Source organism: Flavobacterium sp. GW821-FHT11G01 (assembly GCF_058808175.1).
Genome location: NZ_JBXARK010000001.1, coordinates 230686 through 461371, shown reverse-complemented (window position 1 = coordinate 461371; position 230686 = coordinate 230686). Strand labels below are relative to the sequence as shown.

Here is a 230686-nt window from a genome sequence, read left to right as displayed (position 1 = left end):
CCCGCGAAGTAATAAAACTAGACCGCGATAATATAAAAGGTCTTGTAATTGATTTAATTGACAATGGCGGCGGATCTATGGAAGAAGCTATCAAATTGGCTGGAATGTTTGTTGATTATGGCCCGCTTTCGATTGTAATAGACAACAAACAAGGCACATCTGTTATTAACGATCCTTACAGAGGAATGATTTATAAAGGTCCGATTGTAGTGTTGGTGAATAGCAATACAGCTTCGGCAAGCGAGTTTTTTTCTTCAATATTACAAGATTACAATCGCGCATTAATTTTGGGCAGCAATACGCTTGGCAAAGCAACAATGCAAACCATTCTTTCGCTTGATGAAGAAAAAAATACTGATTTTTTAAAAATCACTATCAATAAATTTTACAGAGTAACCGGAAAAAGTCATCAATATATAGGAGTTGCTCCAGATGTTATTGTACCGGAATTTTATGAAGATGTTTATCAGAAAGAAAGTGATTTTCCGACCGCTATTAAAAATGATAGTATTGAGCCTTTTTTAAAATACAAACCATTTGTAAAACGACCTTTAATTGATAAACTTGCCCAAAGTAGCAGAGCACGATTGGCCGATAATTATTATTTTAATGATGTAAAAAAGATAAATTTAAAAATAGATCAGTTGGTTAACACTCCAAAATCAGAAATTCCAATGACAATTGATGCTATTTTTAATCAGAAAAAAATAGTGAATTCTCTTTGGAAAGAGATTAACACGTTTAATGATGAAAACAATCCTTTGGACGTTTATAACTCTACTGTAAATCAATTTTTGTTAGGCGTTTATCCCACAGAAAAGACAATAAATCAATATCAGATCGATAATCTGAAAACAAATCCATATTTAAACGAAGCTGTAAATATTATTACTGAATTTAATGCGTCGAAATAATTTCAGATTTCAGGTTTCTCATATAAAAAATTCCGTTCGCAAAACGAACGGAATTTTCATTTTACAGACTCCAACAACTTGAAACCTCAAACCTGAAACTTGAAACATTTAATTTTTAACATCTAACTTCTAACTAACTCTAAAAAAGAATACGTTTGATTTTGGAAAAATAAGGAATAACCGTATTTTTGCATCACAAAACTAAAAATTAGAAATGGGAAGAGCGTTCGAATTTAGAAAAGGAAGAAAAATGAAACGTTGGTCAGCAATGGCCAAAACATTTACCAGAATTGGTAAAGACATCGTTATGGCTGTTAAAGAAGGCGGACCAAACCCAGATGCCAATTCTAGATTAAGAGCTGTAATACAAAATGCGAAAGCGGCTAACATGCCTAAGGACAATGTAGAGCGCGCGATAAAAAATGCTAGTAATAAAGATACTGCCAACTATAAAGAAATTTTGTTTGAAGGATATGCTCCTCACGGAATTGCAATTTTGATTGAAACAGCATCTGATAACAATAATAGAACCGTAGCAAACATTCGTAGTTATTTCAACAAATGTAACGGAACTATGGGAACTCAGGGTTCTGTTGAATTTATGTTTGACCATACTTGTAACTTCAGAATTGCAAAAGGAAATCTTGATCCTGAAGAATTAGAATTAGAATTAATTGATTTTGGCGCTGAAGAAGTTTTTGAAGACGAAGACGGAATCTTAATCTATGCTCCTTTTGGAAGCTTTGGAGCTTTACAAAAAGAATTAGAAAACAGAGGTCTTGAAATTTTATCTTCTGGTTTTGAGCGTATTCCTCAAATTACTAAAGAATTAACCGAAGCGCAAATCGCTGATGTCGAAAAACTAATCGAGAAAATTGAAGAAGATGATGACGTAATGAACGTTTATCATACAATGAAAGAGGAATAATATTCTCTTTATATAAATAACAAAAAGCCCTGAAAATTTCAGGGCTTTTTGTTATTTATAAATTTATTTAATTCATTTTCTATCCTAATAATTTATTTCTTATTTGTTACTTTAATCAAATAAGTTCCTTCTGGTAAATCACCAATATTAGAAGCGTTGCTTCCCATTATTTGTCTTCCTTGCGAGAAAACTTCAACAGTTTTAGTAATACGTGTTTCATTTGTTGGAATAGCAGGAGTAGCACTTTTTGCTGCAACTGTAGCTTTAGTAATTGGTGTAGAAGTCGATTTCTTAACCGCTGCTGAAGCCTGAGCAGTTTCAGTTACAGTTTTAACAGTTGGTTTTGAACTATTGTAAGATTCCATAACTTGTTCGCCTGTCATGGCAACATTATATATTTTAAGATCGTCTACATCAGCATTTATACTAGCTGCAGCGTTTAATTGCCCTAATCTAAGTATATAACCTTTAGTTGCACGAGGAATTCCATCTACAGCTTTTAATAATTCACCATTACGATATATTTTTGAGCTATTACCGTCGTAAGTAATACAATATTGATACCAAACCTCTTTTTGTAAGGGAACTGAAACTACAACATTATTTGAATCTCCCCAACCAACTAAACTCGCGTCTGAATTGCCAGCATATACAGCTTGTTGCAATAAACCAAAATACTGTGTATTCACTGAACTACCATAACCCAAAATATAATTTGCCGAAGTAATAGAATTAAATTTCACCCAAACAGATATTGATCTTGGTTTATTCTCCTGTGGAAGATCCCCTACCATTCCTTGCAAAACTTTGTTATTAATGCGTTGAGCCCCTTTAAGAACTCCCATTCTATCATTTACAAAATTAGGTGTTCCTAAGAGGGAAATTGTATTATCTGTATTGTTTAAAGTTCCGTTGAAATTAAATTCCTGAACTGGATTTTGTGCATTTGTATTTAAAAAGCTTACCAACATTAAAGTGAGTAATAATTTCTTCATATCGTAGGTTTTTGGGGTATTATAGAAAGCGCATTTATAATTGATTTACTATCTTCAAATAATCAAAATTGATGACTAAAAACTATTCATTAGATTTATTTATACTTTTATAAATTTTGTTAAAACTATAAATTTAATTCAATTTTACAAATATTTTCCACGTATAAATACGGCATTCTCACTGAAATAAAAAACATTAACACTTTAAAAATGCTATAATCACATATTTGTAAAAACATTTTTACAAATACTCAATTGTTTTTTTAAGAATGATTTTCTATTTCCAAAAACGCAATACACTTCTGTATAATTTAAACCTTAAAAAAACATTGTTTATAATGATTTTAAACTGAAACCGAGAATTATGAAAAATCATATTAACCATTATATTTGCGCTACCTCAAAAAAAAAACAATTTTATGAAAACATCAAAATACACAAAAGTTGCCGTAATCATTATGGTTATCTTATTTGTCGTGCTTAGCGTAATAAGCTGTAGCACACATACACATAGCACTGGTCCAGGTAAGATTCCGCCAGGACAGGCAAAGAAAATGTCAGGTAGCAAAAGTGCTAAAGCCTATGCTCCGGGACAGCAGAAAAAACATTAATAAAAACAAAAAAGCCTTTTAAAATCCAACTTTAAAAGGCTTTCTGCACTATTCAAAAAATTTAATTCCTACTAACACAAAAAAACTAACTAACTATTTATAAACCAAATTTTCATTTCTATTTTGATGTTATTCTATTTGAAGGTTTATTTGTTATCTTCAACAAATAAGTTCCTTCTGGCAAGTCATTAATATTCATTGCATTGTCACCAGCTATTTTTTGGCCTTGCGAATATACCTCAACATTTTTAGTCACTCCATTTACATCACTAGTTGCAATAATTGCACTTGATGAGGCAGCTTTTGAAGCAATTTTTACTTTTTCTGTAGTTTTGCCAGGTTTTGAAACTGGCAATGATTCTGCAATTACTATTGCTGGCTTGGAACTATTATATTCTTCTAAAATTTGCTCATCTGTCATTGCAACATTATATATCTTTAAATCATCGATGTCAGCATTTATACCTATGGTTGTATTTATTTCTCCTAGTCTAAAAATATTGCCTTTTGTAGAACGATTAATTCCGCTTACAGATTTCAATAACTGTCCGTCCCGATAAATTTTAGAAACTGTCCCATCAAAAGTAATACTATATTGATACCATGTATTTTTTACTAAAGGCGTCGAAACAACAACATCATTTGAAGCACCCCAACCAGCCAAACTTAAATCAGAATTAGAAGAAGTCGTCCCTTGCTGTAGTAAACCACAATATTGAGCATTGTATGCGGTTCCGTAGCCCCAAATGTAGTTTGCGTTTACAATATCATTTAATTTTACCCAGATAGTAACTGTCCTGGCTTTATTATCCTGAGGAAGGTCAGTTATAATAGCTTCCATTCCTTTATTAACTAAACGCTGAGCACTGTTTGCAATTCCATTTCTATCGACAACAAAATTATTTGTTCCCATAAATGAAGTTGTATTTTTAGAATTAATCAAAGTTCCATTAAAAGTGAATTCCTGAATCGGGTTTTGAGCACTCACATTCAAAAAACTTACAAACATTAAAGTGTGTAGTAATTTTTTCATAATAGCAGATTTAGGGTTATAAAATAACATTGTGTCATTTTAACACTGCTAATCTATATTATTATGTATTTGAGCGAAAATTTTTTCGACAACGAACCTAAATAATCGTTTAAATAACCAAAATTGATAGTTTTAACCGTTCAATTGTATTTATTTATAAGTTTAGGAATATTATTAAAATTATAAAGTTACTTCAATCAAAATAAAAAATTCTTACGTATAAATACGGTATTATCAAATTTACACAGCAATACTAAAAAACAAGCTTCGTTCTAAAATTTAATATTTAAACAAAAAAAACTCCAAATTATTTATTTGGAGTTTTTATATTTTAAAAAAGCTTTTGTTTATTTTACAAATTCAATTTTTTGAACTTCTTCTTCATTAATGCTATCAAAAAATCCTTGCTCATTCATCCAGTCGTCGCTAAATACTTTGCTCATATAACGAGAACCGTGATCAGGGAAAATGGCAATGATATTACTATCTTTTGTAAATTCACCCTCTTCAGCATATTGTTTTATAGCCTGCATAACTGCTCCTGAAGTATATCCGACAAATAAACCTTCTTTACGAGTAATTTCTCTTGCCGAGTGCGCACTCTCTTCGTCGGTTACTTTCATAAATTTATCAATAATATCAAAATCTGTAGCAGATGGGATTAAGTTTTTACCTAAACCTTCAATACGATAAGGATAAATTTCTTTGTTATCAAATTCTCTTGTTTCGTGGTATTTTTTCAATACTGATCCAAAAGCATCAACACCTAAAATTCTAATATTTGGATTTTGTTCTTTTAAGAATTTAGCCGTTCCAGAGATTGTCCCTCCAGTTCCACTGCAAGCGATAAGGTGTGTGATTTGTCCTTTTGTTTGTTCCCATATTTCTGGTCCTGTACTGTTGTAGTGTGCATCAATATTTAACTGATTAAAGTATTGATTGATGTAAACAGAACCTTTTGTTTCTTCGTGTAAACGTTTGGCAACATTATAGTAAGATCTTTCATCATCTGCTGAAACGTGAGCCGGGCAAACATAAACTTTTGCACCTAAACTTCTCAACATGTCAATTTTGTCTTTTGATGATTTTGAACTTACGGCCAAAATACAGTTATAACCTTTAATAATGCTTACCATTGCCAAACTAAAACCTGTATTACCAGATGTAGTTTCGATTATGGTATCACCTGGTGATAGAATTCCTCTTTTCTCGGCTTCTTCAATAATATATAACGCTATTCTATCTTTTGAGGAATGACCCGGATTAAAAGCTTCTACCTTTGCGTAGAAATTTCCTTCTAACTCTTCGGTGATTTTATTTAGCTTAATAAGTGGGGTGTTACCTATTAATTCTAAAACATTATTATAAGCATTTATTTCTTCTTTCATAAAAAAATAGTTAATCAAAGGCATTTTAAAATAACCCCTGATAGGTTGCAAATTTAACAAAAATTTTCTAATTAGCTTTTAATTTTCTCTAAATCTAATAAAAAACTAAATTCTTTTGCTAAGTCTTTTAAAGCTTCAAATCTTCCTGAAGCGCCACCATGTCCAGCATCCATATTGGTATCTAAGAACAAAACATTGTCATTTGTTTTCATAGTTCTCAACTTAGCGACCCATTTCGCAGGTTCCCAATACTGCACTTGTGAATCGTGCAATCCGGTGGAAACATACATATTAGGATATTTTTGTGCTTTTACATTATCATATGGTGAATAAGATAACATATAATCATAATATTTCTTATTGTTTGGGTTTCCCCATTCATCATATTCTCCGGTTGTCAACGGAATACTATCGTCAAGCATTGTTGTTATTACATCTACAAAAGGCACCTGAGCTATCACTCCGTTGTACAATTGTGGGGCTTCATTTACGATAACTCCCATCAAAAGTCCTCCTGCAGATCCTCCTTCTGCATACAAATGTTCAGAAGAAGTAAATTTTTCGTTAATTACAAATTTAGAGCAATCGATGAAATCTGTAAAGGTATTTTTCTTTTTTAACAGTTTTCCGTCTTCGTACCATTGTCTTCCTAAGTCTTCTCCACCTCTAATATGAGCGATGGCGTAAACAAAACCGCGGTCTAACAACGAAAGTCTGGTCGAAGAAAAATAGGCATCCATTGTGATTCCGTACGAGCCATATGCATAAAGCAACAGCGGATTTTTACCATTTTTCTCTAATCCTTTTCTGTAAATCATCGAAATTGGCACTTTAACACCATCTCTGGCAGTCGCCCAAACTCTTTCTTCGATGTAATTTTCTTTATCAAATTTTCCACCTAAAACCTGTTGTTCTTTTAAAATTTCTTTGGTTTTGGTTTTCATATTAAAATCGATTACAGACGAAGGCGTTGCTAGCGATTGGTAGCTGTAACGTAAAACATCGGTATCAAAATCAATATTTGTTGTGGTGTAGGCATTATAAGTTTCACTCCCAAAAGGCAAATAGTAATCCGGTTCGTCACTCCAGGGCATAATTCGAATATGATTCAATCCGTTTGAGCGCTCTTCTACAACTAAATAATTTTTAAAGATTTCAATATCTTCCAGTAAAACATCTTCGCGATGCGGAATAAGATCTGTCCAGAATTTTTTTGCTGTTTTGTTTTCAGGCGTTTTCATCAACTTAAAGTTGGTTGCCTTATCTTTATTAGTTAAAATGTAAAAAGAGTCTTCATAATGCGAAATACTATATTCCAGACCACGTACACGAGGCTGAAAAACTTCAAATTCCCCATCAGGATTATCTGAGTTTAAAATTCTGTATTCAGTCGTTAAAGTACTTCCTGAACCAATTACAATATATTTCCTGGATTTTTCTTTGCTGATTGAAACATTAAAGGTATCATCGGTTTCATCAAAAACCAAAACATCAGTTGCAGAATCGCTATTTATTTTATGTCTGAAAACCTTATCAGATCTTAAAGTAACTTCATCTTGTTTGACATAAAAAATAGTTTTATTGTCATTTGCCCAAACAGATCCGCCAGTTGCATTCTCTATTTTATCATTCAGAATTTCATTTGTTTCTAAGTTTTTAATCTGAATGGTATAAATTCTCCTTCCAACAAGATCAAGTCCGAAACTCGCAAATTTGTTATCAGGACTGATACTTAAACCTCCTAATTTAAAATAAGCATGTCCTTTTGCCATTTCATTGCAATTGAACATAATTTCTTCATCAGCAGAAAGGCTTCCTTTTTTTCTTGAAAAAATTGGATAATCCTGTCCTGTTTCAAATCGGGTAATATAATAGTAACCATTATAAAAATAAGGAACAGAGGAATCATCTTCTTTAATTCTGCCTTTCATTTCTTCGTACAAAGATTCCTGTAGGTCTTTTGTGTGCGAAGTCATGTTTTCATAATAAGCATTCTCCTGATTTAAATAATCGATAACTTCCGGATTTTCTCTGTTGTTGAGCCAAAAATAATTATCGATTCGGGTTTCTTTATGTTTTTTTAAGTTTTTTGGAATTACTTTGGCCTGTGGAGCCGTTATATCGTTTTGCATTGATTAAGCATTAATTTTTATATAAGACAAGGCAAAAATACTACAAACACAATAGAACAGAATTAATATTTTCATAAAATATTGTATTGATTTAATACAGCAATATACTAATTTTGTCTGAAATAATTTAAAAATCAACAAAATGGATTTAATGGGAATGATGGGTAAACTTAAAGAAACCCAACAAAAAATTGAAGATACAAAAAAGCGTTTAGATACTGTTTTAATTGATGAACAAAGCGCTGACGGATTATTGAAAGTGACATTAACTGCTAATAGAAAAGTAAAATCAATCTCTATTGATGACTCTTTACTAGAAGACAAAGAACAACTGGAAGATTACTTAATCGTAACCTTAAATAAAGCTATTGAAAAAGCAACAAACGTAAATGAAAGAGAATTGGATGCCGTTGCTAAAATGGATATGCCAATGATTCCGGGAATGGATAATTTGTTTAAATAGGTCCTTAGGTTAAAAAAAAGGTTCAAAGGAACAAAGGTTTTTCTCTATTGTGAATAAACCTTTGTTCCTTTGAACCTTTGTATCTCTGTTCCTTTTCCTAAAACTTCTGAAGCGTTTCAATCACATACGTATGCATTACTTCTTTGTAATCTAAATGCGTTACAATTCGGAGTTTGTTATGTCCAAGCGCGCTTATTAAAATATTTTTTTGCTTTAATTTTTCTATTAAAAGCTGATCGCTGTAACCTTCTGATAAAGAGAAAATTAAAATATTCGTTTCTACAGGTTCAATTGCGGCAATCCATGGTTTTGTACTTAAAACTGCGGCAATTTCTTTAGCTCTTCTATGGTCTTCGGCTAATCTTTCAATATTATGGGCCAAAGCATATAATCCTGCAGCTGCCAAATAACCAACCTGGCGCATACCGCCACCTAATATCTTTCTGATTCTCAACGCTCTGCGAATATCAGCTTTGCTTCCTAACAAAATAGAACCTATTGGAGCTCCTAATCCTTTAGATAAACAAACCGAAATAGTATCGAAAATAGCTCCAAATTCCTTCGGATTTTGTCTTTTTGCAACCAAAGCATTCCAAATTCGAGCCCCATCCAAATGGAATTTCAAATTATTAGCGTCACAAACTTTTTTTATTTCTCTTAAATCTTCTAGTTCATAACAAGCTCCACCGCCTTTATTCGTTGTGTTTTCTACACAAACCAAACTAGTTAATGGACTATGGTAAAATTCAGGGTCATTAATTGCTGCAGCAACCTGACTTGCATTTATCATTCCTCTGTCTCCATCTAACAAACAACAAGAAACACCACTGTTAAAAGAAACTCCTCCTCCTTCATAATGATAAACATGTGCATATTTATCAGCTATCAATTGTTCTCCGGGCTGTGTATGTAATTTAATTGCGGTTTGGTTTGCCATAGTTCCAGATGGAAAAAACAGTCCCGCTTCCATACCAAAAAACTCAGCTACTCTGGCCTCTAATTCGATAACTGTTGGATCTTGTTTATATACGTCATCACCAACCTGGGCATTGAACATATACTGCAACATTTCGTGTGTAGGCTTGGTAATGGTATCGCTAATTAAATTTATTTCCATATTCTAAAAACTATATCTTATTTTTGTGCAACAAAATTACGTATTACTGTTTGTTATTCTCGGCAAGTTTTAGTAAATTTTAACTAGCTAAATATCATACAAGCAAATTAACGTAATATTTATAAAAAACATATAAAACTACTATTAATTTATGACAACTACCGAACAAATAAAAGGTATTGTGGAGCGCCTTGGTGCGTTGAGGAGGTATCTTTGACGTTGATGCCAAACTAATTGAAATTGCCAACGAAGAAGAAAAAACCTTCGCTCCCGATTTTTGGAACAATGCAAAAGAAGCTGAAGTCATTGTAAAAAACCTTCGAAACAAGAAAAAATGGATCGAAGATTATAACAAAGCCATCGAACTTACTGACGAGCTTCAACTGGCGCATGATTTCTATAAGGAAGGAGAACTTTCTGCAGAAGAACTAGATGAACATTATAAGACAACGCAAGATCATATTGAAAACATCGAGTTCAAAAACATGCTTTCTGATGAAGGTGATAGTCTAAGCGCTGTTGTTCAGATTACTGCCGGAGCCGGTGGAACTGAAAGTTGTGACTGGGCCGGAATGCTAATGCGTATGTATATGATGTGGGGCGAAAGTTATGGCTACAAAATAAAAGAATTAAACTTTCAGGAAGGTGAGGTTGCCGGGATTAAAACCGTAACTTTAGAGTTCGAAGGAGATTATTCTTTTGGTTACTTAAAAGGAGAAAATGGCGTACATCGTTTAGTACGAATTTCACCTTTTGACAGTAATGCAAAACGTCATACTTCGTTTGTGTCGGTTTATGTTTATCCACTTGTTGATGATAGTATCGAAATTGATATAAATCCTGCTGATATTGAAATTACAACTTCCCGTTCCAGTGGTGCCGGAGGACAAAACGTAAATAAGGTAGAAACTAAAGTTCAATTGGTGCATAAACCAACCGGAATTCAGATTCAATGCTCTGAAACGCGATCTCAACAAGATAACAGACAACGTGCCATGCAAATGTTACGTTCTCAATTGTATGAAATCGAATTGAAGAAACAACAAGCACAACGTGCTGATATCGAAGCCGGAAAAATGAAAATCGAATGGGGTTCGCAAATACGTAATTACGTTATGCAACCTTATAAATTAGTAAAAGACGTTCGTACCGGCTATGAAACCAGTGATGTTGATGGTGTTATGAACGGAAATATTGATCCATTTCTTAAAGCATTTTTAATGATGATGGGACAAAAGGAAGAAGAATAATTACAGTGGTCAGTATTCAGTCCCGAAACTTCGGGATAGTGTTCAGTCGCGATAAACCTTAAACCTTAAACCTTAAACTTGAAACCTTAAGCTAAAAAAAAGAGTTATGATAAAATGGGCAGATGTAATTCGTTTTACAAATAAAGGAAATCCAACTCCCGAGAAAAGAGTGGAAAAAACGGAAGAAGAATGGAAACAAATTTTAACTCCTGAAGAATATCAGGTAACGCGCTTAAAAGGTACTGAAAGATCTTTTAGCTCTGAGCTTTGTAGTTTATTTGATCCGGGAATTTACGAATGTAAATGCTGTGGAACTTTGCTTTTTGACGCTTCAGAAAAATTCGAATCAGGAACGGGCTGGCCTTCTTTTACACAACCCATAAAAGAAAATGCAATTGCCTATCATGCTGATAAATCATACGGAATGATTCGCGTTGAAGTTGTTTGTAATGTCTGCGATGCACATCTTGGACATATCTTTCCTGATGGTCCTGAGCCAAGTGGTTTACGATATTGCATTAATGCCATTTCATTATCCAAAATAAAAGAGTAAAATTTAAAAGCGATTCCTTATTAAAAGTGAATCGCTTTTTTTATATCCACTTCTTAACTACCTAATTAAAAATTGTAAGTTACTACCTATCAATTAACTAAATTTTAATTTTGCTTTAATTTTTCTAAAATTCATATTCAATTTTGAAGAAAAACTCAACATTGACTATGCATGCATAAATTAGAAAACAATTAATAAATTAAGAGCTAAAATGTTAATTTTGTAATATTTAAACTGTTATTTTAAACATATTTCAATAAACATAAAAAAAATATTAGGTAATTAGAATCTAATTGATTTTATTTGGAAAAAAATAACCCCTAAATCAATTAAATTCATTAAATGAAATCCTATTCAATTCAAGAAATTAACGAAGTGATCAATGGCGTAATTTACGGCTCAACTTCTCAAAGTATAACTGCAACAGAACAATTAGAAAAAGCAACAACTTCAGAAATTTCATTTATAGGAAATAAAAAATATGAAAAATATTGGTCAACTTCAAATGCCTCTATTGCAGTTGTTAACGAAGATATTTCAATAGAACCTGGAGAAAATCGCGCCTTTATAAAAGTAAAGAATGCTGATTTGGCAATGTCTCAAATTTTAGCTCTTTTCGCCCCTCCTACTCCTATTTTTCATACCAATATTCACAAAACTGCAACAGTTGATGAAACAGCAATTATTGGCGAAGGAGCCAGAATTGGTGCTGGATGTTACATAGGTCCAAATGTTCAAATTGGTGCTAATGCAACCATATATCCAAATGTGACTATTTTAGATGAATGTACTATTGGAAAAAATACTATTATCTGGTCTGGAACAGTTGTTCGTGAGCGTTGCCATATTGGTAATGATTGTATCATTCATCCAAATGCGACTATTGGAGCAGATGGATTTGGATTTCGTCCTTGTAAGGAAAAAGGTTTAGTTAAAATTCCACAAATCGGAAACGTAATTATTGGAAACGGAGTTGAAATTGGAGCAAATACTTGTGTTGACCGTGGGAAATTCAGTTCAACTATTCTTGGAGATGGATGTAAAATCGATAATCTAGTTCAAATTGGTCATAACAGTAATTTAGGTAAATTTTGTATTATGGCTGGAAACAGTGGCCTTGCTGGTTCTGTAACTTTAGGAAATGGTGTTATAATTGGCGGAAGCGCTTCTATAAAAGACCATACTACTATTGGTGATGGTGCTGTTATTGGAGCTGGTTCAGGTGTAACCTGCGATATTCCTGCAGGAAAAACAATGCTGGGATATCCTGCTGTAGAAGCTCGTGACGCATTAAAACAATGGGCAATCTTAAAACGAATGGTTTGCGATTCTAAAAAATAATCAAATTCAATATATTATAATAAAAACAGAAGTTCGCTTCTGTTTTTTTGTTTATAGCAAGCTCAAAATAGATTGTTTATGCCTTGCAGAAAAATATTTAAAATTAGATTTCACATACCTGCTTTTATTTCATTCGAAGATCATATTTATTGTGTCGGTTTCAATTGATTTTGTAAATTAGCCAACAGTATTTTGTAAAAACATCAATTTCTTATGGATTTAAACTTCAATAAAAACGAAGATCACAATAAACTCTTACTTTCAGAATTAAAACAAAAATTTGCCAAAGTAAAATTAGGCGGAGGCGAAAAGCGTATTCAAAAACTCCATGCCGAAGGAAAAATGACAGCTCGGGAGCGTATCGATTATTTATTGGATGAAAATTCTAAAAGCATAGAAATTGGTGGTTTTGTTGGTGAAGGAATGTATGCAGAACACGGCGGATGTCCTTCTGGCGGAGTTGTGATAAAAATAGGATATATAAGAGGCAAACAATGTATTGTTGTCGCTAATGATGCCACTGTCAAAGCGGGTGCTTGGTTTCCTATTACAGGAAAGAAAAACCTGCGTGCTCAGGAAATTGCCATGGAAAACAGATTACCAATTATCTATTTAGTTGATAGTGCAGGTGTTTATTTGCCTTTGCAAGATGAAATTTTTCCTGATAAAGAACATTTCGGGCGTATTTTTAGAAATAATGCCCAAATGAGCAGTATGGGAATTACTCAAATTGCCGCCGTTATGGGAAGCTGTGTTGCAGGAGGAGCTTATTTACCTATTATGAGCGATGAAGCTTTAATTGTAGATAAAACCGGAAGCATTTTCCTTGCCGGAAGTTATCTTGTAAAGGCTGCCATTGGTGAAACTATAGACAATGAAACTTTAGGCGGAGCCACAACTCATTGCGAGATTTCTGGCGTTACAGATTATAAAGCCAAAGATGACAAAGATGCTTTAGATAAAATAAAAAATATAGTAGATAAAATTGGTGATTTTGATAAAGCGGGCTATAGCCGAATCAAAGCTGAAAAGCCAGCCTTAGAACCTAAAGATATTTACGGAATCCTGCCAAAAGCCAGAAATGAGCAATACGATATGATGGAAATCATTAATCGTTTGGTCGATAATTCGGAGTTTGAAGCCTACAAAGATGGCTACGGTCAAACCATAATTACGGGCTACGCCAGAATAGATGGTTGGGCAGTTGGAATCGTTGCCAATCAAAGAAAAGTAGTAAAAACCAAAAAAGGCGAAATGCAATTTGGCGGTGTTATTTACTCAGATAGTGCCGATAAAGCAACTCGTTTTATTGCAAATTGCAATCAAAAGAAAATTCCTTTAGTCTTTTTACAAGATGTTACAGGTTTTATGGTTGGATCAAAATCTGAACATGGCGGAATCATAAAAGATGGTGCCAAAATGGTAAATGCAGTAAGCAACTCAGTAGTACCAAAATTTACTGTAATTGTTGGTAATTCTTACGGTGCAGGAAATTATGCAATGTGCGGAAAAGCCTATGATCCAAGATTGATTTTTGCCTGGCCAAGCGCAGAACTTGCTGTAATGGGCGGAACTCAGGCAGCAAAAGTTTTAGCACAAATTGAAGCTTCTTCGCTTAAAGCGAAAGGAGAAATCATTGATGAAGCTAAAGAAACAGAGCTATTCAACAAAATAAAAGCACGTTACGACGAACAAACTTCACCATATTACGCTGCTTCAAGGTTATGGACAGATGCGATTATTGATCCACTTGATACCCGCACCTGGATTTCTATGGGAATTGAAGCTGCAAATCACGCCCCTATTCAAAAAGCATTTAATTTAGGTGTCATTCAGGTTTAATTCTGTTTCATGAATTCTCAGAATACGTTAAATAAAAAGCAAAAAACTTATTTGCAGCTACTTAAAAATAAATATATCACTAAAAATTAGTAACTTAGTATATTATTTTTAATCACGTAGTATCATGGAAAATGTAAAAAGTTTGAATAAATGGGCAAATTCGCACACTTATTTACCAGTAGATTTAGTACGTATTGTATTGGGTGTTTTTTTATTTATGAAAGGAGTTTCATTTGTAACGAATGCTCAATATTTACATGATTTAATTTCTCCTATTGATCAATATGGAGGCGGAATGTTTCTTTTGCATTATATCGCTCCAGCCCACATGATTGGAGGAATAATGATTGTTTTTGGGCTACTCACCCGCTGGGCAATTGCAGCCCAATTACCAATACTTTTTGGTGCAGTACTTGTAAATTTTATGGGACACATGCATTCTGAAAGTTTAATTTTAGCAATAGTAGTATTGTTACTTTGTATCTTCTTTTTATTCTATGGAGGAGGAAAACACTCAGCTGATTATTATTTTAAAATGCAACAATAAATAAATTTTATCCTCAACTATCTCAATAAAGTTGAGGATAAAATAATAAAGCTATTTTTAAGAAGTAATTAGCATCCTAAAATTTCTTTAATTGTGTTTTATGAACTAAATTCGCAACCATGAATTGGATTCGTAAAACCGTTATTTTTGTATCACTTTTGATTCTTGCCTTTTTTGCATCTCAAGAAAGTAGTAATGCTATGCAAAAAAATGAAAATCAAAAAACGGATACCAATTTCTCTAAAGATTACACAGATTCATTAGCTTTTATACAACCGCAAACGAGCTATCAATTTGCCGCAAATATTAAAACAAACCATCCTGGCATAGTTAAATGGTTTGATTCGCTATTAGTGGTAATTCCGCAACATAAGGTTGTTGCATCAACATCAAACTTTGCAAATCAATTTTCCACTCAGAGCAAGAAAGTCTTACTAATGCTCTACCCTTTCCATTTTTTTTGGTAGTTAAATCCATGAGATTTTAGTCTGAAGAATTTATTTCTTCACAAACAATCGAACCGTTTTCTTTTTCCTGAAAACAGTTAGTATTTCATATTATCTATCAAATTCAAAAACATGGAAACAAGTGTAACCATTATTGGCGTTGTGATCGCAATCATAGTAGCCATTCCAGTATATTTTTCAGCACGAACGAGCGCTGCAAACAAATCAAAAATTCTAAATATTAAAAAGAAATTTAATCCAACTCATCCGGAAGATTTCGATTTAACGGAGTCTCAAAGCAATAAAACGCTCACCATAGACCAAAAGCATAGAAAATTCATTTTAATGAATTTTAATCCAAATCAACAGGAATCAACATTTGTTGATTTAAAATCAGTTTCATCCTGCAAATTAACTTTAACTACGGATGGAAATTCAGATACCATTCTAAAAATTGATTTTGACTTTCAGGAAAGAGAAACTTCTAAAAAAATTACAATTCCATTCTATGATTTTGATGATGATCGTATCAAGCAAATAAGTTCATATCAAGATCATATGTTTGCAAAAAAATGGCTTAAAATCATTCAGGATTCTATTTAGTGTTAGTTATTTAATTCAGGGAAGAGGCTCATTTTGAGTCTCTTTTTTTTATATTTTAAGTATGACATTTATCATTTTATATTTTGGTATCAAGAAGTAATTTTGATAAATCCAAAATGCTTTTTTATGAAAATATCATTGATTCAGAAGTACAATGTTCCAGGTCCAAGATATACCAGTTATCCAACCGTTCCATATTGGAATGACGCAGGGTTTTCAGAACAAAAATGGACTGAATCATTTCAAAAAGCTTTTTCAGAAAGCAATTCTCAAAACGGAATCAGTCTATACATTCATTTACCATTTTGCGAAAGCATGTGTACTTTTTGTGGCTGTAATAAACGAATAACCAAAAATCATTCTGTCGAAGACACTTATATAAAAGCCCTCTTAAAAGAATGGAGGCTATATTGTAAATTATTACCTGAAAAACCTTTTATAAAAGAAATACATTTAGGTGGTGGAACTCCAACATTTTTTTCAAAAAACAACTTAGAACATCTTATCAATGGCATTTTTACTTTTGCCAATAAAGCGGATAAGCACGAATTTAGTTTTGAAGGACATCCAAATAATACAACTTACGAGCAACTTCAAAAATTATATGATTTAGACTTTCGCCGAGTAAGTTTTGGAGTTCAAGATTACGCTGAAAAAGTTCAAAAAGCAATTAATCGTATTCAACCATTTCATAATGTCGCTAAAGTAACTTTTTGGGCCAAAGAAATTGGGTATACCTCTATTGGACATGATATCATTTTTGGTTTACCTTTTCAAACTATCGAAAATGTGGTAGATACTGTCGAAAAAACAAATTCTTTAAAACCGGATCGATTGGCTTTTTACAGCTATGCTCATGTGCCGTGGATTAAAGGAAATGGACAACGTGGATTCAATGAAGACAATCTTCCAAAAGATGATGAGAAAAGAAAATTATACGAAATCGGGAAACAATTACTTTCTAAAAATGGTTATCACGAGATCGGAATGGATCATTTTGCTTTAAAATCTGATAGTTTATACAAAGCATCAGAAAATAAAGGATTACACAGGAATTTCATGGGTTATAGTGCTTCAAAAACACAATTAATGATTGGTTTAGGAGTTTCCTCTATCAGTGATAGCTGGTATAGTTTTGCTCAAAATACTAAGAATTTAGAAGATTATTATCAATTATTAGAATGGGACAAATTGCCTATTGTAAAAGGACATATCTTAACCGATGAGGATCTGATAATAAGAAAACACATCTTGAATTTAACTTGTGAATTTGAAACTTCATGGGATAATAAAATACTCTTTTTTGAAGAATTACCGAGTATCCTAAAAGATTTAAAAGAAATAGAAAAGGATCGATTAATTATAATCGAAGAAAATAAAATTAAAATTACAGAAGCAGGAAAACCCTTTGTGCGAAATATTTGTATGGCTTTTGATTTACATCTAAAAAGGAAATCACCAGAAACGAATCTGTTTTCGATGACGGTTTAATGGCAATTAGGAGTTCCCTGAACGAACAAACTCATATTGGATGGAGAGATATAAGGAATTCCTAAACCTAATCCTCTAAGAATAAAAAGAATTCCAATAACAACAGCAACGTAGGGAATTGCTTTTTGAATTTTATTTCGAAAAGGTAATTTTATTAAAGAATGAATGTAAACTACAATACTCATTAATGGTACAGTACCTAATCCAAACAGCAACATATACAAAATGCCAAAACTGGCACTCTGCATAGCAATTGCGCCAAATAAGGCAACGTAAACCATTCCGCATGGTAAAAATCCATTTAATAAACCAATTATAAAAAGAGATTTAAAACTTCTGTTTTTAAATTGACTTCCCAAACTTGATTTAATTTTTGAAATGATTTTATAAACAGGTTTTGAAAAATTATATCTCGAAAAGATTTTCTCCGGAATTAAAACTGCAATTATCATAGCAAGACCAATAAAAATTGACATTTTCTGTTGTAATCCAGCCAGAAAAAAACCTCTTCCCAGCAACCCGAAAATCAATCCGATTGTTGCATAAGCAGTTAATCGGCCTAGATGATAAGTCACAATTTGAGTAACTTTTTTAGTTTCATTCTGATGATCTACAGGCAACATCATAGCAATTGGTCCGCACATTCCGATGCAATGCAAACTACTGATTAAACCTAATATAAATGCAGAATATAACATATGTATTTTAGTTTACGTAAATAACCTCTTTAGTTAAATACTTTGTTCCGTTATATTGCCATTCCATATTGACATCCCAACGACCTTTAACCAGTTTGTTTTTTGGGATTAGTAAAGCTGAATCGGTCAACGCAATCTGAGTATTAAAATCAAATTTCTTATTAGAAGGGCGGTATAATAACACATTCCCTTTTACTTTATTACTTTCGAAAGTAGCAGGAAAAGTAACTTTCACGCCTTCATTATTATATATAATTGAAGGTTTTTGTTGTAAATCCTGTGCATTTTGCACTCGTGCCATTTCTTCCTGAAAATGTGAGTCATGTTTATAATATTCTTCCACAACTAAGTCATTATCATATTTACTGTTAGATTGTACCTCAAATACAAAATATAATATAAAAGTCATGAATAATGCAAAAGCAATGACAATTCCAGTTCCCCAATTTATTTTCATGGTGGTATTATTTTTAATTAAAACTACGTGGACCTAAAAAGTTTGTTGTGGTAGTTTCAAGCAATTCCTTGCCGTTGTAAACCCCAATCTTAACTTTTGTTTTATCACTTTCTAAAAGAACTTCGTTAATTTCTATAAACAAAGTCCCTTGAGAAATACCTTCTTTTTGTATTTTAAAATGTTTTTTTCCAACATTTTTAATTTCACCTTTTTGTTCAATCAATTCAAAATGAATATCATTGTAATCCTTCATTGTTTTGTTTACAATCTTATAAGTATAAACATTACTTATTTTATCACCTTTATGCTGAAACAATTGTCCCGGTAAACGCAAAATAATAGCCTCAACATTCGTTCGTAAAAACAACATTCCCACGAAAACACTTAGCAAAATGAATAATACAGCTGTATAACCTTTCATTCTCGCTGTGAATTTAAAAGGTTCTTTCTTTGCTATTTCATCTTCAGAAGCATAACGAATAAGGCCTTTAGGCAAACCTACTGTTTCCATTATTGCATCACATTCGTCAATACAGGCGGTACAATTGGTACACTCTAATTGTGTTCCGTTTCTAATGTCAATTCCCATTGGGCAAACGTGCACACATTGGTGACAATCAATACAATCTCCTTTTCCTGCGGTAGCTCTATCTTCTTTTTTATTAAATTTAGCGCGCCCTGCTTCCTTTTCTCCCCGAACAAAATCATAGGCTACATTAATAGATTTATTATCCAAAAGTACACCTTGTAATCTTCCATATGGACAAGCAATTATACAAACCTGTTCTCTAAACCAAACAAAAACAAAATAAAAAACGCTTGTAAAGATTAGTAGTGCTATAAAATTGCTTGATTGCTTAATTGGTCCTTGTTCAATCATTAAAAATAATGCATCACTACCAACTAAATAGGCTAAAAAGACATTAGCTATACCAAAAGAAATTAGAAAAAAGATTGTCCATTTAGTAAGTCTTTTTCGGATTTTTTCAGCATTCCATTCCTGGCGCGCTAAACGCGATTGTGCACCACGATCCCCATCAATCCAATATTCAATTCTACGGAAAACCATTTCTAAAAAAATAGTCTGAGGACAAATCCAGCCGCAAAATATTCGACCAAAAACAACCGTAAACAAAATCACAAAAACAACACCGACGAGCATCGATATTACAAAAAGATAAAAATCCTGAGGCCAGAACGGAAAACCAAAAATATTAAAACGACGTTCCATAACATTGAACATCATAAATTGATTACCATTTATCTTTATAAACGGATTTGCAACTAAAATAGCCAGCAAAACATAACTGACCATTTTTCGATAACCATAGAACTTACCAGACGGTTTTTTAGGGAAAATAAATTTTCGATTACCGCCTTCATCAATAGTTCCGATGGTATCTCTAAAAGCTTCGTCTGGTAAATTTGACATGATTATGATTATTATTTTTTAACTTCTGTACTATCTGGTGTTTTAGTTGCAGTATCTTTAGGAGCACTTTCATCTGTCCAGATTTCTCCTTCAGGTTCTTTCGGATCTTTAGGCTTACTGCCTTGTAAAGACAATATATAACTTGCCACTTTTTGAATTTCTTTTGGTTTCATACCGTTTGTTTTCCAGGAAACCATTCCTTTTCCATCACGGCCTCCATTAGTAATCGTATGAAAAACATTTTTAATTCCTCCACCTAGAATCCAGTGATCGTCTGTTAAGTTTGGGCCAATTTGTCCACCGGCATCTGCCCTGTGGCAAGCTGCACAATTGGTTGTAAAAATTTCTTTACCAGCCTCTAAACTTTCTTTATCAGTAAGTAAAACAACCGTTTTTTCATCCATTAAATCCGGAGCTGTTTTTAAATACTCATCCACATCAATTTTTGCCTGTGCCATTTCTTTTTTAAGCTCCATTTCTTGATTGTCAGCTCCAAAAATTTCAAAACGGGCAAGATAGATAACTCCAAAAATTATAGTGATATAAAATAAATATACCCACCATGGTGGCAAATTGTTATCCAATTCTTTAATTCCATCATAATCATGATGCAATAACAGATCACCTTCTTTTTCAATTGGCTGTGTTTTAGTAAGCTTTTGCATTAGGTCTTTAAACCAGGTACTTTCCTTTAAACTCAAACTATTTTCATAATTTAATTTTGCTTTTTCTTCAGGTGTCATCAATTGATACATCACACGATTAACAGCGTTCAATGTAATTTCAATAGCAATCAGGATAAATAGAAATACAAACAAAAAAACAGAAACCATTGGATATTTTATAAAAGCTGGCTTATCTCCAGAATCTATACAATATTCCATCAAAGCAAAACCAATGAAAAAAAACAATGGTACTCTTACATATGCCGGGAAAAACTTTTTCATTTTATTTATCTTTTGAAGTTACACCAAGTCCTTCATTTAAAGGAATTTCACTCATCTCTTTAATTTTATCCTTTTGATAGGAGAATACCCAAAAGCCTAATCCCACAAAAAAGAAAAAGAAAATTAAGAGAGACAGGATCGGGTAAATTTCTATACCCGATATATTCTCCATATTGTGTTTTATCTGTTCAAACATGGCTTTATTTTTTAGCAGTTTCTTTTACTTTAATATCTGTTCCAAGTCTTTGTACATAAGCAATCAGAGCAACAATTTCTCTTTCATTCATTGGAACAAACTTCTCTCCTTTTGCAGCTGCCTTGCTCTTACTGTCTTTATAACTTTTTACAAAGTCAGGATCGTTTTCCAGGCTCTTTTCTATCGATAAAGCTTGAGTTCTCAATGTTTTTTGAGCATTTGCAATTTCATCTGCTGTATAAGGTACACCAAGTGAAACCATAGCCTGCATTTTCTTTTGAGTCAATGAAAGATCCATTGCCTTGTTATCAAATAACCATTTGTAGCCTGGCATGATTGAACCTGCAGAAGTGCTTTGTGGATTCCAAAAATGATTAAAGTGCCAGTTATCATTGTATTTTCCACCAACTCTTAATAAATCCGGACCAGTACGTTTTGATCCCCATAAAAATGGATGATCATACACAAATTCCCCTGCTTTTGATTGTGGCCCATAACGTTCGACTTCACTTCTAAATGGACGAACTGATTGTGAGTGACAGCCTACACAACCTTCTCTGATATATAAATCACGGCCTTCAAGTTCTAGTGGTGTATATGGTTTTACACTTGAAATAGTCGGAATATTAGATTTTATCATTATTGTTGGTACAATTTGAATAACTCCTCCAATTACAATAGCAATTGTTGCCAAAATGGTCAATTGAATTGGTTTTCTTTCTAACCAAGTATGGAATTTTTCGCCATTAAGCCTATTGCTACTTATTCTTTGTAAGGCTGGAGCCTGAGCCAATTCATCTTCAATAGTTTCACCTGCTTTAACTGTCATTATAATATTGTAAACCAATGTCAGCATCCCAACCAGATATAAAGTTCCTCCTATTGCTCTCATCCAATATAAAGGCATGATTGCAGTAACTGTTTCAAGGAAGTTTCCATAAGTTAAAGTCCCATCAGGATTAAATTGTTTCCACATAGAAGCTTGTTGAAAACCTGCAACGTACATTGGCAATGCATATAAAATAATCCCTAAAGTTCCAATCCAGAAATGGAAATTGGCTAATTTCTTTGAGAATAAAGTACTTTTTGTCATTCGGGGAATTAACCAGTAAATAATACCAAAAGACATAAATCCGTTCCATGCTAAAGCACCAACGTGTACGTGTGCAATAATCCAATCTGTGTAATGCGCAATAGCATTTACATTTTTCAAAGATAGCATTGGTCCTTCAAAAGTTGCCATTCCGTAACCTGTAATTGCAACAACGAAGAATTTTAAAACTGGTTCTTCACGAACTTTATCCCAGGCACCTCTTAAAGTTAAAAGTCCATTGATCATACCTCCCCAAGATGGAGCAATAAGCATTATTGAAAATACAACACCTAAATTTTGAGCCCAGTTTGGCAGGGCTGAATACAATAAATGATGAGGACCAGCCCAGATATAAATAAAAATTAAAGACCAAAAGTGAATAATAGATAATCTATAAGAATATATAGGTCGATTTGCTACCTTGGGAATAAAATAATACATCAGACCCAAAAACGGAGTGGTTAAGAAAAATGCAACCGCATTATGACCGTACCACCATTGTACCAAGGCATCCTGAACACCGGCATAGACTGAATAACTTTTTAACGCAGAGACTGGTAGTTCGATATTATTAAAAATATGCAGAACTGCAACTGTTACGAATGTGGCCAAATAAAACCAAATTGCAACATACAAATGCCTTTCTCTTCTTCGTAACATAGTACCAATCATATTGATGCCCATTACTACCCAAATTAATGCAATTGCAATATCAATAGGCCATTCTAGTTCAGCATATTCTTTTGAAGAAGTATATCCTAATGGTAATGTTATAGCTGCCGCTACTATAATTAATTGCCAGCCCCAAAAGTGTAAGTTACTCAAAAAATCACTAAACATTCTGGCCTTTAGCAATCGCTGAAGTGAGTAATACAAACCAGCAAAAAAAGCATTACCTACAAAGGCAAAAATTACCGCATTTGTATGTAATGGTCTTAGTCGTCCGTAACTCAGCCATGAAATCCCATCTGTCATGTTGGGAAAAAGGTACATAACCGCAAGGGTTAGCCCCACTAACATACCTACTACTCCAAAAAGAATAGTGGCATAAATGAATTTTTTTACAATTTTGTTGTCGTAGTAAAACTGTTCTATTTCCATAATTATACTTGTTTTTCTTCGGTTGGTGAATTATTATTCTGAGGGGTAATTTTGGTTTCATCGTCAAAAAGCATTCTGACTGAAGGCGTATAATCATCATCGTATTGTCCAGATTTGACAGCGATGATAAAGGCAATGAAGAAGCCGATTGCTACGAAAATACTAACTGAAATTAATAGATAAATTACACTCATACCTTAAATTTATGTTAACAAAATTAATAGGTTACAGGCATTTAAAATATGATAATTATCATGGTAAAAGGCGTATGTTAAATTTAATAAAAATTTATTTACAATTATTTATAATCGTTTTAAATTACTGTTACTGAAATAGTTAGACATTACAGTAACAAAACTTACAATTGTAATTGTACTTAAAGGCATAATAATCGCAGCTACTAAAGGAAGAAGATTACCCGTAACAGCAAAGAACAAACCAATAACATTATAGAGAAGTGATAAGACAAAACTCATTTTTATAATCAAAATGGATTTTTGAGATAATTTTAAGAAATAGTCCAGTCTGGAAAATTCAGTGGCATCCAGTATTGCATCACATGCGGGAGAAAAAACATTGACATTTTCAGAAATAGATATTCCAACATTACTTTGCGCCAAAGCACCGGCATCATTTAAACCGTCACCGATCATCATTACATTATAGTCTTGTTTCTGTAAGTTTTTAATGAATTCTAGTTTCTGTTCGGGCTTCTGATTGAAGATAAGCTCAGTACCTTTTGGTAAAATTGCTTCAAGATTACCTCTTTCTCCATCATTATCTCCTGACAGCACTTTAATTTTATATTTTTTACTTAGTGTTAAAAATAACGTTGCAAGACCATCTCTATATTGATTTTGAAAATTAAACTGACCATAATATACATTATCAATTTTGATATGTAACGCCGTTTTTTCTACTTCTTCAGTATCTAAATCTGAATAGCCAACAAATGTTGCTGAACCAATTTGAATTGTTTTATTTTCAATTGAAGCTAAAATTCCTTTACCAGTTATTTCTTCAAAATCATCAATTTTTATTCGTTTTGAATCTGGCAAAAAATCATATAACATTCTGCTTAACGGATGATTTGAAGCACGCAATACATTTTTTATAAAAGTATAATTCTCATCTGAAATGGGATTTCCTTCATAAACAATATTTGATTTATTATTCGTTGTTATTGTACCTGTTTTATCAAAAACTATAGTATCAACTTTGGCCAATTGTTCAATAACCAAAGCATTTTTAAGATACATTTTCTGCCTGCCCATAATTCTCAAAATGTTTCCAAAAGTAAAGGGCGCAGTCAGTGCAAGCGCACATGGGCATGCAACAATCAATACGGCTGTAAAAACATTAAAAGCAGTATTGGCATCAATAAAAATCCAGTAGCCAAATCCTGCAAAAGCAATTAATAATAAGATTGGGGTAAAATAACGACTAATTTTATCTGTAATTGTTTTATGTTTTTGTTCTACATTTTTTTGAAAAATTTCATTACTCCACAACTGTGTCAGATAACTTTGTGAAACAGAATATAAAACTTCCATTTCTACTACTTTTCCGATTTGTTTTCCTCCTGCGAAAACTTTATCTCCTGATTTTTTAGTAATAGGAACAGCCTCTCCGGTAACAAAACTATAATCAATTTCAGCTTTTTCACTAATTAAAATACCATCAACCGGAATCAATTCCTGATTTCTAATCAATAACCTATTGCCTTTTATGACGTCATAAATGGGCACACTCTCTTCTGAGGCATCAATATTAATTTTAGTGACTGCAATTGGAAAATAAGATTTAAAATCTCTCTCAAAACTTAAAAAACTATAAGTTTTAATTTGAAACATTTTCCCCAGTAACATAAAGAAAACTAAACCCGTTAAACTGTCAAAAAAACCTGATCCGTAGTTCATTACAATATCAAAAGTACTGCGTACAAACATCACAATAATCCCTAATGCAATAGGAACGTCAATATTCAGCATTTTTGATTTGATACTTTTATAAGCAGAAACATAATAACCACTTGCAGAATATAAAAAGCTTGGCAACGCTAATAAAAAAATCAGAATTCTAAAAAATGGTTTATAATTATCCAGCCAAAATTCCTTGATTTCGAAATATTCCGGAAATGATAATAACATAATATTTCCAAAACAAAAAAAGGCAACTCCAAGTTTATAAGTCAAACTTCTGTCTACATTATTTTTACCTGCTTCATAGTTCTCTAAACTTATATAGGGCTCATATCCTATGGAATTTAAAAGATAAGCAATGGATTTGAGTGATATGAGATCAGAATTATAAGTAATTCGAACTTTTTTTTCAGGGAAATTAACTTGTGAAATACTAATTCCGCTTTGAATTCTATTTAGGTTTTCGAGAATCCAAATACAGGAACTGCAATGTATATGAGGGATATTTAAAGAAACAATAGCTGTATTTCCTTCTTGAAATTCTAATACTTTTGAAAGAATAACTTCGTTTTCTAAAAAATCATATTTACCGTTGATATCTTGCGGAGTGGCACCCGGAGATTTTTCAAAATCATAATAACAAGTCAAATCATGAAGACTGAAAATTTCGTAAACCGTTTTACATCCATTACAGCAAAACTTTTTTCCATCAAAATTGATTTCTTCATTTTTGGTAATGGTTAACCCACAATGAAAACAACCTTGCTCACTCATAATTTGTTTTTTTAACTTTTGCAAAGTTTATAAATAGCAAAAGACTATAAATATGACATTTATCACGTTTTAAGAAATTATGATTCTAATTTAAGAAATAAAAAAAGGCAAATGACAGTCGTAGATTATTTCTTATCTTTTTTATATAATTATTATGCTTTAAGATATGAATAATGGTTAATTTTGCATAAAATCTTTTGTCATGAATAAATGTGACCAGTGTATAGTACGACAACTAACTTCTTTACAAGCCTTAAATAAAGAAGAAGTAATAAAATTAGCCAATAGCAAAACAACTTATAAAATAAAAAAAGGTGAAGCTATTTTTGAAGAAGGTGAAGTAACTAATGGCGTTTTTTGTGTAAAAGACGGAGTTGGGAAACTTTCTAAACTTAGTGCTAACGGAAAAGACCAAATTGTAAAATTAGTTAAATCAGGAGAGTTATTAGGCCAACGCTCTATGATTAGTAATGAACCTGCCAATTTAACCGCAAAAGCAGTAGCAGATATGGAAGTTTGCTTTATTCCTAAATCTGAAATCATTGGTTTTTTCAATAACAACAACCAATTTTCCATGAAATTAATGCAGACCGTTTGTGAAGATTTAAAAGAATCTGAAAATGATAAAATTGCATTAGTTCAAAAAACGGTAAAACAGCGATTAGCTGAAACTTTACTTTACTTGCATAACTTTTTTGGAGAAAACGAAGATAAAACTTTAAAAGTACAACTAACCAGAGAAGAATTAGCCGGAATGATAGGAACTGCTACAGAAAGCTGTATTCGTTTATTATCAGACTTTAACAAATCAGGATTTATTGAACTGGTTGGTAAAAAAATAATACTTAAAGATGTAAAATCGCTTAAAAAATTAGCCGATTAATTATAGTTTTTTGGCTTCATTCCAAAATATATCCATTTCTGCCAGAGTCATTTCCATTAATGGTTTTCCTAATTCGCCTGCTTTACTTTCTAAATATTGAAAACGTTTAATGAATTTTTTATTTGTACGTTCTAAAGCGTCTTCTGGATTTACATTTAAAAATCGGGCATAATTTATCATTGAGAACAAAACATCTCCAAATTCGGCTTCAATTTTATTCTGATCACCAGATTTTACTTCTTCTTGTAGTTCTTCCAGCTCTTCCTGAACTTTATCCCAAACCTGATGCGGTTCTTCCCAATCAAAACCAACACCTTTTACTTTATCCTGAATTCGACTAGCTTTTACCAAAGCCGGTAAACTTCTTGGAACTCCTTCTAAAACCGATTTTTTACCTTCTTTCAGTTTTAGTTTTTCCCAATTTTGCTTCACTTCTTCTTCATCTTTAACAACAGTATCACTGTAAATATGCGGATGACGGTGAATCAATTTATCACAGATTTCATTGCAAACGTCGGCTATATCAAAATCATTTGTTTCAGAGCCAATTTTAGCGTAAAAAACAATGTGCAAGAGCAAATCTCCTAATTCCTTCTTCACTTCATTTAGATCGTTATCCAAAATAGCATCTCCTAATTCGTAAGTTTCTTCAATCGTAAGATGTCTTAATGTCTGCAAAGTTTGTTTTTTATCCCAAGGGCATTGCTCGCGAAGTTCATCCATGATAATTAATAATCTTTCGAAAGCTTTTAATTGAAGTTCTTTGCTCATTTTTGAAGTTTTTTTTGGTTGAAACCGAATGATGTAAAAGTAAAAAATCCTATCAAGAAAACATCTCAACAGGATTAATATATTTGAATGTATAACTACTATTCTTCTTTTTTAGCTTTTGCTTTTTTAGCAGCAGGAGCTTTTTTTGGTTTTTCTTCAGCTACTAGCGCTTCTTCAGCAGCAGGAGCTAAATCAGTAACCAAACCTTTAGCCTCAAGTGTATTATACCAGTTTAATACTTTCTTAATATCTGAAGGATAAACTCTTTCTTCATCATATTCAGGTAAAATTTCTTTGAAGTAAGCTATTAATGTTGCATTATCTTCTTTATGAGAAATAGCCTGACCTTTGTTTTCTTTAACAGCAATACGTTGCATTACTTCTGTCAAAGGTTTTTCGCCTTCATATGTATAAATTGAAATCTCTGATAATAAACTTACATTGCTTTTTAAGTTTACTGTGATTTTTTTTCCGTCTGTTAATGATTCTGCCACAAAACCTGTACGAGTTTGTACTTTCAATACATATAAACCTGGTTTTCCAGAAATGGCTAAAATTTTATCTAAATTCATGTTTATTAAAATTAGTATTAAGAATTTCTTTTTATATTTTTATTTTGCTCTAATTTTTGCAGAACAATTATCTTCCTTTTTTAGCAGCAGCAAATTTCATTCTATACTCTTGAAAAGTTTTACCTTCAGTAATATTTTTCAATTTCTTTTGAATCAAACGTTTTTTCAAAGAAGATATTTTATCTGTAAACAAAATACCTTCGATATGATCGTATTCATGTTGAATAACTCTCGCAATTAAACCATCAAAAACCTCTGTTTTCATTACAAAGTCTTCTTCACAATATTCAATAGTAACAGTTGGTTTTCTATAAACATCTTCACGAACGTCAGGAATACTTAAGCATCCTTCGTTAAAACTCCACTCTTCTCCTTCTTCTTTAACAATTTTAGCATTGATAAAAGTTTTTTTGAAACCTTTTAAATCTTTCTGTTCATCAGATGGCAAATCTTCATCATCGCTAAAAGGAGTCGTATCAATAACAAACAAACGAATCGCCATACCTACCTGCGGTGCAGCAAGTCCAACACCATATGCGTTGTACATGGTTTCATACATGTTTGCTATTGTTTCTTTTAAGTTTGGATAATCTGGCGTAATTGCCTCACCCACTTTTCTTAAAACAGGATCACCATATCCTACAATTGGTAAAATCATTTGTATTAATTTATGTATTATCTACTGAAAACCCTGAATTTAGTTCCCATAATTCAGCTGGCAAAAATAGTAAAAAATAGTCAACGAATAATTCTAAACAACATATTAAATTGTATTTTTTACCTCTCTGTTAAAATCTCAGCTATAATTATGCCAAATTAATTCGTACAATTCTTACCTTTGTTAGTAAACCTCATCATATGTTTGATCGCATCTCGAAATTCACGAACAGTACTTCTTTTTTAAACGCCTCAAAAGTAACCATTGCTTCGGTAGTTCCTGTGCTGATTTTAAACTTTTTAGGTCATTTTGAAATAGGTTTTACAATTGCTCTTGGCGCTTTTTATACCTATCCGAGTGATATTCCGAGTTCGTTAAGTCATAAAATAAAAGGTTTAATTGTAGCTTCAATAATAGTTTCGGGAGTCAATTTATTAGTCAATCTGGCTTATCCGTATCCTTTTTTATTTTATCCTTTTTTAGGTTTTTTGTTGTTTTTATGCTCTATGATTTCGGTTTACGGGCAACGAGCCACATTGGTATCGTTTTCTGCCTTATTATCAATCTCATTATCATTTGGACATTTACATACTGGTTGGGAGGCTTTTGAATATTCAGGTTTTATTTTTATTGGAGGTATTTTATACTTAATTGTATCACTTGTCTTTCATTTTATTCAACCTTATAAATACGTAGAATTACAGATTGCAGAAGGAATAAAACTAACCGCAAAATATCTAAAATTAAGAGGTGATTTATGGAATCCTGAAGCGAATAGAGAGACGATTATCGAAAAACAATTAGCTGTTCAGGTCGATTTGAATTTGATTCATGAAGATTTAAGAAAGATGCTTATCGGTAATCAAAACACTTCTGGATCCACTGCCCAAAACCGAAAAATGTTACTGGTTTTTATTACTTTGGTAGAAATACAGGAACTTGCTTTATACACTTCATTTGATCACAGCAAACTTCATGAGAAATTTGCCAAACATCCTGAAGTACTTCGCACCTATCAAAATGTAGCTTACAAATTAGCTTCAACATTAAAAAAGCTCTCTAAAAATGTTCATCATATTGCTGTTTATGTAGACAAGAATGATTTAAAAAATGAATTGGACGCCTTGGAATTTGCCATTTTTGATTATGAAAAAAAATTAGGAAAAGAAGAAGCTTCAGAAGGAGTTTTGATGTTGACCAATATGCTGAAATATGCTAAAAATCAGGTTGGTAAAATTAAAATCATTCAACGTGCTTTTTCACTTGCCATGCAGTCTTATAAACTAAAAGACAAAGATAAAGAGCTGGAAAAATTCCTTACACCACAATATTATCCATTACGTACTTTGACTGAAAATTTAAGTTTTTCATCTTCTATTTTCAGGCATTCATTACGATTGACTATTACAATTTTGATTGGTTTTCTTATTGGAAAGATTCTTCCGTTTCAAAATGTCTATTGGATTCTATTAACGATTGTCGTGATCATGCGACCAGGTTACGGACTTACAAAAGAAAGGTCCTATAATAGAATTTTCGGAACAATTTTAGGAGGATTATTAGCTTTCGGAATCGTATCAGTTGTTCAAAATCATGTTGCATTGAGCATTTTCTCTATTGTTTGTATGCTTCTTGGAATCTCATTTACACAAATCAATTACAAAATCAGTGCGACTTTTGTAACGATGTATGTCGTTTTTATTTACGGAATTCTGACACCGGATGTTGTGGAAGTAATTCAGTTTAGAATTTTAGATTCGCTTGCGGGAGCTATTTTGGCTTTTTTAGCCAATCAGTTTTTATGGCCAGCCTGGGAATTTATTAATACACCAATACATATTGAAAACTCTATTCGGGCAAACAGAAATTATTTAAAAGAGATCGCTGATTATTATAATAAAAAAGGAGAAATTCCAACTTCGTATAGATTAGCCAGAAAACATGCTTTTGTAGAAATTGGTAATTTGATGACTTCTTTTCAGCGCATGATGCAGGAACCAAAATCGAAACAAAAAACATTGCCGTTAGTCAATAAATTAGTCGTTTTAAATCACTCGATACTTTCTGCTTTAGCATCTTTATCAACTTATATTCAGTCGCACCAAACAACATCAGCCTCAGAATCGTTCAACTACATTATAAAAACCATTTTATCTAATTTAGATCAGTCGATTTCTATTTTAAAAAATGAAACCATTATAAAAGACACTTTTTTTGACAAAGAAGATGTTACGCTACAATTTGAAGAACTAAAACGCAAAAACTTTACACGTTTGGCTACAGATGAAGATCTTGACAAAGAAACGCGTCAGGCCAAAATGCAGGAAGCACAAATGGTTATTGAGCAATTGATTTGGATGAGTAATCTTGCCGAAAAGATTTTGAAAATAACGAAAGAACTAAAAGCAACAAATCCAGATTAATTCATCTGGATTTGTCATTATATATAAGTTTAAGCTTAATTGTTTTTCAATTTCAAAACTTCAGAAGTATGCTTTCTAAGTTCTGCCAAAAGCTCTGGTTTATCATTTAAAGTCTGACCGTAAGAAGGAATCATATTTTTCATTTTTGCTTCCCATTCCGGCGTTTTAATTTGATTTGAAAAACATCTGCTAATTAAATCAACCATAATTGAAACTGCAGTTGATGCTCCTGGAGAAGCTCCAAGTAAAACTGCCAAAGTTCCGTCATGTGTATTAATTACTTCAGTTCCGAATTCTAAAACTCCACCTTCTTTTTCATCTTTTTTAATTACCTGAACACGCTGTCCTGCTCTTTCTAATTTCCAGTCTTTAGAACGTGCGGTTGGTAAATACTCTCTTAATGCAGCCATTCTGTCTTTTGGAGACTGGCGAACCTGCTCAATTAAATATTTAGTTAATGGAATATTGTGAAATCCCGCAGATAACATCGGAATCAAATTATTAGCTTTTATAGATAATGGTAAATCTAAATAAGAACCATTTTTTAAGAAACGAGTTGAGAACCCTGCGAATGGTCCAAAAAGTAATGCTTTTTCACCATCAATTACACGAGTATCAATATGTGGAACCGACATTGGAGGAGCTCCAACACTAGCTTTTCCGTATACTTTTGCCTGATGTTTTGCAATAACTTCCGGATTTGTACATTTTAACCACTGTCCGCTTACCGGGAAACCGCCGTAACCATTTCCTTCAGGAACATTTGCTTTTTCTAACAATGGCAATGAACCACCACCAGCACCAATAAAAACAAATTTAGTATATGCTTTTCTTTTTTGGCCTGTCGACAAATCAGTGATTTTAATTCTCCAGGATTTATCCTCACGCTGTCTCAATTTTTGCACTTCGTGATTAAAGTACAAAGAAACCCCATCTAGTTTTTCCAGATAATTAAACATGCTTCTGGTCAAGGCTCCGAAATTTACATCAGTACCAATTTCCATGTGAGTTGCTGCTAATTTATCGCTGGCTTCTCTGCCTTCCATTACAAGTGGCATCCATTTTTTTAACTGCTCAAAATCGGTACTGAATTCCATTTGAGAAAAAATTGGATTGCTTTGTAAAGCTTCAAAACGTTTTTTAAGATATTTAACGTTTTTATCTCCCCAAACAAAACTCATGTGAGGAACACTTTTAATAAAATTATCAGGAGAAGGTACTTTGTTTTGTTGTACAAGGTAAGACCAAAACTGACGAGAAACTTCAAATGATTCTGCTATACTTATCGCTTTTTTAGGATCAATACTTCCGTCTGCCTTCTCTGGAGTATAATTTAATTCACAAAAGGCAGAGTGTCCCGTTCCTGCATTATTCCAGGCATCTGAGCTTTCGGCTGCAGCGACATCAAGTCTTTCGTAAATTTCAATTTTAATATCAGGTTGTAATTCTTTCAAAATTACTCCAAGAGTGGCACTCATAATTCCAGCTCCTATTAGTACTACTTCACTATTTGAACGTATGGTTTCGTCAGGCATAACAGTATTGTTTTTAAAGTGCAAAGGTACTTTTTATAATTGCAAAAAAAAACTAAAATTTACATGATAAAAGTTAGGAAATTCTAAAAAATAAAATGTTATGTGAATTTAAGCAAAAGTGTTTAAAACCTTTTAGAAGATAAATAGTCCTGAAGCATTATCGTTGCCGAAATTTCGTCAATCAATCCTTTATTTTGACGCTGTTTTTTGCTCAAACCACTATCAATCATGGTTTGAAATGCCATTTTTGAGGTAAAACGTTCATCAACACGAACAACTTTCATATCAGGAAAAATATTTGAAAAATGAGTCACAAATCCTTTAACGATTGAAGCACTTTCTGATGGTAGACCATTCATTTGCTTAGGTTCTCCAATTAACACAGTTTCGACTTTTTCCTTAGCAAAATAATCTTTCAAAAAATCAATTAAAGTATGGGTCGGAATGGTTGTTAAGCCCGAAGCAATAATTTGCATTTCGTCTGTAACAGCAATTCCCGTGCGTTTTTGTCCGTAATCTATGGAAAGAATTCTAGGCATTTTGTAATTTTTGTCAAAGATAGCTATTTTTAATTTCCGATTCTAAATCGTAATGCAAACATAAGCTTCTTGTCATTTTCTATCCTAATAAAACAAAAAATCCGTTTTGAAAGCCAAAACGGATCTTCTCCAAAATATTCAAAACCTAAAAATTCATTTTATCTATTAAACAATCTCCTAAAAAAACCTGTTTCCTCTTCTTCTATTTCTTCTTGTTCATAATTTGCAAATTTCGACTGTGCTTTCTCCTGTTCGTGAATCAACTCCTTAATATACTCTACATAAGATCTCTTTTTCTCTTCCAGAAATCCAATCAAATATTTTTCACTAAACTCAACTCCGCTTGCCGCTTCGATCTGTAAAAGTTTTTTATACAATGGTTCTATATGAAGTGAAATCACTTCTTGCGGAACAGATTGTCTTCTTCCAAAATAATTGACAATCACTCCATCTTCATTTTTTGCAATTTCAAAATCAGTAATTACCCAATAATATCTTCCTGATTTGGCTAAATTCTTCACAATCGCATGAAAGTTTTTTCCTTGTTTGAGATTTTCCCAAAGCACTTTAAAAATAACTTTTGGCATATCTGGATGGCGAATAATATTGTGTGGCTGTCCCATTAATTCATAATCTTCATAACCTGAAACATCTACAAACACTTCATTGGCATATTCAATAATACCAAAAGCATTTGTTTTGCTCATAATTACTTGTGTTTTATCCCAAGTAACTTCTTTGTCAATTACGATAACTCGGTTTTGAAGTTGATTTTCCTGATTCATATTTGCTTATATATTTGGTTTTGGAATGGTATTTTTAATTCTCTTTATATTATTTAAGAATTTATTGGTGCGAAATTAAACCGAAGAAAAAGGGTAAAATCTGACTTTTGTCATATTCTGATAGTAAAAAAACTTTTAGGGGATTTTTTTTCAATCATTAAATCATATGAGCTAAAAAAAAATCAATCAAATTCAAAACAAAAAGTTACATATATAACATTTTCAAAAAGGTTTTACTTTTTTGCTTTTCTACAAATACGCTATCTTTGCCAAAAATTAAAACTTATGAATTCTTTACAGACTATAATTGAACAAGCTTGGGAAAACAGAGCTTTATTACAAGAAACTACTACAACTGATGCTATTAGAGAAGTTATAGAATTGGTTGATGCAGGAAAATTACGTTGTGCTGAGCCAGTTGGAAACAAATGGCAAGTAAACGAATGGGTTAAGAAAGCAGTTGTTATGTATTTCCCGATTCAAAAAATGGAAACATGGGAATCAGGTATTTTCGAATATCACGATAAAATGTTGCTAAAAAGAAATTATGCTGAAAAAGGAATTCGTGTAGTACCAAATGCAGTTGCACGTTACGGAGCTTATATTTCTAGTGGTGTTATTTTAATGCCAAGTTATGTAAATATTGGTGCTTATGTTGACGAAGGAACAATGGTTGACACTTGGGCAACTGTTGGTAGTTGTGCGCAAATTGGTAAAAACGTTCACTTAAGTGGTGGAGTTGGTATTGGTGGTGTTTTAGAGCCTTTGCAAGCTGCTCCGGTAATTATTGAAGATGGTGCTTTTATTGGTTCTCGTTGTATTGTTGTAGAAGGCGTTCATGTTGGTAAAGAAGCTGTTCTTGGTGCTAACGTTTGTTTGACTGCTTCAACAAAAATCATTGATGTTACTGGTGACGAACCTGTTGAAATGAAAGGTTTTGTTCCTGCACGTTCAGTAGTTATTCCTGGAAGCTATACTAAAAAATTTGCTGCTGGTGAATTCCAAGTACCATGTGCGTTGATCATTGGTACTCGTAAGCCATCTACAGATTTGAAAACTTCATTAAACAATGCACTTCGCGAATACGATGTTGCGGTATAAATATTAAATTTCAAATTAAAAAAAATCCAAATCCCAATCTTAATCAATTGGAATTTGGATTTTTTTATTCGCTATTTTTTAAATTTTATTGCTTTTTCTGAAGTTTCAAAAGCTTCGCATACTTCATATAAGAGAAAAAAGCTTGAATCATTGCTATTGAAAGTCCATCAATTCCATTAAAGATTCCTTTCTTAAAAAAGTAACATCTTATAAATGCAACAGTTCCGTTTAGAACCGGTTTAAAAGCATTTATTCTTTTTCCCTGATCGTATAATTGTTGCGCATGCCAGCCAGAATATTGATTTTTCTTTGCAATTATCTGATCTAAAGAATCCCAACCGTAGTGTAAGATATGGACGGCTACTTTCTTTTCATTTTGAGTAATTATTTTTTGATGCACTTTTGATTCAGATGGATGAGCCGTTTGTTTATTAAAAAAACGAACTTTATGATCTGGATACCAGCCTGAAAAATCAATAAGTTTATTCCCTAAAAAATTTTTAACTCTAAAACTAAAAGCATCATGATTTCCTTGCAGATAATTTTCGTTTAAAATAAACTCTTCTGCATCTTTGTCAAGAAATTCATCGGCGTCGAGGTTAAGAATCCAATCATTTTTGCAATACGGAAGACCGTGGGTACGCTGTGGACCATCTCCTAAAAAAGCCTGTTCAATAACAATTGCACCTTTTTCTTTTGCAATTTCAACGGTACGATCTTTACTGAATGAATCTACAATAATTACTTCATTACAAACTTTTAATAAAGCATCTATGCACTTACCTATATTTTTTTCTTCATTGAAAGTAATAACCAAACCACTAATTTCCATTGCAAATTTTAATTTATTAGCCACAAAAATATAACTTTTTTAATTTACTTTAATCTTAATACCATCACAGATTTGTACACTTCATAAAATAGTTCGTAATTTGGACTTCTAAATTGAATTTTAAAAATAGATGAGAATATTAGTCATTCAGCAAAAAAGAATTGGAGATGTATTAACCAGTACGATAATCTGCAACAATTTAAAAACGAAATTCCCCGAAGCTGCGATAGATTATATGTGCTATCCAAATTCTGTTGATGTACTTAAAGAAAATCCAAATATTGATACTATAATTCCATTATCAAATAAGGTTAGAAAATCTATTCCATCTTTATTTAAATTTATTTTTCAGATTCGCCGCAGAAAATACGACGCTGTCATTGATGTATACTCTAAATTAGAGACCAATTTAATTACGCTATTTTCTGGAGCAAAATATAAAGTTTCGTATCATAAATGGTACACTAAAATATTCTACAATTATACTTACGAACGTTTTGATGCAATTGAATCAGAAGACGGATTAGCAATTGAGAATAGATTATTGCTTTTGAAACCCTTCATTTCAGAAAAAATTACAGATGTAAAACCAAAAATATTTTTAACAGAATCTGAAATTAATGAGGCAAAAAAACTTGTAAAAAGCCACAACATAGACACTGAAAAACCATTGATTATGTTTGGAATTTTAGGTAGTGAGGTTTATAAAACGTATCCATTAGAAGGAATGGCGAAAATTATAGATTTTACAGTAGCTAAAACTAACGCTACTATAATATTTAATTATATTCCAGATCAAAAAGAACAAGCTCTGGAGGTTTATAATTACTGCACGGAAGAAACAAAAAAGCATATTGTTTTTGATTTATATTGTACTGAATTAAGACCTTTTTTAGCTTTGCTTTCGCAATGTGAAATGCTTATAGGAAATGAAGGTGGCGCTGTAAATATGGCAAAAGCACTTGAAATTCCTACTTTTTCTATATTTACACCTTCTGTTAGAAAAGAAACCTGGCAATTATTTGAAAATGAAGCCAAAAATGCTTCAATTCATTTAAAAGATTTAAAGCCTGAAATTTACGAACAACATACAGAGCAATATATAAAAGAGCATACTTTTGAATATTACAATGAATATCCTTTAGCCCTGATGCTCGAAAAATTAGAGACTTATTTTCAAGAATACAAAAATTGAAAAAAGTAAAAATTTGATGAATCAAAATGAAAGGCAAAAGTTATCCGTTTTAATTATTACGCTTAACGTAGAACTTCATATCGAATCACTACTAAATGATATCGATTTTGCCGATGAGATAATTGTAGTAGATTCGTATAGTACTGACCAAACCGTTAGTATAGTGGAGGCGTTTAAAAACGTAAAACTAATTAAGAACCAATTCATTAATTATACTGAACAACGAAATTTTGCGATTGATCAGGCAGAAAATTCATGGATTTTATTTATTGATGCCGATGAAAAATTATCTCCAAATTTAAAATCTGAAATTATATCGACAATAAATAATAAAAATACCGCCAGCGCTTATTTGATTTATAGAACTTTTATGTTTAAAAACAAAAAATTGCATTTTAGCGGATGGCAAACCGATAAGATTTTCAGGCTTTTTAATAAAGTAAGTTGCCGATACGATCAGAACAGAATGGTACATGAAAAACTAATTGTTAATGGACCAATTGCAACTTTAAAAAACAAAATCATTCACTTCTCGTACACTTCATATGAGGATTACAAAGCAAAAATGTACCGCTACGGCGTTTTAAAGGCTAGTGAAAAACAAAAAAAAGGACAAAAATCATCTTATTTATTAATGATTTTTCATCCTGTTTATACTTTTTTATATCAATATTTAATCCGGTTTGGCTTTCTGGATGGATTAAAAGGTATTACGATATGTTATCTAAATGCATATAGTATCTTTATTCGGTATAAAGAACTTAACCGTCTTACTTCTTCCAGAATTTAAGTTTCTTTTTCAAACGTTTTTTTCTATAAAATTGTTCCTGAAAATCAGACGTATACTTCCATAAAGTATCAAAAGTTTTTTGTTCAGGCTCGTGGTACAATTTCGCATATTCATTGCTCATTACTGCTACCATTTCTTTTACGGGAGTTAAACGGCACAGGTTTTTCATTCGCATTTCAAAAGTCATAGACTGATGAAATTCCATTCGGTTTAAATCAACCAAAAAGAATTCATAATTTCCGTCTTCCTTCTTTTTAATCAAAGTATTTCCAGGTGAATGATCCAAAAATTCAATGCCTTTTTCATGAAGATCAAAACTAAATCTGGTAAATTGTCTTAGAATGTTATCATGATCAGGAAAATCGGGAATTTCTACAAGTTCTCTATAAGTCAGGTCAGTTACCAAGTGCTCACTCGCATAATAACTATCTCTTAAACCAACAAAATTAAAATTCTCTAAAAATGCAAGCGGCTGAGGCGTTCCGATACCTTTTTCTAATAAAATTGTAGCATATTCATACGAACGTCTTGCCTTTGATTTTCTAAAATATCGATAGGCTACCTTATTGATTAAATTCGGGATTTTGAATGATTTAATATTGACTATTTTCCCTTCCAGATCAAACAATTTTATAATGTTGCGATCTCCATTTCCAAACAACTCGCCTGAAGTATTAAAATCTTTAATAAAAGCCAAAATGTCTCTGGAACTTTTTATTGCTGGTGAAAATTTAAATTTTGAGATCATTAAATATTTATTATTTTTCTTAATTAATCGGTTCCAAAAGTCAATAACTTTAGGCTTACTCCTATTTAAAACAAAGGCCTTCTCTTGCAATTCTCAAAGCAAAATGGGAAGAAACAAAAATAATCTTATAATTAAGAAAAATCAATTATTCCCGATTTAATTTGCATTTAAAATTATAACCTGCAAAAGGATTTCAATAAAAATTGCCTGATTTCAAATTGAAACCAGGCAATAAAATTTATAATTTATAAAATAACTACTTACTCTGTAACCGTAAACAATGCTATTTGGTCATTCGTTGATTTTTATATTTTATGCTGTTTTTTTCTTCACTAAGAATTTCAGCCACTGTCCAAAATTTTTAAAGTTAATTACGAACTTCGATACATTCAATCTCTTTTCATTTTCAATAATCTCCTTTATTTGAGAAATATTTTTACTTGAAAAAAAGGCTAATTTCTTCCATCTTTTAGGTTGTAAATAGTAAAAATCTTTATAATCCTTATAATTATTTTCATTCACAGCCAGCCATTTGTCCAAAAATCCTTTATCTACATCTACATTATGTCCCCAATTCTCAAATTTAAAACGTAAATCTTCTTCTGTTCTTGATAACGATTCATGCAAAACGATGTTGTTTGTATAAATCTGACGCCCTTTAATTCTTCGTCCGTTTTTATAATCTGGATAATTTGTAGCAAAAATTGCCTTAAGAGGTTTATCTACATATAAAATACCTTTTTCTGTATACTTATAAAGCATGATCCAAAAAGCACAAATTTGTATTGGGTTTTTCTCCGGATTAATAAGATAAGAATCATATCGTCTTAAATCTGAAACGAACTTTTTAAAATCAACAAAATATTCGTCGCAATCAACCTGAATAATCCAATTTCCAATCCCCATTTTTTCAGAAAGCATTTTTCTCTCTCTAATTTCGCATTGCATTGTAGTTAATGTTGGAACATAAAAATCATCCTCATATATAACTACTTTCTTATCGATATCAAAAGTTTTAATCCACTCAAAAAAAGAGTCGTCAATAGTAAAACTACCACCATTCCATGTATTCCTATTTTTATCAATAGCGATAAAAATTGCATCTGCATCTTTATACACTGTTGGAAGTGAGCTTTTTAATAATTCATAATCATATGAAACGAGATAACCAACTTGTATTTTTCCTGTCATTGAAGCTTTTGTAAAATTTCTTGCAATTTACTAATAAATATCTATTTTTACCTCCATGGAAAAGCAATATGACTATTTAATTATCGGCTCAGGACTCTTCGGAAGTGTTTTCGCCCATGAGGCAAAGAAGGCAGGAAAGAAATGTCTTGTGATCGATAAAAGAGAACACGCGGGAGGAAATATATATTGCGAAAATATTGAAGGAATAAACGTTCATAAATATGGAGCACATATATTTCACACTAACGATAAAGGACTTTGGGATTATGTAAATCAATTCGTTGAATTTAATAATTTCGTCAATTCTCCAATGGCACTGGCTAAAGGAAAATTGTATAATCTACCTTTTAATATGAATACTTTTTATCAACTCTGGGGCACTAAAACACCTCAGGAAGCCAAAGCAAAAATTGATGAACAAGTAGCAATTTATGGAGTTAAAAATCCTAAAAATCTCGAAGAGCAAGCTTTAAGTTTGGTTGGAAAAGATATTTATGATCATTTTATTAAAGAGTATACCGAAAAACAATGGGGAAGAAAAGCCACCGAGCTGCCGGCCTTTATTATTAAAAGGTTGCCTGTTCGATTCACTTTTGATAATAATTATTTCAATGATACTTATCAGGGAATTCCTATTGGCGGATATAATAAACTGATTGAAGAATTATTAAAAGGAATTGAAGTTGTAACAAACACCGATTATTTTTCTGACAGAGCAAAATTTAATGACATCGCTGATAAAATAGTTTACACAGGAAAAATTGACGAGTACTTCGACTATAAGTTAGGTGTTCTGGAATATCGCTCACTTCGTTTTGAAAATGAAATTCTGGACACAGACAATTTTCAGGGCAATGCTGTCGTTAATTATAATGATGCTGATTATGATTTCACAAGAATTATCGAGCACAAGCACTTTGAATTTGGCAAACAAGATAAAACAGTTATCACAAAGGAATATCCACAAGAATGGAATCCATCTAACGAAGCGTTTTATCCTATAAATGATGATAAAAACCAGGCATTGTATGAAGAATACAAAAAATTATCTTTAAGAGAAGAAAATGTAATATTTGGAGGTCGATTATCTGAATATAAATATTATGATATGCATCAGGTAATTGCTATGGCCTTAACAAGATCTAAAAAAGAATTAAATAATGATTAAAATTTTTGTAGTCACTCATAAAGAAAATCCTTTATTATCTAATGAAGTACTTATTCCTATCCAGGTCGGAACAAATGAAACGATTGCAAAAGATATATTAAGAGACAATACACTTGATAATATTTCAGAAAAAAACAGTAATTACTGTGAATTAACAGCTGCGTATTGGATTTGGAAAAATGTAAAAGATGCAGATTATGTAGGTATATGCCATTATAGAAGATATTTAAACTTTTATAATGACTGGTATAATTTAAAACCATCTGCTCAAAAAAAAATTAAAACTGAGGATTTTAAAAACACAAAATTGTACAATGTCTCTTCAGATAAATTAGAAGAAAAAATAGCGTCAATTCTTTCAGAATATGATGTAATTCTTTGCAGACCATATAAATTTAAAACCTCCACTTTAACCAAAAACTATTGTGATGATCATCGATGTGAAGATTGGGATCTGACAAAGAAAATAATTTTGGAAAAATATCCTGAATACAAGGACAGTATCGTCACTTTTTTAGATGAAGGAACTACTTTTCATATTGGAAATATGATGATTACTTCAAAAGAAAAATTTGACACTTACTACAGTTGGTTATTTTCTATTCTTTTTGAACTTGAATCTCAAATCAAAATTCCGGAAGATGCTTATCAAGCCCGAATTTTTGGTTTTATTTCTGAAAGGTTAATCAACTTGTACATGTACCATAATAAATTTAAAATTAAAGGAGTTCCATCCTACAAAATAATAGATTTATAAGATAAATATTGATTTGGGATTGGCTCTTATTTGTTAATTCAGTCCTAACTTAAGTTTACGATCTATAGCAAAATAATCTTTCTTCATAATTCCGAATTTTAAAATCGGACACAAATTCTGGTGTCTAACAAAGCAAAAAACTTATTTTTTGCAAAACAAAATTTAAGATTATACCAATTAGAAAGATTATTTTTGCACAAATTAACATCAATTTATAATGAACGAAGAAATAATAAAAGCATACGAAGTCATCAAAGAAGGCGGAATTATTCTTTATCCTACTGACACGGTTTGGGGAATTGGTTGTGATGCAACAAACCCTGAAGCTGTTGCAAAAATCTACAAATTAAAACAACGCGCTGAAACACAAAGTATGATTGTTTTAATGAATGGGGAAAAAATGATGTATAATGTTTTTATAGACATTCCTGAAGTAGCGTGGCAAATTTTAGATTTATCTGAAAAACCAACAACTTTAATACTGGACGGACCACGAAATGTTGCTCCAAATATTATCGCAGCAGATAACTCACTTGGAATTCGTTTGGTAAAAGAACCTTTTTGCTTTAAATTATTAGAACGTATGAAGAAACCTTTAGTTTCAACTTCGGCTAATATTTCAGGACAACCCACACCTATTGCTTTTAAAGATATCAATCCTGCAATTATTAATGGTGTAGATTATGTAGTGAATTTATATCACGATAAAGTGGCCGGAAAACCTTCGACAATTATAAAACTAACAAGTGATTCACAGGTAAAAGTGATACGCAAATAATTTTAGATTTTAGATTGCAGATTTTAGATTATTTAAAATCTGTAAAAAAACTTAGAAACTTAGCGACTTAGTATCTTAGAAAGTTTAAATAGTCTTCAAACTCTCAATCAACCAATCAATATCCTCTTTGGTATTATAATGACTAAATGAAATTCGGAGATTTGGCAATTTTAAATCAGTCTCCGAAAGCATTTCTTTTAAAACATGCGACGGTTTTATACTTCCCGATTGACAGGCGCTTCCTCTTGAAACTGCAATTCCTTTCATGTCCAGACTGAACAATAACATCGACGTTTTATCTGAAGAAAAAGGCAAAATAATATTTATAATATTGTAAAAATCTTCTTTTTTTCCATTGATTCTAAAGCCTGGAAAATGAATTTCAAGCTGCTCAATCAGATACATTTTTAAATCGGAAATATATTTTCTTTCCACATCTAAATTTTCGTAAGAAACAGATAAAGCTTTCGCCATTCCAGCAATTTGATGTACCGCTTCGGTTCCGGCACGCAGCCCTTTTTCTTGTTCTCCACCAAAAATCAAAGGCTGTAAACCTGAGTTTTTGCGAACAAAAGCAAATCCAATTCCTTTTGGTCCGTGAAATTTATGCGCACTTGCCACTATAAAATCAACTGGCGTTTTTTGCAAATTGATTTCTGTTTTACCAACAGACTGAACCGTATCTGAATGAAATAAAGTATTATATTGCTTGCAAATAACACCAACTCTATCTAAATCTAAAACAGTACCGGTTTCATTATTTACATGCATCAAACTTACAATTGTCTTTTTTTCTTCAGCCAATAAATTAGATAAATGCGTTAAATCAATGCTCCCATCTGGGTTTATGTTAACATAATCAACCTGAATATTATAATCTGATTGTAATGCTAAAACGGCATATAAAACAGCATGATGCTCGATTTTAGACGTAATAATTCGCTCTATTTTCAAATCCTCGACTGCAGAACGAAGTATCCAATTATCTGCTTCTGTACCACCGGATGTAAAAATAATTTCCTGTGCAGTACAATTTAAATGTTTGGCAATACTTTTTCTGGAAAGTTCTAAAATAGTTTTGCCATTTCGCCCAAAACTATGTGTAGATGACGGATTACCAAAATCTTCCATCATAACTTTGGTCATTTCCTGAATAACTTCAGGGCGTATAGCAGTTGTAGAGGCGTTATCGAGATATACTTTTTTCATTGCTGCAAAGTTATGAAATATCAATTGTCTATTCTTAAATATCATTTGCCAAATTTTTCACTATTTTTGACCCAAATAAATTTACGATGAAAAAATATGCAAGCCTTTTGTTATTTGCACTTTTATTAAACGGTTGTGATGACGGTGATTTAACCGTTGATACAATTGATTTTGATGAAGTAACTTCTACAAGCTGTGATCCACTTACTAATACTTTAATTTACAAGTTAAAACCTCAGGAATCTTTATTATTAAACATGCCTGCAGGTATGATTATTGACGAACCTACACCTGATGACAAACCATTAATTTATACTATTGACAATGTAAATTACCGAGTTGTTTACAGATCATATGATGGTACAGTTGCAAAAGAAAATATATGTGGCGCAATACCTCCAAAAACACCAAATGTTACAGAGGAATGGATTGTATCACCAGGGGGAAAAATTGAAATCACTACAGATCCTGTATATAAAAGTCCCGCTCCGACTGATGGTCATACTGAGATTATTGGTTATAACCACAATATTATATTCAAAAACATCACCTTTGAAAAACCTTCGGGACCACAAGTACAGCCAGAATATGTTTTTGGAGATTACCTTACCAATGTTACTCCGGTGGTAGTAAGTTTTTTAGAACCTGAAAATGCAAAATATTGTTCAGACTTCAAGAAAGTGTATAACAATAACACTTCAAACTCCTTAGTAATTGAAAATTTTGATACAAATTTATTTAAAAGTGAAAATACACCAGTTGGACAACCAAGAAAAGGTTTGATCAATTCGACGGCAACTACAAATAATCTGTATTACAGAACATATGCTACTAATCTTCCAACACCTACGCAAGGTTATTATTGCCAGGAAAAAACACCAACATCTCCAATTGTAAAAGATATTTGGGTTGGTCAGGCAGGTGTTACAAATGTAAGTGGAATCATTGAAGTTACTACAACAAGTTCTCTTAAAGTATTTACACACAAAGTTGTTCTTAAAAATGTAACACTTCAAAAAGGAAACAGTACTTTTAAATTAGCAACAGAATTTTTATTAGGAAATGTAACTGTAGTTGAACCATAATTCATAACGCTTTCAGAATACAAATACAGCTTTTAAATTCTTACAAAAAACATCCATTTTCAAAACTGATTTTAATACAAATTCAGAGAAGAAAATGGATGTTTTTTTATGCTCTTAAAACAACAATTTTAAACGTAAAAAATATTTTATTTATTGTTTTGCCTAAAATAAACTTCAGTTGCACCCAAGCCATATTTTTGATAATTGGCATCCTGAAAATCTACTCCGTCATAACGACCTAATAAAAAATCAAGTTCTGCTTTTAAAATTCCTTCGCCAACACCATGAATAAAAACAATTTTAGGAATACGATTTCTGATCGCAAATTCTATATGTCTTTTGGCTGTTTCTGTCTGCAAAGTCAGAATATCGTAATTTGACATTCCGCGTTTATTTGGTACTAATTTTTCGATATGCAAATCAAATTCAGGAGCCGAAATTTCGCGTTTATCCTTCTTTTCTTTCACAAAACTTCTTGCTTTTGGCTCTTCTTTTTCTTTTGAAACAGTATCTAAATCTATTCTTTTAATAGAATTCATTAAATTACTGGAATCCTGAATTTTAAGCAATTCATTGACAAAAAATGTCATCATAAATCCATCTTCAGTTTCAATCAAAACCTCATTGTTTTTCACTGAAACTACTATTCCGTTTATGGCCTCATCTAAGACTGAAACCTTATCTCCTTTAGTCAACATCTTCTTCTTCTTTATCTTGATTTTTACTAGGTGTTTTTGCACTCAACTGCATCATTCCAAACATAAAAACTGCAATTGCAATTACCACGATGTAGATGTTTTTTTCTGCTGAAACCTGCTCATATAACGCAACCGAAATCGCAAGAATCATTATTATAATTTTTAAAGCTTTCATATTTCTTAATCGTAAAAGTTCAAAAGTATGAAACTTTAAAATAGCAGTTTCATACTTTGAATTGTTATCCATTATTTTTTTGTAAAATTGTAAAAAATAATTGCTGTGGTTTTAGAGAAATACATGCTGCCTTGCTTATTCAAAACATTCTTTGGAGTTGAGTGTTTGGGATGCGGTTTTCAGCGCTCTCTATTCTTACTTTTTCAAGGTGATTTTTTAGGCGCTTTTAAGATGTATCCTGCCATATATACCTCTCTTTTATTTTTAGGAATTGGTGTATTTTACTATTTTAACAAATCAAAAAGCAATCAAAAAATACTTTTAATTTCTGCTTCCGTAAATATTATTTTTATGCTTGGCGGATATTATTTCAAACATTTTTACCTTTAATTTTTGTAAGAATTATTTTTTGATCTGATTTAAAATATCATTCATCATTTCGATTTGTACTTTCTGAATTTCGATTAATTCCTGTTGCTGATGCATAATCAAATGATCAATTTTATCGTGAATCATTCTAATCTCTAATTCTGATTTCAGATTGATCATGTAATCCTTTTTAGCACGGTTTCGATCTTTTTCTTCCTGACGATTTTGACTCATCATAATTACAGGAGCCTGCAATGCGGCGATACAGGACAAAATCAAATTCAGCAAAATAAACGGATAGGGATCAAAACCTTTATCAAGCAAAATAAAAACATTCGAGCCAATCCAGAGCATTATAAAAAGCAAAAACGAAATGATAAAAGTCCAGCTTCCGCCAAAATCAGCCACCTTATCTGCTATTTTTTGGCCAAAACTTCTCGTCTCTTCTTCATCTTCAACAATGCTCACTATCGATTTATCTTCTTTTAAAGAAGTTATAACGCTTTTTTCAAGATCAGAAAGCGCTCCCATTTCGGCAGATAAATAATTCGAAATGTATTTTTGACGATAAACATTTAATTCCTGAACCCCGATACAATCTGTATCACAAAATGAAGGATGTTCTTTTACGATGAGACCCAGAATAGGATCGTGTATCGATTTTCCGAAAATTTTCTCACTTTCCGGAAATTCAAGATCAGAAATAGCACTCTTAAAAGTTGAATTGTTTTTCATTTTAATAAATTTTACTGGCTAATTTAAGCATTTAACTTCTTAAGAATGATAATAAATTATAGGTTTCCGAAATTCCTTTAATTATCACAAATCGAATCCTCAAAACAAAATTTCTTTAGGTATTTCGTGCCTTTATTTACAAAAAACACCTTACTTTTAGCGTTTCAAATTTATCCATTCAATTTTTATAATTGTGTCAAGAAATCTTATCATACAAAATATAAAAGCTTTAAAAAGCCACTCTAATATAAACTACGGAATCAAAACGAAAACTGAAGATTTTACCGAAAAGCTTTTCTATACCCTTTTTGATTCAAATGCACCTTTAGATCAGAGTATCGACGAACTCGAAATACGATTTAAAGAAATTGCAGTATTGGCATGTAAAAAACCAGAAAACTTATGCGAATCTATCTGGGATCGCTTTCTGGAAAAACTACCCGGAGTTCTGGAAAAATTAAATCAGGATGCCGAATATATTTTAGAGAATGATCCCGCATCAAACAGCATTGATGAAGTTTATTTAGGCTACCCGGGTTTTTATGCGATTGCGATTTATAGATTAAGTCACGAATTGTATCTTCTCGATTTATTATTATTTTCAAGATTGATGAGCGAATATGCCCATCGAATTACCGGAACGGATATTCACGCAGGTGCCAAAATTGCTTCACCCTTTTTTATTGATCATGCTACCGGAATTGTAATTGGGGAAACTACCGTTATCGAAAAACACGTAAAAATTTATCAGGGTGTAACACTCGGAGCTTTGAGTGTGAGTAAGGAGATGAAGAACGCAAAACGACACCCTACTGTAGAAAAAAATGTTTGCATTTATGCTAATGCAACAATTTTAGGAGGTGAAACTATTATTGGAAAAAATAGCATTGTAGGAGGAAATGCCTGGATTACCAAATCTATCCCTGCAGATTCTATCGTTTTAAACACCACTACAACTGAAGTTAAAATAAAAGAAAAAAAATAAAATGGGTCCACAGAAATTGCTAAACCTAATTGGAAATACTCCATTAATGGAAACTGTCAATTTGGTAAAAAATAAAAACGTAAAACTTTTACTAAAACTTGAAGGTAACAATCCCGGCGGAAGTGTAAAAGACAGAGCGGCTTATAACATGATTGCATCGGCTCTGGAAAGAGGTGATATTAAAAAAGGCGATAAATTAATTGAAGCAACAAGTGGCAATACCGGAATTGCTTTGGCAATGATTGCACAATTGTTTCAAATAGAGATTGAATTAGTATTACCGGAAGATTCTACAAAAGAAAGAACGCAAACAATGCGTGCGTATGGCGCTACAGTGATTTTAACGCCCGCTAGCGAAGGAATTATTGGTTCGCGTGACTATGCCGATAAAAAAGTCGCAGAAGGCGGTTATTTGATGTTAAATCAATTTGCCAATGATGACAACTGGAAAGCACATTACAAAACTACCGGTCCCGAAATCTGGAATGATACGGAAGGAACTGTTACGCATTTTGTTTCGGCAATGGGAACAACAGGAACAATCATTGGAACTTCGACTTATTTAAAAGAAAAAAATCCGGCGATTCAAATCGTAGGCGCACAACCAAGCGACGGATCTCAAATTCCCGGAATCAGAAAATGGCCTCAGGAATATTTACCAAAAATCTTCGATGCCTCAAAAGTGGACACCGTTATCGATGTAAGTGAAGAAGAAGCCAGAGCAATGACCAAAAGACTAGCACTTGAAGAAGGCGTTTTTGCAGGAATGAGCAGCGGAGGTTCTGTTGCCGTAGCTTTAAAAATCGCCGAACAATTAGAATCAGGAGTTATTGTAGCTGTTATCTGTGATCGCGGCGATAGATATCTTTCTTCAGATTTGTTCGATTAAAAGGCTCAGAGTTACAGAGGCTCAAAGTGACAAAGGTTTCCAACCTAATTATAAACCTTTATATTTCACAAAAGACGCACTGCTGTGCGCCTCTACAGAAACCTTTGTCACTTTGAACCTCTGAACCTTTGAACCTTTGCTACTATGAACCTTTGAACCTCAAAAAGAAAAAAATGAACTACAGAAAATTAGGAAAAACAAACTTTAATATATCCGAAATCTCACTTGGCACCTGGCAAGTGGGCGGGAAATGGGGATCTGCTTTTGATAATAAAACGGCTGACGAACTTTTAAACACTGCAATTGACAATGGCGTAAATTTTATTGATACGGCCGATGTTTATGAAAATGGTTTAAGCGAAACTGCAGTTGGACGAGTTGTTCGTTCAAGATCTGAACGTATTTATGTGGCTACAAAATGTGGGCGTCAAATTAATCCGCATGTGAATGATGGCTATCAGCCAAAAGTACTTCAGAAATTTGTTGAAGACAGCTTGAAAAGAATGAATTTAGAAACACTGGATTTAATTCAGCTCCACTGCCCTCCTACTGAAGTTTATTACAGACCTGAAATTTTTGAAATGTTTGATCGCTTAAAAGATCAGGGGAAAATTTTAAATCTTGGTGTAAGTGTTGAGAAAGTAGAAGAAGCATTAAAAGCTATTGAATATTCGAATGTAACGACGGTACAGATTATTTTTAATTTGTTTCGCCAGCGTCCTTCACAATTGTTTTTCTCTGAAGCCAGAAAAAAAGATATCGGAATTATTGCCCGAGTTCCTTTGGCAAGTGGACTATTAACAGGTAAATTTGATTCAAAAACAACTTTTGAACCACAAGATCATCGCAATTTCAATCGTAATGGAGATGCTTTTGATAAAGGCGAAACTTTCTCCGGTATTGATTACGAATTAGGTTTAAAAGCCGTTGAAAAACTAAAAGCATTATTTCCTGAAACAACCAACCTTGCTCCTATTGCCTTACAATGGATTTTGAGTTTTCAGGATATTAGCTGTATCATTCCCGGAGCTTCTACATCAAATCATGTACTATCAAATTTATCGGTTTATGATTTACCTAAATTAACGCCTGAAAAGATTTCGGCTATGAATGCGATTTATGAAGAATATATCAAACCTTCAGTTCATCATTTATGGTAATCTAAGGCTCTAAATTGCTAAGTAAAAAATGCTAAGTTTCTAACTATTTTGACTTTGAATTCAAGATATTTAGAAACTTAGCATTTTTTTTAACGCAACCATTTTTAAATTATGTCATCTGATAATAAAACTAACTATAAATTCACTAACCATGAAAAAACCAGGTTTTATATTATTTGTCATTTGCCTCATATTAGCTTCATGTAGCAATGATGACGATTCTGCCCAAGATAAGGAACAACGAAACTTAGACAAAATGTATCAGGAAATTGTTGCGGTTTCGCTAGTCAATTCTCAACCTTGTACCAATTCTAATGACTGGGACTTTACGGCGATTGGCTCAAAACCGTGTGGTGGAGCTACTGGTTATATTGCCTTTTCAAAAAAGATTGACAAAACTGAATTTCTGGCAAAAGTAAAAACCTATACAGACACACAAGCTGCATTTAATGTAAAATGGAACATGTCGTCCACTTGCGATGTTGCATTACCTCCTGCCGGAGTAGAATGTGTTGACGGAAAACCTAAACTTTCTTATATTACATTATTTAAAAAATAATTATAAATGCCAAAATTCTGAGTCATTGAGATGCTAAGACAATAGAATAATTAAAATCTAAGATAAAACTTAGTAACTTACAGCCTTAGAAACTTAGTGACTTATAAGAAATGCTTAAAAAATCTAAATTCAAAGAATGGTTTGATCGTTACAAATACGCTGAATTAGCCAGTACGAGCGCCGCACTTACTGCTTCTCTTTTTAGTAAAATTTACAGTGGATTAACAACAGCATACATCATTACTTTTTCAGAATATTTGGCTTTTTACAGTGTCATTTTTATTTCTTCTTATAAAAAACTTGCACAACAAAATAAAGCACTGAACAAAGTCACCACTTTTAAGGAAATTGTTTTATTACTGAAAAATTTAGTTTTAGAATTTGGCTATCCTGCGTTTTTAGACTTTTTGGTCATTCGCCCTTTTTGCATGTATTGGATGCCAATTTTGTTTGGGAATTACTTTTTCGGAATTATTTTCGGGAAAATCTCAGCCGATTTATGTTTTTACTTTTTTACGATTGTCAATTATGAAATTATCAAAAAAAGAAAAAATTAGATATCAAACTCAATCTTAAATTCGGCGCCTCTATTTTTACCTTCACTGGTAGCACTTAAAGTTCCTTTATTTCTTTCGATTATTTTTTTACATAAATACAAACCAATTCCTGTCGAAGATTCGTTTGCCGTTCCTAATCGACTCATTTTGGTGAATTTCTTGAATAATTCTTCAATTTGATTTTTATTGAAACCAATTCCTTTATCTAAAACGGTAATTATTAATCTTGAATCTTCATTATAAATTCTGACCTTGATTTCACTGTCAAAATAAGAAAACTTAACAGCATTACTTATTAAATTTACGATAACCTGAATCAATAATCCTTCATCAATTTTAAGAATAGCTACTTCTGTCTCTAAACTCAAACTTAATTTAATATTTTTATCAATTAAACGTTGCTCTACCTGTTCATTAATAAAAGGTAAAATATTAGGGAATATTATTTCTCGCGGTTCCTGATTAAATTTTACGACCTGATCCTGTTCATTCAGCAGTTTTATAAAATTCTCTATATAACGAAATTGCAAGTTGGTCGATTCACAAATTAAATCTGCCAAATGTTTTATGGATTCAGATGGATTTTCACTTAAAATCAATTTTGCCAATCCTTGAGGATTTCCGGCGAAATTTTTCAAATCATGTGAAAGCATATAAATTAAATCTTGTTTTTCGTTTATAAAACTTTCTGCTTCGTAGATAGATTCCTGAATATTACACATTAGTAAACCCGCTTCGTCTGTATATTCTGTTGGTAAAACAGACAGTTTTCTGCTATTTCGATAATCATCCAATGATTTTGAAGCTTTTGAAATAGGTTTTATCAATTGATTTAATACTAAAAGCGTTATTGCAGTCGCCAATAAGGTCATTATTAAGGCAAAAATTAAAATAGAAGTAGATGAAATGTCATGAGAGTAAAATAGGACAAAAAATAAAATTCCAATTAAAGGAATATGAATACCTACAAAAGCAACAAACAGAAATTTGAACGCATAACTTTTTTTCAAAAAGCCAATTTGTGAAAGATTGTGATACAAATTCATAAAAACATAACAAAACTATTGGTTAAAAAAGTAGGATCTGGGGATAATACTAAAAACAAAGTTAACTTTTAAACTCATTTAAACTAATAAATTCAACAATTTGATAAAATATTTTAAAATTTAAATTTATAAAAGTTTACAAACCCTTATTTTTGCGCTATGGGAAGAAAAAATACAGACAAAGTTGTCTTTCATCAAATCCAGGTTCTTGATGCTGGAGCAAAAGGAGTATCAGTAGCTAAGGCTCCAGACGGAAAAGTAATATTTATTCCGAATGTAGTACCGGGTGATGTAGTTGACGTACAAACTTTCAAAAAAAGAAAAGCCTATTATGAAGGCAAAGCCGTAAAATTTCACGAATTATCAGAACATCGCATTGAACCAATTTGCGATCATTTTGGAGTTTGTGGAGGATGCAAATGGCAAAATATGAAATACAGCCAACAGTTGTATTACAAACAAAATGAAGTAAAAAATCACCTGCAACGTATAGGAAAAGTTGAACTTCCTGAATTCGAAACTATTTTGGGTTCAGAGAAACAATTTTTCTATAGAAATAAAATGGAATTTTCGTTTTCTAACAGTCGTTGGTTAACAGAGAAAGAAATTGGAAGCACTGAAGATTTAGGAAACAGAAATGCATTGGGATTTCATATTCCAAAAATGTGGGATAAAATTCTTGACATTCAAAAATGTTATCTACAAGAAGATCCCTCAAATGCCATCAGAAATGAAATTAGGGATTTTGCTAATGAACATAATTTAGCCTTTTTTAATCCAAGAGAACAATCAGGTTTACTAAGAACTTTTATGATTCGTACTGCTTCGACTGGAGAAATCATGGTTTTGATTCAGTTTTTCGAAAATGACAAAAAAAATCGTGAATTGATTTTAGATCATTTATATGAAAAATTTCCACAGATTACTTCATTGCAATATGTTGTAAATGCGAAACAAAACGATACTATCTACGATCAGGATATTAAACTATATAAAGGTAGAGATTATATTCTCGAAGAAATGGAAGGTCTAAAATTCAGCATCAATGCTAAATCTTTTTACCAGACCAATTCTGATCAGGCTTATGAATTGTACAAAATAACACGTGACTTTGCTGGACTTACCGGTGATGAAACAGTTTATGATTTATATACCGGAACCGGAACGATTGCTCAATTCGTTTCTAAAAAAGCGAAAAAAGTAATTGGTGTAGAAAGTGTACCTGAAGCTATTTTAGACGCTAAAGCAAACGCAGAACGCAATAATATTACAAATTGTGAGTTTTTTGTTGGAGACATGAAAGTCGTATTCAATGAAAGTTTTATTGCACAGCATGGAAAACCAGATGTTATCATTACTGACCCGCCAAGAGATGGTATGCATGCAGCTGTTATTGATCAAATCCTGAAAATTGCTCCTAAAAAAGTAGTATATGTAAGTTGTAATTCGGCAACACAAGCTCGTGATTTAGCTTTAATGGACGAAAAATATAAAGTTACCCGCGTTCGACCAGTTGATATGTTTCCACAAACGCACCATGTTGAAAATGTTGTACTTTTAGAACTTAGATAACACAATTTATAAATGAAAAAAATAATTTCTCTTTTATTAGTCTTTACTTTTGGTTTATCAAGTTGTGAGAAAGATGATATTTGTGATGCAAACACACCTACTACACCACGATTAGTAATTACTTTTTATGATGCTGACAATCCAACAGTGCTTAAAAATGTTAAGAACCTAATGGTTATTGGTAAAGATGAACCTGCGGGAATTATTTTTAATGAAACCGCATTAGATACAACTAAATATTTAGCTAACGGAAGCACCGTTTCTATTCCGCTAAAAACAAATGCGGAAACAACTACTTATTCTTTTGTTTTAGATTCGCAAAATGAAAATCCTGCTGCAATAAATAAAGATGAAATTACATTTAATTATACGCATCAGGATCTGTATGTTTCCAGAGCTTGTGGTTTTAAAACTATTTTTGAACTAAACCCTTTCTCAAACACTCCTCCAATAACAAGACCTTTTGTGCAAACAGATACAGATGGTAACGGACTTTGGATGCAAGAAGTTTTTGTTATTAATCCTAAAATTGAAATCGAAAATGAAACACACATTAAAGTATTTTTTTAGTAGTTGTTTACTGTTTTCAATGGTTTTGGTTCAGGCCCAGGAAACATCAACTACAACAGTAAAAAAAGAAACTGTTCCCGTTAAACCGAAAACTGAAACTGCTAAACCAGCTATTCAGGAAGTAAAACCAGATAGTATCAAAACAGATCGTTATGGACTTCGTGTTGGTGTTGATTTATACAAATTGACACGCGGCTTATATGACAAAGATTATAAAGGAATCGAAATTGTTGGAGATTTTCGTTTAACTAAAAAATATTATCTCGCTGCAGAACTTGGATTTGAGGATAAAACGACAGACGACGACAGATTAAATTCGACTGCAACAGGAACTTATATTAAAGGAGGTTTTGATTACAATTTGTACCAAAACTGGCTTGATATGGAAAACTTAATTACTATAGGTTTACGAGGTGGTTTCAGTACTTTTAGCCAGGAATTGAATAGTTACAAAATTTATAATCCAAATCCGTATTGGGGAGAACAACCTTCGATTGTAAGCGATAAAAAATATAACGGCCTTACCGCTGGCTGGCTTGAAGTTGCCATGGGCTTAAAAGCGAAAGTTTTTAATAATGTGTTTGTAGGCTTTGGCGTTCAATTGAAAATGCTCGTAGTGAACACAAAACCAGATGGCTTTGACAATCTTTATATTCCTGGTTTTAACAGAACTTATGACGGAAGTTTTGGAATCGGTTTTAATTACACTGTTTCTTATTTCATTCCGATTTTTAAGAAGAAAACAATTATTCCTACAGTCAAAAAAGAGACTCCTAAAAAGTAGTTTTTACAGATAAATTAAAAAGCCTCAAATTCAAAATTTGAGGCTTTTTAATTTATTATTTTTAAGATAACTGAAATTCAACTGCAGCATTTGAATGAATCAAAGCGGTATCAAAAATCGGAACAGGAAGATCTCCTGACAAAATTACCAACGGAATTTCGGTACAACCTAAAATAATTCCTTCAGCTCCTTTTTCTATTAATTGATTTGCAATTTCCAAGTAACGTTTTTTAGTTTCAGGAGTTACAAGACCTCTACCTAATTCTTCAAAAATTGTGGTATGAATAAAATCTTTATCTTCCTGACCTTCCGGAATAATAACTTCTATTCCTTTCTCTGTCAATTTATCTTTAAAAAAGTCAAGTTCCATAGTAAACTTGGTTCCCAATAAACCAACTTTCTTAATTTCTTGTTTCTGAATTTCAACAGCAGTTGCCGTTGCAATATGAATGAGAGGCAAATCAATTGCTTCTTCTAGTCGATCTGCAATAAGGTGCATCGTATTAGCACATAAAACAATCGCTTCAGCCCCACCCGATTTTAAGAATTCACAACCTTTAAAAAGCATTTCAAAAGTCGAATCCCAATCGTTGGCATCGTTATTCTTTTTTATATCGGAATAATTGAACGAGTAAATCAAACATTCTGAGAAGTTCAATCCTCCCAGTTTTTTATTTATACCCTCATTTATAAGTTTGTAATAATCTGCTGTAGAAACCCAGCTAATACCGCCTATAAGTCCAATTTTCCTCATATAAATGTTTTAATTATCCAATTTCTCTAATTCCTTTAATAAAAATCCATTTCATAAAAAGTTTCTCCCCATCTTTAGTTTTCACCGCCTGAAATTTAGGCGCAATCAAAGTCGCCACAATAAAAGCTGTCATCGGAATCCAGATTCCGGTCAATTGTGTATAGTTTGCAATTACAAATCTCCCTGCAATAAATAAAATTGCGAAACATCCTAATTGATATAAAAAACCTCTTACTTGTAGTTTTGTCATTTTTTCTTCTTTTTAAGGTTCAAAGTTGCAAAGGTTCAGAGGCACAAAGTTTTTTCCTTTGAACCTCTGAACCTCTGGGCCTTTGTACCTATTCTTCGTTAACTTGAAATTTCGTTCTCTTGCTTCCTTCGTACATTTCGTATTTAACCAAACGTGCTTCAAGACTTGCGTTGAAAAGCTTTATTTTTCTGGAAGGTTTTAATCCAACAAATTTCAAAGCTTCAAGATTTGCTGTAATAAACCAGGCGTTTGTTCCCGGGTAACTTTTCTTTAAAGTGTCACCGATATTTTTGTAGAATTCTTCCATATGAATATCCAAACGCTCATCGTATGGCGGATTGAAAACCATATGCAATTTTCCTTCAACCGCTTTTTCAGTGTCAAAAAAGTTATCTTCTGAAATTGTAACGTAATCTTCCAGATTAGCATTTCTGATATTGTCTTTGGCTTTGTTTACAGCACTTGGCGCTTTATCAAAACCTTTTATCGTATAATGAAATTCTTTTGTTTTCTTCATCAAACTGTCTACAATCTGATCGAATAATTCATTATCCCAATCTTTCCATTTTTCGAAAGCAAACTCTTTTCTGTTGATGTTTGCCGGAATATTACAAGCAATCATCGCAGCTTCAGCCAAAAATGTTCCTGAACCACACATTGGATCCAAAAAGTGACTTTGACCTTCCCAACCTGATAACAATAAAATTCCTGCCGCCAAAACCTCGTTGATTGGCGCAATATTAGTAGCCGTTCTGTAACCACGCTGATGTAATGAATTTCCTGAAGTATCTAATGCTACCGAAACCTGATCTTTATCAATATGAACGTTGATTCTTAAATCCGGAAAAGCTTTATCAATGCTAGGACGCTGACCTGTTCTTTCTCTAAACTGATCTACAATTGCATCTTTACATTTCTGAGAAACAAATTCTGAGTGATTAAAATAAGTAGAATGCACTGTTGCATCAATTACAAAAGTTTGATTGGCATTCAAAAGTTTAGACCAGTTTACGCCCGAAATTCCTTTGTATAATGCCTGCTCGTTGTTTGCTCTGAACGAGTAAATTGGTTTTAAAACTTTAAGCGCAGTTCGCAACGATAAATTGGCTTTGTACATAAAACCTTTATCGCCTTTAAAGCTTACCATTCTCACTCCTTTTTCGACATCCTGAGCACCAAGCGCGCGCAATTCATTCTCTAATATTTCTTCAAAACCAAAAAAACATTTGGCTATCATTCTAAAATTTTCTTCCATCTTTATTTTTGTTTAAAAAAACAACTCCAATCGCAAACACTTATTACCGTTTAAACAGGTATCCTCGCGAAATAGTTATTTTTCGGCAAAAATACACTAAATTTGCGGTACTTTGAATTAATTGAAATAGAATAAATGTCTGAAGCACCAAACTCATCAACACCAAATCAGGAGCGCAACACCGAAAACTGGTTCACTTCATGGTTTGATACTCCGTATTATCACATTCTTTATAAAGACCGAAATTACCGAGAGGCTCAGATTTTTATGGATAATCTTACGCATTATCTAAATCTTCCTGAAAAAGCAAAAGTATTGGATTTAGCCTGCGGAAAAGGCCGTCATTCTATTTACCTAAACCAACTTGGTTTTGACGTTTTAGGCGCCGATTTATCTGAAAACAGCATTGCCGAAGCCAGCAAAAACAGCAACGAAACCCTGCATTTTAAAGTGCATGATATGCGCGAGCCATTCGAAGAAAAATTTGATGCTATTTTTAATTTGTTTACCAGCTTTGGTTATTTCGAAAGCGATGACGACAATCTGACGACTTTAAAAGCGATCAAAGAAAGTTTATCTGAATACGGTTTTGCCGTGATTGATTTTATGAATGTTGCTCAGGTAATCGAAACTTTAGTTCCTGAAGAAGTTAAAACCGTTGACGGAATCGATTTTCAAATTAAAAGATATGTTGAAGATGGACATATTTTTAAAGAAATAGATTTTGAAGATCAAGGACATAAATATCATTTTACCGAAAAAGTAAAAGCTTTAACTTTGAAAGATTTTGAAGAGTTAATGGCCGAAGCCGGTATTTTTCTTTTGGATATTTTTGGAGATTATAAACTCAAAAAATTCCATAAAACTGAAAGCGAACGATTAATCATGATTTTTAAGTAGGTTTAATTGTTTAACTGTTAATTTGTTTAATCGTTTTAAACAAACTAACAAAACCGATTAAACGATTAAACAAAAACCGATTAAACAAAACAATGAACTACTTACTACCCTTATTTTCTGTACTTTTAGGTTATGCTGTGGCTTTGTTTATAAAACCAAAAAACAAAACCAATCTAAAATTATTACTTGCTTTTAGCGGTTCATTTTTATTATCGCTTACCGTAATGCATTTGTTGCCTGAGGTTTACGAATCACACAATCACAATATTGGATTATTTATTATGGTCGGAATTTTATTTCAGATCGTATTGGAATTTTTCTCAAAAGGTGCTGAACACGGGCACGTTCACGGGCATGCACAAATGTCTCAAATTCCGTGGTTACTTTTTATTAGTTTGTGTATTCACGCTTTTTTAGAAGGTTTTCCGGTAAGCCATCATCATGGTTTAGCACTCGGAATTGCGATTCATCATTTACCGATTGCGGTGATTTTAACCACTTTTTTCATTAATGCAAATTTGAACAAAAAAGCGATTTTTGCGTTCATGTTAACTTTTGCTATTATGACACCACTTGGCACAATCGCATCTGAATATTTACCCATTTTAAACAAATATTATACAGAAATAACGGCCGTTGTCATCGGAATCTTATTTCACATTTCATCAACTATTATTTTTGAAAGCAGTGAAGGACATAAATTCAATGTCGCCAAAGTTTCCATGATCGTTCTCGGTATTTTATTGGCATTCTTATTATAATTAGGGCGTGTCAGTATTTAAGAAAAGGCCCAATCAACTTTGCGTTCATTGGGCCTTTTCTTAAATACTGCCGGGCTATCCGCGCTACTTCGGTAGCCAGCTCCTATCCCTCACGCAAAAAACGTTTCAGGTTTTATAATTGAGTAAAAATATCTAACAATTATAATATTTTAGTTCTTTTATTAGCAAGGACATAAGAAAGTCATTGTTTAGATGAAAATTACAGCAAAAAAATAAAAAGAAATTAAATCTTTGTGACTTTGCTGCTGAAATTTCGAGATTGAAATAAAAAAGATTAATTTTGGCAGGTCCAATAACAGCGCAAAAATGACATTTACCAAAACAACTGAACAAGCATCAAAGTATGAACATTTAGAAAAAATGTCTGTCAATGAATTGCTTACCAATATTAATCAAGAAGACAAAACTGTTCCTCATGCTGTCGAAAAAGTAATTCCACAAATTGAAGCTTTAGTAGAACAAGTTGTAGCCAAATTAAAACTTGGAGGGCGGATTTTTTATATAGGCGCTGGTACATCCGGGCGATTAGGTGTTGTTGATGCCTCTGAATGTCCTCCTACTTTTGGAGTTCCTTTTGATTTAGTTAACGGAATCATTGCCGGTGGCGATACAGCCATTCGTCGCGCAGTAGAAAATGCCGAGGATAATGCTGAACAAGCGTGGCTTGACTTAAAATCCTACCATATCAGTGAAATTGATATTGTTATTGGTATCGCAGCTTCTGGAACTACGCCGTATGTTATTGGTGGTTTAGAAACCTGTAATCAAAATAATATCGTTACGGGATGCATTACATGCAATGCTGGTAGTCCTTTAGCGTTAACAGCGCAATTTCCTATTGAAGTGGTAGTTGGGCCTGAATTTATTACAGGAAGTTCCAGAATGAAAGCCGGAACAGCTCAAAAATTAGTCCTGAATATGATTTCGACTGCCGCAATGATTCAGCTTGGAAAAGTGAAAGGAAATAAAATGGTCGATATGCAATTGAGTAATATTAAATTGGTCGATCGTGGTGTAAAAATGATAATGGAAGAAATTCCGGTTTCTTATGACGAAGCGTCTGAGTTATTGAAAAAATACGGCAGTGTGCGAAATGCTGTTGATAATTACTAAAGTAAAAAGTTTTTCAGTAAAATGTATTTTAACAAGGTCGCAAAGTTTGTCAACCTGAAATCTGAAACTTTTTCAAACCTGAAATAAAAAAATGGCAACAAATAAAGAACTATTAGGAAAAGGAATTAAATATTTATCAGGTTCATTGCCTTTATTATTTATTGGACCTTCGTTGATTTATAACGCTTTTATGAATCAACATACAAATTGGCATTATTTGGTTTTAGGAATTGGAATTGTGGCTTGTTTAAGTGCTATGTTTTTGATTTTTTACGGATTAAAAACCATTATGAAAGGACTATTCAATGATTAAGTTGCTCTTTTAACAAACCTTTAATCTCTTTTTTAAAATTACATGGAAAGTCTAATTCACATTCAGAAAACCTTCGAAAAAGTCAGTTACATTGACAAAAAAATAAACAATCGGGAGTTTGAAGATTGTGTCTTTAAAAACTGTGATTTCTCTAACAGCAATTTTGCTAACAATACTTTTTTAGATTGCGAGTTTATCGATTGCAATCTTTCAATGACAAGTTTATATAATACAAGTTTAAAAAATATTACTTTTAAAAACTGCAAACTTTTAGGAATTGCTTTTAATGAATGTGACGATTTTTTGTTTCAGGTATATTTTGAAGAAAGTGCTTTAGATTATGCTATTTTCTCTAACAAAAAAATGCCTAAAACTAAGTTCATCAACTCTTCTTTAAAAGAAGTTGCTTTTATAGGAACCAATTTAACTAGTTCGGTTTTTGACAATTGCAATTTAGACGGTGCTATTTTTAATGAAACACAATTGGCAGCTGTTGATTTTAGAACGGCTTACAATTATAAAATTGATCCCGAATTTAATCCGATGCGAAAAGCACAATTTTCAACTCAGGGAATTGTAGGACTTTTAGATAAGTATGACATCAAAATTGTATAAAGTATGGAAACGACTGAATCGTATTTAGAAAGCGTTAAAAAACAATTTTTGTATTACAAAATGCTGGGCGAAAAAGCGATGGATCAATTAGAACCGCAACAGCTTTTTATCCAAATAAATGAAGATACCAATAGTATTGCAACTATCATAAAACACATTTCAGGCAATATGCTTTCGCGTTGGACAGATTTTTTAACTTCTGATGGCGAAAAAGAATGGCGTAATCGTGATGCCGAATTCGAAAATGACTTACAATCGAAAGATGAAGTTTTATTGATTTGGAATAAAGGCTGGGATTGTTTTCTTACTGCTCTAAGCAGTTTAAAACCCGAGCAACTTTCGGATATTATTTATATTAGAAATGAAGGCCATACTGTAATTGAAGCGATAAATCGTCAATTAGCACATTATCCGTACCATGTTGGTCAAATTGTTTTTTATGCAAAACAATTGAAAAATAGCGATTGGGAAAGTTTATCGATTCCGAAGAATAAATCTGGAAATTACAATGCCGAAAAGTTTGCCAAAGAAAAAGAAATCAAGAACTTTACAGATGATGAATTACAAAGATTGAAATGATAGAATTTCATACTTATTTTGGAGGGCTTTGGTGGTGGATTCTGATTCGCTTTTGCAGAACAAAATTAGCTGATGAACAAGCTGATAAAAACAGGAAACGAAATTTATATTTTTTAAGTTTTCTTAATGTCATAATTGTATCTATTGTAATACTCTATCTTATGAATACGAGATCTTTCTAGCCCTGATGGAAGCGGCATCCTTTTGTGGCCTCGTCTTTTTAACAAGGCCACAAAAGATAGCAGACAGCAGGATTAGCTCCTAAAAAAACAACTTATTTAAAATGAAAAAAATATTATTCTTATTTCCGGTATTGGCTTTAGTTTCTTGTTATAACGCCGAACACAACTGTAAAGATTTTAAAACTGGAAAATTCAAATTTGAATTTGAAGTAAACGGCGTAAAAAAAACAACTTTTTTTGAAAGAAAAGACAATATTGAAATCGAAACTTTTGACGGCAAAACAGATACCTCAACCGTTCGTTGGGTAAGTGACTGTGAATATATTTTGCAAAAGAAACATCCAAAAAATATGGCTGAGGAAAAAGCAATCAGCATGAAAATTTTAACAACTTCGAAAGATTCATACACTTTTGAATTCGGAATGGTGGGTTCTGAAGAAAAGCAACGCGGTAAAGTTTTTAAAGTTGAATAAAAGTTAAAGTCCCAATTGGGGCTTTTTTTTTGCCACAAAGGCACAAAGACATTAAGTTTTTCTTTGCTATCTAAATATTTTTTAGCCATTTAACGAAAACTTAGTGTCTTAGCAGCTTAGAAACTTAGCATCTCAAAATAATAAGAGGTGTTTCTTTTACATTTCTATTTTAAATAGTATTTTAGAACTTTAATCAAACCAATGAAAAATACCATATCACATAGAGTTGCCGACTTTTTAAAGGACTTCCCTCCTTTTAGCTTTTTAAACAAAATGGATTTAGAAAAGCTTTCAGAACAAATTTCGATTATTTATAAAGATAAAGATGCCGTTATTTTTGCTGAAAACGAAAAAACACATGATTCTTTTTATGTTGTTCATAAAGGCGCAGTGGCTTTAAAGAAAAGTACAAAAAACACGGTTTTGGATATGTGTGATGAAGGTGATATTTTTGGATTACGTCCGCTTTTGGCACAGGAAAACTATATTATGGAAGCTGTAGCGCATGAAGAAAGTATTTTATACGCTATTCCGATTGACGTTTTCAAACCATATGCTTTAGAGAACAGAACCGTTGGGAATTTCCTGATCGAAAGTTACGCTTCAAACACTCGAAATCCGTATTCTGATATTCATAAAGATAAATTGTATGGTGATGATGATGTTCATGATACAATGCATTCACATACCAATTCTTTTGATTTAACCCCAATAAAATATTCGAAAAAAATTGTGACTTGTTCACCATCAACCACGGCAAGAGATGTTGCCAAAATCATGAACAAGAAAAAAGTTGGGGCGATATTAATTGTTGATGAAATGCTTCCGATAGGTATTTTAACCGATAAAGATTTACGTAATAAAATCGTTACCGGAGATTACTCGATTTTGACAACGGCCGAAGCCATAATGACAAAACCGGTAATTACATATCCAAAAAAAATGACGGTTACCGAAGCTCAAATGGCGATGATGAAAAGTAACATTAGTCATTTGTGTTTGACGAAAGACGGTACTGTAAATACGAAAGCTGTTGGAATTCTATCGAAACATGACGTTATGGTAGCGTTGGGAAATAATCCGGCTGTTTTGATTAAAGCTTTAAAAAGAACAAAAAAAATCAAAGAAATTAAGCCAATCAGAAACAGAATTATGCAATTGCTTCAGGGTTATTTAGATCAAAATATTCCGATGACGCTAATTTCTAAAATCATCACCGAATTAAATGAGGCCTGCACTACACGTGTTATCGAAATGTGTATTGAGAAAATGAGCAGCCCGCCACCGGTAAAATTTGCATGGCTGGCATTAGGAAGTCAAGGGAGAAGCGAGCAAATGCTGCATACTGATCAGGATAATGCAATTGTTTATGAAAATGTTTCTGAAGTTTTTAAAGACGAAACCAGAATATACTTTTTAAAGTTTGCCTCGCTTGTTAATAAAGGGCTTTTTGACATTGGCTATGATTATTGTCCAGCCGAAATGATGGCTTCTAACCCAAAATGGTGTATGAGCCTTGATGAATGGAAAGGTCAGGTACACCATTGGATTACAAATCCGGGGAAAAATGAAGTTTTATTATCGTTTATATTTTTCGATTACAGCGTAACTTTTGGTGATACGGAAATCGCTAGTCAATTATCTGATTTCATTTTTGAAGATGTAAAAGCAAATCCGATTTTTTATGTTCACTTGGTTAGTGGTGCTTTGCAAAGCCCGTCGCCTACAGGTTTTTTCAGGCAATTTTTGGTAGAGCAAGACGGAGCCAATAAAGACAATTTTGACATTAAAAGAAGAGCTTTGATGCCTTTGACCGATGCCGCTCGTGTCTTGATTTTATCACATTCGGTTAAATCAATAAGCAATACCGCAGAACGTTTTGAGAAGTTAGCAGAGCTGGAACCTACTAATAGTGAATTGTATTTGTCATGCTCTTATTCTTTCAAAGCTTTGTTGAAATTCAGAACCAAACAAGGACTTTTACATCATGATTCAGGACAATTTATTGCCTTAGAATCGTTATCAAAAATGGAAAAAATAAAGCTCAAAAGAACTTTTAAAACCATAAAAGAACTTCAGGAATTAATTAGTGTAAGATTTAATGTTTCAAACGTAGTATAGCTATGAGTTTATTTAATTTTTGGAAAAAAGAAGAAAATCTATTTGATGAAAATCTTACTATTGAAGAAACTCGTTTTGTTGTTTTAGATACCGAAACTACCGGTTTCGACTACGAAAATGACCGAATTTTATGCATTGGTGCGCTTGTTTTACAAAATGGAATTATTGCTATTCAAAATAGTTTTGAAGTCTACATTGAACAAGATCATTATGATAAATCGACCGCTCAAATCCATGGAATTTTAAAAGCTTTTGTTCTAAAGCGTCCGAGTGAATTAGAAGCTTTACAACAATTTTTAGATTTTTTAGGAGATTCTATTATTATCGCGCATCACACTGTTTTTGATGTAACAATGATTAATAAAGCTTTAGAAAGAAATGGTTTGTCTGAACTGACAAATCATCGATTAGACACGGCATATTTATACAAAAAGACTTTAATAAAATCTCATTTATTTGAGCGAAAAGACCACTACACCTTAGATGATCTTGCTGACAAATTTGATATTTCTAAAAAGGATCGTCACACAGCTTTAGGCGATGCTTACATTACAGCAATTGCTTTTTTGAAGATTGTGAAAAAATTGAAAGAAAAAAGAGAGACTAACTTAAATCAGCTTTTTAAATAATTTTAAGATTTATTTATGAAGCTTAAATTTACATTCAGACTACAAAATTTACTTTTTAGTAATACATACCTTATTATTTAATAGCAATTTTAAAAGATTAACATAACATACATTTTGTTTTTTGAGGATAGATTTGTTTAATCAAAAAAACAAAAAACAGTTATGAAACTTAATTTTTTCAAATCAATCGCGTTGCTAGGTATTACAGGTCTTTCTGTAATTAGTTGTCAAAATGATGACAAAGATTCTTCAAAGGATGTTAATGCTGACATCGACTTTACTACTCATTCACAAGTTCCTGCTTTTGTTTATCCAATGACAGGTTTTGAGAGCTTAAAAATTAGCACTTTAATTGCTAGTTCTGATGTATTACCTCAATCACCTTCGTTTGTTTATGGAGCTCAACCTGATGGTGCCGGAATAATGAAAAATCCTAATGGAGAAGGCTATATTATGATTACAAACCACGAAATAGTACAATCTGTTTCAAGAGTTTATTTAGATAAAACTTTCAAACCTGTAAAAGGAGAATATATTGTAGACGCAGTTGGTGGTATGACACGTTTGTGCTCTGCAACTTTAGTAACACCGGAAATACACGGATTTGGTCCGATTTTTTTAACTGCCGGAGAAACTAATCAGGAAAGTATGGTTCACGGAATTAATCCACTAGGATTAACAACAGATAAAAGCAGAACGGATAGAATTTTACCTGCTTTAGGAAAGGCAAGTATGGAAAATGCGGTTCCATTGACAAAAGAAGCTTATCCTGGAAAAACAATTATTATTATTGGTGAAGATCAGTCTTACACAACTGCTCACGCAAGTGCAGGACAGTTAATTATGTACATGAGTACAACTGTCGGCGATCTTACAAACGGAAAATTATATGCTTTGAAAAGAACAGATGGAAATCAGGTAGAAACCACTATGACTTTAAACAATTCATATCCAGTTTCATTTGTTGAAATTCCGAATGCTAAAAACTTAACAGGTGCAGTTATCAATACTACAGTAAACTCTTTAGGAGCAATTCGTTTTTCAAGAGTCGAAGATGTTGATTACAGAAAAGGAAGTGCCAGCAATAATAGAGAAGTTTACTTTACAGCTACCGGACAAGCTACTTCGAACGCTCCTGTAGATGGCTATACCATGTGGGGACGTGTTTATAAACTTAAAATGGATGCTAATGATCCGCTTAAAGGAACATTAGAATTAGCTGTAGAAGGTGATAGCACACCGGGAACCGGAATTATCAATCCAGATAACTTATGTGTGACTGAGAATTTCGTTTACATTCAGGAAGATGGAGACAGTTATTATGCTGATGCTAAACATGATTCTTATATCTGGCAATACAATATCGCTACAAAACAAAATAAAGCGTGGTTAAACATGAACCATAAAAGAACAGATGTGGCTTGGAATACTTTATATAATCAAAGTGGTGAAATGAAATTAGGTAGTTGGGAGTATGGTGCGATGAATGATATATCAGATATAATTGGTGTTCCAGATACTTTTACTTTAAATATTCACCCACATACCTGGCAATTAGATAAATTTGAAAATGCTGATGGTTCAGGAGTTAGTAAAGTGAAAGAAGGTGGGCAAACCGTTATTATAAGAAACGTACAACGATAATAATTAAGTCCAAAAACTATTTATTAACAACCCTTATTTTTGATAAGGGTTGTTTCTATTACAATACTATTATGAAATTAAAACACTTTACTTTTCTCTTTTTAATGCTTTGTTTTTTATTTTCATGTCAAAAAAATGAAGTTTCAAAAACAACTATTAAACAAAACTTACTGATTGAATTAACCAAACTAAACAATGAAATCATTCAATTCGAAAAACTTGTAAATAAGAATTCATCACAAAAAGAAATTTTAACCCAATTTAAAAAATGTCGTTTAGTTTATAAAAAAGTAGAATGGGCGATTGAATATTTTATCCCGGATACAGCAAGATTTATGAATGGACCGGCATTAGATGAAATGGAATTAGAAGAGAACAAATCTTTTGAGCCACATGGTTTTCAAGTCATAGAAGAAATGATTTATCCTGAATATCAACCAGAAAACAAAGAAAACATAATCAGGGAATTGCATATTTTTCAATCTAATATCAAACAAGTAACAAGTACATTTGAAGTTATAACGATTAGCGACGATTATGTTCTGGATGCAATAGAACAAAATGTTTTTAGAGTAATTACCTTAGGAATTACAGGCTTTGACAGTCCAATTTTGCAATCCTCCATTTTAGAAGCTGGAGAAAGTTTAATTGTAATTCCTGGATCTTTGGAAAAAATCAATTCTAACAACAAATCATTGTCGGAAATAAAAAAATTGACACAAAAAGCACAAACCTACTGCGCCAAAAACAATAATTTCAATAACTTTAACAGAGCCTTCTTTATAACCGAATATTTAAATCCGATTTCGAAGAAGATTAAAGCTTTTCAAAAAGAAGAAAATATTAAAAACGTAAACAAAAACAGTCCTTTAAAGCCAACTATTGAAACTTTATTCGATAAAGATGCTTTTGATGTCAACAGTTTTGTTCTTTCAGAGGAGTATAATTTTACAGTTGAAAAATCAGTTTTAGGAGAAAAATTGTTTTATGACAAAAGCCTTTCAAAAAGCAATGATAGAAGCTGTGCTAACTGTCATCATCCCGAAAAAGCATTTACAGATGGTCTAAAAACTAATATTTCTTTGACCGGATCTAATTTAGCCAGAAACACTCCTACCTTAACTTATGCTTCTTTGCAAAATGCCCAGTTTTGGGATATGCGCCAGTTAGATTTAGAAAAACAAAGTGTTGATGTAATTCAGAATAAGGATGAAATGCATGGCTCTATGGAAAATATTCACGCTAAAATTCTGCTAGACAAAGAATACATAAAACTGTTCAAAAAAGCATATCCAAAAACCTCAAAAGCAGAAGTGTGGCAAATTCAAAATGCTATTGCAAGTTATGTCAGATCTTTAAATTCATTTGATTCTAGATTTGATCTTTATATGAGAGGAGAAAAAAATATTTTGAATGATCAGGAAATTGAAGGAATGAATCTTTTTATGGGAAAAGCGAAATGTGCAACCTGTCATTTCACACCTTTATTTAATGGAACCGTTCCTCCTAGTTATTCCAAAACCGAACATGAAGTAATTGGAACTCCAAACGAAGCTTCAGGGAAAAAACTAAGCCAAGATTTAGGAAGATATCTATACAATAAAATGCCTCAATTGGTAGGTGCATTCAAAACACCGACAGTTAGAAACATCGCTGTAACTGCTCCTTATATGCATAACGGAGTTTTTAAAACTTTAGAAGAAGTTGTTTCATTTTACAACAAAGGAGGCGGACAAGGTTTAGGTTATGAAGTAGAAAACCAAACACTGCCATTTGATAAATTAAATTTAACAGTAAAAGAAGAACAAGCGCTTGTTGCTTTTATGAAAACGCTTACAGATAAGAAATACCAGTAAAAACCAATATCTTAAATTACCAAAAAACGCCAGAAATTGAGTTTTTCTGGCGTTTTAGAAATTAATTGACAAACATCCGATATGGAAATACGTTTGATGATCTATTTTTAAGATTTTTCATAAAACTGTCACATAAATACTCCCATTCTTTGGTGCTCCGCCGGGCTATGTAGGCTATGAACAGGGGAGTTTGCTAGTAAACATGATCAGACAGAAACCTTATTCCATCGTTTTATTTGATGAAATTGAAAAAGCACACCCTTCTGTTTTTGATATTTTCCTACAAATTATGGATGAAGGAAAACTCCATGATCGTTTAGGAAAGGAAGGCGATTTCTCAAACGCTATAATTCTTTTTACCTCAAATATTGGTGCAGATCACATTGTAAACACTTTCAATAATGGTGAAATTCCAACTTCAAATTCTTTAATGGAAATTATGGGGAACTATTTCCGGCCTGAATTTTTAGGACGGTTGACTGAGATTGTACCTTTTACGCCTATCAGTAAAGAAAATGCATTGAAGATTTTTGAGATTCATCTTAAAAAAGAGTTTATGGATTTATTGAAAAACATTAATATTCAAGTCGAAATTCCGATGGAAGCGAAACTTTATCTTGCTGAAAATGGCTATAATGCTAAATACGGCGCAAGACCTATTAAAAGTATTATTAGAACACATTTAAGAAGACCTTTAGCCAAAAAGATAATTTCTGGAGAAGTAAAAGATGGAGACATTATTTCTGTCCATATTGAAAACAATGAAGTTAAATGGATTAGAAAAGAAATATCTTCTCTTCTTGAAAATTAATTCTCAAATCTTTTCTATAAAAAAACGCTAAGAACTAATCTTAGCGTTTTCTATTTTATTCTAAAATCAAACCTATTTGGCCGTCGTCATCTAATTCTGTTTCTACTGAATCATCATCTTCTGGCAATTCTGGTTTTTCAGGAACTTCTTCAACCGGCTCTTCGTAAGGAAGTGGCTCTAACAAATTAACCTGCTTTAATTTATCTGCCGTTAATTGATTCCCTAAAGCTTTAAAACCTTTTACGGCTATAAAATCTTCTACGTCAATATGTAAATCTTCTTTTTGAACGCCTTTTACTTTTGCAAAAACCAATTGTGCCAACGGACGATAATCTGTTGAAACAATTTCTAATTGCGAATTTGGGTGGTCTGTGATGAAACTTTCTTCTTTTCCTTCACTTTCCACAAGAAAACGCTTTAAGAAATAACGCTCTTTTTCTCCATCATAATAAATTGCTGAAATTGGCTTTTTAGGTTTCCATTTTTCCAAAACAATCATATCTTCATCAAAATGAGTAGATAATTCGGGAATAATAACTTTTAATTTACCAGTCTGATTGATAATCAAAATTTTATCACTTGGCTTAAATTCTCCTAACAATTCTCCTCTTGCATCAACATTCAAACGTTTTACGGTATCATCAAACCAAACTTTTCTTGGTAGTAAAGTTGAGATTCCTTTTTCTTTTAATTCGATTTTCTTGATTGGATATTTCGTAACCAAATTTCCTTTTGAAGCACGTCCTTTAATGGCTAATTTGGCAAAATCAATATCAAATTTCAGTTTTTTAATTGTTCCAACCTGACGTAATAAAATGGTAACAACCTCTGCTTCTCCATTCGGATTATGAGAGAAATAAACTACTTGCGATCCATTTGTTCCGCTTGTCAAATCATATGCTTTGTCGCGCGTAACTCCTGAAACATTAAAACGCTTAATGAAAGATGGACCTGATTTTCCGTCGCGATAAATCATGTTGTAAATCGTACGTTTATCACTTTTATCGAAAACAGCAATGTGTATAATATCTTTACCAACGAATGTTTTAGCGTCGACTTTTGTAATCATCATTTTACCGTCGCGTAAAAACACAATTACATCATCAATATCAGAACAATCTGCTACATATTCGTCTTTCTTTAAACTGGTTCCAACAAAACCTTCTTCACGATTTACATATAGTTTTGTGTTACGTAAAACTACTTTTGTAGCCTCAACATTATCAAAAACACGAAGTTCTGTCTGACGTTCACGACCTCTTCCGTATTTCTCTTTTAATTTTGTGAAATAAGCAATGGCAAAATCGGTTAAATGCTCCAAATTATGCTCAACTTCTTTCATTTCGTCTTCTAATTTCGCGATAAAATCATCGGCTTTATCAGAGTCGAAACGAGTAATACGAATCATCGGAATTTGAGTCAATCGCTGTAAATCATCATCATTAATTTCTCTGACAAATGATTTTTTAAACGGCTCAAATCGATCGTATAAATATTTATAAAGTGATTCTCTATCAGAATATAATTTGAAGTCAATGTACATTTCTTCACGAATGAAGATTTTTTCTAAAGTAGAAAAATGCCATTTATTTTTTAATTCTTCTAATTGAATCTCTAGTTCTTGCTTAAGCAAATCAACTGTTCTGTGTGTTGAAATTTTCAACATTTCAGAAACACCAATAAATAAAGGTTTATTGTCTTCAATAACACATCCTAAAGGCGCAACAGAAGTTTCGCAGGCTGTAAAAGCAAATAAAGCATCAATTGTTTTATCTGGTGAAACGCCCGGGAAAAGATGAATTAAAATCTCTACATCAGCCGCAGTATTATCTTCAATTTTCTTGATTTTGATTTTACCTTTATCATTGGCTTTCAAAATACTGTCAATCAAAGTCGTTGTATTGGTCGAAAACGGAATTTGCGTTATCACCAATGTGTTTTTGTCTAATTGTGCAATTTTCGCACGTACACGCACACGTCCGCCACGAAGTCCGTCATTATAATTTGACACATCGGCTATACCTTGTGTCATAAAATCAGGATATAAGGTAAAAGGTTTTCCTTTTAAAATCTTGATCGAAGCATCAATTAATTCATTGAAGTTGTGTGGTAATACTTTTGTCGAAAGTCCCACCGCAATACCTTCTGCTCCTTGTGCCAAAAGCAATGGGAATTTTACCGGAAGATTGTTTGGTTCTGCACGACGACCATCATATGAAACGCCCCAATCGGTAATTTTTGGAGAATATAAAACCTCCAAAGCAAATTTAGATAAACGTGCCTCAATGTAACGCGAAGCAGCTGCTCCATCGCCCGTTAAAATATTTCCCCAGTTTCCTTGACAGTCAATCAATAAGTCTTTTTGACCAATTTGCACCATTGCATCACCAATACTAGCATCTCCGTGTGGGTGATACTGCATGGTGTGACCAACGACATTGGCAACTTTATTATAACGACCATCATCCAACTCTTTTAAAGAGTGCATAATACGACGCTGAACAGGCTTAAATCCGTCCTCGATAGCAGGAACGGCACGTTCCAGAATTACGTACGAAGCATAATCCAAAAACCAGTCTTTGTACATACCGGTTACTTTCGTAATCACGTCTTCGCCTTCTTCTTCCTGATTTTCGTAAAAATGCTGTCCTTCAAAATGTTTAGCATCTACATCGATAATTTCATCATCATTTCCTTCTTGATTTTCATCAAGAGGATTTTCATCTGAATTATTCTCTTCGTCGTTTGGAATTATGTTATCGTCTTCTTCGTCTTTCATTTATTTTGATTCCGATATTATTTTATTTATCCTTAATTTTCTCAACTGTTTCCTTGCTTTGCTGATTTTTATACATTTTTATTAATGTATAAGTTAAAGCAAAACTTAAAATAAATACAATTGCTGCGTATATCAATTTTTTCTTTTCCATTTTTTATATTTCCTCAATCGTATCCAACTCCACCTTCAAATTCTTGATGATAAACTCTTGTCTGTCCGGAGTATTTTTTCCCATATAAAAAGAAAGCAATTGTTCAATCGAAGTGTTTTTATCCATCATAATTGGGTCAAGTCGAATGGTTTCTCCAATGAAATTCTTGAACTCATCCGGAGAAATCTCTCCCAAACCTTTAAATCGGGTAATTTCTGGTTTTGGTTTTAGTTTTTCAATAGCGTCTCTTCTTTCTTCTTCAGAATAACAATAAATGGTTTCTTTTTTGTTTCGAACCCTGAAAAGTGGCGTTTGCAAAATATACAAATGCCCTTCTTTGATTAATTCCGGGAAAAATTGCAAGAAGAAAGTAATCAACAACAAACGAATATGCATTCCGTCGACATCGGCATCGGTGGCGATTACGATGTTGTTGTATCTTAATTTTTCTAAACCGTCTTCGATATCTAAAGCAGCTTGTAATAAATTGAATTCTTCATTTTCGTACACAATTTTTTTTGTCATTCCGTATGAATTCAAAGGCTTACCACGTAAACTGAAAACCGCTTGGGTGTTTACGTCACGTGACTTTGTGATTGATCCGGAAGCCGAATCTCCCTCGGTAATAAAAAGTGTACTTTCTAAGTTTCTTGGGTTTTTAGTATCCGGAAGATGCGCACGACAATCTCTCAATTTCTTATTATGAAGATTGGCTTTTTTGGCACGATCTGTAGCTAGTTTTCTAATTCCTGATAACTCTTTACGTTCTCTTTCTGCCTGCAAAATTTTACGCAATAAAGCTTCTGCAGTCTGCGGATTTTTATGTAAATAATTATCTAGTTTGTTTTTTACAAAATCGTTTACAAAAGTACGAACAGAAACTGCTGGTGTTCCATCATCAGAACCCATATCTGTAGAACCTAATTTGGTTTTGGTCTGAGACTCAAAAACCGGTTCCATTACTTTGATACTGATCGCACTCACAATCGATTTTCGAACATCAGAAGCTTCAAAGTTTTTGTTGTAAAACTCACGAATGGTTTTTACAAGTGCTTCTCTATAAGCTGCTAAATGCGTTCCTCCCTGTGTAGTATTCTGACCGTTAACAAAAGAGTGATATTCTTCGCTGTATTGTGTTTTACTGTGCGTTAAGGCGATTTCAATATCATGATCTTTCAAGTGAATGATAGGATATTCTAAATCTTCTTCGCTAATTGTTTCTTCTAATAAATCACGAAGACCATTTTCAGAAATATATTTTTCTCCATTAAAAATAATTGTCAAACCATTGTTTAGGTAACAATAGTTTTTAACCATTTTAATTACATATTCCATACGGAATTTGTAGTTTTTGAAAATCGTTTCGTCTGGCGTAAAAGTAACTTTTGTTCCTTTTCGTTTCGTTGTTTCGATTACATCTTCTTCTAAAACCAGATTTCCTCCCGAAAATTCAGCCGCTTTTTGTTTTTCATCACGAACCGATTCTACTCTGAAATAATTTGAAAGTGCATTTACGGCTTTTGTTCCGACACCGTTCAAACCAACTGATTTCTGGAAAGCTTTAGAATCGTACTTTCCACCTGTATTCATTTTCGAAACTACATCAACAACTTTTCCTAACGGAATTCCACGTCCGTAATCACGAACCGAAACCGTTTTATCCTTAATAGTCACCTCAATAGTTTTTCCCGAGCCCATTACGAACTCATCGATACAGTTGTCTAAAACCTCTTTTAAAAGAATATAAATACCGTCATCCGGCGAAGATCCATCTCCCAATTTCCCGATATACATTCCGGGACGCATACGAATATGTTCCTTCCAATCGAGTGATCGGATATTATCTTCGTTATATTGATTTTGCTCTAGCATAAATGAATTGGATTTTTGGCTAATGTACCATTTCTGGGTAAAAAATAAAAGCGTATTTTTTTTTTGTTATGAATAATAACAGCTTTTAAATCTATTTAAATTGATTTTAAAAAAATACGACCGTTAAAAATATAAAAAAACAGCTATGAAACAAAACAATACTATTTTATTCCGAGCACTTCTTTAGCCAAAGCAATCATTTCGGGCGTTCCCGTGTTTTTATTTTTTTCGTCAGAAAGTTTGACAACACCTTGCCAATGTGTGTTATCAGGTTTTGTATCGGTTAATTTTATTACCATATTCATTGATGGAAGACCAACATCATTGGTAAAATTAGTTCCGATACCAAATGACATTTTGATTTTGTCTTTACAAAAATCGGTTATGGCTTTTACTTTGTCAAAATTGAGCGAATCCGAAAAAACAATAATTTTAGATTTTGGATCAATTCCCATTTTTGTATAGTGCATAATCACTTTTTGGGCAAACTCAATTGGGTCGCCACTATCATGCCGCACGCCGTCAAAAAGTTTGGAATATTTTTTATCAAATTGATTAAAGAAAACTTCAGTGGTGTAAGTATCCGTTAAAGCAATTCCGAGGTCGCCACCATATACTTGCGTCCAATGTTCCAGGCTCATCATATTCGCCATTTTAAAGCCATATTGTGCTGCATGAAACATAAACCATTCGTGTGCATGTGTACCTAAAGGCCTTTTGTTATTGACCATCGCAAAATGTACATTGCTGGTTCCGATAAAACTTTGAGAACCATAAGTACTTAATGTCTCATTCACTAAAACATGTACATCGTAAGAATGACGGCGTCTTGTACCGAATTCTAAAATAGAAACTCCAATTTTATTATAATTGTCAATTTTATTTTTCGTCAATTCTTTTATAGCTTCGTCATTCAGGCGAATTAAATGATTTGATTTATAAAAAAGCTCAGAAATTAAGGCCATTAAAGGAACTTCCCATAAAATGGTTCGGTACCAAAAACCTTCAACTACAACTTTTATTTCTGACCCTTCCTGAGAAATATGAACTTCAGACGGATCATAACTATATCCTTGTAGAAAATCTAAATAAGTAGGATCAAGATAAGGACAATGATGCGATAAATAATGTTTTTCGTCTTTTGTCAGTCTCAAATCTGCCATTGCATCTACAGATTTACGAAGCAAGTCTGCAAAACCTGGCGGAAATTTATGTTTTCCACGATTTATAAATCCGTACCGAACTTTTGCTTTAGGAAAAAGTCTGATCACGGCATGTTGCATCGTAAATTTATAGAAATCATTATCTAAGATCGATTTCAGAAAAGTTGTCTCCATGGCCTATTAATTCAAATCCTGAATTGCTAAGATACGCCAATTCAATAAAAGAAGAAAATTCCAACAAGAAACATATTTAATTATTTGGGAATAATTTTGAAAGAAACAATACTGTTAGTATCCACAAAAACAGTAATGTAATCGCCTATGTTTTTATCGTAAGTAATTTGAAATTCCAATCCGCCGCGTTTTTCTTTTGCATTCTGAATTTTAACCGGCTGATTTCTTTTGTTTAAATAAAAAACCTGATCTGATTTTGAAACGTTTTTGATTTCTACAGTAATTTTATCGCCTTTTTTTACTTCTACTAAACCAGAGTCCGGCGATTTAATTTTATAATCGTATTCTATGGTTTTATTGTAAATCAAAGGTCCGTTCAGGAAATCCTCTTTACTTAATTTATTCCCCAAATAAGAACCCGAATCAGGAAAATGTTTGGCGAAAAAATAATCAGGATCTGTATCGAAATAGGTAGAAGAAAAATCACTCACCATTCGGCCTTTACTACTGTCATAATAACCCTGACCCCAGGTAACATCTACCAAACGCCATTTTTTATCAATTAAAACCATATTCCAGGCATGGTTTGAAGAAGTTGTTTTGCGACCAATATCTCTTACCGAAATTTTAGAATCTCCACGGATGATTTCGCATTTTATTCCAACCAAAGAATTTAAATGCTGATACAAAGCGGTAAAACCTTCACAAACTGCTTTTTGAGATTTAAAAGTTTTTTCAATCAGATTGTCATTGATCTGTTTTATTTTTCTTTGTTTTTCAGCTTCACTGGAATAGCTGAAACCTTGCGTTCTGGGCGGATTCAAAAAAGCATTGAAGTCATATTTTATATTAAAAGCCATCCAGCTGTAAATTGCTCTGGCTTTATCATAATCAGAACTGAAGTCATCTTCGATTCTTTCCGCTAATTTTTCTGTTGACGCAAAATTTTTCGGATATTTTGCGACGATTTTATCAACCTCACTAATTTTTTGCGCAAAAGTATAATTCAAAAAAATACTATTCAGCAAAAGGAATATAAAAGCAATCTTTTTTTGTGGCATTTAAAAATTTGATTTAATAATATCTTTTAGTTCTTTATCTAACTCAACGTTAGCAATTTTATTTTCTTGTAAATCAAAATTCGCGCCAAAAGCTGGTAATGAAAAAGTTCCTTTAATTTCTGCTCCATATCTTGGCAAAGCATTACGGGCAATTTCCAGTACTGAAGCGCCACCTCTTGAACCTGGTGAAGTTGCCAATAATAACATTGGTTTTTGCTTAAAAACTTCTTTGGTAATTCTGGAGCTCCAATCGAATACGTTTTTGAAGGCTGTCGAATAATTATTATTATTCTCAGCAAGAGAAACGACTAAAATATCTGCGCTCGCCAATTTAGCAAGAAATGCTTTTGCAAGTTCGTGCTGTCCTACTTCTTTTTCGAGATCAACGCTGAATAAGGGCATTGCAAAATCGTTTAAATCTAAAACTTCAACTTCTCCATTTTCGAATAAACTTGCTGCGTAAGTTGCTAAATGTTTATTGATTGACTGCGTACTGTTACTTCCTCCAAAGGCTACTATTTTCATGGTTTCTCTTTTTGTAATGTTTCTTCTATTGGTTCTTTTTTTGGCTCATCGATTTCATAAATCTCTTTTGCTATTTCTACCGAATATTCGTTTGGATAAATTTTCCCTCCATATGATTTTGCATAAACTTTAGTAAATTCTGCTCCAAAATACAGAATTATTGCCGAATAATAAACCCAAACCAGAATTATTATGACAGAACCTGCAGCACCATAAACCGAAGCAACTGTAGAGCTTCCTAAATAAAAACCGATGGCAAATTTACCAATCATAAAAAGTATTGCTGTTACTGATGATCCAATAAAAGCATCTTTCCATCTTATTTTTCCATCTGGTAATGTTCTAAAAATAATGGTAAAAAGAAGCGTAATACTAGCCAAAACAATTACAATATTGACAATATAAAATAAGTAGACGGTACTTTCCGGAAAATATTCTTTTAAGCGCGAACTCAAAACATCAAGTGTTGTATTTACAAAAAGGCTGACCAGCATTAAAAATCCAACCGAGGCAATCATAGAAAACGACATTAAACGATTTTGTATGAATTTTTTAAGACCTTTATCTGGCTTAGCGCGCAAACCCCAAATAAAATTAATTGAACTTTGAATTTCTGCAAAAACCCCTGAAGCACCAATTAATAACATAACCACTCCAAATACAGTTGCAAAAACATTACTGCCTGAAAGCTGTACATTTTTAATCGCTTCCTGAATCTGACCTGCTGCTTCGTTACCAACCAATTCGTTTATTTGTCCATATAATTGTCCTGTAACTGCTTCTTCACCAAAGAAAAACCCGCAAATGGTTATAATGATAATCAATAAAGGTGGTAATGCAAAAATGGTATAATAGGATAATGCCGCACTCAATTTAATGGCATTATCATCATTAAATTCTGTAAAAGTGTTCTTTAACAGAAACCAAGATTTAGAGAATATTTTTTTTATTTTCACGATATGCTGATTTTTGAGATTTTCTCAAATTTAAGGAATACTGGAAAATTTTGAATTGTTGCTTTTTGGACAAATATTATATTTTTACCATGTCTTCATTAATTTATTTTGCAACTTTTTTATATTCACGTTCATCACCGAGATTTTTAATTTTTAAAATATTTTTGAATTCTTTTCTTGTTGGTTTTATCATATAAGAAAGCGAATCCAATATTTTCGCTTTTATAGCTGTAACTGAATCTAATTTTTGCAAGTCTTCTGGTAAATAAATACGTTTAAATTTAAGAATATTCTTTTCTAATGATACTATTTGGATTTTCCAAAAAACGGAATCTCTTGTACTTAAAACCAAATGGCCATCGATACGTTTTACTTTCTGATTGTATGATAATCTGAATAATGTGTCTGTACTTTTCTGAGACAACTCCATAGAATCGCCCACAACTTTTATGTCAAATTTATCCTTTGTATCCTTAGTAATTAATTTCCCATCAACAAGCTCATATTCAGATTTTAAAGAATCCATTTCTTTTCTGTGAACCTTGAATTTAAAAATATATTCCTTTAAAATTCTAACATCTTCAATTCTTAAAAAACTAGAATCTTTACTCTCATATAATCCTTTGAATTTGGCTGGAAAACCATTTAGCTCAGAATCATTAGTTGGTTGAGGATTCTCAAAGTAAAATGTAAAACTACCATAAGGTTCTGCGGCTGCATCTGCTTTTTTACAGGAACTTAATACAACTATCATTATCAAAATTAAAAATATCTTTTTCATAGTCCGATTTATTGATAATGACAAAAAATCCCTTTATCGTAAACCGTCCACAAACTTGCCTTTTGATTCGCAGCTTTTAGCGCACTATTTGCCCAGGTATTGCAGGTATTAAAAAGACTATAACTTCCTTTTGCTTCATAAAAAGCATCTTTTTTTCCGTAGCTGTGACCTTCAATCCATTGTGGATGAATTGGATCGCTGAAACTATTCGAAATATAATTGACTAAACTTTGGTAATTTTCTTTTGAAATTAAAATGCGTTTGCAATCGTGTCCTTCTCGCAATTGTTTGAAAAATGTAGTATGCATTGCTGATGAACTTACCCCAAATGCTGCTTTTAAAGCTGTACTTGCTTTTAAATCTGACCATTCCGGCGTATCGAGATAAAAGCCTTTATCTCCCCAACCAAAAGCAATGAAATTCATCAAAGAATCTTTTGATTGCGTTTGACTGAACTGAATTTCGTTTCGCCAGTCTTTAATTTCGTTTTTTATCGGAACTACAATATCAGTGTGAACTCCGTTTGAAAGAATGTAAATTGGAATTGCGTTTTCTTCTTCAACTTTTGCAATATCTGAATTGACGGTGATTTTGGAAATCAGATAAACTGATAGTACATACAAAACAACAAAACTGAAAATTCCGAAAAGTGTCCAGCCCAGAAATTTGAAAGATTTTTTTAGCATTTTAATTGGTTGATTTTAGATTAGTAATTGGTTAATTTTTCTGTAACCAATTTTTGAGCCAATTTTTTTGTTTATTGAAGATGCACATGTCTTTTTTTGTCATTTCGACTGAAAGGAGAAATCACACTCGTGAATACACAAAGAGAATCGCCAATCTTTGTCGAGCTTCTAATGTGATTTCTCCTTTCAGTCGAAATGACAAACTTTATCAAAAAAAATTAAGAAATTTAAGTTTATACATAAAAAAAACTGCTGAATCTCTCCAGCAGTTTTAGTCTTTATTCTTTGTTCTTTATTTTATCTTCTCTCAAAAAGACTAAACGTTAAAACGGAAGTGCATCACATCACCATCTTTAACGATATATTCTTTTCCTTCAACTTTAAATTTTCCAGCTTCTTTTGCTTTTGCTTCAGAACCGTATTGAACGTAATCTTCGTATGAGATAACTTCAGCACGGATGAATCCTTTTTCAAAATCAGTGTGGATAACTCCAGCTGCTTGTGGCGCTGTTGCTCCAATGTTGATTGTCCAGGCACGAACTTCTTTTACACCAGCGGTAAAATAAGTTTGTTGTTTTAATAATTTGTAAGCTGCACGAATTAAAACAGATGCTCCTGGCTCAGTTAATCCCATATCTTCAAGGAAAACCTGACGCTCTTCGTAGCTTTCTAATTCTGTAATATCAGCCTCTGCTCCTACTGAAAGAATAATAACTTCCGCATCTTCGTCTTTTACTAATTCACGAACCTGATCCACATATTTATTTCCGTTTACAGCTGAATTTTCATCAACATTACAAACGTATAAAACTGGTTTTGCAGTAATCAACTGAAAAGATTCCATTAAATCTTCTTCATCGTTCCCTTGAGGTACAACAGTACGAGCCGATTTAGCTTGTAATAATGATTCTCTGATTCTGTCTAAAAGTGCTTTTTCAGTTTGCGCTTCTTTATTTCCGGTTTTAGCAGCACGATTTACTTTTTCTAAACGTTTTTCAACCGTTTCTAAATCTTTTAACTGCAATTCGATATCGATAGTTTCTTTATCACGAATTGGATTTACATTTCCGTCAACGTGAACAATATTATCATTGTCAAAACAACGTAAAACGTGAATAATAGCATTACACTCTCTAATGTTTCCTAAAAACTGGTTTCCAAGACCTTCACCTTTACTTGCACCTTTTACCAAACCTGCAATATCTACGATATCAACTGTTGCCATTTGTACACGCTCTGGTTTTACCAATTCTTCTAATTTATTGATTCTTGGATCCGGAACGTTTACAACACCAATATTAGGTTCGATTGTACAAAACGGAAAATTGGCACTTTGCGCTTTTGCATTAGATAAACAATTAAATAATGTTGATTTTCCAACATTTGGTAATCCTACAATTCCTGCTTTCATCTGTTGTTTCTGTTTGTTTTTATTTTATCCTGAAATTTTTCAGGCTACATCAAAAATGCTACTCCTTATATATACGAGTCATTTTTAATGTTTTATATTTTTTGTTATGATCTTTTGTTTCTGCCAAAATGATATTTTTTGGCTTTAAAATTTTGCAAATATAAGATTTAATAGCTCGTAAGTGAAGTAAAAATGACGATTAATGTATTTTAAAGTACCTTCTTGAAAAAAATTAAACTTTTTATTAAGTTTTTGTTAAAAAATACTACTTTTATCAAATAACAAACAAAACAATAAACCAAAAAGAACCAAACCATGAAAAAGATTGTATTATTATTATTTCTATTAAATACAGCATTTCTTTTTGCTCAAAAAGAAGTCTCGGGTGTTGTAAAAGATAAAACCGGAACACCACTTCCGGGCGTAAATATTATCGAAAAAGGAACTACAAATGGCGTTTCTACTGATGTAGACGGCGGTTTTAAAATAAAAGTAAAAGAAGGTGCTAAATTAGTTTTTAGTTATGTTGGGTTTTCAACTGTCGAAAAAATAGCCTCAGATAAAATGGAAATTAATCTGGACGAAAGCGGCGGTCAGGTTTTAAATGACGTTGTCGTTGTGGGTTCCAGAAGTACCAAGAGAACAGTTGTTAATTCTGCCGTTCCTATTGATGTTATTAATGTGAAAGATGTAACAACACAAAGTGGTAAAATTGAAATTAATCAGTTATTACAATATGTAGCTCCTTCATTCAATGCCAACAAACAATCAGGTTCTGATGGGGCTGACCACGTTGATCCGGCTTCTTTAAGAGGTATGGGACCAGACCAGACTTTGGTTTTGATTAACGGAAAAAGAAGACATCAATCGTCTTTAATCAATTTATTTGGAACTCGTGGTCGTGGAAATACGGGAACAGATTTGAATGCTATTCCAGCTGCTTCTATCAAAAGAATTGAGATTTTGCGTGATGGCGCTGCTGCACAATACGGCTCTGATGCTATTGCCGGTGTTATTAATATCATAACAAACGACAACGTAAATGAATTTACAGGATCTATAACCTATGGTGTTTTTAATACTCATGCGAAAGGTGATTTCCCTACAGGAACAGCTAATACAGAAGGCTATAGATTAGACAAACATGGTAATGGAAATTCATTTGGAAAAGATCAGGATTTTGATGGAGGATCTGTACAAGTCTCTGCTAACTATGGAACTAAGATCGGAAGTAAAGGCGGTTATGTAAATGTAACAGGAGAATTTTTGAATAAAAATAAAACATTAAGACCAGGTTTTGATTTTAGAAAAGGATTTGGAGAGGCTGAAATTCAAGGTGTCAATTTATTTGTAAATCTTGCTATTCCGATAGCTGATAAAACTGAATTTTATGCTTTCGGAGGAAGTAATTTCAGAGATACAGATGCTTATGCTTTTACGAGAAATGACGGAGAAAGAGTTGTTGAATCTGTATACCCTGGAGGATATACACCAAGAATTACATCTAAAATAAATGATAATTCGATCGCTGCAGGAATAAGAACAGAATCTGGTGGAGGATGGAAATGGGATTTCAGTAATACTTTGGGAAAAAACAAATTTCATTATGACATAAAAGGAACAATAAATGCTTCACTTGAAGATAAATCTCCACATGAATTTGATGCAGGAGGCCACAGTTTACTTCAAAATACTACCAATTTAGATGTTTCAAAAAACTATGACAGTATTCTTAACGGTTTCAATATAGCCTTTGGAACAGAATTCAGAGTAGAACAATTTGAAATTTTTGCTGGCGAAGAAGGTTCATATGCTACTTACGACACAAATGGAAAGCCAATTACGGATCCAACAACTCAAAGTGCTCCTATAGATCCAATCTCTGGAGAACCAAGACCTGGTGGCTCTCAGGGTTTCCCTGGATATAGCCCATTGAATGAGGTCAATAAAGATCGCACGAATTTCTCATTATATACTGACGCTGAGTTAGATGTTACGGAAGGATTTATGGTAAGTGGGGCAGTTCGTTTTGAAAATTATAGTGATTTTGGAAGTACTGTGAATGGAAAATTAGCATCGAGATTAAAATTGAGTGATCATTTTAATTTAAGAGGATCGGTTAGTACAGGGTTTCGTGCACCTTCTTTAGCTCAAATTTATTATAACTTGCGTTTCACTAATTTCAGTTCAGCGGGGGCTACAGAAGTTTTATTAGCCTCTAATGACAGTGAAATCACGAGAGCATTTGGAATTCAAAAATTAAATGAAGAAAAAGCCTTAAATGCTTCTTTAGGTTTTACAGCAAATTTTGGAGATTTTACAGCAACTGTTGATGGATATTTAATAAATGTAAAAGACAGAATTGTTTTAACGGGTTATTTTGATGCATCAGCTTTGCCGGGAAATATTGATAAAGCGCAATTTTTCGTAAATGGTGTAGATACAAAAACGAAAGGATTGGATATCGTCTTAGCATGGAAAAAAACAATAAATGAAAACAGATTTGGAGCAACTCTTGTCGGAAACATTAATGATATGAAAATTGACAAGGTAAAAAATGGCGATCTGGATGAAAAAACATTTTTTGGAGAACGCGATAAAGCCTTTTTATTAGCTTCTGCTCCACCAAATAAATTTGGCTTAAATCTTAATTATGGCAGAAAATGGTTTGATGCAGGATTAGCTTTTACAAGATTTAGTGAAGTAAAATTACTAGATTATCAAATGGATGAAGATCCTGAAGATTACAGAACTTCTCCAACTGAAACCGATGCACAGGTATTTGCAAATCAAAAAGCAGCTGCTACAGATACCTATGGAGCAAAAATTGTAACTGATTTAACTTTAGGCTTTAAAGTAGCCAAATCAACTAAAATTAGCATTGGTGCTAATAACTTACTAAACATTTACCCAGACCAGCAAGATGACTGGGTTGAAGCAGGAGGTTATTGGGATGCAGTTCAAATGGGTTTCAGCGGTGCTTATTACTATGCAAGACTTGGATTTAATTTCTAATGAATATTTTAAACACATAGAAACGTAAATTTTCACTTTTAACGAATTAGTATAGTAAGAACTTATTTCGCATAGTTCTAATTTAAGATTTAAAAGCGAATAGCTTTCTCCGGATCGCAAATTTATTCTTCTATGTGTTCTAAAAAACAAAAAATCCTGAGTGTAAAGCTCAGGTTTTTTTTATTCTGTGTTTTAAAACTACAGCTTAAATTCTAATGAATTTATAATTCCTTTTTCTTCTTCAGTAGCAGTAAATCCGGATAAATCCCAATATTTGGTCAGGATTTTGTTCTTTTTATTAAAAAGCGTTTTCTCTTTAAAAACATCACTTTCTTTATAAGTAAAGTTTTGTCTGTTGAAATTTGTTGTGATAAAATTATTTCGAACCTGAATGTTTTTTTTGATCTGATCTTTTAAAATAAGATCATAAGCGATTTCTTCATTCGAACTTAAAAGATAATAATCTTCACCATCGATTCTATAAGTTACCTTAACTTGCGATCTGGTGACATTTTTTGAGCCCACTTTTGTTTGTTCTTCAATTTGAGCGAGATTTCCCGGCGCAATAATAATACTGAATTCTACAATTAACTTTTTTGTCGGATCGTATATAATCTCAAAAGTATCCAGCGCTTTTTTAGATTTATCCAAAGGCGTTACTGACATTATATAATAATCCTTATTATTTGGATGGCCTTTTGTTGTGAACTCGTATTCTTTCTTTGTTTTTGAATCTAAAAGAGGGTCAAAATATTTTAAATTTGAATAATTCTCCATAATGTTATTCAAATTATATCCCATTAAATCGGCACTAACATCATTTTCCAACAAGCCATAAGACCTGTTTTGCTCTACTAATAATGTTGTAGTTGATTGCTTTTGATTTCCTTCAAATTGAAAATTGACTAATCCGTCATTATAATAAGAGTATTTATTATCTAACATAAAAAACTCTCTTACATAGACTTTTAACCTATAAGCATTTGCCAGTTTTTGCCTTGAATTAGAAACAATTTTTTGAAGATTTTTTTCTGGCTTTTCTTTTGAGACAACAATTTCATCTAGTTTATTGTTGTTATTTTTAAGATAAACAACAAATAGATCTGGTTTTAAAGGTCCCCAACGAAGTGTTACATTCTCATAATTGGTCTCCGAAACCTGAAGATTAGATGCACCGCTCAATTCAAAAGTCACCTTTCCGTCCTGATTACTTAATAATGTTTGTTTTGTTTTCATAATAAACACAGTTGCATTTTCTATAGGCAATTGTGTTTCAATATCTTTTACGACAATAGAATACTCCACTTTTTGAGCAAAAATAGAAGTGTTAACGAAAATAACAAATAAAAGTATCAGTCCTCTCATAGGCAACTTATTGAAATGTTAACATCAAATTAACAAAATAATTCATTAAGAACCGGTAAAATGTAATAAAAAAATCAAAAATAAATGATATTCGTTAAATAAAAAAAAATCCTGAGCTCAACACTCAGGATTTTTATATATAAAAATAAAATTAAGAATCGTTAATTATCCGTGCAAAAATGCTTGTCTATTCAACAAGGTTTCTTCATCTTCTACATGGTTATCGTCTGGCACACAACAATCAACAGGACATACAGCCGCACATTGAGGTTCATCATGGAAACCTTTACATTCCGTACATTTTCCAGGAACGATGTAATATACTTCATCAGATATTGGAGTTTGAGCATCTTCTGCATCCACTTCAGTTCCGTCAGGTAAAATCACTTTTCCTTTAAGACTTGTTCCATCTTTATATCTCCAATCATCAGCACCTTCATAAATTGCTGTATTTGGGCACTCTGGTTCACAAGCCCCACAATTGATGCATTCGTCTGTTATAATTATTGCCATTTTTTTTCTTAGTTACGAGTTAAAAGTTACAAGTTCAGAAATAATAATACGAACATTTTATTCTGCTTTGTCTTATAACTTAATATAGCTTATTTTTGTGCAAAATTACAATCAAAACTATTCATAAACAAACATTATGACATTAGAAACAAAAAAAAGTGTTTTTGTTGAATTAGGAAAATTTCTAAAACAATTTTCCGAAAACGATACAATTAGAAAATCGGATGTTTTGCATAACGATTTATTTTTTGATGATTTCGAAAAGCTGATCTATTTATCGCAATCTCATAATGGATGGTACACGCCTGAACAAGTGTATTTTGCAATAAAATCCTGGGCAGATGCGTTAACAGAAAAAAATCTTGACCAATGGCTTTCCAATTATGAAACTGAATTTTCTCAAAAAGGAGAAGAAGAAAAAACAGTGGCACTAATTTTAGCCGGAAATATTCCTTTAGTAGGTTTTCATGATTTTTTATCGGTTTTAATAACCGGGAATAAAGCATTAATTAAAACTTCTTCAAACGATCAGCATTTATTGCCTTTTTTAGCTAAATATTTAATTGCTGTTGATGAAAGTTTAAAAGATAAAATCACTTTCGTGGAAAGCAAACTGGAAAATTTTGATACGGTTATAGCGACCGGAAGTAATAATACAGCACGATATTTCGAATATTATTTTAAAGATAAACCTTCGATTATTCGAAAAAACAGAAATTCGGCTGCCGTTTTAAACGGTAAAGAAAGCAAAGAAGAATTAGAAGCTTTAGGCGAAGATATTTTCCGTTATTTCGGATTAGGTTGCCGAAATGTTTCGAAGATTTTTGTTCCGAAAGGATATTTATTTGATGCTTTTTTTGAGGGAATTTTCAAATATCAGGATGTTATTCATTATGAAAAATATGCTAACAATTACGACTACAACAAAGCCGTATTTTTAATGAGTAATTTCAAATTATTGGATAATGGATTTTTGACTATTAAAGAAGATCCAAGCTATGCCTCACCTATTTCGAGTGTTTTTTATGAATTTTATGAAAATATCGAAGATTTACAAACTCGCCTTCAAGCTGATTCTGAACAAATTCAGTGCATCGTTAGCAATGATTTAATTGAAAATAGTATTCCATTCGGGCAAACGCAAAATCCGCAATTGTGGGATTATGCAGATAACGTAGATACTATAACGTTTTTGTTAACAACAAAGTAAAAATATGTTTAATTATTTCGAATAATTTATCGCTTTTTCAGCTCCTATTGCCGAAATTTGCATCTTTAAAATTTTCGACTATTAACAACAACCATGAAAAAACACAACTACAGCGCAGGTCCAAGTATTTTACCTCAGGAAGTTTTTGAGAAGGCATCAAAAGCAATTTTAAATTTTAATGATTCAGGATTATCAATCCTTGAAATTTCGCACCGAAGTAAAGATTTCGTTGCTGTTATGGATGAAGCTCGCTCCCTTGCTTTAGAGTTATTAGGACTTCAGGGAAAAGGATACCAAGCCTTATTTTTACAAGGTGGTGCAAGTACTGCATTCTTAATGGCTCCTTACAACCTGATGAAAGAAAACGGGAAAGCAGCTTATTTAGATTCAGGAACATGGGCAACTGCTGCAATAAAAGAAGCTAAATATTTTGGAGAAACTGTTGTTGTAGCTTCTTCAAAAGAAGAAAATTACAACCATATTCCAAAAGGATACACAATACCAACTGATGCAGATTATTTTCACTGCACAAGTAACAATACTATTTTTGGAACTCAAATGAAAGAATTCCCGGCAACTAACATTCCTGTTGTTTGCGACATGAGTTCTGATATTTTTTCACGCGAATTGGATTTCTCAAAATTTGATTTAATCTATGCCGGAGCTCAAAAAAATATGGGTCCTGCAGGAACTACTTTGGTAGTGGTTAAAGAAGAAATTTTAGAAAAAAGCGGAAGAACAATTCCGAGTATGTTAGATTACGCTAAGCATATTAAAGCAGAAAGTATGTATAATACTCCTCCAGTTTTTGCTGTTTACGTATCCTTGCTGACTTTACAATGGATTAAAGAAAAAGGTGGAATCGCTGCTGTTGAAAAATTAAACAATGCAAAAGCAGAATTACTTTATACTGAAATCGACAGAAACCCATTATTTAAAGGTGCTGCAGCTGTTGAAGATCGTTCAAACATGAACGTTACTTTCTTACTAAACAATGCTGATCATACTGAAACATTCGATGCTTTATGGAAAGCAGCCGGAATTTCAGGATTACCAGGACACCGTTCTGTTGGTGGCTACAGAGCTTCTATTTACAACGCTATGCCTATCGAAAGTGTTCAGGTTTTAGTTGATGTAATGAAAGCATTGGAGTCTAAAGTTTAGTTTTTAGTCTCCAGTTTACAAAAAAGAAAAAAAGAAAAATCAAATAATTTACGTTATTTATTAATCTGAAACAGAAATAAATAACTTAAAAAATATAATTACAATGAAAGTATTAGCCAATGACGGAATTTCTAAAAGTGGAATTCTAGCCTTAGAAAAAGGTGGATTTGAAGTTATAACTACAAAAGTAGCTCAGGAACAAGTTGCTAATTTTGTAAATGAAAATAATGTAGACGTAGTTTTAGTTCGTTCTGCAACTAAAGTTCGTAAAGATATTATCGACGCATGTCCTGGTCTTAAAATTATTGGTCGTGGTGGTGTTGGTATGGATAATATCGATGTTGATTATGCTAAAAGCAAAGGAATCCACGTAATTAATACGCCTGCTTCATCATCAGAATCTGTTGCTGAATTAGTGTTTGGACACTTGTTTTCTGGTGTTCGTTTTTTACATGATTCAAACAGAAATATGCCTCTTGAAGGAGATTCAAACTTTGACGGTTTGAAAAAAGCTTATGCAAACGGAACTGAATTAAGAGGAAAAACTCTTGGTATTGTTGGTATTGGACGTATCGGGCAAGCTACTGCAAAAATGGCGCTTGGTTTAGGTATGAAGGTTATCGCTGCAGATAGCTTTATTCCGCAAGTGGATGTAAAAGTTGAGTTTTTTGACGGACAATCTATTACAACTACAATCGTTTCTCAGTCATTAGAATCTTTATTTAAAGAAGCTGATTTCATTACACTGCACGTTCCTGCTCAGGATGGTTACATCATTGGAGAAAAAGAACTGGCAATCATGAAAGATGGTGTTGGAATCGTAAACTGTGCTCGTGGTGGTGTTATTGATGAAGTAGCTTTAGTAAAAGCTTTAGATTCAGGAAAAGTTGCTTTTGCAGGTTTAGATGTTTTCGAAAGTGAACCAAAACCAGAAATGGCCATTTTAATGCATACTAAAATTTCGTTGACGCCACACATTGGAGCTGCAACCGGAGAAGCACAAGACAGAATTGGTACTGAATTAGCATCACAAATTATTTCTTTGTTGAGCTAATTAATTATAACTAAATTATTTAGAAGGGATTTATTAACATTGTTTAATAAATCCCTTTCTTTTTTTGATTAAATTTGAGTTATAAATCTAATCTAAATTCTTTAAATCATGTTTGAACAATTAACACAATTAGTAAAACAATACGGAGGTGATGCTGTTGTAAACAACACTGCTGTCCCAAATGAGCACAATGAAGCTGTGATTGGTGAGACTAGTAATTCGATATTTGCCGGATTGCAAAAAATTGCTTCAGAAGGCGGTGCAGAACAATTGGCAGGTTTATTTAACGGAACATCTTCAATAGACAGTTCTAATCCGGTTGTGCAGCAGCTAACACAGCAATTGAGTGGAAGCCTTGGTGAAAAATTTGGATTAAGCAACGCCGATTCTTCTGGTGTAGCTTCAAGTATGATTCCGCAAGTTTTAAATTCTTTAGTAAACAAAGCAAAAGACCCAAATGATAGCAGTTTTAATATTTCGGATATTATCAGTTCAATTTCCGGAAACAGCGGACAAGCTTCAAATATAATGGATACAATCTCTAAATATGGAACCCAATTTGGATTAGACCAAAACGCCGATGGAAAGTTGGATGTTGCTGATGTTATGGTTGTTGCTAAAAGTAAAGGTGGATTTTCAGCTTTTATCGGGAGATTATTTAGAAGTAAATAAATTTTAAGTTACAAAGGCTCAGAGCTGCAAAGGCTCAGAGGTTTTAAAAAAAATAAAAAAGCTGTTTGTATAAATTTACAAACAGCTTTTTGTCTTAATTCCTCCCTTTCTCCTTTGAACCTATGAACCTTTGCTTCTTTGAACCTTTTTTCAAAAAAAAATCGTAAATTTAAGGTTCAAAAATGGGTCATGAAAAAGATAATTTACATACTTGTTATAATTTTTACCATAGTCGCATGTTCTACAGCATCAAAAAATAATGCAGTTGCTGCCGCTTCACCTAAAACACATCCTGAAGTAAACGATACTGTTCGAATTGCAAATGATTCTTTAGAGTATGAAGTGATTATTATTGATAACGGTTTTAGTTACTGGTTGGCGTCAATGGCACAGCCCAGAAACTATTACTCTTTGTCATATCTTGAAAACAAAAATTATCAATACGTAACAGAATGGAATAATCGTGTATTACAACCGCAACGTTATAATCCAAATTTATATGAAATGTCAATTGATTACCGACCTCAGATTCATTATGGTTACGAAGTAAATTACTTGATTTACAATTACATGATTTATTTTCAAAATACATACAAACAAAAGCTTGGCGGGTATGTTCCAATACGATAATGTTGCTATATTTGTAATCGTTTTAAATAAAGCATGGATAAACTAAAGAAACGTTGGGGCATTACCTCAAATTTACAAGCCATAATTATACTTATCGTTTTTGCTATCACAGGATCAGCATCTGCGTGGCTGTCTAAACCTTTTTGCGTTTGGTTGGGCATCACAAAAGAAGATTTTGGTGGTTGGTTTACTTTAATTCGTTTGTTGATTATCTTCCCTATTTATCAGGTTTTGTTAGTCGCCATAGGAACTGTTTTTGGTCAATTCCGCTTCTTTTGGAACTTCGAAAAGAAAATGCTTAAGAATATGGGATTAGGATTTCTATTCAAAAACTAAATTTCGGTATTTCTTTTTTGAAAATAGTAGGTATAAATCCACGTAAGTGTAAAGGAAGGAATCACATCTGTAAACGGAATTATCTCCTCTAAAAAAGTCAAAATACTGGCAACCTTCCCCACTCTCCCTTTATACATTCTGGTCATTATAAAAGCAGCTATTGGTGCCCAAATCACATCTGAAAACTCACCAATTAAAGGAATGCTGAAAGAAATCATACCAATTCCATCCAAAAGCAAACCTAAAAGGAGTTTTCTCATTTTATCTTCTTCGTTTATTACTTCTAAATCTTGCATTTTCAATTCAATTAGAGATTATTCGAATTTAAAAAGAAATTAGCAAAATCGTTTATTTCTAATGACAATTTTCTTTTTTAATTTCCACATTATAAAGCTTGAATTTAATTTTTTGTTAACCCATTTTTATATCGACAGAATCTTTGTTTCTTTGTAGAAACAGTTTCAAAATGATACACGCAAAAAATATACATAAATTCTACGATCAGCTTGAGGTTTTAAAAGGAGTTGATTTGCATATAAAAAAAGGTGAAATTGTTTCTATTGTTGGCGCTTCAGGTGCCGGAAAAACAACTTTATTACAAATTTTAGGAACTTTAGATAAACCTTCAAAATCAGAAAGCGAAACTTCATTAACTATTAATGGAGAAAATATTTTAGGACTGAATGATAAAACACTATCCAAATTCAGAAATTTAAATTTAGGTTTCATTTTTCAGTTTCATCAACTCTTACCCGAATTTACAGCCTTAGAAAACGTGTGTATTCCAGCTTATATTGCAGGTAAAAAACCATCTGAAACAGAAGCTGAAGCTAAAAAATTATTGACTTTTTTAGGATTATCACATCGTATCAATCATAAACCAAATGAACTTTCAGGCGGTGAACAGCAGCGTGTTGCTGTTGCGAGAGCTTTAATCAACAAACCTGATGTTATTTTTGCCGATGAACCTTCGGGAAATTTAGATACACATTCTGCCGAAAATTTACATCAGTTATTTTTTCAGCTTCGTGATGAATTCGGACAAACATTTGTCATTGTAACACATAATGAAGAATTGGCTAATATGGCTGATAGAAAATTAATAATGGTAGACGGGCAGATTAGTAATTAGGAACTATTTACTGCGTCAGTTCACTATCTTTAGTGTCCTTCTTTCACTCAAACAAAAAGAACTTTCATTTCAAATGAACCAAAAAGAACTCAAAGAATTTCTTGACGAAAAAGTCATTCAATACAACAATCAGGATTTTATTGAAAGTGATCCTGTTCAAATTCCACATTTATTTACTCAAAAAGAAGACATTGAAATTGCCGGTTTTTTAAGTGCAACAATTGCCTGGGGAAACCGTAAAATGATCATCAAAAATTCGCATCAAATGATGGAATTAATGGGCAATACGCCTTATGATTTTGTCATGTCACACTCAAATGAAGATTTAGAACGATTGGAAAATTTTGTTCATCGTACTTTCAACGGAAAAGATTTTGGTGGATTCATAAAAGGATTACAGCATATTTATAAAAATCACAGCGGCTTAGAAGCAGTATTTGCTAAAAATCAGGAAGAAAATAGTTTGCAGAAAAGCATACATGAATTCAAAAAGATATTTTTTGAAATTGATCATTTACCAAGAACTCAAAAACATATTTCAGATCCTTTGAATAATTCGGCAGCAAAAAGAATCAACATGTATTTACGATGGATGGTTCGTCAGGATTCAAAAGGTGTCGATTTAGGAATCTGGAAGACCATTTCTCCATCCTCATTATCTTGCCCGTTGGATGTACATTCCGGAAATGTAGCCCGAAAATTAGGCATACTTTCCCGAAAACAGAATGATGGAAGAGCTTTAGCAGAACTAGATTTAAAACTTCGTGAAATGGATTCGCAAGATCCTGTAAAATATGACTTTGCACTTTTTGGGCTTGGGGTTTTTGAAGGATTTTAACTACAAAAAAGCGCTTCAAATATTAGCTTTATAACTTTTTTTTTCGTAATATTACAATATAAATCTATATTGTATGGAAAAGCTTATAGAGTATATCAAACATTTCGTTATTCCATTTTTTTTTATTCTCAGCCTATCGTTAATAGTTGTTTTGCTTCTAAAAAGAATCTATTATCAATACAACCTGCCTTATAGACATCAAATTATACGAAAATCAGAAATATTTCTAACAGAAATCACCTTATCAAAACCTGATAAAAACACATTAAAATATAAAATAGCAAAATTCAAATCTGAAATTCCAATTCGCAAAACATGGTGCAAAGAAATGCTCATTTGCGATATGATCAGAATGAAAAGCAATTTAAAAGGAAAAACAGCTAAAAATATCCTTTTAATTTACAAAGAACTTGATTTAAATCATTATTCAGCCAGTTTAATTCGGGACTTTAGAAAATATAAAAAATGTGAAGGAATCTATCATTTTCATGCGTTAGGTTACAAACCGGGAATTTCACTTTTAAAAAAATATTTATTTCATCCCAATAAAATCATTCGATCTAATGCCAATATTGCTTATTTGGCTTTATCCAAAGGCAATTGGCAGGCGGTTGATAAACTTCAAATTAAAATTTCCATCATTACAACCATAAAAGTTATGGATGTACTGCATTCTGAAAATATACCACAACCTGCACAATTAGACCTTTGGATTCAGGCGAAAAGTCCAACCATTTTAAAACTGGCAGTGATGACAATGGTTTTTTATAATTACAGAAATAAATCGGCAGAAATAATAAAATTACTGCATCACGAAGATAAAGCCTTAAAAATTGATGTTATTACAGCGATTCAGGATCTTTTTTTAGAAGAAGCCGAAGACGAAATGTTGTCTTTGATTTACAATGAACCCATCGAAATTCAGTTAGAAATGCTGGAAGCCTTAGGCACAATTGGATCTGAAAAAACGATTGCTTTTCTGAAAACTGAAATTCCAAAACAGGAAATAAAAGATATAAAATTAAAGATGGTATGTTCCTTGGATAATTTAGATCGTGAAAGTTTAAATGTATTAGGAAAACAAGATTCAGACACACAAAAAATGATTAATCACAACAGAAAATTAGAACTATGATACATGATATTCTATCTTATCTGATTCGCTGTTACGATATTTTTGTGACCACTTTTTCTCTTGGCTATATTTTATTTTACATTTTTTTATCCATTTTATCGTATTGGGCGATCATAAAACATTTAAAATATCAAAAATATCTGGAAGAAGAAGTTTTGCTTCGTTCCAACCATATCTTAGGTGTTTCAGTTGTTGCACCAGCCTTTAATGAAGGATTAAATATTGTATATAATGTAAAATCATTGCTTTCCTTAACGTATCCCAAGTTTGAAATTATTATCGTCAACGATGGAAGTAGCGATGATACTCTCGAAAAATTAATATCCGAATTTGATTTGGTTAAAATTGATTTTTATTATCAGGAAAAAATTGTGACACAACCCGTAAGAGGACATTACAAATCAAAAAATCCTGTATATTCTAAACTACTGGTTGTCGACAAAGTAAACGGAAAAAGTAAAGCCGATGCATCTAACGCAGGAATAAACTCCTCACAATATCCTTTGTTTTTATGTACCGATGTGGATTGCATTTTAAAAAGCGATACCATTTTAAAACTGGCAAAACCCTTCATGGAAAATGAAACGAGAGTTATTGCAACCGGTGCAGGAATAAGAATTTCAAATTCATGTGATATTAAAGAAGGATTTTTATTTAAGGTACATTATCCAAAAGAATGGTATCCGCGCTTTCAGGAATTGGAATATGTACGCTCTTTTTTATTTGGACGAATGGCGTGGAGCCAGATAAACGGACTTCTTCTTGTTTCTGGTGGATTAGGCATGTTCGATAAAGATATTGTTATTAAAGCTGGTGGTTATTGGCATAAATCTTTAGGAGAAGATATGGAGCTTGTAACACGTATGCGAAAATATATGCATGATACAAATGAAAAATTTTTGATTCAATATATTCCCGAATCACTTTGCTGGACAGAAGTTCCGAGTACAAAAGAAGTATTTTTAAGGCAACGAATACGTTGGGCAAGAGGATTGATACAAACACTTTATTTGCATAGAAAAATGTTTTTAAATCCAAAATACGGAAGAACAGCTTTCCTGGTCCTTCCTTTCTTTTTCAGTTTTGAATTTTTAGTTCCAATTATAGAATTTTTGGGTGTTATAACTTTAGTTGTCAGTCTTGCATTTGGGTTGGTCGATTTTCAATATCTTTTAATAATAAGTACGATCGTATACCTGTTTTATCTTTCGATAACGATAATATCCATTTTGATTGACGAAATATTATATAAAAGCTACGCCAACTACAAAGAATTAATTACGCTTGTCGGAATGGCAATTATTGAACCTTTTGTCTATCATCCCATTAATGTTTATGCCTCATTAAAGGGGTATTGGTATTTCTTTTCTCAAAAGGAACAAAAATGGGGTGTAATGGTTCGCAAAGGTTATGAAAAACCCGCTAAAAAATAATTTGAAGATGAAAATCAATACGATACATATAGCCAAACTGTTTTTTTGTCTGTTTCTATTTTTTAATCAAAATATAAAAGCACAGAAAAAAATTGATACCGATAGTCTTTTGACTGTTATTATCACGGATATGAAAACGAATGAACCTAATTATAATCTTAATATTCAGAGAGCTTTATTAGGAAAAAAATTAGCACCGGATTATCTTGATTTCCATTTAATTTTGGGCCGCAATTATGATTTGAATAAAGTAAAAGACAGCGCCAGATACTATTATAATTACGTAATTGATAAAAACCCAAAATATCAGGAAGCATTTCTTTATCTAATAAATTTAGATTTAGAAGAAAAAAAATATGACGAAGGTGTTATTTTAGCAAATAAAGCAATCGAATTATATCCAGATGATAAAACATTCCGTTTAAGACGAATTGCTTTCTATACTTCACAAAACGATACCGAAAACGAAGCTAAATATCTGAAATCTATTAGAGCTAAATTTCCAAATGATCCGGAAATTGAGCAGCATCTTTTTGCATTGTATTCTAAAGTTAATATGGATCGTATAGGGGCCTATTACAATTATACACATATTAGTCGTGACGGCATTGGTCCCTGGCATTTAGCAAGTGTCGATTATTTGAGACAGCGATTATGGGGAAGTTTGATTGGAAGAGTGAGTTATGCTAAAAGATTTTCATCTAATTTAGTAATGGCAAGCGGCCTTCAATTTGAGATTGAGTCTTATCTTTATGCAAAAAACAATAATTACTCTTACATTGATGTGGCTTACAGTCAGGATGATGCTTTTCCTGAATGGAGATTAGGTTATTCGTATTTTCATAATTTTGGTAAAGGCTGGGAAGCTGATTTAGGAGCACGTTATATTAAAATGCAGGATAATAGCGATTTAAAAACACTAAATGTTGGATTAGGAAAGTATTTTGGGTCTTATTGGGTTAACCTAAGATCTTATATTCAGGAAAATGGTACTTCATTTACTTTGACCTCCAGATATTATTATAAAACAAAATATGATTATATAACACTTATTGCGGGTTACGGAACTTCACCCGACGATAGAACAAGAGCTGCAGAATATGAAACAAGAATGTCTTTGCGTTCTTACCGTATAAGTGGTGGTTTCTATAAGCTGATTAAAAGCCATTACATTTTTGGAATTCTCATCACAGATAATGAACAGGAATATGTAGCAAACAAATTTCAAACAGAACTCGATTTTGCGTTTTTAATGCAATATAAATTTTAAATATTATGAAAAAAAAGTATCACGCTTATGTACCCCAAATCTTTTTTTTCTTATTTAGTTACACAATGATAGCACAATCCGAAATAATTATATCCAATAAGAACAGTATTATTTCAAAGTCTGAAGATAGTCAGAGCGCTGCTTTGCTTTTAAAGAAATATCTCGATAAAGCTTTTGCAAAGCCATTTGATAACATTTCTGAAAATAAAAAAAACGAAGAATCATCTGAAATAATTCTGGAAGTTTCTGATCAGGAAAAAATAAAGCCAAATGAATTTATCATTAAAAGTGATTCAAAATCCATTTATTTAGTTGCGCAGAATCCTAAATATCTTCGTTATGCGGTTTATACATTACTTGAAATTTGGGAATTCAGAAAATTCACTTCCACAGAAACTTATATTCCAAAAATAGAACAGCTTACATTTTCAAAAAATACAAAAAAAATCTATCATCCCGCATTCGATTACAGAGCCCTTTTTTATCCTGATTCTTATGACGAAGATTTTAGAGATTGGCACAAACTCGATTGGCAAGCAGATGACTTTGGTATTTGGGGACATTCTTTTAACGTTCTGGTTCCTCCAAAAGAATATTTTAAAAGTAATCCGAAGTTATTTGCTTTATACGAAGGAAAAAGAAATGGAGAATCTTTGTGTATGACTAATGACACTGTAGTGGATTTGGTTGAAAAAAAAATAACCAAAATTATTGCCGATACACCAAATGCTGAATTTTACTCCGTCAGTCAAAATGATGATGTGGTTTATTGTGAATGCACAGAATGTAAAAAATTGAACGAAAAATATGGCGGGCCTCAGGGATCTTTTTATTATTTTTTGAATAAAATTGCCAAACATTTTCCAAAAACAAAAATCACCACTCTAGCATATTTACATACTTTTAAACCGCCGGTAAATTTAAAAATAGAGCCTAATATTTATACTATTTTTTGCCCGATTGAATTGAATCGCGGAAAAGCAATAACAGCTCAAAATTCGGCTTCATTTATAAAAACTTTGGAAAACTGGAGCATTGCATCTCCACATTTATTTTTATGGGATTATACGGTTCAGTTTTCTAATTATATGTCACCATTTCCAAACTTAGAATCCTTTCAAAGCAATTATAAACTCTTTAAGAAGAATAAAGTAAAAGGCATATTCGCTCAGGGTTATGCCGATGTTCCGGGAGATTTTTCAGAATTAAGACAATATCTTCTGGCCAAATTACTTTGGGATACAGATATTGATATTAAAGTATTAACAGCAGATTTTTTGAGGGGTTTTTATGGAAAAGCTGCTCCATTTGTGGGAAACTATTTGGCACTCTTGACCGAAAATCAAAACAAAAGCAATACTTATTTAGATATTTATTCTGGTCCGGTTCAGGCCAGAAATACCTTTTTGACTCCGGAAGCCATGGATCAATATGATCAATTACTCGAAAAAGCATTGGCAGCAGTCGAAGAAGATAAAACCTTAAATTCCAGAATTCAAAAGTTACGATTAGCTTTAGAATATGTATTTTTTGAACAATCTAAATTTTACGGGAAAAACCAACACGGAATGTTTGTCGTAAATAATAAAGGAGAAAAAGAAGTAAAAAAAGGTTTAACGGAAAGAGTTTTAAAATTTACAAAATCCTGCAATGAATTCGGAATTTATGAATTGAGCGAAGGCGGCCTTTCACCTGACAACTATTACAAAGAATGGGTGGAAATTAGTAAAAACACAACAACGCATCTTGGCGAAGATTTAAAAGTAAATTTTATAACACCACCATCAGATGATTTTAAAGGAAAAGGAAGTGTTGGCTTAGTAGATGGAAATAAAGGATATAAAGATTTCAATATTAACTGGATTGGATGGTATGGAACAGAAGCTTCTTTTGAAATTGAAACAAAAAAACTAGACTTTAATACCTTAAAATTAAATTTCCTTGATGACCAAAGGCATTGGATTTTTACGCCAAAAAAAATAGTTATTTATGGTTTCGAAAACCAAAAATGGACACTTTTAGAAGAAAAAATTTGTGATAATTTAACTGAAAATGATCAAATTACAACAAAATCATGGGAAGTTATAAATCAAAAATTTAGTAGTTTTATAAAAATCAAAATACTTATCAAACCCCAAACAGAATTACCGAGCTGGAGGAATCGAAAAAACAAAAAACCTATGTTAATGATTGATGAAATAGAATTGTACAAAAAATAAATGCCAACATGAATAGTAGCGACAAAAAAATTCTGATTATCGATAATGATGAGATGACTATCGAAATTTTAAAATTTATTCTGAAAAAGGAAGGATATAATATAAGTATTGCAAATGATGGTATTAGTGCACTAGAACGGATTCCGACCATTATGCCAGATTTGGTTATTACTACCATAATTATTCCACTAAAATCGGGGATGCAAATTATTAGCGAGATCAAACAAAATTTCAAAAATATTCGCGTGATAGCACTCTCTTCACTTGGTGAAGAGGAAAACACAGTCGAAGAAGCTTTTCAACTAGGTGTTGATGATTTTATTGCAAAACCATTTAATCCAAATGAGCTTTTATTGCGAATAAAACGTTTTTTATAGTATTTCGAAGCCTAATTTTGAGAAAAACGAATACCTTAAACTGTCGTAATTTCTAAGAAACATCAATTTTTCAGCTATTTATAGCTATCTTTGCACAAAATTTAATGCAAATGAGCACTTTCGAAAAATTCAATCTTCCAAAATCAGTACAAAAAGCAATCGATGAATTAGGATTTGTTACGCCTACTCCTATTCAGGAAAAATCCTTTTCTGTGATTATGTCTGGTCGAGATATGATGGGAATTGCGCAAACCGGTACAGGTAAAACTTTTGCCTATTTATTACCCCTTTTAAAATTATACAAATTTACCCCAACGAATACGCCTAAAATTGTAATTCTGGTTCCAACTCGTGAATTGGTAGTTCAGGTTGTAGATGAAATCGAGAAATTAACCAAATATATGTCGGTTAGTACTCTTGGAATCTTTGGTGGAGTAAACATTAATACACAGAAAAAAGCAGTTTACGAAGGTGTTGATATTTTAGTTGGAACGCCAGGTAGAATGATGGATTTAGCTCTTGACGCTGTTGTTCGTTTTGATGAAACTCAAAAATTAGTTATTGATGAGTTTGATGAAATGCTGAACCTTGGTTTCCGTACGCAATTAACAGCGCTTTTGGCGATGATGAAAACCAAACGTCAGAATATTCTATTTTCTGCTACCATGACTGATGAAGTTGATGCTGTATTGAATGACTTTTTTGATTTTCCGGAAGAAGTTACTCTTGCTGCTTCAGGAACTCCATTAGAAAATATTACTCAAGTTACCTATAACGTTCCGAATTTCAATACAAAAGTAAATCTTTTAAAACATTTACTTCAAACTAACGAAAGAATGGAACGTGTTTTGGTTTTCGTAAACAATAAAAAGATTTCTGATATGCTTCATACGCGTATCGAAGAAGATTTTGAAGGACAGTTTGGAGTAATTCACTCTAATAAATCTCAAAATTACCGTTTGAGTACAATGGCTGAATTCCAGGAGGGAAATCTTCGCGGATTAATTACTACTGATATTATGGCAAGAGGTTTGGATATTTCAAACATCTCTCATGTTATAAACTTTGAACTTCCTGAATTTCCTGAATTGTATATGCACAGAATTGGTCGTACAGGTCGTGCCGATGCAACAGGAACAGCAATAAGTTTTATCACACCACGTGAAGAAGAATTTAAAGTGGAAGTAGAAGTTTTAATGAATCAGGAATTAGAAATAGCTGATTTTCCTGAAGAAGTTGAAATTTCAGCAAAATTAATTGAACCTGAAAAAGACAAACAGCCCATCAAGTTTTTAATGAAAAAAGTAAAATTGGATGGTGATGGTGCTTTTCACGATAAAGCGAAAAAGAATAAGAAAGTCAATTTAGGAGGACCTTCTAAAACAAAAAAGAAAACCCACGGATCTGTCAATCGAAATATGTTGAAAACGAGAGACAAGAAGAGAAAAGATAAAGATAAATAGTTCTTTTTTTAAGGTACAAAGATACATAGGTACATAGGCCCAAAGGCTTCTCTATTTTGTTCGTAAAAATAAATGCTCAATATGTAATTTAAGTTAATAACTTAAATTACATATTGAGTATTTATTTTTTTTACTTAGAACCTCAAAACCTTATCAACTTAATACCTAACCTTTGCACCTATGTACCTATGTATCTTTGTGCCTTAAAAAAAGCTATATCCTCGTAAAAACCAATCCTACAGGCGAACACAATTCAATTTTCTTTCCTGTGTCAGTAAGTTTTCCCGTTGTTTTATCTCTTTTGAAGATTACAATATTATTGGTGTATTGATGTCCTACTAAAAGATAATTTCCTGTTGGATCAATTGCAAAATCTCTTGGGCCTTTTCCTAAAGTACTTTGTTGTTCTACCAATTCAATAGCTCCGTTTTTAAGAATTTTGTAAACTGAAATATTGTTCGCATCTACTCTGTCTGTTACATATAAAAACTTTCCGTCAGGTGATATTTTTATTGCCGCTGCTCCCGTACCGCCTTTAAAATCTTTTGCCAAAATACTTGTTTCAGCAATCTTTTTTAAACTCCCGCTTTTATCATAACTAAAAGTCGTTAATGTCGCATCTAATTCCTGAATTAGATATACAAATTTACCATCTTTACTAAAAGTCAAATGTCTTGGTCCGCTTCCTGGTTTTACATCAACACTTCCTTTTAAGGTTAGCATTTCGTTCTTAGAATTCGGATTATATTTATAAATAAAGACTTTATCTAAACCTAAATCATTAGACAAAACGAATTTTTTATCCGGAGAAAAAACTACCATGTGTACATGCGCTTTTTCCTGACGCGCCGGATTTATACCTTTTCCTTCATGTTGTACAATTTGTTGTACTGTAGTAATACTTCCATCAGCATTCTTTTTAAAAACGACAATATTACCGCCAGAATAATTAGCAACAATAACGTTTTTATCATCATTAATTAAATGACAAGGATCAGCTCCTAATGCTTTATTTGTATTTAAAAAAGTAACTTTTCCTGATTTTGCGTTATATCCAAAAGCGCTAACAGCACTTTGATCTCCATTTTCGTTTACGGCATATATGAATTTGTTATCTGCTGAAATTGATAAATAACTCGGACTAATTACACCTTCTGAAGAATTTTTAAATTTAAATTCTCCTGAAGCTGCATCAAATTCATAAACATAAATTCCGTTGCTCTGGCAAGTATTGGTGTATGTCCCTATCAATAAATTAAATTTATTCTGGGCTTGAGTTGTAAAAGCTAACGCTGAAAAAAACAGCATATATAATCCTTTCATAGTTTTTTGTGGTTTTTTGAATATGCTAAAATACTCAATAATATCATTAGAAATTACATTTTTTGTTACAAATGAATTATCAAAAGTTACATTTTTCCAATTCAATTTTAATCGCTTAAACCATATAAGTAACATAAGTCCATTTAATTTTTCAGCATCCTTATAATCTCTTAGATTACTTATATGGTTTAACTAAAAATTTGTATTTTTGACCAGCATCTACAAAACGTAGTGAAGTAAATCGAAGCCAGAATGCATTTTAAACACCCCGAAATTCTATACTTTCTATTTTTATTGATTGTTCCAATTTTGGTGCATTTATTTCAATTACGACGTTTTAAAACTTCTTATTTTACAAACGTCAAATTCTTAAAAGAACTTGCTGTTCAAACGCGTAAAAGTTCTAAAATCAAAAAAAGATTATTACTGGCAGCTCGATTACTATTATTGACTTGTGTCATTATAGCCTTTGCTCAGCCCTTTTTTGAAGCCAAAGACAGTAAAAATGCCACAAACGAAATGTATATCGTTCTGGATAATTCATTCAGTATGCAGGCCAAAGGCAAAAAAGGAGAATTGTTAAAACGTGCCGTTCAGGAGTTGCTTGAAAACACACCTGAAAATACCCAATTTTCATTATTAACCAACACAGAAAATTTCTGGAATACGGATATAAAATCTTCAAAAAGTGCTCTACAGAATTTAAAATATAGCGCCACGCCTTTTGAACTTTCTTCGATAATGGCAAAAATAAAAGCGCATAAATCAGCACATAAAAAAGACATTGTTATCATCACTGATGCTGTTGGATTAGCAGAAAAAGATGTGAAAAATATCGATTCTGAAGAGAAACCTTATTTTATAGTTCCGGAAGCAGAACAAAAAAACAATGTTTCTGTCGATAGTGTTTTTATCAATCAAACTTTAGAGAATTTTTATGAAATCGGAATAAATTTATCGGCTTATGGCGATGATTTTAAACCTATTTCGATGGCATTGTATAATCAGAACAAACTGATTGCAAAAACGATTATCAATTTTGATGCGAAGAAAAAGGAAATAAACTTTACGATCCCAAAAGAAGCTTTTCATGGTTATGTAACTATTGATGATAATGGTTTGACTTACGACAACAAACTTTATTTTAGTATTTCAAAAGCTAAAAGAACGAATGTGATCAGCATTGGAGAGCCGGAAAAAAGTAATTTCTTATCCCGAATTTACACTTCAGCCGAATTCAAATACAACAATTATTCACTCAACAGTTTAGATTATAATAGTCTTGAAGAACAAAATACTATTATTCTAAATGAATTAATTGAAGTTCCACAAGCCTTGCAAACTACTTTAAAAGCATTTGTCTCTAAAGGTGGAAATTTGGTTGTGATTCCTTCTGGAAAAACTTCCATTTCGAATCTCAATTCTTTTCTTGGGAATTTTGGAAAAGTTCAATTTAAAAATCTGGAAAACAAAAGTAAGTTAATTACCAAAATCAATTTTGATCACCCTTTATTCTCTGGCGTTTTTGAAAACAAAATCACTAATTTTCAGTATCCGAAAACAAACAATTCATTCGATATTTCAAGTCCTTATCCGGCTGTTTTATCTTTTGAAGATCAGAGCATATTTGTAACAACAATTCAAAATGCTGTTTATGGAATTACTATTTTTTCTGCGCCGATAAATTCAGAGAATTCTAATTTTCAGCAATCACCTTTAATTGTACCGCTTTTTTATAAAATGGGACAAAACAATCAAAAAACAGGCGTTAATGCTCTCACAATTGGCAATAATCAACCCTATTTTGTAGATGTTTTATTAACAAAAGATGCTATTTTGGAAGTAAAAGGAAATGAAGATTCTTTTATTCCGATTCAGCAAATATTGAATAACAAGGTAAAATTAACTTTCAACGATTTTCCTGAAACTGCTGGAAATTACAGTATTTTTGACAAAAAAGAATATGTTGAAAATCTAAGTTTCAATTATAAAAGAAGCGAAAGCGATTTAAGTCAGGTAAATACAAATGTAGTTTCAGATTTTAAAACCGCAGATACCATTTCAACTATTTTTAACACCTTACAAACTGAGCGAACTGACAGCCAAATTTGGAAATGGTTTGTTATCTTTGCACTATTATTTTTAGCATTAGAAATGGCGATTATAAAATTTGTAAAATAGATTTCACGATTATTTCTAAAGCGTTATACTTTTTACAAAAATCATTTTACGACAAAAAAAATCTCTACATATGAAAATAATCATCAAAAGCGCAAAAATTATAGACTCAAAAAGTCCGTTTCATAACCAGACCGTTGATCTTTTAATTGCAGATGGTTTAATAGAAAAAATAGGCGTTTCACTTCCAAATGATGACGCAACTGAAGTAAGATTCGAAAATTTACATGTTTCTCAAGGTTGGTTTGATAGCAGCGTTTCTCTTGGAGAACCTGGTTATGAAGACAGAGAAACAATTGCAAACGGATTAAATGTTGCTGCAAAAAGCGGATTTACAGCAATTGCACTACAACCCAACTGTTTCCCTATTATCGACAATCAATCGCAGATAAATTTTGTAAAAAGCAAAGCAAATGGTTTTGCAACAGAACTTTTTCCAATTGGAGCTTTAACCAAAGCCAGTGAAGGAAAAGACATGGCCGAATTATTTGACATGAAAAAATCAGGAGCAATTGCTTTTGGAGATTATAATAAAAGTCTTGATAATGCCAATTTGCTAAAAATCGCTTTACAATATGTACAGGATTTTGATGGTTTAGTAATTGCTTATTCTCAAGATGCTAATATCAAAGGAAATGGAGTTGCTAATGAAGGAATTGTGTCGACAAAACTAGGTTTAAAAGGAATTCCAAATCTAGCCGAAGAAATTCAAATTGCAAGAAACTTATTTTTATTAGAATATAGCGGAGGAAAACTTCATATTCCGACAATTTCTACAGCAAAATCGGTTCAATTAATTAGGGAAGCTAAAGCCAAAGGCTTAAACGTAACTACAAGTGTGTCTGTTCATCATTTGGTTTTAACCGATGAAAAACTTGATGGATTTGATACTCGATTTAAAGTAACGCCGCCATTGCGAACTGAAGTTGACAGACAAGCTTTATTAAACGGAATTGCCGACGGAACGATTGATATGATTACATCAGATCATAACCCGATTGATATTGAATTCAAGAAAATGGAATTTGATACTGCTAAAAACGGAACAATTGGATTGGAAAGTGCTTTTGGAGCGTTACTAACCGTTTTACCAGTAGAAACTGTGGTTGCAAAACTAACTTCAGGAAAAGGGGTTTTCGGAATTGAAAGCAACTCAATTACTGAAGGTTCAAAAGCTAATTTTGCCTTCTTTACTCCAGAAGGAAAATCAACTTTTACGAAAGAAAATATCCTTTCAAAATCTAAAAATTCTGCCTTTTTAGGAACTGAAATTAAAGGCTCAGTTTACGGAATTTTAAATCAAAATCAACTTGTTACAAAATAATTAAAATGAATAATTCAGTAGAAGAGGGAAAATCAATCGCCATTACCAGTTATATTTTGATCATTGGTGTTCTAATTGCGATGTCGATGAACTCTGAAAATAAAAATAGTTTTGCATCATTTCATATCCGCCAGGCTTTAGGATTATCGCTGGCTTTTATTTCTTTCGGAGCTATAATCAGCAACTTTGACAGCTTTTTTATCACTTTTCCAATGTGGATTTGTATTTCTGTTTTATGGACTTACGGAATTTTCAGTGCCATTCAAGGACAAACAAAACCAATTCCGTTAGTTGGAAATCTTTTTCAAAAATGGTTTAAATCCATCGGATAAAATAAAATTCCAATTTTTGAAATTCCATTATCAAAGTTAAAAATTCACAATTCACAACTTACAATTCACAATTCACAATTAAAAAATGAATCTATCATTAGAATATAAAATACAAGAACCAAAAGTTATATTAGATAAAAATCCTGTTTTGCTTTTATTGCACGGATATGGCAGCAACGAAGCCGATTTATTCTCATTTGCGACTGAACTTCCTGATAACTACTATATCATTTCTGCACGAGCACCTTACGATTTACAATATGGAGCTTATGCCTGGTATGCCATCAACTTTGATGCTGACCAAAATAAATTTTCGGATAATGAACAAGCTAAAACTTCTCGTGATTTGATCGCAAAATTTATTGATGAATTAGTAGCTAATTATCCTATTGACGCCAACAATGTAACTTTGGTTGGTTTTAGTCAAGGTTCTATTTTAAGTTATTCTGTAGCGCTTTCTTATCCTGAAAAAATACAGAGAGTTGTAGCAATGAGTGGCTATTTTAATGAAGAAATTATTAAAGAAGGATTTGAGAAAAACGACTTTAAAAACCTTAAAATATTTGCTTCACACGGAACTGTAGATCAGGTAATTCCTGTAGATTGGGCTAGAAAAACACCTGCTGTTTTAGAAAACCTAAATATTCCGATTACTTATAAAGAATATCCTGTTGGGCACGGAGTTGCTCCGCAAAATTTCTTTGATTTTAAGAATTGGCTGATTGGCTAGTATTCAGTATTCAGGTTTTTAGTGTTCAGTCTTAATCTATTTGCAATCTAAAAAACTTTGTCAAAGTTATAAGCAGTAAATTAGACTGAACACTAAAAATCTGAACACTAAACACTAAAAAAATTACTCTCCTGTATAAATAATCTTCCCGTCTTTTTTCAAGACATAACCTTTCCAGGGAATTAATTGTAAATCTCCATTAACCCAGGAATCACCTTCAGATTTTCTTTCCAGAATAATGGATTCTTTTTGAGTATCTAAGAAAAGTTCTGCTTTATCTCCGTCGAAAATAACGTACGATGCCGTTGTATAGGTTTTCCCGTCGTCATAATGCGATAATTTTGTGCCATCAAAAATTCGAATGCATTCTTTTTTGAGAGTTGACCAAGTGTATCCTGCAGAAGCTTTACATCCATGAGCATCGGTATCGCCACCAACTACAACAGCTGGTTTTGATTCGGGTTTTGCTGCTTCAACTTTTGTTGTTTCAGTTTTTATTTCTTTCTTTTCTTCTGAAACTTTTTTAGCGCAAGAGAAAGAAAGAGCTAAGACAATCGACAATAAAAATACTTTTTTCATAGATCCTATTTTTTAAAAATTAGCCAAAAAAAATAGGATTAAAAAATCCTATTTTTGGTATAACAAAGTTTGATTTACTTCAAAATTAATACTTTCGTCATCATTAACAAAGTATTTTAACAAGACTTCTCCCCAAATTTCTCCATTACTGTAATCTGCAATGATCCAACGGTGATTTAAAATTTTTACTTTATTGATGATAAATTTGTTTGGACCTATTTGATCTTGTCCTGTATAAGGGTTCCCTTTTGGATTTGCATTAAAATCTAATAATTTTTCGGTTACAACCGGAATTAGTTTTTCGAATAAAATTGCTTTTCCTCCAGAAGCACTGTTATCAAAATAATTTTGAGCATTTTCATTGTGTTCTAAGGAAAAATAATCGGCTTCAGCCAATTTCCCTGATACAAAATTTATACTATCTCTAAGCTTCTTGGTGGTTTTATCGTATCGTTCTTGTCCAAATTTCACTTCCCTGCTATAAAACATATAAGTAAAAATATTCATTAGTATCGCAAGGATAAAAAGGTAAAGCATTAAGGATTTTTTCATTTTGTGTATTATATTAAATTGTAATTTCTAAGTTGTCATAAGCCAGGAAAACATTTTCAGGAAGTTGTTTTTGTACTTCTTCATGAAATCCTAAAACGTGGCTAATGTGTGTTAAATAAGCTTTTTCTGGCTTGACCAAATTTATAAAATCAAGTGCTTCCTGCAAATTAAAATGCGTATCATGAGGTTCTACACGCAATGCATTTACCACCAAAACTTTCAGATTTTTTAATTTTTCAACTTCAGCTTCTTCAATTGTTTTAACATCAGTTAAATAAGCAAAATCATCAATACGATAACCGAAAACCTGTAAATCACCGTGCATTACGTTTACCGGAACTGCCATTTTATCGCCAACAACAAACGGCTTGCTATTTACAACTTCGATCGTTTTAACGCTTGGGGCTCCCGGATATTTATTTACCGTTTCGAAAACATATTCAAAACGACGTTTTAGATTGTCGATTACACGTTTGTGTCCGTAAACCGGAATTTCTCCCTGACGAAAATTAAACGGCCGAATGTCATCTAAACCAGCAGTATGGTCAGCATGTTCGTGCGTAAATAGAATAGCATCGAGTTTTCGGCAACCACACGAAAGCATTTGTTGTCTGAAATCGGGTCCGCAATCGATTACATATGAGTGATCGTCCCACGTTATCCAGATGGAAACGCGGAGTCTTTTGTCCTTAGCATCAGTGCTTTTACAAACGGGATGATCGACCCCAATAATCGGGATACCTTGAGAAGTACCAGTACCTAAAAAATATACCTTCAATTGAACTTATTTTTTTTACAAAAATAGGATTATTTCTCTTTCATTAGAAGCCTAATTTGCTAACTTTGTAACAAATCTATTTAAAATAAAATGGGTACAGAAATAAAACTCAAAGGTGACAAGGTCATCGAACAGATTCCTTCTATAAAAGACAAAGCGTTACGCATTAATTTAAACGAGAATATTTACGGAACATTTGCTGAAATTGGCGCTGGACAAGAAACTGTTAGGCATTTTTTCAGGTCCGGAGGTTCATCGGGAACTATTGCAAAAGCAATGTCTGCCTATGACAAAGATTTTAGTGACGCCGTTTACGGAATTGAAGGCGACGGAAGATACGTTACTGAAAACCGACTCAAAAAAATGTTGACCTTTGAAGGAGAACTTATTGAAGAGCGTTTAAGTAGAGAAAAACACCCTAATAAACTTTTCTTTAGTTACGCCAATACGGTTGCTACTATTGATTTTGCCAAACAATTTAAAGGTCACGGCTGGGTTGGAATACGATACCAAATTGAACCAGACGAAGCTTATAATGAAATTATTCTTCACATTCGTTTTAAAGAGACTGATGCCCGACTACAACAAGAAACATTAGGTATATTAGGTGTAAACTTAATTTACGGTGCTTTTTACAAATACAACGATCCAAAACGATTACTTCGTTATTTATACGATCACTTAGATAAAGACCAGCTTGAAATCGATACTATTAACTTCTCCGGACCCCGTTTTGCTGATGTTGATAATCGTTTAATGAGTTTGCAATTGGTTAAAAACGGAATGACAGATGCCGTAATGTTCAATCCTGATGGAAAGAACGTTTTACCAGCCGCTGTTTTATACAAAAAGAATCTTCTTGCTTTTAGAGGAAGTTTTCGTCCGGTTACAAATGTGAATCTTGATATGTACGAGAAATCATTAAAAATGTTTCTCGATGAAAATAAAGTTGAAAAAGACAATACTTTAGTTGTATTTGAAATTACACTTTCTAATTTACGTTCAGATGGTGAAATTGACGAGCGTGATTTTATGGACAGAGCCGAATTACTTTGTTCACTTGGTCAAACCGTAATGATTTCGAATTTCCAGGAATATTATAAAGTTGTTGAATATTTCTCTAATTATACCAAAGCCCGAATGGGATTGGCAATGGGAGTAAACAATTTAGTTGATATTTTTGATGAGAAATACTACCGTCATTTAAGTGGTGGGATTTTGGAAGCTTTCGGAAAATTATTCTACCGCGATATGAAAGTATTCTTATATCCAATGTTGGGTGAAGATGGTGAGATTATTACTTCTGATAACCTAAAAGTACATCCAAGAATGAAAGAATTATATAAATTCTTTAAATTCAACGGAAAAGTGGTCGATATCGTAGATTATAACCCAGATATATTAAATGTATTCTCAAGAGAAGTTTTGAAAATGATCAGTCAGGGAAAAACGGGATGGGAACCAATGCTTCCTTCCGGAGTCGCCGAAATTATAAAAGAACACCACCTTTTTGGATATCATCCGGAAAAGGAATTGGAGCAAAATACATAATAAAAAGTCCCTTATTTGGGACTTTTTTTTGTTTTAAGTTTTACGTTTGAACTGAATAAAAATTTAACCACAAAGCACGCTAAGTTTTTTTTTATAATCAGGGTTTTGAAAAAAACACAAAGTTCACAAAGCTTTGTGTTGATAAAGCTTTGTGAACTTTGTGTTTTTTTTTTAAACAGCCGTATTGATGAAAGTCTTAGCGTTCTTTGTGGTTAAATTACGTACCAAGATTCAGCATAAAACTTGAAGCTGAAGCAAAAACTATTTCAAAATCTGTGAAGCGTGTTCTTTTGTTTTTACTTTTTCGATTACTTCTTCGATAATTCCTTTTTCATTGATTACGAAGGTTGCTCTGTGGATTCCGTCATATTCTTTTCCCATGAATTTTTTTGGTCCCCAAACACCAAATGCATTGATAACTGATTTGTCTTCATCGGCTAATAAAGGAAATGGCAATTCGTATTTTTCCTTGAATTTGGTTTGCGCTTTCTGACTGTCGGCACTTACACCCAAAAGTTCATAATTATTTGCTTGGAAGCGATGAAAATTATCTCGTAAATCACAGGCTTCAGCGGTACAGCCCGGTGTGCTTGCTTTTGGATAAAAGAAAACGACTAATTTTTTTCCGGCATAATCTGCCAGTTTATGTGTTTTTCCGTCCTGATCTGTTCCTGAAAAATTGGGTGCTTTATCGCCTGCTTTTAATGTTGTCATATTTTTTATTTTAGATTTTAGATTGTTGATTTTAGAATAAAGAAGAAAGAGCAAAGATAACTCATAACTCAAAACTTATAATTCATAACTTTTTTCATGCCCCAGATTGTAGTGAAAACCCCGGAGTTGTGGCAGTTTACATTTTTTGTATTTAAAAAGCGACCGGAGGAAGCTCTTTTAAATACTTAAAAATGTTACTGACTCAATGAGGAGTTGAAACGGAAAGCTGGATTAGGCACATCATAAAAATTATGCTATTTTTACGAGATTAAAAATACGGAAATGAATAAAGAAGCCCGCGTACAATTTGTTATAAATACGTTAAAAGAACTCTACCCTACTATACCTGTCCCACTTGATCACAAAGATCCTTATACTTTATTAATCGCCGTTTTACTTTCGGCGCAATGTACAGATGTACGTGTGAATCAGATTACACCATTACTTTTTGCGAAGGCTGATAATCCGTATGACATGGTAAAAATGTCTGTAGAGGAAATTAAGGAAATTATTCGTCCTTGTGGTTTATCACCAATGAAATCGAAAGGAATTCATGGTTTATCACAGATTTTAATTGACAAGCATGATGGAAAGGTTCCGCAAAGTTTTGAGGCGCTTGAAGAATTGCCAGCGGTTGGACATAAAACAGCAAGTGTTGTGATGTCACAGGCTTTTGGGGTTCCTGCATTTCCAGTTGACACTCATATTCATAGACTGATGTATCGATGGAATCTTTCGAATGGAAAAAATGTAGTTCAGACCGAAAAAGATGCTAAAAGATTGTTTCCAAGAGAAATATGGAATGATTTGCATTTGCAGATTATTTGGTACGGAAGAGAATATTCGCCTGCGAGGGGCTGGAGTTTGGAGAAAGATATTATTACCAGAACTATTGGTAAAAAATCAATAATAGAAGAAGCTGCTAAGAAATAATTTAGCAGCTTCTTTTTATTTTTTACATGCTACTTTTTAGAGCATTATATTCATTCGTCATATCGAGTGATCTGTAAATTCCTAAAAGTGATTTTGTTGCATCTGTATTTTTAGGTTCTAAAGTAAGGGCTTTTTTAAGATATGGAATTGCACTACGGGCAATATCATCTTTTTTAGCATTTAATTTATCATACTTCTGCATCTCTGCCGCCGAAGTTCCTAAATTTGCTATTTCATCAGCAATATTTCTTTTCTCCTCTAATTTCAGATAAGCCATATTAATATAAGCATCAACATAATTAGGGTCAAGTTCTAAAACATAATTATAAATCACTTCAGCTTTTGCGTAATCTTTGTTTTCCATGTAAGAATAAGCTAAATTACTATTAACACTTATTTTTCTAGAAGGAACCGACTCTGTTCTTGGTTTCTCGTAAAGCCCTTGCTGAATAGCTGATTCTCTGGCTTTTGGCGAAACAAAAACATCTTCTTCTTTTGTTTTCTTGTTTGTGGCATAATACAAAACTCCATTCCCGGAAAAATTAATCTTTTTTAGGGTCTCATAATATTTAATTGCTGAGTTATAATCTTTTGCGTTAATAGATGACGATGCAGCATTGTATAAGTTTAATGTATCTTTTTTATCAAACAAATAAACTTTGTAACTTTTCTCTGCACTTTCTTTGAACTTTCCTGCATTAAAATCGGCCATTGCCCCATTAACAAGGCTTGATTTCATTTCTTTTAATGCCGCATTCGCTTTAACGGTAAATTTGAATTTTCCTGATTCATTTTCATACAAAAATACATCCTGATATGCCTGAGAAGCCAATGTAAAATTATTAGCGGCATCTATATTTTTTACTGCCAAATCTTTTAAAACATTTCCTTTTAAAAAATAATAGTCTGATTTAGCTTCATCAGCTGCATTAATTATAAGATATTCTGTTTTATTTAAAATGGCCAGCGCTTCCTCACTTTTTCCTTTGTCATACAAAGATTGCGCTTCTTTAATTTGTTCTTGTTGAGCAAATGCTCCGATGGTTATCAATAGAAAAAATGATACTATCTGTAGGTTCTTCTTCATGTTGGTTAGATTTGGTTGTAAAATACACTTGGGGTTTCTTATAAGTGATTTTTAATTAAAGAATACATTTTTAGATAAAATGAAATTCTAGAAGTCACTTGCTGTAATGCTTTTTATAAAAGCATTTAAAGATGTACAACAAACTAACAAAATAAGTCAGTGTAATTTTTCTTCATATATTATTGCTTCTTTTGGTTAAACATTTATTTCCTTACATCATTAATAATTATCCAATCATTTGATTGTTTTAATATGAAAAAAACCTCTAATGAGTAAATTTTCTGTATTTAAATCAACTTTTTTAACTAAAATAAAACTAAATACCGAATAAACAAATAAATTTTAACCTAAATATAACATTTTAACTAAACCTAAAGAAAAATCAGACAAAATCTAATTATATGAAATTAAAAAAGCTAAAAATACATCCTAATAATCTTACTTATTTTTTAAATAATAAAAAAAACTCACTATCTGTATTTATGTACAAATAGTGAGTTTTTCAAACCAAAAAATGGTTTTCTTAAAATAAACATCCGACTGAAATAGTGGGCTGTTTAATTAGCTATAATCTCAAAACTTTTATCTTTAACTTTCACAACAGTTAATGCTTGTGAATAGTTTAGCAAGAAAGAAACAACTTCTTTCTTAGGTTTTAGATTTTTAGAAGCTAATTCCTTCTTAGAGTAAATTTTCGCCATACTATAAATATGTTTATATAAAGTATAACGAGCTAATATACAAAATAGTATTAGTTGGTTAAAATAATTTGATGTTTATCAATTATTTTTCTCAAATTCATTAAAGCGTAACGCATTCTTCCTAACGCTGTATTGATACTAACATCTGTAAGTTCAGAGATTTCCTTAAAACTCATGTCCTGATACATACGCATTACCAATACTTCTTTTTGATCTTCAGGAAGTTCTTCGATCAATCTTTTCAAGTCAACTTCGACCTGATCGACGATCATTTTGCCTTCAATAGTTAAAGAATCGTCAGACATCACAGAAAAAATAGAAAACTCTTCTGTTTCTCTGTACATTGGCATTTTTTTAGTTTTACGGAAGTGATCCACTATTAAGTTGTGAGAAATACGCATAACCCAAGGCAAAAATTTACCTTCTTCATTATATGAATTGCTTTTTAAGGTTTTAATAACCTTGATAAAAGTGTCTTGAAAAATATCGTTTGAAATATCTCTATCAGCAATCTTTGAATATATGAATCCATATATTTTAGACTCGTGCCTTTTAATTAATATCGAAAGAGCAGTTTCATTGCCTTCAATATAATTCTTTACTAATAGAGCGTCTGGAATATGCAGATCAGCCATAATACTACTTTTTTAGTTTTTATAATTTGGAGTAATTTTTCTAAAAAGTAATTTTATTGTATAGGCGTATCTTTTTTTAGTTTATGTTAATATCGTGACCAAATTTAACAAATAATTATTTTAAAAAGCAAATAAAATGAAGAATAATTAACAGCAAAATATTAAAAAAAATAAATAAAACTTAAACTTAATCGACAAAGTGTGTTAAAATATCATATTTAAGAAATGTTAAGAGTATAAAAAAATAGACATAAATAACTTACAATCAAACACTTAAGACACTTATATCTATTTTTTTCAGTATTTTATTTCCTATTGATAAACGCGTACATAATCTATATAATACTTTTGCGGGAGTACCTTATCATCTACTTCAGGACCTCCAAAATTTCCTCCTATCGCTAAATTAACAATGATATAAAAAGGTTTATTAAAAGGCCAGGTATCTTCGTTTTTTACTGGAGGATTAAAAGTATATACTAAAGTCTTATCGACAAAAAAATCAATTTTATCCTTCGTCCATTCAATTGCATAAACGTGGTATCCTTCTTCAATATCGGGGAAAGCAGTTCTTTTTGTATTAATCGTATTTCCGTGACTGTCTTGTGTATGCAACGTCGTATACACCATATGAGGATCTCGACCAATGTATTCTAAAATATCTATTTCACCGGTTTTTGGCCAATGAACTTCATCAATATTAGCGCCTAACATCCAAAATGCCGGCCATAAACCGTGTCCTACTGGTAATTTTGCCCTTGCTTCTATTCGACCATACAAAAAATCTTTTTTGCCTTTTGTTGTAATTTTAGTTGAGGTGTATTTGTTTCCTTCTTTTTTTGCTTCGATAACTAAATTGCCATCTTTAAACTCATGATTGGTTTTGGTATAAATTTGTCTTTCATTATTTCCGAAACCGCAAAGATTTGGGCAACCATCGCCAACTTCGAAATTCCAGTCTTTTTCATTTAAATTTTTATTGTTGAAATTTTCTTCCCAAACGAGCTTCCTCTTTATTTCTTGTGCGAAACAAAAACTGCTAATTAATAGCAATACCATTATTTTTTTCATAGTATCATTTTAAAATTACAAAAATTAAGAAGGTCAGCCTAAAACTGACCTTCTCATTTCATTATTACTAATTAATCTATAATCTATTGATATACTCTCACGTAATCAATCTCCATAGAAGACTGCGTGAAAGCCGCATCAATATTGCCTCCCAAGTTACCTCCCATTGCGACATTTAAAATTAAGAAAAAGTCACTGTTAAAAGGTAAAGAGCCATCGTTTGGAACAGAATGAATCTGAACATCATCTACAAATGTTGTAACTGATGCCGCACTCCAAACCGCTTTATAAACATGAAATTCGGTTGAAACATTTGGTATTGTTTTAGAGCCTGTATTTCCACTTCCTCCAGAGTGTCCGGGATAATGAAGTGTGCTCAGAATCACATTTTGGTTATTACCAACATGTTCCATAATATCAATTTCTCCACAGGCTGGCCAGGGTTTTGTGGCATAATTTTGTCCTAACATCCAGATTGCCGGCCAGGTTCCCGCACCGATTGGAAGCTTAGCCTTAACCTCAATTTTTCCGTAAGTAAACGCAAATTTAGCATCCGTTTTTAATCGTGCCGAAGAATAATCAGCTCCGCCTGAAGCTTCTTTTTTGGCTGTAATTTTTAAACTTCCACCTTGTACAATTACATTTGTAGCCGAGTTAGTATAATTCTGTTTTTCATTATTTCCCCAACCGTTATCGCCTTTGCCTAAATCGTAATTCCATTTCGTAGCATCTGGTGCTCCATCGGTATTAAATTCATCTGACCAAACTAGTTTTGTAAAATCTGCTGGTGGAGCCTTAGTTGGTTTTGTTGTGGTAAAAATATGATACCATGCTAATGCAGTATTTCCACCCATAACCGCTCTTACTACCATTCTATTAGCTGTAATTGACAAAATCTCATAAGAACTCTGACCAATATAATAGCCCATAAATCCGTTATCAGAAAAATTCATTGTAGTTCCTCTGGTTTGAGTCGCATGATTTGGATTTGACATTACAACTGATTCAGAAGGGCTTAATGATACTGATTTTTTACCCGAAGTATTGTATGACAAGCAAGAATCATCTGGTCCGCTTCCTCCGGCTACGCTTGCAAAAGCAGCGTTAAAGAAAGTTGATCCACCATTATCTAATTGAAATTTCAATTGATCACTTTCAAGAGAGAATGTCAACACATTTTCGTATAAACAACTACTGCTTGGTGAACCGGCTTTTTCAAAAGCACCCGCCATATAGTAGTTTGCATAATAGTTTTTAGTGGCATCTCCATCATTTTGACCAACACCTAAATGTCCTGGTTCTGATGCTGACCAATACCATTTTTTAGAAGTACCGCCAGTTAAAAACTGAACCGCTTCATCATCGCTGAAATTACTCAATACCTCAACATCAATTGTGGTATTTGTCGCAACACCTCCTTTTCCTGAAGCAATTACTGTTACCGTATATTTGTTCAATCCTGTTTTAGTAAAACGCTTTGTAAATACGCCACTTGGAGCATTTTCTGTAGTACCGTCAGGAAATACATATTTGTATGAAATAGCGTTATCTGCAGTTGCGGTAAGTTTTACCATTCCTGATCCATCTCCGTTGGGAGCGGCGGTTGTTTTTCCAACAATTTCAGCCTTAACCTGCAAATTTGTTGGTGAAGACAAATCGCCAAAAGCATAATCATCTTTTTGACAACTTATCACTAACAGCAGAGCAAAAAGTAATACGAAGTATTTATTATATTTTTTCATTTTGTTATTTTTTATAAAATGTAAATTCATTTTAATGTCAGTTAAATTTTCCTGTTTTATTTATGGAAATAAACATTATCTATATAAATAGTATGTGCTCCGCTAGGATTTCCCGAATAAATAAGTTGTGCGATATGGGCTCGGGTTGTTAATCCTGTAAAATCACTTAAAGGAATATCTAAACTCACCCATGTTCCTTTTGCAGGAGCAGTAACTTTTATTTCGTGTTCTTTATCATCTCCTCCTCCATTGTACACGCCATTGGCACCAAAATCGACTAATTTTATTCTGAACTCTGTAAAATCAGCTGACCAGACATCTACATGAAAATGTGTCATTGCACTAGCATCAATTGTAGCAGTTGGTTCGATACCCACAAAATTTAAATCAGAATATTTTTTTACTGCGTTTCCTGCTACAGCCGTTTCTTCTAATGTTGCTGCTGACCAATCTGTACGCCAGGTTGCAATTGGCACATTAGAATAAGCATCACTAAACATTGAGATTACATCGCTTGCCGCTTTTGTTGGTGTTGGTGCTGCGGTATTTAATGCTTCTCCATTTTTATAGAAATAAATATTATCAATAAAAACGTTTTTACCTGCAGGAGTTCCAACTAATTTTAATTGAAAAATATCAGCAACTTTAAAATTTGTCTGACTTGTAAATGCCGAAATCGGAATATCAATACTTGTCCATTGGTTTGCAATCAGATCTTTTACAACTGGTCTTTCTCCATTAGTTTTACTGATTAGAGAAGTTTCAATTTTCTGTAAATCTGCTGTCCAAACATCCATGTGAATATAATCCATTCCTGAAACATCAACTGTTACATTATCTGCTAATGCAATTCCCTGATAATTCAAATTAGTATAATTCAGCATTTTATCGCCATTCAAATCAAACTCTGAATAACCGCCTGATTGTCCCCAGTTTGGATAGAAATTAGTTCCGGCAACATTTGTATATTTTGAGCCATAAATAGAAATTACGTTTCCTGCTGGTCTGTTAGGTGGTGTAGTAGCCGAAGTTGTCGGATTAAGCACAAGTTTAGCAGCAAATTGCTGAGTATATTCGGTTGTTTTAATTGCTGCACTTTTTGAAACTACACGAATCGTATAAGTTCCTGCTTCTTTATAAACATAAGAAACGGATTCTCCGTTATTAGCTGAAATAGGTTCTGGTTTACCAGCTTCTCCAAAATAAACATCATAAAACAAAGCAAAATCAGCTGTTGCTTTAACTGTTACCTTTTTAGAAACCGATATATCATTTGTAATAACCACTTTTAAATTTTCAGGAGCTCTAAAAGAAACAACAACCTGTTGCGTCACTTCAGTTGTTTTTCCTGAAATTCCCATTGCGATAATTTTCGACTGATAGATACCTTCTTTATAAGTATGCGTTGTTGTACCACCTGCTCCAAAGTAAGGAGATTCAGGAGATCCATCACCGTAATTTATTTTGTATTGTGTAACACCCTCGCCTTTCGGTATAAAAGTTACTTTACCTGAATTATCTTGTGTTACTGTGGTCAAAGCTGCTACATTAGCTGGCGCACTTATGCCATCTAAATCAATATTGCTGCTTTCATCGCTTGAACAACCAAAAAAGATTATTAAAACGAAAAGACTTATAATTAAATATATTTTTTTCATAATAGTGTTTTTTTAATATCCAGGGTTTTGTTGCCAGTTTCCATTTGCGAATTGAATTTCTTCAATAGGAAGCGGAAATAATTCATTTTTATTTGCTTTAAAACCTGGAATTTTTCCAACTGCTTTTCCAGTTCTAACTAAATCGAAGAAACGGTGTCCTTCTCCAAAAAGTTCCACTCTTCTTTCAGCCAAAATAAAATCGGTCAAAGCTGCTCCTGAAACTGAAATATCATGATTATTATCTCCGAAAGCACGTCTTCTTACCTGATTCAGATATTCTCTGGCTTTTGCATCATTATTACCAGCGCGGCTATATGACTCAGCAGCCATTAATAAAACATCTGCATAGCGGATTGCTCTGTAATTGTTCGGATTTGTAAGATTCAAATCTCCAGCGGCATTTGCGCTTCTTTTTCTTGGAAGATATTTTCTGTTGAAATAACCTGTGTCTTCATTTCCTTTTCCGAAGCTCACCCCTTTACCTCCATCAAATGAAGCATTTGCAGCAGCCCAGGCTACAATATCTAATATTGCAACATCTTTACGTTTGTCACCAACTTCGAAAGCATCTGCACTTTCTTTGGTTGGAATATTAAAACTAAATCCAGAAGAAAATAATGGTCCTGAATAATTACGGATTCCACTAAAACCAACAGCAACGTTACCTTCACTACATTGTAAACAAGTAAAACCAGCACCTTCAACATCTGTATATTGCACTTCAAAAACAGATTCTATTCCGTTTTCTCCTTCTAATTCAAACATTGCATTATAGTCTGATTGCAATGCATATTTTCCTGATCCTATTACTGCATCCAGAACTGTTGCTGCTTGTGCAAATTTATTTTGATACAAATAGGCTTTTCCTAATAATGCCTGTGCTGCACCTTTTGTCACTCTTCCCTTTTGAGATGCCGTTGGAGATAAATTAGCGGCAGCAAAAATCAAATCAGCCTCGATTGAAGCATACACTTCCTGAGTTGTTGATCTTGGTACTGTTTTTTCATCTCCAACTTTAAATCTAACATCTCCTTTCATCGGGATTCCACCAAACCATTTCACTAACTCAAACTGGTAATATGCTCTCAGAAAACGTGTTTCTGCGATTAGCTGGTTTTTTCCCTCAAAATCGGTTTTATCTTTAAATTCAAGAATATAGTTGGCTCTTTGAACTCCTGCAAACATCCAATTCCAGATATCTCTTAAATTGCTGTTCACTGGTGTGTGAATCATATCGTCTATTTGCTGAAAACCAATTACGTCTGTAGGGCTTTCTCCTCCACATAATGTATTGTCTGAAGCAATTTCTCCTAACAAAACATTCACATACGAAGATTGCAACAAATCATAAGTGGCAACTAAGGCATCATTATAGTCTTCTTTTGAATTGAAATAATTTTCAGAATCTATAGAATACTTTGGTTTAGGACTTACAAACTCGTCTGAACAAGAAATACTTATTGTCGAGAACAGTGTAAGTGTTATAATGGTTGTGATTAAATATTTTTTCATTTTTATTGAAATTAAAAATTAATGTTTAAACCCAATAAATAGGTTCTTGGAACTGGATAAAAACCGTAATCAATTCCGGCACCAATTGGTGATTGAGAAACGCCATCCTGATTTGTAGGCCCTGCTGAAGAACCTGGATCAAAACCTTTATATTTAGTAAAAGTGTATAGGTTATTTACTCCTGCATAAAGTCGTAGTTTCGTAATTCCTGCTTTTTGAGATACATTTGGATTAAGTGTATAACCCAATTGTATGTTTTGAATTCTGAAATAAGAAGCATCTTCTACAAAATAATCTGAAAGTACATTGTTTGCAGTTGCTCCCGTAGTTACGCGAGGCACAGTAGTACTTGTTCCTTCGCCTGTCCATCTGTCTAAAACATAATCTAAACGATTGGCATCAGAAAGTACTCTCTCATAATTACGCACCATATCATTTCCAACTGAAGCAAAACTGTAAAGTGCAAAATCAAGGTTTTTATAATTTAACTGTAAATTAAATCCCATTGTAGCTTCTGGAATTGGATCTCCAATATTGGTTTTATCTTTGGTATCAATTACGCCATCTCCATTTAAATCTACATAACGAATATCTCCTGGTGCAGCATTTGCTCCTAAGGCCAATTGTGATGGATGCGCATCAACTTCTGCCTGATTTTGAAATAATCCATCTGTTTTGTAGCCGTAAAAATATCCTATTGGTTTTCCTGCTTCCATGCGTGAAGCTGCTGGCTGACCTACTCCAAAACCACCTTGTTCAATAATTCCTGTTCCGTTATTTACTTCTAACACTTCATTTTTAATAAAGGTTACGTTATAACCTACACTCATGCTAAAAGAATCTGAAAATTTTTCTTTATAATCAATAGCAAATTCAAAACCTGAATTTCTAACAGAACCTGCATTCAGTGTCGGAGCACTTGCACCCGGAGCGCCAATTCCTATAATTCCTGAAACCGGAATATTTGGTATCAAAAGATCATTTCTGGTATCTATAAAATAATCTGCAACGACAGAAACTTTATCATTAAATAATCTTAAATCTAAACCGACATCAAACTTTTTAGCTTCTTCCCATTTCAAATCAGGATTAGGGATTTGTCCTGTTGCTTTTCCGCTTGTTAAATTACCATCAAATACATAAGTAGCTTCTCCTGTTAAAAGTGATAAGTAACCATTATTCGGAATTTGATCATTACCTAAAGTACCATAACTCGCTCTGAATTTTAAGAAGTTTACTGTTTTTGATTCTCCAAAGAAACCTTCATCAGAAACTACCCATCCTGCTGTAAAAGAGGGAAAATATCCCACTTTATTTCCCGGACCAAATTTTGTCGATGAATCACGTCTGATCATTGCTGAGAAAAGATACTTTCCTTTATAATCGTATTGTGCTCTTCCAAAATAAGAAAGTCTTCTTTGGTCGTAAACGTATCCACCGGTATTTAATGCAGTTGGCAATCCTCTGGTTAAAGATAAATCTGCATATTCCCATGAATTATTAGGAACGTCAAATCCTGTAGCATTAGCTGAATTTCCCCATGTTTTAAAAATAGTATTACCCAGTGTAGCGGTAATATTATGGTTCTCTGCTATTTTTGCGGTATAAGTTCCGTAGATATCAAATGAATAATCATTATCATTTGTGGCAGTTTGTGTTACAGAACTTCTTTGTACATCAAAAACTTTTCCGCCATAACTAATTTGTTTTCCAAATGTTTTGCCTTCGCTGTTTGCAGTATTAAATCCAATTGAACTTGATAATACAAATCCTTTGAAAATTTTATAATCAAAACCAAAATTACCATTCAGCTTTTTAAAATTATAATCGTTATAAGTATTAGCAATCTGCGCTAACGGATTTATAATTTCTGTTCCCAATCCTGTTGTACTTGGCACTAAAGTAAAATCGCCGTTTGCGTCGTATGGAGCAAAAGTTGCCGGTACGTTTAATGCATTAAATAATATAGATCCTAATCCGTTTTCATTAATTGTTTTTCTGTTGAAGTAGGTATAAATTACATTTGTTTTTACTTTGAATTTATCGCTTAGATCAGCACCTAAAGCTATTCTGGCAGTGTTTCTTAAAAACCCGGATTTATCCTGTCCTACAACACCTTCCTGATCCAAATGTGAACCACTGATAGAATAGGTAATTTTTTCAGATCCTCCGGAAATTGTTAAATCAGTATTTAAAATTGGTACACCTGTACCCAAAACTTCTTTTTGCCAATCTGTTCCTTTTCCTAAACCACTTACATTCGGATAAGGAAGTGCCTTTCCTCCATTTGCATAACTTTCATTTAATAATAAGGCATATTCAGTAGCATTCAGCATTGGTAATTTTCTTGAAGCTTCCTGAAATCCTGAATAACTATTAAGAGAGACTTTTGTTTTTGAATTTTTCTTTCCCATTTTAGTGGTAATCAAAATGATTCCGTTTGCACCAATTGTTCCATAAATGGCAGCTTGTGCATCTTTTAAAACAGTAATAGTTTCAATATCATTTGGATTTAACAGACTTAAGTCTCCTACATAACCATCAATAATGGCTTGCGGACCATTCTCTCCGTTTGTGGCTATACCACGAATACGGATATCTAATTTTGCACCTGGTGCTCCGGATTGTGTAGTTACATTAACTCCGGAAACAGTTCCCTGCAAAGCTTGTTCTACCTTTACAGGTTTTAAAATGTCCAGAGTTTTGCTGTCTACTACAGAAACAGCTCCGGTTACTTCTCTTTTCTTTTGAGATCCGTAACCAATCACAACAACTTCATCAAGAGATCTGGCGTCGTCGCTCATTTTTACTGTTATTTTGGTTCCTGAAACTGCAACTTCCTGCGTTTTAAAACCTATATAACTGAAAACGATTGTAGTTCCTTTTGGAACTCCTAATAATTTAAAAGAGCCATCAAAGTCTGTGGTTGTACTTTGAGAGGAACTTTTAACTTTTACATTTACGCCCGGTAGTGATAATCCCGAGCCATCTAGTACCGTTCCGCTAACATCAAAATTCTGCGAAAATGCAAAAGATGTAAACAGTAATAGTACGGTTAGTAATAATTTTGATTTCATAATTAGTTAGTTTTTATTGAAAGATAAATTTATCTGATCCCATTAGGAAAACGATAAAATTAACCTCAACAAAAAACATACATCATAAAAAAAATATCACTTAATTACCAATATATCAAAAAATAGCCTGATTTAACTATAAATCACAAATGTTAATTTCTTTAACAAAAACACTACAAAAGCACAACAAAACGTTAATGTTGAGGTAATGTATAGTTTTTTGAACGCGTTTTTTGATTTCCTATACAGCCAGGATATATTCGACTAAACCAATTTCGTGCTGTAAATCCATTTTTTTACGCAAACGATACCTTTTTATTTCAACACTTCGAACCGAAATATTAAAAAGTGGCGCAATTTCTTTAGACGAAAGATTCAATCGCAAATAAGCACATAATCTTAAATCGTTTGGAGTTAATAAAGGATGTAGTTGTTTGATCCTTTTTAGGAAATCTTTATCAGCACTGTCAAAAGCTTCTTTAAAAACATTCCAGGAATCTTCTTCCGTAATATTTTTATTAATTGTGCTAATTACTGATTTGATGTTTTTATTATCATCCTGAGCCGTTTTCTTCAAATCTTCTTTGATAAAAGCCAGCAATTCATTTTTACTATTTAAGCTCATTGTAGAAACGGCCAATTCACGATTTTTGGTATCAACATCCTGAGAAAGCTGTTCGTTTCTTAATTTCATTAATTGTCGTTCATTTTCTAATTCTTTTATTTCAAGTAAAAGATTATTCTCTTCAATTAATTTCTCTTTTTGTTTATGATAATAATTTCTATAAGCCTTATTGATAAAATAAGCCATTACCAACATTAACAAAAAATAAATAAACCAGGCCAGATTAGTCAGATACCAAGGCTTGAGAACGACAAATGTATAAGCGGCTGTATTCTGCAAAATTGTATTTGCATACCGCGCTCTTACTTTAAAGGTATATTTTCCGGGAGATAAATTCTTAAAATTCACTGTAGCCTTAGTACTCCACTCACTCCAATCATTCTGAAATCCTTCTAATAAATATTGATATTCAGAATTGATATATTTGTTGTACTCCGGTACTGTATAATTTAATGTGATATTGTTTTCATTAGAACCAAAATTCCCTTCCTTTTGAATTTCAACATTATTCAATGTTTGATTTTGTTTGTTAATGGCAATATCAGTAATGAAAACAGTATAATTTTTAAAACTTAAATCATCAATATTTAAGGTATAATAACCATCTGTTGTGCCAATTAAATAAGTTGATTTTGAAATTTGGGTAATATTCTCATACCCCAACATCGAATTGGTCAACGAAGACGGAATCGGGATAACATTTTGCTTTAGCTGATTACTTAGTTTACTTGCTGAGAAATAATGAATATAATTTTTAGAAAATAACCAGATTTTATTCGAATTATCAACAATCAATTTACCAGAAGTATATTCGTCTTTTTCGAAGATAGAACTGAGCAAATTATCTTTCTCGAATAATTTTGTTTTCGGATTTAGTTTAAAAATTCCGCCTTTATAAGCATAATAAATCTGATTATTGAATTTGGTCAAACTTGCATTTTTTCCCTTTTGAGGAGATTTGTACGTGTAAAAACCATGCGTTTTTGACAAAGATTTATCTAAGTTTAACCTAAAAATCCCTTTGTATTCGTGACTTACATAAACATCCAGATTATTTGTTATTTCGAAGTATCTGGACGAATAATCAAAACCTTTAATTTTATTTTTGAAAACCCATTGATTGTTTATTTTTTCTAAGACCGAAATTCCGTAATAATTCCCCTGAAGCAACTGATTTTTATTGTTTGGAAGCGGTTCAAACTTCCATGTTCCAGAAGCCGGAAATATATTTCTCGCTGAATCATTTGATACAATAAAAGTTCCGGAATCATGCCCGCAAAAAAGGGTATTATCATATACAAAAAGTGACCAAACCTGCCCTTTTGTACCATTGATAAACTTAAACTCTGTATTGCTTTGATTTGGTTTACAAAATAATCCCTGATTTGTTCCAACATACAGCATTCCATTAAAAGTTGCCGATGCATAAACTGTTCCCAGAACACCAGAATCATCTGTAAAACTATGTACCGGCGAATTAATATTGATACAATTGATTCCGTTATCTAATCCTGCCCATAAATTCTGGTCTTTGTCTTCAAAAAGCGATAAAGCGGTATTATTACTCAAACCTTTGCTCTGAGAAATATGATATTTGAGTCTTCCTTTATCTGATAAAATAAAAATTCCGTTAGAAACTGTTCCCAAAGCAAAACTTCCGTCCTGAAGAAGCTGACTACTATAGACGAAACTCGACTTCAATTCTGCGTCAACATCTGTTGAAAATCGGGTTAAAGTATTTCCAATTAATTTATAAATACCATCCAATTGCGTTTGAATTAGCAAGCCATCATCTGTTGTAAAAACATTGACAATCGTAAATTTCTTCAAAATTGGATGATCAGAAACTAATTTGGCTTTTCCGCTTTCAATTTCAAAAAGCCCTTCTTTTATCGTTTGGAAATAAATAGCATTTTTTGGTGCAAACGATTTTATAACACCATTTTTTGGTCCGATGATTTTAAATTTTCCTGTTTTCGTATCATAAATATAAATTCGGTTTAAGGATTGAAACAAAATCCATTGATCGTATTTCAGGATATTCCAAAACTGTTCGTCATCTAATATTTTATTTTTGATGGTGTCACTGAGCGAAGTATATTTTAATTTTCCATTAGTTTGTCTCGTCCAGAAACCAAAATTCATATAAGAACCTGTATAAATTTTATTACCAATTACTTTTACTGAACGAATAATAGTTTCGTTTGGAGCCTTATATAATTGCCAGGTTGTTCCATTATATTCTAAAAGTCCATCGTTATTGGCAAAATATAAATAGTTTTGATCATCCTGCGAAATCATCCAACTTTGATTTCCGGCACCATAAACGGAAGAAGAATATTTTACTATGGGTGGAAACTCCTGTGAAAACAGGAAAAAACTCATCAAAAAAAACAGTACAGATAGTTTTGCTTTCAAAATTGGCATTGGTATTAATTTATTGTAAAAACAGTTCTAAAATAGCTTATTTTATATTGAAACAACAAGTTTTTAGCAAAAAAAATATCAATACCAAAAACCTCTTATCCTTGATAGATTTAGTTAAAATTTGGAACAATCTCATTAACAAAACTCAATTCAAAATTGATTACTTTTGTAAAAATTGACTTTTTTTATGCAAATTGATCTTTCAAAACTCGACCCAAAACATAATATTATAATTAAAGGAGCGCAGGTACATAATTTAAAAAATGTAGATGTTGCTATTCCCCGAAATAAACTGGTTGTAATCACAGGTCTTTCAGGATCAGGGAAATCCAGTTTGGCTTTTGATACTTTATACGCCGAAGGACAACGTCGTTATGTTGAAAGTTTATCATCATACGCACGTCAGTTTTTGGGACGTCTTGACAAACCAAAAGTAGAATACATAAAAGGTATTGCGCCTGCCATTGCAATTGAGCAAAAAGTCAATACAACTAATGCGCGTTCGACAGTTGGTACTTCAACTGAAATTTACGATTACGTGAAACTTTTATTTGCGAGAATTGGTCGTACTTATTCGCCTATTTCCGGACAAGAAGTCAAAAAAAACACTGTTACCGATGTTGTTTCTGATGTAAAAGCATTAGAATTAGACAGTAAATGGTTGTTGCTTTCGCCTATTCATTTAGAAGAAGGAAGACAACTTGAAGACAAATTAAAAGTACTTTTACAACAAGGTTTCGCCCGTATTTTAGTTGATAATGAAATGGTTCGTTTAGATGAATTTACACCCACTGAAATCCATAAATTAGACAATAAAGACATTTTATTAATCATTGACAGAATTGTTGTTAAGGACGAAGAAGAATTCTATAATCGCTTAGCCGACGCTGTGCAAACTGCTTTTTTTGAAGGAAAAGGAATTTGCTATTTGCAAGAATTAAATTCAGATAAAAGATTTACCTATTCGAATAATTTTGAACTGGACGGAATTACTTTCTTAGAGCCAAATGTTCACTTATTCAGTTTTAACAATCCATATGGTGCGTGTCCGGTTTGTGAAGGATACGGCAATATAATTGGTATTGATGCAGATTTAGTAGTACCAAATACTTCTTTATCTGTTTTTGAAAGTGCTATTTATCCCTGGCGAGGCGAAAGCATGAGCTGGTACAAAGATGAATTGGTGAAACATGCTTACAAATTCGATTTTCCTATTCACAAACCTTATTTTCAATTAACAGAAGATCAAAAAGATTTAATCTGGAAAGGAAATCAATATTTTCAAGGTTTAAATGATTTCTTTAAAGAATTAGAAGAAAAAAATTATAAGATCCAGAACCGTGTAATGTTGTCTCGCTACCGCGGAAAAACAAAATGTCATGCTTGTCGCGGAAAACGTTTACGCGAAGAAGCTTCTTATGTGAAAATTGGCGGAAAAACAGTTTCAGATTTAGTTGATCTTCCTATTAAACATTTGGTTACGTTTTTTAAAGATCTTGAATTAAACAAATACGAACAGCAAATTGCAAAACGTTTAATGGTTGAAATCAACAATCGTTTATCCTTTTTAACCGAAGTTGGTTTAGATTATCTTACACTAAACAGAAACTCTTCTACACTTTCGGGAGGAGAATCACAGCGTATAAATTTGGCAACTTCATTGGGAAGCAGTTTGGTTGGTTCGATGTATATTTTAGATGAACCAAGTATAGGCCTGCATCCAAAAGATTCAGAAAGATTAATAAAAGTTTTGCTTTCTCTTCGTGATTTAGGAAATACCGTTATTGTGGTAGAACACGATGAAGATATCATGAAAGCTGCTGATATGATTATTGATATTGGACCGGAAGCAGGAACTTTTGGAGGAAATTTGGTGGCACAAGGAACTTATGATGAAATTTTAAAGTCTGAATCGTTAACGGCGAAATACCTGAATGGAGATCTGGAAATTTCTGTTCCGAAGAAAAGAAGAAAATTCAAAAATCATATTGATATTGTTGGCGCAAGAGAAAACAACTTAAAGAATATTGATGTAACATTCCCTCTGGATGTTTTAACGGTTGTTACCGGAGTTTCAGGAAGTGGAAAAAGTACCTTAATAAAGAAGATATTATTTCCTGCCATGCAGAAAAAACTGGAAAATGCCGCCGAAAAAGCAGGTCAGTTTACAGAAATCAAAGGTTCTTTCTCACAGATAAAACATATTGAATATGTAGATCAAAACCCAATCGGAAGAAGTTCAAGATCGAATCCGGTAACCTATATTAAGGCTTATGATGATATTCGTGATTTATATGCAAAAGAAAAATTATCAAAAATAAGAGGTTATCAGGCCAAACATTTTTCTTTTAATGTTGATGGAGGCCGATGTGAAACTTGTAAAGGAGAAGGCTCTATAAACGTCGAAATGGTATTTATGGCCGATGTTTCTTTACCATGTGAAACTTGTGGAGGAAAACGTTTCAAAAAAGAAATTCTTGAAATTAATTTTGACGAAAAAAATATCAACGATATTCTAACTATGACTATCGATGATGCTATTGCCTTTTTCGAAAAAAACAAACAAACTAAAATCACGCAGAAATTACAGCCTTTACAAGATGTTGGATTAGGATATGTACAATTAGGACAATCTTCTTCAACATTATCTGGTGGTGAAGCCCAACGTATTAAATTGGCTTCATTTTTAGTAAAAGGCGCTACAAAAGATAAAGCACTATTTGTTTTTGATGAGCCAACAACCGGTTTGCATTTTCACGATATTAAAAAACTATTAAAATCATTTGATGCCCTGATCGAAAAAGGGCATTCAATAATTGTAATTGAACACAATCTTGATTTAATAAAGTGTGCCGACTGGATTATTGATCTTGGTCCGGAAGGTGGTGAAAATGGTGGTCATTTGTTGGCAACCGGAACACCTGAAGATGTTGTAAAAGTAAAAGAATCTGTTACAGGGATTTATTTAAAAGACAAACTTTAATTATAAAATCTCCAAATTAAAAAATTCCAAATTCCAATAGCGATTATCCTATTGGGATTTGGAATTTTAATTTTGTTATTAATTGTTAAGCAACCAAACATCTTTCTTCAAATGGAAAACCATCTTCATCGATAGCCACCAATATCTTTTTCTCTTTAGATGCTTGTAAGGTGAGGTATAACCACGCAAATGACCATAATCCTAAGGTTAGACAAAAAATGGTAAAATTCAAACCATGATTAACAACCTTTCCTCCTTTAGAAAGAACTGCAAAAAGCATTTTGTCATTTCTTTCTTCAAGCTTAAATCCTTTATGAACCTTATTTGATATCATATTCGAAAATACTTGTAAACTTTGTTCCTTACTCAGTTGATTCTTTTTCATAGTCCTCCTTTTTAAAATTCTAAATACTCTTTTAACTTTAACATTTAAGTAGGTAATTAATCAGATAAAAAACTTTATAATTCGTTTTTTATTGCATTTAATATGATATTCTTTATGTAATTAAATGAACTACTGCTAATAATTCAACATAAAATTAAATTTTATAAATTAAATAACAAAACGAACAACTGTTAAAATTTAAATATTAACGTCACGATATCAATATATTACCATTTTCTTAATCCTTCTTTTTAAAACTAAACGATGGGGCTTCGTAATCAGGTTTTAAATAATTTTCAGGAATAGTTGTAGTATTTCCGTCACGTAACGCACTATAATGTGGCGACATAATTTCAATTCCGGCAGCATTAAAAGAGTCTTGAATATTCTGATGCAACGAAGAATATATTCTAGGTTGCTTTGTAGGTTCTTTCGTATAAACATTTATTTGGTAAGACACATAAAAATCATCCAGACTCGTTTGCAAAACAAAAGGCTCTGGTGTTTTCTCGGTCATATCCGTTTTTAAAGCCGCATCAATCAAGGCTTTATGTATGTCTTTCCATGGTACATCATAACCAATAGTAACAGTAGTATGAATTAATAATCCATTCGTATCACGTTTTGTATTAGCTGAGAAATTAGTTGATGTACTAGACAAAACTGTTGCATTCGGTATCGTAATGTCTTCAAATTTAGGTGTTCTGATGCGCGTAACCAAAGCTGTTTTTTCGATTACTTCTCCACTTACATCACCGATCTTTATAAAATCACCAATCTTAAACGGACGCATATAGGTAATTACCAAACCGGCAACCATATTCGCGATAGCATTTGAAGAACCCAACGAAAATAAAACACCAACAAATACCGAAACTCCTTTAAAAATAGGAGAATCTGAACCTGGCAAGTACGGAAAAATTACGACAAGCATAAACGCGTACGCCAAAAATCGAATTATATTAAATGTTGGTTTGGCCCAATCACTGTAAAAACCAGCAACTTTTATGTTTTCCTTGTTTATTTCATCAACAAAAAATTTAATTATTTTGAGCGAATACCTAAAAATCAAAATAATAACAATTATAGTAAACAGATTTGGTAAAAAATCTACAAACCCCATTACTGCAGATTTTATTGGAGTAAGTGTCCATTTTAAAATTGTTGTAGTATATGCCTGAGTTGCGGGGAAAATATTAAAAAGCACCGGTAATGTCGAATACGCTATTACAAATAAAACTATAATTTTTATCAGACCAATAACGCGCATTGCAGCGAATTCTTGCTTTTCAGGAGTAAGAACGTTTATATTATTGTAATTAAAGCCTTTAAAGTACCTTTCTCTCCTTCTGGAAAAATACAATTTTATTCTATTGAAAACTTTAGAAGCAAGTACTAAAACAATTGTAAGGATTAAGATTAGCAGTGCTGTAAAACCTAATCGTTTTGGTAACAAAGAATGGTTTTCATTCTCGTAAACGATTGCCTTTTTTATGGCATTAAAATTACGTTTTGCAATCTCAGAAACGCTCTTGTTTTCAGACGCAGCATCAGCATTTAAAACAGACATGAGTATTAGATCGCCTTTGTAGACAATATCTAAGCTTATGTCTGAAGGGATCATTTTTAATGAGTCGGGATTAAAAAGATTATTCTCATAAAGTGACTTAATTCTTTCTGTAATAGCATTTGCCCTATTCTCTACAGAAAAAGATCCTACTTTATTGTAAACATAAAAAAGTGTGTCTTTAAAAGGAACAATCGGATGTCCTTTCAATTTCGGCTGAAGAATAATTGTTTGCTTCGTTTTTAAAGTATCTTTTTGAGCAGAGACTATCGAAGAAAATAAAGCAACGAACAATATTAAAAAACAAAATAATTTCTTTTTCATATTCTGCTAGAAATAAATTAGTTATCCTTTCTAACAAATATAAAACAAAATAGATTCGAAATTAAATTACTTTCATTTTTCTCAATAAAATCGTACTAAATTTTAATACCCGCCTTTTTCAAAAGACCATCAATAACTTTATTAATATCTGGTGAAATATTGAATTTATAATTTAGATAGACATATAAAATTGTTACCAAAATTGATTTCAGGGCAATACTAATTAATTGGTAAAATGGAAATTCCCAAAAGTAAAAGACAAGAAACAACGCAAATGTAAGTAACATTGAATAGATTGTTTCTTTTGTAAAAGGGTATAAATGAAGCTTTTTAACAACAAAAAGCAACTTTGCTATACTATATAAAGTAATAGACAATAATGTAGCAAATGCAGAACCGAAAATTCCAAAAATAGGAATAAAAATCATATTCAGAACAATGGTCAAAAACACTAACAATAGCCCTAAATACAATACCATTCGGTAATATTTTGTATTAAAAATGATGGCGTTATTGTTTCCTAAAATCAAGTCAAAATATTTAGATAAACCAATCATAAATACAACGGCAATACCACCGCTATATTCTTTTGGAACCAATTCATACAATTGACTGATATTAACAAAAATACAAAGCATTACAAACCCGCCTACCATTTGAAGATTAATAGACGTTTTTTTGTATAATTGATTCAATTCGTCGTGTTTGTTTTCATGCATCAGTTTTGCGGTAATCGGATATACAATTTGATGCATTGCACGGCTCGGAACAGAAATCACCAAAGCAATATAAGTTGCTACCGAATAATAAGCAATATTCTCAATCTTCATATATTGATTCAGCATCAATTTGTCACCATCTAAAAGCAAATTGGCAACGCTTCCTGAAAGGATAATAAAGAATGTATATTCCATTACATCTTTTACATTCTTAGGAATATTGATTTGAAATTTAGGCTTTTTAATATAAAATGCATAAAACATAGTTACTATAAAAGCTATGAAATATATTCCCGCTGTTACATAAACGAACTGAACTAATGTTATCCAATGAAAATACAAACCAATCAAAGCAACGGTTGAAAATAATCTTAATCCAACTTCTTTAATAAAATTTCCAAAAACCGAATGCATATGTACTCTTGCCCAGGCATAAAATATCTCAAAATAAGCCATACAAATCCCGATAAACGGAATTAGAAGCATAAACTCCTTTACAACAGGATTTTCTTTAGAAACAAAAGCCGTAATATCATCAAAGAAAAAGATCCCAATAATCCCTAAAGGAATGCACATTAATACAGGAAATAAAGCTGTAAACGATAAAAACTCTTCTCTTTCTTCCTCTGTTTTGTATTGGGAATAAAATTTAACCAAGGTATTTTGCATTCCGATAGCAAACAAAGGCATGATAACATTTGCTGCTGACAATATATAATTCGTTAATGCATAATAAGTTGCACCTAAAAAAACCGGATATAAATAAAGTGTATTAATGGCTCCAATACCGAAACCTATATAAGTAATAATAGTGTTTTTGAAAGACTGATTTAAAACAATACCCATGTTTTGAGTTTAGATTGTAGAGTTTAGATTTCTGATTTTTTTAATTAATCAACTGTGCTAATTGTTTGGTAAGGTTTTTTCTTGAATATTGTTGTAAACCAACGCCATGAGCTTGTAATTTTCCTTCCAAAAATTGATTATAAAAGTCCAAAATTACACTTTTTAACTTCGTTTTTTCAGAATAATCGAAAAATACTCCTGTATTGGTTTCTTTTATAATATCTGCGAAATCAGATCCTTGGGGACCAATGGCAATTATTGGGCGGTTTGAAACCATGTATTCGAATAATTTACCAGGAATAATACTCTTAGTATCTTCAGAATTAATTTCGATAAGAAGTAAAACTTGTGACTTTTTTTGATGCGCAATTGCTTCATGATGTGAAACGTAACCAAGAAGATTCAAATAAGAATTCAGATTAAATTCCTGAATAGAATCAAGCACTTCCTGACTTACAGCACCAATTAATTTGATTTCTAAATGTGATTTAAAATCAGGGATTTCATGAAGTAACTCAACCAGACATTCCCAAAGAAACTTTGGATTTCTATCAGATAAAAAAGAACCAATATGGGCCAAAGTAAATTTCGAATCTAAAGATTGTTTCTCTACATTTTCAATATCGTAACCGTTTGTAATTACCGAAATTGGCTTATTAGTAATAGCTTGAAATTCGGCTTTAGTCGTTTTGCTGGTTACAATAATAGTATCAGCACTATTTAGAACTTTATACTCTAAGTCTTTATGTTTTTTTGCAGCGTAATTAGACAATCGCAATGCTTTGTGATATCCAATTGTGGTCCATGGATCACGGAAATCTGCAAACCATTTTACGTTTAATTTTTCTTTTAACTCTAAACCAATTAAATGCAAACTATGTGGAGGTCCAGAAGTTACTATGGTATCAATATTATTTTCGCGAATATATTTTTCAAGATAAGAAACAGACGGTTTTACCCAAAATACACGCGCATCCGGAATAAAAAGATTACCACGAACCCAAAGAAAAGTTTTATCCAGAAAAGTTTGTTTTTTCTTTTGAGGAAAAATTCCGGAACTTATTTTCTTAGTTTTCTTTTTAGAAAAAATAGAAGCCAGTTGATAGGGTTCCCAAATTTTATTTTTAAGAACAATTACTTTATCTGAAATTTCACTTACCAAACCTTCATCCATAATGGGATAGGTTGGATTTTCCGGAACATAAACAATTGGCTGAACATTAAATTCAGGCAAATACTTTACAAATTTCAACCAACGTTGTACACCAGGGCCGCCAGCAGGTGGAAAATAATATGTAATGATTAAGAGTTTTTTTTGTTCCATTAGTTTAGAGCTGTTTCACAGAGACTCACAAAGTTCTTGCAAAGTTGCGCAAAGATTATTTAAAATTACTTTTGAGTATCTCCGTGATTTCTTTGTGAATCTTTGCGGTAGAATTTTTCAAAATAAATTCCACCAATCAAAAGCAACAACATTCCAATAGAACTCGCTAATGTAATTGTCCCACCTGTTTTTACGACTTGTGGCTCAAATTTGAATTTGATAGTATGTTTTCCACCTGGAATTTCCATGGCTCTTAAAACATAATCTACAGGGAAATGATCTGTCAATTGTCCATCAACATAAGCATTCCATCCATTTTTATAATACATTTCAGAGAAAACCGCCAAACCATCTTTTGCATTATCTGATTGATATTTAATATAGTTTGGTTTATATTCTACAACCTTTATAGTTCCAGTCGTATCCCATTGTTTTTTCAATCGGGCACTTTTAAATTTACCTTCGTAATCATGAACATTAAAAACGGCAACCTTTTTAGTATCAATGTTATTTAAAGCTTTCATAACATCGTCTGGTTTATTCACCAATCTTACTGAATCAACGAACCAGGCATTACCATTCGCATCCGGATTTACAACAGGAAATTCTTTCCCTTCTTTGTCAGTTTGAATAATATATTTCACATTTAACATGTTCAATACTTCAATATTATTTTTTGCAATCTGATAATCGAATAATTGCTGCATTCTTCTCGGTTTTGCAGCGTGATATCCTCCAATAGAATGATGGAAATAAGAAGCACGGGCACTTGAAAGGTTTCCGTTAACTTCAAAAACTCTATAATGGCCTGTATCTTTTAAAATTTGAGCGTCAGATGGTGTTTCCTGAAACGGTGCTGCAATTTCTACCGGACTAACAAAATCTTTAGCTGAAACATATTTTTTATCTACAAAAAACAAATCAAAAATCATTAAAAGGCCAACAATAATCAAAGTCGTATTTTGAGCCAGTTTATTTTTGATGAACAACCATAAAATTCCAAAAGTTAATACAATAAAGAAACCTGAACGCAATAAATCAGCAGAATACAAACTCATCCTGTCTTCTTTTAAAGCATCTACAAAAGCAGGTCCATATGTCTGTAAGAAATAATCATCACTTGATCCACTAAAATGGAACATGCTTTTCGTAAAAACAAAAATCAATAAAATCCCTAAGCCAAAAACTCCAGTTTGAATTAAAGCTTTCTGTTGAAGTTTAGGTTCATCTTTGGTTTTAAAAAAAGATTGCAATCCCATAACAGCCAAAACAGGGAAGCATAACTCAAGAATAACCTGAATAGAAGAAACAGCTCTAAATTTATCGTACATAGGAACATAATCGATAAAAAAGTCTGTTAATACCGCAAAATTTTTCCCCCATGAAAGCACTAATGAAAATAATGCTCCACCAAGAAATACATATTTTATTTTTCTGTCATCAATAAACAATGCTAATACGCCTAAAAAGAAAACAACAACTCCAATATAGGCAGGAGCTGCAACAATAGGCTGATCGCCCCAATAAGTAGGCATTCCTGACACAAAATCCTGAGCTTGTCCTGAAGGAACTCCTTGTTCGATCATAAAAGAATACATTCGGCTGTCTGTACCAACATTTTCATGATTAGAACCACCAAAAAGTCTAGGCGCAATAAGATTAAAACTTTCCGCAATTCCGTAACTGTATTCTGTAATATATTCCCGGCTTAAGGCATTTTCATTTGTCTTTTTAGATCCATCCGGATTAAAAGTCAATTCGCTATTACTACGGGTACTAAACTTTGCATATTCGCTTGTTGCTAATAAATTTCCAGCATTTGCACCAATCGCGAAAATTCCGGCCACAGCCAAAACTCCAATTGCTGTTAAAAGTCCCTTATATTCTTTTTCCTTAATAAATTGAAAAGCAAAATATCCTGAAAGAATAAGCAAGAAGATCAAAAGATAATAAGTCATTTGAAAGTGATTTGCATTTACTTCCAATGCAACCGCAAACATGGTGAGCAAACCTCCCCAAATATATTTTTTTTGAAAAACCAGTATAAAACCAGCTATCACAAGTGGCATATAAGCAATTGCATGCGCTTTTGCATTATGACCAACTCCTAAAATAATGATTAAATAAGTAGAAAAACCGAACGCAATTGCGCCTATAAATGCTTTAAGAGGATCTGTTTTTAAAACTAACAACAAACCATAAAAACCTAAGAAGTAAAGAAAAAGATAGTCAGCTGGACGAGGTAAAAAACGTAGAACATCATCTAGTTTACCTACAAAATCATTAGGATAATTGGCTCCTAACTGATAAGTTGGCATTCCACCAAAAGCAGAATTTGTCCAATAAGGCTCTGTATGTTCAGCGGCTCTAAAGTCATTTTGCTCTTTTGCCATTCCGGTATATTGCGCAATATCCGACTGGAAAATTTGTTTTCCTTGTAAAACTGGATAAAAATAAATTAGCGAAACGAGAATAAAGCCCAATATAACAAGGGCGTGCGGATAGAACTTATTTACTATTTTCAATTTAGGTTGGTTTGGGTTAAATGATGAATCCTATTATTTAGGACACAAACTTAATCTATTTCTTCGTAATCAACATAATCGCCCACCTTTTTGGTTTCGCGAGGATTTTTTGCATTAGCAGTGTTGATGATTATCTCATCATTATTAGTACGTGTTTTTTGCCATGAGTTATCCTGGCTATATTGTTGCTGTCTCTGAAAATTTTCGCCTGCTTTTTCAACCGCTTTTTTTACCAATACTGGCAAAAAGATTCTGGCTAAAAATTTGAAAATATAATAAAACGCAATGATCCACATTATCGTTTTAAACAAATTTGTAAAAGATGCTTCTTGCATAATCGTATAATTTTTGCCAAAATTAATAAATCCGTTGTTTAAAATTAAAATATCAATCTTAAATAAATAATAAAATATAGTACATTTGAAATGCGTTATAGTTTTTTAATCAAAAAATACATTTATGTTAAAAGTTAAAAACTTATTCATTACAGCTCTTTTTTTATCACCACAACTCTTTTTTGCACAATACACGGATGTTATTAATTCAAATCGTCCGGGCGAAACAATGTCTGCATATGCAGTAGGAAAATCAGTTATTCAGGGAGAAATTGGTGTTTACGGAATTAAAGAAAAACACAATTTACTCGATTATGACGCAAGCGGTTTTGGAACCGATTTAACCGTTCGTTATGGCGCATTTATGGAAAAGCTTGAATTTGTCCTTGACCTTCAATACCAAATGGAAAATTTTGACACTCCATACACCAGTTACAAAAAAAACAACTTCAGACAGACCGTTTTAGGAGCTAAATATTTGATTTATGATCCTTTTAAAAACTATGAAAAAACTGCCAATATTTACAGCTATAAAGCAAATCATTCTTTCAATTGGCATCAATTAGTACCAGCCGTTTCACTATTTGCTGGTGCCAATTTTGTCGGTGCCGATAATCCTTATTCTTTTTCGCCGGAATCCAGTATTTCTCCAAAAGTAATATTGATTACCCAAAACCTTTTTGGAGGCGGGAAATGGGTATTTGTAACTAACTTTATTGCCGATTATATTACAACTGATTATCCAAGTTATGGATATGTATTAACTTTGACACATGGATTTAATGATAAATGGTCTGGTTTTATTGAAAATCAAGGATATAAAAGCGACTTTTACAGCGACGCAATTCTTCGTGGTGGTGCTGCCTATTTACTTAATTCAAATATGCAGATCGATGCTTCTATAAGCACCAATTTTAAAGACACACCATCTGTATTGTATGGCGGAGTTGGATTTTCTTGGCGTTATGACGGCTGGTATAAAGAAAAACAAGAAATGACATTCAAAAAAGACAGAAAGTCTAAAAACAAAGATGCCGAAGAGAATATAGACTATCAGGAAAAGGAAAGAAAGCGTAAAGCTAAATATGAATAATTAATAACTGAACTTCTCTGATAAAGAGATAAACAATTAAGATTTTTAATGATTACAATTAAAGAAGCCAAAACCAAAAAAGAACTAACAGAATATATCAAATTTCCGTTTTCGCTATACAAAGACAATCCGTATTGGATTCCGCCTATTATTGCTGATGAATTAGAGTCTTTTGACAAAACAAAAAATCCTGCTTTTGATCACGCCGAAGCTTACTTTTACCTGGCATACAAAAACAACGAAATTGTTGGTCGTATTACAGCAATCATAAATTGGTCTGAAGTAAATAATCAGCATAAAAGAAAAGTCCGTTTTGGATGGTTTGATGTTATTGATGACATCGAAGTGACGAAAGCATTACTGGAAAAAGTATATGAATTAGGAAGAAAACATAATCTGGAGCATGCTGAAGGCCCGATGGGATTTTCAAATTTAGATAAAGTAGGAGTTCTTACTGAAGGTTATGATCAAATGGGAACCATGATTACCTGGTATAATAACCCGTATTATGTAACTCATTTTGAACAATTAGGCTTTCAGATAGAAAAAGAATATATCGAAAGTATATTCCCTTTCTCAAATGTTCATCCTGAATTTTTTCTAAAAGCTCAGGAATTAATCAAAAAAAGATACGGACTAAGATCGTTAACTTTTACTAAAACAAAAGACATTATGCCACACGTGGATAAAATGTTTGATTTGTTTAATACCTCTTATGCCAATTTAGCTTCGTTTGTCGCTATTTCTGACGTTCAAAAAGAATATTTCAAGAAAAAATACATCAGCTTTATTAATCCGGAATACATCAAATTCGTTGTTGATAAAGAGGACAATTTAATAGCTTTTAGTATCGTAATGCCAAGCTTTTCTGAAGCATTAAAAAAAGCAAAAGGTAAATTGTTTCCATTTGGTTTTTGGCATTTATTACAAGCCAGAAAAAAAAGCAAGGATGTTGTTTTTTATTTAATTGGAGTTCATCCTGATTATCAAAATAAAGGAGTTACAGCTATTATTTTTGATGAATATTTTAAAACTTTCTCCGAAAAAGGAATTCAAAATTGCATCAGAACTCCAGAATTAGCCGAAAATACAGCAATTCATTTACTTTGGAAAAACTTTGATCCGACAATTCATTGCCAGAGAAAAACATATAGAAAAGATCTTTAAGAAGTTTCAGTCTTAGTGACAATTTTCTAATCAAAAAAATCCATTCCTACTCGGAATGGATTTTTCTTTTTTACAATTTTTTTATTTCTTTATTGTGGGCAATCTGATTTTGTCAACGTATTTTTTGCATCAAATTTTAATTTCTTTTTATCTTTAAAAGTCACCTTATTATTAGCATCAACTACATCCCCGTATCCTTCAATAAGAGCTCCGTCTTTTTGTAAAAAAACAACCTCTCTAACAGAAGAAACCCCTTCTGACATGAAAGTATAATCGGCAATTAAGGTATCGCCTTTCATATTTCCAATTATAGTTCCTTCATTTTTATCTTTTCCTGTTATATTATAACTTAATTTTCCGTTTACTTCCTGATGTGAATTTACATTAAAACTTAACGCTACAATACTACCATTAAGTCTGGATGTATAACACTGATCGCCTGCAGGTTCTACGATTTCTGCTTCTTTAGGGGGATTTGGCTCTATTTGGGGAGGTGGAAGCGTTGTTTCTTTTTTACAAGAAATAAAAACCACTAATGCAATGATTGTTAATGCTGATAATTTTTTCATAATTCTTATTTTTTACTGATTTTGAATTATAAAGTTAGCCCAAATAAAAAAAATCCACTCGTATAACGAATGGATTTTTTTATATAATTCCCATATAAAATGGATCTGTTTTATATTTGATTACGAAACATCAACAGTAGTACGTTCAGCAATTTCTTTATAAATTCCGCCTACTAATTTTTCACGAATTGCTTCAAAAGCAGTAAGTGTTTCGTCAATATCAGCTAAAGTATGAGAAGCTGTTGGAATCATTCTTAACAAAATAATTCCTTTTGGAATAACAGGATAAACAACAATCGAAAGGAAAATACCGTAATTTTCTCTTAAATCGTTTACCATCACCATTGCTTCAGGAATACTTCCTTCTAAATAAACTGGTGTAATACAAGTATTTGTATCTCCAATATTAAATCCTTTTTCTCTTAAACCATTTTGCAATGCGTTTACATTTTCCCAAAGTTTATCTTTAATTGCAGAAGAATTACGTAATAACTCTAAACGTTTTAAAGAACCAATAGTTTGGATCATAGGCAATGCTTTAGCAAACATTTGCGAACGAAGATTGTATTTTAAATAATCAATAACTGTTTTATCAGCGGCAACGAAAGCACCAATATTAGCCATAGATTTTGCAAAAGTAGAGAAGTAAACATCAATATCATCCTGAACTCCTTGCTCCTCACCTGCTCCGGCTCCTGTTTTACCAAGTGTACCAAAACCGTGTGCATCATCAACTAATAAACGGAAATTGTATTTTTCTTTCATAGCAACAATTTCTTTCAATTTTCCTTGCTGACCACGCATTCCAAAAACACCTTCTGTAATGAATAAAATACCTCCACCTGTTTCTTCTGCCATTTTTGTAGCACGTTGCAGGTTTTTCTCCATACTTTCAAGATCATTGTGTTTGTAAGTAAAACGTTTACCCATATGCAAACGAACACCATCAATAATACAAGCATGAGAGTCTACATCGTAAACAATAATATCGTTTTTAGTTACCAAAGCATCAATAATAGACACCATTCCCTGATAACCAAAATTTAATAAATAAGCTGATTCTTTCATTACAAAAGCAGCTAATTCTTCTTCTAATTGTTCGTGGTATTTTGTATGACCAGACATCATACGAGCTCCCATAGGATATGCTGCACCAAACTGTATTGCTGCATCTGTATCTGCCTGACGAACTTCCGGGTGATTTGCTAAACCTAAATAATCGTTTAAACTCCAGTTTAAAATGTCTTTTCCATGAAATGTCATTCTAGGACCCAACTCTCCTTCTAACTTTGGGAAAACATAATAGCCTTCTGCCTGAGAAGCCCATTTTCCTAAAGGTCCTTTATTGTCCTGAATTCTTTCAAATAAATCTTTTACCATAATATAGTGCAGTAATAATTTTAACTTAATCAGCGAGCAAAAATAATGATTATTATTCTAAAATAGAGTTGAGCATTTATTTTTATTAAAAATTTATCTGAATATCAATATTTAAAGGGCAAGACGCATAATTTGCAAATATATTTAACAAGATTTAACTTTAAAACAACCAGACTTATTTTGAAATAAATCTTTTTTTGTAAGGTATAAATGACTTTTATCATAATAAAAGATGAATTGGTCTTTTATTTTTGTTTACGATTTAAAACTAAAATAAAACCAAATTTATTATGAAAAGGAATTTTAAAACACTTACGACGGTTCAGATTTACTTCTTTATAACGCTGTCCTTAATACTTTTAACATCATGCAAGAAAGAAGAAGGAACTACAGATTATACTACAATAAAAACACAAGGTGAAACCATAGCGGAACTTACATCACCACCAATGGTACCAAAACCAGTTGGTGACAGAGCTGCCATGAAATTGAAAGTCAATATGGAAATTAAGGAACAAGAAGGTACAATGGCCGATGGCGTAAAATATACGTATTGGACATTTGGAGGTTCTGTTCCCGGTAGTTTCATAAGAACCCGTGTGGGAGACGAAGTGGAATTTCACTTAAAAAACCATCCCGATAATAAACTTCCCCATAATATTGATTTGCATGCTGTGACTGGTCCTGGAGGCGGTGCAACATCTTCATTAGTGGCACCAGGACACGAAAAAGTATTCAGTTTTAAAGTTATAAATCCCGGGCTTTATGTTTATCATTGCGCAACTGCACCTGTGGGAATGCACATTGCAAACGGAATGTATGGATTGATTTTGGTTGAACCAGAAGGCGGATTACCAAAAGTTGACAAAGAATATTACGTAATGCAAGGTGATTTTTATACTCAGGGCGAATATGGAGCCAAAGGTCTTCAGGCTTTTGACATGAACAAAGCGATCAAAGAGACACCTGATTATGTTGTTTTTAACGGAAAAGTTGGTTCGATGACAAACGGAAATGAACTAACTGCAAAAGTGGGAGAAACGGTGAGATTATTTGTTGGTAATGGCGGTCCAAATTTAGTTTCTTCTTTTCATGTTATTGGTGAAATATTTGATCACGTGCAGGTAGAAGGTGGAGCACTCATGAACAAAAATGTGCAAACAACTTTAATTCCTGCTGGTGGTTCAGCTATTGTTGACTTTAAAGTTGAAACTCCAGGAAACTTTATTATGGTGGATCATTCTATTTTTAGAGCTTTTAATAAGGGTGCTTTAGGAATTTTGAAAGTCGAAGGTGAAGAAAACAAAAACATCTATTCAGGAACTATTCAGGAAGGGATTTATTTACCGGAAGGAGGAACTATCCAAAAAATGCCTGAGAATGCAACAATAAAAACAGTAGCTCTTAAGAGAACTTTAGCTGAAAAAATAAGTAACGGAAAACAAATTTTTGGAACAACTTGCTTTGCCTGCCATCAATCTGAAGGCCAAGGAATTCCAAATACCTTCCCTCCTCTTGCAAAATCAGATTACCTGAATGCCGATTCTAAACGAGCTATCAAAACAATTTTACATGGTTTAACAGGGGAAGTCATAGTGAATGGCAAAAAATTCAACAATGTTATGCCGGCACAAAATTTATCTGATGATGAAGTAGCAAATGTTTTGACATACATCTATAGTAGTTGGGGAAATAACAAAACAGAAATTACTCCGGAAATGGTAAAAGCATTGCGCTAAAAGCATTCAATTATGCAAAAAAAGATTTTCATTATTTTTCTTTTCCTGGTTCTGATTGGATTCGTACGAGCTCAAGAATCGAAAATGGTTCAGATACAAGAGGGATCATTTGTCCCTCTTTATGGAGCCACATCAAAAAAACCTATAACTGTAAAATCCTTTTTTATAGATGTCTTTCCTGTGACGAATAGCGAATATTTAAATTTCATCAAAAAATATCCCGATTTCAGTAAATCTAAGATAAAAGGAATATTTGCAGACAAGAGTTATCTCACTTATTGGAATAATGATTTTGATTTTGGAAATGCAAATCCAAAAGCTCCTATAACAAATGTTTCCTGGTTCGCAGCTAAAAAATATTGCGAGTGCCAGGGAAAACGCTTACCAACAATGGATGAATGGGAATACGTTGCTATGGCAGACGAAAAAAAAATAGATGCACGAACCAAAATAGAATTTAATAAATACATTTTATCATGGTATGAAAAATCAAAAACGTACGAAAATCCGATTGGAAAAACTTTTAAAAATTATTGGGGAGTTTATGATATGCATGGATTAGTTTGGGAATGGACAGCCGACTTTAACAGCATTTTTTTATCTGGAGAATCCAGAAAAGACAAAAGTGCTGACAAGAATCTTTTTTGCGGCGCTTCATCAGTAAATGCAACAGATTTAATGGATTACGCTGCTTTTATGCGGTATGCTTTCAGAGGAAGCCTAAAAGCGCAATATTCAACACGCAATCTTGGCTTTCGATGCGCCAGTACAACAAAGCTTTAATTTTAAAATTTATCGAATGAAAAAAATATTATTCACAGCTTTTATTCTTCTTATTTCCTTGCAAGGCTGTAAGGAAAATCAAAAAGAAAATAGTTCTGTAATGCCTAAAGACAAAGAATTAAGTGACTTGTCGATTTATAATTTACCTTCTGAATGGACAACACAAGATGGAAAAAATATTGAACTAAAAAGTCTTAATGGAAATGTTCTTGTTATGGTCATGATTTATACTTCCTGCAAAGCTGCTTGCCCCAGACTTGTTGCCGATATGAGAAATATTGAGACAAAACTGGATAAAAAAACAAAAAAAAACGTAAAACTTATTCTGATAAGTATTGATCCGGTTACAGATACGCCAAAAAAACTTAAATCATTTGCAATTGCAAACAAAATGGACAATGATCCCTGGCTTTTTCTAAGATCAACAGAAGATAATACCCGCGAATTTGCCGCTATCCTGGCTGTAAATTACAAGCAAATATCTCCAATGGAATTTTCACATTCTAATATCATCAGTGTCTTTAATACAAAAGGAGAATTAATATATCAACAGGAAGGTTTAGGCGTAAACAATGACCAGACTGTAAACAAAATAAATGAAGAAGCTGCAAAAATTTAAATAGGTTGATTAGTAAAAAGCAAGGGGAGATTTTGATTAATCGAACCTTGCTTTTGTTTTTAATACTGAAATCATAATCAATAACAATCCTCCAACAATAAAGATGCTGGCTCCAAAAATGACTTCATAATAACCTACAAGTATTCCTTTGCTCAAATAATACAATAGTCCCTGAAGAAATAAAAGTAATTCCGTAATTATATATCCGAAGAAAAAATACTTTATTCCAATTTTTAGTAAATGAGCTTTTCGCGGAACGAGATTATTCTGAAGTAATATTCCAAATAAAAATCCGGTAATAATTCCGAGTGTTGTCAAATGAACAAATCCAATTACCCAATTTCTTATTTGATGGGAAACTTTAGCCAAATTTGGTAAAATAATGGCTAATTGTAATATCATTTTAAAAAATAAAGATCCTAAAGTAAAAACATAAGTCATCTTACTTATTGAATCAAGATTTATTTTAAATTCTTTTATTTGAGGCTTAAGCATCTTATAAAAATAAATAAAAGAGATTAACTCTAGTGACACTCCAAAAGCATTCAACCATTTTAAAATTTCATCTTTTACAAACCAGCTTATTGGAAATGCTACTGTAAAAAATGTTGCTAAAATTAGTAATATCAGGAAAATTCTAAATTGCTTTAATTCAATTTCATTTTTAAACTGTTTTAGAAACAAAGCCAAGACCGCAAATAAAAACCAGCCATTAAATTGAAAATGTAGAAAAAACTGAACAGCAATCTGATAAAAAGCACTTTGTTTTCCTAACATATTTATTGTTGGCCCTAGGCACCATATTCCAAAAGTGGAGAAAATCATAAATAAGATTGAAGCTATTAAGAGTTTTTCGGCTGGTCTTTTATCTTTAGCATGATCCTTACAAATCAGGAAACAAAAAACATAACTCAGTAAGATATGCAGTGTAGAAAATATAATCGAAAACAAGGCATATCCCTGAATCGGAAAACTGACCATCATTCCGATAACAGAAAATTCAGTTGTCCAAAATAGTTGCCTATAAATTGGCTTTTGACTTTTATCTTTTGGAATGAAAAAATGAACAATCAAAACGTAAATCATCATATACACCCAGCCGAGCATTGCAACGTGAGAATGTGCATGAAGGAAATAAATATAGTTGATGAATTTAAGAGGAAAAAGATAACTAAACCGCATCAATAATCCCATAATTGAAGCCACTACAAAATTTAAAAAGCAGCAAATCATCCAGCTTCTTCTCACTTTCATTTTAAATAGTATTTTTATTTTTTATTACACAAAAAATGCACTGGTAACAAATCATTTCATGGTAATTTGTCCAGTGCATTTTTTCCTGATTTATGCTATTTTAAGCAAACTCCTCTTCTAAAATTACCGCTTTAGGAAAAAGAATATTATTTTCTAAATGAATGTGTTTATGTAAATCTTGTTCAAATTCCTCTAACATTGCAAATGCCACTTTATATGTCGTACAACCATCAGCCGGAGCCGTGTAATTATTTGTAAGATTGGCAATTTCGCGAAAGCGTTCTCCTTCATGATCATGTTCCTGCATCATCATTGCGATTGGATTTGAAACTGTTCCGAAAGAAGGTTGCAACAAAATATCGTTAGATTCTTTGGTTTTTATCATTCTTTTAATGAAAGGAAAAAGCATTAATTCTTCTTTCTTCATATGTTGAGATAATTCTCCTGCACCTGCTGTGAATAACTCGTTTATTTTGAACAATTCCGGATGATTCGCTCCATGCACACTGCATAGTTTATTTAAAAACTGGAGAATAGTTCCTGTTTTCTCTTCAACATAACGATGATGTGTCTTTTCGATATAATCAACCAATAAGTCTAAGGGCCAAGAATTAAAATCTATTGTATTGTTGTTTTCTGACTGTAAAACATCAAATATATTTTGAAGCAAAGTATCTGAATTAATTTCTTGTTGTTCACAAACTTCATTAATAGTTCTGTTTCCTTTGCAGCAAAAATCAATTTTATATTTTGAAAATACCGCTGCCGTTCTAAAATCCTGAGCTACAAAAGATCCAATAGTTTTATCTTTTAAATTTTCCATTTTATTTTAAATTAATTGTTTCTATTTATTTTAACAATAAAAGATAAAAATATCTTTTATTAGATTACTAAAAAACTCTAATACCTAAAAGACATTAGAGTTTTATGCTTTATTCTACGATTAATACACCTTTCATCATGGCAACGTGTCCTGGAAAAGTACATAAAAAGTTATAAGTTCCTTTTTTATCAATAGTAAATTCTATTGTGTCTTCTTCTCCTCCTCCAAGTAATTTTGTATGAGCAACAATTGATGCTTTTTCTGAAGCCGGAATGTAATCTGTATCCTTTGCATTTATTGCCTTTGCAGCAAAAGCAGCTTCATCAGTACCTTCCTGTAAAATAACCAAATTATGTCCCATAGCTTCTTTTGGAATTTTACCAACATGCTTTAAAGTTAGCGTAATTGGTTTCCCAGCTAAAGCTCTTAGTTCATTTGTATTAAACTGCATTTGATCGTTTCCTTCAATAACCAAAACATTACTCACTGCAGGTTGCTGCCCTTCATCAGATGGCGTTTCAGTTACTTGTGGTTCTTCAGTTTGTGGAGTTTCTTTTTTTCCACAAGAAGTCATTGCTAAAACACCAATTAACATTACAATAGAAATTTTGACTTTTTTATTCATTACTAGTTTATTTAAATTTTATTCACTCTTATTTAATATTTTTAGATAAAAATCTCCAGAATTTACACCAGAAGCAAGTTGTTCTAAAGTTGTATTGGTCAGCATTGCCAAAAGCAGTTCACGTATTTTTTTGAATTCATTATGAACTGGACAAGGATGTATTTCTGAGCATTCTTTCAATCCAATCCCACAACCTTTGTATATCGTATTTCCGTCTATGGCATCAACAATTTGAATCAATTTTATGGATTTTACCGCTTCATTTGAAACTTCAAATCCGCCCCCAACCCCTTTAGCCGAAACGATAATACCGTTTTTGGTAAGAATCTGCATAATTTTAGCGGTAAAAGGTTCTGGTGAATCTATTTCTTTGGCGACATCTTTTATTCCAACCCGAATTCCTTCTGATGATTTGGTAGCTATAAATATAGAAGCCCGAATGCCGTACTCACACGCTTTTGAAAACATAGATTAAAAGATTAAATTCCTTACAAATATATTTATTTTACAATTAAAGACAAAATTATCTTTAATTAATTTTCATAAAAAAAATAAACTTATTTATAACCAAAATAATTTATAAAATACAAAAGACTTATTTACCGTCAAATTCTCATAAAACCAATTTTAGTTTTACCTTTGGAAGTATGTAAATTTTTAATATTGAGATAATGCCTTTAAGCAACTCCAAAGATTTGAAATTAGCAGTCCTTATAGATGCTGATAACGTGCCCTACAGCAATGTAAAAGGTATGATGGAAGAAATAGCAAAATTTGGGACACCAACCACCAAACGAATTTATGCAGATTGGACCAAGCCAAACTCAAATGGCTGGAAAGGCGTTTTGCTGGAGCATGCTATTACTCCTATTCAACAATATAGTTATACTGTTGGAAAAAACTCATCCGATTCTGCCTTAATTATTGATGCAATGGATTTGCTTTATTCCGGAAAATTAGACGGATTTTGTATCGTATCCAGTGACAGTGATTTTACACGTTTAGCGATTCGTTTGCGTGAATCTGGCATGAAAGTTATTGGTATTGGCGAAAAGAAAACCCCAAACTCTTTTATCGTAGCCTGTGACAGATTTATTTATATTGAAGTTTTAGACGGCGCTATTCAAAAGAAAAAACCTAAAACTACTGTAACTGCTGACGCCAAGAAACCAGTAGAAAAACCTTCAGATAAAGCCCTGCATAAAATTGACAAACAGACAATTGAACTAATAGAAGACACAATTGAAGATATTGAGGATGACGATGGATGGGCATTTTTAGGCGATGTTGGAAACCTGATCGTAAAGAAAAAACCCGAATTCGATCCAAGAAATTATGGTTTTTCCAAGCTTACACCTATGCTGAAATCGTTGACTGACATTCTTGAAATTGATGAGAGAGAATCAGATAAAAAAGGTATCAAACATGTTTATGTTCGCCTGAGATTCAACTAATTTTCAAATTATTACATTTTAAAGTTTTAAAAACATGAGAAAAAAATTCTTTATTTACGGATTCTTATTGTTAATAATTGTTGTTACCATTTACTTTTATACAAAACGTGGTTTTTTATTAGTCATTATTCTTCCAATATTATTGGTCGTTGGTATTTATAATATTATTCAAAAAAAGCACGCCATTTTAAGAAACTTTCCGGTTCTAGGCTATTTCAGGTATTTATTTGAAATGATTGCGCCAGAAATTCAGCAATATTTCATTGAAAGATCGACTGATGGGAAACCTTTTTCAAGAAATCAACGTTCTTTGGTTTATCAAAGAGCTAAAAATATCGATTCAAATTCACCATTCGGAACACAACTAAATTTAAATCATGACAGCTACGAAGGCATAAAGCATTCTATTTTCCCGGCAAAAGTAAATGAAGAATTGCCACGTGTTTTAGTGGGCGGAAAAGATTGCAAACAACCTTATTTAGCCTCCTTATTTAATGTTTCTGCCATGAGTTTTGGTTCGCTAAGCGAAAATGCGGTTCGTGCCATAAATCTTGGCGCTAAAAAAGGAAACTTCTACCAAAATACCGGAGAAGGTGGCTTAACAGAATATCATCTTGCGGGCGGTGGCGATATTACCTGGCAAATTGGTACAGGTTATTTTGGCTGTCGTGCTGCTGACGGAAATTTCAGTCCAGAAAAATTCTCAGAAAAAGCAAACCTTCCGAACGTCAAAATGATTGAGATCAAACTTTCGCAAGGTGCAAAACCGGGTCACGGCGGAGTTTTACCTGCCGCAAAAAATACGGTTCAGATTGCTAAAATTAGAGGTGTTGAGCCACATACAACTATTCTTTCTCCTCCCGGTCATCATGCTTTTTCAGACAGTAAAGGTCTTGTTCATTTTATAAAACAGCTGCGCGAATTATCAAATGGAAAACCAATTGGATTTAAATTATGTATTGGAAATACTGCAGAATTCGAAGCCATTTGTCATGAAATGATTACCGAAGATATTTATCCTGATTTTATAACCGTTGATGGTGCTGAAGGAGGAACAGGAGCTGCACCTTTAGAATTTGCAGATGGTGTTGGAATGCCATTTGAACCTGCTTTGATATTTGTAAATAAGACTTTAGTCAGATTAAATATTCGTGATAAAATACGCATTATTGGAAGTGGGAAAATTATTTCAGGATACTCTATCCTACATGCTGTTGCTTTAGGCGCCGATATGTGTAATAGTGCCCGTGGTTTTATGTTTTCATTAGGGTGTATTCAGGCGTTACGTTGTCATAATAATGAATGCCCAACCGGAGTGGCAACTCAAAACAAAATGCTGATGAAAGGTTTGGTTGTCACCGATAAATCAGAACGTGTTTATCATTTTCATAAAAACACCTTACATGCTGCCAACGAACTTTTAGCAGCAGCAGGAAAGAAAAACTTTGCAGATGTTGATATCAATATCTTCATGCGTGGTGATGAATTTGCTAATTTATCAGATAGCTATTTCCCGGATAACTTAACAAATGTTACCAAACATTAAGAATACTAAAAAGCCTCTTTGAAATTACAAAGAGGCTTTTTTAAATTTTCGTGATTTATGTTTTTTGGCATTTATTTCAAATTAAAGCTTTGCAGTTTCTTTACCAGGTGTTGAACCATTTTCTAAAACTGCTAATTCTTCTTTATCAACTAATTGCTGAGCCAGAATAATATTGTTGTAAGATAAAAAGTACACATCGAATTTTACTCCTTCTTCGATCAACTCTGTAGAAATCTGATCATTTTTAACCATTTCTTGAAGCAAGCTCGGAAAAGTATCTTTATAAGCTAATTTGTTTGCGTCAGTTCCTTCCAAATTAGTTTCAATTCTGATTTCGATTTTATTGTCATTTAAAAATGCTTTGGCACTGGTACTAACAACATTTCCACCTTTTATAGAAGATGTGGTATTGTAATTACTAACATGTTCCTGGATTTTTTGCTTGGTGTTTTTACAGCTTACCAGAAATAAGACAAGGGTTAAAGCAAATGCGATTTGGGTAATTTTTTTCATAATTTTTTGATTTTATGGTTATTTTTTAACTCAAACATAACAAACTTTCCATACAAAAACAATAGCAACTCATAAAAATTAAAAATGTAATTATTTGACTACAACTTATTTACTAAAATAAACCAAAGACGTATTAAAATTAAAATTATTCCTTCATTCAAAAACTAATAAACAAAAAGCCACTTTAAAATATTTAAAGTGGCTTTGAATTCTTATGATCCTTTTTATTAATTAATTTATTTTTTCAGCAGTTCAGCTAGTTCTTCTTTGTTTACAATTTCTTTTGCAAGAACTGTATTATCATCGGCTAAAAAATAAACATCAAATTGAACACCTTCTTCAACCAATATTGAAAATTCCCGGTCTTTATTTATTATTTCTTTCAGCAATTCCGGAAAAGTTTTTTCAGCGTCTATTTTATTTGTTTCATTTTGCTGTAAATCAGTTTCAAATCTTAATTCAATTTTATTGTCATTAATATAACCTCTGGCAGTTGTCAGCGTAACATTTTTACTTTTAAAATTTACAGCAGTTTTATTGTATGAAACAACATATTCCTGAAGTTTTTGCTTAGTGTTTTTACAACTCACAATCAACAATGCAATACTAATTACAAATAAAATTTGACTTATTTTCTTCCTCATAATCTTTATTTATTTTAGTTTTTGAAGTCTTAAAAGCGCTTCTAAATAATAATAATCTGCATAATTTATAGAACAGTCAATTTCACTTCCGGCAGGTTTATGACCTGTTGAATGAAGCAAAAATGCTGAATTAACATCGTGACTTTGATAATGATCTGAAAGTGAAACAATCATTTTTTTAGATTTTGTCAAATATTCGTTTTTTAAATTTTTATCTTTTGTATAAGAACTCAATTCAATCAATGCCGAAGATACAATGGCTGCTGCCGAAGCATCTCTTGGCTCATTCGGAATTCCCGGCGCATTAAAATCCCAATATGGAACCAAATCTTCTGTTGTTAATCTATCCAAATAAACACGGGCTACTTTATGAGCAAAATCTAAAAATTTAGGATCTTTTGTTTCTCTATACACCATTGTAAAGCCATAAATTGCCCACGCTTGTCCACGCGCCCACATACTATCATCGCTGTAACCTTGTGCAGTTCTCCCTTTTATTTTTTTACCCGTTTCATAATCATAGATTATAACGTGATAAGAAGTATTATCTGGTCTAAAATGATTTGCCATTGTAGTTTCGGCATGTTTTACAGCAATATCATATAGTTTTTTATTTCCCCCATTTTTTGAAGCCCAAAAAAGAAGTTCCAAATTCATCATGTTATCAATAATGGTATTGTGACCGCCCATTTTATTATGTGGCCAGGATTGAATTGTTCCAACTTTTGGATTAAAAAGTGTTGCCAATGTATCGGCTGTTTTTAGGATAATTTCTTTGTATTCTTTGTTTTTTGTTAAACGATATCCATTTCCGAAACTGTTGAAAACCTGAAAACCTAAATCGTGATCACCAGCCTTACTTACAGATAAAGGTGTTAAAAATCGGCTGAATTTATCTGCTTCTTTTTCCCATTTCTTATCACCGGTTGCTTGATATAAATACCATAATTCTCCCGGCCAAAATCCACTTGTCCAATCTTTATAGCCAACGAATTTCCATTCGCTGCTCCCATTTGGAACTGTTCTTGGAGAAGTTCCATCATCCGGAATAACTTTTAATGTTTTTGAGGCTTGTTCAGCACAATATTCAAGTTGTTTTTTGACGTTAAATGAATCATTCTTTTGAGAATAGGCAGAAACCGTTAAAAGAAATAAGGATAAAATGAGTGTTGTAAATCTTGTAATCATGTGGTTATTTTTGTGTGTTTTTTTTTAGAATTGATAAATTTATAAAATAAAGTATACCTATCCGAATCTTTGTATTTTTGTTTACCTAATAAAGTACTAATGTCACCTGCTAAAATTTAAATTTGAAAAAATACAGATTTTATTACATTGTTATTTTCCTCGGAATTATTTGCCTCGGAATCCTATCCAGAAAAATAAGTTTCATTCCTTTATGTACAGGCGATTTATTGTATGCTGTTATGATTTATGCTCTTGTTCGAATACTATTGATTGCTAAAAAAGCGATTCAAATAGCCGTTATTTCTTTATTGATTTGTTACACAATTGAATTTCTACAACTTTATCAGGGTGAATGGATGATTGAACTTAGGAAAACACTGTTTGGAAGATACGTTCTCGGACAAGGTTTTCTTTGGACTGATATTCTGGCTTATACTTTTGGAATCATTATTATTTTTATAATCGAAAAATTTACTTTAAAACATTTTCCTAATCAAGTGTCTGCGTAATTTTTTCAATATTTAGACTATTCGCCATGGCCGTAAATATTCCATAATAAACTGATTTATTATCATATAATTCATCGTGCGTTCCTTGTTCTATGCATTTTCCTTTTTCCAAAACTATTATGTGAGAAGCATCAATAATTTGAGAAATACTATGTGAAATAATAATTACGGTTCTGTCTTTTTTAATGGCGTCCAGTGATTTTTTAATTTGTTCCGTTGCAATCGCATCCAAACTGGCTGTTGGCTCATCTAAAAAGATAATTGGTGGATTCTTTAAAAATAATCTGGCAATCGCAATTCGCTGTTGTTGTCCGCCCGAAAGCAAATGCGCATCAGAATCATATCCTTTTGGCAATTCCATTATTTGTTCGTGAATATAGGCCTGCTTCGCTGCATCAATAATTTCTGATTGTGTGGCATCGGGATTTCCATAGAGAATATTTTCAGCGATAGTTCCTTTAAAAATGTGATTCTTCTGTAAAACTAATCCAATGTTTTTACGTAGAAAATCGGTATTGTAATCGTTTAGATCTACTCCATCCAAATAAATTTTCCCTGATGAAGGTAAATAAAACTTATCCAATAAATTAATAACGGTACTTTTTCCAGCGCCACTTAATCCGACTAATGCACTGGTTTCATTTGGCTTAATAGTGAAATTAATATCTGAGAGTGCTTTTGTTCCATTTGGATAGACAAAATCAACATTTTTGACTTCTATAAGTCCCACGATTTTCTCAGGAATATAACTTCCGCTTGTTTCCTTTTCCTGATCAGATTCTAAAATATCGAAAAATCCCTCAGAATAAATTAAAGCATCATTTACTTCATCATAAATTCGATGCAATTGTCTAATTGGCGATGAAACATTATTAAACAACATAATATGAAACATGATTGCGCCAATTGTCATGGTATTATTTAAAACAAAATAAGCCGTCAGAATAATGATAATTACAACTCCAATTTGTTCAATAAAACCTTTAATACTTTCAAAAATAAAACTGGTTTTTCTGGTTGCCAATTGATTTTCGGTCATTTCAAATTGAATATTTTTATGACGATCTGCTTCCATAGGTTCGCGCACAAAAGACTTAATTACCGTTATGGATTCGATTAAACTGATAATTCCGTTATTCTTTGTTTCACGATAATTACGCATTCTTCTTCTAAAACCACTTAATTTACTGGCTTGCAATTGGCTTACATAAAAATAAATCGGAATAATACACAAACTCACCAATCCCACATAAATATTGGCATAAAACATTAAAATCAGCGCCACAAAAGCATTTGCAAATAAAGGCAGAATGTCAATAAAAAAATTCTGAACTAATCTGGTCAAACTGCTGATTCCTAAATCTATTCTGGTTTGGAGTTTTCCGCTTTCATTTTCATTAGAAGTATAAAATTCCATTCTATAGCTCAGAATTTTTTCGACTATAGTTTGAGAAATATCGCGCGTTATAAAAATGCGCAGTTTTTCTCCATAAAATTTCTGTCCAAATTGAACTACTGAATAAATCAATTCTTTAGATAACAGCACAATACTAATGATACCTAACAAATGAAATCCTTTTGACAATGGCTCATGTGCCACCATTAAATTACTGATTGTATCAACAGTATATTTTAATATTAAAGCATTTACCTGCGCTGCAAATGATCCTAAAAAAGTAAGAAGCAAAGTTGCAATTACCATTTTTCGATAGGGTTTTACAAAAGGTGTAATCTTTTTATACAATGCGGAAATCTCCATTTATTTTATTTTTAGGCAACTTATCAAATATAAGAATTCTAAATTTGTATTTAAAATTACTCATACAACTAAACTTATTATTATGAAACTTGTTTTTGCATCAAATAATCTAAATAAAATCAAAGAAATTCAAAGTATTCTAAACGGATCTATACAATTATTAAGTCTGGAAGAAATTGGATGTTTTGAAGAAATTCCGGAAACGGCAGATACAATTGAAGGAAATGCGATTTTGAAAGCAGATTATGTAACTCAAAAATACGGTTATGATTGTTTTGCAGATGATACAGGTTTAGAAGTTTCCGCTTTGAACGGCGAACCAGGCGTTTATTCTGCAAGATATGCCGGCGAGCAGAAAAATGCTGACGATAATATGAATAAACTTTTAGAAGCTTTAAAAGACAAATCAGATCGTAGTGCACAGTTCAAGACCGTTATTGCTTTGAACTTAAATGGAGAACAGCATCTTTTTACTGGACTTGCAAAGGGAGAGATTACTTTTAATAAAACAGGAAATTACGGTTTTGGGTATGATCCTATTTTTCAACCTGAAAATTATTCTGAGACTTTTGCCGAATTATCAGCAGAAATCAAAAATAAAATCAGTCATCGTGCAAAAGCAACTCAGCAACTAATTGATTTTCTGAACTCCACGAAATAATTGTTTAAAATACAACATTTTCAAGGGCAAAATTTATATTACTAGACGTTAAATTATTCATTTTCTTATAAATTGATTTTGCGATAAACATAACTTTTTGATAATCAAATCATAACAAATGCATAATTCTTAAAAATGCATTAGTTTATATGGAATATTAACAGTAATTTTGCACCCTATTTTAAATACACATATGAATAAATTTGAACAATTAGGATTGAATGAATCGTTACTGAAGGCGATTTTAGATCTAGGATTTGAGAATCCGTCAGAAGTACAGGAGAAAGCGATTCCCCTATTATTGGAAAAAGACACAGATATGGTTGCGTTGGCTCAGACAGGGACAGGGAAAACGGCAGCTTTCGGTTTTCCGCTAATTCAAAAAATTGATGCTGACAATAGAAATACACAAGCATTAGTTTTATCACCAACACGAGAACTTTGTTTACAGATTACCAACGAACTTAAAAACTACTCAAAATACGAAAAAGGTATTAATGTGGTAGCAGTTTACGGCGGGGCTAGTATTACAGAGCAAGCCAGAGAAATTAAAAGAGGAGCACAAATTATTGTGGCTACTCCGGGGAGAATGCAAGACATGATCAACAGAGGTTTAGTAAACATTAAAAATATAGATTACTGTATTCTTGATGAGGCTGATGAGATGTTGAACATGGGATTCTATGAAGACATCGTATCTATTTTATCAGATACTCCAGATCAAAAAAGTACATGGTTGTTCTCTGCAACTATGCCACAAGAGGTTGCCAGAATTGCAAAACAATTCATGAGTGATCCGGTTGAAATTACTGTTGGAGCTAAGAACTCAGGTTCTGCAACAGTTTCTCACGAATTTTACTTAGTAAATGCACGTGACCGTTACGAAGCTTTAAAACGTTTAGCCGATGCTAACCCGGATATTTTCTCTGTGGTTTTCTGTCGTACTAAAAGAGATACACAAGCTGTAGCTGAAAAATTAATAGAAGATGGATACAGCGCTGCTGCATTGCACGGAGATTTATCTCAAGCGCAACGTGATGGTGTAATGAAATCTTTCCGTGGAAGACAAATTCAGATGCTTGTTGCTACTGACGTTGCTGCACGTGGTATTGATGTTGATAATATTACTCACGTAGTAAATTACCAACTTCCTGACGAAATTGAAACATACAATCACCGTTCTGGACGTACTGGTAGAGCTGGAAAATTAGGAACTTCTATTGTAATTGTTACAAAAAGTGAGTTGCGTAAAATTTCTTCTATCGAAAGAATCATCAAACAAAAATTCGAAGAAAAATCTATTCCATCTGGAATCGAAATCTGCGAAATTCAACTATTGCACTTAGCAAACAAAATTAAAGACACTGAAGTTGATCACGAAATTGACAACTATTTACCAGCTATTAACAATGTTCTTGAAGGTTTATCTAAAGAAGAATTGATTAAGAAAATGGTTTCAGTAGAATTTAACCGTTTTATTGCTTACTATAAAAAGAATAGAGATATTTCATCTCAATCTGGAGAAAGACGCGAAAGAAGTGATTCTGAGCCAAGAGAATTCAATAATAATGGAGCAGTTCGTTATTTTGTAAACATCGGTTCAAGAGACAATTTCGATTGGATGACTCTTAAAGATTATTTGAAAGAAACATTAGACTTAGGTCGTGATGACGTTTTCAAAGTAGATGTAAAAGAAGGTTTCTCTTTCTTTAACACTGATCCTGAGCACACTGATAAAGTTATGGAAGTATTAAACAACGTACAATTAGAAGGACGTCGTATTAATGTTGAAATTTCTAAAAATGATGGTGGCGGAAGACGTGATCATAATGGCCGTAGCGGAGGTGGACGTTCTTCTGGAGGTCCAAGACGTGAAGGTTCTGGTGGAGGAAGTTTCGGACCAAGACGTGAAGGTTCTGGTGGCGGAGGTTTCAGAAGCGACAGAAACTCTGCTCCTAGAGAAGGTGGTTTCAGAAGCGATAGAAATTCATCAGCTCCAAAAAGAGAAGGTGGTTTTAGAAGCTCAGCTCCAAGAAGCGAAGGTGGTTCAGACAGAGCTCCAAGACGTTCTGAAAGCTTTGGTGATTCACCAAGACCAAGAAGACCAAGAAGAGATTAATCATTTGATTTTCTTAAAATATAAAATCCCAAATTCCAGACATAATTGGAATTTGGGATTTTTTTTATACCAGAACTTTACTTTCCATGAACGAGTTTTGTAATTCAAAAACAATTTAATTTAATCATCCATTTACCTTTTTATCTAAATACTAAAAGCAACACTACTTGCTTTGTTAATTTTCTTATAATTATATTCGAAGACTGTAAAATATTTAATCCCGTTTTACTACTTTTAGTGCTTTAAATCAGGATATGAAATATTTCGCAGTTTTCTTTTTTATGCTAGTATCGACCCTCAGTTTCGCGCAAGAAACAGAACCTACAACTCCTCAGAGAGTTTCTGGTTATATCTACAACGATAATAGTAAACAGCCAATTCCTAATGTAAATATCATTAACACAAACAAAGTACGTGGTGCACAGTCTGATGCTAAAGGATATTTTGAGATTGATGTACAAGCAAATGACACATTACATTTCTCACTTTTAGGATTTCAGTCTCTGCGAATCAGAGTAACAAATGACTGGATAAAAAATAAAGTAACAAGGATTCAGCTTACAGAAAAAGCAATTGCCCTGGAAGAAGTCGTTATTGCTCCTTTTAATTTAACAGGATATCTTGAGATTGATTCTAAATTAATTCCAACCAAAGAAAATTATCGATATAGCATTTCTGGTCTTACACAAGGCTATGAAGCTGGTGAATATGCTCCAAATGCTTTTGGAAAAGTATTGGGATCTATTTTTAACCCGGCAGATATGCTCTACAATTTCTTTGGGAAGAGTGGTAAGGAGCTCAAAAAACTTAAGGATATGAAAAAAGACGATACTATTCGAAATCTTTTAGAATCCAAATATGATCGTGAAACGTTAGCTGTACTCTTAGGTATTAGCAAAGATGAAATTCCTGAAATTTTACAACGCTGTAACTATTCTGATTCTTTTATTCAATCTGCAAATGATTTGCAGATTCTGGACGCCATTAGTGGTTGCTACGAACAATACAAAGTCTTAAAACGTAATTAATTTTACTTTTCAAATAAAAAATAAAATCCTCATTTACGATTGGTAATTGAGGTTTTTTTTGTTTCAAAAACTATCCATTAACAAAAATAAAAACCATGACAATACCTTTTCAAACCATTGACTGGAGTCAAATTGAAAAAACAGAACATCCCGGAGAAAGTGGAACTGCATATTGGCAAACACTGCAGTTCGGTAATTTACGAATTCGGAAAATTACTTATTCTGAAAATTACACCGCAGACCATTGGTGTCAAAAAGGACATATTGTGCATTGTCTCGAAGGAGAATTTAGTAGTGAATTACAGAACGGCCAAAAATTCGAACTTTTAAAAGGAATGACTTATGTAGTATCCGATGATGCAAGTTCTCATCGATCTATAACAACAAAAGGTGTTGAATTACTAATAATTGATGGAGAGTTCTTAAAATAATAATCTAAACAAAATCAGAATATTATAGTTATATTTACTTACATCAAAAAAAGGAAATAACTAAATTTAAATATCATGGCAAAGAGTCAAGACGCTAAAAAAACAGCAAAGAAAGAACCGTTAAAAACGGCTAAAGAAAAGAAAGAAGAGAAACGAGAGAAGAAAAATTCTCCGAAGAGAGATTAAAAGAAAGTGATCAGTGTTCAGTTTTTTAGTATTCAGTTTTACTAAGTTATAAAGTGTTCAGTTTATTAGTTATTCTATTTATTGAACACTAAAAAACTGAACACTGAAAACTATTATTTAACTGGAATATTTGAAAGAATTTCTAATACAAATTTCCAATATTTTTGAGCAGATGAAATGCTTGCTCTTTCATCAGGTGAATGCGCACCATGGATCGTTGGTCCAAAAGAAATCATATCCATATCCGGATAATTTGTTCCTAAAATTCCACATTCTAAACCGGCGTGACAAGCTACCACTTTTGGTTTTTCTCCGTTTTGTTTCTCATAAATTCCAACCAAAGTATCTAATATTTCAGAATTCACATTTGGAGTCCATCCAGGATAAGAACCAGAAAGTTCAACTTCGCAACCTACTAATTCAAAAGCGGAACGTAATGAATTAGCCAAATCAAATTTTGAAGTTTCAACAGAAGAACGCGTTAAACATCCAATTGAAATCTCGCCGTCCTTTACAATAACTCTCGCAATATTATTTGAAGTTTCAACTAAATCAGCCATATCAGCACTCATTCTGTAAACACCATTATGAGCAGCGTAAATAGCTCTGATGATTCCTTCCTGAACACCTAAATCCATTACTTTCTCAGGCAAATCACATTTTACAATTTCAATTGAAAGATTTGGTTCTGTAGTTTTGTACTCTGCTTTAATATCATTGATGATTTCCTGCATATCAAAAATGTAAGCTTCGTCAAACATTTCTGAAATAATCACTTTTGCAACACTTTCTCTCGGAATAGCATTACGCAAACTTCCACCATTTATTTCAGCAACTTGTAATCCGAAGTTTTCAAAAGCATCAAATAATAAACGGTTCATTATTTTATTCGCATTTCCTAAACCTTTGTTGATATCCATTCCTGAATGTCCACCATTTAAACCTTTTACGGTAATAATATGGCCAACAGAACCTTCCGGAACTTCTTCTTCATGATAAGTTCTTGTAGCTGTTACATCAATTCCACCAGCACAACCAATATCAATTTCATCATCTTCCTCAGTATCTAAATTCAATAAAATCTGACCTTGAAGAATTCCTCCTTTAAGATTTAAAGCACCAGTCATTCCGGTTTCTTCATCAATTGTGAACAAAGCTTCAATTGCAGGATGTGGAATATCTTTGCTTTCTAAAATAGCCATAATTGTTGCTACTCCCAAACCATTGTCAGCACCAAGCGTTGTACCGCGAGCACGAACCCAGTCACCATCAACATACATATCAATTCCCTGCTTATCGAAATCAAAAATGGTATCTGCATTTTTCTGGTGCACCATATCAAGGTGTCCCTGCATTACAATTGCTTTACGGTTTTCCATTCCCGGAGTTGCAGGTTTACGGATAATTACGTTTCGAATTTCGTCTTCAAAAGTTTCTAAACCTAAGCTGTTTCCAAAGTTTTTCATGAACTCAATTACACGTTCTTCTTTCTTTGACGGACGCGGAACTGCATTCAAATCGGCGAATTTATTCCAAAGCGCTTTTGGTTCCAGATTTCTTATTTCCTGACTCATTATATTTTGTTTGAAGTTTAACAATTAAGAATGTCAAAGTTACAAAGTTTAAATTTTTTTACGCCACAAATTTTATGATTTAGCACTAATTATCAACTTTAAAATCAAATTCCACAAATACAATCTTTTTTTAGTGACAATATTGTATTTATATTTACGTATCCAAAATTTACACTGTGAAATCAAAATACATTTTACCCTTATTTCTAGTCATTCAAATTATCTTTCTAAAAATCCTTCCCTTATTTCCGGATTTTGTCGAAGGCGCGTACAGCAATAATTTGTATATCAGAATTTCGCATTTCTCAAGAACAATTTTAGGTAAAATTCCTTTTTCAGTTGGTGATTGTATTTATGCTGTTTTAATCTTATCGATAATTAGCTGGTTTTGGCAAATAAGAAAAACCTGGAAGACAAATTGGAAAGATCATCTTTTAAAAATCTTAAGTAAAATTTCTGTTTTTTACTTTCTCTTTCATTTGCTTTGGGCATTCAATTATTACCGTGAACCGTTGTTTGAAAAAATGGAAATTAAAAAAGAATATACAGATGCCGAATTATTAGCTTTCACTAAAAAGCTAATTATAAAAACAAACGAAATTCAGTTTCAAATTACTAAAAAAGACAGTTCTAAGATTGTTTTCCCGTATTCTCAAAAGCAAGCTTTCCAAATGAATTTAAACGGATATGAAAATCTTGCCAAAGAATATCCGTATTTTAAATATGATATTTTAAGTGTAAAAAAGTCTCTTTTTAGTCTTCCTCTGACTTACATGGGTTTTGGTGGTTATTTAAATCCATTTACCAACGAGGCGCAGGTAAACGATTTACTGCCCATGTACAATTTCCCTGTAACAACTTGCCATGAAATGGCGCATCAGATGGGTTTTGCCAGCGAAAGTGAATGTAATTTTATAGGTGTTTTGGCTTCAGTAAAAAACAAAAATTTATATTATCAATATTCCGGTTACAGTTTTGCTTTGCGTTATTGTTTAGGAATTTGGCAATTTAAAAATGAACGGATTTTTAATCAATTAAAGAAAACTGTTCACGTCGGAATCTTAAAAAATTATCAGGAAAGTCAGGATTTCTGGAAACAGTATGATACTTTTATAGATGAAGGTTTTCATGTTTTTTATGATAACTTCCTAAAAACCAACAATCAAAAAGATGGCATGGACAGTTACAGTAAATTTGTAGATTTGATGGTGAATTATTATAAAACCAGAAAATTATAATTCATCTGTAACAAAATAGATTTCAATACTACTAATACTTATATGAGCGAAAATTTAGAACAGTCATTTGTTGCGCAATTGAAAGCTAATCAGAATATAATCCACAAGATTTGTAGATTATATACTGCTGGCGAAGATGCACATAAAGACTTGTTTCAGGAAATTACCATTCAGCTCTGGAAAGCTTATCCAAAATTTAGAGGCGACAGTAAATTTTCGACCTGGACATATCGTGTGGCTTTAAATACCGCCATTACCTTATACCGAAAAACCAAAAGAACCATATCGACAGTAGAATATGAGAGTCATCAGCATTTTGTAAAAGATGTTGATTACAATTATGAAGAGGAAGAACAGATTAAATTGATGTATAAAGCCGTTTATCAGCTTAATGACATCGAAAAAGCATTAGTTTTTATGTATTTAGAAGACAAAGATTATCAAGAAATAGCCGAGACCTTAGGGATCAGCGAAGTGAATGCGCGCGTGAAAATGAACAGAATTAAGGGGAAACTTAAAAAAATACTAAATCCTTAAAAATTATTATGAAAGAACTGGATTTATTAAAAAAAGACTGGAAAAAGAACTCGGATTCTTTTGAGCAAATTTCTGAAAAAGAAATCTACAAAATGATTCACAAGAAGTCATCTTCTATCGTGAAGTGGATTCTGATAATCAGTATTTTGGAGATTTCGTTTTGGACTTTTTCAAACTTATTCCTTAATACTGATGATGTTTTGCAAAAAATCAATCATCCGGAAATTGTCAATGCCCTTGAATATTTAACTTATTTTAATTATTTAGTAGGATTGATTTTTGTATTTATTTTCTATAAAAACTACACCACAATTTCAACAACGGTTGCCACCAAATCATTGATGAGTGCCATTTTACGAACTCGAAAAACAGTGCAATATTATGTTTGGTATAACTTAGGAATGATTGTTATAATAGCAATATTGAGCTTTTTTGTTGCTTTTGTATACAATCCCGATATGGCTTTTATAAGAGAAAAATTAGCTGCAAATGGTAAAGCTATGGTTATAACATTTGGGATTGCATTTTTAGTTGCCTGTGCCTTTTTCGGACTCTTTTGGTGTTTCTATCGTTTATTGTACGGAACGCTATTGCGAAGATTATATGCTAATTATAAAGAGTTAAAGAAAATTGATTTCTGAAAAAGGTTGAGAGGTTAAAAGCTGCAAAGGTCCAAAGGTTTCTTTAAGGCATCTTAAGAAAAACTAACTTTCTAAGTTTCAAACCTGATAAATTATTTACAAATCTAATAATTTTCATTTTCCTTATAACTCCATCTTCTCATTTCGTTAAGTTCTTCCTCTGCCTTAATCACTTCGGCCGGAATTACTTTTAAAAATGATGGATGTTGTTCGATCGCATATTCCACTTTTTCAACAATTTCTTCGATGGTATCATTCTCATAATCAATATCAAGAGGTTCTTTAATGATGAACGATTGTAGAATTCCTTTCTTTTTCATTCGTAATCCTTTTTTGTCAAATGAACGACGGAAACCGTCAATAACAATCGGAATAACGATTGGTTTATGTTGTTTAATAATATGTGCTGTTCCTTTACGAACTGGTTTAAATGATTTTGTTGTGCCTTGCGGAAAAGTAATAACCCAACCATCTTGAAGGGCAATTCTAATATTTTCTGTATCGTTTGGGTTAACATCACGTTTTTCCGTTACATCTACACCCTTAGCTCGCCAGGTTCTTTCTACTGTAATGGCACCAACATAGGCTAAAATTCTTGGTAATAAACCCGCTTGCATCGTTTCCTTTGCAGCAACGTAATAAATATTCATTTTCGGTTGCCACAAATAACCAATGTTCTTAATAGTATCTTGACGTCCGCTTAAACTTGCGTTAAACACATGAAACATCGCCACAACATCAGCAAAATAAGTCTGGTGATTCGAAATAAACAACACATTATTATCTGGTAGTGTTTTAATAATTTCAGATCCTTCAATCTGCAATTCATTAAAACCTCTGTATCTTCTGTGCGTCATGGCGCCCAAGATTCGGATTAACCATTTCTTGATAAATAATATATGTCCAAAAGGATTTCGTTTAAACAATCCCATAAGTGTTTATTGTATTTTTTTGTTAGGTCGCAAACATACAAAAATTATTCTTTTAGCAATACTATTAAGCAATTTCGGAAATAAATTGTTATTATAATGAATATCAAATCGTTAATTTTTCATTTTTACGAATTTTCTTCAAAAGTTATTTTTAGAACGTCTCTTAGTTCGCTCAATATCATCGCGGTTGCCCCCCAAACAACATGATTTTGAATATTAAATGCAGGCACTAAAATATCAGTTGCATAAGATGTTGACAATGTGGTCTCCATAATTATTTCATCGTCTAAAAAGACAGATAAAGGTAGTTCAATGATATCAGCTACTTCCCTAATATCCGGAAAAAATGAAAGTTCTTCTTTTGCAATTCCTAAAAAAGGATGAACCAAAAAATTACTTGGCGGTATATATACTGGCGTAAACTTCTTAATTATTTCGATTTTTTCTAATGAAACACCAACTTCTTCTTCTGTTTCACGTAAGGCCGTTTCTTCAAAATTGACATCTGAAATTTCATATTTTCCTCCGGGAAAGGCGATTTGAGAGGAATGAACACCATTATATGCATTTCGAACAATTAAGACCAAATGTGTTTTACCATTTTTAGGATAAAACAACATCATTACAGCTGCAATTCTGGGATTTTTTGTTTTTAAATCGACATTTCTAAGTTCTTCAAGTCGTCCTTTTGGAGCCATTTTTAGATGGGCCACATTTGCCGGTAATTCAACTGGAATTAAATTAGGAACATATTGCAAAAAATCTTGAAAATCCATATTCAAAGTTTATTTTTGTACTTTCAAATAAAATATAAATATAGTCCAGAAAACGCGGTTTCACAAGTTTTCCAGAACCAAAGCCCATAAAAATGTACAGTAGAGAAGAATCGCAAAAGATAAAAAGAGAATTTTGGGTGGCTTTCGCCGAAAGATATCCACGCAAATGGATTCTTTATGATACTAAAATAAAAGACTTTTCTTTTAAATTTTTCGTTGATAACAAAAAAGCACAGGTTTTAATTGATATCGAACACAGAAGTGACGAAAAACGAAATGCCTATTTCGAAAAAATTGAAGCACTAAAAAATATTCTCGAAGAAGAATTTGTTACCGATTTGGTATACGAGAAAAATTACACTTTAGAAAGTGGTAAAACTATCAGCCGAATTTGGGTCGAAAAATCAGGAGTTGGTTTCAGTAATCGTAATAATTGGGATGCTATTTTTGATTTCTTTTTTGAAAAGATGAATGCACTCGAAATGTTTTACTTAGAATATGATGAGTTTATTAAGGATATTTTATAAAAAAAGGTTCTGAGGTACTAAGTGTTAAGGTACTACGCTTTTAATAACAAACCCGACACGTTTTTAAAAACTGTCGGGTTTTATTATTTTTAGACTTCGTGAGAATACCATTATTTACCAACCTATTTTTTTAAATAATAACGTTAGAATAAAAATTGTGCCGATTAAGTAATAATTATTCCAGCCTTCATTCTTTTTTTGATCTGCAGAAGCACTTTTATTGTATTTATACCAGAAGTACCCATTGACTATTAAAATCAAAACATAAATTCCAATTACTAAATTACTAAAAATCATAGTTGTTTTTTTTTAAAATTTATTGAATTCCAAATGTATAGTAATATTGATATTTATCTTATTCGAAAAACGGGTAAACTACTCTAAATCTGCTCAATGCAACTAAAAATTGAAAACTTTTTTTAAACACTAAAAATATTATACAAAATAATATGATCATCGTAGTTGATATAAAGCTGTTTACGATACTCTTGTTTTTTGCGGGTAATTATAGATAATTTACATTCTTTTCCATCATTGTCTTTACACATGAATGAATATACAATATCAGTATCATTTTCTTCACGTTCTATGTAATCCAAAATACTGAAAAGTTGAATTTCCTGAGAATAAACTACAATTCGGTGTTTATTGGTATCCAGAATTACCGATAAATTCACTAAATCAAGATTGGACCATTCGCCCCATTTTCCTCTTTCGTTTTTTTCTAAAACACTAAATCCTGAAGTTTTAAATTGATAAGTCTGGCTTTGAACCTGTTGCAGACCAAATGCTAAAAAAAGTAAGATTATGTAGGTTCGTATAGAATTCATATTTTATTTCTTGCAGATAATTAAAACTCAAATTTAGCTTTTTCTTTGCAAGCAATTTCGAATTCTGTCATCATTTGTTTAATAATTTGTTCGACTGGAAGGATTTCATGAATCAATCCGGCAATTTGTCCAATTTCAAGTTCTCCTTCTTCAAGATCACCTTCAAACATTCCTTTTTTGGCTCTGGCGCGGCCTAAAAGCTGAATTAATTCTTCTTTTGAAGGACATTTTTCATATAATTCCTGAACATCCTGATAGAATTTATTTTTTACCAATCGAACCGGAGCTAACTCTTTTAAGGTCAATTGCGTATCTCCTTCTTTTACTTTAACTATTGTTTCTTTGAAATTATTGTGTGCCGAAGATTCTAAAGAAGCCGCAAACCGACTTCCAACCTGAACTCCGTCAGCACCTAAAATCATGGTGGCCAGCATTCCTCTCCCGCTTGCAATTCCTCCAGCGGCGATAAGCGGAATCTGGATTTTTTCTTTCACCATCGGAATCAAAGTCAATGTTGTAGTTTCATCACGCCCATTGTGTCCACCAGCTTCAAAACCTTCTGCAACAATAGCATCCACTCCGGCTTCCTGTGCTTTTAAGGCAAAAACGCTACTACTTACAACATGAACAACTGTAATTCCTTTTTCTTTAAGAAAAGAAGTCCATGTTTTAGGATTTCCTGCTGAAGTAAAAACGATTTTCACGCCTTCTTCAACCACTATATTTATGATTTCTTCAAGATTTGGATATAACATCGGAATATTAACACCAAAGGGTTTATCAGTCGCTTTTTTACATTTCTGAATGTGTTCTCTTAGTACTTCAGGATACATGGAACCAGCGCCAATTAAACCTAAACCTCCGGAATTACTTACTGCTGAAGCTAGTTTATAACCACTGTTCCAGATCATTCCTCCTTGAATTATTGGATATTTTATATTGAAAAGTTGGGTGATTTTATTCATGCAGGTATGCTGTTATTTTTTGATTATCTTTCCGGTTTTATGTAAACTTCCGGCATCAAAAGTATAGAAATAAAGTCCACTATTTAATGCTTCAACAGAAAGAATTGGGTTTTGATTTGTAATTTGTTTTTCGATTAATTTTTGCCCTAAAACGGAGTAAATTGAGACTAATGCTTCATAATTTTCATCTGAAAAAGAAAAAGAAATAAACGTTTTAGCCGGATTCGGGAATATTGAAAAATTAGAAATAGTCTGAAAATTTTCAACTCCTAAAGTAGATCCAAAATTCGGAATTCCATATCCATAATCATTATTTGGATTTGCATATCGGTCTGAAATTTCCAAAAGCATTTTCCGAATTTCCTTATTCGTTTTCGTTGGAAAAGCCTGCCATAAACAAGCAATCATTCCCGCCATTACCGGGCATGAAAAAGAAGTTCCATTAGCAGTTCCAATATTTCCTGAAACATCAGAAACTACTGTTGCAGTTCCCTGAGCCATGACATCAGGCTTTATTCGATTATCGGAACTCGGACCAATTGAACTGAAATTAGATTTTATTTTTGATGAATCAACAGAGCCAACTGTAATAACTGAAACTGCATCAGCCGGGCCACCAATATGAGGCTCAGCTGTTCTGCCTTCATTTCCTGCTGAAGCCACAACAATTATTCCCTTGCTAAAAGCGATTTCTGCTCCACGAGAAATAAAATTGGTACTTCCGTTCATATCACTATAGGTGTGACTATAATTAGCATTATCATATTCAAAATAGCCCAATGAAGTTGTAATAATATCCACTCCCAAACTATCTGCTTTTTCAGCCGCCTCAACCCATAACGATTCTTCAACCGGATTTTCAGTAGCATCATTTTCGGTTATAAATAAATAATATGATGCATCTGGAGCCGTTCCTACCAAAGCATTTTCTTTGTAACCTCCCATAGTTGAAAGAACTAAAGTTCCGTGATCATCTCCAGTATAAAAGTTGGCATTTCGATTTACAAAATCGTAACCTCCTAAAATCTGGTTTTTAGTTTGCAAATTTTGAAAAGGCTGCGCTGTGTTTACGCCCGGAAAACCTGCATCTAAAACAGCAATTATTTTCCCGGCGCCCGTATAATTCTGCTTATGCAAAACCTGGCCATTAAGCATCTGAATTTGATTTGCAGAATTTCCGTAAGCATAATCAATTGTAGTTTTAAGCTTATCGTTTGTTTGAATTTCTTTATGCTCCGAAACTTTTTTAGATGTAGTATTTAAAGTCTTATTCGCAAAAATAATTTTATCAACAAATGAAAAGGATTTAAGTGCTGAAATATTAGCCTGAGTCCCACGAATATGAAGTGCATTCAGCCATTTTGACTTTGCCATGATGGTGATTCCTGAACTGGTTTTTATTTGACTAACATAACTTTTTTCTACAGGAACATCAATAGCATTTAAAGCAATATTCTGATTCGTTCTTCTGGCTAAAGAACGTTGCGAAAGCATGTCTGAGGGTTTATCTAAAAATACCTGTAAACTTGGTTTATCTTTAAAATATACCCATGCATCTTCTTGCGAAAACATCGCAGAAAAAACAAATAATAAAAGAAACGTGAAACAGTATCTCATAGTTTACTTTTTTTAGAGGAAAACCCTCTGTAAAAAAGTATAAAGCTAAGAAATTACTCCCGAACCAACTAATTCATTATCGAAATACCAGGCAGCAAACTGACCTTCAGTAATAGCAGATTGCGGCTCATCAAAACGAACATACATTCCATCTTCAAATTGATGCAAAGTCGCTTTTTGCAAAGGCTGACGGTAACGAATTCTTGCCATTACTTCCATAGTTTCACCTGGCTTCAAAGTAAGATCAGTACGTATCCAGTGTACTTCAGATTTTTCGATAAATAAAGCTTTTTTGAATAAACCTGGATGATTACTTGTCAAACCAGTGTAAATAGTATTGGTTTCAACATCAGTTGCGATAATAAATAACGGATCAGTTGTTCCGCCCACATTCAAACCTTTTCTTTGACCAATAGTAAAATAATGGGCACCTTGATGTTTTCCAACTACTTTTCCCATTGTTGGAAGATAATTTAGCTTTTGAGCTTCTAATTTCAAGGCTGAATCTAATGATAAATCTGATATTTTTTCAATATTGTAAATTGGATCATTTTTATCAATCTGAACAATTTTACCTTCTTTAGGTTGCAATTTTTGTTGTAAAAATTCAGGTAAACGTACTTTCCCTATAAAACATAATCCTTGAGAATCTTTCTTTTCAGCCGTTACCAAATCCATTTCAGCAGCGATTTCACGTACTTCCGGTTTTGTTAAAGCACCAATAGGAAATAATGCTTTTGCTAATTGTTCTTGCGACAATTGACATAAAAAATAAGATTGATCTTTATTGTTATCTGCCCCTGCAATCAATTGATAAACAGGCTTTCCATCTACTTCAATTTCACTTTTTTGACAATAATGTCCTGTTGCTACATAATCAGCGCCAAGACTTAAAGCAATTTTCATGAAAACATCAAATTTGATTTCGCGATTACAAAGCACATCAGGATTTGGAGTTCTTCCTTTTTCATACTCGTTGAACATATAATCAACGATTTTTTCCTTGTATTCTTCACTTAAATCGACAGTTTGAAACGGTATTCCGAGTTTTTCAGCTACTAACAAAGCATCATTACTATCTTCTAACCACGGACATTCGTTCGAAATAGTAACCGAATCATCGTGCCAGTTTTTCATAAAAAGGCCAATAACTTCGTATCCTTGCTGTTGCAATAAATAAGCTGCAACACTCGAATCTACTCCACCAGAAAGTCCAACTACTACTCGTTTCATTCTAAATCATTTATATTTTTACAAGGGTGCAAAGATAAGCCATATTTTAAATAATCTTCGCAGTTTTGATTAGTTTATATAATCCCGCAGTAGATAAAACCTATCGTTTTTTTTAATTACTTTTATTACTCAATAAAAATGTCATGCTAAAATTTGTTTACACTTTTATTTTACTCTTTACTATAACCACTTTAAGCGCACAAAGCTACAGTGCTTCCTTGCCCAATTATGAAGCATATAAAGCGTTTAAAGGCAAACCATTATCGGATAAATTTTCAAATATCGAATCCGTAAAAATTGTTTATGATTTGAAAAATAAAAAAATGTATTATTTCAATAGTACCTTAATTTCTCATCATTATGACTTCGTAACCAACTATTTAAGTTATGATAAAGAAGTAGAAATCTTTAACAAGGAGAATTATACCGATACTGAAAAAGGCAGAACTTATTTGTTGGGAAATCTGAATCATATCAAAGGAACTGAAAAATGGATTTTTGAACTAGCAGCTTCAGATCGTATGCCGATTCCCTTAATTGAAAACTTTTATAATTTAATTTTAAAATCGAGTTTCATTGGGCCAGGTTTAAAATTCTATTTGAATAATCCTGAAAAAATGGAATGGTTTCAGCAAAATAAATTCAAAATCCCCTGTGTAAAATCAGATTACATTTTTAATGAAATCAAATATCAGGAAGTCGTTTCAGGAAGCAACGTTGGTATCTTAAAACAATATAAAATAAAGGATTTAGAAACTACAAAACCAAAATCGGATGAAATCATAATTTTGGATGGAACGCCGGATATTTTACCTGATGTAAGAGGAATTATAGTCAATGAACTTCAAACTCCATTAAGTCATTTGGTGCTTTTAGGCAAAAACAGAAAAATTCCTATTATGGCTTACACCAATGCTTTTAAAGACAACAACATCAAAAAATTGATTTCAAAGAAAGTAGAATTAAAAATAGAAATTGACACTTTTTACATCAAAGAAACCAATAAAAAAATAGCACAAAAATCTGTTTCAAAAAAGAAACAATTGGTGGTTGATAATAGCATCAGAGGTTTGGTTGATTTGAATATGATTCCAAAAAAAGGTGTAAATTCGATTGGATCAAAAGCGCAGAACATGGCATATTTAATTGCAATTTCAAAAGATATTGCAAAAGATCTTCCGTTTAAAACTCCCGAAAATGCATATGCAATTCCGTTTTATTTCTATACAGAACATGTCCAGAAAAAATCAATTTCACCTTTAATTAATGAGCTTTTGGCTAATCAACATAAAGATTCGATAGTTTGGATCAATCAGCAATTAAAAAAAATTCGCGATGCAATAAAAAAAGAACCCATTGATTCTGAATTAATCGCTAAACTAAATCAGACTTTTAAAAATGCTGCTTTTAAAAATTTCAGATTCAGATCTTCTACCAATGCTGAAGATTTAGATGACTTTAATGGAGCTGGTCTTTATGATTCTAAAACTGGGATTTTGGGAGACAGTATAAAAACTTTTGAAAAGGCAATTAAACAGGTTTGGGCGAGTGTCTGGAATGAAGGTTCTTATACAGAAAGAGAACTTTTTGGGATCGATCAAAAAAATATTGCAATGGGAGTTTTGGTACATCGCTCTTTTCCTGATGAAATAGCCAATGGTGTAATTATTACTCAAAATATCTTCAGAAAAAATTTCCCAGGCATTACCGTTAACATTCAAAAGGGAGAAAACTCCGTTGTTAAACCTGAAAAAGGAGAAATATGCGAACAATTTACTGCTTATTATTTGCCAACTCAAACTAAAGATGAAGAGTTCAATGTAGATTATACAACGAATTCCAATCTGAACAATAATGAGCCTTTGTTAAATAGAAAAGAATTGATTCGATTGAATCTTGTCAGTCAAAAAATCGAAACCCAAATGAATCGTTATTGGAAAAAAAACAGATTAAATCCGGTTGATATTGAATTTAAGATTGTTGGAGAAAATAGAGATTTATATATTAAACAGGTTCGACCTTTTAATGAATAATTAATAGAAAACCTGCAAATCTATTTCATTCGAAACGGTATTGATCAGGGTAATTTTGAAATCAAAATCGTCAACATTAATTTTTTGTTGAATTGATTTTCGAATCCTTTGATTTTCTAAAGAAAAATCACCTTCTAAAGGAATTTTCACGTCAACAACATTTAAATATTTCGAGGCTTTTTTATTTACTAAAATAGAAGCAAAAATGTAAAATCCGATAATGATAACCTGAAAGAATAACAACACTTCTATTTTTTCATATGGATACATTATATCTAAAATGGAAAGTGTGATTGTTGCAAAGAGAAAAATAATTGCATTTACGGTAAAAGACTGTGTTCTGAATCTTAAAATTGAAAAAATAGCAAATAAACCAAAACCTATTCCTACTCCAATTTCGATTTTTGTGAATAAATAACAAAGCGAAAAAGTACAAAGACCAACAATTACCATCAATGGATTTATGGTTTCATTATCTTTTCTGTTGGAGAAAAAATACAAAACCAAAATTGAAAAAAACAACAATAAAAATCTTCCCGTAAGTTCGTTTAAATCCATTTAATCAAAGTATTAGCAAATCAAATTTAGAAAAAAGTTTGCCACGAATTTCACGAATCTCCACAAATTACTTTATAGTAATTTCTAATTAGTGAAAATTTGTGAAATTCGTGGCAAAAAATATCCACAAAGTGTGTGTTTTATAAATCTATTCCATTTTAGGTTTCGAGTCCGCTTTATAATTGCTTTTAGGATCGCTCATATTTACTTCTTTCGTCAATTTCCCTTTCAGGTAAAATTGCCACATTCCGATTTTCTTTCCGTTTAAAAACTTTCCTTTAGAAGCCATTACACCGTCAGAATCGTAGAAAACAGCTTCTCCATTATATTCATTGTTTTTATACGTACTTTGCTCTAAAAGCAATGCATTTTGACCGTATTTTTTATAAGTTCCTTCTTTTAAACCATTCTTATAGGTCATTTCTTCCGCAATTTTAGAATCCGGATAAAAAACGGATCTCACACCTTCCAGTTTTCCGTTTTTATAATTTTCAAGCGTCATAACCACTTTCGAAGCTTTATGGTAATATTTCCATTCACCTTCACGTGCTTTACCCACTTCTTTTCCTTCGCTTACCTTATTTTTATTCTGATCATAAAAAATAGTATACGAACTTCCGTCATTAGCGGTGAAATCACGTGTTGCTACAATATCCCCTTTTTTCGTATCGTCAAAGAATTTAAATATTCCACTTTCTTTACCGTGACTAAAAGTCCCTTCATAACGCGGACGTTTTGAAAGCTCGTAAGTTCCTTTCCAAATTCCGTCTTTTTTTCCGTTAGCATCTACTTTATTGATGTCTTGTGCCGAAACTAAAAAGGTATTTAAAATAAGTAATCCGATTATTATTCTTTTATAAATCATATGAAATTCAATTTTAAACTTAAACGAAAATGCTTTTGATAAAGTATATTTTAAAAATAAAAAAATCCCGATAAATCGAGATTTTTTTATTGTATTATTTCTTTTTGTTTTGACCTTTTGCAGCCTCTTGTTGTTCCATTACCTCTTGAAGACGTTGTTGAAACTTACTTTGTTTTTTAGGCTCTTTTAATTTATTCTCCTGAATTTGAGCATGAATTTTATCTGTATCCACAATATAATTTTTGATTACAAACATAATTCCAATTGTAATTAAGTTTGAAATAAAGTTATATAAACTCAAACCAGCACCATAAGTATTGAAGAAAATTAACATCATCAATGGCGAAACATAAATCATGATTTTCATCATTTTTGCCATATCAGGCATACCTTCTTGTTGAGGCGCTGCCATTTGCTGATCTCCAGAAGTCATTTTCATGTAAAAGAAAATAGCAATTGCAGCCAAAATTGGAAACAAACTAATGTGATCTCCATATAATGGAATACGGAAAGGTAATTGAACCACAGAGTCAAATGATGATAAATCGTCTGCCCAAAGGAAACTTTTTTGTCTTAACTCAAAAGCTGATGGGAAGAACTGAAATGATGCATACATAAACGGAAGCTGAATCAATGCCGGGATACATCCTGCCATTGGATTTACTCCTGCTTTGTTGTAAAGTTTCATTGTTTCCTGTTGTTTCTTCATTGGGTCTTTTTTGAATTTTTCTCCCAACTCTGTAATTTCAGGACGTAAAACTTTCATTTTAGCCTGAGACAGGAATGACTTATAGGTAATTGGCGACATTGCCAATTTGATCAAAATAGTAAAGATGATAATCGCAATTCCTAATGACAATCCAATTGTAGAACTCAAGAATCCGAATAATGGAATAAAAATCCATTTGTTGATCCATCCGAAAATACCCCAACCTAATGGAATAATTTTTTCGAAATTTTTATCGTATGCTTTTAAAGTTTTATAATCAGCTGGCCCTAAATACAAACTCATTTTATAGTCTACTTCTCCATTAGTAAAAGCCAAAGGAACAGTTGCTTTAAATTGTTTTGTGTATACAGTATCTATATCTTCATTAGTGACTAAATTAGTAGATTCCAATTTAGATTTCTCAAATGCCTTCTCAGTAGATAAAATAGTAGTGAAAAAATGTTGCTTAAAAGCTACAAAATTTACTTTTTCAGGAGCTTCTTCTTTTAATCCTGATCCGTTAGCACTTACAGAACTGTATTTTTCATCTCCATACTCATATTCAATTTGAGCATAGCGATTTTCGTAAGAAATACTTTTTTCGTTTCTGTAAGTTTTTAAATCCCAAACTAAATCTAGAGGTTTAGCTGAATTCAAAACTCTGTTTAATCCTTGAGAACGAATATCAAAACCAACTAAATAATCGTTTGCTTTTACAATATATTTGTATTCTAAAAATTCATTAGCACCCGCTTTTAAACGCATTGTCAAGATTTGGTCTGCACCATTCTTCGTCAATGTTGGTTCAAAAAACAAATCTTTAGAATTTAATGTTCTGTTATCTGTTGTTTGTAACTGAATATTTAAATGAGAATTATTGTCTTTGATCAATTCAACTAATTGTCCTGATCCCTTTTTGAACTTTTCAAATTCCTTCAAAGTAGCTTCAACTATATAACCACCTTTATTCGCGATTTTTAGTCTAATCTTTTCGTTTTCAATAGTTGTAAAACCTTCTTTTGCAGAAGGAAGTGTAGCCGAATAAGCAAAACCTCCTAAAGTTTTTTGCAAGTTTGCCAATTGAACTGTATCACCAGGTGTTGTAGCAGCAACAGGTAAAACAGCAGTTTTAGTTTTATCAGCTTTGGCTTCAGCTTCTTGCTTAGCAACTAATTCTTTCTTGGCTTTTTCAGCAGCAATTTCTTTATCAGAAGGCTGATTTTGGTACATAATCCAAATCAAAATTCCGAATATCAATACAAAACCAATGATTGAATTAAGATCAAATTTTTTTTCTTCCATTATAATTTTAAAAAAGTAATTCGTTAAAGGCTATTAGTAATGAGTTCGACTCAAACGTTACATCCTTTTTAGAATATTAATTATTATTTTTTATGCGCATTAACTGCAGCAGCCACAAAGTTTACAAAAATTGGGTGCGGATTTGCAACCGTACTTTTGTATTCAGGATGGTATTGTACACCAATGAAAAATGGGTGATTTTCTAGTTCTATAATTTCTACCAAACCGGTATCAGGATTCACTCCAGAAGCAATTAAACCTGCTTTCTGCAACTCATCTTTATAGGTATTGTTATACTCATAACGATGACGGTGACGCTCTGAAATGGTTTTTTGACCGTAGATTTTATGTGCCAGTGAGTTTGGTTTAATATCACATTTCCAAGCTCCAAGACGCATTGTTCCACCTTTGTCTGTAATTGTTTTTTGCTCTTCCATCAAATTCACTACAGGATGTTTTGTTTTATCGTTCATCTCTGTAGAATTCGCTTCAGCGTAACCTAAAATATTTCTTGAATATTCGATAACAGACATTTGCATTCCTAAACAAATTCCGAAAAACGGAATATTGTTTTCTCTTGCGTAACGTACCGCTTCTATTTTTCCTTCAATACCTCTTTCACCAAAACCAGGAGCAACTAAGACTCCATCAAGAGGTCCTAATTTTTCTTCAACATTATCACTATTAATGTGTTCTGAATGAATAGAAATTACATTTACTTTAGTTTCATTTGAAGCTCCAGCATGAATAAACGCCTCTAAAATAGACTTGTAACAATCCTGCATTTCTACATATTTCCCAATCAAACCAATATTAACCGTATGTTTTGGATTTTTTAATCTGCGTAAAAAAGTATTCCAGTTTTTTAAATCAGGAGCTGCTTTTTTAGGCAAATCTAATTTCTTCAAAGCCACAACATCTAATCCTTCTTCAAGCATTAAATTTGGAACTTCATATATTGTTGAAGCGTCAATAGACTGAATAACAGCTTCTCTTTTTACATTACAAAATAATGCTAATTTATTACGCAATTCATCTGAAAGTTCATGTTCTGTTCTGCAAACCAAAATATCAGCTTTAATACCGCTTTCCATCAAAGTTTTTACAGAGTGTTGCGTTGGTTTTGTTTTTAATTCTCCGGCAGCAGCCAAATAAGGCACCAAAGTTAAATGAATAACAATTCCGTTATTTTCACCCAATTCCCAAACCAACTGACGAACAGATTCAATATATGGTAAAGATTCAATATCACCAACTGTTCCACCAATTTCAGTAATAACAATATCATAATCACCAGATTTACCCAGCAATTGCATTCTGTCTTTGATTTCGTTTGTAATATGAGGAACAACCTGAACTGTTTTTCCTAAAAATTCTCCTCTTCTTTCTTTTTCAATAACCGAAAGATAAACTCTTCCTGTAGTAACGTTGTTAGCCTGAGAAGTAGGAACGTTCAAAAAGCGTTCGTAGTGACCTAAATCTAAATCCGTTTCAGCACCATCATCTGTTACATAACATTCACCATGTTCGTACGGATTTAATGTTCCCGGGTCTACATTTATATACGGGTCAAATTTTTGAATAGTGGTACGATATCCTCTTCCTTGTAACAATTTTGCTAAAGATGCCGCGATAATCCCTTTTCCTAATGAAGAAGTCACACCGCCTGTAACAAAAATATATTTTGTTTGATTCATTCTGTTGTTGTTTGTATTGTAGTTGTGTAAAAAACTTGGCAAAAGTACAAATTTAATTAGACAATTTATCAATTAGAGAATGAGATAATTTGCAAATTTTTAAACAGAATGATTAGTTGCTTTTGTAAACGATAATTTTAACTTTTAATTAGAGATTTTTTTTGAGGATTGTACTTTTAAATAGGTTTCATATATTATTAATTAGAGATTCCTTTTTTAAATGATTTTATTTTAAATTATGTCTTAAATTATCAAAGAATCTTTCAATTAGCCTTCTGTCAGCTGTAATTATTTCCGCTGTTCCCTTAGCTTCAGCATGAAAATTCAACTCTACTCCATAATTTGTTTTTAAACCAAATGGCAAATCTATATCTACTAAATAAGAATTAATTTTATTTTGATTGTCTGAAAGTGTTTGTTGATTTGTAACTAATGAAATTCTTTTTACTTTTCCTTTTACAGAACCATATTCATTAAAAGGATAGTTATTAAGTTTTATAATAACACTTTGCCCAACCTTAACTTTTCCAGAACCAATTTCAGGTAAATTTACCTGACCAATGACTTGATTACTATTCGTTAACACTTTAAATAATTCTTGCCCGGATTGTATGTAATCATTGTTTTTTATAAAACTTAAAAAATCAACTTTACCGTTTATGGGAGCGATAAAGACATAAGTACGCTCCCATTTTTTTATAGCATCAATTAGATCATAATAGCTATTAAACATATTAATAATTAGCTCCCTTTCTTTTGCAGCTCTTTCAATAGCAATAACCTGCAATTTATTCTGAGCTTCATTTATTTGATAATTTGTATTGTTAATTTCTTTATCAATAGCATTATAATCAAGTTCGCTATTTGCTTTTGCAATAATAGAATGCTCAATATCTGCTTTAGAAGTTACATTTTTAGTATATAAAGTAGAATCTTTCATAAAAAGACTCTGACAAGTTTTATACTTTATTTTTTGATTTTGGAAATCATTTTTCAATTGACCAAACTTCTTTGTCTGCAATTCCAACAACTTTTGATTTATTTGTTTTTGAACTTCGTAAGGTTGTTGAATCGTATAATCTAAATATTGATACAAAGAGCTTAAATAATTAAAATACTTATTATTAATCTCGCCCAGAGATAAATTTTCAGGAAATAAATGCCTATGCTGTGTATATACAACTTTATGAATATTTACATTATAAAGCATACTTTCTAAAAATTGAACATCTTTCAAATTTGCTTCATTCTTAACGTAGGCTATATATTCTCCAGTTTTCACAACAGCACCAGACTTATTCTTTAGTAATATTATATTTCCTGATGTTGAAGCAACTAATTTTACAGGTGCTTGTCTTGTATTTATAATAATTTGGCCAGATAATATTGACGGATATTTTATCAACCATCCAAATAAAAGCAATAACAATATTAGTCCAATAGTTACTGCACTGATAGTAATTCCAAATTTAGTTGGCATTCTTTCAATTATCAAAGCAACTTCTTCGGTTCTATTTTTATTAAGCGTTTTATGAAATCCTTTCTTAGCCATTTACAGTATCTCCTATTTGTGTTTTTACCAATTGGTAATAATGTCCGTTCTCTCTTGTCATTAATATATTATGATTTCCAATTTCCGTAATAAAACCATTTTTAAGAACAATAATTTGATCTGCTTTACGAATTGTACTTAATCTGTGCGCTACTACAATTACAGTTTTGTCTTTAAAAATTTCTTCTAATGCCATAACAATTTTTTGTTCGTTTATAACATCTAAAGAATTAGTTGCTTCATCAAAAAACAAATAATCAGGATCTTTATATAAAGCTCTCGCAATTAAAACACGTTGCTTTTGCCCACCACTTAACCCTCTTCCATTTTCTCCCATCATGGTTTGATATCCTTTCGGCATTGCTTCTATCTCAGCAGCAATATTTGCCACCGTTACAGCTTTTTTTAATCTTTCATAATTAATGTTTTCATCATCCAAAACAATGTTATTCTGGATTGTATCACTAAATATTTTACCATCCTGCATTACAGCACCACAGCTTTCTCTCCATTGTTTTAAATTAATATTCTGAATATTTAAATTCCCCATCGCTAATTCTCCGTGAGTAGGCTTATACAATTTTAAAATAAGTTTGAGTAAAGTCGTTTTTCCACTTCCGCTGTCGCCTACAATTGCCGTAACTTTTCCTTCCGGAATTATTAGAGAAATATTACTTAAAATATAATCACTGTTTCTTCCGTATTGAAAACTAACATTTCGCAAAAACAAACTTTTATCTTCTGGAAGTTTAATACTATTATTTACATCATTTTCCTCTTCATTCTCAAGTTCGTGTATTTCATTAAGTCTCAAAAAACTTATTTTAGCATATTGACCTGATTGTATGAAGGAAATAAACTGCATAATAGGACCATTTAACATTCCTATTATAAATTGAGTTGAGATCATTACTCCAAATGTTATATCTCCTTTTATAACCGCTTTTGCACAATAAAAAGTAATAACCAAATTAGTTAATTGATTAATAAATTGAGCTCCCAGATTTAATGTATTCGTTATACGTAATATTTTTTGATCAACTTTAAACAACTGAACTTGCAAAGCTTCCCATTTCCACCTTTTTTGCTTTTCGTAATTATTGATTTTGATATCCTGAATACTTCCAATGGTTTCGACCCAATAGCTTTGATTTTTAGTATGTATATCAAAATATTCCCAATCTAGCTTTTTTCTGAATTGAAGAAAAAACAATACCCAGCCAATAAATAATATACTTCCAATAATATAAATCAAACATAAAATTGAACTATAAATAAAAAGGATAATTCCGAATATGAAAAAGGTAAAAATAGAGAATATAAAATTTAGCGAATTATTCATGATAAAATCACGAATACGCTCATGATCTTGTGCCCGTTGCAAAATATCTCCAATAAGTTTATTCTCAAAAAAGGTAATTGGTAATTTCATTAACTTAATAAGATAATCTGAAATAAGCGATATATTGATTCGTGAAGTGAGATGCAATAAAATCCAATCGCGAATCATATTACTCAATAAGATGCTCAGAATAATAGTAATATTTGCAATTAAGACAAGATCAATGAAATCTAAATCATTTGTTTGAATACCAACATCAATAACTGCTTTTGATATAAAGGGCAGAAATGCCTGCAAAATTGTTACAATCAACATTACAACGAAAAGATTTATAAAACTCTTTTTATAAGGAGTAAAGTAACCTAAGAAATTTTCGAATGTTTTTCGACGTTCCAATTTATCATTTATAGAACGTTGTTTAAAATCAGCCATCGGTTCTATAGCCAAAACAGCTCCTGTTTTAGATTCTTTTAACCAGCCATTTTTAAAATTTTCAAAAGAATATTTTAACAGCCCTTTTGCAGGATCAGAAACAAATACTTGTTTATTACTTATTTTATAAACTACTATAAAATGGTCTTCCTGCCAATGCACAATACATGGCAACGGAATAGTTCGTAATATATTAAAATCTATTTTAACGCTTTTTGTGCGCAAACTAATTGATTCGCAAGCATCACTTAAATCTAAAAAACTTACACCTTCTCGCGTAATACCGCATAAATCGCGTAAAAAAGGCAGGCTATAAAACCTGCCGTAATATTTAGCAATTATTTTTATACAAGAAGGGCCACAATCTTTAGCATCGAGTTGAAACTCGTGAGGAAAATTGAACATTTACTATTTTTTTATTTATAAGGCTCCATCAAAAAATTAAGCGGTAGCGACCATTTCTCCCACAAATTAACATTTACTCCTTTGTTTTTAGCTGAAACATAAGGAACTAAATTATTTAAAATCGACACAATCTCTTTCTTTATTCTTTCTGTCTCTTTTTGGTCTCCGCTAACTCTTAATATCTTCACATCCAAACCATTCGAATTGTTAATCTGTAGTTGAACTAATACTTGTCCTTTATATTTCGACATAAGTGTAGAAAATTTAAGTCTACTCATTAAGACACTTCTATATTTCGGATTTAAACTATTATCTACAATTAATTGATATTCTTTTTTTCCATAAATAAATTTAGGTTTTTCTTCTACTTCATCTAGTGACATTATTGAACCGTTTCTAAAGTCAGGACAATTTTCTTTTATTATATTTGATGCTTCTCCATCGTTTAGCAAATAAGCCTGATAGAAATGTTCACAAGCATTATTGTTTTCCTCTAGTTTTAATTCTACAGCGGCTAGATTAAACCAACAATCTTTATTTTTTACATCAAGATCTGTTGCTTTTGTATAGATTTCTTTTGCCCGTAAAAAATCATTTTCTAAAAATGCTTTTTCTCCGTCAATCATTAATTGATTTATTGTGTCAGTTTGTGAAATACAGATTTGAGGGAGTAAAAACAATAAAAACTTTAATTTCATTATTTTTAAATCTTCTAATTTTTCTTTGAATCTCATAATCTATTTCAATCTCTTTTCTAATAATTCAAACACTTCACCATCATTTGTATTATAGCGAATCAAACCTTCTTTTTTATCCCAGTAAAAAGATGCTAAATAGTTATTTCCAGAATTTTTCGCATTTATACCATCCTCAAAAATATATACATTTGAATATTTTTTTTTAGTTGTCTCTAATATAAGCCATGTTTCTTTAGGCAAAGAATTATTATTTCCATAATATAAACCAAAAAGACTAAAACTTGGAGCGAAGATTTTATCTACTTTGTCTTTGCTAATAAATATTTCGCCACTACAATAAGGTTCATTATGACAAATTTTAGAGTTAAGAGTAATAAACATTATTTCAGGTTGCATAGGACCTATTCCATAATAATTACAGTCACTATTGCTATGCTGTTGAACCTTTTCAGTGACTACAATCGTATCAAAATGTCCTAAATTACTTTTAAAAATAATATTTTGACCTTTTTCATAAACAGAGAACCAAACTTTTTCTTCAGAAGTCAAATTTGTTTCTATGCATTTGCCACAAGAGTTTAAAATAAGAAAACACCAAATCGATATTACTTTTTTTTTCATACTACTTTGGGTTTTTCTCTAACGATCCAATTATGCCATCTATGCCATGCCCTCCCGATCCAGAGCCATTTGGAGTTAGAAAAGACTTTTCTCCTCCTGCAGTGTTAAGTCCGGGTGTAACCATTTGTAATGCATTTAAAGGATCGTTATACATAATATAAGAATGTGTATCTGAAACAAAACCAGTCCCTAAAAATATCGCTGTTGTATAACTTAATCCCGCAGCATTAAAAGTCGTAGCGCTTTCACCGGTTATTCGCGCATTAGCTTCAGCCATACCGCCTCCTAGTGAGTGCCCCGCAAAAGATAATGCGTCACCAAATTTATTTTTTAATATTATCGCATTATCAACAGATTGCTTATACTGCAATGATATACCTTGCGTTTGTAATACATCTGCTACCCAATCTGCTCCATCATTTGGTTCAGTTCCTGCAGTAACATAACAATATTCTTTTTTGCCATCTGGAAGCATTTTTTCATACAATTGCGATTTAAATCCTGATATCGTGTCATTATATATAACTCCATCAACTGGTTTTGAAACCACCCAACTTCCAAGTTTACTTTGATCAACTTTGTCTTTACCTCCATAAACGTCTTTTGACATATATGCTGCCTCTAATACTGTTGGCTTATATGCGCTGCCGTGTATAGGGATAAAATAAAACGAAGCATTATTTGTTCCAGTATTCGCTCCTGTATATGTGCTTCCGTCACTCGAACTATTAATAAAAAGTGGTAGATTATTAATTATGTTACCCTGTGGTATTGTACTTGGACCTTTGTAATTATTTTGCACTGGGACTTCTTTTAAAACTGTTCCTGGCAATATAAGATTATATTCCTGAGTGTTTTGTTGCTGTCCTGATGCTGTTAATTCATTATTTATAAAATTAAAAAGTTGGTTATTTGTTACCACACCCTGTTTCGCATCCAAAAACTGAAAAAATCGAATAATGGTAAGTGAATCTGTAGTTTGTTTACCATAATTGTAACTATCATACCAACCACCCCCATATCCATTATTTAAAGTAATAGAATTTAAATTATTTGTTCCAGTGCTACTACTTCCATTATAATACGGAGAACCTGGATAACTACTTTCTCCTGCTCCAGTTATAGAACCACTACCATAAACACCACCACCTATTGCATTTGTTCCTCCAAATCCACCGTAATTACTTCCTGTAAAACTTGTATCAAATGGGTTACTACTAAGAGCTGGACCATTACCTCCGCCTCCAGACCCAGTAGTTCCTCCTGCTCCAGAGCCACCTATAATTTCTCTCATTTCATCACGTTCTAACATACCAATGATATCAGAAAATTTAATTTTTTCTACAATTCTCATAGTCTTTATTTTTAATTAGTAATCAAATATATCAATATAATAATTATTTTGTAGTATTTTTATTGTTAAATTATAAATTTATCTAAAAAAATAACTCTTATTGATTTTATATGTATTCCTAATTTGATTCTTCCAAAGATTAATTTTCTAAACTCCACCGAAGATTTATTTAATTCCTTAGTTTCAAAAAATTCTCTTACTTCATTAAATAACTCTCCTATTGATTTAGCCGTTTTTAAAATTTCCAAAACAACCAAATCCAAATCATCAACATATGCTATTGAATATTTATCCTGATCACATTCGGGTATTATAAGAGTATTTATTATTTTTTCAGATTTTTCAGGTTTTACAATTTCATCATCTTTTTTGACTTTTTGTTTTTGAATGAAAGAACTCCAATTATATTTGCTTTCAATAATTTGGTAATTATCATCCCTTATCAATTTTTTGTTATAGATCTCATTACTGTTTTCAAAAAGGTATTGAAAATAAAAACTTGAATTACAATCCCTGGCGTACAAGTAGTTTCTAGAAATTAATGCAAAATCTTTTTTAACTATGGAATTAATTTTTGAATTGAAAATTTCAAAGTCTATAAATTGATCCTTGTTTAAAACAATATTTCCTAATTCATTTCTTAAAACTCTTTTGCTATCAAATTTTATAACCTTAATAGATTCTTGTTTTTCAGTTTCTAAAAGATTATCTTTTAAATGATAATATCTCGCAACCAGATTTTCTTCATTTGTATTTTTTAAATCGTAATAATCTTTAAAAAGTGGAAATCTATTTTTCTTAAACAATTCAATAATTCTATAATAATAGTTCGGATAATCTTGTCTTAGTCTATTAGCCATTTGCTTACAAACAAATTCGTTTCTTTTATAACTACCTAACAAATGCAAATAATGCTTTTCATACGGTACTCGTGCAAAATCTCCAAAACCTTTATATTGATTATCACCAATTATTTCCGGAAAAAGAACATTTACTTTCTTTTTATTCTTCTGAACCATACAGTAAAAAAGATACTGCTCAAAAAATATATTAAAATTTGAAATATTTATTTTTGAAAGATTCAAAGTGTTCTTTTCAATAAATTCAAAAGCTTTGGATGTATATTCTTGAAAAAATGAAATATCATTCCCTCCAAATATTCCCGCATTATAAGCTAAAATTGTTTTTTTAGATTTTCGTTCGGACACTATTTCAGGCGGAAAATAGTTCAATCCAGATTCTAAAGAAAGCATTATCTTATCATAATACTCTGTTGCAGCTTCAATATTTTGAGCAATAAGATTTCCTTTTAGTAAATTATTTTCAAATTCTTTCCATATAAAAACATCTCCATCAACATGCAGAAAAGGATTTTCTTGCTGTGAATAGGCAGATATTTTGGGCAATGCCCAAAGCTGGGGATGATAAATATTTAAAGAATCCAGATTACATATTATATCACTATAAGGTAATTGTAATGTATCTATAAGCATTCTAGCGGAAACACTATCACAATATAAAATTAATTCAGGATAATATTTCTTCAATTGTAAACAACTTAATGTCCATGACATTAAGTTGTATTCAGGAGATAACCAACCCGAATTTGAAGTTAATAAATCCGGTTTATTGCACGCCCATGCACTTTGAATGATTCTCATAATCTATTTTTAACTAGATTATGAAATCAATAAAGAAATTATTATTTACACCAATAAATAATAGGGATATAGAGGTAATTTTTAACATAAAAAAAATATTATAATTTAAAAAACACTGACTTGTACACATTTATGAATTCAGTCTTGAATTCTGTGGTATCACTTTGTTTTTGGAAATTATAATATTTTTGTATTTCAAACTTAAATAAAAAAAATCAAACCACCAAAGATTTTTCCTACTATTTAATTGGTTTTGGATATTGCTTCTTAATATTTCGTATTAATTCTTCTAAACCATTAAGTTTTAATTCATAAATAAGCTGTAATTGTTGCCCTAATTCTCCTTTAGGAAACCCTTTATTATGATACCAAACTACATAATATTCTGGTAAATCGATTAAAAAACGTCCTTCGTATTTTCCGAAAGGCATTTTTGTGTGAGCTAGTTTTATGAGAAGTTTTTTGTCTTGTTCCATTTTTTTCAGAAGAAAGAAGCTAGAAGAAAGAAAATAGATTTTTCCGCTTACTTTAGTTGTGTGCAAAACTATCATTTATTTTTTCTTTTACCACAGATTAAAAGGATTTAAAAGATTTTCGCCACGAATTCACGAATTATATTTAAATCAATTCGTGAATTCGTGGCGAATATAAAATCTTAGAATCTTAGTCCCTTAGAAACTTAGCATCTTAGTAATGCCATCTCACGAAAGCTTCCATTGCGGCGTAAGTTGCCAAACCTAATTGTTGATACAACGCTGCTGTTTCTGCATTTCTGTCTTCGGCTCTTTGCCAAAACTCTCTGGCATCGGTTCCCTGAAAAACAACACCGTCTTTTTGAGACTGGTGCTTGAAGATTCCGTGACGTTTTGCCAAAACCTGATCAGGGCTCATTGGTACCGCCATTTCAACTTCGTCAATTCCCCATTCCTGCCAAGCGCCTCTGTATAACCATAACCAACAATCATCCATAAAAGATCTTGGTTTTAAAACTTTTACCGCTTCAAAAATAGCATCCAGACAAACCTTATGTGTACCGTGCGGATCGGCTAAATCTCCTGCTGCGTAAATTTGATGCGGCTTGATTTTTTCAATTAAATCTACTGTCAATTGAATATCTTCTGGCCCGATTGGCTTCTTTTCAATTGTTCCTGTTTCATAAAAAGGCAATTCCATAAAATGAATCTGATCATCTGCCAAACCAACAAAATGACTTGTTGCCCTTGCTTCTCCTTTTCTGATCAATCCTTTTATATAACGCACTTCCGGAATATCAATTTCGCTGTTCTTTTTATTGGTTAAAAAAGTTGCTGCTTTCTGATAAATGTTATCTGCTTCAGCACTTTTAATTCCGAATTTCTCGTTGTAATCAATCACGAATCTTGCAAAACGCAACGCTTCATCATCCGCGACAGCGATATTTCCTGAAGTCTGATACGCCACATGCACTTCATGTCCCTGCTCCTGCAAACGCATAAACGTTCCTCCCATACTGATAATATCATCATCAGGATGCGGACTAAAAATTAATACACGTTTTTTGGCTGGTTCTGCTCTTTCCGGACGGTTTGAATCGTCTGCATTTGGTTTTCCTCCCGGCCAGCCTGTGATTGTATTTTGAAGTTTATTGAAGATTTTAATATTAATATCATAAGCCGGACCTGAATCTGCCAATAAATCGCTCATTCCATGTTCAATATAATCAGCATCGGTCAACATTAAAATTGGTTTTTTAAGTTGAAGAGCCAAGCCTAAAACCGCTTTACGAGTTAATTTATCTGTCCAGATTACTTTTTCTACCAGCCACGGTTTGTTGATTCTGGTTAATTTTGAAGAGGCTTCTTTGTCTAAAACAAAAACGGCATTATTATGTTCCTGTAAAAACGAAGCGGGTACACGATTCGTAACTTCATCTTCTACTGATTTTTTTACAATATTCGCTTTTCCTTCTCCCCAAGCCAATAAAATTACTTGTTTGGCTTCCATGATTTTTTTAACCCCAAGTGTAATTGCTGTTCTAGGAGTATTACTCAATCCAAAGAAATCTTTACTTGCTGCAACTCTCGTAATATGATCTAAAGCGACCAAACGTGTTTTTGAGTTTTGAAGCGAACCCGATTCGTTAAAACCAATATGCCCGTTTCCTCCAATTCCTAAAATCTGCAAATCGATTCCGCCCAAAGCTTCGATTTTAGCTTCATAATCGTGACAATAATCCGCGATTTGTTCTTTTGTTAAAAGTCCGTCCGGAACGTGGTAATTCTCCGGTAAAATATCGACATGATCAAACAGTAATTCTTTCATAAAACGAACGTAACTGTTGATTGAGTTGGGTTCCATCGGATAATATTCATCCAAATTAAAACTGATTACGTTCTTAAAACTCAAACCTTCTTCTTTATGCAAACGAACTAATTCAGCATACAATCCTTTTGGTGAAGAACCAGTTGCAAGACCTACAATGCAAGGCTGATTTTCTTTTTGTTTGGATTGAATTAAAGCCGCAATTTCCTGAGCAATCGCTTTTGAAGCATCGGAAGAATTTTCAAAAACAACCGTATTGATGTTTTCGAATCGTTTTTCGAATCCTGTTGCTTTGTCGATTTTACTTTTTAACATGATATAGTTTTTTTAATTTCTCTAGTTTATTCTACCATTTTCGGTATTTATGACCTTTAACTGCATAGAAAAGAATCATTATATAGGATGGCAATAACATTAAATAGGCAAGCTGGTTTCCGCTTCTTGAAACATCCTGAGTTCCGGCTGCAATATTTGATGTATTTATAGTTTCTGTAATTAACCCGTATAATAAAGGAAAAATTGCCCCACCAATAATTCCCATAATTAAAATAGCACTTCCAATTTTAGTATATCCTCCTAAATCTTCAAGAGCCATTGGCCAAATTGCCGGCCAGCAAAGTGCATTTGCTAAACCAAGTAATGCTACTAAAAGAATTACAATTGGCAAACTTGGAATTCCAGGCAACTGAATCGTCAATTTGGGTGAAATAATAACAATTGCCAAAACTAAAATGATTCCTAAAATCCCTGAACCTTTTAAAGCTGTTACCTGTGAAAGGTATTTTGGTATCAGCGTTATTCCCAAAATATATCCTACAACCATTGCTGACATAGTGAAAGAGGTCAGTTTTAGATAAAAATTTCCTTCTTCGCCATAAACTCCCAATTGTTTTCCAAAACCTCCAATTGAATCTCCAGCCAAAACTTCGGCTGCTAAATACAACATTAAAGTAATCACTCCTAAAACCAATTGAGGACGTCTGAATGCGTTTTTAATTTGTTTTAAAATACTTAGATTCGAAATATTCCCTTCTTCATCCAAATCAATTTCCGGAAGTGGAGAAAGCTTCACTAATAGAGCTAAAACCATAATAATCAAACCCATATAAAGATAAGGTCTTTGTAATTGTAATGCAAGAGAATTTAAAGCATTTGATTTTGAAACTGCATCCAGCATCGCGATCTTATCTGCTGTAAACTCCTGCATATTAGACAAAACCAATGCAGTTAATATAATTGGTGCTACAAATCCGGCAAGTTTATTCGCAATTCCCAAAACACTAATTCTTGCTGCAGCACTTTCTCTCGGGCCAATAACAACTACGTATGGATTTGAAGCGGTCTGCAAAATTGCCAAACCAGTTCCCATGACAAAAAGTGCTATTAAGAACAATAAAAAAGTACGACTTTCTGCAGCAGGATAAAACATAAATGCCCCTAAAGCAATGATTAATAATCCTAAAGAAATGCCGTTTTTGTAGCCTACTTTTTCGATTACCCAGGATGATGGAACCGCCATTACAAAATAAGCAATATAAAAGGCAAAAGTTACAAAGTAAGCCTGTGAAGAAGAAAGCTCGCAAGCCAATTCAAAAAATGGAATTAAAGGTCCGTTTAGCCAGGTTACAAATCCGAGAATGAAAAATAATGCGGTCAGAATTACCATCGGAAGAATTGCACTTCTTTTTTCTAATTGTATGGCATTTTGAATGTTTGACATAATACTTTTGGGTTGATTGTTAATAGATTTTGGTTTTCAATCTAGATTAGCATCAACACTTTTAGTTTGATTGCGTTTTTTACGCAATATTTTGCATTTTTTTTGCAATACAAAAGTAATGTAATAAGTTGTACTTATCCCTAAAATAGATATGAATTTTTTGTTAATATTTGTTAAACTTCCCAGTCTAATACCGGATAGTATTTTTTAAGATATTCTTTGACATCTGCAATATCTTCTTTCGCAGTCAAGTCTGGAACATGTTCTGAAAATGGAATTCCTAACGTTGTATTTGGATTTGCTTTAACCGAGTTCAAAAGCACTGTCGGCAATTCTTTCTCGTCTCTTTCCGGATTTACCGGACAATTTTTAAGATGGGTATATAAATTGTTTCCGTCGAATTTAAAAGCATTCATACTCACTCTTATTTTTCCATCAACATCTTTATAATGTTCTAAATCATCTGCTGTCGGTTTTTCTAAAATATCCAATAATTGATTATTTTGATCTAATTTGGCAATTGCAAAACGCGAAATTCTTTCAGAAGGAAACTCCAAAGCATCACGATCATAACTGATAAAAGCATTTGAACTTGTTGTTTCCCTTAACGCCAATAAGGCTTTCGCCGAATACAAATTATCGCTATTACAAACCGAATATTCCTGTGTATTTAATTCAGGAAACTGCTCTACCGCCTGAAACAAGGCATCAGCAGTTCCAAAAGGTTTTACTCGTCCTTCAGGAATGTATTGTACAGCAAATGAAATATTTAATCCGTAAAAATTGTTGTTTTTATTTTGGTTTCCATAAAATTCCTTAAACAACTCACCTTGTTCTCCTATAATAATATAGATGTCTTTATAACCCGCTTTTTTGGCATTCAATAAAAGATAATCTAACAAAGGTCTTCCACTCGATCCAACGCCAATTAAGCCTTTACTTCTTTCGTTGGCCTGCGCAATTTCCTCTGGAGATAAATTATCTAAAACCGCTTCTTTTTTCATACGGGAAGATGCACCGCCCGCAAGAATAACTAAATTGTTGTGCATATTTATTTTTTAAATTTCAATGTTTTCAATAATTCTCACTCCGGGATCTACGCTAACAGAATAGGCTTCCAGAGCTCCCGCTTTTAATATGGCGTCGATAACCAAATTTTCTTTTTCAGGATTTGCAATTACAACAATACTGCCACCACCGCCAGAGCCTACAATTTTTGCTCCATATGCACCTGCCCGTAAGGCCGCATTGATCATATCATCAATTCTTGGAACTGTAATTTTCAATAAATCACGCAGTACTTCATGATGCTGATTCATTAATTCGCCAATTTTTTTAAGATCTAAAACTGGTTTCTCGAACTCTTTTAAAGCTTCTTTTGTATAATGGTAATTTCTTAAAGCTGCTTCAAAAAACGGAATCAATCGATCTGGCAAACAATTTCTGTAACGGTCAATATCTCCTATTTCAGAAGTATTTAAATCAAAATTTGGAAAATGCTGCTTCACAATATCAATAGCCATCAAAGCATTACCTTTTAACTCGCCAATTAAACCAATAGTTTCTTTTGGAACTCCGGAAACTCCTGTAATTAAACCTTTTAAATTGGTACCGATAACTTTATATGAAAAAGGGTCTTTTGTATTGATGTACACTATATTCCCTACTCCAATACTAAAGTGATCCATCATTCCACCTGGTTCACCATGTTCTAAAACCTCTGAAGCATATCCTATTTTGGCAATAAATTCAGGAGTTACTTCATCATTTACTCCGAAAGTTGTAATCAAAAACTGAATCCATGCCATTAATAAAGCTGACGAACTTGATGTTCCTGAATTGATTGGAATATCTCCGGTAATCGTAATATTATATCCAACAGTTGGAATACAACCATGTCTGCGTAAAACACGCAGCGATGAAGCAAAATAATCACGAGGTTCTAATTTTTCGAAAGTTGCATGAATATCTATAACCCGAATTTCATTAATATCGATCATATTAAGAACAAACGTATTGGTTTGATTTTCTTCAGCAATTAATTTTATATCTCGATTGATAGCACAGGCTATCACTGGTAATCCTAAATAATCTTGATGATCTCCAAAGAGACATGTTCGACCCGGGGCTAATGAAGTAATTTTTCTCACTTGAAAATTTTACATTAAAACATTGTAATTCAAATAATTACAACATTATTTGGTTATGAATTTATTTTATGATTTCGGTTTTGATTCTACGAAACTATATATTATATTTTTATAAAACAAGAAAAAAACAAAAAATGTGCTCGAACACACTAAATAAATGTTCTCGAGCACACAACTTGATTTCCGCAAAAATTTTTCCATTAATTAAAACAAAGTTTCTATATTTGCTTATATGGATAAGAAGTACACAATTAAGGATATTGCAAAAATGGCAGGAGTTTCTAAAGGAACTGTTGATCGTGTTTTGCATAATAGAGGAAAGGTTTCTCCTAGTGCATTAGAAAAAATCAATGAAGTTTTAAACGTCATTAATTATGAGCCTAACTTAATTGCCCGAAATTTAAAGAACACTAAAGTATATCGCATTTGTGTTTTATTACCAGATCCTGAAATTGATCCTTACTGGTTTCCGTGCGTTAACGGAATTCAGGATGCCATAACAGAATTTAAAGCATACAGTGTTATTATAGAAACCTATTATTTTAATCCTGAAAGTACTAAATCGTTTTTAAGTACTAATGAAAAAATAATCGAAAAATCGCCTGATGCTGTTTTAATTGCCCCTTTATTCCATAAAGAAACTGTAGAAATTATTAAGCAATACGACGAATTGGAAATTATGGTTAATACTTTCAATAACCAGGTTGAGTCGTCGTCTATTAAAAGTTTTGTTGGACAGGATTTGTATAAAAGCGGTCGTGTGGCTGCCAGTTTAATGAACCTGATTCTGACGGAAGGACAAATTGCGATAATCCATATTGATGAAAGTCTTAAAAATGCAGTTCACATGCAGGAGAAAGAAAAAGGATTCAGAAATTATTTTGATGAGAAAAAACTAACCGATTTTTCTTTAACGACATTAAAATTAAAGTATTCTAATATTGACACCAAGTTTCAGGCGTTTATAGATGAAAATCCAAATTTACGCGGCATTTTCATTACAACTTCTAAAGCCTATCAAATTGCCTCTGTTTTATCTCCTGTAAAAAATCGAAAAATTGCCCTTATTGGTTATGACCTAATTGAAAAGAATGTAAACTTCCTAAATCAGGGATTGATTCATTTTTTAATACATCAAAATCAAAAGAGACAAGTTTATTTAGGAGTCAGCACTTTAGTTGATCATTTTTTATTCCGAAAAGAAATTCCGGAAACGATTTTGCTTCCTATTGATATTATAAATGTTGAAAATGCTTCATTTTACGTTAGCTAGGTTTTGCCACAAAGGCACAAAGACACTAAATTCCTTTCTTTCTTTATAACTAACGACTTTGTCTGAGTTTATTTTTTGACATTAAAAAATTAAGCGCAAAGACTCAAAAAACTTCGTGCCTTTGCGTCTTCGTGGCAAATCATTTCATCAAAATAAATTTTCCGAAAGAAGAAGCAATATGAAAATTTGGCTCAGATGTATTCGGATTTACCCAAGATATCCAGGTCGGTTGATAGTTTTGATTTTCATCTTTAGAAAATTTAGCGCGATAAACTCCGGCTTCAATACTATTATTTTGAATTAAATTCAATTCTTTTAAAGAAGTAATACTTATTCTTCCTTCAACAGTAAAAGAATTTTCTCCTTTCGAAGATTTTACTTCTAAATGCTCTTTCGGCCATTTCCAATTGAAATCAAAATCCTTATTTGGTTTCGCTTTAAAATCCATTACTCTGGCTGAAGTATCCATTTCCAGACAATAATACGGATTTAGAGAATCGTTTGTTCTAAAAAACAGTTCTACCCGATCTGAATTTCCTATACTATCGATACTATCATCTTTTTGATCGATATAAATGTCGGTATCAAAAATCTGAAAATTAAAATAGAAATTTTCTAAATCATACAATGCCCGAAATTCAATTTTTGAAATAGGATCATTTTTCCATGGAGAAGAAAAATCGGTTAAACAATTTGCTTTTTCCCAAAAAGAAGCACCTAAAATTTCTATCTCTTTTTTTTGATTTTTATCTATTAAAACAACTTGATATTCTTTCACAATTTTGATTTTTAAATTTTGATTTTTCTTTTTTTGAAAAGCTTAAAAATGATGTGAAATTCGAATTGAAATTAGGTCATTTTTAAGATCACCAATATAGTTCAAAAATTAAGAACAAAATCTTCTTTACTTAATTAAAATAAAATCATCAAAAAGCGATTTTCTTACTAAATAAAACAATAAGAAAATCCTGTTTAATTATTACCTATTCAATATCTCTATTGCGAAATTCATAAGATTTTATAAAAACATTATTTAATATTCATCTAAACAACAATTTCGCATTAAATAAGCCCAAATAAAGAAGTCCCTTTATTTCCAAAAATATTTATAAAAATCACATCATTTTAAGTCAAAAAAAACGTTTCACACAATTTTATGTGCTCGAGAACATAAATTTTGTGTGTTCGAGCACATTTTTTGTGTTTTTTCTTGTTTTATAAAAATATAATCTATAGTTTCGTCAGACATTAATCTTAAAACTAAGTTAATTCAGTAAAATTTTAGCTGATTTTGATGCTTAAAAAAAGAATAAAAACGGATAAAATAACCCGTTTTGAGATCAAAAAAATGAGACGAATAATTCAGTAAAAAATAATTCAAACAGAAGTCAAATCGAAAAACAAAAATGAATTCCTGAATCAAAAAAGAAGTCTAAAACTTACAATCAAGAAAAAACAATTAAACATTAACCAAAACCAATTTTAAGTATGAAATTATTAACCCAAAAAAAGCCAAGAGATTTTCGGATTAACAATTTATCCAGAAAAGAAATCAAACTAACCGTTCTTTCGTTATTAGTTTTTACATTTCAGGCTTCGGCTGCTTCAACAATAAATACATCACACAAAAACAATACTGTGTTGTTTTTTGAAAAAACCGTAAAAGGAAAGGTAACAGATCAAAACGGACTTCCTTTACCGGGTGTAAACATAACAGTAAAAGGTACTAAAACTGGTGTTCAAACAGATGTTGACGGAAGTTTTGCGATTACTGTACCAGATAGTGCTACCAAACTGATTGTAACTTATATTGGTATGGAAGATCAGGAAGTTACCATATCAAGTGCTCCTTTAAAAATTGTCATGAAAGAAGCAGGACAAAAACTGGATGAGGTAGTTGTTGGATACGGAAAAGCAAAGAAAAAAGACCTTACCGGTTCTGTGAGTTCAATTGGAAAAGACAATTTAAACTTAGGCGGAACGGTTTCTAATGTTGGACAAGCTTTGCAAGGACGTGCTTCAGGAGTTCAGGTACAACAAAATAGTTATGCTCCGGGAACTAGTCCATCAATTGTGATTAGAGGAGGAAACTCAATCAACAACTCTAATGCACCTTTGTATGTTGTTGACGGTTTTATTACCAGTACAGGAGCTTCTATTAGTCCAAACGATATCGAAAATATTCAGGTATTAAAAGACGCCTCTTCTACTGCTATTTATGGTGCGAGAGGAGCAAATGGAGTAATCTTAATTACAACTAAAAAAGGAAAATTAGGAAAAATGCAGGTTGAAGCAGAGATTTCTGATGGTTTTCAAAACATCATCAAAGAACCTTCTTTGTTAAACGGACAACAATATGCTGATATTCAAAATGCAATTGCAAAAGAAAATGGAAGACCACCGGTTTTCCCTGCAAGTTTTCCTATAGCAAATACCAATTGGTTTGATGCAGCAACCCGTCCGGGAGAAGTATTAAACAGAACGCTTACTTTTAGCGGAAGCGATAAAACATCTAAATTTTTTCTTTCTGGGAATTACATCAAACAAACCGGAGCTATAGAAAATACTGATTTCGAAAGATATAGTGTGAGAATGGGCGGTGAGAAAAGATTCAATGAAAAATTAAATATGGGTACCAATGTTTATGGTGCTTCAAGCGAAGGAAATAATAGTGATTTTGGAGACAATATTTTATCGCCAATGTTCTCTGTTCAGACTGCTCCACCTTCTATTCCAATTTATAATGCTGACGGATCTTACTACAAATATCAGGGAAAAGACAATGCTTTAGCCTTATTATTAGAACCTACAGACCACACCATCAACAGATTGGTTAATGGAAATATGTTCCTGGATTACGAAATTATTAAAGGTCTTACTTACCACTTTGGAGCAGGTGCAGAATGGCAGGAAAACATTCAGGGAAAATATACTCCTAGTACATTAGTTGCGGGAGCTGCATTAAAGGGTTCAGGATCTGAAGAAAATAAAACGTATTTCAGATGGAGTACGGAGCAATATTTGACTTACAAGTTTAATATTAATGAACATGCTATATCAGCAATGATTGGTACTTCAAATCAAAAAGATACTTATGAAAGAGTAAAAGCAGCAGGTACTGGTTTCTCTAACGATTTGCTGACATATTACAATCTTCAGGGAGCGGCGGTTAATTTAAAACCAGAAACAGAGAAAACGGAAACTAAACTGACTTCTTATTTTGGAAGGTTAAATTATGCGTACAATGATAAATATTTAGCTTCTTTTACTTTAAGAAGAGACGGTTCTTCTCGTTTTGGACCTAACAACAGATACGGAATTTTTCCTTCAGGAGCTGTTGCCTGGAAAATATCGAATGAGCAGTTTATGCAAAATTCAAATACTTTCTCTGAACTTAAATTAAGAGCCAGTTATGGTATTACAGGTGCAGATGGTATTGGAGATTATGCTTACATGAACCGATTAACTTCGTGGGGTGTTTCACTTGCTCCTGATAGTTTTGTTCCTGGTACAGAACCGGCCAACCTGGCCAATCCTAACTTAAAATGGGAACAAACTGCACAAACTGATATCGGTTTAGACATGGGATTCTTTAATGACAGACTTACTGCTACTATTGATGTTTACGAGAAAAGAACTACAGATGCACTTTTGAATGTTCCTGTTGGAGGATGGTGGGGATTTACTACTCAAAGAGTTAATTCCGGAGTAATCAAAAATCAGGGAATTGAGCTGGGAATTAGCAGTACTAATTACAGAAATGATAAATTCACCTGGACAACTTCATTAAATGTTGCTTACAATAAACAAGAAATAGTATCACTTTCTGATAATGTTAAAATCATTAGTACAAATACTTCTAACCCAAGTGGAACTGTTTCCGGACAAGAGTTCACAAGATTAGAACCAGGAAAAGAAATGGGTGTTCTTTTTGGATATAAATATGCAGGAGTAATAAAAACAGGAGAAACTTATGCTGCTCAGCCATTATCTGTAGCAGGAGATCCAAAATATGTAGATGTGAACGGAGATGGCAAAATTACAGCTGATGACAGAACATATTTAGGAAATTCTATACCTCATTATATTGCCGGATTTAATAACGATTTTAAATATGGAAATTTTGATATGAATATCTTTTTTCAGGGTGCTTTTGATTATTCAGTATACAATATGACAGCAATGGTTGGTGAATCATCTACAAGTACAGATGCTTTAAACCGTTGGGTTGCCGGTACAAATGAAAACACAGATATACCGAGAGATGGATATTACAAAAGTACATACGGAAGCTATGTGAATTCAAAATTTGTTGAAGAGGCTTCATACTTACGTTTAAAAAATGTTTCTATCGGATATTCAATTCCGGAAAGTGTTTTAAAACAAGCCAAATTTATAGACAGTATCAGATTGTATGCAATAGGTCAAAATTTATTGACTATCACAGACTATTCTGGAAATGACCCTGAAGTAAATGGACATTCAGGAAACAACTTGGGTGGAGGAATCGATTTCAACTCATTCCCGGCTTCAAGAACATTTATTTTGGGAATAAAAGTCGCAATTCACTAGTCTAAAAAAAGCTTTTTTAGTAACATTAAATTTATTAAAATGAAAAAATATACACTATTATTACTTTTACTTACCGCGGGAGCACAATTTTCGTGCAACCAGGATCTTGATCCAACGGTATATAGTAGTTTGACCAATACCAATGGGTATCAAACAAAGTCAGATGCTATAGCGTCCATCAATTCTATTTATGGCAGGTTAAAAGGCCCTTCAGTTACTGATAACTTTTCTTATTGGGCAACACGACACTTTGCTTTGACTGATATTGCAACAGATTTAGGACATTGTCAATATGGTGGAGATCCGGGACAATTATCATTAGGAACCTGGAACGCCAGCAATGGATTACTTAAAGAAGATTGGCTTGCGATGTATAAGTTAATTGCTAATGCCAATAATGCTATTTTCAACATTACACCAATGCCTGGAATTACAGCGGCAGAAAAAGCACAATTTATTGCAGAAGCAAAATTTTTAAGAGCATCTGCTTATATGGATTTAACAGATTCATGGGGACCGGTAGTTTTAATTACAGAAGCTAATTTAGGAAATCCGGGTTATTTAGATCAAACTCCCCCTTCATCTGTAGAAGAAATTGATGCTTTTATGGTTAAGGAACTAACTGAAGCTGCAGACGTATTGCCGGTTAATTATAAAGATAATGCTATTTATGGTACTAATGATGTAGGACGTGCTACTAAAGGTGCAGCACTTACTTTAATGGCAAAATTATATTTAAGAAGCCACAACTGGCAAAAAGTAGTTGACCTTACACAACAGGTAATGAACCTGAACCAATACAGTCTCTACCCTTCTTACTTAGGATTGTTTAAAGAAAGTAACAAATGGTGTAGTGAAAATATCTTTTCTTCATTAAGTGATGCCAATACAAACGGAACAGAATTATTAAATCACTTTGGACCAATTGATCATCCGGTGGTTCAAAACAGATGGCAGTATTATACTGTAAACTGGGATTTCTATAATACTTTTGGTAACGAAGATGAAAGAAAACAATGTTTCTTCCCTGAATTTGAAGGTGTTGACGGTTTAGTACACAAACAAGCACCATCATTAGGCGCACAACCGCCAGCAGGAGAATTTTATATGCCGGATGTATCGACAAGAAAATATGCAGACGACGAAACTACAACCTATTATGATGGTCATAGTGTAAACATATTGCGTTATGCTGATGTATTATTAAGCAGAGCTGAAGCTTTAAACGAAATTAACGGACCAACCATTGAGGCTATCAATCTTATTAATCAGGTTAAGGGAAGATCTCACGCTAAATTATTGGTTTTAGCTGATTATAATAAGAATACTTTAAGAGATGCTATTTTACAAGAAAGAGGCTGGGAACTTTTCTACGAAGGAAAACGTCGTGCCGATTTGATCAGAATGAACAAATATGATGTTTTGGTAAATGCTTATCACCTAAGAGTTGGCGAAGCTGCATTAATCAAAATGCCACAAAATAAATATTACACTTATCCACAAAGTCAGGTTGATCTTAATTCAAAATTAAGTAACGCCGACAGACAATAAAAGGGAATTCAATCAAGAATAGACAGTTAAAATGTCTGTCTATTCTTGATTTTTTAAACAAAAGAAGTACTTTTCTGTTTCACAAAAAGAAGCCTTTCAGATGATCAAAAAATTAGTTTTTAAATCGGTATTTATTTTAGTAGTACTTGCCTTTGCAAGTTGTTCCAAAAAACAGCGTAATTGCATTACCAATATCAATATTGGAACTCATAGCAACAACGAATTGAAGATTCAAATCGATGTTACTACGAATGACGATGTTCAGGTATATGCAACTTATTGGTCTGATAATAATGGGAAAAATAAAATATCCTCTCCAATTTCAAAAACGGGTTTTAAACATTCGTTAGTGCTTTGCAATATTCGTCCGGAAACCAACTATAATTATCAATTGATTACGATTAAGGGCAATGAAAAAGATTCGAGTAAAGTATATAATTTCAAATCCAGAAAATTACCGGAATGGCTTCAAAAGCAATTCAAAGCAAATTGTCCAAAACCGGAATTACTGCCGCAAAATTTCAAAAAAGGTTTTATGCTTTTAGCAAAAAGAGAAACTCCGGGAGTTGCTTATATTGTTGATTATAAAGGAAATTTAAGATGGTATCATACTGTTGAAGGAACCGGATTTAAAGTAACTCATTTCACAAAAAACCAAACCATACTTTCGATTTTAGGTACTAATGATGAACCAACAAGTTACGGAAGCGAAATCCTGGAAATCAATTTACAAGGCGACACTTTAACGCATATTAAAAAAGGCCAGGGCGATTTTAAACAAACTATTCATCATGAAATTTTAAAGAAATCGGCTAACGAAATTGTTACAATAACGGTCGATCAAAAAATTATCGATTTAACTTCTATTGGAGGAAAAAAGAGAGATACCATTAACGGAGACGGAATTCTAATTATGGATAAAAAAGGAAAACAACTTTGGAAATGGAGTGTTTTTGATGAATTAGATCCAATGAAAGACAAGAATTTACTAAAAACCAAAAAAGACTGGACACACGCCAACAGTTTGAATTATGATAAAGACGGAAACTTTTTGCTCTCTTTTTACAACAACGGTCAAATTTGGAAAATTGATTCTAAAACCGGAAAAGTAATCTGGAAACTAGGAAAAGGCGGAACAATGACGATGTCTGAAGATAGTAATTTCTCGCAGGCGCATGCCGCACACATCGATCAGGAAGGAAGTTTACTATTTTTTGATAATGGTGTCTACAAAAAACAATCTTCGGTTTTTGCATTAAAAATAGATGAAAAAGGCAATAAAGTAAATCTGGATTATCAAATAAAATTGCCGAAAGATATTTATAACGACAGAATGGGAAGTGCTTATAGGATTGATAAAGACGCCATTTTAGTTTGTTGTTCAAAAAGACATATTACGGTTTTAACGAATAAAAAAGGAGTTTTACTTTGGGCTTTAGAGTCTGAAATTCCTCCTTATCGCACACAATTTATTGAAGAAGAAAAAATGAAACCATTTCTTCTAAATTAAAAACATTAAACATGAAAAAAGTAATTCTTATTGGTCTATTTTCAGCATTGCCAATGGTTGTTTTCAACTCATGCAATACCTCAAATTCTCAAACTTTGGCAGCCAAAACTAGTACTGCCGATGACGAAGGTTATATTACAATTGACACTTCAAAAATTCCGGACGATCAATTTGGTGAATCTGTTCGTTACGGAAGAGAATTGATGATGAAAACCGCTTATTATATTGGTCCAAATGGTGTTAAAGGGAAATATTTAGGCAATAAAATGAATTGTACCAATTGCCATCAGGATGCAGGAACAAAACCGTTTGCTTTCAATTTAATGGCTTCGCACGATAATTATCCGCAATATCGTGGTCGCGAAAATAAAGTACTTACACTTGCTGAACGTGTAAACAACTGCATTATGCGTCCGCATTCAGGAAAACCACTTCCGCTTGACGGAAAAGAAATGGTAGCCTTTTTATCTTACTTTAAATGGATTAGCAAATTTGTTCCAAAAGATGGAGATTATAAAGGAGCAAAAAATTTAGAAATAGAATTTCCAGATGTAGCAGCTAGCCCGGAAAGAGGAAAAGCATTATTTATTGAAAATTGTGCCCGTTGTCACGGAAACAACGGAGAAGGTCAATACAATGCAGACAAATCCGGTTATACTTATCCTCCACTTTGGGGAGAATACGGTTACCAGCCAGGTTCTAGTATGCACCGCGTTATCAAACAGGCACAATGGCTAAAAAGCAACATGCCTTATGATAAGGTGACAATCGGAAAACCTTATTTAACAGATCAACAAGCATTGGATATTGCAGCTTTTGTAAATGATGATGACATACATAAAAGACCAAATCCTAAAACATTCGATTATCCTAATAAAATGGGCAAGCCTATCGATTATTCACATAGTCCTTTTCAGGACAATTTTACCGAAGAACAACACAAATACGGGCCTTACAAACCCATTATTGCTTACTGGAAAAAAAATGGATGGAAAGCAGTTTACTAACTTTTTAATTAGGCATACCCTTTTAACCTGAACATCAAAAAAATGAAACTAAACCTAAAAAACAGACCTCTTTTAAGTAAAATATTGATTATGTGTCTTTGCATTTTCAGTATTCCACTGGCTGCTCAACAAATAAAATATACTAACGGCAATGACAGCTGGAATCCTAATTTGTTAGGAAATCATCGCGTTGTTGTTGAATTTACCGGAAAAGATAATGTTGCCAAAACCACTATCGAATGGCGCAGAAGAGATGAAAATCCGGAGCTTAAAAAAATAATTGTTCAGGATGCGAATGGTAAAGAAATTCTAAACACAAAAACAGAAAATATCAATAGAGAAAATGGTACAATTTTCTTCGAACCAGTTTCAGGAAAAGGAACGTACTATGTTTATTATATGCCATATATTGATGAAGGTGACGCAAATTATCCGAAAGGAGTTTATGCAAAACCGGAAAGTAAGGCTGATGCTGCCTGGCTTTCTAAAATCAAAACGAATTTAAAAGATAATTGTACGGTTACAGAAATTCAGAGTGTAAATGCTTTTAATAGTTTTTATCCGATGGAAGTCATTGCAACTGCAGCTGAGACAAAAGATATCATTGCTAAAAATAGTGGTAACTCATTTTTAGTTTTCCCTGAAGACAGATTGTATTCTATTCGAATGAAAAATGATCTTCCACAAAGATGGATTCAAAAAGGAGTTCAAAATTCTTTTGCTGACACAGCAATGAAGGGCGAATATTTAGCTTTTCAATTGGGTATTTATGCTTTAGAAAATTTAAGCAATGTAAAAGTTACTTTTTCAGACCTAAAAAACAGCAACGGAGAAATTATTTCGGCTAAAAATATCAGCTGTATTAATACTGACGGAACTAAATATGACGGTTCTGTTTTTACTAACACTGTTTCTGTATCAAAAGGAAAAATTCAGGCAATGTGGTGCGGAATTGATGTACCGCAAACAGCTGCTGCAGGAACTTATACCGGAAAAGCAACCGTTATTGCTGACGGAAAATCTAAAGAAATCGAGCTTCAAATAAAAGTTTCTGAAGAAGTTACTAAAAATGGCGGAATCGACAGCCCGGAAAAAATGACACGCTTAAAATGGCTAAACTCTACTTTAGCTCAGGAAAATACTGTTATTGCACCTTATACTCCATTAGTTGTAAAAGATGCTGAAATATCTTTATTAGGTAGAAAACTGATTTTAGGAACGAATGGTTTTCCAACTCAAATTCAGACTTTTTTTACTCCTGAAATGACTACGACCACTACAAAAGCAAATAATATTTTGAGTGAGCCAGTAGCATTTCACTTTACAGATGCAAACGGAAAAGAATCATTGCAATGGAAAAATACAGGATTAAAATTCACTAAAAAAGAAGCCGGAACTGTTTCATGGGAAAGTACTTCGATATCGCAATCACTTCAAATGGATGTAAATGCTTCTGTTGAATTTGATGGTTTTGTACATTATACCGTTAAAATTACCGCTCTTGAAGATGCTGCTTTTAATGATATTAATATTCATTTACCAATGCAATCTTCATCTGCAAAATACATGATGGGATTAGGTCAAAAAGGTGGAAATCGTCCTGAAACTTTTGAATGGAAATGGGATGTAGCTCATAAAAATCAAGATGGTGCCTGGATTGGAAATGTAAATTCTGGCTTGCAATTTTCTTTAAGAGATGAAAAATACAGCCGTCCGTTAAATACTAATTTCTATTTGCAAAAACCTTTATTATTGCCAACTTCATGGGGTAACGAAAACAAAGGTGGAATTACCATTACACCAAACCAAAAATCAGTTTTGGTAAATGCATACAGTGGTGCAAGAAGTATGAAAAAAGGAGATGTTTTATATTACAACTTCAATTTATTGATTACACCTTTCCGCACCATAGATACAGATTTTCAATGGAATACAAAATTATATCATAAATACAGTCCAATTGATTCAATTGCGCAAACGGGTGCAACTGTAATCAATATTCACCATGCAAATGCCATAAATCCATATATCAATTATCCTTTTATCGAATTTAAAAAGATGAAAAGTTATATCGACGAAGCGCACGAAAAAGGATTAAAAGTAAAAATTTACAATACTGTTAGAGAGGTTTCAAACAAAGCTTACGAAACTTTTGCTTTAAGAAGTTTAGGTCATGAAATCTATTCTCCAGGAAAAGGCGGCGGATTCTCATGGTTGCAGGAACACGTTGGCGATGATTATATCGCGGCTTGGTTTGTGCCTGAAATTAAAGATGCTGCCATTGTAAATAGTGGTATGAACCGTTGGCACAATTACTATGTTGAAGGAATGAATTGGCTAACTCAAAATGTTGGTATTGACGGTATTTATCTTGATGATGTTGCTTTTGACAGAATCACGATGAAACGTATCAAAAGAGTTTTAACAAAAGATGGGCATCCTGGAATTATCGATTTACACAGTGCGAATCAATACAATAAAAATGACGGTTTCAACAACAGCGCAAATTTATACATGGAGCATTTTCCATACATCAATAAATTATGGTTTGGAGAATATTTTGATTATGAAAAAAACCAACCTGACTTTTTCTTAACTGAAGTAAGCGGAATTCCTTTCGGATTAATGGGCGAAATGTTGCAAGATGGTGGAAATCCCTGGAGAGGAATGGTTTACGGAATGACAAACAGAATGCCTTGGAGCCACAATGCAGATCCTAGACCAATCTGGAAATTATGGGATACTTTCGGAATTAAAGGTTCTGAAATGATTGGTTACTGGAGCGAAAATTGTCCGGTAAAAACAAACAATGATAAAGTTTTGGCAACTGTTTACAAAAAGAACAGAACCGCTTTAATTTCTATTGCAAGTTGGGCTGATGCCGATGTAAAAGTAAAACTAAGTATAGACTGGAAAAAACTAGGAATCGATCCTTCAAAAGCTACAATAACAGCTCCAGAAGTTGCTAATTTCCAACCTGCTCAAACCTTTACTGTTAAAGATGAAATTCCGGTTTCAAAAGGAAAAGGCTGGTTACTTATTGTTAAGTAATTAACGATAAACAATTATCCTTCCCTGCTTGTCATTTCGACAAAGGAGAAATCACATAAGAAACTCCGCATAGAAAATCGTCAATCTTTGTCGATTTTCTAGTGTGATTTCTCCTCCGTCGAAATGACAAAAATGCGGGCAAACAACCCAATTATCTGACTAATCATAACCACAATAAATAGCTCTCCATATGAAAATTAAACCTTTCTTATCCATTTTACTCTTTGGAAGCCTGTTTGTCAACGCACAAAATAAACCAACCTTTAAGGAATATAAAAAAGTCTTTACCACGTATCCTTTTTCAGATCCTGATCCTATCCCAAAACCCGATACAAAGGTTTATCCTTATTTCCGTTTTGATGGTTTTACAGATAAACCGGTTCAAAAAGAATGGAAAGTAATCGAGATAGAAAACGATTATATCAAACTGATGATTCTTCCGGAAATTGGTGGAAAAGTATGGTCAGCAATCGAAAAATCAACCGGAAAAGATTTTATCTACAACAACCATGTAATCAAATTCAGAGATATTGCCATGCGCGGTCCTTGGACAAGCGGCGGCGTTGAAGGCAATTACGGAATTATCGGTCACACGCCAAATTGCGCGACTCCTGTAGATTATAAAATCATAACCCGAGAAGATGGAAGTATTAGTTGTGTTATTGGAGTTTTAGATCTATTAACCAGAACTTCCTGGAAACTCGACATCAATCTTCCAAAAGACAAGGCTTATTTTACGACAAATTCATTTTGGTTTAACTCAACTGAATTTGAACAACCTTATTATACCTGGATGAATACAGGAATTAAGGCATCTCAAAGCTTACAATTTATTTATCCGGGACAAAGTTATATTGGACATAATGGTGAACATAATTCGTGGCCAATTGATAAAGAAAACGGTAAAGATTTATCCTTTTATAAAAACAATGATTTTGGCGGTTATAAATCGTACCACGTTTTTGGAAAATACAATGATTTCTTTGGAGGATATTACCACGATGAAGATTTCGGAATGGGAAGATACGGCAATCACGATGATAAACCGGGCAAAAAAATATGGATTTGGGGATTGTCTCAACAAGGTATGATTTGGGAAAAATTATTAACCGATACTGACGGGCAATATGTTGAAGTACAAAGTGGAAGATTGTTTAATCAAGCAAGTGAAGGCAGTAATTTAACGCCTTTTAAACAGCGTTCTTTTGCACCTTATCAAACAGATTCATGGACAGAATATTGGTTTCCGGTAAAACAGACAAAAGGTTTTGTAAAAGCAAATAATTATGGCGCTGTTAATGTCAAAAATGAAAATGGCTGGTTGAAAATCTATTTTTCTCCACTTCAAAAACTAAACGAAAAATTAGAAGTTTTTGATGGTGAAAAGAAAGTTTATTCTAAAGATATTTCGGTTAAAACATTAGAATTATTTAAAGATTCTATTCAGGTTTCGGTTAATGAAAACAAATTAAAGTTAACATTGGGCGAAAATAAACTGGTTTGGAATTCAGCTCCGGAAGATGGAAATCTAAATCGTCCGTTGGAAATGCCAAAAGATTTCGATAACAATTCAGTTTACGGATTGTATCTGCAAGGAAAAAACTATATCAGTTTTAAAGATTATGTTCTTGCGGAAGAAAAATTAAATGCATGTCTGAAGAAAGATCCAAACTATGCTCCTGCCCTTTCTGACTTGGCACAATTACAAATCAGAAAATTTCAATACAAAGAGGCTGTTGCTTCAGCTAGCAAAGCTTTAGCAATTAATACTTATGATCCTGCAGCTAATTATTATTATGGTTTAGCCAATCTTCATTTAGGAAATACAACCGATGCTAAAGATGGTTTTGACATCGCTGCTGCAAGTGTTGAATTTAGAAGTTCAGCTTATACGGCTTTAAGCCAAATTTATTTTACTGAAAACAATCTGGCAAAAGCGATCGAATATGCTGAAAAAAGTTTGATAAACAATCAATATAATTTAGAGGGTTTACAGCTATTAGCCGTTATTTATCGTTTGCAAAACGATCCTAGTAAAGAGTCTGAAATATTAAATAAAATCACAGCTATTGATCCTCTTAATAATTTCGTTCGTTTTGAAAGATTTATTTGGGAAAACTCAACAGCAACAAAAGAACACTTTATCTCTCTTATTCAAAATGAAATGCCGGAACAAACCTATTTAGAACTAGGAATCTGGTATCATAATTTGGGTCGAAATGATGAAGCTTTGAAAGTTTTTTCAACAGCAAAACCAAATGCTGAAATTATTTATTGGAAAGCATTTTTAGAAAACAAAGCAGTTGATTTGAACAAAATTCAACCCGGAATTAGTTTTCCTTTCCGCGGAGAAACTGCCGAAATTCTGGAAAGTTTGATGAAAAATAATAATCAATGGCAATTAAAATATCATTTAGGATTAATTAAATGGAATCGTAATAATCTTTCAAAAGCAAAAGATTTATTCACACAATGTGGAACTCAGCCAAATGATCCGGCTTTTTATGCAGCAAAAGCTTCTTTGTTCAAAGATGATTCTCAATTGGTAATTTCAAGTCTTCAACAAGCAATTAAATTAGATTCTCAAAGCTGGAGATATCCTAAATTACTGGCCGAACATTATATCATTCAAAAACAATATGATAAGGCGCTGGCGATAACAGAACCTTTTTATAAAAAACATCAGGACAATTATTTGATGGGAATGTTATATGCCAAAACATTATTGCTGAATAAAAAGTATGCTTCCGCGGATGCTTTCTTAACCAAACTGCAAATTCTTCCTTTTGAAGGCGCAACAGCGGGAAGACAATTGTATCACGAAGCTAAATTGATGCAAGCTTTATCAGAAATGAAAAACAAGCAATACAAAAAAGCACTACAATTCATAGCCGATGCAAAACTATTCCCGGAAAATTTAGGTGTTGGAAAACCATACGACGAAAATATCGATGAAAGATTAGAAAACTGGATGGATTATCTCTGTTACAACAGTCTTGGCAATACAGAAAAAGCAAATCAATCATTGCAGAAAATTGTTGCTTTTAATCCGAAGATTGATAATACGGTTATGAATTTCTTACCAGCAAATCAATTGGTTTCGGCTTGGGCGATTGAAAAAACATCTTCTGCAAATGAAGCTGAAAAATGGTTGAAACATCAGGCTGATTTATATCCTGCCAATAAAATTGTGCAATGGTGTTTAGCAGTTTACACTAAAAAACCATCGAATGTTTTGACTGAAGATGAAAAAGATGGAGAAGTTAGAATTATAGAGAAACTTTAATCCGAAGGCATTTCAATCATCATCAAAAAACAAACTTTATAAAATTATAAAATGAAAAAAGCTTTTTTAAAATATACGATTTTTAGTCTCATCGCTATAATGGGACAAAAAATTGAAGCGCAAAATACGGATCAAAACAAAGATGAATTAACTGATTACAGAGTTACCGCATTAAAAGTTCATGATTTGATTCACACCAAACTCGAAGTATCTTTCGATTATGGTAAACGCTATTTATACGGAAAAGAATGGATTACTTTAAAACCTCATTTCTACGAAACAGATCAGCTTACGTTAGATGCTAAAGGAATGGAATTCAAAGAAATTGCAATCGTTGAGGGCAAAAAAAATATTCCGTTAAAATATACTCAGGACGGCGAACAGGTTTTTATCACTTTAAACAGAAAATATAAAAGCACTGAAAAATACATTGTTTACATTGATTACATCGCAAAACCTAATGAACTAAAAACAAAAGGTGGTGAAACTATGACGGATTCAAAAGGATTGTATTTTATAAATCCTGACGGAAAAGAAGATAAGCCTGTACAAATTTGGACACAAGGTGAAACAGAAGCTTCATCAGCTTGGTTCCCAACTATAGACAAACCAAATCAGAAAACAACTTCTGAAATTGCCATGACGGTAGATTCGAAGTATACAACGCTTTCTAATGGAAAATTAACTTCTCAAAAAGTCAATAAAAACGGTACAAGAACTGATATCTGGAAAATGGAGCAACCAAATGCCCCTTATTTATTTATGATGGCGGTTGGCGATTTTAAAGTGTATAAAGACTCTTATAATGGCAAAGAAGTGAGCTATTATTTAGAGCCAAAATATGCGCCATACGCCAAACAAATTTTTTATAAAACACCAGACATGATGAACTTCTACAGCAAAATGTTGGGAGTTGAATATCCTTGGCCAAAGTACTCTCAAATTGTTTGTAAAGATTATTTTGGAGGGGCAATGGAAAATACGTCTGCTACAGTTCACGGTGAATATGTTCAGAAAACAGAAAGAGAATTACTAGATGACAATCAGGAAAGTACTATTGCGCACGAACTTTTCCACCAGTGGTTTGGCGATTATGTCACGGCTGAATCCTGGTCAAACTTAACTATGAACGAATCTTTTGCCACTTTTGGAGAAGTACTTTGGCACGGTCACGACGCCGGACAAGATGGCGAAGACAGATCGCGTTATGAAAAGTTGCAAAACTATTTACGTTCACAAAAAAATGGAAACAGCGAAATTCTGGCACGCTTTCATTACAAGAATAAGGATGATATGTTTGATAATATCAGCTACTCAAAAGGTTCAATCATTTTGTATGCTATAAAAAATCAAATGGGTGACGAAGCGTTTTTCAAATCTTTAAACCATTATTTGACAACAAATGCTTATAAATCTGGCGAACCACATCAACTGCGTTTATCAATGGAAGAAGTGACTGGAAAAGACTGGCTGCCTTATTTTAATCAATGGTATTATAATCCTGGAAGTCCAATTCTGGATGTGATTTACAAATATTCTAACGGAAAAATTATCATTACCATAAGTCAATCTCAGGATAGTGCTGTGCAAACATTTACACTGCCTTTAAAAGTTGATTTTTATGTAAACGGAACTAAAATAAGAAAGGATATTTTAATTGATAAAAGAGAACAAAGTTTCAGTTTTGATCTTCCCTCAAAACCTGAATTTATCGATTTAGATCCAGATAAAATCTTAGTTGGCGAAATTAATATAGATAAAAAAACTGCTGCTGATTATCTTTTTCAATATAAAAATGCGCCTTCATATTACAACCGAATTGAAGCTATAAAATTTGCTTCAAAAGACAGAAATCAGGAGTCACAACTTATTTTACTGGAAGGCTTAAAAGATCCTCAAGAAGACTTAAGGGTACTGAGTATCAAAGCAATTGATTTAAATGAAAAACAAACAAAAGATCAGGTTTTAAAAACGCTTCTGGATATCGCTAAAAATGATAAAAAGACCATTGCCAGAGCAAATGCTATTATAAAATTGGCTTCTACTGACGATGCTTCTTATAAAACACTGATGGAAGAAAGCATTAAAGAACAATCATACAACGTAATTGCAGCAGGAATAACCGGATTAACAAAATATTCTCCAGCTGAAGCTGATAAAGCATTGGCTTCATTAGATGACGATACTAAAAAACATGTTACAGCATTGATTAAAAGATTAAGCAAATAAAACTGCCTGATCTTTTAAGCAATCGAATTTATTTTAAAATTAGTAATTAGTATGTAGGTGAATTTCAATTCAAAAATTTTAATTATTTAGAATTGTTTGTTTTTGAAGCCTCTCTAATCTGGTTCATTAGAGAGGTCCTTCAAAAAACAAACAAATTATCCATCAAATGAAAAATTTATTTTACATATTCCTGGCTTTCTTATTCGGATCTCTTTCTTATTCAAATGGTATAGATTCGGCTAAAAAAATACCTGCCGAAAATCCGAAAACGAAAATTTCGATTCCTTTGGCCGGAAATGCTTTTAGCTCCAAACACATTGACGGAAGTACTACGATTACAGATAATGGAATTGAAAACTGGACCGATTTCAGTGAATATTTTACGGCTTATTTTAGAATTTCAAAAGCAGGAACTTTCCAAATTACAGTCGAAGAATCAGTTGAAGTTTTTGGGAAATCAGAATTGGAGTTTTCAATTCAAAACGAATCAAAAAAAGTAAAATTCACTACTTCAAAAAAAGCCGTAATCGTTGGAAACTGGAAAATCAATCAGGAAGGTTATGTGGCTGTCAAAATAAAAGGAATCAGTAAAAATGGAGATCGTTTTCCGTCGATTAATCGTCTTACAATTTCCAGTACAGATTATGATGGAAAAATGTCTTATGTCCCAAATAACGAAGGAAATTTTTATCATTGGGGACGTCGCGGACCATCGGTTCATTTAAATTATCAGGTTCCCGAAAATACAAATGCCGAATGGTATTATAATGAAGTTACCGTCCCTGAAAAAGAAGACAAAATTGGATCTTATTTTATGGCCAATGGTTTTGGGGAAGGCTACTTTGGAATACAGGTAAATTCTGAGATGGAACGAAGAGTTTTATTCTCTGTCTGGAGTCCATTTTCAACAGACGATCCCAAGAGCATTCCGGATTCGCATAAAATTAAAATGCTTAAAAAAGGCGAAAATGTTCATACAGGAGAATTTGGAGACGAAGGTTCTGGTGGTCAAAGTTATCTGAAATACAATTGGAAAGCCGGAACGACTTATAAATTTTTGTTACGAGGAATCCCGGAAGGAAATAATTCTACTACTTACACGGCTTATTTTTATGCACCTGAGTTAAACAAATGGCTTTTAATTGCAAGTTTCAGCCGTCCTCAAACAAGTACTTATTTAAAAAGATTTCATTCGTTTTTAGAGAATTTCATTCCGGAACAAGGCAATTTATCTCGCAGGGTTTTGTTTAATAATCAATGGATTTGCGATGAAAAAGGAAATTGGACAGAAATTAATTCGGCTCGCTTTACAACCGATAATACGGGAGCAAAAGAATACCGAATGGATTTTGCCGGCGGAATTGAAAAAGATTCTTTCTATTTAAAAGACGGTGGTTTTTTCAACAATTATACCACACCAAAAACACTATTTACAAGACCTTTAAACAATAAAAAACCAGAAATAGACTTTAACAAATTACCGTAAAAGACTGATTTCAAAAATAAAACCACTTATGAAAACTACTTTTTTAAAATCCACAATAGTTCTTTTTCTTTTGTTCGGATGGACGATTGCATCGGCACAAATGATTAAGACCAAAACACCTTCCAGACCAAAAGGCCAACAAGATGTTTTGCGTTTGGCTACAACACCTATTCCAACAGTTCGTATAGCTTTCATCGGACTTGGGATGCGCGGACCAGGAGCTGTAGAACGTATGACGCATATTCCAGGTGTAGAAATTGTAGCGCTTTGTGATATGTTAGAAAAAAACACACAGTCAGCTAATGAAATTTTAACGAAAGCCGGACTTCCAAAAGCGCAGGAATTTTTTGGAGATGAAAATGCCTGGAGAAAAGTTACAGCACTTCCAAATGTCGATTTAGTATACGTTGCAACAGACTGGAAACATCATGCTATCATTGGCGTTCAGGCTATGAAAGATGGAAAACATGTAGCTATTGAAGTTCCTGGAGCTTTAACGATGAAAGAAATTTGGGAACTAATTGATACTTCTGAAAAAACCAGAAAACACTGTATGCAACTTGAAAATTGTGTTTACGATTTCTTCGAGCTTACTACTTTAAATATGGCGCAACAAGGATTATTTGGAGAAATTCTTCATGCTGAAGGATCTTACATTCACGGTTTACAGCCTTTCTGGGGAGAATACTGGAACAACTGGAGAATGGATTATAATATCAAACACCGCGGCGATGTTTATGCGACTCATGGAATGGGGCCAGCGTGTCAGGCATTGAATATACATCGTGGTGATAAGATGAATTTTCTGGTTTCTATGGATACGAAAGCAGTTGGAAATCCTGCTTATATTAAAGAAAAATCAGGTCAGGAAATTAAAGATTTCAGAAATGGAGATCATACCATGACCATGATTCGTACTGAAAACGGAAAAACAATTCAAATTCAGCATGATGTAACTTCTCCGCGTCCTTACAGCAGAATGTATCAACTGAGCGGAACTAAAGGTTTTGCAAATAAATATCCTTTAGAAGGTTATGCGCTGGACGGAAAAGAATTAGGCGATGATGTAAAACCTAATCACGAAAAATTAAGTGCTCATTCCTTTGTTCCTGAAGAAGTAAAAAAAGCATTGATGGAAAAATACAAACACCCAATGGTGAAAAATATCGAAGAACAAGCCAAAAAAGTTGGTGGTCATGGCGGAATGGATTTTATAATGGATTATCGTTTAATTCACTGCTTGCAAAAAGGACTTCCTTTAGATATGGATGTTTACGATTTGGCGGAATGGTCGTGTTTAGGACCCTTAACAGAAATTTCTCTTGATAAAGGTTCTGTTCCGGTCGAAATTCCGGATTTCACTCGAGGTGGCTGGAATAAATTACAAAAATTAGAGTTTTCAGAATAATAAATATTGGTTAGTTAGGTCAGGCAAGAGAACACTTTTAAATTTGTGTTCTCTTGCTTATTTTACATCCTAAAATTAAAACAAAATGAAAAAAATATACTTTGTACTTTTATTTTCTGCCTTGACATTTTCAATTGGTTTTGCACAGCAAAAACAAACATTTGCCATTAGCGATGGAAATTTTTTATTAAATGGAAAACCGATCCAAATTCATTCAGGTGAAATGCATTACTCCCGAATTCCACAACCCTATTGGCGTCATCGTTTACAAATGATGAAAGCAATGGGATTAAATGCAGTCGAAACTTATGTATTTTGGAATTACCACGAAACAGCTCCCGGAGTTTGGGATTTTAAAACTGGAAATAAAAACCTGGCAGAATACATTAAAACAGCTCAGGAAGAAGGATTATTTGTTATTCTTCGCCCAGGTCCTTATGTTTGTGCCGAATGGGAATTTGGCGGTTATCCCTGGTTTCTGCAAAATGTTCCTAATATGGTTATTCGTGGTAACAATGCAGCGTATTTAACAGCAACAAAATCTTATTTTACTGAATTATACAATCAGGTTAAGGATTTACAAATCACTAAAGGCGGGCCTATTATTATGGTTCAGGGCGAAAACGAATTTGGATCGTATGTTGCACAACGCAAAGATATTCCGCTTGACGAACATAAAAAATATAGTGCTGCCGTTTTTCAGCAATTAAAAGATGTTGGTTTCGAAGTTCCGTTTTTCACTTCTGACGGAAGTTGGCTTTTTGAGGGTGGTGCCTTGCCAGGTGCTTTACCAACAGCCAATGGCGAAGATGATGTCGTAAAGTTAAAAGCGGTAGTTAATCAATTCAATAACAATAAGGGTCCTTATATGGTAGCCGAATTCTATCCGGGTTGGTTAGATCATTGGGCAGAACCATTCCCAACACAAAAACCGGAACAAACCGTTCGTCAGACTAAAAAATATCTGGACAATCAGGTTTCATTTAACTATTATATGGTTCATGGCGGTACTAATTTTGGCTTTACTTCCGGGGCAAATTATGATAAAGAACATGACATTCAGCCTGATATGACATCGTATGATTATGATGCTCCAATTAGCGAGGCCGGCTGGGCAACTCCAAAATATAATGCGCTAAGAGAATTATTAAAAACACCTCAAACTCCTGCTGTTCCTGCAAAAATACCGGTGATTACAATCCCAAATATTGCTTTGACAAAAACAGTAGATTTAGCCTATTTAAAAGCTGAAATTAATCCGGTGATTGAAGATAATCCACAAACATTCGAACAACTAAATCAAGGTGACGGTTATGTTTGGTATAGCAAAAAATTCACACAACCTATCAGTGGAAAATTAGAATTGAATGGTTTACGAGATTATGCGATCGTGTATGTAAATGGCAAAAAGGTAGCCGAATTAAACCGATATTACAAAAAATACGATTGTGAAATTGAAGTTCCTTTTAATGCAACTTTAGACATTGTTGTCGAAAACATGGGACGTATCAATTATGGTTCTCAAATTAATGCAAATAATAAGGGAATCATAAGTCCGGTAATTATAAATGGCCAAACGATCACCGGAAACTGGGAAATGTATACATTACCAATGAATAAAGAACCGGATTTGACTTCTTATAAAAATTCAGGCAAAGCAAACCGACCAACTTTATATCAGGGAACTTTTAATCTAAATAAAACTGGAGATACATTTTTAGATATGCGCGATTGGGGCAAAGGTATTGTGTTCATAAACGGAATCAATATAGGAAGATATTGGAGCGTTGGGCCACAACAAACACTTTATGTTCCGGGCTGCTGGCTTAAAAAAGGAAAAAATAATATTGTTATTTTTGAGCAGAAAAACGAAACTATTCAAAAAGAAGTAAAAACTATTATTACACCAATTCTGGAAGATTTAAAAACAGAAACGACACAATAGAACTTCTGTCAAAAATAAAAAAAGCCATTCGTTGCGACGAATGGCTTTTCTATTTATAATTTCAAAATTACTTCCAGTTAAAAGTAATTCGTTTTTCAATTTCTGAACTTAAACTTAAAAATACCGGACAAGTCATTCCTGCACGTTCCAAAATTGTTCTGCTTTTTGCATCTTCGACACCTTGCATGTCAAAAACAATTTCGATTGCACCAATTCGTCTTGGTTCAGCATTCATTATTTTAGTCACTTCAGCTGTTGATCCAACGAAATCTACATTCAAATCGCGCGCTTTGATTCCCATAATAGTCATCATACAGCTCGCTAAAGCATTGGCAACAGTATCTGTTGGAGAAAAAGCTTCTCCTTTTCCATTATTATCTAGTGGTGCATCTGAAATAATTTCGCTTCCTGATTGCACATGAATTGATTGTGTTCTTAAATCACCTAAATAGGTTACTTTTGATGTCATTAGTTTGCTACTTTTAAAGTTAAATCTGAGTCGTAATATAAAATGTACACCCCTTTATTGGCGTGTCCCCCATCTTCTTTTTTATAATACTGAAATTTATTATCAACTTGTTCTGTTGTCATTAAGTCCGCCGTTTCCTGATACGTTTTTCCTTGTACCAAACGCATCATGGTATCAAAAGTAACATCAAAACCTCTTGTTGCATAGGTATTTGGATTCACTTTGTTTTTCAGGCGATATTCTTTTTCAAAAATTAAAACACCAGGCTCATCACTTTCACGAGTCACAGACGGATACATTAATTTCAGTTTAATTAAGTTTTCAAAACTAATTTCGTCCGTATCAAGTGTACTGTTTGGTTCTAAAATTACCAATTGCACCTGACATGACTTTTGTGCATCAAGCAGCGCTTTTATAGTTGTTTTAACCATAGCTGTATTCCCGGTTTCCATCACTACATAATTCATTCGGTTTGGTAATAACAAACTTTTTAAATTGGCAACATCTAAACCTCCAGTTTCTGTTAAAGCAGAAAATACAACCCCTTTTTGATTTTGTTTGATATAACTAATAACAGATTCTTTTTTCTTATCTACAACAGCTACAATATTTCCATTTTTAGCACGCATATAATCAAAAACAGCGTTTCTTACTACGTCGTTCGTTGGTATTGACTGGTACAAATTATCGATTGGATTCGCACTATCTTTTGACAATGGCGAAATCACAGGTACATTATACAAGCGTAATGAATTAGCTGTTGTTTCTGCATTAGTCTGATAAAATGGTCCAATCACAGCACTCGCATCCTGCAATTTATTTTGAGCAATTAAACCCGAAACATTCGATGCCGTTTTGGTTTCTCCTGAATCATAAATAGAAACATCAATTGGCAATTTTAAAGTTTTTGCCGAATCGATTGCCATCATCGCTCCCGAATAAAAATCCAGGGTCATGTTTAAAAACTTATCATTTTTAATACGAGTAGCACTACTTGTCGTATCATTTTGCATTTTAGCTAAATTGAACGGCAATAACAAAACCATTTTTTTACGTTCTGTTTGCCCTCTCTTTTTTGTCAGTTCAACCACTTCAGGATTTGCAGAAACCGTTTCAGATTTCACTTTTTCTAAAACCGAAATACCACCACTACCTGCATTAGCAATTGGTTTCTCAGCTACCTTTTCAACAGGTACTGCTTGTGCAATAATTGGGGCTGGTGCCAAATATCCTGACGGAACTTTTAAAACCATCCCTTCTTTTACTCCTTCAGAAAGTGCCGGATTTAATTCTGTTAGTTCTTCCTGAGTAATATGAAAAGTTCTGCCTAAACTATAAAAAGTCTCTTTCGGTTTAACCTGATACTCCATATAAGTAGTTACTTTTCTAGGAATTTCTGCCGCTTTTGCGACAGGTGCAACTGGCGATGAATTTTCTGTTTTAGGAGCTGTTCCTTTTATAGTAACCCTGTATCCAATTGGCAGACTAGACACAATTTCCGGATTGCGTTTTTCTAAATCCTCTATTGTAGTATTGTATTGTTTAGCGATCGAAAACTTAGTTTCTTTTGCTACAACATCATGATAGACATATTTTTCAGGTCCTTTTTCTTTAGTTGTTTTTGCAGAAGCTGAACTAGCTTTTGCAGCACTTCCTTTTGCCGGAATCACTAATTTTTGACCAATTTGAACTCCTGTTTTTTCAAGACCAGGATTTGCCGCTTTTAAAGCTTCATCAGAAATTCCATATTTATGCTCAATACTATAAAAAGTCTCTTTTGGCTGAACTTCGTGTATGATTTCTTTTGAATTTGCAGCAACTTTTGTACTAGTTCCATCTGTTTTACCTGCAGTAACTTTACTAACATTCGTCGGAATTAATAAAACCATATTTGGTTTCACACCATTTCGTGCATCTGGATTTAATGCATAAATATCATAAGGCGTAATCTTAAATTTTACAGCAATTTGATTGATAGTTTCTCCACTGGAAACGGTATATTTTATCACTTTTTCCTGCGAAAAGGCAGAACAAGTAATAAAAAACACAAGGGATAATAAGGCGAAATAATATTTCATAATAGGACTTAAACAATTTAATTTTTAATTCAAAAACAAGATACTAATTTTGTTCAAAGCAAGATTCAGGCCACTTGTTAATTTTTTTCCAATTATTACCTAAGATCAATTTCTGCCTTAGCGATAATAATGTCTTTATATAACTCATCTTCCTCCTTTTTCTTGCATTTATATAAAACTTCTTCCATATTTTGGTATCTGTCTGAATAAACATAATACGAAAGACTATTTATATTAAAGAAAAAACTAGCATTAAAATCCCCAGAATCAATAAGTTTCATAATAAACTTATCTCTCGGTGTCGCATCTGTAAATATACCTAAAACTAAGTAATAGCCATTTGAAACTTCTTTAAGATTATCAAAAACTTCTACTTTTATTGTTTTATCATTTTTAAGCGGATTTTCCTTCAATTCGCGCTTCATTTCCTCTAACGAAATTGCTTTTGAAGCTTCATTAGAATTGGTTTTATTTTGATTTTTTAAAACATCGTCCTGATACTTTTTCAATTTTATCAAAGCCAGTTTATCATCAAATTGTCGGGCTTCCATACTATAAAATGAAGCTTTACTAATATGTCTTTTTACCTCGATTTTTTTCTGAGTGTCTAATGAATCAATCTTTGCAATCAAAAGTTGATTTTGTGCATCACCTTGCTCCTGCTCTATTTTATAATGTTTAAGTTCTTCTAAAAAAAGACGTTTTTGCAATGAAGTTGATGGTTTGTTTTTTTCGCTTTCGCGGACTTTCTTCTTGTATTCCTGATTTTCCTCAACAGCAATTTTCTCTACTTTATTCATTAAACCGGCATAAGCTTTTCTATTTTCAGCCAGTTCTTTTTTTAATTGAGAAGATAATTCATTTGTTTTTCCGATGCTTTCATAGGATTGTTTTTCCAATCTTTTTGATTCATCAACATTCAAAACATCCATTCTTTTCAATTCAACTAAATCATTATTCATCGTATTGACTAACGAATCTAATTTAGCCATTAAAATATCCTGTACATTTTTATTGGCTTCTAAAACCAAACGTAATTTTTCAACCGAATTATCTTTAGAACCATTCATATCATTCAGATTGACTTTCAAATCATTAATTTTTATGATTTTCTGGTTCATTTCTTTCTGAACAACCAATCTGTCTTTTAAATCATCAATCTCAACTGTTTTGGCTTTTGTCTTTTCAACCACAACTTGTTTTTCGGCCAAAGCCAACATTAGTTCTTCACTTTCATTTGTTGGTTTAATTGCTGTTGTATTAATGGCTAATTTATTTCCAACAACTAATCCATTTACAATTTCAGGATTTTGTGATTCTAACTGATCGATAGAAATGCCGTATTTTTTAGCGATCGAAAATTTAGTTTCTTTAGATTCAACAATATGAAAAATGGTTTCATTATTAATTACACGAACTCTTCCGTCTAACGTTTTTCTTTTGTTCGGAATAGCAATTATCTGACCAATTTGCAATCCGTTTTGAAGCAATTCCTTATTCCCATTTTCAAGATCCTGAACCGAAACATTATACTGTCTGGCAATACTAAACAAAGATTCTTTAGTCACTACCTGATGGCTTACTTTTGAAGAGGTTGTAATTTCAGTTTTTGAAAGATTGTTAGAATTCTCCGGGATAATTAATTCCTGACCAATTTGAAGTCCGTTGGCAAGAATTTCAAGATTTGCATTCTGAATGGCATCAACCGTAACTTTATATTGTTTTGAAATGCCGTACAGCGTTTCTTTTGCAGCAACGATGTGGGTGATTTGTTGCTTTTGGTTTTGTTTTTCTGTCGGGTGGACTGGGATTTTAAGAACTTGATTGTCTTGGATTCCGCTTTGTGATTCAGGGTTGAGTTTATAAATTTCATCAACAGAAACCTTATATTTTTGGGCAATAAAATAAGCAGTTTCCCCTTTTTGAATTTTGTGTTCAATAATTGAATCTTGTGCAGTTATTTTGTTAAAAGACAAAATAAAGACAAGAGAAATCGTTAAAAGTTCTCTCATAAATAGTAGGTTTAAAAATTTAAGGCGTTACAAATGTAACGCCTTAAATTGAAAAATATTACTATTCCCACTCAATTGTTGCAGGTGGTTTTGAACTTATATCGTAAACAACGCGATTCACGCCTTTCACTTTATTAATAATGTCATTTGACACCTTCATTAAGAAGTCGTAAGGTAAATGAACCCAGTCAGCGGTCATACCATCAGTAGATTCAACTGCTCTAAGCGCCACTACTTTTTCATAAGTACGCTCATCGCCCATCACACCAACAGAATTTACCGGAAGCAAAATTGCTCCAGCCTGCCAAACTTTATCGTATAATCCCCAAGATTTTAATCCGTCAATAAAAACGGCATCAACATCTTGTAAGATTTGAACTTTCTCCGGAGTAATATCTCCTAAAATTCTGATTGATAATCCTGGTCCAGGAAAAGGGTGTCTTCCTAATAATTCAGGATCTATTCCTAAAGTAGCACCAACTCTACGAACTTCGTCTTTAAACAACATTCTAAGTGGTTCTACAATTTTTAATTTCATATAATCTGGCAATCCACCAACATTGTGGTGCGATTTAATCGTTGCCGATGGTCCTTTTACAGAAACCGATTCGATAACGTCAGGATAAATAGTTCCCTGAGCCAGCCATTTTACATCTTCGATCAAATGTGATTCATCATCAAAAACTTCGATAAATACACGACCAATTGTTTTACGTTTAGTTTCAGGATCACTAATTCCGGCTAATTCGCCAAGAAAACGATCTCCGGCGTCTACTCCTTTTACGTTCAATCCCATTCCTTTGTATTGATCTAATACATTTTGGAATTCGTTTTTACGAAGTAAACCGTTATTTACGAAAATACAATATAAGTTTTTACCAATTGCTTGATGCAATAAAACTGCCGCTACAGTTGAATCAACTCCTCCTGATAATCCTAAAACTACTTTATCGTTACCTAATTTCTCTTTTAATTCTCCCACCATTTCCTCAACGAAGGCATTTGGTGTAAAATTCTGAGGAACTTCAGCAATGTCTACTAAAAAGTTTTTCAGCATTTTTGATCCATCTGTAGAATGGAAAACTTCTGGGTGATATTGAATAGCATAAGTTGTTTCACCATCAATTTTATAAGCAGCATATTCTACGTCATGCGTGCTTGCAAGTTTCACTGCATTTGTTGGCAAAGCTTTGATACTATCGCTGTGGCTCATCCAAACCTGGCTGTTTTCTGAAACTCCGTTAAAGAAAACTTCATTCTCCTTAATATAAGATAAATTAGCTCTACCATATTCTCTGGTGTTCGAAGCTGCTACTTCTCCTCCACTAAAGTGAGCTAAGTATTGTGCTCCGTAACAAACTGCCAACATTGGAAGTTTGCCTCGAATTTGAGATAAATCAGGATGTGGAGCATCTTCTGCACGAACAGAAAATGGGCTTCCTCCTAAAATTACGGCTTTATAAGGTGATAAATCACTAGGAAAGTGATTGTAAGGGAAAATTTCGCAGAATATATTTAATTCGCGAACTCTACGCGCAATAAGCTGAGTATATTGCGATCCGAAATCTAAAATAAGTACGTTGTGTTGCATGCGCAAAAATACTTTTTATATTCGAATTTGAAAAATTGAAGATGTGAAAAAAATATTTTTTTTTCACATCTTCAATTTTAGGTACAAAGGTCCAGAGTAACAAAGGTTCAAAGGTTTCTTTCTTTGACCCTTTGAACCTTTGTCACTTTGAACCTCGAAGCTCTACTCTTTCGTAACAATAATCGACGCTTTAAATCCAGCGGCAAGATTATCCCAATAATCGTTTGTAACTAATTGGCCTTTATCGTCGTAAACCTGAATTTCGGCTGTATTTCCTCCTAAAGAACCAATATTTAATGCTTCAAAATCTAATTTATTGAAACCATTTACAAGATTAATTTTAACGTCTTTAAAATTAGAGTCTAAAAAAATCTGAGATTGTATTACCTGATCATTTGAAGAAACTTTTATCAAATCCCCATCAATTGCTCCGAAGTCACGGAATTTCACAATAAAATAAGCTGATTTCGTTCTAAAATCTCCCAAAGAAATATTTCTCTTCACCAAAGTTCCTCTGCCTTCTCTTAAACCAGCATCTTTTAAAGCCTTATCGACGTCTTTTTCCATTTTTGCCACATAACGATCGCCAGGATTAGCAAAGTCAGTTTCGGTAGACATCGTAAACTTGCTTTTTTGTTCTCCTACCTGAAATTTAGATTTAGATGTAATAGTGGTATTATCATAAACATTTGGCGTTTTGATACTCGGTACCTCTGCTTTTGGAGCGGAAGGATCTAATGTCTCAGGCTGAGGAATTTTTTTAGGTTTTGCACTAAACTTTGGAGCAGGAATACTCTTGAACTTAGTTCCAAACTCCGTCTGGGCTGATACTGTTACAGCGGTAAAAAATAATATGAAAAATAAAATGTGCTTCATTGAAAAAGTTTTATCGAATCGGCTTTTATAATTTTATAAAATAATAGTATAGCAAAGCAAAAATAGCATAATTTAATTACGCACTTTAACTTTAAGACTTTTATAACAATATATTAGGCTAATTTTTTGAAACAAAAAACCTGCCAAGAATTACTACTCCTGGAAATTAAATTACAATTTAATCCCGAAGCTTCGGAACCAAATGCCAAAACAAGTGAATCTATTAAAAATTAATTCGTTATTTTTTATTTAAAAAGAATTGCATCACTTTGATAATTACTCACTTATTCATAACTTGAAGGTTCTAATTTAATTTTATTAAAAAACATATAAAATGGATTATATCGACTATTATAAAATATTGGACATTACAAAATCAGCCACTGAAGCCGATATCAAAAAAGCATATCGAAAACTGGCTCGAAAATATCATCCTGATTTGAATCCGAATGATAAAGAAGCGGAGAAAAAATTTAAGGAAATCAACGAAGCCAATGAAGTTTTAAGCAATCCGGAAAATCGTAAAAAGTATGATAAATACGGAAAAGACTGGAAACATGCCGATGAATTTGAAAAAGCAGGTTACGATCCGAATCAACAGCAATATTCAAGACAACAGCAACAAGGCGGTAATCAGGATTTTTCAGGTTTTGGAGGCGATTTTTCCGGAAGTGATTTTTCTGATTTCTTTAATTCAATGTATGGAGGAGGAAGAAGTTCGCGAGGACAATCAAAATACCGTGGACAAGATTTTAATGCCGAATTACAATTAGATTTGGCTTCGGCCTATACAACACACAAACAAAGTTTAACCGTAAATGGCAAAAATATCCGAATTACAATTCCGGCCGGAGTTGAAAACGGGCAAATCATTAAAATTCCCGGACATGGCGGACCTGGTGCAAACGGTGGACCAAGTGGTGATTTGTATATTACTTTTTTAATTGACAATAATTCTGATTTTAAACGAGAAGGAAATAATTTATATTCTGATGTAAATCTTGATTTATATACTGCCGTTTTAGGAGGCGAAGTTTTCGTGAATACTTTTGATGGAAAAGTAAAGGTGAAAGTGCCTGCTGAAACCCAAACCGGAACGAAGGTAAAATTAAAAGGAAAAGGATTTCCGGTGTACAAAAAAGAGAATCAGTTTGGCGATTTATACATTACTTATAATGTCAAAACGCCAACCAAATTATCTCAAAAAGAGAAAGAATTATTTGAAGAATTAGCTAAAATAAGAAATCATGAATAGTAAAAACTTAATCCAGATAAAACAATTTTGCCTGTATCACGAAATCGAAAACACCTTTATAACCGAGTTGAACAATTATGGTTTAGTAGAAATTATTATTCAGGAAGAAGATGAATATTTGCAGCCTGAACAGTTGCCAGCTTTAGAAAAAATGATTCGTATGCATTATGATCTCAAAATAAATTTAGAAGGAATTGATGCTATTTATCATTTGCTGAACAAGATTGAAGTTTTGCAGCAAAACTTAACGGCAACACAAAATAAACTTCGTCTTTTTGAAAAATATCAAGTTGAGTAAATAATTAAAATTTGGTGTTTAAATATCACAAAAAAGAATATTTTACAGATTGATTTCAAATAAATGTATACCCTTTTCAGTTACATATTTTATAAATTGCAGCCTATTAACTAACCAGAATTATTTTTAAAATTAATACCAAATAATTCAAAATAACAGAAGAAATGAAAAGAGAAAACATCTTGACAGGATCAGCATGGGAAGACAAAATGGGATATTGCCGTGCGGTACGAATTGGCAATATTATTGAAGTTTCGGGCACTGTGGCTATTGTTGATGGCGATAAAGTAAAAGCCGATGATGCTTATGCTCAAACTTATAATATTTTAGAACGTGTTGAAAAAGTACTGGAAGATTTGAATGTTGGAATGAAAGATGTAATCAGAACAAGAATTTTCACTACCAATATTTCAACTTTTGAAGAAGTTGCGAGAGCACACTCTGCTTTCTTTAAAGATGTGAAACCTACAACTGGTTTTTATGAAATCAGCAAACTGGTTGCTCCTGAATATTTAGTTGAAATTGAATTTACAGCTGTTGTTCAATAAATATTTTTTTTAGCCACGAATTCACGAATTAATATTCTAAAAAGATCAAAACAGATATTTTTTTCTAAATTCGTGAATTCGTGGCGAAAACCCGCCCGTATTTAGATTAATGACTTCTCAAAAACTAAAAGAAATATTTCTGACTACTTTCAAATGGATTTTGATCTGTTTTTTGATCGGTATTTTGTCAGGATCTGCATCGGCCTTTTTTTTAGTTTCACTTGAATGGGTTACACAATTTAGAATTCATCACGACTGGATTATCTGGCTTTTGCCTTTCGGCGGATTAATTGTCGGTTTCAGTTACTACTTTTGGGGAGAATCTGTCGTAAAAGGCAATAATTTATTGTTGGAAGAATACGAAGAGCCTAAAAAAGTTATTCCGTTTAAAATGGCTCCTTTAGTACTTTTAGGAACTTTAATTACCCATTTATTTGGAGGTTCTGCAGGCCGCGAAGGAACTGCCGTACAAATGGGAGGCGCAATCGCAGACCAATTTACCAAATTTTTCAACTTAGATAATTCCGAAAGAAAAATATTGATTATACTCGGAATCAGTGCCGGTTTTGCCTCTGTTTTCGGAACTCCTTTGGCAGGCGCTATTTTTGCTTTAGAAGTTTTATATTTTAGTAAAATCAATATAAAAAGTATAATTCTATCATTTTTAGTGGCTTATGCTGCCTATTTTACTGTCGAATTCTGGCAGGTAAAACATACCCATTACAGCATTCCCGATATTCCGGAAATCAATCTGCACAATATCGTATATACTGCTATTGTCGGTGTTTTATCAGGTTTTGCTGCTTTATTATTCTCCAGAAGTACTCATTTTTGGGGTTCTCTTTTTTCAAAAAATATTAAATATCCTCCGTTGCGACCTTTTATTGGCGGAATCATTTTAGCTATTGCTATTGCTGGCTTCGGCTTTACAAAATTCTCAGGATTGGGCGTTCCGGTTATTGTAGACTCCTTTTCTAACGTTAATTCCTGGTATGACTTTTTACTTAAAATTTTATTTACCGGATTTACTTTGGGAGCCGGTTTTAAAGGTGGTGAAGTAACACCATTGTTCTTTGTAGGAGCAACTTTAGGAAGTGCTTTATCGGCAATTATTCCAATGCCAATTGCTCTTTTAGCGGGAATAGGTTTTGTCGCTGTATTTTCGGGTGCGACCCACACTCCTATCGCCTGCACCATTATGGGAATGGAATTATTTGGAATTCAACCCGGAATTTTCATCGCAATCGCCTGTACAATTGCCTACTTTTCTTCAGGTTCTGTCGGAATTTATAAATCACAGATTGTAAAAGGCGCAAAGTATAAATTGTACCATAGAATAAATTCCAATTTTTAAATTCCAAATTCCAAAACTCAGGATAACTACTCATTCAAATCAATATTTTTAAATACTCTTTGTCAACCTTTGTGGATTCTTCGTGAATCTCTGTGGAACAATAATTCATAACCTATAATTCATAATTTATAAAAGTGTGTTAATCTCCAAAATGTTTTCAACATTACATTAAAAAAATGTAAATTCGCACACTATGAAAATACAAGATATTCAGGCAATACAATTGTTGCTTGCAACTCCAAAGAAAATTGCAATTATACCGCACAGAGGACCAGATGGCGATGCTATGGGTTCTACTTTAGCATTATACCACTTTTTATTAAAAAACAATCACCAGGCAACGGTGATTGCTCCTAACGATTTTCCTGATTTTTTAGCCTGGCTTCCAGGCTCTGAAACCGTAAAAATATTTGAAAAAGACACTGAAAACTGTACTAAAATACTTGAAGAAGCAGAGTTAATTTTTACACTTGATTTTAATGCTTTTCATCGTACAGGCGAAATGGAACATACTTTAGCAAAACTAACTGCTCCGTTTATTATGATTGATCATCATCAAAAGCCTGATGATTATGCTGCTTATACATATTCTGATACATCATTCGGATCAACTTGCGAAATGGTTTATAATTTTATTTCTTTCTTAAACAAAAAAGAAGATTTAGATAAAACCATTGCAACTTGTATTTATACCGGAATTTTAACCGATTCAGGATCATTTCGTTTTCCGGGAACAACAGGAAACACGCATAGAATTATTGCAGAATTGATTGATTTAGGAGTTGAAAACACTCAGATTCCTGTTTTATTGTTTGATAATAGTTCGTACAGTCGTTTACAATTATTGGGACGTGCTTTGCAAAATATGAAAGTGTTTGAACAACATAAAACCTCTTATACCTCACTTACTCAAGACGAGCTTGACTCTTTTGATTATGTAAAAGGTGATACCGAAGGAATTGTAAATTACGGGTTAAGTATAAAAGGTATTGTTTTTACTGCTATTTTTATCGAAAATAAAGACGAGAAAATTATCAAAATTTCTTTCCGTTCGCAAGGTGGATTTGATGTAAATCAGTTTGCCAGAGATCATTTTAATGGTGGAGGGCATAGCAATGCTGCCGGTGGAAGATCTGAAGTTTCGATGGAAGAAACTTTGAGAAAATTTGAAGATTTAGTAACTAAACTAAAAATATAACCTACTATGAACTACATAAAACTAAGCATTTATACGCTCCTTTTTGCTGTTTTATTGGTTAGCTGTAAACAACATGAAGATGCCAGAAGACCTATTTCAAGAGCTTCGGGAACTTTTATGAAAAAATCAGTTGATCGTAACAAAAAATTAATAGCAGACGAAGAAAATGTTATTAAAAAGATCATCAAAAGCAATCCAAAAGTAAAATATTACGCGACAAGAAAAGGTTATTGGCTTTCTTATGACGAAAGAAATTTAAATGAAACTCAAACGCCCCGAAAAGGAGATATCGCTTATTTTAATTTAGAGGTAAAAGACATCAAAGGCAATGTGATTTATTCAGAAGCTGATCTTGGTCCACAAACCTATTATGTAGATAAACAAGAGATTATGATGGGATTACGTGACGGTATCAAATTGATGCGTAAAAACGAAATCGTAACTTTCCTGTTTCCTTCACATATTGCATACGGATATCATGGAGACAATAAAAAAATTGGCCCAAATCAATCTTTGATCTGCATCGTTACCCTGCGTAATTTTGTTCCTGATCCGGCCGCTCCACAAACAGCTGCTCCAGCGACACAAGCTCCAACAGGGCAAACTACAGCTCCAACAACAGCAACTGGACAAACTCCAAAACCTGCAACTCCAAAACCTGCAGCAGTAAAACCAGCAACTCAAACTAAAAAAGATACAATAAACCCATAAAAACAACCTTTTAAAAATGAAAAAGAGTATTTTATTATTACTACTAGCCGTTACCTCATTTTATTCTTGTAAAGACGAGCATAGCAATTTGCCTGATGGTTTGTATGCTGACATTGAAACTAACAAAGGCCATATTATTGTTGAACTGGATTATAAAAAAGCGCCAATTACAGTAGCAAATTTTATAACACTTGCGGAAGGTAAAAACGAATTTGTAACCAAAGAATATCTTAAAGGTAAACCTTTTTACGATGGTTTAAAATTCCACAGAGTAATTGAAGAATTCATGATTCAAACCGGAGATCCTGAAGGAACTGGTTCTGGAGACACAGGATATAAATTTAAAGATGAGATCACTGATTTAAAATTTGACAAACCTGGTGTTTTGGCAATGGCCAATAACGGTCCAGGAACTAACAGCAGTCAATTTTTTATTACACATGTTGAAACTCCATGGTTAAATGGAAAACACACTATTTTTGGTCATGTAGTTGAAAAAGGACAAGAAGTAGTAAACCAGGTAAAACAAGATGATAAAATTGTTACTGTAACGATTATCAGAAATGGTGAGGCAGCTAAAAAGTTTGATGCAGTAAAAGTATTTCACGATTATTTTTCAGAAATAGCAAAAGAACAAAGCAAATATGCAGGAGTTCAAAAAGAAAAAGTAGACGCACTTGCCGCATTAAAAGCAAAAGCTACAAAAACAAACAGTGGTTTAGAATATGTAATTACTGAAAAAGGAACAGGTAAAAAACCTGCAAACGGAACTCAGGTTTATATTCACTATTCTGGTTTCTTAGAAAACGGAACTCTTTTTGACTCAAGCGTAGAAGAAGTTGCCAAAACTTTTGGAAAATTCGATCCGGCAAGAGCTGAAGCAAAAGGATATCAGCCAATTCCTTTTACAGCAGGAAGTAAATCAGGATTAATTCCTGGATTTATTGAAGGAATTGAACAACTTTCATTTGGAGATAAAGCAGTTATTTTCATTCCATCTCATTTGGCTTATGGAGCAACTGGAGCTGGTAATGTTATTCCACCAAATGCTAATATTGTTTTCGAAATTCAATTATTAGAAAAACCACAATAATATATTTTAAAACTTATCATAGACTTAAATTCGGAATACGATGAAATTTAAATTTCTATTTTTATTTTGCCTTGCAATTGTAAATATTCAGGCACAGACGACAAAGAAACCTGTTGCAAAACCAAAAGCTGCACCAGTAAAAACAGTAGCTAAAGCAGATCCAAATGACGGTATATTTGCTACTATTTCTACAACAAAAGGAGACATTATTGTTTCTTTAGAATATGTAAAAGCTCCTGTTACTGTAGCTAACTTTATCTCTTTGGCAGAAGGTAAAAACCCTAATGTAAAAGTGGAAAAACTAAAAGGGAAACCATTTTACGACGGATTAAAATTCCACAGAGTTATTAATGATTTCATGATTCAGGGTGGAGATCCTGATGGAAATGGTTCCGGTGGTCCCGGATATTCATTTAAAGATGAATTTACTGAAGAATTAAAATTTGACAAAGGCGGTATTTTGGCAATGGCAAATTCCGGTCCTGCTACCAACGGAAGTCAATTTTTTATCACGCATAAAGACACACCTTGGTTGAATGGAAAACATACTATTTTTGGACATGTAGTTTCTGGAATGGACAATGTAAATAAAATTGTTCAGGATGATATCATGACAAAAATTACCATTACACGTAAAGGCGCAGCTGCTAAAAAATTTGATGCTGTAAAAGTTTTAACTGATGAGGCTAAAAAAGGAGAGGCTAAAAAACTAGAATCACAAAAAGTGGTTAAAGATAAAGCTGCTTATTTTGAAGCAACAAAAGCGAAAGCTACTACAAATGCCTCTGGTTTAAAATATGTAATAACGCAAAAAGGAACTGGTGTAAAAGGTGCTGAAGGATCTAACATTTATTTTCACTATGCAGGATATTTTGAAGACGGAAGCCTTTTTGACAGCAGTATGCCAAGTGTAGCAAAAGCATATGGTAAATATGATGCTAACAGAGATGCGCAAGGAGGATATAAAGCTTTTCCTTTTACTGTGGGTAAAAAAGACGGAATGATTCCTGGATTCATTGAAGCTCTTGACATGATGACGGACGGAGAAAAAGCAATTTTCTTTCTTCCTGCAAATTTAGCTTATGGCGAAAAAGGTGCCGGAGGTGTAATTCCGCCAAACGCTACTTTAATTTTTGAAATTGAAACATATAAAACTCAACCAACGAAATAATTAGAACTAATTATTTAATAAATTACAAAGCCATCAAATCACAGATTTTGATGGCTTTTTTGTTTTGACCATTTTCAATATTTTGACAAATCTTCAATTTACAAGAAAAATTTACTCCAGAAGCAATGGTAATAATACTGTTTGTGTCAATTTTCTGCTAAATCATAAACAAAATAGCTTACCTTTGCCGGCTTTAATTTTTTAAAAGATAAATTCAGATGTCACAAAACAATGTATTAAAAGGAGTGTTTTTAGTTGCTTTAGGAGCTACAACTTACGGAATGTTAGCCACTTTTGTGAAAATGGCGTATTCTGAAGGATATACAACTGCCGAAGTAACAACATCTCAATTTGTTTTGGGGATTATTGGAATTCTATTAATTAATACTTTCCAAAAAATTAAGCACAAAAACAATGTTGTAAAAGCCACTCCTAAAAACATTTTTAGCTTAATGCTGGCAGGAACTTCTTTAGGAATGACAAGTTTGTTTTATTATTTGGCTGTAAAATATATTCCGGTTTCTATCGGTATTGTTTTATTGATGCAAACCGTTTGGATGGGCGTTTTACTGGAAATGATTTTAGAGAAAAAATTACCATCAAAACAAAAAGTAATTGCTGTTTTCATTGTTCTTATCGGAACTGTTTTGGCTACTAATATCATCAATAACGATATAAAATTAGATTGGCGTGGAATTGCATGGGGTGTTATGGCGGCAGCTTCTTTCACTACAACTATGTTCACTGCAAATCGTGTAGCTA

General features: G+C 32.6%; 202 protein-coding genes and 1 pseudogene (2 of these 203 running past the window's edge). 101 read left to right on the top strand and 102 right to left on the bottom strand.

Features of this window, described 5'->3' with window-relative positions; genetic code table 11:
* Both AC1RRN_RS02045 and AC1RRN_RS02040 read left to right on the top strand, forming a co-directional pair.
* Positions 1 to 914: the 3' portion of a S41 family peptidase gene (locus AC1RRN_RS02045; protein WP_492965690.1), read on the top strand. The gene continues 1117 nt to the left of window position 1, outside the view; 914 of the gene's 2031 nt are visible here — the last part of the coding sequence; its start codon lies beyond the left edge, outside the window; the stop codon is at positions 912 to 914.
* 214 nt (positions 915 to 1128) lie between these two features.
* A complete protein-coding gene (locus AC1RRN_RS02040; RefSeq protein ID WP_007811539.1) occupies positions 1129 to 1842 on the top strand; it encodes a YebC/PmpR family DNA-binding transcriptional regulator in 714 nt (237 codons plus the stop codon).
* Between the two features lie 92 nt (positions 1843 to 1934).
* Here AC1RRN_RS02040 and AC1RRN_RS02035 read toward each other — a convergent pair whose 3' ends face one another.
* Positions 1935 to 2837, bottom strand: coding sequence for a LamG domain-containing protein (locus AC1RRN_RS02035; protein WP_492965689.1), 903 nt, complete (start codon positions 2835 to 2837; stop codon positions 1935 to 1937).
* Positions 2838 to 3256: 419 nt separating this feature from the next.
* Between AC1RRN_RS02035 and AC1RRN_RS02030 the strand changes: the two genes are divergently transcribed.
* The gene (locus tag AC1RRN_RS02030; protein WP_492965688.1) at positions 3257 to 3448 is read left to right on the top strand and encodes a hypothetical protein; all 192 of its coding nucleotides are present in this window, start codon (positions 3257 to 3259) and stop codon (positions 3446 to 3448) included.
* Positions 3449 to 3566: 118 nt separating this feature from the next.
* Here AC1RRN_RS02030 and AC1RRN_RS02025 read toward each other — a convergent pair whose 3' ends face one another.
* From AC1RRN_RS02025 to AC1RRN_RS02015, 3 genes are all read right to left on the bottom strand, one after another.
* Complete coding sequence (locus AC1RRN_RS02025; RefSeq protein ID WP_492965687.1) at positions 3567 to 4481, bottom strand: LamG domain-containing protein; 915 nt, start codon at positions 4479 to 4481, stop codon at positions 3567 to 3569.
* Between the two features lie 347 nt (positions 4482 to 4828).
* A complete protein-coding gene (gene capA, locus AC1RRN_RS02020) occupies positions 4829 to 5869 on the bottom strand; it encodes a cysteate synthase (RefSeq protein ID WP_492965686.1) in 1041 nt (346 codons plus the stop codon).
* A gap of 71 nt (positions 5870 to 5940) precedes the next feature.
* The gene (locus tag AC1RRN_RS02015; protein ID WP_492965685.1) at positions 5941 to 8001 is read right to left on the bottom strand and encodes a S9 family peptidase; all 2061 of its coding nucleotides are present in this window, start codon (positions 7999 to 8001) and stop codon (positions 5941 to 5943) included.
* A gap of 142 nt (positions 8002 to 8143) precedes the next feature.
* Here AC1RRN_RS02015 and AC1RRN_RS02010 point away from each other — a divergent pair, with 142 nt between their 5' ends.
* Positions 8144 to 8464 (top strand): YbaB/EbfC family nucleoid-associated protein, encoded by a 321-nt coding sequence (locus AC1RRN_RS02010; protein ID WP_492965684.1) that lies wholly within the window; start codon positions 8144 to 8146, stop codon positions 8462 to 8464.
* A 97-nt stretch (positions 8465 to 8561) separates the two neighbouring features.
* On the opposite strand, the gene AC1RRN_RS02005 is transcribed toward AC1RRN_RS02010, so the two are convergent.
* Positions 8562 to 9581 carry a threonine aldolase family protein gene (locus AC1RRN_RS02005; protein ID WP_492965683.1) on the bottom strand — a complete coding sequence of 340 codons (1020 nt, stop codon included), beginning with the start codon at positions 9579 to 9581 and terminating at the stop codon, positions 8562 to 8564.
* Between the two features lie 151 nt (positions 9582 to 9732).
* Between AC1RRN_RS02005 and prfB the strand changes: the two genes are divergently transcribed.
* The 8 genes from prfB to hemN all read left to right on the top strand — a co-directional run bounded on the left by prfB (position 9733) and on the right by hemN (position 17654).
* A protein-coding gene (gene prfB, locus AC1RRN_RS02000) for a peptide chain release factor 2 (RefSeq protein ID WP_492965682.1) occupies positions 9733 to 10831 on the top strand; the annotation gives its coding sequence in 2 pieces (ribosomal slippage) (positions 9733 to 9795 and positions 9797 to 10831; 1098 coding nt in all).
* Positions 10832 to 10937: 106 nt separating this feature from the next.
* The gene (msrB, locus tag AC1RRN_RS01995) at positions 10938 to 11384 is read left to right on the top strand and encodes a peptide-methionine (R)-S-oxide reductase MsrB (RefSeq protein WP_492965681.1); all 447 of its coding nucleotides are present in this window, start codon (positions 10938 to 10940) and stop codon (positions 11382 to 11384) included.
* 342 nt (positions 11385 to 11726) lie between these two features.
* On the top strand, positions 11727 to 12725 hold the full coding sequence (gene lpxD, locus AC1RRN_RS01990; protein ID WP_492965680.1) for a UDP-3-O-(3-hydroxymyristoyl)glucosamine N-acyltransferase: 999 nt from the start codon (positions 11727 to 11729) through the stop codon (positions 12723 to 12725).
* Positions 12726 to 12938: 213 nt separating this feature from the next.
* Positions 12939 to 14567 carry an acyl-CoA carboxylase subunit beta gene (locus AC1RRN_RS01985; protein WP_492965679.1) on the top strand — a complete coding sequence of 543 codons (1629 nt, stop codon included), beginning with the start codon at positions 12939 to 12941 and terminating at the stop codon, positions 14565 to 14567.
* 124 nt (positions 14568 to 14691) lie between these two features.
* Positions 14692 to 15114, top strand: a complete 423-nt coding sequence (locus AC1RRN_RS01980) for a DoxX family protein (protein ID WP_492965678.1) — start codon at positions 14692 to 14694, stop codon at positions 15112 to 15114.
* A 119-nt stretch (positions 15115 to 15233) separates the two neighbouring features.
* Positions 15234 to 15581: a hypothetical protein gene (locus AC1RRN_RS01975; protein ID WP_492965677.1), complete on the top strand. Its 348-nt coding sequence runs from the start codon at positions 15234 to 15236 to the stop codon at positions 15579 to 15581.
* Positions 15582 to 15692: 111 nt separating this feature from the next.
* Complete coding sequence (locus tag AC1RRN_RS01970) at positions 15693 to 16163, top strand: hypothetical protein (protein WP_492965676.1); 471 nt, start codon at positions 15693 to 15695, stop codon at positions 16161 to 16163.
* Between the two features lie 126 nt (positions 16164 to 16289).
* Positions 16290 to 17654, top strand: a complete 1365-nt coding sequence (gene hemN / locus AC1RRN_RS01965) for an oxygen-independent coproporphyrinogen III oxidase (protein ID WP_492965675.1) — start codon at positions 16290 to 16292, stop codon at positions 17652 to 17654.
* On the opposite strand, the gene AC1RRN_RS01960 is transcribed toward hemN, so the two are convergent.
* The 8 genes from AC1RRN_RS01960 to AC1RRN_RS01925 all read right to left on the bottom strand — a co-directional run bounded on the left by AC1RRN_RS01960 (position 17651) and on the right by AC1RRN_RS01925 (position 26274).
* Positions 17651 to 18352 (bottom strand): sulfite exporter TauE/SafE family protein, encoded by a 702-nt coding sequence (locus AC1RRN_RS01960; RefSeq protein WP_492965674.1) that lies wholly within the window; start codon positions 18350 to 18352, stop codon positions 17651 to 17653. The genes hemN and AC1RRN_RS01960 overlap by 4 nt on opposite strands.
* 7 nt (positions 18353 to 18359) lie before the next feature.
* On the bottom strand, positions 18360 to 18809 hold the full coding sequence (locus AC1RRN_RS01955) for a FixH family protein (protein ID WP_492965673.1): 450 nt from the start codon (positions 18807 to 18809) through the stop codon (positions 18360 to 18362).
* Positions 18810 to 18822: 13 nt separating this feature from the next.
* Entirely contained in the window at positions 18823 to 20241 is a 1419-nt protein-coding gene (gene ccoG, locus AC1RRN_RS01950) for a cytochrome c oxidase accessory protein CcoG (protein ID WP_492965672.1), read from the bottom strand.
* Between the two features lie 11 nt (positions 20242 to 20252).
* Positions 20253 to 21188, bottom strand: coding sequence for a cbb3-type cytochrome c oxidase N-terminal domain-containing protein (locus AC1RRN_RS01945; protein ID WP_492965671.1), 936 nt, complete (start codon positions 21186 to 21188; stop codon positions 20253 to 20255).
* Between the two features lies 1 nt (position 21189).
* Positions 21190 to 21384, bottom strand: a complete 195-nt coding sequence (locus AC1RRN_RS01940) for a cytochrome c oxidase subunit IV (protein WP_026982151.1) — start codon at positions 21382 to 21384, stop codon at positions 21190 to 21192.
* A gap of 4 nt (positions 21385 to 21388) precedes the next feature.
* The gene (ccoN, locus tag AC1RRN_RS01935; RefSeq protein ID WP_492965670.1) at positions 21389 to 23578 is read right to left on the bottom strand and encodes a cytochrome-c oxidase, cbb3-type subunit I; all 2190 of its coding nucleotides are present in this window, start codon (positions 23576 to 23578) and stop codon (positions 21389 to 21391) included.
* A 2-nt stretch (positions 23579 to 23580) separates the two neighbouring features.
* Positions 23581 to 23772, bottom strand: coding sequence for a cbb3-type cytochrome oxidase assembly protein CcoS (ccoS, locus tag AC1RRN_RS01930; RefSeq protein ID WP_026982149.1), 192 nt, complete (start codon positions 23770 to 23772; stop codon positions 23581 to 23583).
* Positions 23773 to 23880: 108 nt separating this feature from the next.
* Entirely contained in the window at positions 23881 to 26274 is a 2394-nt protein-coding gene (locus AC1RRN_RS01925) for a heavy metal translocating P-type ATPase (protein ID WP_492965669.1), read from the bottom strand.
* 202 nt (positions 26275 to 26476) lie between these two features.
* Here AC1RRN_RS01925 and AC1RRN_RS01920 point away from each other — a divergent pair, with 202 nt between their 5' ends.
* Positions 26477 to 27157, top strand: a complete 681-nt coding sequence (locus tag AC1RRN_RS01920; RefSeq protein ID WP_492965668.1) for a Crp/Fnr family transcriptional regulator — start codon at positions 26477 to 26479, stop codon at positions 27155 to 27157.
* Here the strand turns inward: AC1RRN_RS01920 and mazG are convergent, their stop codons facing one another.
* From mazG to def, 3 genes are all read right to left on the bottom strand, one after another.
* Positions 27158 to 27928, bottom strand: coding sequence for a nucleoside triphosphate pyrophosphohydrolase (gene mazG / locus AC1RRN_RS01915; protein WP_492965667.1), 771 nt, complete (start codon positions 27926 to 27928; stop codon positions 27158 to 27160).
* Between the two features lie 98 nt (positions 27929 to 28026).
* Positions 28027 to 28500 (bottom strand): DUF5606 family protein, encoded by a 474-nt coding sequence (locus AC1RRN_RS01910; protein WP_492965666.1) that lies wholly within the window; start codon positions 28498 to 28500, stop codon positions 28027 to 28029.
* 67 nt (positions 28501 to 28567) lie between these two features.
* Positions 28568 to 29158 (bottom strand): peptide deformylase, encoded by a 591-nt coding sequence (def, locus tag AC1RRN_RS01905; protein ID WP_026982144.1) that lies wholly within the window; start codon positions 29156 to 29158, stop codon positions 28568 to 28570.
* A gap of 200 nt (positions 29159 to 29358) precedes the next feature.
* On the opposite strand from def, the gene AC1RRN_RS01900 reads away from it, so the two are divergent.
* Entirely contained in the window at positions 29359 to 31581 is a 2223-nt protein-coding gene (locus AC1RRN_RS01900; RefSeq protein WP_492965665.1) for an FUSC family protein, read from the top strand.
* 35 nt (positions 31582 to 31616) lie between these two features.
* On the opposite strand, the gene AC1RRN_RS01895 is transcribed toward AC1RRN_RS01900, so the two are convergent.
* From AC1RRN_RS01895 to AC1RRN_RS01885, 3 genes are all read right to left on the bottom strand, one after another.
* Entirely contained in the window at positions 31617 to 33116 is a 1500-nt protein-coding gene (locus AC1RRN_RS01895; RefSeq protein WP_492965664.1) for a malate:quinone oxidoreductase, read from the bottom strand.
* A 122-nt stretch (positions 33117 to 33238) separates the two neighbouring features.
* Positions 33239 to 33655 (bottom strand): Holliday junction resolvase RuvX, encoded by a 417-nt coding sequence (gene ruvX, locus AC1RRN_RS01890; protein ID WP_492965663.1) that lies wholly within the window; start codon positions 33653 to 33655, stop codon positions 33239 to 33241.
* Between the two features lie 158 nt (positions 33656 to 33813).
* Positions 33814 to 34440 (bottom strand): PAS domain-containing protein, encoded by a 627-nt coding sequence (locus AC1RRN_RS01885; RefSeq protein ID WP_492965662.1) that lies wholly within the window; start codon positions 34438 to 34440, stop codon positions 33814 to 33816.
* 285 nt (positions 34441 to 34725) lie between these two features.
* On the opposite strand from AC1RRN_RS01885, the gene AC1RRN_RS01880 reads away from it, so the two are divergent.
* A complete protein-coding gene (locus AC1RRN_RS01880) occupies positions 34726 to 35541 on the top strand; it encodes a 2,3,4,5-tetrahydropyridine-2,6-dicarboxylate N-succinyltransferase (protein ID WP_492965661.1) in 816 nt (271 codons plus the stop codon).
* 85 nt (positions 35542 to 35626) lie between these two features.
* Here the strand turns inward: AC1RRN_RS01880 and AC1RRN_RS01875 are convergent, their stop codons facing one another.
* Entirely contained in the window at positions 35627 to 36373 is a 747-nt protein-coding gene (locus AC1RRN_RS01875) for a glycosyltransferase family 2 protein (RefSeq protein WP_492966030.1), read from the bottom strand.
* Positions 36374 to 36503: 130 nt separating this feature from the next.
* Between AC1RRN_RS01875 and AC1RRN_RS01870 the strand changes: the two genes are divergently transcribed.
* Together AC1RRN_RS01870 and AC1RRN_RS01865 are read left to right on the top strand one after the other, a co-directional pair.
* Positions 36504 to 37568 carry a glycosyltransferase family 9 protein gene (locus AC1RRN_RS01870; RefSeq protein WP_492965660.1) on the top strand — a complete coding sequence of 355 codons (1065 nt, stop codon included), beginning with the start codon at positions 36504 to 36506 and terminating at the stop codon, positions 37566 to 37568.
* A gap of 16 nt (positions 37569 to 37584) precedes the next feature.
* Positions 37585 to 38358: a glycosyltransferase family 2 protein gene (locus tag AC1RRN_RS01865; RefSeq protein ID WP_492965659.1), complete on the top strand. Its 774-nt coding sequence runs from the start codon at positions 37585 to 37587 to the stop codon at positions 38356 to 38358.
* Here AC1RRN_RS01865 and AC1RRN_RS01860 read toward each other — a convergent pair.
* A complete protein-coding gene (locus AC1RRN_RS01860) occupies positions 38339 to 39106 on the bottom strand; it encodes a Kdo domain containing protein (RefSeq protein WP_492965658.1) in 768 nt (255 codons plus the stop codon). The genes AC1RRN_RS01865 and AC1RRN_RS01860 overlap by 20 nt on opposite strands.
* 312 nt (positions 39107 to 39418) lie before the next feature.
* A complete protein-coding gene (locus AC1RRN_RS01855) occupies positions 39419 to 40297 on the bottom strand; it encodes a hypothetical protein (protein WP_492965657.1) in 879 nt (292 codons plus the stop codon).
* 55 nt (positions 40298 to 40352) lie between these two features.
* Here AC1RRN_RS01855 and glf point away from each other — a divergent pair, with 55 nt between their 5' ends.
* The 3 genes from glf (at position 40353) to AC1RRN_RS01840 (ending at position 43000) form a co-directional block, all read left to right on the top strand.
* Positions 40353 to 41465 carry a UDP-galactopyranose mutase gene (glf, locus tag AC1RRN_RS01850; protein WP_492965656.1) on the top strand — a complete coding sequence of 371 codons (1113 nt, stop codon included), beginning with the start codon at positions 40353 to 40355 and terminating at the stop codon, positions 41463 to 41465.
* Positions 41458 to 42222 (top strand): DUF4422 domain-containing protein, encoded by a 765-nt coding sequence (locus tag AC1RRN_RS01845; RefSeq protein ID WP_492965655.1) that lies wholly within the window; start codon positions 41458 to 41460, stop codon positions 42220 to 42222. Before glf ends, AC1RRN_RS01845 begins: the two co-directional genes overlap by 8 nt.
* Before the next feature lie 217 nt (positions 42223 to 42439).
* Positions 42440 to 43000: an L-threonylcarbamoyladenylate synthase gene (locus tag AC1RRN_RS01840; protein WP_492965654.1), complete on the top strand. Its 561-nt coding sequence runs from the start codon at positions 42440 to 42442 to the stop codon at positions 42998 to 43000.
* An 84-nt stretch (positions 43001 to 43084) separates the two neighbouring features.
* On the opposite strand, the gene AC1RRN_RS01835 is transcribed toward AC1RRN_RS01840, so the two are convergent.
* The gene (locus tag AC1RRN_RS01835) at positions 43085 to 44209 is read right to left on the bottom strand and encodes a cysteine desulfurase family protein (RefSeq protein ID WP_492965653.1); all 1125 of its coding nucleotides are present in this window, start codon (positions 44207 to 44209) and stop codon (positions 43085 to 43087) included.
* 86 nt (positions 44210 to 44295) lie between these two features.
* On the opposite strand from AC1RRN_RS01835, the gene AC1RRN_RS01830 reads away from it, so the two are divergent.
* Positions 44296 to 45294: a hypothetical protein gene (locus AC1RRN_RS01830; RefSeq protein ID WP_492965652.1), complete on the top strand. Its 999-nt coding sequence runs from the start codon at positions 44296 to 44298 to the stop codon at positions 45292 to 45294.
* 146 nt (positions 45295 to 45440) lie between these two features.
* Here the strand turns inward: AC1RRN_RS01830 and AC1RRN_RS01825 are convergent, their stop codons facing one another.
* Together AC1RRN_RS01825 and AC1RRN_RS01820 are read right to left on the bottom strand one after the other, a co-directional pair.
* Positions 45441 to 45992, bottom strand: coding sequence for a DUF8465 domain-containing protein (locus tag AC1RRN_RS01825; RefSeq protein ID WP_492965651.1), 552 nt, complete (start codon positions 45990 to 45992; stop codon positions 45441 to 45443).
* Complete coding sequence (locus AC1RRN_RS01820) at positions 45982 to 46239, bottom strand: hypothetical protein (RefSeq protein WP_492965650.1); 258 nt, start codon at positions 46237 to 46239, stop codon at positions 45982 to 45984. The genes AC1RRN_RS01825 and AC1RRN_RS01820 overlap by 11 nt, the downstream gene beginning before the upstream one ends.
* Positions 46240 to 46272: 33 nt before the next feature.
* On the opposite strand from AC1RRN_RS01820, the gene AC1RRN_RS01815 reads away from it, so the two are divergent.
* Positions 46273 to 46557: a DUF2752 domain-containing protein gene (locus AC1RRN_RS01815; protein WP_492965649.1), complete on the top strand. Its 285-nt coding sequence runs from the start codon at positions 46273 to 46275 to the stop codon at positions 46555 to 46557.
* 12 nt (positions 46558 to 46569) lie between these two features.
* On the opposite strand, the gene AC1RRN_RS01810 is transcribed toward AC1RRN_RS01815, so the two are convergent.
* Positions 46570 to 47271 carry a DUF1003 domain-containing protein gene (locus AC1RRN_RS01810; protein ID WP_492965648.1) on the bottom strand — a complete coding sequence of 234 codons (702 nt, stop codon included), beginning with the start codon at positions 47269 to 47271 and terminating at the stop codon, positions 46570 to 46572.
* Positions 47272 to 47464: 193 nt separating this feature from the next.
* Between AC1RRN_RS01810 and AC1RRN_RS01805 the strand changes: the two genes are divergently transcribed.
* The 5 genes from AC1RRN_RS01805 (at position 47465) to AC1RRN_RS01785 (ending at position 51421) form a co-directional block, all read left to right on the top strand.
* Positions 47465 to 48256, top strand: a complete 792-nt coding sequence (locus AC1RRN_RS01805; RefSeq protein WP_492965647.1) for a serine O-acetyltransferase — start codon at positions 47465 to 47467, stop codon at positions 48254 to 48256.
* Position 48257: 1 nt separating this feature from the next.
* Positions 48258 to 49145, top strand: a complete 888-nt coding sequence (gene cysM, locus AC1RRN_RS01800; protein ID WP_194655526.1) for a cysteine synthase CysM — start codon at positions 48258 to 48260, stop codon at positions 49143 to 49145.
* Between the two features lie 173 nt (positions 49146 to 49318).
* Positions 49319 to 50305: an aldo/keto reductase gene (locus AC1RRN_RS01795; RefSeq protein ID WP_492965646.1), complete on the top strand. Its 987-nt coding sequence runs from the start codon at positions 49319 to 49321 to the stop codon at positions 50303 to 50305.
* A gap of 151 nt (positions 50306 to 50456) precedes the next feature.
* Complete coding sequence (locus AC1RRN_RS01790) at positions 50457 to 50864, top strand: hypothetical protein (RefSeq protein ID WP_492965644.1); 408 nt, start codon at positions 50457 to 50459, stop codon at positions 50862 to 50864.
* 110 nt (positions 50865 to 50974) lie between these two features.
* Positions 50975 to 51421 carry a hypothetical protein gene (locus tag AC1RRN_RS01785; protein ID WP_492965642.1) on the top strand — a complete coding sequence of 149 codons (447 nt, stop codon included), beginning with the start codon at positions 50975 to 50977 and terminating at the stop codon, positions 51419 to 51421.
* Here AC1RRN_RS01785 and AC1RRN_RS01780 read toward each other — a convergent pair.
* Positions 51418 to 52431 carry a sensor histidine kinase gene (locus AC1RRN_RS01780; RefSeq protein ID WP_492965640.1) on the bottom strand — a complete coding sequence of 338 codons (1014 nt, stop codon included), beginning with the start codon at positions 52429 to 52431 and terminating at the stop codon, positions 51418 to 51420. The two genes, AC1RRN_RS01785 and AC1RRN_RS01780, sit on opposite strands and share 4 nt — an antisense overlap.
* A gap of 195 nt (positions 52432 to 52626) precedes the next feature.
* On the opposite strand from AC1RRN_RS01780, the gene rlmD reads away from it, so the two are divergent.
* From rlmD to AC1RRN_RS01765, 3 genes are read left to right on the top strand one after another with little or no spacing between them, the layout of a single operon-like run.
* Positions 52627 to 54039, top strand: coding sequence for a 23S rRNA (uracil(1939)-C(5))-methyltransferase RlmD (gene rlmD, locus AC1RRN_RS01775; RefSeq protein ID WP_492965639.1), 1413 nt, complete (start codon positions 52627 to 52629; stop codon positions 54037 to 54039).
* Between the two features lie 12 nt (positions 54040 to 54051).
* Positions 54052 to 54609, top strand: a complete 558-nt coding sequence (locus AC1RRN_RS01770; RefSeq protein WP_492965638.1) for a DUF6452 family protein — start codon at positions 54052 to 54054, stop codon at positions 54607 to 54609.
* Entirely contained in the window at positions 54581 to 55393 is an 813-nt protein-coding gene (locus tag AC1RRN_RS01765) for a DUF6048 family protein (protein WP_492965637.1), read from the top strand. The genes AC1RRN_RS01770 and AC1RRN_RS01765 overlap by 29 nt, the downstream gene beginning before the upstream one ends.
* Positions 55394 to 55454: 61 nt before the next feature.
* On the opposite strand, the gene AC1RRN_RS01760 is transcribed toward AC1RRN_RS01765, so the two are convergent.
* The 3 genes from AC1RRN_RS01760 to AC1RRN_RS01750 all read right to left on the bottom strand — a co-directional run bounded on the left by AC1RRN_RS01760 (position 55455) and on the right by AC1RRN_RS01750 (position 57652).
* On the bottom strand, positions 55455 to 56147 hold the full coding sequence (locus AC1RRN_RS01760) for an aspartate/glutamate racemase family protein (RefSeq protein ID WP_492965636.1): 693 nt from the start codon (positions 56145 to 56147) through the stop codon (positions 55455 to 55457).
* A 13-nt stretch (positions 56148 to 56160) separates the two neighbouring features.
* Positions 56161 to 56397 (bottom strand): hypothetical protein, encoded by a 237-nt coding sequence (locus tag AC1RRN_RS01755; protein ID WP_056185923.1) that lies wholly within the window; start codon positions 56395 to 56397, stop codon positions 56161 to 56163.
* 88 nt (positions 56398 to 56485) lie between these two features.
* The gene (locus AC1RRN_RS01750) at positions 56486 to 57652 is read right to left on the bottom strand and encodes a THUMP domain-containing class I SAM-dependent RNA methyltransferase (protein WP_492965635.1); all 1167 of its coding nucleotides are present in this window, start codon (positions 57650 to 57652) and stop codon (positions 56486 to 56488) included.
* 135 nt (positions 57653 to 57787) lie between these two features.
* Here AC1RRN_RS01750 and AC1RRN_RS01745 point away from each other — a divergent pair, with 135 nt between their 5' ends.
* The 12 genes and pseudogenes from AC1RRN_RS01745 to AC1RRN_RS01690 all read left to right on the top strand — a co-directional run.
* Complete coding sequence (locus AC1RRN_RS01745) at positions 57788 to 58552, top strand: class I SAM-dependent methyltransferase (RefSeq protein ID WP_492965634.1); 765 nt, start codon at positions 57788 to 57790, stop codon at positions 58550 to 58552.
* 92 nt (positions 58553 to 58644) lie between these two features.
* The gene (locus tag AC1RRN_RS01740) at positions 58645 to 59313 is read left to right on the top strand and encodes a ZIP family metal transporter (RefSeq protein ID WP_492965633.1); all 669 of its coding nucleotides are present in this window, start codon (positions 58645 to 58647) and stop codon (positions 59311 to 59313) included.
* 327 nt (positions 59314 to 59640) lie between these two features.
* Positions 59641 to 60447: an N-acetylmuramic acid 6-phosphate etherase gene (murQ, locus tag AC1RRN_RS01735; RefSeq protein ID WP_492965632.1), complete on the top strand. Its 807-nt coding sequence runs from the start codon at positions 59641 to 59643 to the stop codon at positions 60445 to 60447.
* A 91-nt stretch (positions 60448 to 60538) separates the two neighbouring features.
* Positions 60539 to 60760 (top strand): DUF6095 family protein, encoded by a 222-nt coding sequence (locus AC1RRN_RS01730; RefSeq protein WP_492965631.1) that lies wholly within the window; start codon positions 60539 to 60541, stop codon positions 60758 to 60760.
* 42 nt (positions 60761 to 60802) lie between these two features.
* Positions 60803 to 61375, top strand: coding sequence for a pentapeptide repeat-containing protein (locus AC1RRN_RS01725; RefSeq protein ID WP_492965629.1), 573 nt, complete (start codon positions 60803 to 60805; stop codon positions 61373 to 61375).
* 3 nt (positions 61376 to 61378) lie between these two features.
* Complete coding sequence (locus tag AC1RRN_RS01720) at positions 61379 to 61954, top strand: DUF1572 family protein (RefSeq protein WP_492965628.1); 576 nt, start codon at positions 61379 to 61381, stop codon at positions 61952 to 61954.
* 283 nt (positions 61955 to 62237) lie between these two features.
* Positions 62238 to 62609 (top strand): DNA topoisomerase IV, encoded by a 372-nt coding sequence (locus AC1RRN_RS01715; protein ID WP_492965627.1) that lies wholly within the window; start codon positions 62238 to 62240, stop codon positions 62607 to 62609.
* A 201-nt stretch (positions 62610 to 62810) separates the two neighbouring features.
* A complete protein-coding gene (locus AC1RRN_RS01710) occupies positions 62811 to 64730 on the top strand; it encodes a DUF294 nucleotidyltransferase-like domain-containing protein (protein ID WP_492965626.1) in 1920 nt (639 codons plus the stop codon).
* A gap of 2 nt (positions 64731 to 64732) precedes the next feature.
* Positions 64733 to 65359 carry a 3'-5' exonuclease gene (locus AC1RRN_RS01705; protein ID WP_492965624.1) on the top strand — a complete coding sequence of 209 codons (627 nt, stop codon included), beginning with the start codon at positions 64733 to 64735 and terminating at the stop codon, positions 65357 to 65359.
* Between the two features lie 162 nt (positions 65360 to 65521).
* A complete protein-coding gene (locus AC1RRN_RS01700; protein WP_492965623.1) occupies positions 65522 to 67003 on the top strand; it encodes a PhoX family protein in 1482 nt (493 codons plus the stop codon).
* Between the two features lie 71 nt (positions 67004 to 67074).
* Positions 67075 to 68859 (top strand): cytochrome-c peroxidase, encoded by a 1785-nt coding sequence (locus AC1RRN_RS01695; protein WP_492965622.1) that lies wholly within the window; start codon positions 67075 to 67077, stop codon positions 68857 to 68859.
* Between the two features lie 148 nt (positions 68860 to 69007).
* Positions 69008 to 69670, top strand: a pseudogene (locus tag AC1RRN_RS01690) (AAA family ATPase); the annotation flags it as partial.
* Between the two features lie 55 nt (positions 69671 to 69725).
* Here the strand turns inward: AC1RRN_RS01690 and AC1RRN_RS01685 are convergent.
* From AC1RRN_RS01685 to ychF, 10 genes are all read right to left on the bottom strand, one after another.
* Positions 69726 to 72449, bottom strand: a complete 2724-nt coding sequence (locus AC1RRN_RS01685; RefSeq protein ID WP_492965621.1) for a DNA gyrase/topoisomerase IV subunit A — start codon at positions 72447 to 72449, stop codon at positions 69726 to 69728.
* Between the two features lie 22 nt (positions 72450 to 72471).
* Positions 72472 to 72600, bottom strand: coding sequence for a hypothetical protein (locus AC1RRN_RS01680; protein WP_492965620.1), 129 nt, complete (start codon positions 72598 to 72600; stop codon positions 72472 to 72474).
* A 3-nt stretch (positions 72601 to 72603) separates the two neighbouring features.
* Positions 72604 to 74472 (bottom strand): DNA topoisomerase IV subunit B, encoded by a 1869-nt coding sequence (locus AC1RRN_RS01675; protein WP_492965618.1) that lies wholly within the window; start codon positions 74470 to 74472, stop codon positions 72604 to 72606.
* Positions 74473 to 74633: 161 nt separating this feature from the next.
* Positions 74634 to 75809, bottom strand: coding sequence for a nicotinate phosphoribosyltransferase (pncB, locus tag AC1RRN_RS01670; RefSeq protein WP_492965617.1), 1176 nt, complete (start codon positions 75807 to 75809; stop codon positions 74634 to 74636).
* A gap of 80 nt (positions 75810 to 75889) precedes the next feature.
* A complete protein-coding gene (locus AC1RRN_RS01665; RefSeq protein WP_492965616.1) occupies positions 75890 to 76870 on the bottom strand; it encodes a transglutaminase domain-containing protein in 981 nt (326 codons plus the stop codon).
* Positions 76871 to 77395 (bottom strand): NADPH-dependent FMN reductase, encoded by a 525-nt coding sequence (locus AC1RRN_RS01660; protein ID WP_492965615.1) that lies wholly within the window; start codon positions 77393 to 77395, stop codon positions 76871 to 76873. It lies immediately after the preceding gene.
* Positions 77392 to 78351 (bottom strand): YihY/virulence factor BrkB family protein, encoded by a 960-nt coding sequence (locus tag AC1RRN_RS01655; protein ID WP_492965614.1) that lies wholly within the window; start codon positions 78349 to 78351, stop codon positions 77392 to 77394. The genes AC1RRN_RS01660 and AC1RRN_RS01655 overlap by 4 nt, the downstream gene beginning before the upstream one ends.
* A 103-nt stretch (positions 78352 to 78454) precedes the next feature.
* Positions 78455 to 79132 (bottom strand): hypothetical protein, encoded by a 678-nt coding sequence (locus AC1RRN_RS01650; RefSeq protein WP_492965613.1) that lies wholly within the window; start codon positions 79130 to 79132, stop codon positions 78455 to 78457.
* A gap of 8 nt (positions 79133 to 79140) precedes the next feature.
* Positions 79141 to 79818 (bottom strand): TIGR02117 family protein, encoded by a 678-nt coding sequence (locus AC1RRN_RS01645; RefSeq protein WP_492965612.1) that lies wholly within the window; start codon positions 79816 to 79818, stop codon positions 79141 to 79143.
* A gap of 316 nt (positions 79819 to 80134) precedes the next feature.
* Positions 80135 to 81229, bottom strand: coding sequence for a redox-regulated ATPase YchF (gene ychF / locus AC1RRN_RS01640; protein WP_492965611.1), 1095 nt, complete (start codon positions 81227 to 81229; stop codon positions 80135 to 80137).
* Positions 81230 to 81544: 315 nt separating this feature from the next.
* Here ychF and AC1RRN_RS01635 point away from each other — a divergent pair, with 315 nt between their 5' ends.
* Positions 81545 to 84244, top strand: a complete 2700-nt coding sequence (locus AC1RRN_RS01635; protein WP_492965609.1) for a TonB-dependent receptor — start codon at positions 81545 to 81547, stop codon at positions 84242 to 84244.
* Positions 84245 to 84442: 198 nt separating this feature from the next.
* Here AC1RRN_RS01635 and AC1RRN_RS01630 read toward each other — a convergent pair whose 3' ends face one another.
* Together AC1RRN_RS01630 and AC1RRN_RS01625 are read right to left on the bottom strand one after the other, a co-directional pair.
* Entirely contained in the window at positions 84443 to 85609 is a 1167-nt protein-coding gene (locus AC1RRN_RS01630) for a peptidase associated/transthyretin-like domain-containing protein (RefSeq protein ID WP_492965608.1), read from the bottom strand.
* Between the two features lie 165 nt (positions 85610 to 85774).
* Positions 85775 to 86122: a 4Fe-4S dicluster domain-containing protein gene (locus AC1RRN_RS01625; RefSeq protein ID WP_072971397.1), complete on the bottom strand. Its 348-nt coding sequence runs from the start codon at positions 86120 to 86122 to the stop codon at positions 85775 to 85777.
* Between the two features lie 136 nt (positions 86123 to 86258).
* Between AC1RRN_RS01625 and AC1RRN_RS01620 the strand changes: the two genes are divergently transcribed.
* From AC1RRN_RS01620 to AC1RRN_RS01595, 6 genes are all read left to right on the top strand, one after another.
* The gene (locus tag AC1RRN_RS01620; protein ID WP_492965607.1) at positions 86259 to 87332 is read left to right on the top strand and encodes an acyl-CoA reductase; all 1074 of its coding nucleotides are present in this window, start codon (positions 86259 to 86261) and stop codon (positions 87330 to 87332) included.
* Between the two features lie 93 nt (positions 87333 to 87425).
* Positions 87426 to 88496, top strand: coding sequence for a 3-phosphoserine/phosphohydroxythreonine transaminase (serC, locus tag AC1RRN_RS01615; protein WP_492965605.1), 1071 nt, complete (start codon positions 87426 to 87428; stop codon positions 88494 to 88496).
* A gap of 103 nt (positions 88497 to 88599) precedes the next feature.
* The gene (locus AC1RRN_RS01610; protein ID WP_074656980.1) at positions 88600 to 89550 is read left to right on the top strand and encodes a D-2-hydroxyacid dehydrogenase; all 951 of its coding nucleotides are present in this window, start codon (positions 88600 to 88602) and stop codon (positions 89548 to 89550) included.
* 108 nt (positions 89551 to 89658) lie between these two features.
* Complete coding sequence (locus AC1RRN_RS01605) at positions 89659 to 90222, top strand: DUF937 domain-containing protein (RefSeq protein ID WP_492965604.1); 564 nt, start codon at positions 89659 to 89661, stop codon at positions 90220 to 90222.
* A 189-nt stretch (positions 90223 to 90411) separates the two neighbouring features.
* Positions 90412 to 90852, top strand: coding sequence for a DUF6146 family protein (locus AC1RRN_RS01600; RefSeq protein ID WP_492965603.1), 441 nt, complete (start codon positions 90412 to 90414; stop codon positions 90850 to 90852).
* A gap of 33 nt (positions 90853 to 90885) precedes the next feature.
* The gene (locus AC1RRN_RS01595; protein ID WP_074656977.1) at positions 90886 to 91188 is read left to right on the top strand and encodes a DUF6787 family protein; all 303 of its coding nucleotides are present in this window, start codon (positions 90886 to 90888) and stop codon (positions 91186 to 91188) included.
* On the opposite strand, the gene AC1RRN_RS01590 is transcribed toward AC1RRN_RS01595, so the two are convergent.
* The gene (locus tag AC1RRN_RS01590) at positions 91185 to 91484 is read right to left on the bottom strand and encodes a hypothetical protein (protein ID WP_492965602.1); all 300 of its coding nucleotides are present in this window, start codon (positions 91482 to 91484) and stop codon (positions 91185 to 91187) included. The genes AC1RRN_RS01595 and AC1RRN_RS01590 overlap by 4 nt on opposite strands.
* Before the next feature lie 170 nt (positions 91485 to 91654).
* On the opposite strand from AC1RRN_RS01590, the gene AC1RRN_RS01585 reads away from it, so the two are divergent.
* The 8 genes from AC1RRN_RS01585 to AC1RRN_RS01550 all read left to right on the top strand — a co-directional run bounded on the left by AC1RRN_RS01585 (position 91655) and on the right by AC1RRN_RS01550 (position 101055).
* Positions 91655 to 92320 carry an ABC transporter ATP-binding protein gene (locus AC1RRN_RS01585; protein ID WP_492965601.1) on the top strand — a complete coding sequence of 222 codons (666 nt, stop codon included), beginning with the start codon at positions 91655 to 91657 and terminating at the stop codon, positions 92318 to 92320.
* Between the two features lie 73 nt (positions 92321 to 92393).
* Entirely contained in the window at positions 92394 to 93158 is a 765-nt protein-coding gene (locus tag AC1RRN_RS01580; protein WP_492965600.1) for a TIGR02757 family protein, read from the top strand.
* Positions 93159 to 93231: 73 nt separating this feature from the next.
* Positions 93232 to 94293: a HEAT repeat domain-containing protein gene (locus tag AC1RRN_RS01575; RefSeq protein WP_492965599.1), complete on the top strand. Its 1062-nt coding sequence runs from the start codon at positions 93232 to 93234 to the stop codon at positions 94291 to 94293.
* The gene (locus tag AC1RRN_RS01570; RefSeq protein WP_492965598.1) at positions 94290 to 95726 is read left to right on the top strand and encodes a glycosyltransferase family 2 protein; all 1437 of its coding nucleotides are present in this window, start codon (positions 94290 to 94292) and stop codon (positions 95724 to 95726) included. Before AC1RRN_RS01575 ends, AC1RRN_RS01570 begins: the two co-directional genes overlap by 4 nt.
* A gap of 7 nt (positions 95727 to 95733) precedes the next feature.
* On the top strand, positions 95734 to 96996 hold the full coding sequence (locus AC1RRN_RS01565; protein WP_492965597.1) for a YaiO family outer membrane beta-barrel protein: 1263 nt from the start codon (positions 95734 to 95736) through the stop codon (positions 96994 to 96996).
* Positions 96997 to 97061: 65 nt separating this feature from the next.
* Positions 97062 to 99215, top strand: coding sequence for a glycoside hydrolase family 20 protein (locus AC1RRN_RS01560; RefSeq protein WP_492965596.1), 2154 nt, complete (start codon positions 97062 to 97064; stop codon positions 99213 to 99215).
* An 8-nt stretch (positions 99216 to 99223) separates the two neighbouring features.
* Positions 99224 to 99592, top strand: a complete 369-nt coding sequence (locus AC1RRN_RS01555; RefSeq protein WP_492965595.1) for a response regulator transcription factor — start codon at positions 99224 to 99226, stop codon at positions 99590 to 99592.
* Positions 99593 to 99702: 110 nt separating this feature from the next.
* Complete coding sequence (locus tag AC1RRN_RS01550) at positions 99703 to 101055, top strand: DEAD/DEAH box helicase (RefSeq protein WP_492965594.1); 1353 nt, start codon at positions 99703 to 99705, stop codon at positions 101053 to 101055.
* A 213-nt stretch (positions 101056 to 101268) separates the two neighbouring features.
* Here AC1RRN_RS01550 and AC1RRN_RS01545 read toward each other — a convergent pair whose 3' ends face one another.
* Complete coding sequence (locus AC1RRN_RS01545) at positions 101269 to 102378, bottom strand: lactonase family protein (RefSeq protein WP_492965593.1); 1110 nt, start codon at positions 102376 to 102378, stop codon at positions 101269 to 101271.
* A 252-nt stretch (positions 102379 to 102630) separates the two neighbouring features.
* On the opposite strand from AC1RRN_RS01545, the gene AC1RRN_RS01540 reads away from it, so the two are divergent.
* From AC1RRN_RS01540 to AC1RRN_RS01525, 4 genes are all read left to right on the top strand, one after another.
* Entirely contained in the window at positions 102631 to 104559 is a 1929-nt protein-coding gene (locus AC1RRN_RS01540; RefSeq protein ID WP_492965591.1) for a BatA domain-containing protein, read from the top strand.
* Between the two features lie 70 nt (positions 104560 to 104629).
* Positions 104630 to 105880 (top strand): dihydroorotase, encoded by a 1251-nt coding sequence (locus AC1RRN_RS01535; RefSeq protein ID WP_492965590.1) that lies wholly within the window; start codon positions 104630 to 104632, stop codon positions 105878 to 105880.
* Between the two features lie 5 nt (positions 105881 to 105885).
* A complete protein-coding gene (locus AC1RRN_RS01530) occupies positions 105886 to 106212 on the top strand; it encodes a hypothetical protein (RefSeq protein WP_492965589.1) in 327 nt (108 codons plus the stop codon).
* An 85-nt stretch (positions 106213 to 106297) separates the two neighbouring features.
* Positions 106298 to 106942: an alpha/beta hydrolase gene (locus tag AC1RRN_RS01525; protein WP_492965588.1), complete on the top strand. Its 645-nt coding sequence runs from the start codon at positions 106298 to 106300 to the stop codon at positions 106940 to 106942.
* 123 nt (positions 106943 to 107065) lie between these two features.
* Here the strand turns inward: AC1RRN_RS01525 and AC1RRN_RS01520 are convergent, their stop codons facing one another.
* The 3 genes from AC1RRN_RS01520 to AC1RRN_RS01510 are packed head-to-tail and all read right to left on the bottom strand — an operon-like array spanning position 107066 to position 108851.
* The gene (locus AC1RRN_RS01520; protein ID WP_492965587.1) at positions 107066 to 107521 is read right to left on the bottom strand and encodes a hypothetical protein; all 456 of its coding nucleotides are present in this window, start codon (positions 107519 to 107521) and stop codon (positions 107066 to 107068) included.
* Between the two features lie 48 nt (positions 107522 to 107569).
* Positions 107570 to 108073 carry a hypothetical protein gene (locus AC1RRN_RS01515; RefSeq protein WP_492965586.1) on the bottom strand — a complete coding sequence of 168 codons (504 nt, stop codon included), beginning with the start codon at positions 108071 to 108073 and terminating at the stop codon, positions 107570 to 107572.
* A 13-nt stretch (positions 108074 to 108086) separates the two neighbouring features.
* Positions 108087 to 108851 carry an MBL fold metallo-hydrolase gene (locus tag AC1RRN_RS01510; RefSeq protein ID WP_492965585.1) on the bottom strand — a complete coding sequence of 255 codons (765 nt, stop codon included), beginning with the start codon at positions 108849 to 108851 and terminating at the stop codon, positions 108087 to 108089.
* Between the two features lie 90 nt (positions 108852 to 108941).
* On the opposite strand from AC1RRN_RS01510, the gene AC1RRN_RS01505 reads away from it, so the two are divergent.
* A complete protein-coding gene (locus AC1RRN_RS01505) occupies positions 108942 to 110402 on the top strand; it encodes a TonB-dependent receptor (RefSeq protein ID WP_492965584.1) in 1461 nt (486 codons plus the stop codon).
* Between the two features lie 261 nt (positions 110403 to 110663).
* Here the strand turns inward: AC1RRN_RS01505 and bcp are convergent, their stop codons facing one another.
* Positions 110664 to 111116: a thioredoxin-dependent thiol peroxidase gene (gene bcp / locus AC1RRN_RS01500; protein ID WP_492965583.1), complete on the bottom strand. Its 453-nt coding sequence runs from the start codon at positions 111114 to 111116 to the stop codon at positions 110664 to 110666.
* Between the two features lie 282 nt (positions 111117 to 111398).
* Here bcp and AC1RRN_RS01495 point away from each other — a divergent pair, with 282 nt between their 5' ends.
* Positions 111399 to 112049: an endonuclease III domain-containing protein gene (locus tag AC1RRN_RS01495; RefSeq protein ID WP_492965581.1), complete on the top strand. Its 651-nt coding sequence runs from the start codon at positions 111399 to 111401 to the stop codon at positions 112047 to 112049.
* A 22-nt stretch (positions 112050 to 112071) separates the two neighbouring features.
* Here the strand turns inward: AC1RRN_RS01495 and AC1RRN_RS01490 are convergent, their stop codons facing one another.
* From AC1RRN_RS01490 to AC1RRN_RS01450, 9 genes are all read right to left on the bottom strand, one after another.
* Positions 112072 to 113136, bottom strand: a complete 1065-nt coding sequence (locus tag AC1RRN_RS01490) for a tetratricopeptide repeat protein (protein WP_492965580.1) — start codon at positions 113134 to 113136, stop codon at positions 112072 to 112074.
* Between the two features lie 557 nt (positions 113137 to 113693).
* Entirely contained in the window at positions 113694 to 113837 is a 144-nt protein-coding gene (locus AC1RRN_RS01485; RefSeq protein WP_167547713.1) for a hypothetical protein, read from the bottom strand.
* 50 nt (positions 113838 to 113887) lie between these two features.
* Positions 113888 to 114472, bottom strand: a complete 585-nt coding sequence (locus tag AC1RRN_RS01480) for an RNA polymerase sigma factor (RefSeq protein ID WP_026982058.1) — start codon at positions 114470 to 114472, stop codon at positions 113888 to 113890.
* Between the two features lie 312 nt (positions 114473 to 114784).
* Positions 114785 to 115543 (bottom strand): glycoside hydrolase family 16 protein, encoded by a 759-nt coding sequence (locus AC1RRN_RS01475; RefSeq protein WP_492965579.1) that lies wholly within the window; start codon positions 115541 to 115543, stop codon positions 114785 to 114787.
* Between the two features lie 83 nt (positions 115544 to 115626).
* On the bottom strand, positions 115627 to 117285 hold the full coding sequence (locus AC1RRN_RS01470) for a family 16 glycosylhydrolase (RefSeq protein WP_492965578.1): 1659 nt from the start codon (positions 117283 to 117285) through the stop codon (positions 115627 to 115629).
* 56 nt (positions 117286 to 117341) lie between these two features.
* Complete coding sequence (locus AC1RRN_RS01465) at positions 117342 to 118943, bottom strand: hypothetical protein (protein ID WP_492965577.1); 1602 nt, start codon at positions 118941 to 118943, stop codon at positions 117342 to 117344.
* 12 nt (positions 118944 to 118955) lie between these two features.
* Positions 118956 to 120455 carry a RagB/SusD family nutrient uptake outer membrane protein gene (locus AC1RRN_RS01460; protein ID WP_492965576.1) on the bottom strand — a complete coding sequence of 500 codons (1500 nt, stop codon included), beginning with the start codon at positions 120453 to 120455 and terminating at the stop codon, positions 118956 to 118958.
* Positions 120456 to 120466: 11 nt separating this feature from the next.
* A complete protein-coding gene (locus AC1RRN_RS01455; protein ID WP_492965575.1) occupies positions 120467 to 123532 on the bottom strand; it encodes a SusC/RagA family TonB-linked outer membrane protein in 3066 nt (1021 codons plus the stop codon).
* Positions 123533 to 123773: 241 nt separating this feature from the next.
* Positions 123774 to 126584, bottom strand: a complete 2811-nt coding sequence (locus tag AC1RRN_RS01450) for a triple tyrosine motif-containing protein (RefSeq protein ID WP_492965574.1) — start codon at positions 126582 to 126584, stop codon at positions 123774 to 123776.
* Positions 126585 to 126771: 187 nt separating this feature from the next.
* Between AC1RRN_RS01450 and uvrA the strand changes: the two genes are divergently transcribed.
* A complete protein-coding gene (gene uvrA, locus AC1RRN_RS01445; protein ID WP_492965573.1) occupies positions 126772 to 129567 on the top strand; it encodes an excinuclease ABC subunit UvrA in 2796 nt (931 codons plus the stop codon).
* An 85-nt stretch (positions 129568 to 129652) separates the two neighbouring features.
* Here the strand turns inward: uvrA and AC1RRN_RS01440 are convergent, their stop codons facing one another.
* The 6 genes from AC1RRN_RS01440 to AC1RRN_RS01415 all read right to left on the bottom strand — a co-directional run bounded on the left by AC1RRN_RS01440 (position 129653) and on the right by AC1RRN_RS01415 (position 137592).
* Entirely contained in the window at positions 129653 to 129952 is a 300-nt protein-coding gene (locus tag AC1RRN_RS01440; protein ID WP_492965572.1) for a DUF8108 domain-containing protein, read from the bottom strand.
* Positions 129953 to 130190: 238 nt separating this feature from the next.
* Positions 130191 to 131843, bottom strand: a complete 1653-nt coding sequence (locus tag AC1RRN_RS01435; protein ID WP_492965571.1) for a mechanosensitive ion channel family protein — start codon at positions 131841 to 131843, stop codon at positions 130191 to 130193.
* A 95-nt stretch (positions 131844 to 131938) separates the two neighbouring features.
* A complete protein-coding gene (locus AC1RRN_RS01430) occupies positions 131939 to 133408 on the bottom strand; it encodes an oligosaccharide flippase family protein (RefSeq protein WP_492965570.1) in 1470 nt (489 codons plus the stop codon).
* A gap of 40 nt (positions 133409 to 133448) precedes the next feature.
* Positions 133449 to 134732 carry a glycosyltransferase family 4 protein gene (locus AC1RRN_RS01425; RefSeq protein ID WP_492965569.1) on the bottom strand — a complete coding sequence of 428 codons (1284 nt, stop codon included), beginning with the start codon at positions 134730 to 134732 and terminating at the stop codon, positions 133449 to 133451.
* 65 nt (positions 134733 to 134797) lie between these two features.
* Positions 134798 to 137257: a YfhO family protein gene (locus AC1RRN_RS01420; RefSeq protein WP_492965568.1), complete on the bottom strand. Its 2460-nt coding sequence runs from the start codon at positions 137255 to 137257 to the stop codon at positions 134798 to 134800.
* A 50-nt stretch (positions 137258 to 137307) separates the two neighbouring features.
* Entirely contained in the window at positions 137308 to 137592 is a 285-nt protein-coding gene (locus tag AC1RRN_RS01415) for a DUF4834 family protein (protein WP_072971505.1), read from the bottom strand.
* A gap of 124 nt (positions 137593 to 137716) precedes the next feature.
* Between AC1RRN_RS01415 and AC1RRN_RS01410 the strand changes: the two genes are divergently transcribed.
* Positions 137717 to 138685, top strand: a complete 969-nt coding sequence (locus AC1RRN_RS01410) for a transporter (protein WP_492965567.1) — start codon at positions 137717 to 137719, stop codon at positions 138683 to 138685.
* A 48-nt stretch (positions 138686 to 138733) separates the two neighbouring features.
* Positions 138734 to 139852 (top strand): GTP cyclohydrolase, encoded by a 1119-nt coding sequence (locus tag AC1RRN_RS01405; RefSeq protein WP_492965566.1) that lies wholly within the window; start codon positions 138734 to 138736, stop codon positions 139850 to 139852.
* Positions 139853 to 139941: 89 nt separating this feature from the next.
* On the opposite strand, the gene AC1RRN_RS01400 is transcribed toward AC1RRN_RS01405, so the two are convergent.
* Both AC1RRN_RS01400 and capB read right to left on the bottom strand, forming a co-directional pair.
* Complete coding sequence (locus tag AC1RRN_RS01400; RefSeq protein ID WP_492965565.1) at positions 139942 to 140421, bottom strand: hypothetical protein; 480 nt, start codon at positions 140419 to 140421, stop codon at positions 139942 to 139944.
* A 120-nt stretch (positions 140422 to 140541) separates the two neighbouring features.
* Positions 140542 to 141801 (bottom strand): cysteate-C-fatty acyltransferase, encoded by a 1260-nt coding sequence (capB, locus tag AC1RRN_RS01395; protein WP_492965564.1) that lies wholly within the window; start codon positions 141799 to 141801, stop codon positions 140542 to 140544.
* 290 nt (positions 141802 to 142091) lie between these two features.
* Here capB and nirK point away from each other — a divergent pair, with 290 nt between their 5' ends.
* From nirK to AC1RRN_RS01380, 3 genes are read left to right on the top strand one after another with little or no spacing between them, the layout of a single operon-like run.
* Positions 142092 to 143540 carry a copper-containing nitrite reductase gene (gene nirK, locus AC1RRN_RS01390; protein ID WP_492965563.1) on the top strand — a complete coding sequence of 483 codons (1449 nt, stop codon included), beginning with the start codon at positions 142092 to 142094 and terminating at the stop codon, positions 143538 to 143540.
* Positions 143541 to 143552: 12 nt separating this feature from the next.
* Positions 143553 to 144323, top strand: coding sequence for a formylglycine-generating enzyme family protein (locus tag AC1RRN_RS01385; RefSeq protein ID WP_492965562.1), 771 nt, complete (start codon positions 143553 to 143555; stop codon positions 144321 to 144323).
* 16 nt (positions 144324 to 144339) lie between these two features.
* Positions 144340 to 144942, top strand: coding sequence for an SCO family protein (locus AC1RRN_RS01380; protein WP_492965561.1), 603 nt, complete (start codon positions 144340 to 144342; stop codon positions 144940 to 144942).
* A 36-nt stretch (positions 144943 to 144978) separates the two neighbouring features.
* On the opposite strand, the gene AC1RRN_RS01375 is transcribed toward AC1RRN_RS01380, so the two are convergent.
* The 4 genes from AC1RRN_RS01375 to AC1RRN_RS01360 form a co-directional block, all read right to left on the bottom strand.
* Positions 144979 to 146196 (bottom strand): hypothetical protein, encoded by a 1218-nt coding sequence (locus tag AC1RRN_RS01375; RefSeq protein WP_492965560.1) that lies wholly within the window; start codon positions 146194 to 146196, stop codon positions 144979 to 144981.
* Between the two features lie 100 nt (positions 146197 to 146296).
* Positions 146297 to 147019 (bottom strand): iron-sulfur cluster repair di-iron protein, encoded by a 723-nt coding sequence (ric, locus tag AC1RRN_RS01370; RefSeq protein WP_492965559.1) that lies wholly within the window; start codon positions 147017 to 147019, stop codon positions 146297 to 146299.
* Positions 147020 to 147128: 109 nt separating this feature from the next.
* On the bottom strand, positions 147129 to 147644 hold the full coding sequence (gene azu, locus AC1RRN_RS01365; RefSeq protein WP_492965558.1) for an azurin: 516 nt from the start codon (positions 147642 to 147644) through the stop codon (positions 147129 to 147131).
* An 18-nt stretch (positions 147645 to 147662) separates the two neighbouring features.
* On the bottom strand, positions 147663 to 148112 hold the full coding sequence (locus tag AC1RRN_RS01360) for an RrF2 family transcriptional regulator (RefSeq protein WP_492965557.1): 450 nt from the start codon (positions 148110 to 148112) through the stop codon (positions 147663 to 147665).
* Positions 148113 to 148315: 203 nt separating this feature from the next.
* Between AC1RRN_RS01360 and AC1RRN_RS01355 the strand changes: the two genes are divergently transcribed.
* The gene (locus tag AC1RRN_RS01355) at positions 148316 to 149098 is read left to right on the top strand and encodes an NYN domain-containing protein (RefSeq protein WP_492965556.1); all 783 of its coding nucleotides are present in this window, start codon (positions 148316 to 148318) and stop codon (positions 149096 to 149098) included.
* A gap of 34 nt (positions 149099 to 149132) precedes the next feature.
* Positions 149133 to 150644, top strand: coding sequence for an FMN-binding glutamate synthase family protein (locus AC1RRN_RS01350; RefSeq protein WP_492965555.1), 1512 nt, complete (start codon positions 149133 to 149135; stop codon positions 150642 to 150644).
* An 81-nt stretch (positions 150645 to 150725) separates the two neighbouring features.
* On the opposite strand, the gene AC1RRN_RS01345 is transcribed toward AC1RRN_RS01350, so the two are convergent.
* From AC1RRN_RS01345 to AC1RRN_RS01335, 3 genes are all read right to left on the bottom strand, one after another.
* Complete coding sequence (locus tag AC1RRN_RS01345; protein WP_492965554.1) at positions 150726 to 151157, bottom strand: hypothetical protein; 432 nt, start codon at positions 151155 to 151157, stop codon at positions 150726 to 150728.
* 236 nt (positions 151158 to 151393) lie between these two features.
* Entirely contained in the window at positions 151394 to 151801 is a 408-nt protein-coding gene (locus AC1RRN_RS01340; RefSeq protein ID WP_492965553.1) for a hypothetical protein, read from the bottom strand.
* Between the two features lie 9 nt (positions 151802 to 151810).
* Entirely contained in the window at positions 151811 to 152989 is a 1179-nt protein-coding gene (locus AC1RRN_RS01335) for a glycoside hydrolase family 88 protein (protein WP_492965552.1), read from the bottom strand.
* A gap of 122 nt (positions 152990 to 153111) precedes the next feature.
* Between AC1RRN_RS01335 and AC1RRN_RS01330 the strand changes: the two genes are divergently transcribed.
* On the top strand, positions 153112 to 153498 hold the full coding sequence (locus AC1RRN_RS01330; protein WP_492965551.1) for a ribosomal maturation YjgA family protein: 387 nt from the start codon (positions 153112 to 153114) through the stop codon (positions 153496 to 153498).
* On the opposite strand, the gene AC1RRN_RS01325 is transcribed toward AC1RRN_RS01330, so the two are convergent.
* A complete protein-coding gene (locus tag AC1RRN_RS01325; RefSeq protein WP_492965550.1) occupies positions 153479 to 155257 on the bottom strand; it encodes an ABC transporter ATP-binding protein in 1779 nt (592 codons plus the stop codon). The genes AC1RRN_RS01330 and AC1RRN_RS01325 overlap by 20 nt on opposite strands.
* 82 nt (positions 155258 to 155339) lie before the next feature.
* On the opposite strand from AC1RRN_RS01325, the gene AC1RRN_RS01320 reads away from it, so the two are divergent.
* The 4 genes from AC1RRN_RS01320 to AC1RRN_RS01305 all read left to right on the top strand — a co-directional run bounded on the left by AC1RRN_RS01320 (position 155340) and on the right by AC1RRN_RS01305 (position 159496).
* Positions 155340 to 155918 (top strand): non-canonical purine NTP diphosphatase, encoded by a 579-nt coding sequence (locus tag AC1RRN_RS01320; RefSeq protein WP_492965549.1) that lies wholly within the window; start codon positions 155340 to 155342, stop codon positions 155916 to 155918.
* 193 nt (positions 155919 to 156111) lie between these two features.
* Entirely contained in the window at positions 156112 to 158037 is a 1926-nt protein-coding gene (locus AC1RRN_RS01315; protein ID WP_492965548.1) for a DEAD/DEAH box helicase, read from the top strand.
* Between the two features lie 254 nt (positions 158038 to 158291).
* The gene (locus tag AC1RRN_RS01310; protein WP_492965547.1) at positions 158292 to 159065 is read left to right on the top strand and encodes a carboxypeptidase-like regulatory domain-containing protein; all 774 of its coding nucleotides are present in this window, start codon (positions 158292 to 158294) and stop codon (positions 159063 to 159065) included.
* 95 nt (positions 159066 to 159160) lie between these two features.
* Positions 159161 to 159496, top strand: coding sequence for a DHCW motif cupin fold protein (locus AC1RRN_RS01305; protein WP_492965546.1), 336 nt, complete (start codon positions 159161 to 159163; stop codon positions 159494 to 159496).
* 299 nt (positions 159497 to 159795) lie between these two features.
* Here the strand turns inward: AC1RRN_RS01305 and AC1RRN_RS01300 are convergent, their stop codons facing one another.
* Complete coding sequence (locus tag AC1RRN_RS01300) at positions 159796 to 161256, bottom strand: aminoacyl-histidine dipeptidase (protein WP_492965545.1); 1461 nt, start codon at positions 161254 to 161256, stop codon at positions 159796 to 159798.
* Between the two features lie 176 nt (positions 161257 to 161432).
* Between AC1RRN_RS01300 and AC1RRN_RS01295 the strand changes: the two genes are divergently transcribed.
* Genes AC1RRN_RS01295 through AC1RRN_RS01285 form a run of 3 tightly spaced genes read left to right on the top strand, consistent with a single transcriptional unit; the run spans position 161433 to position 163672 of the window.
* On the top strand, positions 161433 to 162494 hold the full coding sequence (locus tag AC1RRN_RS01295; protein ID WP_492965544.1) for a DUF3810 domain-containing protein: 1062 nt from the start codon (positions 161433 to 161435) through the stop codon (positions 162492 to 162494).
* A gap of 42 nt (positions 162495 to 162536) precedes the next feature.
* A complete protein-coding gene (locus AC1RRN_RS01290; protein WP_026982022.1) occupies positions 162537 to 163031 on the top strand; it encodes an RNA polymerase sigma factor in 495 nt (164 codons plus the stop codon).
* 8 nt (positions 163032 to 163039) lie between these two features.
* On the top strand, positions 163040 to 163672 hold the full coding sequence (locus tag AC1RRN_RS01285; RefSeq protein WP_492965543.1) for a DUF8845 family protein: 633 nt from the start codon (positions 163040 to 163042) through the stop codon (positions 163670 to 163672).
* 104 nt (positions 163673 to 163776) lie between these two features.
* On the opposite strand, the gene AC1RRN_RS01280 is transcribed toward AC1RRN_RS01285, so the two are convergent.
* Positions 163777 to 164604 carry a lysophospholipid acyltransferase family protein gene (locus tag AC1RRN_RS01280; RefSeq protein WP_492965542.1) on the bottom strand — a complete coding sequence of 276 codons (828 nt, stop codon included), beginning with the start codon at positions 164602 to 164604 and terminating at the stop codon, positions 163777 to 163779.
* A 125-nt stretch (positions 164605 to 164729) separates the two neighbouring features.
* Positions 164730 to 165380: an NUDIX hydrolase gene (locus AC1RRN_RS01275; RefSeq protein WP_492965541.1), complete on the bottom strand. Its 651-nt coding sequence runs from the start codon at positions 165378 to 165380 to the stop codon at positions 164730 to 164732.
* Between the two features lie 92 nt (positions 165381 to 165472).
* On the opposite strand from AC1RRN_RS01275, the gene AC1RRN_RS01270 reads away from it, so the two are divergent.
* On the top strand, positions 165473 to 165907 hold the full coding sequence (locus tag AC1RRN_RS01270; RefSeq protein ID WP_492965540.1) for a DUF4268 domain-containing protein: 435 nt from the start codon (positions 165473 to 165475) through the stop codon (positions 165905 to 165907).
* A 114-nt stretch (positions 165908 to 166021) separates the two neighbouring features.
* Here the strand turns inward: AC1RRN_RS01270 and AC1RRN_RS01265 are convergent, their stop codons facing one another.
* From AC1RRN_RS01265 to mnmA, 5 genes are all read right to left on the bottom strand, one after another.
* The gene (locus AC1RRN_RS01265; protein WP_492965539.1) at positions 166022 to 166204 is read right to left on the bottom strand and encodes a hypothetical protein; all 183 of its coding nucleotides are present in this window, start codon (positions 166202 to 166204) and stop codon (positions 166022 to 166024) included.
* 122 nt (positions 166205 to 166326) lie between these two features.
* Complete coding sequence (locus AC1RRN_RS01260; RefSeq protein ID WP_492965538.1) at positions 166327 to 166737, bottom strand: hypothetical protein; 411 nt, start codon at positions 166735 to 166737, stop codon at positions 166327 to 166329.
* Positions 166738 to 166757: 20 nt separating this feature from the next.
* The gene (locus tag AC1RRN_RS01255) at positions 166758 to 167702 is read right to left on the bottom strand and encodes an NAD(P)H-dependent flavin oxidoreductase (protein WP_492965537.1); all 945 of its coding nucleotides are present in this window, start codon (positions 167700 to 167702) and stop codon (positions 166758 to 166760) included.
* A 12-nt stretch (positions 167703 to 167714) separates the two neighbouring features.
* Entirely contained in the window at positions 167715 to 169319 is a 1605-nt protein-coding gene (locus AC1RRN_RS01250; protein ID WP_492965536.1) for a S8 family serine peptidase, read from the bottom strand.
* A gap of 45 nt (positions 169320 to 169364) precedes the next feature.
* Positions 169365 to 170552, bottom strand: coding sequence for a tRNA 2-thiouridine(34) synthase MnmA (gene mnmA / locus AC1RRN_RS01245; protein WP_492965535.1), 1188 nt, complete (start codon positions 170550 to 170552; stop codon positions 169365 to 169367).
* A 143-nt stretch (positions 170553 to 170695) separates the two neighbouring features.
* Between mnmA and AC1RRN_RS01240 the strand changes: the two genes are divergently transcribed.
* On the top strand, positions 170696 to 172585 hold the full coding sequence (locus AC1RRN_RS01240; RefSeq protein ID WP_492965534.1) for a PEP/pyruvate-binding domain-containing protein: 1890 nt from the start codon (positions 170696 to 170698) through the stop codon (positions 172583 to 172585).
* On the opposite strand, the gene AC1RRN_RS01235 is transcribed toward AC1RRN_RS01240, so the two are convergent.
* The 15 genes from AC1RRN_RS01235 to AC1RRN_RS01165 all read right to left on the bottom strand — a co-directional run bounded on the left by AC1RRN_RS01235 (position 172586) and on the right by AC1RRN_RS01165 (position 191952).
* On the bottom strand, positions 172586 to 173143 hold the full coding sequence (locus AC1RRN_RS01235) for a DUF4956 domain-containing protein (protein WP_492965533.1): 558 nt from the start codon (positions 173141 to 173143) through the stop codon (positions 172586 to 172588).
* A gap of 148 nt (positions 173144 to 173291) precedes the next feature.
* The gene (locus AC1RRN_RS01230) at positions 173292 to 174008 is read right to left on the bottom strand and encodes a toxin-antitoxin system YwqK family antitoxin (RefSeq protein WP_492965532.1); all 717 of its coding nucleotides are present in this window, start codon (positions 174006 to 174008) and stop codon (positions 173292 to 173294) included.
* Positions 174009 to 174102: 94 nt separating this feature from the next.
* Positions 174103 to 176019, bottom strand: coding sequence for a membrane protein insertase YidC (gene yidC / locus AC1RRN_RS01225; RefSeq protein ID WP_492965531.1), 1917 nt, complete (start codon positions 176017 to 176019; stop codon positions 174103 to 174105).
* A gap of 83 nt (positions 176020 to 176102) precedes the next feature.
* Entirely contained in the window at positions 176103 to 177716 is a 1614-nt protein-coding gene (pyrG, locus tag AC1RRN_RS01220) for a CTP synthase (protein WP_492965530.1), read from the bottom strand.
* Between the two features lie 226 nt (positions 177717 to 177942).
* Positions 177943 to 179196, bottom strand: a complete 1254-nt coding sequence (locus AC1RRN_RS01215) for an HlyD family secretion protein (RefSeq protein ID WP_492965529.1) — start codon at positions 179194 to 179196, stop codon at positions 177943 to 177945.
* A 64-nt stretch (positions 179197 to 179260) separates the two neighbouring features.
* Entirely contained in the window at positions 179261 to 181447 is a 2187-nt protein-coding gene (locus tag AC1RRN_RS01210) for a peptidase domain-containing ABC transporter (RefSeq protein WP_492965528.1), read from the bottom strand.
* An 11-nt stretch (positions 181448 to 181458) separates the two neighbouring features.
* On the bottom strand, positions 181459 to 182181 hold the full coding sequence (locus AC1RRN_RS01205) for a tetratricopeptide repeat protein (protein WP_492965527.1): 723 nt from the start codon (positions 182179 to 182181) through the stop codon (positions 181459 to 181461).
* A gap of 3 nt (positions 182182 to 182184) precedes the next feature.
* The gene (locus AC1RRN_RS01200) at positions 182185 to 182766 is read right to left on the bottom strand and encodes a hypothetical protein (RefSeq protein ID WP_492965526.1); all 582 of its coding nucleotides are present in this window, start codon (positions 182764 to 182766) and stop codon (positions 182185 to 182187) included.
* Position 182767: 1 nt separating this feature from the next.
* Positions 182768 to 184120: a Tle-like phospholipase domain-containing protein gene (locus AC1RRN_RS01195; RefSeq protein ID WP_492965524.1), complete on the bottom strand. Its 1353-nt coding sequence runs from the start codon at positions 184118 to 184120 to the stop codon at positions 182768 to 182770.
* A 65-nt stretch (positions 184121 to 184185) separates the two neighbouring features.
* Entirely contained in the window at positions 184186 to 185781 is a 1596-nt protein-coding gene (locus tag AC1RRN_RS01190) for a DUF6734 family protein (RefSeq protein ID WP_492965523.1), read from the bottom strand.
* 239 nt (positions 185782 to 186020) lie between these two features.
* A complete protein-coding gene (locus tag AC1RRN_RS01185) occupies positions 186021 to 186257 on the bottom strand; it encodes a DUF3820 family protein (protein WP_035648867.1) in 237 nt (78 codons plus the stop codon).
* A 211-nt stretch (positions 186258 to 186468) separates the two neighbouring features.
* Positions 186469 to 188397, bottom strand: coding sequence for a glucosamine-6-phosphate deaminase (gene nagB, locus AC1RRN_RS01180; RefSeq protein WP_492965522.1), 1929 nt, complete (start codon positions 188395 to 188397; stop codon positions 186469 to 186471).
* Between the two features lie 31 nt (positions 188398 to 188428).
* Positions 188429 to 189802, bottom strand: coding sequence for a sugar MFS transporter (locus tag AC1RRN_RS01175; RefSeq protein WP_492965521.1), 1374 nt, complete (start codon positions 189800 to 189802; stop codon positions 188429 to 188431).
* Between the two features lie 173 nt (positions 189803 to 189975).
* Positions 189976 to 190851 carry a sugar phosphate nucleotidyltransferase gene (locus AC1RRN_RS01170; protein ID WP_492965520.1) on the bottom strand — a complete coding sequence of 292 codons (876 nt, stop codon included), beginning with the start codon at positions 190849 to 190851 and terminating at the stop codon, positions 189976 to 189978.
* Between the two features lie 9 nt (positions 190852 to 190860).
* Positions 190861 to 191952 carry a GHMP family kinase ATP-binding protein gene (locus tag AC1RRN_RS01165; RefSeq protein ID WP_492965519.1) on the bottom strand — a complete coding sequence of 364 codons (1092 nt, stop codon included), beginning with the start codon at positions 191950 to 191952 and terminating at the stop codon, positions 190861 to 190863.
* 232 nt (positions 191953 to 192184) lie between these two features.
* Between AC1RRN_RS01165 and AC1RRN_RS01160 the strand changes: the two genes are divergently transcribed.
* The gene (locus tag AC1RRN_RS01160; RefSeq protein ID WP_492965518.1) at positions 192185 to 193225 is read left to right on the top strand and encodes a LacI family DNA-binding transcriptional regulator; all 1041 of its coding nucleotides are present in this window, start codon (positions 192185 to 192187) and stop codon (positions 193223 to 193225) included.
* 139 nt (positions 193226 to 193364) lie between these two features.
* Here the strand turns inward: AC1RRN_RS01160 and AC1RRN_RS01155 are convergent, their stop codons facing one another.
* Entirely contained in the window at positions 193365 to 194003 is a 639-nt protein-coding gene (locus AC1RRN_RS01155) for a sugar-binding protein (protein WP_492965517.1), read from the bottom strand.
* A gap of 710 nt (positions 194004 to 194713) precedes the next feature.
* Between AC1RRN_RS01155 and AC1RRN_RS01150 the strand changes: the two genes are divergently transcribed.
* From AC1RRN_RS01150 to AC1RRN_RS01105, 10 genes are all read left to right on the top strand, one after another.
* Complete coding sequence (locus AC1RRN_RS01150) at positions 194714 to 197797, top strand: SusC/RagA family TonB-linked outer membrane protein (protein WP_492965516.1); 3084 nt, start codon at positions 194714 to 194716, stop codon at positions 197795 to 197797.
* A gap of 39 nt (positions 197798 to 197836) precedes the next feature.
* Entirely contained in the window at positions 197837 to 199348 is a 1512-nt protein-coding gene (locus AC1RRN_RS01145) for a RagB/SusD family nutrient uptake outer membrane protein (RefSeq protein WP_492965515.1), read from the top strand.
* A gap of 100 nt (positions 199349 to 199448) precedes the next feature.
* Positions 199449 to 200858: an aryl-sulfate sulfotransferase gene (locus AC1RRN_RS01140; RefSeq protein ID WP_492965514.1), complete on the top strand. Its 1410-nt coding sequence runs from the start codon at positions 199449 to 199451 to the stop codon at positions 200856 to 200858.
* Between the two features lie 11 nt (positions 200859 to 200869).
* Positions 200870 to 201865 (top strand): c-type cytochrome, encoded by a 996-nt coding sequence (locus tag AC1RRN_RS01135; protein WP_492965513.1) that lies wholly within the window; start codon positions 200870 to 200872, stop codon positions 201863 to 201865.
* Between the two features lie 42 nt (positions 201866 to 201907).
* A complete protein-coding gene (locus AC1RRN_RS01130) occupies positions 201908 to 204916 on the top strand; it encodes a glycoside hydrolase domain-containing protein (RefSeq protein WP_492965512.1) in 3009 nt (1002 codons plus the stop codon).
* Between the two features lie 190 nt (positions 204917 to 205106).
* Positions 205107 to 208202, top strand: a complete 3096-nt coding sequence (locus AC1RRN_RS01125; protein WP_492965511.1) for a DUF5107 domain-containing protein — start codon at positions 205107 to 205109, stop codon at positions 208200 to 208202.
* 51 nt (positions 208203 to 208253) lie between these two features.
* The gene (locus AC1RRN_RS01120; protein WP_492965510.1) at positions 208254 to 210431 is read left to right on the top strand and encodes a M1 family aminopeptidase; all 2178 of its coding nucleotides are present in this window, start codon (positions 208254 to 208256) and stop codon (positions 210429 to 210431) included.
* A gap of 166 nt (positions 210432 to 210597) precedes the next feature.
* The gene (locus AC1RRN_RS01115) at positions 210598 to 211917 is read left to right on the top strand and encodes a DUF3472 domain-containing protein (protein ID WP_492965509.1); all 1320 of its coding nucleotides are present in this window, start codon (positions 210598 to 210600) and stop codon (positions 211915 to 211917) included.
* Positions 211918 to 211945: 28 nt separating this feature from the next.
* Positions 211946 to 213325, top strand: coding sequence for a Gfo/Idh/MocA family protein (locus AC1RRN_RS01110; protein WP_492965507.1), 1380 nt, complete (start codon positions 211946 to 211948; stop codon positions 213323 to 213325).
* An 85-nt stretch (positions 213326 to 213410) separates the two neighbouring features.
* Positions 213411 to 215270, top strand: a complete 1860-nt coding sequence (locus AC1RRN_RS01105) for a glycoside hydrolase family 35 protein (RefSeq protein WP_492965506.1) — start codon at positions 213411 to 213413, stop codon at positions 215268 to 215270.
* Positions 215271 to 215337: 67 nt separating this feature from the next.
* Here the strand turns inward: AC1RRN_RS01105 and AC1RRN_RS01100 are convergent, their stop codons facing one another.
* The 5 genes from AC1RRN_RS01100 to AC1RRN_RS01080 form a co-directional block, all read right to left on the bottom strand.
* Complete coding sequence (locus AC1RRN_RS01100; RefSeq protein WP_492965505.1) at positions 215338 to 215739, bottom strand: OsmC family protein; 402 nt, start codon at positions 215737 to 215739, stop codon at positions 215338 to 215340.
* Positions 215739 to 217817, bottom strand: a complete 2079-nt coding sequence (locus tag AC1RRN_RS01095) for a LysM peptidoglycan-binding domain-containing protein (RefSeq protein ID WP_492965504.1) — start codon at positions 217815 to 217817, stop codon at positions 215739 to 215741. The genes AC1RRN_RS01100 and AC1RRN_RS01095 overlap by 1 nt, the downstream gene beginning before the upstream one ends.
* A gap of 95 nt (positions 217818 to 217912) precedes the next feature.
* Entirely contained in the window at positions 217913 to 219829 is a 1917-nt protein-coding gene (locus AC1RRN_RS01090; RefSeq protein ID WP_492965503.1) for a muramidase family protein, read from the bottom strand.
* A 61-nt stretch (positions 219830 to 219890) separates the two neighbouring features.
* Entirely contained in the window at positions 219891 to 221420 is a 1530-nt protein-coding gene (gene guaA, locus AC1RRN_RS01085; RefSeq protein ID WP_492965502.1) for a glutamine-hydrolyzing GMP synthase, read from the bottom strand.
* Between the two features lie 162 nt (positions 221421 to 221582).
* Positions 221583 to 222296: a hypothetical protein gene (locus tag AC1RRN_RS01080; protein ID WP_492965501.1), complete on the bottom strand. Its 714-nt coding sequence runs from the start codon at positions 222294 to 222296 to the stop codon at positions 221583 to 221585.
* A 334-nt stretch (positions 222297 to 222630) separates the two neighbouring features.
* Between AC1RRN_RS01080 and AC1RRN_RS01075 the strand changes: the two genes are divergently transcribed.
* The 9 genes from AC1RRN_RS01075 to AC1RRN_RS01035 form a co-directional block, all read left to right on the top strand.
* Positions 222631 to 223551, top strand: a complete 921-nt coding sequence (locus tag AC1RRN_RS01075) for a DnaJ C-terminal domain-containing protein (RefSeq protein ID WP_492965500.1) — start codon at positions 222631 to 222633, stop codon at positions 223549 to 223551.
* On the top strand, positions 223544 to 223849 hold the full coding sequence (locus AC1RRN_RS01070; protein WP_492965499.1) for a chaperone modulator CbpM: 306 nt from the start codon (positions 223544 to 223546) through the stop codon (positions 223847 to 223849). The genes AC1RRN_RS01075 and AC1RRN_RS01070 overlap by 8 nt, the downstream gene beginning before the upstream one ends.
* Positions 223850 to 224013: 164 nt before the next feature.
* Entirely contained in the window at positions 224014 to 224397 is a 384-nt protein-coding gene (locus AC1RRN_RS01065; protein ID WP_492965498.1) for a RidA family protein, read from the top strand.
* A gap of 109 nt (positions 224398 to 224506) precedes the next feature.
* Positions 224507 to 225751, top strand: a complete 1245-nt coding sequence (locus tag AC1RRN_RS01060; RefSeq protein WP_492965497.1) for a voltage-gated chloride channel family protein — start codon at positions 224507 to 224509, stop codon at positions 225749 to 225751.
* Positions 225752 to 225944: 193 nt separating this feature from the next.
* The gene (locus AC1RRN_RS01055) at positions 225945 to 226949 is read left to right on the top strand and encodes a DHH family phosphoesterase (protein WP_492965496.1); all 1005 of its coding nucleotides are present in this window, start codon (positions 225945 to 225947) and stop codon (positions 226947 to 226949) included.
* A gap of 6 nt (positions 226950 to 226955) precedes the next feature.
* The gene (gene gldI / locus AC1RRN_RS01050) at positions 226956 to 227660 is read left to right on the top strand and encodes a gliding motility-associated peptidyl-prolyl isomerase GldI (protein WP_492965495.1); all 705 of its coding nucleotides are present in this window, start codon (positions 226956 to 226958) and stop codon (positions 227658 to 227660) included.
* A gap of 16 nt (positions 227661 to 227676) precedes the next feature.
* Positions 227677 to 228753, top strand: coding sequence for a peptidylprolyl isomerase (locus AC1RRN_RS01045; protein ID WP_492965493.1), 1077 nt, complete (start codon positions 227677 to 227679; stop codon positions 228751 to 228753).
* A gap of 40 nt (positions 228754 to 228793) precedes the next feature.
* Complete coding sequence (locus tag AC1RRN_RS01040; RefSeq protein ID WP_492965491.1) at positions 228794 to 229924, top strand: peptidylprolyl isomerase; 1131 nt, start codon at positions 228794 to 228796, stop codon at positions 229922 to 229924.
* 218 nt (positions 229925 to 230142) lie between these two features.
* A protein-coding gene (locus tag AC1RRN_RS01035; RefSeq protein WP_492965489.1) for an EamA family transporter crosses the window boundary here: on the top strand, positions 230143 to 230686 show its 5' portion. 353 nt of this gene lie beyond the right edge of the window; only the first 544 of its 897 coding nucleotides appear in the window; the start codon lies at positions 230143 to 230145; its stop codon lies off the right edge, out of view.

Coding starts and splice junctions, on each gene's coding strand:
- AC1RRN_RS01290 (WP_026982022.1), top strand. CDS start 162,537: ATGAGCGAAAATTTAGAACAGTCATTTGTTGCGCAATTGAAAGCTAAT.
- AC1RRN_RS01860 (WP_492965658.1), bottom strand. CDS start 39,106: ATGATCTCAAAATTTAAATTTTCACCAGCAATAAAAAGTTCCAGAGAC.
- AC1RRN_RS01190 (WP_492965523.1), bottom strand. CDS start 185,781: ATGAGAATCATTCAAAGTGCATGGGCGTGCAATAAACCGGATTTATTA.
- AC1RRN_RS01175 (WP_492965521.1), bottom strand. CDS start 189,802: ATGTCAAACATTCAAAATGCCATACAATTAGAAAAAAGAAGTGCAATT.
- AC1RRN_RS02025 (WP_492965687.1), bottom strand. CDS start 4,481: ATGAAAAAATTACTACACACTTTAATGTTTGTAAGTTTTTTGAATGTG.
- AC1RRN_RS01825 (WP_492965651.1), bottom strand. CDS start 45,992: ATGTTGACTAAAGGAGATAAGGTTTCAGTCTTAGATGAGGCCATAAAC.
- AC1RRN_RS01305 (WP_492965546.1), top strand. CDS start 159,161: ATGACAATACCTTTTCAAACCATTGACTGGAGTCAAATTGAAAAAACA.
- AC1RRN_RS01230 (WP_492965532.1), bottom strand. CDS start 174,008: ATGATTTATAAAAGAATAATAATCGGATTACTTATTTTAAATACCTTT.
- AC1RRN_RS01605 (WP_492965604.1), top strand. CDS start 89,659: ATGTTTGAACAATTAACACAATTAGTAAAACAATACGGAGGTGATGCT.
- AC1RRN_RS01795 (WP_492965646.1), top strand. CDS start 49,319: ATGAACTACAGAAAATTAGGAAAAACAAACTTTAATATATCCGAAATC.
- ychF (WP_492965611.1), bottom strand. CDS start 81,229: ATGAAAGCAGGAATTGTAGGATTACCAAATGTTGGAAAATCAACATTA.
- nirK (WP_492965563.1), top strand. CDS start 142,092: ATGAAAAGGAATTTTAAAACACTTACGACGGTTCAGATTTACTTCTTT.
- AC1RRN_RS01170 (WP_492965520.1), bottom strand. CDS start 190,851: ATGCACAACAATTTAGTTATTCTTGCGGGCGGTGCATCTTCCCGTATG.
- AC1RRN_RS01300 (WP_492965545.1), bottom strand. CDS start 161,256: ATGAGTCAGGAAATAAGAAATCTGGAACCAAAAGCGCTTTGGAATAAA.
- AC1RRN_RS01895 (WP_492965664.1), bottom strand. CDS start 33,116: ATGCCTGACGAAACCATACGTTCAAATAGTGAAGTAGTACTAATAGGA.
- AC1RRN_RS02005 (WP_492965683.1), bottom strand. CDS start 9,581: ATGGAAATAAATTTAATTAGCGATACCATTACCAAGCCTACACACGAA.
- AC1RRN_RS01720 (WP_492965628.1), top strand. CDS start 61,379: ATGGAAACGACTGAATCGTATTTAGAAAGCGTTAAAAAACAATTTTTG.
- AC1RRN_RS01465 (WP_492965577.1), bottom strand. CDS start 118,943: ATGAAAAAAATATATTTAATTATAAGTCTTTTCGTTTTAATAATCTTT.
- AC1RRN_RS01350 (WP_492965555.1), top strand. CDS start 149,133: ATGAGAAAAAAATTCTTTATTTACGGATTCTTATTGTTAATAATTGTT.
- AC1RRN_RS01630 (WP_492965608.1), bottom strand. CDS start 85,609: ATGAGAGGACTGATACTTTTATTTGTTATTTTCGTTAACACTTCTATT.
- AC1RRN_RS01600 (WP_492965603.1), top strand. CDS start 90,412: ATGAAAAAGATAATTTACATACTTGTTATAATTTTTACCATAGTCGCA.
- AC1RRN_RS01645 (WP_492965612.1), bottom strand. CDS start 79,818: ATGCTAAAAAAATCTTTCAAATTTCTGGGCTGGACACTTTTCGGAATT.
- AC1RRN_RS01660 (WP_492965615.1), bottom strand. CDS start 77,395: ATGAAAATAGTAGCCTTTGGAGGAAGTAACAGTACGCAGTCAATCAAT.
- AC1RRN_RS01475 (WP_492965579.1), bottom strand. CDS start 115,543: ATGAAAAAAATAATGGTATTGCTATTAATTAGCAGTTTTTGTTTCGCA.
- AC1RRN_RS01585 (WP_492965601.1), top strand. CDS start 91,655: ATGATACACGCAAAAAATATACATAAATTCTACGATCAGCTTGAGGTT.
- AC1RRN_RS01055 (WP_492965496.1), top strand. CDS start 225,945: ATGAAAATACAAGATATTCAGGCAATACAATTGTTGCTTGCAACTCCA.
- serC (WP_492965605.1), top strand. CDS start 87,426: ATGAAAAAACACAACTACAGCGCAGGTCCAAGTATTTTACCTCAGGAA.
- AC1RRN_RS01235 (WP_492965533.1), bottom strand. CDS start 173,143: ATGGATTTAAACGAACTTACGGGAAGATTTTTATTGTTGTTTTTTTCA.
- AC1RRN_RS01105 (WP_492965506.1), top strand. CDS start 213,411: ATGAAAAAAATATACTTTGTACTTTTATTTTCTGCCTTGACATTTTCA.
- pncB (WP_492965617.1), bottom strand. CDS start 75,809: ATGGAGACAACTTTTCTGAAATCGATCTTAGATAATGATTTCTATAAA.
- AC1RRN_RS01045 (WP_492965493.1), top strand. CDS start 227,677: ATGAAAAAGAGTATTTTATTATTACTACTAGCCGTTACCTCATTTTAT.
- AC1RRN_RS01695 (WP_492965622.1), top strand. CDS start 67,075: ATGAAATTAAAACACTTTACTTTTCTCTTTTTAATGCTTTGTTTTTTA.
- AC1RRN_RS01540 (WP_492965591.1), top strand. CDS start 102,631: ATGCATTTTAAACACCCCGAAATTCTATACTTTCTATTTTTATTGATT.
- AC1RRN_RS01755 (WP_056185923.1), bottom strand. CDS start 56,397: ATGACAAAACTACAAGTAAGAGGTTTTTTATATCAATTAGGATGTTTC.
- AC1RRN_RS01335 (WP_492965552.1), bottom strand. CDS start 152,989: ATGATTACAAGATTTACAACACTCATTTTATCCTTATTTCTTTTAACG.
- AC1RRN_RS01340 (WP_492965553.1), bottom strand. CDS start 151,801: ATGAGGAAGAAAATAAGTCAAATTTTATTTGTAATTAGTATTGCATTG.
- AC1RRN_RS01205 (WP_492965527.1), bottom strand. CDS start 182,181: ATGAGATTCAAAGAAAAATTAGAAGATTTAAAAATAATGAAATTAAAG.
- AC1RRN_RS01080 (WP_492965501.1), bottom strand. CDS start 222,296: ATGAAGCACATTTTATTTTTCATATTATTTTTTACCGCTGTAACAGTA.
- AC1RRN_RS01470 (WP_492965578.1), bottom strand. CDS start 117,285: ATGAAAAAATATAATAAATACTTCGTATTACTTTTTGCTCTGCTGTTA.
- AC1RRN_RS01355 (WP_492965556.1), top strand. CDS start 148,316: ATGCCTTTAAGCAACTCCAAAGATTTGAAATTAGCAGTCCTTATAGAT.
- AC1RRN_RS01505 (WP_492965584.1), top strand. CDS start 108,942: ATGGGTACAGAAATAAAACTCAAAGGTGACAAGGTCATCGAACAGATT.
- AC1RRN_RS01150 (WP_492965516.1), top strand. CDS start 194,714: ATGAAATTATTAACCCAAAAAAAGCCAAGAGATTTTCGGATTAACAAT.
- AC1RRN_RS01430 (WP_492965570.1), bottom strand. CDS start 133,408: ATGGGTATTGTTTTAAATCAGTCTTTCAAAAACACTATTATTACTTAT.
- AC1RRN_RS01870 (WP_492965660.1), top strand. CDS start 36,504: ATGAGAATATTAGTCATTCAGCAAAAAAGAATTGGAGATGTATTAACC.
- AC1RRN_RS01790 (WP_492965644.1), top strand. CDS start 50,457: ATGAAAAAACCAGGTTTTATATTATTTGTCATTTGCCTCATATTAGCT.
- AC1RRN_RS01455 (WP_492965575.1), bottom strand. CDS start 123,532: ATGAAATCAAAATTATTACTAACCGTACTATTACTGTTTACATCTTTT.
- AC1RRN_RS01665 (WP_492965616.1), bottom strand. CDS start 76,870: ATGCCACAAAAAAAGATTGCTTTTATATTCCTTTTGCTGAATAGTATT.
- AC1RRN_RS01210 (WP_492965528.1), bottom strand. CDS start 181,447: ATGTTCAATTTTCCTCACGAGTTTCAACTCGATGCTAAAGATTGTGGC.
- capB (WP_492965564.1), bottom strand. CDS start 141,801: ATGGTAAAAGATTTATTTGAAAGAATTCAGGACAATAAAGGACCTTTA.
- AC1RRN_RS01325 (WP_492965550.1), bottom strand. CDS start 155,257: ATGGAGATTTCCGCATTGTATAAAAAGATTACACCTTTTGTAAAACCC.
- AC1RRN_RS01195 (WP_492965524.1), bottom strand. CDS start 184,120: ATGAGAATTGTAGAAAAAATTAAATTTTCTGATATCATTGGTATGTTA.
- AC1RRN_RS01065 (WP_492965498.1), top strand. CDS start 224,014: ATGAAAAGAGAAAACATCTTGACAGGATCAGCATGGGAAGACAAAATG.
- AC1RRN_RS01215 (WP_492965529.1), bottom strand. CDS start 179,196: ATGCCAACTAAATTTGGAATTACTATCAGTGCAGTAACTATTGGACTA.
- AC1RRN_RS01070 (WP_492965499.1), top strand. CDS start 223,544: ATGAATAGTAAAAACTTAATCCAGATAAAACAATTTTGCCTGTATCAC.
- AC1RRN_RS01515 (WP_492965586.1), bottom strand. CDS start 108,073: ATGAAAAAATCCTTAATGCTTTACCTTTTTATCCTTGCGATACTAATG.
- AC1RRN_RS02040 (WP_007811539.1), top strand. CDS start 1,129: ATGGGAAGAGCGTTCGAATTTAGAAAAGGAAGAAAAATGAAACGTTGG.
- guaA (WP_492965502.1), bottom strand. CDS start 221,420: ATGCAACACAACGTACTTATTTTAGATTTCGGATCGCAATATACTCAG.
- AC1RRN_RS01740 (WP_492965633.1), top strand. CDS start 58,645: ATGAACTACTTACTACCCTTATTTTCTGTACTTTTAGGTTATGCTGTG.
- AC1RRN_RS01960 (WP_492965674.1), bottom strand. CDS start 18,352: ATGTTATATTCTGCATTTATATTAGGTTTAATCAGTAGTTTGCATTGC.
- rlmD (WP_492965639.1), top strand. CDS start 52,627: ATGGGAAGAAAAAATACAGACAAAGTTGTCTTTCATCAAATCCAGGTT.
- AC1RRN_RS01565 (WP_492965597.1), top strand. CDS start 95,734: ATGAAAATCAATACGATACATATAGCCAAACTGTTTTTTTGTCTGTTT.
- pyrG (WP_492965530.1), bottom strand. CDS start 177,716: ATGAATCAAACAAAATATATTTTTGTTACAGGCGGTGTGACTTCTTCA.
- AC1RRN_RS01495 (WP_492965581.1), top strand. CDS start 111,399: ATGAATAAAGAAGCCCGCGTACAATTTGTTATAAATACGTTAAAAGAA.
- AC1RRN_RS01095 (WP_492965504.1), bottom strand. CDS start 217,817: ATGAAATATTATTTCGCCTTATTATCCCTTGTGTTTTTTATTACTTGT.
- AC1RRN_RS01130 (WP_492965512.1), top strand. CDS start 201,908: ATGAAACTAAACCTAAAAAACAGACCTCTTTTAAGTAAAATATTGATT.
- AC1RRN_RS01810 (WP_492965648.1), bottom strand. CDS start 47,271: ATGAAAAACAATTCAACTTTTAAGAGTGCTATTTCTGATCTTGAATTT.
- AC1RRN_RS01145 (WP_492965515.1), top strand. CDS start 197,837: ATGAAAAAATATACACTATTATTACTTTTACTTACCGCGGGAGCACAA.
- glf (WP_492965656.1), top strand. CDS start 40,353: ATGGAAAAGCAATATGACTATTTAATTATCGGCTCAGGACTCTTCGGA.
- ruvX (WP_492965663.1), bottom strand. CDS start 33,655: ATGCCTAGAATTCTTTCCATAGATTACGGACAAAAACGCACGGGAATT.
- AC1RRN_RS01880 (WP_492965661.1), top strand. CDS start 34,726: ATGAATTCTTTACAGACTATAATTGAACAAGCTTGGGAAAACAGAGCT.
- capA (WP_492965686.1), bottom strand. CDS start 5,869: ATGAAAGAAGAAATAAATGCTTATAATAATGTTTTAGAATTAATAGGT.
- AC1RRN_RS01100 (WP_492965505.1), bottom strand. CDS start 215,739: ATGACATCAAAAGTAACCTATTTAGGTGATTTAAGAACACAATCAATT.
- lpxD (WP_492965680.1), top strand. CDS start 11,727: ATGAAATCCTATTCAATTCAAGAAATTAACGAAGTGATCAATGGCGTA.
- nagB (WP_492965522.1), bottom strand. CDS start 188,397: ATGTTAAAAAGTAAAATCGACAAAGCAACAGGATTCGAAAAACGATTC.
- uvrA (WP_492965573.1), top strand. CDS start 126,772: ATGCAAATTGATCTTTCAAAACTCGACCCAAAACATAATATTATAATT.
- AC1RRN_RS01570 (WP_492965598.1), top strand. CDS start 94,290: ATGATACATGATATTCTATCTTATCTGATTCGCTGTTACGATATTTTT.
- AC1RRN_RS01580 (WP_492965600.1), top strand. CDS start 92,394: ATGAACCAAAAAGAACTCAAAGAATTTCTTGACGAAAAAGTCATTCAA.
- azu (WP_492965558.1), bottom strand. CDS start 147,644: ATGAATAAAAAAGTCAAAATTTCTATTGTAATGTTAATTGGTGTTTTA.
- AC1RRN_RS01765 (WP_492965637.1), top strand. CDS start 54,581: ATGAAACACACATTAAAGTATTTTTTTAGTAGTTGTTTACTGTTTTCA.
- AC1RRN_RS01550 (WP_492965594.1), top strand. CDS start 99,703: ATGAGCACTTTCGAAAAATTCAATCTTCCAAAATCAGTACAAAAAGCA.
- AC1RRN_RS01760 (WP_492965636.1), bottom strand. CDS start 56,147: ATGAGGAAAATTGGACTTATAGGCGGTATTAGCTGGGTTTCTACAGCA.
- AC1RRN_RS01415 (WP_072971505.1), bottom strand. CDS start 137,592: ATGCAAGAAGCATCTTTTACAAATTTGTTTAAAACGATAATGTGGATC.
- AC1RRN_RS01185 (WP_035648867.1), bottom strand. CDS start 186,257: ATGGAACAAGACAAAAAACTTCTCATAAAACTAGCTCACACAAAAATG.
- AC1RRN_RS01725 (WP_492965629.1), top strand. CDS start 60,803: ATGGAAAGTCTAATTCACATTCAGAAAACCTTCGAAAAAGTCAGTTAC.
- AC1RRN_RS01040 (WP_492965491.1), top strand. CDS start 228,794: ATGAAATTTAAATTTCTATTTTTATTTTGCCTTGCAATTGTAAATATT.
- AC1RRN_RS01250 (WP_492965536.1), bottom strand. CDS start 169,319: ATGAGATACTGTTTCACGTTTCTTTTATTATTTGTTTTTTCTGCGATG.
- ccoN (WP_492965670.1), bottom strand. CDS start 23,578: ATGGAAATAGAACAGTTTTACTACGACAACAAAATTGTAAAAAAATTC.
- yidC (WP_492965531.1), bottom strand. CDS start 176,019: ATGGAAGAAAAAAAATTTGATCTTAATTCAATCATTGGTTTTGTATTG.
- AC1RRN_RS01490 (WP_492965580.1), bottom strand. CDS start 113,136: ATGAAGAAGAACCTACAGATAGTATCATTTTTTCTATTGATAACCATC.
- AC1RRN_RS01920 (WP_492965668.1), top strand. CDS start 26,477: ATGAATAAATGTGACCAGTGTATAGTACGACAACTAACTTCTTTACAA.
- AC1RRN_RS01855 (WP_492965657.1), bottom strand. CDS start 40,297: ATGACAGGAAAAATACAAGTTGGTTATCTCGTTTCATATGATTATGAA.
- AC1RRN_RS01980 (WP_492965678.1), top strand. CDS start 14,692: ATGGAAAATGTAAAAAGTTTGAATAAATGGGCAAATTCGCACACTTAT.
- AC1RRN_RS01440 (WP_492965572.1), bottom strand. CDS start 129,952: ATGAAAAAGAATCAACTGAGTAAGGAACAAAGTTTACAAGTATTTTCG.
- AC1RRN_RS01520 (WP_492965587.1), bottom strand. CDS start 107,521: ATGAAAAAAGTATTTTTATTGTCGATTGTCTTAGCTCTTTCTTTCTCT.
- AC1RRN_RS01075 (WP_492965500.1), top strand. CDS start 222,631: ATGGATTATATCGACTATTATAAAATATTGGACATTACAAAATCAGCC.
- AC1RRN_RS01375 (WP_492965560.1), bottom strand. CDS start 146,196: ATGAAAGTGAGAAGAAGCTGGATGATTTGCTGCTTTTTAAATTTTGTA.
- AC1RRN_RS01410 (WP_492965567.1), top strand. CDS start 137,717: ATGTTAAAAGTTAAAAACTTATTCATTACAGCTCTTTTTTTATCACCA.
- AC1RRN_RS01060 (WP_492965497.1), top strand. CDS start 224,507: ATGACTTCTCAAAAACTAAAAGAAATATTTCTGACTACTTTCAAATGG.
- AC1RRN_RS01940 (WP_026982151.1), bottom strand. CDS start 21,384: ATGTTTGAACAGATAAAACACAATATGGAGAATATATCGGGTATAGAA.
- AC1RRN_RS01945 (WP_492965671.1), bottom strand. CDS start 21,188: ATGAAAAAGTTTTTCCCGGCATATGTAAGAGTACCATTGTTTTTTTTC.
- AC1RRN_RS01635 (WP_492965609.1), top strand. CDS start 81,545: ATGAAAAAGATTGTATTATTATTATTTCTATTAAATACAGCATTTCTT.
- AC1RRN_RS01435 (WP_492965571.1), bottom strand. CDS start 131,843: ATGAAAAAGAAATTATTTTGTTTTTTAATATTGTTCGTTGCTTTATTT.
- AC1RRN_RS01275 (WP_492965541.1), bottom strand. CDS start 165,380: ATGGATTTTCAAGATTTTTTGCAATATGTTCCTAATTTAATTCCAGTT.
- AC1RRN_RS01265 (WP_492965539.1), bottom strand. CDS start 166,204: ATGATTTTTAGTAATTTAGTAATTGGAATTTATGTTTTGATTTTAATA.
- AC1RRN_RS01710 (WP_492965626.1), top strand. CDS start 62,811: ATGAAAAATACCATATCACATAGAGTTGCCGACTTTTTAAAGGACTTC.
- msrB (WP_492965681.1), top strand. CDS start 10,938: ATGATAAAATGGGCAGATGTAATTCGTTTTACAAATAAAGGAAATCCA.
- hemN (WP_492965675.1), top strand. CDS start 16,290: ATGAAAATATCATTGATTCAGAAGTACAATGTTCCAGGTCCAAGATAT.
- AC1RRN_RS01925 (WP_492965669.1), bottom strand. CDS start 26,274: ATGAGTGAGCAAGGTTGTTTTCATTGTGGGTTAACCATTACCAAAAAT.
- AC1RRN_RS01525 (WP_492965588.1), top strand. CDS start 106,298: ATGAATCTATCATTAGAATATAAAATACAAGAACCAAAAGTTATATTA.
- AC1RRN_RS01985 (WP_492965679.1), top strand. CDS start 12,939: ATGGATTTAAACTTCAATAAAAACGAAGATCACAATAAACTCTTACTT.
- AC1RRN_RS01590 (WP_492965602.1), bottom strand. CDS start 91,484: ATGCAAGATTTAGAAGTAATAAACGAAGAAGATAAAATGAGAAAACTC.
- AC1RRN_RS01970 (WP_492965676.1), top strand. CDS start 15,693: ATGGAAACAAGTGTAACCATTATTGGCGTTGTGATCGCAATCATAGTA.
- AC1RRN_RS01115 (WP_492965509.1), top strand. CDS start 210,598: ATGAAAAATTTATTTTACATATTCCTGGCTTTCTTATTCGGATCTCTT.
- AC1RRN_RS01200 (WP_492965526.1), bottom strand. CDS start 182,766: ATGAAAAAAAAAGTAATATCGATTTGGTGTTTTCTTATTTTAAACTCT.
- AC1RRN_RS01280 (WP_492965542.1), bottom strand. CDS start 164,604: ATGGGATTGTTTAAACGAAATCCTTTTGGACATATATTATTTATCAAG.
- AC1RRN_RS01730 (WP_492965631.1), top strand. CDS start 60,539: ATGGCAACAAATAAAGAACTATTAGGAAAAGGAATTAAATATTTATCA.
- AC1RRN_RS01320 (WP_492965549.1), top strand. CDS start 155,340: ATGAAACTTGTTTTTGCATCAAATAATCTAAATAAAATCAAAGAAATT.
- AC1RRN_RS01530 (WP_492965589.1), top strand. CDS start 105,886: ATGAATAATTCAGTAGAAGAGGGAAAATCAATCGCCATTACCAGTTAT.
- AC1RRN_RS01450 (WP_492965574.1), bottom strand. CDS start 126,584: ATGCCAATTTTGAAAGCAAAACTATCTGTACTGTTTTTTTTGATGAGT.
- AC1RRN_RS01545 (WP_492965593.1), bottom strand. CDS start 102,378: ATGAAAGGATTATATATGCTGTTTTTTTCAGCGTTAGCTTTTACAACT.
- AC1RRN_RS01675 (WP_492965618.1), bottom strand. CDS start 74,472: ATGCTAGAGCAAAATCAATATAACGAAGATAATATCCGATCACTCGAT.
- AC1RRN_RS01310 (WP_492965547.1), top strand. CDS start 158,292: ATGAAATATTTCGCAGTTTTCTTTTTTATGCTAGTATCGACCCTCAGT.
- AC1RRN_RS01120 (WP_492965510.1), top strand. CDS start 208,254: ATGAAAAAAGCTTTTTTAAAATATACGATTTTTAGTCTCATCGCTATA.
- ric (WP_492965559.1), bottom strand. CDS start 147,019: ATGGAAAATTTAAAAGATAAAACTATTGGATCTTTTGTAGCTCAGGAT.
- AC1RRN_RS01460 (WP_492965576.1), bottom strand. CDS start 120,455: ATGAAAAAATATTTAATCACAACCATTATAACACTTACACTGTTCTCG.
- AC1RRN_RS01285 (WP_492965543.1), top strand. CDS start 163,040: ATGAAAGAACTGGATTTATTAAAAAAAGACTGGAAAAAGAACTCGGAT.
- AC1RRN_RS01260 (WP_492965538.1), bottom strand. CDS start 166,737: ATGAATTCTATACGAACCTACATAATCTTACTTTTTTTAGCATTTGGT.
- AC1RRN_RS01160 (WP_492965518.1), top strand. CDS start 192,185: ATGGATAAGAAGTACACAATTAAGGATATTGCAAAAATGGCAGGAGTT.
- AC1RRN_RS01680 (WP_492965620.1), bottom strand. CDS start 72,600: ATGGAAAAGAAAAAATTGATATACGCAGCAATTGTATTTATTTTAAGT.
- AC1RRN_RS01770 (WP_492965638.1), top strand. CDS start 54,052: ATGAAAAAAATAATTTCTCTTTTATTAGTCTTTACTTTTGGTTTATCA.
- AC1RRN_RS01485 (WP_167547713.1), bottom strand. CDS start 113,837: ATGGCGAAAATTTACTCTAAGAAGGAATTAGCTTCTAAAAATCTAAAA.
- AC1RRN_RS01380 (WP_492965561.1), top strand. CDS start 144,340: ATGAAAAAAATATTATTCACAGCTTTTATTCTTCTTATTTCCTTGCAA.
- AC1RRN_RS01385 (WP_492965562.1), top strand. CDS start 143,553: ATGCAAAAAAAGATTTTCATTATTTTTCTTTTCCTGGTTCTGATTGGA.
- AC1RRN_RS02010 (WP_492965684.1), top strand. CDS start 8,144: ATGGATTTAATGGGAATGATGGGTAAACTTAAAGAAACCCAACAAAAA.
- AC1RRN_RS01315 (WP_492965548.1), top strand. CDS start 156,112: ATGAATAAATTTGAACAATTAGGATTGAATGAATCGTTACTGAAGGCG.
- AC1RRN_RS02015 (WP_492965685.1), bottom strand. CDS start 8,001: ATGCAAAACGATATAACGGCTCCACAGGCCAAAGTAATTCCAAAAAAC.
- AC1RRN_RS01480 (WP_026982058.1), bottom strand. CDS start 114,472: ATGGCTGATCTGCATATTCCAGACGCTCTATTAGTAAAGAATTATATT.
- AC1RRN_RS01845 (WP_492965655.1), top strand. CDS start 41,458: ATGATTAAAATTTTTGTAGTCACTCATAAAGAAAATCCTTTATTATCT.
- AC1RRN_RS01685 (WP_492965621.1), bottom strand. CDS start 72,449: ATGAAAGACGAAGAAGACGATAACATAATTCCAAACGACGAAGAGAAT.
- cysM (WP_194655526.1), top strand. CDS start 48,258: ATGGGTCCACAGAAATTGCTAAACCTAATTGGAAATACTCCATTAATG.
- AC1RRN_RS02035 (WP_492965689.1), bottom strand. CDS start 2,837: ATGAAGAAATTATTACTCACTTTAATGTTGGTAAGCTTTTTAAATACA.
- bcp (WP_492965583.1), bottom strand. CDS start 111,116: ATGACAACATTAAAAGCAGGCGATAAAGCACCCAATTTTTCAGGAACA.
- AC1RRN_RS01910 (WP_492965666.1), bottom strand. CDS start 28,500: ATGAATTTAGATAAAATTTTAGCCATTTCTGGAAAACCAGGTTTATAT.
- AC1RRN_RS01255 (WP_492965537.1), bottom strand. CDS start 167,702: ATGAATAAAATCACCCAACTTTTCAATATAAAATATCCAATAATTCAA.
- AC1RRN_RS01360 (WP_492965557.1), bottom strand. CDS start 148,112: ATGTTTTCAAAAGCGTGTGAGTACGGCATTCGGGCTTCTATATTTATA.
- AC1RRN_RS01610 (WP_074656980.1), top strand. CDS start 88,600: ATGAAAGTATTAGCCAATGACGGAATTTCTAAAAGTGGAATTCTAGCC.
- AC1RRN_RS01750 (WP_492965635.1), bottom strand. CDS start 57,652: ATGGAAGAAAATTTTAGAATGATAGCCAAATGTTTTTTTGGTTTTGAA.
- AC1RRN_RS01785 (WP_492965642.1), top strand. CDS start 50,975: ATGCTTAAAAAATCTAAATTCAAAGAATGGTTTGATCGTTACAAATAC.
- AC1RRN_RS01595 (WP_074656977.1), top strand. CDS start 90,886: ATGGATAAACTAAAGAAACGTTGGGGCATTACCTCAAATTTACAAGCC.
- AC1RRN_RS01975 (WP_492965677.1), top strand. CDS start 15,234: ATGAATTGGATTCGTAAAACCGTTATTTTTGTATCACTTTTGATTCTT.
- AC1RRN_RS01405 (WP_492965566.1), top strand. CDS start 138,734: ATGATTACAATTAAAGAAGCCAAAACCAAAAAAGAACTAACAGAATAT.
- gldI (WP_492965495.1), top strand. CDS start 226,956: ATGAACTACATAAAACTAAGCATTTATACGCTCCTTTTTGCTGTTTTA.
- AC1RRN_RS01270 (WP_492965540.1), top strand. CDS start 165,473: ATGTACAGTAGAGAAGAATCGCAAAAGATAAAAAGAGAATTTTGGGTG.
- ccoG (WP_492965672.1), bottom strand. CDS start 20,241: ATGTCAAATTTACCAGACGAAGCTTTTAGAGATACCATCGGAACTATT.
- AC1RRN_RS01240 (WP_492965534.1), top strand. CDS start 170,696: ATGCTAAAATTTGTTTACACTTTTATTTTACTCTTTACTATAACCACT.
- AC1RRN_RS01835 (WP_492965653.1), bottom strand. CDS start 44,209: ATGAAAAAAGTATATCTCGATAACGCCTCTACAACTGCTATACGCCCT.
- AC1RRN_RS01555 (WP_492965595.1), top strand. CDS start 99,224: ATGAATAGTAGCGACAAAAAAATTCTGATTATCGATAATGATGAGATG.
- AC1RRN_RS01135 (WP_492965513.1), top strand. CDS start 200,870: ATGAAAAAAGTAATTCTTATTGGTCTATTTTCAGCATTGCCAATGGTT.
- AC1RRN_RS01830 (WP_492965652.1), top strand. CDS start 44,296: ATGAAAAAATATGCAAGCCTTTTGTTATTTGCACTTTTATTAAACGGT.
- AC1RRN_RS01560 (WP_492965596.1), top strand. CDS start 97,062: ATGATAGCACAATCCGAAATAATTATATCCAATAAGAACAGTATTATT.
- AC1RRN_RS01820 (WP_492965650.1), bottom strand. CDS start 46,239: ATGGATAACAATTCAAAGTATGAAACTGCTATTTTAAAGTTTCATACT.
- AC1RRN_RS01885 (WP_492965662.1), bottom strand. CDS start 34,440: ATGAATCAGGAAAATCAACTTCAAAACCGAGTTATCGTAATTGACAAA.
- AC1RRN_RS01575 (WP_492965599.1), top strand. CDS start 93,232: ATGGAAAAGCTTATAGAGTATATCAAACATTTCGTTATTCCATTTTTT.
- mazG (WP_492965667.1), bottom strand. CDS start 27,928: ATGAGCAAAGAACTTCAATTAAAAGCTTTCGAAAGATTATTAATTATC.
- AC1RRN_RS01125 (WP_492965511.1), top strand. CDS start 205,107: ATGAAAATTAAACCTTTCTTATCCATTTTACTCTTTGGAAGCCTGTTT.
- AC1RRN_RS01955 (WP_492965673.1), bottom strand. CDS start 18,809: ATGAAAATAAATTGGGGAACTGGAATTGTCATTGCTTTTGCATTATTC.
- AC1RRN_RS01900 (WP_492965665.1), top strand. CDS start 29,359: ATGTTTGATCGCATCTCGAAATTCACGAACAGTACTTCTTTTTTAAAC.
- mnmA (WP_492965535.1), bottom strand. CDS start 170,552: ATGAAACGAGTAGTAGTTGGACTTTCTGGTGGAGTAGATTCGAGTGTT.
- AC1RRN_RS01110 (WP_492965507.1), top strand. CDS start 211,946: ATGAAAACTACTTTTTTAAAATCCACAATAGTTCTTTTTCTTTTGTTC.
- ccoS (WP_026982149.1), bottom strand. CDS start 23,772: ATGAGTGTAATTTATCTATTAATTTCAGTTAGTATTTTCGTAGCAATC.
- murQ (WP_492965632.1), top strand. CDS start 59,641: ATGACATTTACCAAAACAACTGAACAAGCATCAAAGTATGAACATTTA.
- AC1RRN_RS01535 (WP_492965590.1), top strand. CDS start 104,630: ATGAAAATAATCATCAAAAGCGCAAAAATTATAGACTCAAAAAGTCCG.
- AC1RRN_RS01875 (WP_492966030.1), bottom strand. CDS start 36,373: ATGGAAATTAGTGGTTTGGTTATTACTTTCAATGAAGAAAAAAATATA.
- AC1RRN_RS01425 (WP_492965569.1), bottom strand. CDS start 134,732: ATGGAACAAAAAAAACTCTTAATCATTACATATTATTTTCCACCTGCT.
- AC1RRN_RS01705 (WP_492965624.1), top strand. CDS start 64,733: ATGAGTTTATTTAATTTTTGGAAAAAAGAAGAAAATCTATTTGATGAA.
- AC1RRN_RS01840 (WP_492965654.1), top strand. CDS start 42,440: ATGAACGAAGAAATAATAAAAGCATACGAAGTCATCAAAGAAGGCGGA.
- AC1RRN_RS01650 (WP_492965613.1), bottom strand. CDS start 79,132: ATGAAAAAGATATTTTTAATTTTGATAATGATAGTTGTATTAAGTTCC.
- AC1RRN_RS01715 (WP_492965627.1), top strand. CDS start 62,238: ATGAAAAAAATATTATTCTTATTTCCGGTATTGGCTTTAGTTTCTTGT.
- AC1RRN_RS01400 (WP_492965565.1), bottom strand. CDS start 140,421: ATGAAAAAATTATCAGCATTAACAATCATTGCATTAGTGGTTTTTATT.
- AC1RRN_RS01140 (WP_492965514.1), top strand. CDS start 199,449: ATGATCAAAAAATTAGTTTTTAAATCGGTATTTATTTTAGTAGTACTT.
- AC1RRN_RS01090 (WP_492965503.1), bottom strand. CDS start 219,829: ATGAGAGAACTTTTAACGATTTCTCTTGTCTTTATTTTGTCTTTTAAC.
- AC1RRN_RS01865 (WP_492965659.1), top strand. CDS start 37,585: ATGAATCAAAATGAAAGGCAAAAGTTATCCGTTTTAATTATTACGCTT.
- AC1RRN_RS01625 (WP_072971397.1), bottom strand. CDS start 86,122: ATGGCAATAATTATAACAGACGAATGCATCAATTGTGGGGCTTGTGAA.
- AC1RRN_RS01345 (WP_492965554.1), bottom strand. CDS start 151,157: ATGAAAAAAATTACCCAAATCGCATTTGCTTTAACCCTTGTCTTATTT.
- AC1RRN_RS01620 (WP_492965607.1), top strand. CDS start 86,259: ATGACATTAGAAACAAAAAAAAGTGTTTTTGTTGAATTAGGAAAATTT.
- AC1RRN_RS02030 (WP_492965688.1), top strand. CDS start 3,257: ATGAAAACATCAAAATACACAAAAGTTGCCGTAATCATTATGGTTATC.
- def (WP_026982144.1), bottom strand. CDS start 29,158: ATGATTTTACCAATTGTAGGATATGGTGATCCTGTTTTAAGAAAAGTG.
- AC1RRN_RS01700 (WP_492965623.1), top strand. CDS start 65,522: ATGAAACTTAATTTTTTCAAATCAATCGCGTTGCTAGGTATTACAGGT.
- AC1RRN_RS01745 (WP_492965634.1), top strand. CDS start 57,788: ATGTCTGAAGCACCAAACTCATCAACACCAAATCAGGAGCGCAACACC.